Annotated in this window: 197 protein-coding genes, 5 tRNA genes and 26 pseudogenes (2 of these 228 only partly in view); 128 read left to right on the top strand and 100 right to left on the bottom strand. The window is 35.5% G+C overall.

Translation table 11 applies throughout. The annotated features are described in order from the left end of the window. The 3 genes from glmS to ONI09_RS05095 all read right to left on the bottom strand — a co-directional run. Positions 1-136: the start of a glutamine--fructose-6-phosphate transaminase (isomerizing) gene (gene glmS, locus ONI09_RS05105; protein WP_265014436.1), read on the bottom strand. Its footprint begins 1,685 nt before the window's first position; the window shows 136 of its 1,821 coding nt (coding positions 1-136); the start codon lies at positions 134-136; the stop codon falls past the left edge of the window. 80 nt (positions 137-216) lie between these two features. Continuing rightward, on the bottom strand, positions 217-588 hold the full coding sequence (gene yajC, locus ONI09_RS05100; protein WP_015589055.1) for a preprotein translocase subunit YajC: 372 nt from the start codon (positions 586-588) through the stop codon (positions 217-219). Between the two features lie 137 nt (positions 589-725). Beyond that, positions 726-802: transfer RNA gene (locus ONI09_RS05095), tRNA-Asp, on the bottom strand. A 192-nt stretch (positions 803-994) separates the two neighbouring features. Here ONI09_RS05095 and rpsB point away from each other — a divergent pair. The 7 genes from rpsB to ONI09_RS05060 are packed head-to-tail and all read left to right on the top strand — an operon-like array spanning position 995 to position 5,590. Beyond that, entirely contained in the window at positions 995-1,834 is an 840-nt protein-coding gene (rpsB, locus tag ONI09_RS05090; RefSeq protein ID WP_265013870.1) for a 30S ribosomal protein S2, read from the top strand. Next, complete coding sequence (gene tsf, locus ONI09_RS05085; protein ID WP_265013869.1) at positions 1,824-2,684, top strand: translation elongation factor Ts; 861 nt, start codon at positions 1,824-1,826, stop codon at positions 2,682-2,684. Before rpsB ends, tsf begins: the two co-directional genes overlap by 11 nt. Positions 2,685-2,694: 10 nt before the next feature. Further along, positions 2,695-3,438, top strand: a complete 744-nt coding sequence (gene pyrH, locus ONI09_RS05080) for a UMP kinase (RefSeq protein WP_007549204.1) — start codon at positions 2,695-2,697, stop codon at positions 3,436-3,438. A 7-nt stretch (positions 3,439-3,445) separates the two neighbouring features. Further along, positions 3,446-4,003 carry a ribosome recycling factor gene (gene frr, locus ONI09_RS05075; protein WP_007549203.1) on the top strand — a complete coding sequence of 186 codons (558 nt, stop codon included), beginning with the start codon at positions 3,446-3,448 and terminating at the stop codon, positions 4,001-4,003. A gap of 5 nt (positions 4,004-4,008) precedes the next feature. Next, a complete protein-coding gene (locus ONI09_RS07010; protein WP_039964055.1) occupies positions 4,009-4,272 on the top strand; it encodes a hypothetical protein in 264 nt (87 codons plus the stop codon). A gap of 6 nt (positions 4,273-4,278) precedes the next feature. Beyond that, positions 4,279-4,974: a polyprenyl diphosphate synthase gene (uppS, locus tag ONI09_RS05065; RefSeq protein ID WP_265013868.1), complete on the top strand. Its 696-nt coding sequence runs from the start codon at positions 4,279-4,281 to the stop codon at positions 4,972-4,974. Then, a complete protein-coding gene (locus tag ONI09_RS05060; protein WP_265013867.1) occupies positions 4,964-5,590 on the top strand; it encodes a phosphatidate cytidylyltransferase in 627 nt (208 codons plus the stop codon). The genes uppS and ONI09_RS05060 overlap by 11 nt, the downstream gene beginning before the upstream one ends. Positions 5,591-5,606: 16 nt before the next feature. Here ONI09_RS05060 and ONI09_RS05055 read toward each other — a convergent pair whose 3' ends face one another. Beyond that, entirely contained in the window at positions 5,607-5,798 is a 192-nt protein-coding gene (locus ONI09_RS05055; protein ID WP_006279326.1) for a zinc-finger domain-containing protein, read from the bottom strand. A 68-nt stretch (positions 5,799-5,866) separates the two neighbouring features. Beyond that, on the bottom strand, positions 5,867-6,373 hold the full coding sequence (coaD, locus tag ONI09_RS05050; protein ID WP_015589048.1) for a pantetheine-phosphate adenylyltransferase: 507 nt from the start codon (positions 6,371-6,373) through the stop codon (positions 5,867-5,869). Positions 6,374-6,452: 79 nt separating this feature from the next. Between coaD and ONI09_RS05045 the strand changes: the two genes are divergently transcribed. The 3 genes and pseudogenes from ONI09_RS05045 to ONI09_RS05035 all read left to right on the top strand — a co-directional run. Next, positions 6,453-6,525, top strand: a tRNA-Phe gene (locus ONI09_RS05045). Positions 6,526-6,615: 90 nt separating this feature from the next. Further along, positions 6,616-7,620, top strand: a complete 1,005-nt coding sequence (locus ONI09_RS05040; protein WP_253303203.1) for a gamma-glutamyl-gamma-aminobutyrate hydrolase family protein — start codon at positions 6,616-6,618, stop codon at positions 7,618-7,620. Positions 7,621-7,841: 221 nt separating this feature from the next. Beyond that, positions 7,842-8,220 (top strand): annotated as a pseudogene (locus tag ONI09_RS05035) (IS4-like element ISWosp8 family transposase); the annotation flags it as partial. Between the two features lie 46 nt (positions 8,221-8,266). Here the strand turns inward: ONI09_RS05035 and ONI09_RS07110 are convergent. After that, positions 8,267-9,359, bottom strand: a pseudogene (locus ONI09_RS07110) (IS3 family transposase). Between the two features lie 85 nt (positions 9,360-9,444). On the opposite strand from ONI09_RS07110, the gene ONI09_RS05015 reads away from it, so the two are divergent. Then, positions 9,445-10,038, top strand: a complete 594-nt coding sequence (locus ONI09_RS05015; RefSeq protein WP_244226866.1) for a hypothetical protein — start codon at positions 9,445-9,447, stop codon at positions 10,036-10,038. A 180-nt stretch (positions 10,039-10,218) separates the two neighbouring features. Here the strand turns inward: ONI09_RS05015 and gatA are convergent, their stop codons facing one another. Beyond that, positions 10,219-11,688 (bottom strand): Asp-tRNA(Asn)/Glu-tRNA(Gln) amidotransferase subunit GatA, encoded by a 1,470-nt coding sequence (gene gatA, locus ONI09_RS05010; RefSeq protein WP_265014435.1) that lies wholly within the window; start codon positions 11,686-11,688, stop codon positions 10,219-10,221. Between the two features lie 389 nt (positions 11,689-12,077). Here gatA and mtaB point away from each other — a divergent pair, with 389 nt between their 5' ends. Both mtaB and ONI09_RS05000 read left to right on the top strand, forming a co-directional pair. After that, entirely contained in the window at positions 12,078-13,304 is a 1,227-nt protein-coding gene (mtaB, locus tag ONI09_RS05005; RefSeq protein WP_265013866.1) for a tRNA (N(6)-L-threonylcarbamoyladenosine(37)-C(2))-methylthiotransferase MtaB, read from the top strand. Between the two features lie 66 nt (positions 13,305-13,370). After that, complete coding sequence (locus tag ONI09_RS05000) at positions 13,371-14,309, top strand: P44/Msp2 family outer membrane protein (protein WP_265013865.1); 939 nt, start codon at positions 13,371-13,373, stop codon at positions 14,307-14,309. Between the two features lie 7 nt (positions 14,310-14,316). Here the strand turns inward: ONI09_RS05000 and ONI09_RS04995 are convergent, their stop codons facing one another. The 3 genes from ONI09_RS04995 to ONI09_RS04985 form a co-directional block, all read right to left on the bottom strand. Continuing rightward, complete coding sequence (locus ONI09_RS04995; protein ID WP_265013864.1) at positions 14,317-15,804, bottom strand: type II secretion system protein GspD; 1,488 nt, start codon at positions 15,802-15,804, stop codon at positions 14,317-14,319. Positions 15,805-15,938: 134 nt separating this feature from the next. After that, positions 15,939-17,303 (bottom strand): ankyrin repeat domain-containing protein, encoded by a 1,365-nt coding sequence (locus ONI09_RS04990; RefSeq protein ID WP_265013863.1) that lies wholly within the window; start codon positions 17,301-17,303, stop codon positions 15,939-15,941. A 929-nt stretch (positions 17,304-18,232) separates the two neighbouring features. Then, the gene (locus ONI09_RS04985; protein ID WP_319803722.1) at positions 18,233-18,907 is read right to left on the bottom strand and encodes a septal ring lytic transglycosylase RlpA family protein; all 675 of its coding nucleotides are present in this window, start codon (positions 18,905-18,907) and stop codon (positions 18,233-18,235) included. A 26-nt stretch (positions 18,908-18,933) separates the two neighbouring features. Between ONI09_RS04985 and murC the strand changes: the two genes are divergently transcribed. From murC to ONI09_RS07005, 4 genes are read left to right on the top strand one after another with little or no spacing between them, the layout of a single operon-like run. Further along, positions 18,934-20,430 (top strand): UDP-N-acetylmuramate--L-alanine ligase, encoded by a 1,497-nt coding sequence (gene murC / locus ONI09_RS04980; protein ID WP_265013862.1) that lies wholly within the window; start codon positions 18,934-18,936, stop codon positions 20,428-20,430. Between the two features lie 4 nt (positions 20,431-20,434). Then, a complete protein-coding gene (eno, locus tag ONI09_RS04975) occupies positions 20,435-21,709 on the top strand; it encodes a phosphopyruvate hydratase (protein WP_265013861.1) in 1,275 nt (424 codons plus the stop codon). Beyond that, positions 21,697-22,719: an Obg family GTPase CgtA gene (gene cgtA, locus ONI09_RS04970; RefSeq protein ID WP_174515741.1), complete on the top strand. Its 1,023-nt coding sequence runs from the start codon at positions 21,697-21,699 to the stop codon at positions 22,717-22,719. Before eno ends, cgtA begins: the two co-directional genes overlap by 13 nt. 52 nt (positions 22,720-22,771) lie before the next feature. Beyond that, complete coding sequence (locus tag ONI09_RS07005) at positions 22,772-22,930, top strand: hypothetical protein (RefSeq protein WP_237357337.1); 159 nt, start codon at positions 22,772-22,774, stop codon at positions 22,928-22,930. A 30-nt stretch (positions 22,931-22,960) separates the two neighbouring features. Here the strand turns inward: ONI09_RS07005 and ONI09_RS04960 are convergent, their stop codons facing one another. The 23 genes and pseudogenes from ONI09_RS04960 to ONI09_RS04850 form a co-directional block, all read right to left on the bottom strand. Then, the gene (locus ONI09_RS04960) at positions 22,961-23,128 is read right to left on the bottom strand and encodes a hypothetical protein (RefSeq protein WP_265013860.1); all 168 of its coding nucleotides are present in this window, start codon (positions 23,126-23,128) and stop codon (positions 22,961-22,963) included. A 26-nt stretch (positions 23,129-23,154) separates the two neighbouring features. Then, on the bottom strand, positions 23,155-24,429 hold the full coding sequence (locus ONI09_RS04955) for a reverse transcriptase domain-containing protein (protein WP_265013706.1): 1,275 nt from the start codon (positions 24,427-24,429) through the stop codon (positions 23,155-23,157). 21 nt (positions 24,430-24,450) lie between these two features. Next, positions 24,451-24,849, bottom strand: coding sequence for a reverse transcriptase N-terminal domain-containing protein (locus tag ONI09_RS04950; protein ID WP_265013707.1), 399 nt, complete (start codon positions 24,847-24,849; stop codon positions 24,451-24,453). Positions 24,850-25,068: 219 nt separating this feature from the next. Beyond that, positions 25,069-25,287 (bottom strand): hypothetical protein, encoded by a 219-nt coding sequence (locus ONI09_RS04945; protein WP_265013708.1) that lies wholly within the window; start codon positions 25,285-25,287, stop codon positions 25,069-25,071. Positions 25,288-25,290: 3 nt separating this feature from the next. After that, positions 25,291-25,686, bottom strand: a complete 396-nt coding sequence (locus tag ONI09_RS04940) for an ankyrin repeat domain-containing protein (protein WP_265013859.1) — start codon at positions 25,684-25,686, stop codon at positions 25,291-25,293. A gap of 184 nt (positions 25,687-25,870) precedes the next feature. Further along, positions 25,871-27,037, bottom strand: a pseudogene (locus ONI09_RS04935) (phage tail protein). Between the two features lie 280 nt (positions 27,038-27,317). Beyond that, a complete protein-coding gene (locus ONI09_RS04930; protein WP_265013858.1) occupies positions 27,318-28,118 on the bottom strand; it encodes a baseplate assembly protein in 801 nt (266 codons plus the stop codon). Between the two features lie 2 nt (positions 28,119-28,120). Beyond that, positions 28,121-28,456, bottom strand: a complete 336-nt coding sequence (locus ONI09_RS04925) for a GPW/gp25 family protein (protein WP_265013857.1) — start codon at positions 28,454-28,456, stop codon at positions 28,121-28,123. Positions 28,457-28,458: 2 nt separating this feature from the next. Continuing rightward, positions 28,459-28,713 carry a PAAR domain-containing protein gene (locus ONI09_RS04920; protein WP_265013856.1) on the bottom strand — a complete coding sequence of 85 codons (255 nt, stop codon included), beginning with the start codon at positions 28,711-28,713 and terminating at the stop codon, positions 28,459-28,461. Between the two features lie 8 nt (positions 28,714-28,721). After that, entirely contained in the window at positions 28,722-29,177 is a 456-nt protein-coding gene (locus ONI09_RS04915; RefSeq protein WP_265013855.1) for a phage baseplate assembly protein V, read from the bottom strand. Then, entirely contained in the window at positions 29,164-29,637 is a 474-nt protein-coding gene (locus tag ONI09_RS04910) for a hypothetical protein (protein WP_265013854.1), read from the bottom strand. Before ONI09_RS04910 ends, ONI09_RS04915 begins: the two co-directional genes overlap by 14 nt. Before the next feature lie 3 nt (positions 29,638-29,640). Beyond that, positions 29,641-30,159 carry a phage tail protein gene (locus ONI09_RS04905; RefSeq protein ID WP_265013853.1) on the bottom strand — a complete coding sequence of 173 codons (519 nt, stop codon included), beginning with the start codon at positions 30,157-30,159 and terminating at the stop codon, positions 29,641-29,643. Further along, positions 30,160-30,465 carry a head-tail joining protein gene (locus tag ONI09_RS04900; RefSeq protein ID WP_265013852.1) on the bottom strand — a complete coding sequence of 102 codons (306 nt, stop codon included), beginning with the start codon at positions 30,463-30,465 and terminating at the stop codon, positions 30,160-30,162. Positions 30,466-30,567: 102 nt separating this feature from the next. After that, positions 30,568-31,445 (bottom strand): annotated as a pseudogene (locus ONI09_RS04895) (major capsid protein). A gap of 49 nt (positions 31,446-31,494) precedes the next feature. Next, positions 31,495-31,862, bottom strand: a pseudogene (locus tag ONI09_RS04890) (head decoration protein). 108 nt (positions 31,863-31,970) lie between these two features. After that, positions 31,971-33,041: a S49 family peptidase gene (locus ONI09_RS04885; RefSeq protein ID WP_265013851.1), complete on the bottom strand. Its 1,071-nt coding sequence runs from the start codon at positions 33,039-33,041 to the stop codon at positions 31,971-31,973. Positions 33,042-33,044: 3 nt separating this feature from the next. Next, positions 33,045-34,466, bottom strand: a pseudogene (locus ONI09_RS04880) (phage portal protein). A 181-nt stretch (positions 34,467-34,647) separates the two neighbouring features. Next, positions 34,648-35,139 (bottom strand): glycoside hydrolase family 25 protein, encoded by a 492-nt coding sequence (locus ONI09_RS04875; protein ID WP_265013850.1) that lies wholly within the window; start codon positions 35,137-35,139, stop codon positions 34,648-34,650. Then, positions 35,136-35,360, bottom strand: coding sequence for a gpW family protein (locus ONI09_RS04870; RefSeq protein WP_265013849.1), 225 nt, complete (start codon positions 35,358-35,360; stop codon positions 35,136-35,138). Before ONI09_RS04870 ends, ONI09_RS04875 begins: the two co-directional genes overlap by 4 nt. Further along, a complete protein-coding gene (locus tag ONI09_RS04865) occupies positions 35,360-37,189 on the bottom strand; it encodes a phage terminase large subunit family protein (protein WP_265013848.1) in 1,830 nt (609 codons plus the stop codon). The genes ONI09_RS04870 and ONI09_RS04865 overlap by 1 nt, the downstream gene beginning before the upstream one ends. Positions 37,190-37,309: 120 nt before the next feature. Then, positions 37,310-37,810, bottom strand: a complete 501-nt coding sequence (locus tag ONI09_RS04860) for a hypothetical protein (protein ID WP_265013847.1) — start codon at positions 37,808-37,810, stop codon at positions 37,310-37,312. An 18-nt stretch (positions 37,811-37,828) separates the two neighbouring features. Beyond that, a pseudogene (locus tag ONI09_RS04855) lies at positions 37,829-39,058 on the bottom strand (DNA modification methylase). Positions 39,059-39,200: 142 nt separating this feature from the next. Next, positions 39,201-39,509 (bottom strand): annotated as a pseudogene (locus tag ONI09_RS04850) (Holliday junction resolvase); the annotation flags it as partial. Between the two features lie 75 nt (positions 39,510-39,584). On the opposite strand from ONI09_RS04850, the pseudogene ONI09_RS04845 reads away from it, so the two are divergent. The 25 genes and pseudogenes from ONI09_RS04845 to ONI09_RS04725 all read left to right on the top strand — a co-directional run. After that, positions 39,585-39,860, top strand: a pseudogene (locus tag ONI09_RS04845) (hypothetical protein); the annotation flags it as partial. Continuing rightward, positions 39,860-40,105 (top strand): hypothetical protein, encoded by a 246-nt coding sequence (locus ONI09_RS04840; RefSeq protein ID WP_264707150.1) that lies wholly within the window; start codon positions 39,860-39,862, stop codon positions 40,103-40,105. The pseudogene ONI09_RS04845 and the gene ONI09_RS04840, both read left to right, overlap by 1 nt. Further along, the gene (locus ONI09_RS04835; protein ID WP_265014434.1) at positions 40,102-41,922 is read left to right on the top strand and encodes a phage terminase large subunit family protein; all 1,821 of its coding nucleotides are present in this window, start codon (positions 40,102-40,104) and stop codon (positions 41,920-41,922) included. The genes ONI09_RS04840 and ONI09_RS04835 overlap by 4 nt, the downstream gene beginning before the upstream one ends. Further along, positions 41,922-42,140, top strand: coding sequence for a gpW family protein (locus ONI09_RS04830; protein WP_264707678.1), 219 nt, complete (start codon positions 41,922-41,924; stop codon positions 42,138-42,140). Before ONI09_RS04835 ends, ONI09_RS04830 begins: the two co-directional genes overlap by 1 nt. Before the next feature lie 45 nt (positions 42,141-42,185). Next, the gene (locus tag ONI09_RS04825) at positions 42,186-42,593 is read left to right on the top strand and encodes a hypothetical protein (protein WP_265013846.1); all 408 of its coding nucleotides are present in this window, start codon (positions 42,186-42,188) and stop codon (positions 42,591-42,593) included. Between the two features lie 83 nt (positions 42,594-42,676). Next, entirely contained in the window at positions 42,677-42,916 is a 240-nt protein-coding gene (locus ONI09_RS04820) for a hypothetical protein (protein ID WP_265013845.1), read from the top strand. Positions 42,917-43,032: 116 nt separating this feature from the next. Beyond that, the gene (locus ONI09_RS04815) at positions 43,033-43,338 is read left to right on the top strand and encodes a hypothetical protein (RefSeq protein ID WP_265013844.1); all 306 of its coding nucleotides are present in this window, start codon (positions 43,033-43,035) and stop codon (positions 43,336-43,338) included. Then, positions 43,335-43,610, top strand: coding sequence for a type II toxin-antitoxin system RelE family toxin (locus ONI09_RS06840; protein ID WP_319803728.1), 276 nt, complete (start codon positions 43,335-43,337; stop codon positions 43,608-43,610). The genes ONI09_RS04815 and ONI09_RS06840 overlap by 4 nt, the downstream gene beginning before the upstream one ends. Before the next feature lie 137 nt (positions 43,611-43,747). After that, positions 43,748-45,174 (top strand): annotated as a pseudogene (locus tag ONI09_RS04805) (phage portal protein). Further along, positions 45,171-46,253, top strand: a complete 1,083-nt coding sequence (locus ONI09_RS04800; protein WP_265013843.1) for a S49 family peptidase — start codon at positions 45,171-45,173, stop codon at positions 46,251-46,253. Before ONI09_RS04805 ends, ONI09_RS04800 begins: the two are co-directional and overlap by 4 nt. 215 nt (positions 46,254-46,468) lie before the next feature. Further along, on the top strand, positions 46,469-46,840 hold the full coding sequence (locus ONI09_RS04795) for a head decoration protein (RefSeq protein ID WP_264707640.1): 372 nt from the start codon (positions 46,469-46,471) through the stop codon (positions 46,838-46,840). Positions 46,841-46,884: 44 nt separating this feature from the next. Further along, entirely contained in the window at positions 46,885-47,886 is a 1,002-nt protein-coding gene (locus ONI09_RS04790; protein WP_265013842.1) for a major capsid protein, read from the top strand. 169 nt (positions 47,887-48,055) lie between these two features. Then, entirely contained in the window at positions 48,056-48,274 is a 219-nt protein-coding gene (locus ONI09_RS04785) for a head-tail joining protein (protein ID WP_265014433.1), read from the top strand. Beyond that, positions 48,275-48,772, top strand: coding sequence for a phage tail protein (locus ONI09_RS04780; protein ID WP_265013841.1), 498 nt, complete (start codon positions 48,275-48,277; stop codon positions 48,770-48,772). A gap of 6 nt (positions 48,773-48,778) precedes the next feature. Then, on the top strand, positions 48,779-49,252 hold the full coding sequence (locus ONI09_RS04775; protein WP_265013840.1) for a hypothetical protein: 474 nt from the start codon (positions 48,779-48,781) through the stop codon (positions 49,250-49,252). Continuing rightward, positions 49,239-49,703 (top strand): phage baseplate assembly protein V, encoded by a 465-nt coding sequence (locus tag ONI09_RS04770; RefSeq protein WP_265013839.1) that lies wholly within the window; start codon positions 49,239-49,241, stop codon positions 49,701-49,703. Before ONI09_RS04775 ends, ONI09_RS04770 begins: the two co-directional genes overlap by 14 nt. A 3-nt stretch (positions 49,704-49,706) precedes the next feature. Further along, positions 49,707-49,961: a PAAR domain-containing protein gene (locus ONI09_RS04765; protein WP_265013838.1), complete on the top strand. Its 255-nt coding sequence runs from the start codon at positions 49,707-49,709 to the stop codon at positions 49,959-49,961. Further along, a complete protein-coding gene (locus ONI09_RS04760; protein ID WP_320109945.1) occupies positions 49,945-51,048 on the top strand; it encodes a PDDEXK nuclease domain-containing protein in 1,104 nt (367 codons plus the stop codon). The genes ONI09_RS04765 and ONI09_RS04760 overlap by 17 nt, the downstream gene beginning before the upstream one ends. Positions 51,049-51,067: 19 nt before the next feature. Continuing rightward, positions 51,068-51,403: a GPW/gp25 family protein gene (locus tag ONI09_RS04755; protein ID WP_265013837.1), complete on the top strand. Its 336-nt coding sequence runs from the start codon at positions 51,068-51,070 to the stop codon at positions 51,401-51,403. Between the two features lie 2 nt (positions 51,404-51,405). Further along, positions 51,406-52,206: a baseplate assembly protein gene (locus tag ONI09_RS04750; RefSeq protein WP_265013836.1), complete on the top strand. Its 801-nt coding sequence runs from the start codon at positions 51,406-51,408 to the stop codon at positions 52,204-52,206. Continuing rightward, the gene (locus tag ONI09_RS04745) at positions 52,206-53,366 is read left to right on the top strand and encodes a phage tail protein (RefSeq protein WP_265013835.1); all 1,161 of its coding nucleotides are present in this window, start codon (positions 52,206-52,208) and stop codon (positions 53,364-53,366) included. Before ONI09_RS04750 ends, ONI09_RS04745 begins: the two co-directional genes overlap by 1 nt. 167 nt (positions 53,367-53,533) lie before the next feature. After that, positions 53,534-54,301 (top strand): ankyrin repeat domain-containing protein, encoded by a 768-nt coding sequence (locus tag ONI09_RS04740; RefSeq protein ID WP_265013834.1) that lies wholly within the window; start codon positions 53,534-53,536, stop codon positions 54,299-54,301. Between the two features lie 42 nt (positions 54,302-54,343). Next, on the top strand, positions 54,344-54,775 hold the full coding sequence (locus ONI09_RS04735; RefSeq protein WP_265013833.1) for a DUF2924 domain-containing protein: 432 nt from the start codon (positions 54,344-54,346) through the stop codon (positions 54,773-54,775). 10 nt (positions 54,776-54,785) lie between these two features. Then, positions 54,786-56,288, top strand: a pseudogene (locus tag ONI09_RS04730) (recombinase family protein). A gap of 28 nt (positions 56,289-56,316) precedes the next feature. Then, entirely contained in the window at positions 56,317-56,877 is a 561-nt protein-coding gene (locus tag ONI09_RS04725; RefSeq protein WP_265013832.1) for a hypothetical protein, read from the top strand. A gap of 592 nt (positions 56,878-57,469) precedes the next feature. On the opposite strand, the gene ONI09_RS04720 is transcribed toward ONI09_RS04725, so the two are convergent. From ONI09_RS04720 to ONI09_RS04705, 4 genes are all read right to left on the bottom strand, one after another. After that, on the bottom strand, positions 57,470-58,117 hold the full coding sequence (locus ONI09_RS04720; RefSeq protein WP_265014431.1) for an ankyrin repeat domain-containing protein: 648 nt from the start codon (positions 58,115-58,117) through the stop codon (positions 57,470-57,472). A gap of 34 nt (positions 58,118-58,151) precedes the next feature. Beyond that, a complete protein-coding gene (locus tag ONI09_RS04715) occupies positions 58,152-58,730 on the bottom strand; it encodes a DUF7691 family protein (RefSeq protein WP_265013831.1) in 579 nt (192 codons plus the stop codon). Between the two features lie 112 nt (positions 58,731-58,842). Then, complete coding sequence (locus tag ONI09_RS04710; RefSeq protein WP_265013830.1) at positions 58,843-60,627, bottom strand: ankyrin repeat domain-containing protein; 1,785 nt, start codon at positions 60,625-60,627, stop codon at positions 58,843-58,845. Positions 60,628-60,979: 352 nt separating this feature from the next. Next, on the bottom strand, positions 60,980-63,160 hold the full coding sequence (locus tag ONI09_RS04705; RefSeq protein ID WP_265013829.1) for a TomO hydrophobic C-terminal domain-containing protein: 2,181 nt from the start codon (positions 63,158-63,160) through the stop codon (positions 60,980-60,982). A 692-nt stretch (positions 63,161-63,852) separates the two neighbouring features. Between ONI09_RS04705 and ONI09_RS04700 the strand changes: the two genes are divergently transcribed. Genes ONI09_RS04700 through ONI09_RS04690 form a run of 3 tightly spaced genes read left to right on the top strand, consistent with a single transcriptional unit; the run spans position 63,853 to position 68,116 of the window. After that, positions 63,853-64,734: a UvrD-helicase domain-containing protein gene (locus tag ONI09_RS04700; RefSeq protein WP_265013828.1), complete on the top strand. Its 882-nt coding sequence runs from the start codon at positions 63,853-63,855 to the stop codon at positions 64,732-64,734. After that, positions 64,704-65,285, top strand: coding sequence for an AAA family ATPase (locus tag ONI09_RS04695; protein ID WP_265013827.1), 582 nt, complete (start codon positions 64,704-64,706; stop codon positions 65,283-65,285). The genes ONI09_RS04700 and ONI09_RS04695 overlap by 31 nt, the downstream gene beginning before the upstream one ends. Continuing rightward, complete coding sequence (locus tag ONI09_RS04690) at positions 65,219-68,116, top strand: ankyrin repeat domain-containing protein (RefSeq protein ID WP_265013826.1); 2,898 nt, start codon at positions 65,219-65,221, stop codon at positions 68,114-68,116. The genes ONI09_RS04695 and ONI09_RS04690 overlap by 67 nt, the downstream gene beginning before the upstream one ends. 3 nt (positions 68,117-68,119) lie before the next feature. On the opposite strand, the gene ONI09_RS04685 is transcribed toward ONI09_RS04690, so the two are convergent. Both ONI09_RS04685 and ltrA read right to left on the bottom strand, forming a co-directional pair. After that, entirely contained in the window at positions 68,120-69,061 is a 942-nt protein-coding gene (locus ONI09_RS04685) for an Rpn family recombination-promoting nuclease/putative transposase (RefSeq protein ID WP_265013825.1), read from the bottom strand. Positions 69,062-69,206: 145 nt separating this feature from the next. Then, complete coding sequence (ltrA, locus tag ONI09_RS04680) at positions 69,207-70,682, bottom strand: group II intron reverse transcriptase/maturase (protein WP_265013824.1); 1,476 nt, start codon at positions 70,680-70,682, stop codon at positions 69,207-69,209. 1,223 nt (positions 70,683-71,905) lie between these two features. Between ltrA and ONI09_RS07105 the strand changes: the two are divergent. From ONI09_RS07105 to ONI09_RS04635, 6 genes and pseudogenes are all read left to right on the top strand, one after another. Further along, a pseudogene (locus tag ONI09_RS07105) lies at positions 71,906-72,998 on the top strand (IS3 family transposase). 1,193 nt (positions 72,999-74,191) lie between these two features. Next, positions 74,192-74,956: a cytochrome c oxidase subunit II gene (coxB, locus tag ONI09_RS04655; RefSeq protein WP_182320018.1), complete on the top strand. Its 765-nt coding sequence runs from the start codon at positions 74,192-74,194 to the stop codon at positions 74,954-74,956. A gap of 15 nt (positions 74,957-74,971) precedes the next feature. Next, entirely contained in the window at positions 74,972-76,522 is a 1,551-nt protein-coding gene (gene ctaD / locus ONI09_RS04650) for a cytochrome c oxidase subunit I (protein ID WP_265013822.1), read from the top strand. A gap of 1 nt (position 76,523) precedes the next feature. Next, positions 76,524-77,411 carry a heme o synthase gene (locus ONI09_RS04645; protein WP_265013821.1) on the top strand — a complete coding sequence of 296 codons (888 nt, stop codon included), beginning with the start codon at positions 76,524-76,526 and terminating at the stop codon, positions 77,409-77,411. Positions 77,412-77,586: 175 nt separating this feature from the next. Beyond that, on the top strand, positions 77,587-78,024 hold the full coding sequence (gene rnhA / locus ONI09_RS04640; protein ID WP_077188167.1) for a ribonuclease HI: 438 nt from the start codon (positions 77,587-77,589) through the stop codon (positions 78,022-78,024). Continuing rightward, positions 78,017-81,106 (top strand): DUF3971 domain-containing protein, encoded by a 3,090-nt coding sequence (locus tag ONI09_RS04635; RefSeq protein WP_265013820.1) that lies wholly within the window; start codon positions 78,017-78,019, stop codon positions 81,104-81,106. Before rnhA ends, ONI09_RS04635 begins: the two co-directional genes overlap by 8 nt. A gap of 595 nt (positions 81,107-81,701) precedes the next feature. Here ONI09_RS04635 and groL read toward each other — a convergent pair. After that, the gene (gene groL / locus ONI09_RS04630; RefSeq protein WP_010962503.1) at positions 81,702-83,351 is read right to left on the bottom strand and encodes a chaperonin GroEL; all 1,650 of its coding nucleotides are present in this window, start codon (positions 83,349-83,351) and stop codon (positions 81,702-81,704) included. Between the two features lie 100 nt (positions 83,352-83,451). Continuing rightward, positions 83,452-83,733: a co-chaperone GroES gene (locus ONI09_RS04625; RefSeq protein ID WP_173862895.1), complete on the bottom strand. Its 282-nt coding sequence runs from the start codon at positions 83,731-83,733 to the stop codon at positions 83,452-83,454. Between the two features lie 186 nt (positions 83,734-83,919). Between ONI09_RS04625 and ygfZ the strand changes: the two genes are divergently transcribed. From ygfZ to ONI09_RS04610, 3 genes and pseudogenes are all read left to right on the top strand, one after another. Next, positions 83,920-84,726 (top strand): CAF17-like 4Fe-4S cluster assembly/insertion protein YgfZ, encoded by an 807-nt coding sequence (gene ygfZ / locus ONI09_RS04620; RefSeq protein WP_265013819.1) that lies wholly within the window; start codon positions 83,920-83,922, stop codon positions 84,724-84,726. A gap of 260 nt (positions 84,727-84,986) precedes the next feature. Continuing rightward, positions 84,987-86,281: pseudogene (locus ONI09_RS04615) on the top strand (IS4 family transposase). 79 nt (positions 86,282-86,360) lie between these two features. After that, positions 86,361-86,618 (top strand): annotated as a pseudogene (locus ONI09_RS04610) (IS256 family transposase); the annotation flags it as partial. Between the two features lie 54 nt (positions 86,619-86,672). Here ONI09_RS04610 and recJ read toward each other — a convergent pair. The 10 genes from recJ to ONI09_RS04560 all read right to left on the bottom strand — a co-directional run bounded on the left by recJ (position 86,673) and on the right by ONI09_RS04560 (position 99,602). Further along, positions 86,673-88,412 carry a single-stranded-DNA-specific exonuclease RecJ gene (gene recJ / locus ONI09_RS04605; RefSeq protein ID WP_010962506.1) on the bottom strand — a complete coding sequence of 580 codons (1,740 nt, stop codon included), beginning with the start codon at positions 88,410-88,412 and terminating at the stop codon, positions 86,673-86,675. 60 nt (positions 88,413-88,472) lie between these two features. Then, positions 88,473-88,706 carry a hypothetical protein gene (locus tag ONI09_RS04600; RefSeq protein WP_010962507.1) on the bottom strand — a complete coding sequence of 78 codons (234 nt, stop codon included), beginning with the start codon at positions 88,704-88,706 and terminating at the stop codon, positions 88,473-88,475. Positions 88,707-89,812: 1,106 nt separating this feature from the next. Next, positions 89,813-91,072 (bottom strand): cbb3-type cytochrome c oxidase subunit I, encoded by a 1,260-nt coding sequence (locus ONI09_RS04595; protein WP_010962509.1) that lies wholly within the window; start codon positions 91,070-91,072, stop codon positions 89,813-89,815. A 34-nt stretch (positions 91,073-91,106) separates the two neighbouring features. After that, positions 91,107-92,402: a Na+/H+ antiporter NhaC family protein gene (locus ONI09_RS04590; protein ID WP_265013818.1), complete on the bottom strand. Its 1,296-nt coding sequence runs from the start codon at positions 92,400-92,402 to the stop codon at positions 91,107-91,109. 84 nt (positions 92,403-92,486) lie between these two features. Further along, positions 92,487-93,346 (bottom strand): IS630 family transposase gene (locus tag ONI09_RS04585; protein WP_264705388.1). Its coding sequence is split into 2 segments (ribosomal slippage): positions 92,487-93,022 and positions 93,022-93,346, totalling 861 coding nucleotides; the frame shifts between segments, so codons are not numbered across the junction. Between the two features lie 297 nt (positions 93,347-93,643). Further along, complete coding sequence (gene lon / locus ONI09_RS04580) at positions 93,644-96,097, bottom strand: endopeptidase La (RefSeq protein WP_265013817.1); 2,454 nt, start codon at positions 96,095-96,097, stop codon at positions 93,644-93,646. A gap of 15 nt (positions 96,098-96,112) precedes the next feature. Continuing rightward, complete coding sequence (clpX, locus tag ONI09_RS04575) at positions 96,113-97,390, bottom strand: ATP-dependent Clp protease ATP-binding subunit ClpX (RefSeq protein WP_265013816.1); 1,278 nt, start codon at positions 97,388-97,390, stop codon at positions 96,113-96,115. Further along, positions 97,390-98,016 (bottom strand): ATP-dependent Clp endopeptidase proteolytic subunit ClpP, encoded by a 627-nt coding sequence (clpP, locus tag ONI09_RS04570; protein ID WP_006280254.1) that lies wholly within the window; start codon positions 98,014-98,016, stop codon positions 97,390-97,392. The genes clpX and clpP overlap by 1 nt, the downstream gene beginning before the upstream one ends. Before the next feature lie 11 nt (positions 98,017-98,027). Further along, complete coding sequence (gene tig, locus ONI09_RS04565; RefSeq protein WP_265014429.1) at positions 98,028-99,362, bottom strand: trigger factor; 1,335 nt, start codon at positions 99,360-99,362, stop codon at positions 98,028-98,030. 158 nt (positions 99,363-99,520) lie between these two features. After that, positions 99,521-99,602 (bottom strand) — tRNA-Leu (locus ONI09_RS04560). 140 nt (positions 99,603-99,742) lie between these two features. Between ONI09_RS04560 and ONI09_RS04555 the strand changes: the two genes are divergently transcribed. Together ONI09_RS04555 and gshB are read left to right on the top strand one after the other, a co-directional pair. Then, positions 99,743-100,345, top strand: a complete 603-nt coding sequence (locus ONI09_RS04555) for a BON domain-containing protein (protein ID WP_265013815.1) — start codon at positions 99,743-99,745, stop codon at positions 100,343-100,345. A gap of 60 nt (positions 100,346-100,405) precedes the next feature. Further along, positions 100,406-101,335 carry a glutathione synthase gene (gene gshB, locus ONI09_RS04550; protein ID WP_265013814.1) on the top strand — a complete coding sequence of 310 codons (930 nt, stop codon included), beginning with the start codon at positions 100,406-100,408 and terminating at the stop codon, positions 101,333-101,335. Here the strand turns inward: gshB and murG are convergent. Next, complete coding sequence (gene murG / locus ONI09_RS04545) at positions 101,320-102,351, bottom strand: undecaprenyldiphospho-muramoylpentapeptide beta-N-acetylglucosaminyltransferase (RefSeq protein WP_265013813.1); 1,032 nt, start codon at positions 102,349-102,351, stop codon at positions 101,320-101,322. The genes gshB and murG overlap by 16 nt on opposite strands. Positions 102,352-102,420: 69 nt before the next feature. Between murG and ONI09_RS04540 the strand changes: the two genes are divergently transcribed. Beyond that, positions 102,421-102,813 (top strand): hypothetical protein, encoded by a 393-nt coding sequence (locus ONI09_RS04540; RefSeq protein ID WP_006279962.1) that lies wholly within the window; start codon positions 102,421-102,423, stop codon positions 102,811-102,813. Between the two features lie 5 nt (positions 102,814-102,818). Here ONI09_RS04540 and lpdA read toward each other — a convergent pair whose 3' ends face one another. Next, the gene (lpdA, locus tag ONI09_RS04535; protein ID WP_264705625.1) at positions 102,819-104,192 is read right to left on the bottom strand and encodes a dihydrolipoyl dehydrogenase; all 1,374 of its coding nucleotides are present in this window, start codon (positions 104,190-104,192) and stop codon (positions 102,819-102,821) included. A gap of 75 nt (positions 104,193-104,267) precedes the next feature. After that, a pseudogene (locus ONI09_RS07100) lies at positions 104,268-105,190 on the bottom strand (IS110 family RNA-guided transposase). A 700-nt stretch (positions 105,191-105,890) separates the two neighbouring features. Between ONI09_RS07100 and ONI09_RS04520 the strand changes: the two are divergent. Further along, on the top strand, positions 105,891-107,489 hold the full coding sequence (locus ONI09_RS04520; RefSeq protein WP_265013812.1) for a hypothetical protein: 1,599 nt from the start codon (positions 105,891-105,893) through the stop codon (positions 107,487-107,489). Here the strand turns inward: ONI09_RS04520 and ONI09_RS04515 are convergent. Further along, positions 107,481-107,705: a WPE palindromic element domain-containing protein gene (locus ONI09_RS04515; protein ID WP_265013811.1), complete on the bottom strand. Its 225-nt coding sequence runs from the start codon at positions 107,703-107,705 to the stop codon at positions 107,481-107,483. The two genes, ONI09_RS04520 and ONI09_RS04515, sit on opposite strands and share 9 nt — an antisense overlap. A gap of 33 nt (positions 107,706-107,738) precedes the next feature. Between ONI09_RS04515 and ONI09_RS04510 the strand changes: the two genes are divergently transcribed. From ONI09_RS04510 to ONI09_RS04490, 5 genes are all read left to right on the top strand, one after another. Next, on the top strand, positions 107,739-108,695 hold the full coding sequence (locus tag ONI09_RS04510) for an IS5 family transposase (RefSeq protein WP_265013810.1): 957 nt from the start codon (positions 107,739-107,741) through the stop codon (positions 108,693-108,695). A 296-nt stretch (positions 108,696-108,991) separates the two neighbouring features. Beyond that, a complete protein-coding gene (locus ONI09_RS04505; protein ID WP_265013809.1) occupies positions 108,992-109,495 on the top strand; it encodes a protein-disulfide reductase DsbD domain-containing protein in 504 nt (167 codons plus the stop codon). 464 nt (positions 109,496-109,959) lie between these two features. Continuing rightward, positions 109,960-111,303: an alanine:cation symporter family protein gene (locus tag ONI09_RS04500; protein ID WP_265013808.1), complete on the top strand. Its 1,344-nt coding sequence runs from the start codon at positions 109,960-109,962 to the stop codon at positions 111,301-111,303. Between the two features lie 35 nt (positions 111,304-111,338). After that, positions 111,339-111,497, top strand: a complete 159-nt coding sequence (locus ONI09_RS04495) for a hypothetical protein (protein WP_153296804.1) — start codon at positions 111,339-111,341, stop codon at positions 111,495-111,497. Between the two features lie 152 nt (positions 111,498-111,649). Further along, positions 111,650-114,304 (top strand): hypothetical protein, encoded by a 2,655-nt coding sequence (locus ONI09_RS04490; RefSeq protein ID WP_265013807.1) that lies wholly within the window; start codon positions 111,650-111,652, stop codon positions 114,302-114,304. Here the strand turns inward: ONI09_RS04490 and ONI09_RS04485 are convergent. The 6 genes and pseudogenes from ONI09_RS04485 to ONI09_RS04460 form a co-directional block, all read right to left on the bottom strand. Then, complete coding sequence (locus ONI09_RS04485) at positions 114,296-114,892, bottom strand: Maf family nucleotide pyrophosphatase (RefSeq protein WP_007550161.1); 597 nt, start codon at positions 114,890-114,892, stop codon at positions 114,296-114,298. The two genes, ONI09_RS04490 and ONI09_RS04485, sit on opposite strands and share 9 nt — an antisense overlap. Further along, complete coding sequence (gene infA, locus ONI09_RS04480; RefSeq protein ID WP_265013806.1) at positions 114,870-115,133, bottom strand: translation initiation factor IF-1; 264 nt, start codon at positions 115,131-115,133, stop codon at positions 114,870-114,872. The genes ONI09_RS04485 and infA overlap by 23 nt, the downstream gene beginning before the upstream one ends. Positions 115,134-115,245: 112 nt before the next feature. Further along, positions 115,246-117,258: pseudogene (locus ONI09_RS04475) on the bottom strand (hypothetical protein); the annotation flags it as partial. A 119-nt stretch (positions 117,259-117,377) separates the two neighbouring features. After that, entirely contained in the window at positions 117,378-117,683 is a 306-nt protein-coding gene (locus ONI09_RS04470; protein ID WP_265013804.1) for a hypothetical protein, read from the bottom strand. 251 nt (positions 117,684-117,934) lie between these two features. After that, positions 117,935-118,663, bottom strand: a pseudogene (locus tag ONI09_RS04465) (IS5 family transposase). A gap of 103 nt (positions 118,664-118,766) precedes the next feature. After that, positions 118,767-120,044: an adenylosuccinate synthase gene (locus ONI09_RS04460; protein WP_006280265.1), complete on the bottom strand. Its 1,278-nt coding sequence runs from the start codon at positions 120,042-120,044 to the stop codon at positions 118,767-118,769. Between the two features lie 180 nt (positions 120,045-120,224). On the opposite strand from ONI09_RS04460, the gene ONI09_RS04455 reads away from it, so the two are divergent. Beyond that, complete coding sequence (locus tag ONI09_RS04455; protein WP_265013803.1) at positions 120,225-121,829, top strand: hypothetical protein; 1,605 nt, start codon at positions 120,225-120,227, stop codon at positions 121,827-121,829. A gap of 51 nt (positions 121,830-121,880) precedes the next feature. Here the strand turns inward: ONI09_RS04455 and ONI09_RS04450 are convergent, their stop codons facing one another. Together ONI09_RS04450 and ccmC are read right to left on the bottom strand one after the other, a co-directional pair. Continuing rightward, the gene (locus ONI09_RS04450; protein ID WP_006279634.1) at positions 121,881-122,297 is read right to left on the bottom strand and encodes a GNAT family N-acetyltransferase; all 417 of its coding nucleotides are present in this window, start codon (positions 122,295-122,297) and stop codon (positions 121,881-121,883) included. An 8-nt stretch (positions 122,298-122,305) separates the two neighbouring features. Continuing rightward, positions 122,306-123,016 (bottom strand): heme ABC transporter permease CcmC, encoded by a 711-nt coding sequence (gene ccmC / locus ONI09_RS04445; RefSeq protein WP_065095173.1) that lies wholly within the window; start codon positions 123,014-123,016, stop codon positions 122,306-122,308. Between the two features lie 150 nt (positions 123,017-123,166). On the opposite strand from ccmC, the gene ONI09_RS04440 reads away from it, so the two are divergent. From ONI09_RS04440 to ONI09_RS07095, 4 genes and pseudogenes are all read left to right on the top strand, one after another. Further along, positions 123,167-123,997: a pyruvate, water dikinase regulatory protein gene (locus ONI09_RS04440; RefSeq protein ID WP_065095172.1), complete on the top strand. Its 831-nt coding sequence runs from the start codon at positions 123,167-123,169 to the stop codon at positions 123,995-123,997. Between the two features lie 49 nt (positions 123,998-124,046). After that, positions 124,047-124,175, top strand: a complete 129-nt coding sequence (gene ykgO / locus ONI09_RS04435) for a type B 50S ribosomal protein L36 (protein ID WP_006279631.1) — start codon at positions 124,047-124,049, stop codon at positions 124,173-124,175. Positions 124,176-124,224: 49 nt separating this feature from the next. After that, positions 124,225-124,539 carry an FtsB family cell division protein gene (locus ONI09_RS04430; protein WP_265013802.1) on the top strand — a complete coding sequence of 105 codons (315 nt, stop codon included), beginning with the start codon at positions 124,225-124,227 and terminating at the stop codon, positions 124,537-124,539. Between the two features lie 287 nt (positions 124,540-124,826). After that, positions 124,827-125,913 (top strand): annotated as a pseudogene (locus tag ONI09_RS07095) (IS3 family transposase). Between the two features lie 25 nt (positions 125,914-125,938). On the opposite strand, the pseudogene ONI09_RS04405 reads toward ONI09_RS07095, so the two are convergent. The 4 genes and pseudogenes from ONI09_RS04405 to ONI09_RS06950 all read right to left on the bottom strand — a co-directional run. Next, positions 125,939-126,520: pseudogene (locus tag ONI09_RS04405) on the bottom strand (efflux RND transporter periplasmic adaptor subunit); the annotation flags it as partial. Positions 126,521-126,728: 208 nt separating this feature from the next. Continuing rightward, complete coding sequence (locus tag ONI09_RS04400) at positions 126,729-127,811, bottom strand: Fic family protein (protein ID WP_265013798.1); 1,083 nt, start codon at positions 127,809-127,811, stop codon at positions 126,729-126,731. 227 nt (positions 127,812-128,038) lie between these two features. After that, positions 128,039-129,787 carry a DNA primase gene (gene dnaG, locus ONI09_RS04395; RefSeq protein ID WP_265013797.1) on the bottom strand — a complete coding sequence of 583 codons (1,749 nt, stop codon included), beginning with the start codon at positions 129,785-129,787 and terminating at the stop codon, positions 128,039-128,041. Positions 129,788-130,402: 615 nt separating this feature from the next. Further along, a pseudogene (locus tag ONI09_RS06950) lies at positions 130,403-130,492 on the bottom strand (WPE palindromic element domain-containing protein); the annotation flags it as partial. Positions 130,493-130,687: 195 nt separating this feature from the next. Between ONI09_RS06950 and ubiG the strand changes: the two are divergent. After that, the gene (gene ubiG / locus ONI09_RS04385; protein ID WP_265013796.1) at positions 130,688-131,863 is read left to right on the top strand and encodes a bifunctional 2-polyprenyl-6-hydroxyphenol methylase/3-demethylubiquinol 3-O-methyltransferase UbiG; all 1,176 of its coding nucleotides are present in this window, start codon (positions 130,688-130,690) and stop codon (positions 131,861-131,863) included. Between the two features lie 11 nt (positions 131,864-131,874). On the opposite strand, the gene ONI09_RS04380 is transcribed toward ubiG, so the two are convergent. After that, a complete protein-coding gene (locus ONI09_RS04380) occupies positions 131,875-132,315 on the bottom strand; it encodes a TrbC/VirB2 family protein (RefSeq protein WP_265013795.1) in 441 nt (146 codons plus the stop codon). A gap of 139 nt (positions 132,316-132,454) precedes the next feature. On the opposite strand from ONI09_RS04380, the gene metG reads away from it, so the two are divergent. Then, positions 132,455-134,092 carry a methionine--tRNA ligase gene (gene metG / locus ONI09_RS04375; protein ID WP_265013794.1) on the top strand — a complete coding sequence of 546 codons (1,638 nt, stop codon included), beginning with the start codon at positions 132,455-132,457 and terminating at the stop codon, positions 134,090-134,092. A 33-nt stretch (positions 134,093-134,125) separates the two neighbouring features. On the opposite strand, the gene ONI09_RS04370 is transcribed toward metG, so the two are convergent. The 3 genes from ONI09_RS04370 to ONI09_RS04360 all read right to left on the bottom strand — a co-directional run bounded on the left by ONI09_RS04370 (position 134,126) and on the right by ONI09_RS04360 (position 136,869). Next, entirely contained in the window at positions 134,126-134,416 is a 291-nt protein-coding gene (locus tag ONI09_RS04370; protein ID WP_265013793.1) for a hypothetical protein, read from the bottom strand. A gap of 39 nt (positions 134,417-134,455) precedes the next feature. Beyond that, positions 134,456-135,304: a hypothetical protein gene (locus tag ONI09_RS04365; protein WP_265013792.1), complete on the bottom strand. Its 849-nt coding sequence runs from the start codon at positions 135,302-135,304 to the stop codon at positions 134,456-134,458. 113 nt (positions 135,305-135,417) lie between these two features. Then, positions 135,418-136,869 carry a replicative DNA helicase gene (locus ONI09_RS04360; protein WP_265013791.1) on the bottom strand — a complete coding sequence of 484 codons (1,452 nt, stop codon included), beginning with the start codon at positions 136,867-136,869 and terminating at the stop codon, positions 135,418-135,420. A 114-nt stretch (positions 136,870-136,983) separates the two neighbouring features. On the opposite strand from ONI09_RS04360, the gene ONI09_RS04355 reads away from it, so the two are divergent. The 5 genes and pseudogenes from ONI09_RS04355 to ONI09_RS04335 all read left to right on the top strand — a co-directional run bounded on the left by ONI09_RS04355 (position 136,984) and on the right by ONI09_RS04335 (position 139,159). After that, positions 136,984-137,066: transfer RNA gene (locus ONI09_RS04355), tRNA-Leu, on the top strand. Positions 137,067-137,090: 24 nt separating this feature from the next. Then, positions 137,091-137,687, top strand: coding sequence for an RDD family protein (locus tag ONI09_RS04350; RefSeq protein ID WP_064124935.1), 597 nt, complete (start codon positions 137,091-137,093; stop codon positions 137,685-137,687). 142 nt (positions 137,688-137,829) lie between these two features. After that, positions 137,830-138,060: a hypothetical protein gene (locus ONI09_RS04345; protein WP_041573522.1), complete on the top strand. Its 231-nt coding sequence runs from the start codon at positions 137,830-137,832 to the stop codon at positions 138,058-138,060. Next, positions 138,035-138,709, top strand: coding sequence for a RadC family protein (radC, locus tag ONI09_RS04340; RefSeq protein WP_265014428.1), 675 nt, complete (start codon positions 138,035-138,037; stop codon positions 138,707-138,709). Before ONI09_RS04345 ends, radC begins: the two co-directional genes overlap by 26 nt. 160 nt (positions 138,710-138,869) lie before the next feature. After that, positions 138,870-139,159 (top strand): annotated as a pseudogene (locus ONI09_RS04335) (GIY-YIG nuclease family protein). A gap of 260 nt (positions 139,160-139,419) precedes the next feature. On the opposite strand, the gene ONI09_RS04330 reads toward ONI09_RS04335, so the two are convergent. Next, the gene (locus tag ONI09_RS04330; protein WP_265013790.1) at positions 139,420-142,866 is read right to left on the bottom strand and encodes a UvrD-helicase domain-containing protein; all 3,447 of its coding nucleotides are present in this window, start codon (positions 142,864-142,866) and stop codon (positions 139,420-139,422) included. An 81-nt stretch (positions 142,867-142,947) separates the two neighbouring features. On the opposite strand from ONI09_RS04330, the gene ONI09_RS04325 reads away from it, so the two are divergent. From ONI09_RS04325 to ONI09_RS07090, 9 genes and pseudogenes are all read left to right on the top strand, one after another. Next, the gene (locus ONI09_RS04325) at positions 142,948-143,814 is read left to right on the top strand and encodes a 4-(cytidine 5'-diphospho)-2-C-methyl-D-erythritol kinase (protein WP_265013789.1); all 867 of its coding nucleotides are present in this window, start codon (positions 142,948-142,950) and stop codon (positions 143,812-143,814) included. Between the two features lie 3 nt (positions 143,815-143,817). Next, a pseudogene (locus ONI09_RS04320) lies at positions 143,818-144,184 on the top strand (Mth938-like domain-containing protein). A gap of 1 nt (position 144,185) precedes the next feature. Further along, positions 144,186-144,995 carry a metal ABC transporter permease gene (locus tag ONI09_RS04315; RefSeq protein WP_265013788.1) on the top strand — a complete coding sequence of 270 codons (810 nt, stop codon included), beginning with the start codon at positions 144,186-144,188 and terminating at the stop codon, positions 144,993-144,995. Between the two features lie 131 nt (positions 144,996-145,126). Continuing rightward, positions 145,127-145,306, top strand: a complete 180-nt coding sequence (locus ONI09_RS04310) for a hypothetical protein (protein WP_010082539.1) — start codon at positions 145,127-145,129, stop codon at positions 145,304-145,306. Between the two features lie 5 nt (positions 145,307-145,311). Continuing rightward, a complete protein-coding gene (gene holA / locus ONI09_RS04305) occupies positions 145,312-146,304 on the top strand; it encodes a DNA polymerase III subunit delta (protein ID WP_264707628.1) in 993 nt (330 codons plus the stop codon). A 285-nt stretch (positions 146,305-146,589) separates the two neighbouring features. Next, positions 146,590-147,507 carry a Fic family protein gene (locus ONI09_RS04300; protein WP_265013787.1) on the top strand — a complete coding sequence of 306 codons (918 nt, stop codon included), beginning with the start codon at positions 146,590-146,592 and terminating at the stop codon, positions 147,505-147,507. Between the two features lie 741 nt (positions 147,508-148,248). Continuing rightward, the gene (gene dapB / locus ONI09_RS04295) at positions 148,249-149,034 is read left to right on the top strand and encodes a 4-hydroxy-tetrahydrodipicolinate reductase (RefSeq protein ID WP_265013786.1); all 786 of its coding nucleotides are present in this window, start codon (positions 148,249-148,251) and stop codon (positions 149,032-149,034) included. Beyond that, the gene (gene pstB / locus ONI09_RS04290) at positions 149,031-149,789 is read left to right on the top strand and encodes a phosphate ABC transporter ATP-binding protein PstB (protein ID WP_265013785.1); all 759 of its coding nucleotides are present in this window, start codon (positions 149,031-149,033) and stop codon (positions 149,787-149,789) included. Before dapB ends, pstB begins: the two co-directional genes overlap by 4 nt. 78 nt (positions 149,790-149,867) lie before the next feature. Continuing rightward, positions 149,868-150,962: pseudogene (locus ONI09_RS07090) on the top strand (IS3 family transposase). Here ONI09_RS07090 and ONI09_RS04265 read toward each other — a convergent pair. Both ONI09_RS04265 and prfB read right to left on the bottom strand, forming a co-directional pair. Then, the gene (locus ONI09_RS04265; protein WP_264707624.1) at positions 150,920-151,060 is read right to left on the bottom strand and encodes a hypothetical protein; all 141 of its coding nucleotides are present in this window, start codon (positions 151,058-151,060) and stop codon (positions 150,920-150,922) included. The pseudogene ONI09_RS07090 and the gene ONI09_RS04265 overlap by 43 nt on opposite strands. Before the next feature lie 76 nt (positions 151,061-151,136). Then, a protein-coding gene (gene prfB, locus ONI09_RS04260) for a peptide chain release factor 2 (RefSeq protein ID WP_265013783.1) occupies positions 151,137-152,241 on the bottom strand; the annotation gives its coding sequence in 2 pieces (ribosomal slippage) (positions 151,137-152,165 and positions 152,167-152,241; 1,104 coding nt in all). Between the two features lie 153 nt (positions 152,242-152,394). On the opposite strand from prfB, the gene mgtE reads away from it, so the two are divergent. After that, the gene (gene mgtE, locus ONI09_RS04255) at positions 152,395-153,765 is read left to right on the top strand and encodes a magnesium transporter (protein ID WP_265013782.1); all 1,371 of its coding nucleotides are present in this window, start codon (positions 152,395-152,397) and stop codon (positions 153,763-153,765) included. A gap of 255 nt (positions 153,766-154,020) precedes the next feature. Here the strand turns inward: mgtE and ONI09_RS04250 are convergent, their stop codons facing one another. Beyond that, positions 154,021-155,481: a TrkH family potassium uptake protein gene (locus tag ONI09_RS04250; RefSeq protein WP_265013781.1), complete on the bottom strand. Its 1,461-nt coding sequence runs from the start codon at positions 155,479-155,481 to the stop codon at positions 154,021-154,023. 141 nt (positions 155,482-155,622) lie between these two features. On the opposite strand from ONI09_RS04250, the gene ONI09_RS04245 reads away from it, so the two are divergent. Continuing rightward, positions 155,623-155,793: a hypothetical protein gene (locus ONI09_RS04245; protein WP_265013780.1), complete on the top strand. Its 171-nt coding sequence runs from the start codon at positions 155,623-155,625 to the stop codon at positions 155,791-155,793. 95 nt (positions 155,794-155,888) lie between these two features. Beyond that, positions 155,889-156,875 carry a hypothetical protein gene (locus tag ONI09_RS04240; RefSeq protein WP_265013779.1) on the top strand — a complete coding sequence of 329 codons (987 nt, stop codon included), beginning with the start codon at positions 155,889-155,891 and terminating at the stop codon, positions 156,873-156,875. A gap of 79 nt (positions 156,876-156,954) precedes the next feature. Here the strand turns inward: ONI09_RS04240 and ONI09_RS04235 are convergent, their stop codons facing one another. Beyond that, entirely contained in the window at positions 156,955-157,971 is a 1,017-nt protein-coding gene (locus ONI09_RS04235) for a substrate-binding domain-containing protein (RefSeq protein ID WP_265013778.1), read from the bottom strand. 141 nt (positions 157,972-158,112) lie between these two features. Between ONI09_RS04235 and dcd the strand changes: the two genes are divergently transcribed. After that, positions 158,113-158,670, top strand: a complete 558-nt coding sequence (gene dcd, locus ONI09_RS04230) for a dCTP deaminase (protein ID WP_006280485.1) — start codon at positions 158,113-158,115, stop codon at positions 158,668-158,670. Between the two features lie 5 nt (positions 158,671-158,675). Here dcd and ONI09_RS04225 read toward each other — a convergent pair whose 3' ends face one another. Beyond that, positions 158,676-159,698, bottom strand: coding sequence for a hypothetical protein (locus ONI09_RS04225; RefSeq protein WP_265013777.1), 1,023 nt, complete (start codon positions 159,696-159,698; stop codon positions 158,676-158,678). 407 nt (positions 159,699-160,105) lie between these two features. On the opposite strand from ONI09_RS04225, the gene ONI09_RS04220 reads away from it, so the two are divergent. The 6 genes from ONI09_RS04220 (at position 160,106) to ONI09_RS04195 (ending at position 168,015) form a co-directional block, all read left to right on the top strand. After that, positions 160,106-161,740: a baseplate megatron protein TIM-barrel domain-containing protein gene (locus ONI09_RS04220; RefSeq protein WP_265013776.1), complete on the top strand. Its 1,635-nt coding sequence runs from the start codon at positions 160,106-160,108 to the stop codon at positions 161,738-161,740. Continuing rightward, positions 161,728-162,840, top strand: coding sequence for a baseplate megatron protein TIM-barrel domain-containing protein (locus ONI09_RS04215; RefSeq protein WP_265013775.1), 1,113 nt, complete (start codon positions 161,728-161,730; stop codon positions 162,838-162,840). The genes ONI09_RS04220 and ONI09_RS04215 overlap by 13 nt, the downstream gene beginning before the upstream one ends. A 144-nt stretch (positions 162,841-162,984) precedes the next feature. Further along, positions 162,985-163,320, top strand: a complete 336-nt coding sequence (locus ONI09_RS04210) for a GTA baseplate fiber-binding domain-containing protein (protein ID WP_265013774.1) — start codon at positions 162,985-162,987, stop codon at positions 163,318-163,320. Between the two features lie 57 nt (positions 163,321-163,377). Beyond that, a complete protein-coding gene (locus ONI09_RS04205; protein WP_265013773.1) occupies positions 163,378-164,187 on the top strand; it encodes a hypothetical protein in 810 nt (269 codons plus the stop codon). Between the two features lie 152 nt (positions 164,188-164,339). Further along, on the top strand, positions 164,340-165,542 hold the full coding sequence (locus tag ONI09_RS04200; protein WP_458695092.1) for a multidrug effflux MFS transporter: 1,203 nt from the start codon (positions 164,340-164,342) through the stop codon (positions 165,540-165,542). Positions 165,543-165,675: 133 nt separating this feature from the next. Continuing rightward, positions 165,676-168,015, top strand: a complete 2,340-nt coding sequence (locus ONI09_RS04195; RefSeq protein WP_265013772.1) for an ankyrin repeat domain-containing protein — start codon at positions 165,676-165,678, stop codon at positions 168,013-168,015. Positions 168,016-168,496: 481 nt separating this feature from the next. On the opposite strand, the gene ONI09_RS04190 is transcribed toward ONI09_RS04195, so the two are convergent. Then, positions 168,497-168,643 carry a hypothetical protein gene (locus ONI09_RS04190; RefSeq protein ID WP_265013771.1) on the bottom strand — a complete coding sequence of 49 codons (147 nt, stop codon included), beginning with the start codon at positions 168,641-168,643 and terminating at the stop codon, positions 168,497-168,499. A gap of 33 nt (positions 168,644-168,676) precedes the next feature. On the opposite strand from ONI09_RS04190, the gene ONI09_RS04185 reads away from it, so the two are divergent. Continuing rightward, on the top strand, positions 168,677-169,633 hold the full coding sequence (locus ONI09_RS04185) for an IS5 family transposase (protein WP_253303014.1): 957 nt from the start codon (positions 168,677-168,679) through the stop codon (positions 169,631-169,633). 51 nt (positions 169,634-169,684) lie between these two features. Beyond that, entirely contained in the window at positions 169,685-169,822 is a 138-nt protein-coding gene (locus tag ONI09_RS04180) for a hypothetical protein (RefSeq protein WP_265013770.1), read from the top strand. Between the two features lie 192 nt (positions 169,823-170,014). On the opposite strand, the gene tkt is transcribed toward ONI09_RS04180, so the two are convergent. Continuing rightward, positions 170,015-172,060 carry a transketolase gene (gene tkt, locus ONI09_RS04175; RefSeq protein WP_265013769.1) on the bottom strand — a complete coding sequence of 682 codons (2,046 nt, stop codon included), beginning with the start codon at positions 172,058-172,060 and terminating at the stop codon, positions 170,015-170,017. A 113-nt stretch (positions 172,061-172,173) separates the two neighbouring features. On the opposite strand from tkt, the gene rpsD reads away from it, so the two are divergent. The 8 genes from rpsD to ONI09_RS04135 all read left to right on the top strand — a co-directional run bounded on the left by rpsD (position 172,174) and on the right by ONI09_RS04135 (position 177,009). Further along, positions 172,174-172,788 (top strand): 30S ribosomal protein S4, encoded by a 615-nt coding sequence (gene rpsD, locus ONI09_RS04170; protein WP_265013768.1) that lies wholly within the window; start codon positions 172,174-172,176, stop codon positions 172,786-172,788. 9 nt (positions 172,789-172,797) lie between these two features. Further along, positions 172,798-172,884 (top strand) — tRNA-Leu (locus ONI09_RS04165). Positions 172,885-172,914: 30 nt separating this feature from the next. Continuing rightward, on the top strand, positions 172,915-173,115 hold the full coding sequence (gene iscX, locus ONI09_RS04160) for a Fe-S cluster assembly protein IscX (RefSeq protein WP_007552114.1): 201 nt from the start codon (positions 172,915-172,917) through the stop codon (positions 173,113-173,115). A 455-nt stretch (positions 173,116-173,570) separates the two neighbouring features. After that, a complete protein-coding gene (locus ONI09_RS04155; RefSeq protein WP_010082513.1) occupies positions 173,571-173,912 on the top strand; it encodes a DUF721 domain-containing protein in 342 nt (113 codons plus the stop codon). A gap of 37 nt (positions 173,913-173,949) precedes the next feature. Further along, positions 173,950-174,264 (top strand): 50S ribosomal protein L28, encoded by a 315-nt coding sequence (gene rpmB / locus ONI09_RS04150; RefSeq protein WP_006279619.1) that lies wholly within the window; start codon positions 173,950-173,952, stop codon positions 174,262-174,264. Next, on the top strand, positions 174,257-175,120 hold the full coding sequence (gene lipA / locus ONI09_RS04145; protein WP_077188099.1) for a lipoyl synthase: 864 nt from the start codon (positions 174,257-174,259) through the stop codon (positions 175,118-175,120). The genes rpmB and lipA overlap by 8 nt, the downstream gene beginning before the upstream one ends. Positions 175,121-175,180: 60 nt before the next feature. Beyond that, on the top strand, positions 175,181-175,897 hold the full coding sequence (ubiE, locus tag ONI09_RS04140; protein ID WP_265013767.1) for a bifunctional demethylmenaquinone methyltransferase/2-methoxy-6-polyprenyl-1,4-benzoquinol methylase UbiE: 717 nt from the start codon (positions 175,181-175,183) through the stop codon (positions 175,895-175,897). Next, the gene (locus ONI09_RS04135) at positions 175,894-177,009 is read left to right on the top strand and encodes an FtsW/RodA/SpoVE family cell cycle protein (RefSeq protein WP_264373796.1); all 1,116 of its coding nucleotides are present in this window, start codon (positions 175,894-175,896) and stop codon (positions 177,007-177,009) included. Before ubiE ends, ONI09_RS04135 begins: the two co-directional genes overlap by 4 nt. 370 nt (positions 177,010-177,379) lie before the next feature. Here ONI09_RS04135 and ONI09_RS04130 read toward each other — a convergent pair whose 3' ends face one another. Then, positions 177,380-178,243 (bottom strand): Rpn family recombination-promoting nuclease/putative transposase, encoded by an 864-nt coding sequence (locus ONI09_RS04130; protein ID WP_182320143.1) that lies wholly within the window; start codon positions 178,241-178,243, stop codon positions 177,380-177,382. A gap of 815 nt (positions 178,244-179,058) precedes the next feature. Here ONI09_RS04130 and ONI09_RS04125 point away from each other — a divergent pair. The 5 genes from ONI09_RS04125 to ONI09_RS04105 all read left to right on the top strand — a co-directional run bounded on the left by ONI09_RS04125 (position 179,059) and on the right by ONI09_RS04105 (position 183,587). Next, entirely contained in the window at positions 179,059-180,774 is a 1,716-nt protein-coding gene (locus ONI09_RS04125; protein ID WP_265013766.1) for an ABC transporter ATP-binding protein, read from the top strand. Between the two features lie 195 nt (positions 180,775-180,969). Further along, positions 180,970-181,188, top strand: coding sequence for a hypothetical protein (locus ONI09_RS04120; protein ID WP_010962563.1), 219 nt, complete (start codon positions 180,970-180,972; stop codon positions 181,186-181,188). A 93-nt stretch (positions 181,189-181,281) separates the two neighbouring features. Next, complete coding sequence (gene argS / locus ONI09_RS04115; protein ID WP_265013765.1) at positions 181,282-182,988, top strand: arginine--tRNA ligase; 1,707 nt, start codon at positions 181,282-181,284, stop codon at positions 182,986-182,988. 94 nt (positions 182,989-183,082) lie between these two features. Further along, positions 183,083-183,307 carry a hypothetical protein gene (locus tag ONI09_RS04110; protein WP_265013764.1) on the top strand — a complete coding sequence of 75 codons (225 nt, stop codon included), beginning with the start codon at positions 183,083-183,085 and terminating at the stop codon, positions 183,305-183,307. Further along, positions 183,285-183,587, top strand: a complete 303-nt coding sequence (locus ONI09_RS04105; protein WP_265013763.1) for a type II toxin-antitoxin system RelE family toxin — start codon at positions 183,285-183,287, stop codon at positions 183,585-183,587. The genes ONI09_RS04110 and ONI09_RS04105 overlap by 23 nt, the downstream gene beginning before the upstream one ends. Before the next feature lie 996 nt (positions 183,588-184,583). Here the strand turns inward: ONI09_RS04105 and ONI09_RS04100 are convergent. Then, a complete protein-coding gene (locus tag ONI09_RS04100; RefSeq protein WP_264707068.1) occupies positions 184,584-185,879 on the bottom strand; it encodes a Na+/H+ antiporter NhaC family protein in 1,296 nt (431 codons plus the stop codon). A 203-nt stretch (positions 185,880-186,082) separates the two neighbouring features. On the opposite strand from ONI09_RS04100, the gene ONI09_RS04095 reads away from it, so the two are divergent. Beyond that, positions 186,083-186,250, top strand: a complete 168-nt coding sequence (locus tag ONI09_RS04095; RefSeq protein WP_155975180.1) for a hypothetical protein — start codon at positions 186,083-186,085, stop codon at positions 186,248-186,250. A 487-nt stretch (positions 186,251-186,737) separates the two neighbouring features. Here the strand turns inward: ONI09_RS04095 and ccmA are convergent, their stop codons facing one another. Next, on the bottom strand, positions 186,738-187,361 hold the full coding sequence (gene ccmA, locus ONI09_RS04090; protein ID WP_213862934.1) for a heme ABC exporter ATP-binding protein CcmA: 624 nt from the start codon (positions 187,359-187,361) through the stop codon (positions 186,738-186,740). 3 nt (positions 187,362-187,364) lie between these two features. Further along, positions 187,365-187,796: a hypothetical protein gene (locus tag ONI09_RS04085; RefSeq protein ID WP_265013762.1), complete on the bottom strand. Its 432-nt coding sequence runs from the start codon at positions 187,794-187,796 to the stop codon at positions 187,365-187,367. Between the two features lie 195 nt (positions 187,797-187,991). On the opposite strand from ONI09_RS04085, the gene aspS reads away from it, so the two are divergent. Together aspS and ONI09_RS04075 are read left to right on the top strand one after the other, a co-directional pair. After that, on the top strand, positions 187,992-189,794 hold the full coding sequence (gene aspS / locus ONI09_RS04080) for an aspartate--tRNA ligase (RefSeq protein ID WP_265013761.1): 1,803 nt from the start codon (positions 187,992-187,994) through the stop codon (positions 189,792-189,794). A gap of 61 nt (positions 189,795-189,855) precedes the next feature. Then, positions 189,856-191,118, top strand: coding sequence for an MFS transporter (locus ONI09_RS04075; RefSeq protein ID WP_265013760.1), 1,263 nt, complete (start codon positions 189,856-189,858; stop codon positions 191,116-191,118). A 7-nt stretch (positions 191,119-191,125) separates the two neighbouring features. On the opposite strand, the gene ONI09_RS04070 is transcribed toward ONI09_RS04075, so the two are convergent. Both ONI09_RS04070 and pdhA read right to left on the bottom strand, forming a co-directional pair. Continuing rightward, complete coding sequence (locus ONI09_RS04070) at positions 191,126-192,049, bottom strand: RluA family pseudouridine synthase (protein WP_265013759.1); 924 nt, start codon at positions 192,047-192,049, stop codon at positions 191,126-191,128. 408 nt (positions 192,050-192,457) lie between these two features. Next, positions 192,458-193,438, bottom strand: coding sequence for a pyruvate dehydrogenase (acetyl-transferring) E1 component subunit alpha (gene pdhA, locus ONI09_RS04065; protein ID WP_006279887.1), 981 nt, complete (start codon positions 193,436-193,438; stop codon positions 192,458-192,460). A gap of 55 nt (positions 193,439-193,493) precedes the next feature. Between pdhA and hemJ the strand changes: the two genes are divergently transcribed. Genes hemJ through miaB form a run of 3 tightly spaced genes read left to right on the top strand, consistent with a single transcriptional unit; the run spans position 193,494 to position 195,481 of the window. Further along, positions 193,494-193,922: a protoporphyrinogen oxidase HemJ gene (gene hemJ / locus ONI09_RS04060; protein ID WP_265013758.1), complete on the top strand. Its 429-nt coding sequence runs from the start codon at positions 193,494-193,496 to the stop codon at positions 193,920-193,922. 53 nt (positions 193,923-193,975) lie between these two features. Continuing rightward, entirely contained in the window at positions 193,976-194,134 is a 159-nt protein-coding gene (locus ONI09_RS04055; RefSeq protein ID WP_265013757.1) for a hypothetical protein, read from the top strand. A 27-nt stretch (positions 194,135-194,161) separates the two neighbouring features. Continuing rightward, entirely contained in the window at positions 194,162-195,481 is a 1,320-nt protein-coding gene (miaB, locus tag ONI09_RS04050; RefSeq protein ID WP_264705014.1) for a tRNA (N6-isopentenyl adenosine(37)-C2)-methylthiotransferase MiaB, read from the top strand. Between the two features lie 139 nt (positions 195,482-195,620). Here miaB and ONI09_RS04045 read toward each other — a convergent pair whose 3' ends face one another. After that, positions 195,621-197,087: a peptide MFS transporter gene (locus ONI09_RS04045; RefSeq protein ID WP_265013756.1), complete on the bottom strand. Its 1,467-nt coding sequence runs from the start codon at positions 197,085-197,087 to the stop codon at positions 195,621-195,623. Positions 197,088-197,263: 176 nt separating this feature from the next. On the opposite strand from ONI09_RS04045, the gene ileS reads away from it, so the two are divergent. Further along, a complete protein-coding gene (gene ileS / locus ONI09_RS04040) occupies positions 197,264-200,605 on the top strand; it encodes an isoleucine--tRNA ligase (protein ID WP_265013755.1) in 3,342 nt (1,113 codons plus the stop codon). Between the two features lie 58 nt (positions 200,606-200,663). Next, complete coding sequence (locus ONI09_RS04035; protein ID WP_265013754.1) at positions 200,664-203,411, top strand: coiled-coil domain-containing protein; 2,748 nt, start codon at positions 200,664-200,666, stop codon at positions 203,409-203,411. On the opposite strand, the gene pheT is transcribed toward ONI09_RS04035, so the two are convergent. Next, positions 203,402-205,741 (bottom strand): phenylalanine--tRNA ligase subunit beta, encoded by a 2,340-nt coding sequence (pheT, locus tag ONI09_RS04030; RefSeq protein WP_265013753.1) that lies wholly within the window; start codon positions 205,739-205,741, stop codon positions 203,402-203,404. The two genes, ONI09_RS04035 and pheT, sit on opposite strands and share 10 nt — an antisense overlap. A 120-nt stretch (positions 205,742-205,861) precedes the next feature. Then, the gene (locus ONI09_RS04025; RefSeq protein WP_077188073.1) at positions 205,862-206,149 is read right to left on the bottom strand and encodes a hypothetical protein; all 288 of its coding nucleotides are present in this window, start codon (positions 206,147-206,149) and stop codon (positions 205,862-205,864) included. 229 nt (positions 206,150-206,378) lie between these two features. Here ONI09_RS04025 and ONI09_RS04020 point away from each other — a divergent pair, with 229 nt between their 5' ends. The 6 genes and pseudogenes from ONI09_RS04020 (at position 206,379) to ONI09_RS03990 (ending at position 210,989) form a co-directional block, all read left to right on the top strand. Beyond that, a complete protein-coding gene (locus ONI09_RS04020) occupies positions 206,379-207,104 on the top strand; it encodes a F0F1 ATP synthase subunit A (RefSeq protein WP_265013752.1) in 726 nt (241 codons plus the stop codon). 58 nt (positions 207,105-207,162) lie between these two features. Further along, on the top strand, positions 207,163-207,390 hold the full coding sequence (locus ONI09_RS04015; protein WP_006014985.1) for a F0F1 ATP synthase subunit C: 228 nt from the start codon (positions 207,163-207,165) through the stop codon (positions 207,388-207,390). Positions 207,391-207,393: 3 nt separating this feature from the next. Beyond that, positions 207,394-207,873 (top strand): F0F1 ATP synthase subunit B family protein, encoded by a 480-nt coding sequence (locus ONI09_RS04010; RefSeq protein WP_265013751.1) that lies wholly within the window; start codon positions 207,394-207,396, stop codon positions 207,871-207,873. A gap of 8 nt (positions 207,874-207,881) precedes the next feature. Next, a complete protein-coding gene (locus tag ONI09_RS04005; protein WP_265013750.1) occupies positions 207,882-208,358 on the top strand; it encodes a F0F1 ATP synthase subunit B family protein in 477 nt (158 codons plus the stop codon). 14 nt (positions 208,359-208,372) lie between these two features. Beyond that, positions 208,373-209,979 (top strand): annotated as a pseudogene (locus tag ONI09_RS04000) (glycosyltransferase family 2 protein). After that, positions 209,928-210,989 carry a COX15/CtaA family protein gene (locus ONI09_RS03990; protein WP_265013747.1) on the top strand — a complete coding sequence of 354 codons (1,062 nt, stop codon included), beginning with the start codon at positions 209,928-209,930 and terminating at the stop codon, positions 210,987-210,989. The pseudogene ONI09_RS04000 and the gene ONI09_RS03990 overlap by 52 nt, the downstream one beginning before the upstream one ends. On the opposite strand, the gene ONI09_RS03985 is transcribed toward ONI09_RS03990, so the two are convergent. Further along, on the bottom strand, positions 210,938-213,013 hold the full coding sequence (locus tag ONI09_RS03985) for an acetyl-CoA carboxylase biotin carboxylase subunit (RefSeq protein ID WP_265013746.1): 2,076 nt from the start codon (positions 213,011-213,013) through the stop codon (positions 210,938-210,940). The genes ONI09_RS03990 and ONI09_RS03985 overlap by 52 nt on opposite strands. A 72-nt stretch (positions 213,014-213,085) precedes the next feature. Next, positions 213,086-213,841, bottom strand: a complete 756-nt coding sequence (locus ONI09_RS03980; protein ID WP_265013745.1) for an ankyrin repeat domain-containing protein — start codon at positions 213,839-213,841, stop codon at positions 213,086-213,088. A 150-nt stretch (positions 213,842-213,991) separates the two neighbouring features. Here ONI09_RS03980 and gltX point away from each other — a divergent pair, with 150 nt between their 5' ends. After that, a complete protein-coding gene (gene gltX / locus ONI09_RS03975; protein WP_265013744.1) occupies positions 213,992-215,422 on the top strand; it encodes a glutamate--tRNA ligase in 1,431 nt (476 codons plus the stop codon). Between the two features lie 867 nt (positions 215,423-216,289). After that, positions 216,290-218,095: a succinate dehydrogenase flavoprotein subunit gene (sdhA, locus tag ONI09_RS03970; RefSeq protein WP_265014426.1), complete on the top strand. Its 1,806-nt coding sequence runs from the start codon at positions 216,290-216,292 to the stop codon at positions 218,093-218,095. On the opposite strand, the pseudogene ONI09_RS03965 reads toward sdhA, so the two are convergent. From ONI09_RS03965 to ONI09_RS03935, 7 genes and pseudogenes are all read right to left on the bottom strand, one after another. After that, positions 218,096-220,803 (bottom strand): annotated as a pseudogene (locus ONI09_RS03965) (ankyrin repeat domain-containing protein); the annotation flags it as partial. A 6-nt stretch (positions 220,804-220,809) separates the two neighbouring features. Then, entirely contained in the window at positions 220,810-221,196 is a 387-nt protein-coding gene (locus ONI09_RS03960; RefSeq protein WP_406848661.1) for a transposase, read from the bottom strand. 20 nt (positions 221,197-221,216) lie between these two features. Next, entirely contained in the window at positions 221,217-221,582 is a 366-nt protein-coding gene (locus ONI09_RS03955; protein WP_265013742.1) for a transposase, read from the bottom strand. Between the two features lie 58 nt (positions 221,583-221,640). Continuing rightward, positions 221,641-221,889: pseudogene (locus ONI09_RS03950) on the bottom strand (ankyrin repeat domain-containing protein); the annotation flags it as partial. A 295-nt stretch (positions 221,890-222,184) separates the two neighbouring features. After that, complete coding sequence (gene gmk, locus ONI09_RS03945) at positions 222,185-222,790, bottom strand: guanylate kinase (RefSeq protein WP_265013740.1); 606 nt, start codon at positions 222,788-222,790, stop codon at positions 222,185-222,187. Continuing rightward, on the bottom strand, positions 222,774-224,579 hold the full coding sequence (locus ONI09_RS03940; RefSeq protein ID WP_264707542.1) for a pentapeptide repeat-containing protein: 1,806 nt from the start codon (positions 224,577-224,579) through the stop codon (positions 222,774-222,776). The genes gmk and ONI09_RS03940 overlap by 17 nt, the downstream gene beginning before the upstream one ends. After that, positions 224,572-225,765 carry an ankyrin repeat domain-containing protein gene (locus ONI09_RS03935; protein ID WP_265013739.1) on the bottom strand — a complete coding sequence of 398 codons (1,194 nt, stop codon included), beginning with the start codon at positions 225,763-225,765 and terminating at the stop codon, positions 224,572-224,574. The genes ONI09_RS03940 and ONI09_RS03935 overlap by 8 nt, the downstream gene beginning before the upstream one ends. 132 nt (positions 225,766-225,897) lie before the next feature. Here ONI09_RS03935 and ONI09_RS03930 point away from each other — a divergent pair, with 132 nt between their 5' ends. Beyond that, positions 225,898-226,212 carry a hypothetical protein gene (locus ONI09_RS03930; RefSeq protein ID WP_236514785.1) on the top strand — a complete coding sequence of 105 codons (315 nt, stop codon included), beginning with the start codon at positions 225,898-225,900 and terminating at the stop codon, positions 226,210-226,212. Between the two features lie 66 nt (positions 226,213-226,278). Here the strand turns inward: ONI09_RS03930 and ONI09_RS07000 are convergent, their stop codons facing one another. Together ONI09_RS07000 and ychF are read right to left on the bottom strand one after the other, a co-directional pair. Next, positions 226,279-226,449, bottom strand: coding sequence for a hypothetical protein (locus tag ONI09_RS07000; protein ID WP_349496636.1), 171 nt, complete (start codon positions 226,447-226,449; stop codon positions 226,279-226,281). After that, positions 226,442-227,536, bottom strand: coding sequence for a redox-regulated ATPase YchF (gene ychF, locus ONI09_RS03925; protein WP_010962597.1), 1,095 nt, complete (start codon positions 227,534-227,536; stop codon positions 226,442-226,444). The genes ONI09_RS07000 and ychF overlap by 8 nt, the downstream gene beginning before the upstream one ends. A 117-nt stretch (positions 227,537-227,653) precedes the next feature. Here ychF and ONI09_RS03920 point away from each other — a divergent pair, with 117 nt between their 5' ends. Beyond that, positions 227,654-228,580 (top strand): OTU domain-containing protein, encoded by a 927-nt coding sequence (locus ONI09_RS03920; RefSeq protein WP_265013738.1) that lies wholly within the window; start codon positions 227,654-227,656, stop codon positions 228,578-228,580. 75 nt (positions 228,581-228,655) lie between these two features. Next, positions 228,656-229,834, top strand: a complete 1,179-nt coding sequence (locus ONI09_RS03915; protein WP_265013737.1) for a CCA tRNA nucleotidyltransferase — start codon at positions 228,656-228,658, stop codon at positions 229,832-229,834. Here the strand turns inward: ONI09_RS03915 and ONI09_RS03910 are convergent. After that, a protein-coding gene (locus ONI09_RS03910) for a hypothetical protein (protein ID WP_265013736.1) crosses the window boundary here: on the bottom strand, positions 229,818-230,686 show its 3' portion. Its footprint extends 865 nt past the window's final position; 869 of the gene's 1,734 nt are visible here — the last part of the coding sequence; its start codon lies off the right edge, out of view; its stop codon occupies positions 229,818-229,820. The two genes, ONI09_RS03915 and ONI09_RS03910, sit on opposite strands and share 17 nt — an antisense overlap.

Genomic DNA, 230,686 nt, shown 5'->3' with positions numbered 1-230,686 from the left:
CTTCTATCTTACCTTCGTTATTTATGATTGCTATACCTGAGGAATCATATCCCCTATATTCCAATTTTTGTAACCCAGTTAGTAAGGTTGGTATTACTGAATCACCGCTACTTACTACACCAAATATTCCGCACACAAATGGATCACCAAACAAACTTTTTTCTAAACATGTTAAGCATTTTTGCCTTTATTACTGGTTGATTTATATTCTTTTTATCATTCTTTCGATTTTACCTTTTTAATTGGTTTAGCTGCTACTTTTTGAGTTTCTTTGCTTAAAACCTCAGATATAGCGGACTTTAGAACTTTTATCTCAACTTTTGGTGCTATTTCTATTATAAATTGTGCATTTGCCTCATCAACTTTATTAACTTCACCTATTATTCCACCAGAAGTAATGACTGTATCACCACGTTTTATTTGATCTATCATCTTTCTATGTTCTTTTAGTTTTTTTTGTTGCGGGCGAATAATGAGAAAATAAAATACCACAAATATTAAAATCAATGGAGTAAAACTAGCAAAAGATGCGCCGATACTTGATGTATTGCTAGTTGCATCTGCTGCAAAAACTTCAGAAATGAGCATATTTAATCCTAATTGTTAATGATAAAAACAAACCTATTTAAGTATTAATTACAATACCATGCCATGTCAAGTTTGGTGAAGGCGTTTCTCAATACCGTCAATAATACTGCGAATTCTAAGTTATGCTAAAACTAATATGGCGGGAGTGATGAGACTTGAACTCACGACCTCATGCGTGACAGGCATGCGCTCTAACCAACTGAGCTACACCCCCCTATATTTCTTTTTAGCGTTTTCGGGCTTCAACTTTAAAGCTAATAAACATGTTGCCCTTTGTCAATATTTTTTGTTTGCGCTTTGCTGTCTTTTCTATTACTATGTAAATAATTTAATTTCACACATGGCTTGTACAAGTAGTCCCATTAGGGTTATGCCATGGAAGGTAAACTATTTGGAGGAATGATATATGACAAATTTGCCTAAAGTCACTGTGCGTGATTTAGCTGAATCTGGTGTACATTTTGGTCACAAAATTAGTCGCTGGAACGCAAAAATGGCTCCATACATATATGGAGTGCATCAAGAAAATCGTATACATATAATTGATTTGCGAAAAACACTACCATTGCTACAGGTGGCCATGAAGGCTTTATATGACGTTGCATTTCAAGGTGGTCGCATTCTATTTGTTGGTACAAAGTTTCAAGCTTTTGATATTATTGCAAGTGAAGCGATTCGTTGTGGTCAATATTATGTGAATCATCGTTGGCTTGGTGGTATGCTTACTAATTGGGGCACTGTTTCTTCTTCGATAAAAACCTTGATGCAATATGAGAAAATATTAAATGACGAGGATAGCATTTTAACAAAGAAAGAATTGGGAAACATTGAAAAGAAAAAGCAAAAGCTTGATAAGGCGCTTGGCGGTATTAGAGAAATGGGAGCAATTCCTGATATCTTATTCATCATTGATACTAATAAAGAGCATATAGCGGTTAAGGAGGCTAAGAAGTTAGGAATTCCAATAGTTGCAATACTTGATACTAATTCTGATCCAGATGGTATTACTTATCTAATACCTGGAAATGATGACTCAAGAAAATCAATAGAGCTCTATTGTAAATTAGTTACCGACTCTATATTAGCTGGAATAGAGTCTAGTCTAGCAAAATCTGGAGTTAAGATTGATGATATAAGGGGTGATGAGTTTATTCAAGAAAAAGAAGATGGTATTGTGCAAACTAAAAGGAGACGTAGTAAAGTTTACAAAGAAGAAGAAAGGGAGGTAGTAACAAATGAAGATTAATCCAGATGATATAAGAGAATTACGTGATAGAACAGGGCTTGGCTTAAGTGACTGTAAAAAAGCATTGGAAGAATGTGATGGTGAAATCAAGAAAGCCGTTGATAAGTTACGTACAATAGGTCTTGCTAAAGCTGACAAAAAATCTGATAGAGTAGCTTCAGATGGGCTCGTTGCTATGTGTTTGACTGAAAATTGTGGTGTATTGATTGAACTCAATTGCGAAACCGATTTTGTTGCAAGGAATGAGAAATTTATAGAGTTAGTTTCAAATTTAGCATCAATTGCTCATCAAGAACGCTGTACTAGCGTTGATGAGTTAAAAAATGCCAAGTATGAAAGCATTGGCACAGTGCAGGAAGCTATTATGAATGGTACATCAGTTCTTGGTGAGAAGCTAGAGTTAAGCAAGCTTTGTTACTTAGAAGCTAAGGATGGAGTTATTGCTGGCTACGTACATGGTGATGTGTGTGGCTTAGGTAAGATTGGTGCTTTAATTGAATTGCAATCATCTGGTGATAAGGCGAAGCTACAAGAGATTGGGAAACAAATAGCTATGCATGTAGTTGCTATGAAGCCTGAAGCTTTGTCTATAGATGATTTAGATCAAATGAAGTTGAAAAATGAACGTTCTATAATTGAAGAGCAAGTGAGGGGCTTAAATAAACCTGAAGAAGTAGCAAAAAAAATAGTAGATGGACGAATGGCTAAGTACTATGAAGAAGTTGTTTTACTAGAACAAAAGTTCATAAAGGATGATAAAATGAAGGTTTCTGATTTTATAAAATCAAGCGAGATGAGTGCTATTAAATTATCTAATTACAAGTTACTTGTTTTGGGTGGTGCAAACTAAATGGTAAAAAATGTTTCCCTCAATAAATGAAAAAAGCGAAATAAAATATTCCAGAGTGTTATTTAAAATTTCTGGTGAAGCTTTAATGGGGTCACAGTCTTTTGGCTATGATATGGGAATAATAAGCCAATTGTGCAAAGATATAGCTGATATTAACAGGCTTGGAGTTCAGGTATGTATTGTTGTTGGTGGTGGTAATATCTTTCGTGGCACATCTGCGTCTTTAAGTGGCTGTGAAAGAGCAAGTAGTGATTATATTGGAATGCTTGCAACTATAATCAATGCTTTAATTTTACAAAACTTTTTAGAAAAAAATTTAATAGCTTCTAGGGTATTATCTGCAATACCCATGGCCACTGTATGTGAACCTTACATAAGAAGGAAAGCTATTCGTCATTTAGAAAAAGGTAGAGTGGTAATTTTTGCAGCAGGCACAGGCAACCCATTTTTTACTACAGATACAGCTGCAGCCTTACGTGCTGTTGAAATGAATTGTGATGTTATTCTAAAGGGTACGCAAGTAAATGGTGTATACTCCGCTGATCCGAAAAAAAATGAGGATGCTGTAATGTATGATAGGCTTTCTTACACGGATTTATTGACTCGTGATTTAAAAGTTATGGATGCATCAGCAATTTCACTTGCTCGTGAGAATTCTATTCCAATTATAGTTTTTTCTTTGAAGGGAGAAAAAATAGTCAATATTATTAAGGGTCAAGGTACTTATACTATAGTTTCAGATTGTAAACATTAGGTAATTTATGTTAAATGAAATAAAAGCTAAAACAAAAGAAAGAATGCTAAAAACTATTCAGTCCTTTCATGATGATATTAAAGGCGTACGCACTGGTAGAGCTAGCGCATCGTTGCTTGATGGTATAGTTGTAAATATCTATGGTGGACATCAAAAGTTAAATCAGGTTGCAGGTGTTTCGGTTATAGATAACAAAACTCTATCAATTAAAATTTGGGATATTAATGTTGTCGGTGAAGTGAAAAATGCTATATTAAATGCCAACTTGAATTTAAATCCTGTTGTTGAGGGCAATACCATACGTATAGCTCTTCCGGACTTAACACAAGAAACCCGTGAAAAATTAGTGAAATTATTGCATCAGTTTGCTGAAAATGCACGGATTGCCATTAGAAATATACGTAGAGATATTATGGAAGAAACAGAAAAAATGAAGGAAAATAAAGAAATCTCAGAAGATGATTTTCATGGTGCTAAAAAGGAAATACAAAATATTACTGATAATAATATAAAAAAAATTGATGGTGAATTGTCCATCAAAGAAAAGGATATACTGAATCACTAAATGATATGGAGAAAGCTTACATAGCAAATGATGTCATTCCAGTGCTTGACACTGGAATCCAGTCTTTACTATACAACTATCTGATGCACTTGTTTGAAATCAAATTTCCTGGATCCCAGTGTCGGAGCACTGGGATGACACCAATTTTGCATTCAAGTATCAACTATTGGTGTCACTACAGTAACTCTCTTCCTGTCATGCAAGTAGCTGACACCTTCCAGGTGTCCATTGAAATCCAAAAAATTTCACTCAAGTCAAAATTAGGTTAAATTTAAATGTTGAATCAAGAATCTTTACCGAAACATTTAGCAATTATTATGGATGGTAATGGTAGATGGGCAAACAATCAAGGAAGAGTAAAAATTGATGGTTATAAAAAGGGCAGTGAAGTTGCATACGATATTGCCAAGTATTGTACGGACCTAACCATACCCTACTTAACTTTGTATGCATTCTCTATGGAGAATTGGCTTAGACCCAAAAACGAAACTGACTGTCTATTTGATTTATTTTACTCCGTTTTAACTAATGAAGATAAAGTCAATTTCATTTGCAACTGTAACATTAAGTTGAATTTTATTGGCAATTTAAGTCTGTTATCCAGTAAAATATTGGATCAAATTAAAAAAGCAGAAGAAATGACACATAAGAACGATGGTTTATTACTCACTGTGGCAGTCAGTTACGGAGCAAAGCAAGAAATTACACAAGCTATAAGCAGTATTATAAAAGAAAATATTGCTTATGTATCAGAAGAGGAATTTGAAAAATTTCTGTATACTAAAGATTTGCCAAAATTGGATTTATTAATTCGCACTGGCGGCGAAAAAAGGTTAAGCAACTTTTTATTATGGCAAGCAGCTTATGCTGAATTGTATTTTTGTGATACTTTATGGCCTGATTTTTCTTGTCAAGATTTGAGTAAAGCATTAGAAGATTATACAAAAAGAGAGAAAAAATATGGTAGATAATAATTTTATAATGAGAATGTTGTCCTCAATAGTAATATTATTCATATTTTCCTTTGCTACATATTTTAGTGATTTATCGTTTTACCTATTGATTTTTTCAATAGCAGTTTTATCTTCTTTTGAATGGTATAATCTAACCCAAGGAAATAAAATTTTATACGTTTTTGCATTATTATTGATTGCACTACCAAGCGCCTCATTAATATATTTATATAATCTACCACAGGGAAAATACGCATTAGTATGGTTCGTCTTAACCATTTGGGGAATTGACGTTACTGCCTACCTATTTGGCAAGAATTTTGGTGGAGCTAAAATTTGCCCAATTCTTAGCCCTGGAAAAACTTGGACAGGACTTCTTGGTGCGATTTTAGCTGGAGTAGTATGCACAATTTTTGGATCAATATTTTTTGGTCTATTTTCAATTTTTTATTCTCCAATCATTGGCCTTGGAATTGCTATTCTAGCGCAACTTGGCGATTTCACTGAGTCGCTTGTTAAAAGAGCTTACGGTGTTAAAGATAGTGGAAATATGATACCTGGCCATGGGGGAGTGCTCGACCGTATGGACAGTTTCATTTTTACTGCCCCTCTTATTGCTATTTACATAAGCTAAGTCTGCAGAAGTGCCATTAGAGCTCATCCCTAGTCAGCTCCCCAACCGCTTCTACAGTGCAGTCATGGACAAACGTCTTTTCACAATAAGGGCAGGCTATTTCCTCTTCTTCTCCCATATCTAAATATATTAATGGATGGCCGGAACCCTCATCATTCTCATCACCATGACAACAAACTTTTCTATTATTAACCCTCACTTTTGACATGCTGCTCCTTTAGCTTATAACATTTTATATATTGAATATACCCATTCAGAAATAAAAAACAACAAGCACTATTCTCCATTTTTTATCCTATTCAGGTTAATCAATTCGTTTTGAACACCTTTTGATACAAATTTGCTAACATCTTCTCCTAATCTTGCTATTTCCTTTACAAAGCTTGATGAGATAAATTGAGTATCTTCAGAAGCGGGAAGAAATATGGTTTCGATTTCAGGAAGAAGTTTATAATTTACCCAACTCATTTGAAACTCGTAATCAAAATCCGACACTGCTCTTAATCCTCTAATAATAACAGAAGCATTCTGCTCTTTGGCAAACTTCACTAGCAACCCATTAAAAGATATAACATCTGCATCAATTCCTAGTCCTTTGATTTCATTTTCAGCCATGCTTGTGCGTAGCTTTGTGTCAAAGGCAGTATGCTTATTAACGTTTTCTGCAACTCCTATTATTAATTTATCGACTAGTTTACACGCTCTTTTGATTATGTCAATATGCCCAAAAGTTATAGGATCAAATGTGCCAGGGTAGATTCCTATTTTGTCATTAATGTTCATCCTTTATTTTTATAAACTACTTTAAAAACTTTTGATAGACATAATAACATTTTTTATCTAAAAATAAAAGTATACAGTTGGCCTGATAGCTCAGTTGGTAGAGCAAAGGACTGAAAATCCTTGTGTCGCTGGTTCGATTCCTGCTCAGGCCACCTTCTCTTTCTTACCAAATTTACCTTTTTGTTGTAAAACGTTCTATAATATGTTATGATATTGATATAAGTGTTGAGAGGGTAAACTATATGTATAGATATTATAGCAGAATATTTAATATCTTATTAATTATAGTTCTATTATTAAGCAATATTACTTATGCTGGCGTTAGTGAAAAACCGGCATCTCAACATGTAACCAGAAAAGAAGAACCAGCGTCAACTGTCTTGACAGCAGAAAATACAGTAAATAATGACATAGTTGTTGGTTTGTTGAAAAAGGAAGGAGCATTTGGGCGTGAGGTATCTCAAATTTATGAGATATTCAATAATTTTGGAGTTAAAACCGTACTCATTGATTACAATAAAATAATTAACCTAACAGGAATCCAAGAAAAGTCGCTTATCTTTGCAAAACAAGATGAAGTGTTGGCGCTAGCACTAGACCGAATAAAAATTGAAGTTGCACGATTCATTAAAGAGCAAAAGATAAATAGAATATTTATTCTAAATGATCTTCATCAGCCAAAAACTCGCATTGCTGATTTTTACAACGATCTTGCTACTAAAGCAATTGTAAAAATAGTAGATGACAATCCTGCAATTCATTTACTTGGCATATGTGGTGGGTTACAAGACATTATGCGTGCAAAAGGAATTGAAGTAGCGGGTTATGAAAGACAGCAAAAGACCCATTTAATGTCAGCGCTTAATCCAAAGCAGGAAGATGTGCCTTTACAACAGATAAAGATTGTTCCAAATAGTCGTTTAGCAGAAGTAGTAGCTAAATTCCTAATACCTGATGAAAATGGTTGGTTTTCAACATATTTTCCAGATGCTCATTCAGGAGCAGTAAGTAATACACCAGAAAATAGAAGAAAATTGGAGTCACTTGGATATAAAGTTGCAGCATTTTCCAGTGAGGGGGTAATAGAGGCTATTGAAGATAAGCATGGTAATGTTCACTTTCAAAGTCATCCAGAAGCCCTTGTTGTGAAGTCAGATAAAAACCTCTATTTATCAAATCACAAGGAACGTCAAGTGTCTACACTAGTTGCTATAGCGATTATGAATGATTTTCTTTATCGTGCTTAATGGCTATAGCTTTAGGCTTACCGACGGTTTGATAAACGATAGATTTGTCATGTATCCGTTCAGGCAATGGCGTCAACTTAAGGAAAAATATCAGCGATAGTGTATAAAATTTCTCTCCAAATTTTTTATCATTAAATTATCCAAAGAGTCCAAGGGACAGCACTTTTGTTTCTATTTTATTGCAACAAAAAAGTTTAAAATGTGTCTTTTTTAGGTGAGGCATGCAAAAAGGAAAAGATCTTATCTTACAAATTAAAAATGCAATATACTCGAAAACTTTTCAGAAAATCCATTGTGTTGAGTTTTACACGAACAAGAAAACTTCCTTTTTCGACAGTATTTTCTATGATTTTAAAGTTAGTTAAAAAAAGTTTGGGAATAGAATGTGAACTTATGGAGCCATTGACATGTACCCTCAAAGCAAGCTTTTTCTAAAGCAAGGTATAAGATTTGCCATACAGGCTTTCAAGAATTTAAGCATCCAAACAGCCTATCAGGATGAACCTGAGTTGGAGAGGCTATAGACTTATTGCAGCAGATGGTTCTGGTATGAGATTACCCAGCTCTGGGGAAATTGTATCCGAGTTTGAACCAAATGGAAACTGACCTTACCCAGAAAAAGTGGAGAGAAAGTTTGGAATGTTTTTCACAAAGAGAATGATGAATCAAAATGCTCAGGAATGCAATAGTTAATAGTGACGTTGTTTGTTATAAAAAATTTCTATGTATTCAAATATTGCAGTTCTAGTTTGTTGAGCAGAGTGTTGTGAAGTATCAATAAGTATTTCTCTTTTCAATGAGCTAAAGAAGCTTTCCACAACAGAATTGTCGTAACAACAACCTTTATGACTCATCTATGTTTTTTATGGATAAGAGATATTGATAACCTTGCGAAGTATATTGTGAACCTTGATCACTATGTAATAGTAGATTTTTGGCAGGTTTACGCTTGTTAACGGCCATTAATAAAGAGTCCATAACCAATTGTTTATTTATTGAACTGCTCATTAACTACCATGCGTGAATATAGATCGATTATTGTTGCCAAATATAGCCATCCTTCTTTGGTTTTTATATAAGTAATCCCATACTTTATTTGGTTGATCGACAATAAAGTTTTGGTCTAATATATTGGGAGCTACTGTCCGTTTGTTGTTTCTTAATTTTAAATTTTCTTCTCAATATAGCCTGAATACCATTTTTCTGCATAATACTTTGCACTGTTTTTAAGTTGCAACTTTTACCCAAAGCCTTTAATTCAGCATGAATTTTAGGAGCTCCATATCTACATTTAGAAGCTTGATATATTTTTTGAATATCTGCTAATAACTCTTTATTTGCTGATTCTCTACTGCTTATTTTCCTTGTAGTCCACTTATAGTAGCCACTAGCAGAAAACCCTACATAATTCCTGCACTTTATAGTGTTTACTATGCTCTTTTATGAAAAAATATTTTACTCTTTTTGACTGGCCAGGGCTTTTTTTAAAATGTCTCTTTCTCTTGTTACTTTTGCTAACTCTTTCTGTAAATCAAATCTCTCTTTGTCATAAGGTGCTACATCTGGAAATGCATTTGCCGCTGACTTTTTTCGTTATATTTCTTCATCCATTTTCCTAATACACTATCCCTTATTCCTAGATCTCTTGCTACTTTTGCAACTGGTTGACCTACCTTTCTTTGTTCATTTGCCAGCTTAACAGATTCCAATTTAAATTCTGCCGTATATTCTCTTGCCATTTCTAATCCTCCAAAATTTTATTTTACCCGAAAAAACTCCTTTCTTTCTCTCCACTTTTTCTGGGTAAGGTCAGTATGGGAAAAGGTGAAAGATGTACTAAAAAACCCAGAGATGATAAAAAAGGAATACCAACGTAGAGTATTAGAAAATAAAAATGATGAATCATCAGAGAAAAAGTTTGCAAGAAGAGAAAATCAAATAAAAGAAGGTATCGAAAAATTAATGGAAGATTATTATAGTCAAGAAAATGCAGGAGAGAAAGGATATATAAGCGAAGAAGAATTTAAACAGACAATGAGAAAAATGAAAGAACGCTTACAAGGGATAGAAGAAGAGAAAAAAAAGGTAGTTGATCAGAAGGCAGTAGAAAAAGGAATAAGTCTTATTATAAATAGCATAAAGAATTTTTATTCTAGTGTAAAATCGAACCTGGAACAGCTAGATTGGCAAACTAAGCGCGGCATTATTAAAGCATTAATAGGACAAATTAACATTGGTTGTGATCAGGTAGAAGTAGGATTTCAGATCGAAGAACCAGCACAGGATGGGGGAATTCTTAATTTGTATCATTGTACTACACATCATAATAAGGGGGTTGGCAAAATGTGTCAAGCAAGTTTTTTCGTTTCTATAAATCTGGATTTCAGCGTTATGCGCTGGAATGACAACGTGAGGTAAATTTTTCAACATCCCAAAATTACAGAATTCAGTCTGTTTAATTAAGTGTGAACTGTTACACGAAAATTTTGTAAACAGATTAATATACCCTGTTTTTGCTATTCATCTAAAAATGGAACCATAGAGTACGTTGAGGAGCGTAAGCAAATTTTAATGCAAAAATTACTATCAAAAAATAGATTATGCAAGAGGTCTAATTATTCTGCCGCAATTTTGCTCTATCACACTTGCCACATTTAATATTCCAGCTTCATCATAATAATTTCCAATCACTTGCAAGGCAAGTGGTAAACCCTCATTGGAGAGCCCAACAGGAACAGAAATAGCAGGCAATCCTGCCAGACTTGCCGGCACAGTAAACACATCATTGATGCACATAATTAACGGATCTGGCTTTTCATTTAAGCCAAAAGCTTCTGTTGGAGCAGATGGCACAAGTATGTAATCTATTTTTTCAAACGCTTTTATAAAATCATTTCTGATTAATGCCCTAATGCACTGCGCTTTTTCGTAATATTCATTATAATGACCTGAAGAAAGCGCATAAGCGCCAATTAAAATTCTTCTTTTCACCTCTTTACCAAAACCTTCTGCTCTTGTTAGTGAATACATTTCTTCAAGGGTATCAGCATCAACCCTTAATCCATAACGCACACCATCGTAACAAGCAAGATTGGATGAAGTTTCAGCAGAACAGATTAAATAATAGACTGGTATTGCATATTTAGTATGTGGCAGAGTAATGTCAACAACTTCAGCGCCATTTTCTTTTAAATAGGAAGCAACTCTTTTCCAATTATGAACTATTTCCTCTGAAATTCCATCCATCCTATATTCTTTTGGTATACCAATACACTTACCCTTGACATCACCATTTATAAAGCTAGAAAATTTAGGCACTGGCTTTTCGCTCGATATTGAATCTTTTGTATCATAGCCACAAATTGCTTCCAGCATTAATGCTGAATCAGAGACAGAACGAGTAATGACTCCTGCTTGATCCAGAGAACTCGCAAATGCAATCATACCAAAACGCGAGCATCTTCCATAAGTTGGCTTTATTCCAACTACTCCACAATAAGCTGCTGGTTGGCGTACAGATCCACCGGTGTCGCTCCCTAACGCTCCAGCGCATAAAAATCCAGCAACCGATGCTGCAGATCCACCAGATGATCCACCAGGAACAACTTTTTCCCCATCACTTTTTCTAATCCACACATTTTCAACAGGGCCAAAATAGCTATTTGTGTTCGCAGAGCCCATAGCAAATTCATCCATATTAAGCTTACCGAGCATGGCTGCTCCACTTTTTAAAAGCAAGTCAGACACCGTAGATTCGTAAGTCGGAACGAAATTTTCCAGCATTTTTGAGCATGCTGTTGTTTTTATTCCTTTTGTACAGAATAGATCTTTGATGCCAACTGGTACACCCATGAGCGGCGAGATTAAATCATCCTTTTGCCTAGAGAAATGTTCATCTGCAGCTTTAGCAGCTTTCATTGCTATCTCTGGGGTTTTTGTTATAAATGCATTTAATTTCTCATTTTCAACCGCGCTGATGTGCGCCTCTACGAGTTCAACGGCAGAAAAACTCTTTTTTTTGAGCCCGTCATGCATTTGTGTAATACTTAACTTTCTTAGTCCATTCATCAATATTTAATTTTTAGCAAGACGTTGATTATAACATGGCACGATAAAAAATCCATACATTTATAGTTACAGCTAGAAATGTAGCTAAGGTAACTTAGATTCACCGATAATCGTCATCCCGCTACTTGTTAGCGGCTAAGAGATACCGCAGCGGTATGACGTAGAAGCTATACTTTTATACTCACCAACTCAGTATCCAATCCGGATTGTATCTTAAAAAGGTCAAAAGACTATAATAAGCAAAGGAGTGATACTGTATCTGAGTGAAAATCGTTGAGATCCCAGTGTCTGCTGCTTGCATAGCATTTATTTACAAAAAAATAGTCATGCAAGAGACTTTGCTTGGATATTTGATATAATTTAGGTCTATTAAAGCAAAAAATACTAACATGAATGAAGTGATAACATTTGGTTGTCGTCTAAATTTTTACGAGAGCGAGTTAATCAAAGAAGCATTAAAAAAAGCAAAGAGAGAAAATGTTGTTGTGGTGCATAGCTGTGCAGTGACAAACGAAGCAGAACGTCAGGTAAAGCAAAAGATACGTAAGATTTACAAAAATGATCCAAATAAAGAAATTATCGTAGTTGGTTGTGCTGTTCAGTTGGATCCAGAAGTTTACAGTAGCATTCCTGGTGTAAGTAAAGTGCTCGGTAATCAAGATAAGCTAAAAGCTGAAAATTACTTACTAAATGACGATAAAATCTTGGTCAGTGATAACCAAGTAGAACCTGTTCTAATTAATGAATTTGAAGATAAGTCAAGGGCATTTATTGAAATTCAAAATGGTTGTAATCATAGCTGCACATTTTGTTCAATTACTGAGGCAAGAGGGAATAATCGATCTGTGCCAATAAACAGTATTATAGAGCAAATCAGGATCTTTGTAGAAAATAGATATCAAGAAGTAGTGTTTACAGGGGTTGATATTACTGACTTTGGTACAGATTTGTTGGGTAAGCCATCACTTGGTTCAATGATTAGGAGAGTTTTAAAGGATATACCAGAGTTGAAGAGGCTAAGACTTTCCTCTATCGATGTTGCTGAAGTTGACGACGAATTAATGGATTTAATAGCTAATGAGTTAAGACTTATGCCTCATTTACATTTGAGTCTACAATCTGGTAATAATTTAATACTAAAGAGAATGAAGCGTCGTCACAACAGAGAACAAGTGATAGAATTTTGTCATAAAATGAAGAGCTTGAGGCCTAATATAGCATTTGGCGCTGATATTATTGCTGGATTTCCAACAGAAACTGATGAAATGTTTCAGGATACAGTTGATTTACTGAAAAAAACAAATATAGTTTACCTACATGCTTTTCCATATTCAGAGCGGAAAAATACACCTGCTGCACGAATGCCACAAGTACCAGAGAATGTGCGTAAAGAACGAGTAAAAAATTTAAGAGAAGTAAATAAAGAAATTATGAGCAGTTTTTGTCAATCCTTGATCAACACTAAGCAAAGTGTTCTGGTTGAGCAAAATAATGTCGGTAGAGCAGAAAATTTTGCATTAATAAAGCTTGAATCAAGAGCGCAAGCTAAAAGTATTGTGAAAGTTAATGTTACAGGCGTAGAGAATAATTATTTAATTGGAAATACTCTTTCTTAATTTTTGTACATTAAAGAAATATATGATATGATGGTTATACTATAAATGATAATTATGGGTTCATTTGTGATAACTAAAAGATCTATTACTTTATTTTTGATTTTAATTTCATGTGTCTATTTTTTTATTACTTATATCGGTAATTATGTACACGTTGAACAAGTTATTGGAACACAACTCTTAAAACTAGAAACGGACAATAATGAAGATGTAATGCATTCTAAAGAGGTTACTGAAAAAGAAGTACTAACAGAGGATTTAAAATATCAAGAACCTGAAAATAGTCCTATTGAACAACCTTCTATTCTCCAATTAGCTGATCAGAAAAATATGTGGTCACGTATTGCAGATCAAGCTGAGCCTACAAAAGAAAAATCAAAAAAACTTGATTTTTATGTTAGCGCTAACGGTGGTAAGGTATACCATGATAATTCAGAAATATTTGTAAAGGGTATAAAGGCAATAGGGGAGAGAGTCCTAACTTTAGTTGAAAGTCATTATGGTTTTATAATAAAAAATATAGTGGCAGATGAAATTAAAAGTATACAGCAATTTGATGGTAAAATTGATTTCCAGTGGTTTAGCAGCATGTCTTTAGGTTACTATGCTGGAGAAAATGGTAAAATTGATTTTGAAGCCGCGTATTCTATAGCCAATATTGAAGATAGTAATTCTCCTCCGGTATTTGATAAATCAGCAAGTATATTTGCGTTTTTGTTAAACTTCTATTATAATCCCAGCGTTCAGGATACACAATTTGCTCCGTACATCGGTCTTGGTATAGGACCAACAGTTTTTAGATTAAAAAGGATTAATGGGTCACCCCAAAATTCAATGCCACTGAATGTTCCTTGGTTTGCTTATCAAATAAAACTTGGTGTTGATTATTCAATAATCCCAGAAATCAAAACCTTTCTCGGCTATCGTTACTTTAGCGTTCCGATACCTGTTGCAGATGACATATCTACTCACAATATTGAAGTTGGTTTGATATTTAATTTTTAGTGATAATTTAATATATATATAAATTCTTATCTTTTCTATCTAACAAACCAAATGTTGGTACGATTGTTGCTTTTAAAAAAATGACAGTTTCTACTGTTCTAATATTATTCGCTAGCCTTTTTGATTTCTGATGCAATAAGCTTTGCTTATCTTCTCTATGTTCTATAAGCCCGCCGATTACCATAATTTCACCGCTCTTAATTTTTAACATAGAGTTCATTTCTCTGATTTCAACAATTGGAATGTCGCTATTTAATTTCATTTTACTCTGCTGTGCGACGTACTCTATATCTGGATCTTTAGTGTAGCCGTTAATTCTTGATAAAGTTGGATGTATATCCATGAATATTTCACTAGTATCAATGTTAATGCTTGGGTGGATTATTAGCACAACACCTATTGGGACGCTATTCATCTTGGTAATTAAGGTCTGATTAGAGTTTCTAGTATCTTTTTGTACATCGGAGGTAAAATAAATATGGTTTTTAGTAAATGAAATCATCGCTTGCTGATTATTTATAGCATGTACTCTGGGGCTTGAAATTACAGTTGAAGTGCCAAATTTGTCTAAATTTTTTACTAAATCTCCTAGATCATTTGCACCAAAGTTCATTGCTAGGTTAATAATGGAGTTATCTTGATTTATTATAGACTTAGTTCCATCTTGTAAGTCATTTAAGTTCATAACAGAAAGGTATTTGTCATCTAGCACAACTTCAACTATTTTTGCCTCTATCATTACTTGAGAAGACGCTAACTTCTTAACCTTATTAATATATTCTTCAACAGCTTTGTGGATATCTTTTCTAGCATTCAAAATAATAACACCAGCTTCTCTGTTGGATGAAAGGAATTCGCCATCATCCACCCCGTTAACATCCATTATTGCATTCAAGCCTTTTTCTAATGAATTCCATAAGTCACTACTGTATTGAGACTTCATAACATTGTTATAGTCCCTATCAACGTTACTTCCATCACTGTTAGTAATATTGTTATTAATGACGAAACTGCTTTGAGCAGAATGTTGAATATTGATGAAGTCTACGTAATAATTTTGTGCGTATGGCAAGTCCTGCTCAATTCTAATTACACCATTACTTGTTGAGTAACGCAGTTTGGCGCTATTTGCTATACTCTGAATTACTTCGTTTATATCCTTATCTTTTAGCTTTAAAATAATATTACCTGATATTTTTGGGTCCATATCCAAGTTAACGTCAGAAAGTTTTCCTATCTCAATCAGCAAATCCTTTACTGATACTTCTTCACTAACATTAATAGAAATAAGCTGATTACTGATTGTGAGATCGGGAAACTCTATTGGTAAAGGCATAATTTCTGGTATTGCCGGTTCATTAATCTCCAAAGAGGTGTTATATTGTTGCAACGGATAATCGTGCTTATAATTGTCTATGTTAATAGGATATTGCTTGGTAGGTAGATGTGTGCAAGAAATAATGAAGAGGAGTATTAAGCATTTAAAAATAGCCATTAGAACAGCATACAAAATCTATACTAATAGATTTCTATAAAAATATTAAAAATGTATTTAATCTCATTTTCATCGAGCAGATAATTGTCGTGTATTAGCTTTGGCTATGTATTTTTTGTATACTCTTCTTGTACTTAAATGTAGACCAGCATAGCCCTAATTTTTTTATATATTTTACTTCTTTCTCTGTATTTAATAATAGGCTTGAAAATAAATGGTAAGCCTATAATTGTGAAGCTTAGAGCTAGGGTTGAAAGTATACAACAGGCTTTGTGTTTACTATGTAGCTCTTTCAGATAAAGCATCAAAAATCTACAAAATTTTTTGTAATTTTCTTCGATGTTTTTTTTGCTATGAGCCTTGCTAATGAACATATCTATTGCGGTATGACCGTTATTGCACTTAATGTTAAGGTCTGCACCTTTTTCTGTTAACAACTGAGCTATATCAAAATAATCCTTTTGAACAGCAAGATGTAGAGGTGCAAAACCTTGTTGCTCACAAATGTTCATATTGGCTCTAACTTCCAATAACATTTTCACAATTTGTGTATGGCCTTTTTTAACTGCGAGTAGCAAGGGACTTCTGTTACATTTAGTAACAGCATTAACGTTTACCTTAAGCTTCAATAAGAGCTTAACTGTTTTAGTGTTACCATTATGGCTAGCTTTATGCAGCCTAGCGTTACCATTAAAATCTTGATCGTTTGCTTCTATTCCCTTTGAAACAAGAAATGTTACCATTTTTCTATTATTATGCTCAATAGCGCAATCTAACGCATCAAAACCATGGTTGTTTTTTGTGCAAAAAAACTCTTTAAGTTTAATTTTATCGTTACTTGCTTGCTGTTTTTTTGCAATAAATTTTACTATTTGCATTTTGTTGTTATACACTGCTAGGAAAAGCGTAGTGTTATTTTCTGCATCTTTGGCTTCTATATTTGCACCTTTCTTTATCAGATATTCTATAATTTCTGCTCTGCTGTCATAATGTGCGGTGCATTGATAAATGGTTAAAAACAAAGGAGTACGAAAATTGTTATCTTCACATTCGAGATTTGCTCCGCTATCAATTAAAATTTGGACGCTTTTTTTAGAACCGTATAGTGAAGCTATATGAAGAGGAGTATAGCCCTCTTTGGCATCTTTTTCATTAATTTTTGCGCCTTTTGTTATCAAAAAATCTATTAATTCCGTGTCATCTTGTAGTGCAGCAAGGTGCAGTGGAGTGAATCCATTTTTATCCTTGGAATTAATTGTCAGTTGGTTAACAAAAAGTTTAGCAACTTTCTTGTGTCCATGCATAATGGAGTAATGCAGAGGGTTTCTATTTTCGTTGTCTACGACATTGAAATCAGCTTCGTGCTCTAGTAATGACTTTACTCCAACTAAATCGCCTTCTTTTGTGAACTTATGCAAGAGAGTGATTCCACTTGCATCTTTTGAGTTAATATCAAATCCATTTTCTACTAATTGGTTTATATCTTCCTCACGCGCCATATCACTTAAATCTCTAATTAAACTCTTTTCGCGTTAATAATACTCCTACTTGATTAAGTTTAAATGAATCTGTGAGAAATGGCTAGTGCATTCTTGCATAACAAACTTTTGGCAGCGCATTGGATGAAACGAAAAACTTACTTGACAAACTCCGCCAGCCCTCTTATCATGAAACTGAAGCTATTTGTTTATCTTCGCAATCTCTGCGGTGGATTAATGACAAAAAACTTAATGTATTTGGCGTAAATCATGCTTAATTTTTTGCACTATGTGCACCTCATGTCTTTATAAAACTTTTAGGTTTCTACCTATACAAGCCGAAACGCGCTTATAAAGTGTTTAAGACAGTAAAAGACGTCAAATAGACAAGGGAGAATTTGAATACTAGCTGCCCTAGGTTTTCTTTACCTTTTTTTTATTTGGTAAATTTCTTAACATTTATAGCTAAACGACAACTGTCATCCCTGTAAAGGTCAAGTATCCCGCTACTTGTTAGCGGGATCTAGAGATACCGTGACGGTATGACGTAGGATTGCTGTCATTCTGCTACTTGTTAGCGGCTGAGATACCGCGAATGAATCGCGGCATGACGGTTCGCGGTGGCATGACGATAAGCTCGTCATCCCGTTACTTGTTAGCGGCTGAGATACCGCGAATGAATCGCGGTATGACGGTTAGCGGCGGCATGACGTAGAATTGCTGTCATTTCGCTACTTGTTAGCGGCTGAGATACCGCGAATAAATCGCGGTATGACGGTTAGCGGTGGCGTGACGATAAGCTCGTCATTCCGCTACGTGTTAGCGGCTAAGAGATATCGCGGTGGTATAGCTATAAATTGTTGATATCTTTTTTATATCACATTTTTAACTTACAATAGTTAGCCAGCGTTCCTTACATTAACCAAATCTTTCAAATTCTGCACTCACCACTACCTATAACTCACTTTCACGCAATATTGATCGTTCTTAAAAAGCAATCTAACATTTTTTATTCCTTGATTGCGAAGCTTTGATGCAGCTGACTTAGCAGCCTGAGCACTTTTAAAAAATGCAACATATCCCTTACTTTCTGCATTGTCTTGTTTTGGGTGACGTTTCTGTATTTCTTTTTCATACTGCTTTCTGTAATAGGGAGTATTTTGTATCAATTGTTCTGACATCTTTCTTAGGTATTGGACTTTTACTTTTGCAAGCCCAGATTTATGAAATCCTAAGACTTGAGCTGCTTTTTCTGATAAGTCTATTATTCTACCTTCAATAAATGGTCCTCTATCGTTAACCCTTGTAACAAGCTTTCTTCCATTTTCTAAATTAGTGACAAGAACAAAGCAGGGTAGGGGCAAAGTCTTATGCGCTGCAGAGATCAAGTGACGGTTAAACGCTTCACCATTTGCTGTAAGTGTGCCATGATCTTCTATTCCATACCACGATGCTATCCCTATCTCTTCATAGTGTTTACAGTTTTTTGGATAATAAGTTATACCATTTATTGTGTAGCTGCTGCCAATTTTATAATGACCTGCAGTGCAGTTAAACCTGTTGCTAAAACTGCAGCTACTTATCAAAACAAATATTAGACATAGAAAGGTTAGGTTTTTTATCATTGTATTCGGTAAGAGGGTTCGATACTATGAGGATTTTAAATTATACTATAATAAATTTAGTAATGAGTAAACATCTACTGCTAAATATTAACAAAACTCAAAAAGGAATAATACATATTATTGGTATAGGTGGAATCGGAATGAGTGCCATTGCTGAAATTCTTCACAATTCCAATTGCAAAGTTCAAGGCAGTGATGCACAATCAAACGACAATATAAATAAGTTACAAAAGCTAGGTATAGAGGTTTTTATTGGTCACAATCCTAATAATATAAGCCAAGCTCAAATAGTTGTACATTCTTCTGCAATAGAATCTGATAATGTGGAGTTAATTGCGGCAAAAAATAACAATAAAACCGTTTTGCATAGATCAGACATACTTGCTGAAATTATGAAAGGTAAATATGTGATAGCGGTTTCAGGTTCAAGCGGAAAGACAACAACAACCGCTATGATTGCTTCCATTTTTGATCATTCTGGCATTGATGCGACTGTAACTGTAGGAGGGATATTAAATTCCTATAAGAGCAACTTCAAACTTGGAGGGAGTGACACTTTTCTGATCGAGGCTGATGAGTCTGATGGAACTATGCTAAAAATCCCTGCAAAGATTGCTGTCATAACAAGTATCAACAATGACCACATAGATTATTACGGCACATTTGATAATATCAAAAATGCATTTTCCCAATTCGTGAATAATGCAGGTTCTGCAGTTTTACCTGATTCTGTAGACATCGATTATGATGCGGGTAATTCTATAACGTTTGGGTTTGAGAATGGTAGCATAAGAGCCAGCAACATTAAACAGCATGCTAACAGCATAGAATTTGATGTGTTGAACAACTGGATTCCAGCATTACGTGCTGTAATGACAAAAGGAAAGTGTACAGAGATGTCATCCCAGTGCGTGACAGTGGGATCCAGCCCTTTAAAAAACATAGTACTATCAAATGCAATTGGAATTCACAAAGTAAGCAACGCCCTAGCTGCAATATCAGTTGCGATAAAGCTCGGAATTAGCGATGCAGATATTAAAAAAGGCCTTTTGGAATTTCAAGGAGTAGCAAGAAGATTCTCTTTGATTGCCGATATTAAAGGTGTTAAGTTAATTGAGGATTATGCCCATCATCCAAATGAAATATATGCAACTTTAACGGCTGCACGTTCGATTACTAAAGGAAAAGTAATAGGAATTATCGAACCACTTCGTTTTGCCCGCATTCGTAATTTTTTTGATGAATTCATACGAATTTTCATGATGTTTGATTATGTCATCCTCACTCCTGTTCATCCCCCAGAAGACAAGCCTATTCCTGGTTGTGGGATTGATGATATACAAAAAGCTTTAATCAGTAATGGATTTAATAACACAAAAATTATGAATGATGCTTTGCTCATTTCACATTTTATTAGTGATTCGACAAGTCCAAGTGATATAGTATTATTTATTGGTGCTGGTAGTAATATAGCTAAATTGGCAAAGGAAACTGCAGCACTTATTGCGGAAGTTAAGGTTTAATGTAATGAATAAGATAATCAATAACGTATTTGCAAGAGAAATTTTAGATAGCAGGGGTTACCCAACCGTTGAGGTAGAGATTGGGCTCTGTGATGGAGCAGTAGGCAGAGCATCTGTACCTTCTGGAGCTTCAACCGGTAAATTAGAAGCCTTGGAACTCAGGGACCAAGATGAGAAAAGGTATTGTGGTAAGGGAGTGCTGAAAGCTGTTCAAGCTGTAAATGGGATAATAGCAGATGAAATCATTGGAATGAATGCAGCGGACCAAAATGCAATTGATAAAGCATTAATTGAACTGGATGGAACAAAAAACAAATCAAAACTTGGAGCAAATGCAACTTTGGGTGTGTCTCTTGCAGTTGCAAAAGCAGCAGCAAACAGTTTCAAAATGCCGCTATATAGATATTTGGGAGGAAAGCAGACGAGTGTTATGCCGGTTCCACTCATTAACATAATTAATGGTGGAGTACATGCAGACAATAAGCTCGATTTCCAAGAATTCATGATTCTTCCGGTCGGTGCTGAGACTTTCAGCGAAGCGATTAGAATATCTGCGGAGGTATTCCACAACTTACGTAGCATTCTTAAGAAAAAAGGTTATAGCACAAATGTAGGGGATGAAGGTGGTTTTGCACCAAATATTGAAAGTACTGAAGAAGCACTTGATTTGATCATATACGCTATAGAATCAGCAGGTTATTCAGCGCAAAGTGATTTTGCACTAGGCCTTGATGTTGCTTCATCTACTTTTTATGAAGATGGAATTTACAAATTTGAACACAGAGATCTTACTTCAGAAGAGTTGACTGAATATTATTGTAATCTTGTGGAAAGATATCCAATAATTTCTATAGAAGATGCAATGAGTGAAGACGACTATGAAGGTTGGAAATTACTTACTGCAAAATTGGGGAGTAAAATGCAATTGGTTGGGGATGATTTGTTTGTTACAAATTGTGAACTGATATGCAAAGGAATAGAGGAAAAAATGGCAAATGCTGTACTGATCAAGCCAAATCAAATAGGGACGTTAACAGAAACTTTTGCTGCTATTGAAATGGCAAAATCAAATGGCTATAAAGCTGTTGTTTCTCATCGCTCAGGTGAAACAGAAGACACAACAATATCTCATATAGCAGTTGCGTCAAATTGCGGGCAAATAAAAACCGGGTCGCTATCGCGTTCTGATAGACTCGCGAAGTATAATGAGCTAATGAGAATAGAAAGCACGTTAGGAAAGGATGCTAAATATTATCGTGGGTTAGCATGGGTTTTATAGACGAAGTAAAATTGTGTTTAAAAGCCGGTGACGGTGGTGATGGCTGTGCAAGTTTTCGTCGAGAAAAGTTCGTTGAATTTGGTGGTCCAAATGGTGGTAATGGAGGAAAGGGTGGAAACATAGTTTTCATCAGCGACGCTAATCTCAACACTTTGCTTCATTTTCGTTATAGAAGACACATTAAAGCAGATAGTGGAAAAAATGGTGCAGGCAGGGATAGATCTGGCACAGCAGGGAAAGACGTTATACTTAAAGTTCCAGTCGGTGCACAAATAATTGATGAAGAAAGTGAAGAGATAATAGTAGACCTTGACAAGCCTGGTATGGAATTTCAAGTAGCACAGGGTGGAAAAGGTGGACTTGGAAATACTAATTTTAAATCTTCTACTAATAAGGCACCAAGACATTTTACTTACGGTCAGCCTGGCGAAGAAAAACATGTATTATTAAAACTAAAAGTTTTATCAGATGTTGGAATTATTGGCATGCCAAACGCAGGTAAATCAAAATTTTTGACTCGCTGCTCAAATTCCGATACAAAAGTAGGCGATTATCCATTTACCACCGTAAGACCTCATTTAGGCATGGTAAAAGTGGATGATAGCGAAGTTGTAATAGCAGATATTCCTGGAATAATTACTGATGCTCACCTTGGAGTTGGGCTCGGGCATAAATTTTTAAAGCACATAGAAAGGTGTCAAATTTTACTTCATTTAATCGATGTAACTCACGATGACGTTGTTTCGGCTTATAGTTGTATCCATAATGAATTGGAACTTTACAATAGTGATCTTGTTGAAAAAGAAGAGATTGTAGTATTAAACAAATGCGACTTATTGAGGGAAGCAGAAATTCTGGAAAAGAAGAATCACCTAGCTAATTATCTCAATAAAGAAGTGCTGTGCTTATCAATTAATGGCGATTTACAGCCTATTTTAAGATTATTAAGTGAAAAATTGAAAAAGAGTAATTCTAAGGAAATCGATGTATATGATCCTTTTAAGATGTGAATTTCATTTATTTTATCATATAACTAGAATATATTTGTACGAACATTTGTTTTTGTTAAACACAACAAATCCCAGTGTCAGCTACTTGCATCTACCACACAACTGTACGAACATTGCAATTTGCAGGCAATTTGCGTGGCAGATGGTGTCATCCCAGTGCCCAGACACTGGGATCCAGCCTTTTCATAATCATCAAAACGTTGTATTTTAACATAAAACGGCTACTTTTATGCTTACCAACTTAATAAAATTTCTGGATCCAAGTGTCAAGCACTGTGATGACATCATAGGGGCGCTGGGATGACACCCTCCTGCTAGACAATGTTCGTACAGTTGTACAGGTATCTAAGTGGAGAAAGTCACCTCTCCCCACTCGACTGCAGAACCGTACGTGACAGGTTACCGTCATACGGCTCCTCTGCAATTTGGTGCTTGTCATGCACACTTCCTGTGTAAAATATCGTGACAATGTCCATGTAATAATAATAAATTTTTGATCATATTATTTTTCCTATTTTGGTCTTTATGGTGTATTTCTAGAATATCATCACTCTTGAACCAAAGTTGACATTGATCACATTTGCCTTGTTGTAACTTCAACAGCTTTATTACTCTCGGTGATTTATCTAGTATTCTATTAAGACGATTCCCCCAGTAAACCCAATCACCATCGTATGGAGATTTGGTTCCTTTCACTTTGATATGTCGCTTAATAACATGATCTCCGTGTCTTATAAGATTCACTTCGTTACTTGTCATAAATCGCCAATTATCATTACCATACTTCTTGAAGTACTTTCTTTTGATCCAGCATTTTCCTTTGTTTGGGTGTTTATATAACGCCCACTTCCAAAGTTTTCTGAACATTACACTGTCGATAAGATTAAATGTTTCACTTGAAACTACACAAGAGTAATATTGACTCCATCCTCTAATAATTGGATTAAGTACTTTAATTACTATTTCTTGTGTTGCTCCCCTCAATTTTCTAATCTTATGTTTGATAATGAAATTATGCTGTTTTATAGATTCACGACTTGGTTTGATTAATAACTTGTAACCTTTCTTATTATTTCTTGTTAGGTAGTGTCTTATTGAAAATCCAAGAAAATCAAATCCTGGTTTATCCCCTTCTAAAGTATGGGAAATCCTTGTTTTTGAAGGTTTTAGTTCTAATCCAATGATTTTTAACCATTCTTCGATTAGTACCTTTGCCTTAATAAGGATCTCCTCACTCTCATGTATAACAACAAAATCATCAGCATAAAAAATTATACTAAGAGCTTGTTGTGCCCGTTGCTGCGATGCTGTACCATACTTTCTTCTTCTATATAGAAAAAGTTCACTTTTTAATGCTTCTTTAATATATTGTTCCATACCGTGTAATGCTATACAAGCCAATAATGGAGAGATAGTTCCTCCTTGAATTGTACCACTCTTAGTTGGCTGGAAAATTCTATTTTCTATTACTCCTGCTCTCAACCATCCTTTTATTGTTTTTCTTAATGTTGGTGTGGTATTGAGTTTTTCAAGCAATGCATAGTGTTTAATATTATCGAAACACCCTGAAATATCAGCATCTAAACAATATGCTGTTTTCTGACTTAGTGCATTGAATATGGCCTTCATAGCATCGTGACAAGATCTACCAGGTCTAAAACCATAAGTGTTCGGCTCAAATTTTGCTTCCCATTCAGGTTCCAACGCCATTTTTACAAGTGTTTGTTTTGCTCAACACGATATAGTGGGAATACCAAGGGGACGACGCTCCAATGGCTTGCCAGGTTTTGGTATCCAGACTCGTCTTGATGGTTTTGCTCTTCCTCTTAAATCCATAGAATTTGCTAATTGCATTCTTTCTTTTTGGTCGAGATTGGCTTTCCCATCAATACCTGCAGTCTTTTTCCCTCTATTGTCCTGTGTTACTCTTCTAACTGCGAGCATTCTTGCACTTGTTGATTTGAGTAATAATCTCTGAAGATTATGCATCTTTTTGATATCATTACATTTAGAAGCTTGGTAAATTCGTTTTTGTAGCTTAAATGAAGATTTCTCCAGCTTACGCCAAGAAATTTCATTCCATTCATACCTAACATTTTGTTGGCTCATAACATATTCACTACTACTCATAACTTTACCTTCCAAATTACAGTGTTTACGTCTGCATATCCCAAATATTACTTTGGGCGTTAGCTTCTTAAACAATCCTTCCACATAGAAGCTTACGGTTGGCTACCTGCTTATATCTAAATAAATATAAGAGCATCTATGCGGTTACTCCGTTCCATGATTTTGTTTCATGTTGGACTTAGGTTCTTACTTTTTGCCGGAAGCTGAGAACATCCATAATCAAGTGGTAGGATCTTGATTCCTCTTTGCGCTTCTACCATTTTGGTCTATGCGTATCAACCTTATTTCGCATATTCCTGCTGACGACAATTCAAACATAAGTTCCTTTCGTAACCTTATCCAACTCTGTTTGCAGGGATTTACCATAAGGTTAGGTATTACCTGCTTTTGTCTCATGCTTGCATCCCAGAAGTTGCCACTTTCTAAAATGTGAGACATACTTTATCCCTGATGTTTAGGGAAGATGGAATTTAACCACCACAAAATCACGACTTTCGGGTCGCACCCTACCATGCACGCAAGGTGTAGAGGTATGCATTTATTTCCATATTCCTCAGCATTTACGTCTGCTCCTGATTTTATCAATTCCCTCACGATTTCTAGACGTTTCGCTAATGCTCCCCAGTGTAACGGTGTAAAACCCTTGTTATCTCTCGCATTGACTTCCGCTCCTTTCTTGACTAGAAAACTTACTTTTTTTCTTGTCGACATTCTTGCTGCCTTATGTAGTATCGTTTCCCCTTTTTCATCTTTTTCATTAATATTCTTAAACGAGTTGTCTAATAATTCATAAAATGACTTATTAAAAGCTTCTCTCTTTTCCTTGCTAAACCTCATTACATACCTCACTATAAAAACATAAGCCAATTTGGCTCACTTCAGTGCAAGATCAATTTTTTTTGTTTACTTGCTACTATTTAAGTTATGCGTGTTTTAGTATAAAAAGGCAAGTCTTTTTTCGCGTAGTACACCTTTTTTAACTAAATACTAATATAGTATATGAAGATATAAATATATATGCTTAATGCATTAAACATATTACTTGTTTCTCTTCCCAACTTCTGTTCAAATGACGGTGTTCGTGCCACGTTAGTACACCTGGGTAAAACACTAAAATGTAATTTTCCGGTTCATGTATTGAATCCTTTTGCTCTGAATTTAAATCGCTTTCAAAATGAACATTGTGTTCTGCTAAACCAAATCTTATAACTTTTTGGTTGGTAAAATCTTCTACCTTGTAGTGGTGAGTAACGCTAAACCTTTCTAAAATTGGCTTGTATTTTAAATTCCACAGTTCTTCAGATAGTTTGCTACTTCCCAATACAAATTTATTTCCTCTTTCTTCTACTCTACTAACTGGAAAGCACGCATTTATGTCTCCTAAATCCCAACTATCCGATAATATAACTTGCGCTTTCGCAAACTTAATTGCCGGTAATAAGCTCTGTGGTAGCGGATATAGCGCTTTGAAGTTATACCACACATGATTTCTTTCATAAATACCGTTATAATTCTTTGTGTGAGGTTCGGTTTCTCCAAGTATTGCTACATCCAACCGATATATATCATTGCTTAAAGCTCGTTCATAATGATCGCGTAGATAGTTTTCTACAATCCTAATAACTGGACCATGAGACATGAAAAAATTTACTCTTCCAAATGATAACACTGGTCCATCTTTTTCGATCTTTGTACCAGAGTAGTCTGATAATAAGCTGCCAAAAAAGCTTTCATCTAAAATAAATCTTCCAATATTATAGTGGTCATTGAAAAGCCTCATTAACCTCGATCTTGCAGGTAGTGATAGTTTTGCTAGTTCTACTACTGCATCTACAAAGAAATCATTTGGTACATCTCTTATCCCTATCTATAATTCAAAAAAGTGTTCTCCAGGTGGCTCTTCAATAATTGTAATATCTTCTATATTTGCCCATTTTAATGCTATTTTCAGCGATGCTGGTGTTCCTCTTAAACGCTGAAATTCTACCCCTTCTTTTATCGCTCTTCTTTTCTCTTTTGCCCAACGCAGAATCTCTTCTAGACCATATCCCTCTACTATCCATGGCAATATTTCATCTTTAGGATTAAACTTAAATCCCCTTATCCTGCTTGGTTCTACTTTGTAATCTATTACATCAACCAGCGCTTTTTCTTGCTTTGTTGCGTTTGGCGGTAATAAACTTTTCATTTGCTTTTTTTTCTGTAATGCTTTAACTTTCTTTTTTATTTAGGTAACCCATGAGTAAGCAAGAGATCATTGCAGAACTGATAAAAAACAAAGATATTCTCGGAATTAAAAATACTTTCTTTGATATTTGACTATATTGTGAATACCTTAAAAAATAAGTTGCAACACTTAGAAGATGGAGAGTCTTTTCGTCTGCATAACATTGGCCGTTTTTATCTTTAACTCCCGTATTGCACGTAATCCTCTCACTGGTACAATTCCCCCAAATACGTTTCAAATCTCACATTTCCTCTAACTTGACGTAGCCGAGGGCAGCACACTCATTCCCCAGTACCACAACATCCTCCTTTGGCTCTATTAATTCCACGTTTTCTACTCCTTCTACGAACAAATTCGCTATAATCCACGACCTTGTGACACTCCATCCGAGTCTTTTGCTTGCTTCAAACTTTTCGATAAATTTCTTTTTCACTGTTTCAATAATATCTGGTCTTTTAATGCTAATTTTACTGTGAATAACTATTTCTATAATATTGCAACCAATTACTGTTATCGTATCTGTCAATACCCTTATATCATCCCTGGTGACTCGCTTTCTTACAATATCAAGTAGTTCTTCAGATACTATGCCATTTGTGGATAACTCCGTGGATAAAATCGAGATCTCTACACTCCCTGGCACTTTTGATTCAACCAGCGCATCCTTTACTCTTCTATCTGCTGAGAGTGCATGATATCGATAATATTCTTTACTCCCTCCAGTTAACCAGCCTTTTATTTTTGCCTTGATTCTTTTTCTAAATCGTTCGTCATCCTCTTCTTTTTCTCTTTCAACTCCGTAAAATTCAGCTAAATTATCAAGATCATTTCCCGTCGCAAACTTAAGTAAATTACTTTTTACCGCTTCATTTATTCTTTCTCTCAGAAAAAGTTCTCGCCATGCTGCTACCTCTAAAATCTTTATTGCTGGGTCACTTTCTACTAATGCCGTAAAACCTTCATCACGACTTACTAATTCCTCTTTCATCCGAGAAAAAATCTCTTCAAAGTTCAGTGGTTCGATAATATTTGGCTGCTCCATCTCTATACCACAATCCCATCAAAATGAATATTTTTTCCATTTGGCAAGTACAATCCTTCTAGATCAATCGTTACTTTCCCTTCTTTTACTTCTGTGATTTTTACCTTTTCGAGTTTGAACCTTGTTTCCCACTTTTGTAGTGCTTTCGCTGTTGCCGCATAAATTTCTAACGTAAAATCTCTATTTATTGGCCGATCAATTAACTCAAATAGCCTTGAGCCATACTCCCTCCTCATTATTCTGCTGCCTATCGGCGTGGTTAAAATATTAACTATTGATTGCTTTAAATGTTCTATTCCTTCAAGCTCTTTTCCAGTTTTATTGCTCATCCCTTTCATTTTTAGCCTGCAAACACGTTTTCACTTCCACTTATTACCTTGAAACCACAAGATACTGAATCCCCAACTCTTCCTATACCATGACCATTTGCAAACACTGCTTTCGACCCTTGTGCCATTACCTTATTTTCACTAAAACTATCTCCTTGCCTACAAATTGGTCTACTATTCGCAAATACATCACTGCTTCCACTTATACAAAAATGCGGCAACGCTTCCCCGCAGTGATCTCCTAGGCATATAACTGATTTATTCATTCCTTTTCCTAATTTAGATTTATTCTTTGTGCCTTAAGTTTTATTCCTTCCTTTGTTATTTCTATACTTGATTTCCCAACTTGCAATGTTATTTTATCTACTACGTCAACTTCAAAATGATGCTTTTCCTTGTCGTACAATAACTTTGTCCCATCTTTAAATACCACACTACTTATTTCCTTTTTATTCTCTGGAGGCGGATATTTCTCCTGATATATTGCTGGTAATACTACTCCCAAAGATAATTCCCCGAACGGCGATAACACTACTACCTGTTCATCAATATTCGGTGGTGACCAGCTTTCAGCTCGATAAGTTATCCATGGTAACCAATCTGTTAAAAATTCTCCTACTTTGACCCTTACTCTTGCTTTTTCATAGTCTACTTCTTTAACTAGACCTATACGAATAATATTCGCTAACTTCCTATTCAGCTCTGAAATTGCAAAATTATGCTCTAACATTTTCGCCAACACTTATTGTATGTGGTATGATACCAGTTTCTGACCACACTGACTTCCATACATGGATTTCATGCACCCATTCAACCATCCACACTAGATATGTATCCAACTCTGGCCTAAAATCATCTCCTCCTGCTGATAAAAACTCTCCAGGTGCAATATTTTTCACGTTCCAAGTATTTTTGTTTACTACTCTTGCTACTTCTGCTGCTAATGATCTCACAATTATCGAGGCATTCTCTACTGTACTATCAACTACAATTCTTGCTTCAAATCTTGCTCTCAGCGCGAACTCCTCTGTTCCTGGATCTTTTCCTTGCTCTAAACTTGACAATTCTACAAATACCGCTGGCGCTACTATTTCCCTTCTTATCATTGGATATACTTCACATGTCTGTATCGCTGGTATTTCTTCCTGTAGCATTGTACAAATCTTCTGATGTAGATCTCTCCAAAACATACATTATGATCCTCTTAAAATAAAATTAAGTTCATGGTCGAAATACTTCTCAAATACTCTTTCTGCTTCATTTTCAGCTAACTCTTTCATTATTTCCCGAGCTTGCGTGTTTACTTTAATTTCATCTATTGGCAACGGTGTCATGTACCTTCTTTTGAATATTCCTATATGACCATTTTTCATTGTTGCTATAAATGCTCCTTCATACGTACGGCTTCCTACCTTTGCTCCTATCTTTGTCTGTTTTATACTCCCAAGTTTTGCTACTCCTATCCACTGCGAACTGAGCTTTACTACTGACCATAAGCGCTTTCTATTTGCTTTATCCACACTTAACTTTTTTCTCATTGCTTTTTTTGGTATTTGTTTTTCTTCGCCAACTTGTTTAACAGTTTGCGATCTTACCCACAGCGCTGTTTTGTTTAATGCCCTCACCGTCGCTTTTTCCACTTTCGCTTTCTCTGCATCTATGCTTTGCATAACTTTTTCTATGCTACCGGTCACTTCGATGTTAATACGCATTTATACCCTCAACGCTTGAATTTTCCAGATCATTCCAGAGTTATCTCTGAGTGGCGGTGAGTGTACTTTGTATCTACGGTCACCAATAATAAAGATATCTCCTACTACTGGCTGCAATACATCAAAGACACTCACCTCCAAAATCAATATCTCCCCTACAAATTGTCCTTCACCAATCTCGTATAATTTATCTGGCTGTTGTTTTAATATTTGCACCATATATGACTTATCCTTTGATTCATACAACGCTTGCTGCCCTAGATGTGCAAAACAATCTGCAAATAATCTTTCTATTTTTCCTTGCATATTTTACCTTTATGCACTAATCTCTACATGCACGCTAAGAAGGGGCATACTGGTAGCGCAGTCTCATACCTCACCACTTTTATAGTTGCTCTACCAGTATTGTTATGCTGCAATGACTTTGATTAATGTTTCTGGACGATGGCACATTGGTAAAGAATTTGACTGCGTATGTAAATCGGTCCCTCTATCAAACCTTCTTAGCTCTTGTTTTGCATAGAGCGGTTGTCCTAGTGTGTTTACTGTTTCATTAAAGTCCGCTGGCGCAAAGTAAGTAGTAAATGTATTAGCTGTACCAAGTGGAAAACAGTGTCCCGTGTCTTTTTCTATAAACCTTCTCACGTTTCCTTCAGGGTCAGTTGCTTGTCCTCTATACTCCTCAAATGTTATTCCACAGAATGTAAATCCTGATCTCATATCGTTCCTTAGCGCTGCTCCTTCTTGCCATCTCTCATATGCTTCTTTTACTTTGGTATGAGAAGTTAAAGCATCAAAAAACTCAGGACTTACCAGCGCATGAATCCCAGTCATATATTCACCACTTAAGTTGTCCTCAACATGGCGCAATACTTCCAGACATTTTCTTTTTACATCTGTCGTTGCTGTTCCCAATGCGAAATTTACCACTTTTGGCGTAATTTCAAATTCGTTGTAAACGCTTTCAGTTCATTCTCTGACCCAAATGCTCTTATCCCTTGCACTTCCTCAGGTAACACTACATCATCATGTGGAATATGCGGAATTATGAATGTTCTTATTTTTCGTTTTCCACGTTTTCCCACTGTTGCTGGTGCTCCCGGAACTTGCGTTGGTAATAAACTCAATACTCCGTTTTGCTCTTCTATTGTAATATGTCGAAATCTTACCGATCTACTTGGAAATAAATTTAAGCTTTCTGTTCGACCATAATTTATCGGCAATATGTTTATTGCTTTAGTTAATTCCGTCATACTAAATGCTGGATTTGTAAATGGATTTTGCATTTTTTCTCCTTATTTTCCCTTAATAGTGTTTTTAGTTCCGTGCTGGTTTTTAGACACCTTTACGGATGATGATACCTTGTGCTTCAAGTTGTTTATTGCTGCAGCTTTTTGCTCCTCAGTGATATTTGCTGGCCACACAACTGCATGATCCGCTAGCATTGCTATACGTGTAATGATTACCGCTTTGGTAGTTTCCGTTGCGTTTACATCACTTGTTATTACACCTATCGCTGTTTGCGTTCCATCTGTCGCTGCTAAGTTTATAATTTTAATTAGATCATCTTTATCACGACCAACAACCGTACCAAGCTTTAGGTTTTGCCCCTTTGCTACTGTTATTTGGTCTCTTGAATATAAATTTGATGCCTCATACTTTAATAGGTCACCAAGGTTATTTTGTTCGGTTATACAACTCATAAATTTTTCTCCTTTATTTTCTACTTTCGCTGCTTTTGTTAACGGGCGATATAGCCTGTTTACCGCGGCGTTTATTATTGCTATATTCCGCGGTAAAAGATAGATTGCTTATAATTGGCTATTCTGGCGTGCTTTAGCCACTTGCATCATTAAATCTTCTGATGAACTTTGTGGTATTGTACTTAGTATCTCTGTCTTCTTCGTTCTCTCCGCCAGTATCGACATTAATATCTCTTGCGCTTGTTTGGCATTTACATCCTGCTCAATAAATTCTCCTATTTTCTCTGGCATCTTTGATAAATTACATAATCTTATTACCTCTAATACTTCCTTGCGGCAACTCTCGTACCCTAAACATCTTCCTTGTTCAATTAGATCATCAATATCTATTGCTTGTTCTTTTATCTCAACTTTGTTCATACTATTACTCCTATAATTATCAATAAATTCTGAAAACGTTGTAATTCCATCAGCAAGACCTATCTCTATTGCTCTCTCACCAAAATATAGCCCTGCTTCCGTTGATTTGATTCTTTCCGTGAACAAATTTCTGTTTCGTGCTATGAGCTGGACAAACATCTCATACAGGCGATCTACTTCCTTTTGTAAGCTTTCCAAACTCTCAGATGTTATCGGCTCATGCGGATTTAAATCGTTTTTTCTCTTTCCTGCAAATACTGTGGTATATTTTATTCCCTGTTTTTCATCAAACCCACTTTGATCTATATGACTTGCTATTACTCCTATGCTTCCAACTCCTGAAGTCCTCGTTACCAATACTTTTTCAGCACTTGACGCTATTGCATACGCCGCAGAATACGCATCATCATTGGTCATTGCGATGATCTTTTTTAACTTTCTCGCTTTGTAAATAAAGTCGGAAAGGTCGAATAAACCGTTTACTTCTCCTCCAGGGCTGTCTATATCCAAAATTATTGTTTCTACTTCTTCATCTATTAAAGCTTCTTCTATCTCTTCACGTATCTTCTCGTATGGTGTCATCCCTAAAATATCATCAAAAGCTTCTGAATTCTTTGTCAAGATTCCATGTACTTTTATTCCCTTTTTACTATTTCTTATTACATGTTTTATGTTTTTAAACGTTGGATGCTTCTCTGCATGTAATGACAATAAATCAAAGCTTCTTTGCTCTATCATCATTGGTCTATTTAGCCACATCGCTTATATTATCTCTTGATTAGTAGTAACGTCAGAATCAAAACTTAATCCCAATTCACTCGCACGTCTTTGATCTTCAGCAATTTCTTGATCTATTTCTTCTACATCATAACCAAGTTCCGAAACCACCTCCGACCTGCTCTTAAACCCATTCCTTACTGCCATTTGCTGTGCTTGCTGGTCTTTTAGTGGATCTACGTAAGCACACCCTTGCGGTATCCATTTTACCTCTTTTGCTGTTTCTTTTGCCCAATTTTCACCTATGTCCAGTTCTCCAGAGAGTAGTGCTAATTCTAGCCACCTATCCCATACTGGCCGGCAAAGCTGAAATACTACCACGTTATGCTGTAACATTGCGCACCTCCGGCGAAACTCTATTAACCCTGCTCATATCGATGAATAATTGACCCCGGTAAGATCTCCTGTTAGCTGCTCATACGTTATTCCCATGCCTACTGCTATTGCCCTGAGCTGCTGTTTCATGAATGCTTCATAACTTCCCCCAACGTCTGATGGTTCCGAGAACTTAATATCTTCTCCGGGATCAAGTAATTGCATAGTCCCAGGTTCTAAGCCAGACAGCGCTACTCCATGTTCATTACTCTCTCCTTCTCCCATGATGTTCGCTTCAGGATCAAGTCTCGTAATAAACCCTGCAAACATCGCTGCTGTCTTTTTTCTCACCAGCTCTGCATCATCGTATTGATCAAGTTCATAGAGCTTTAACAGTACACTGGACAACCACGGTACTCCTCGAATCTGCGCAGGTCTTAGTGGTCTGTAAATATGTAAAACATCATTTGCTGGTACTCTAACTGATTCTCCAAATGATCCTTCACCAGGGTGCTCTCGAAAAAGGTAATACGCCTCTCTTTGCCCCAATCGGTTAAATTCAATCCCGTTTCTTATTACATTACCGTTGGCAAGGGTTTGATTGCTCTTATTGTCTAAATGCTCTGATTCAAGTACTTGCAGTTGCAACGGCACACAAAGACCATCTTCTCGTTTTCTCGTTCTCAGCCGTACAAAACATTCTCCTCCTTCTATCATGCTCCTACAAACCAAAGCTTGTAATCCATAAAAATCACTCACTCCGCTACTGTCTGCTTCATCTGTCCATCTCAGCCATAATTCTTGGATTTTTTTCCGAAACTCTCCATCTTTCGCCTTTGACTGCGGCTTTATTCCTGTCCCAACGCAATTACTCACTATCGTATCGATTATGTTTGCCGCATAGGAGTTCTTTCTTACCATGTCACGTGACCGACTACGCAGGTGTTCAAGGCTCTGGGAAAGTAAGCTATTTATGCTTCCTGACTCTGGTTGAAAGTGCAATAATCTTCTGCCAGATCCAGCTCCATCCCATGCTGAACCTTTTGGTTTTGGCCGCTTGTGGAATAATTGCTTGAATGATTTCAATAACATCATGATATCCAAAAATCTTGTAACTCTTCCAATGTCCCGTTGAATTTGTTCCTATCGCATGGTCCTATGCCTTCTATTGAATTTGGTTTAGGACCTGTTTTACCATCGGCATAAAGTCCATTTTTTCCATCCTATTGGTAGTGTTGGCTCTCCTCCCCATTTTGATAACCATAGTGGGCATTCAGTTAGAGTTGGAGTGGTTGAGAAAATACGCATTTCCATAAATTAACGGCAAACGTCCCGTTACTACATAAACTCGATTAACAAAGTCTTCCGCTTGTTTTGCTGTTATACTTTTTCCATCTTTATTTTCTTCAATGTCGAGGGCTAGCAATATACTTGAACTATCGCCAATTGTTTCGAGAAAATGATCAGCTTGGTCTCTGCCGTTCTCCCCGATGCCAAAATGACACGCACCCCACATCAAACTCTCTTCTTCAGCGGATTTTCTTCTTTTTGCATACTCAGGATCTACGTACTTTACTCCTTGCGTTGCTTTGTGCATGATGCCCACTATACCATCTTCTTTCACCAGCTTAAAATCCACACTTTTATTCCAATGGGAAATGTCTATTATTGCATTTACAAGCATCCCTGGTGTACCAGTGGCTATAATATACTTTAAATGCTCTAAAAAGTCTGGGTATTCATTTTCCATCATATAACTTCTCATATAACTCCTTTACCAGTTGCAATAACAATCTTTCTCTTCGGCTTCACACCTGCGACTTTCAGCTCAGATTTAATGCGTTGTCTTAAGCTCAAGAGGTCATTTATCTGCACTTCTCCGTACCTAACCACATGATCGCCATATGCAATCGATACTACCCGTTTCCCGCTTTGCAGCTTCTTGATTGCTTTTTCTACTTGATCTAAATATTCTTGGCTATACATCAACTTTTCTCACTCAACCATTGACTCCTTCTCACTCTCTTTGACTTTTTAGCTTTTTCACCTGCTAAACTTTCCCATTTACTCTCTGGCCACCTATCTATTCCCAGTGCTATCGACGCTGCTCTTGCGTAAATTCGGCAATCTAATACTTCATTTCGGTCTCTTATCTTTTGCCACTCTTGTTTGGTATACCCTTTTACTACCTTGCTGACTAATTGCTCTGCCGTTAGCTGCTTAAAATATTCAGGTGCATACTCGGGAAAATGACAATACCCTGCTGGCACTTTCTCTTCTTCTTTTAAAACATTAAGTAATTGAAAAAGTTCTGACTTTAATATCGATACTCCTACTGGCCACGGCTTCATTCCTCTCTTTAGCTTTTGTCCGCTAACTGTTACATCTACTCTACTTGGGCTGCTAAGTGGCACTAGCGCTTTGTTTGCCCCTTTTACTGCCATTACTCTTCCAGAGCCTTGATGACTTCTTACCCAATTGTATACTTCTTGTGTTGCATACCCAGCATCTACCGCCATCATACTTATCATGTATTCAAGCCCGTTTTCACCGATAAAATGATGATTCAAAAGCTCTGACAGTTTTCCCCATACTTCTCCACTTCCAGTATCACCTTCAAATACCTGGTAGTCTATTGACCAACTTTCTCGGTTTCTTCCCCATGCTACAATTTCCGCCTCTAAACGATCTTTTTGTACATCAACCCCTGCCGTTAACACTATTTTTCCACCTTTTGACACCGTACCTATCGGAAAATTTTCTCGACGCTCAAATAGTTGCTTCCAGTCTGGTACTTCTCCTTTATCTACCCAGGTTTCTCCCAGTGTTGTATTTATCCAAACTTTCAGTAATTGTTCATTTTCCTTCGCATGCAGATAATCTTCCACTGCTTGTTTCCAACTATACCAGCCTACTGGGCTATACAAACTCGATAGATGAAACCCTTTTTTTTCACCTTTTATTGGATTAGTAGGCCTCCATTCACCTCTAGCTAGCATCTCTGTTTTTTGATGATTTTCTATTTTGCCGTTACACTCTATACACACATAGTGCGCTGTATTTGGATTTTTATCTTGCCACTTTATTTGCGGCCATTTCAGCACCTGATAGTGATCACAATGTGGACAAGGTACAAAAAAGTATCGTTTATCTGAACTCTCAAATTCCCTCTCTATTCTGCTTATTCCGTGAAACGTTGGCGTTGAAACCAAGAATATTTTTCTCCGCATAAATGTATTAGTTCGAGCAATGCTGAGCAAAACTGGATCTCCTTCTCCTCCTGAACCTCCTGGATATGCATCTATTTCATCAAGAAAGAGGTATTTTACTGGCATAGATCTCAGTCCTACACTGCTATTTGCTCCGGTTATTACTACAATTCCTCCCGGAAACTCTTTGCTTTGTACTGTGTTACCTGAATCTCTTGATCTTGGGTCTTTTACTTTATCTTTTAAACATGGTGTGCTTTCAATAAGTGGTGCAAATCTTCCCTTGGACCAGCGCTTTCCCATCTCTACTGTCGGCTGTACTACCAGCATTGGCCCTGGTGTTTGGTCGATAATATAGCCTATCCAGTTGTTCCCAGCTTCTGTTCCTCCAATCTGCGCTCCTTTCATGAATACCACTTTTTCAGCCGGCGAAGATGAAGATAGTGAATCCATTATTTCCTTAAGGTACGGCGTTCTCTCTGTTCTCCATTTCCCTGGCTCTGATGATGCTATCGTTGAAAGTTGACGATTTCTATCTGCCCACTCTGATACTTTTAGCGGTAGATCTGGCCTTAATCCTGCATAGAAACTACTACTATAGATCATTTGCTGCAATTGTTGTACTTTTAAGGGAAAATGGTATTTTTTGTCTGCACGCTGATGCCTTACTTAAAATCAGTATTGCAACTAATATGTTTATTAAACCTATCAAGCGCTTCCTTAGTATCATTGAAATGTATTTTCCACTAACTCTTCTAAAGCTGTTCTGATTTCCTCAGTTAATGTTTCATGGATCTTCTCTGTGTCATTTATCGATGCTAGTAACGCTGAAACCCTATCTGGAATGTTAAGCAAATTATTACGGACAACTCTCGCAACATTAAATGCTTCAGTCTTTACTTCTTCTACTGAGATAAGTTCACCAATTTCAGCTTTCGCTTTTGCCTCGAGCAGTTTTCCCCGCTCCATTTCATTTTTTATCCTGGTTTTTAGCAGCATGGTAGAGAGCTCACTGATGCTTCCCCTTTTTTCCTCAATTTCTCTGCCTTTTCTCCTCAGTGGTTGACTTGGATCTCGTATTGCTTCTATTGCTCTATTTGCTTGTTCTCGGTCAATCAAACCATCCTCCAGCTCAACTATTCCTTTTTTTACTAAATAACACACGTATTGCTTCGAAAACCCTTTTTCCCTCGCCCATTCTGTCTGCGTTACTTTCGCCCCTCCCACTTTTTTTTCTCCCTTCTTTTACCGTTTTTCTTCTTGAATTTGGGCAAAGGTTTTGCCAGTATTGGAAAGTATCGCTTCTCTTCCCGTGTATACTCTCCAGCGCTTTATGGATATATCAACAAATTTGGGATCAAGTTCTATAGTTCTGCATATTCTTCCTGTCCTCTCACATGCAATCAACGTACTCCCAGACCTGCTAAATGGATCAAGAACTATGTCCCCTGGTCTACTGCTGTTTACTATCGCTCTCTCCATTAACTCCACTGGTTTCATCGTTGGATGTAGTGAGTTGTATGTTGGCTTGTCGTGAAACCAGAGATCACTTTGATTGCGTCCTCCATGCCACTCACGTTTATTGCCGTTTTTCCAACCGTAGAGTATTGTTTCGTATTGTCTTTGATAATCAGATCTTCCGAGCGTAAAATGATTCTTTGCCCAAATGATGAATGTCGACCAACGACCACCTGCTTCTTCAAATACCTTTTGCAAGGTCGAAAGCTCTGATGATGATGCACAGATGTAAATTGCCCCTTTGGTTTATGCTAAAACGTGAGAACAAATGTCATAAAGGAACAATTCGTAATTTTCACCTTGATCATCGTTTAGTATTTTTTTGTCTTCTCTTTCCTGACTGTCACCATATGCTACGTTATACGGAGGGTCACACACGGTAATATCTGCCATTTTATCGTCCAGTACCGCTTTAAATGATTCAACCAGACAACTATCACCACAGTAGATTCGATGACCACCTAAAATCCACAGATCTCCTGGTTTTGTTATTTTTACCTTTTTGCTATCACCAGCTAAGTCGGAAAAATCTTCTTTTTCACTGTTTTCTCCATCTAAATCATCAAGAAAACGTTGAACCTTTTCCAGCTCAAATCCGGTCATTTTGAGGTCAAACTGCAAATCTTCTAACTCTTGAATTTCCACCTTTAAAAGATCATCGTCCCACTTTGCCCAGTTAGCTGATTGATTTGCTAGTAAACGAAAAGCTTTGGTTTGGGCTTCACTTAAATTATCACTGAGCACCACTGGAATACTCTCCATACCCAATTTTCTTGCTGCTTTGAGGCGTAAATGACCATCAACCACAGTGCCATCGCTTTTTGCAACTATCGGAATACGAAAACCAAATTCCCGAATAGAGGCGCACATCCTGTTTACTACATCGTCATTCTTGCGAGGGTTACGATCGTATTCGACAAGATTTTCAATAGGATAGTAGTGTGTTGCTAAGTTCATATTAGTGGAAATTCTTATTAAATTGCTATGTTTAAATTCTTAATAATTGATTAAAAAGTTAATAATCAAAATACGTCTGACGCTAGAGAGGATCCGTAGTTTCGCTCCCAAGTCAGCCTGGTTGGCGGGAAGGACCCACTTTCTATGGGATGCTTAGCATATTAAAATCTTTGCTAAAATTATTAACGTAGAACATCAATGCCAAAGCATCCCCCTCATTATCATCTTGAGGAATAAACCCTTTTCCCTTTACAGCTTCAATAACTTCACCCTTACTTGCATTGCCTTTGCCTGCTATGAAACGTTTTATCGTCTTCACCGGAACACCTTTGTATGGTATATGATGCTCTTCACACCAAGCAGTTAAAATGGCAAAAAAACCACCATAACAATGTGCAGCGTCAGTACCTAAATGTCTTCTCACTTCTTCAAAATACACTGCTTCAATACTTTCCAATACTGGCAAAACCTTTGCCCAAATTCAAGAAGAAAAACGGTAAAAGAAGGGGAAAAAAGAGGAAATAATGATCTTTCAACGATGTTGCTTAAAACCCGAATTAAAAACGAGATGGAGCGGGGAAAACTGCTCGAGGCAAAAGCTGAAATTGGTGAACTTATCTCAGTAGAAGAAGTAAAGACTGAAGCATTTAATGTGGCAAGAGTGGTAAGAAATAATCTCCTCAATATTCCAGACAGAGTATCAGCATTACTGGCATCGATGAACGACACAGAAAAGATCCATGGAACGTTAACAGAAGAGATTACCAATGCACTCGAAGAATTATCGAAAAATACATTTTAATGACTACTGTTAATTTATATTCAAATAATTTAAAATTATTAAAGAAAATTAGTAGACGCCTTATAATAATAGGCTCAATAGCTATAAGCATCTCTATTTCTACGGCATATGCTGGAATAATTGCAGTCATTATTCTAAGTTGTTTTGCTAAAGAATCAACAGATGTCCACTGTAAACAACCAAGTTCTACTTTTACCGATATGGAAGTAGAAAATGTAGCAAAACTTTGGCAGGTAATGGTGTGATCTATAGCAGTAGCTTTTATACAGGGTTAAAGCCAGATCCACCACTTAAAGTATCAGAGTGGGCAGATAAGAACCGTCAGCTTTCAACGATAGCATCATCAGAACCAGGAAAATGGAGGACAGAGAGAACACCATACCTCAGAGAAATAATGGATTCACTATCTTCGTCTTCACCGACTGAAAAAGTGGTATTCATGAAAGGAGCACAAATTGGCGGAACAGAAGCTGGGAATAACTGGATAGGATATATAATCGACCAAACACCAGGGCCAATGCTAGTAGTACAGCCAACAGTAGAAATGGGCAAGCGTTGGTCAAAGGGAAGATTTGCGCCGCTCATTGAAGATACGCCATGTTTAAGGAGTAAAATAAAAGATCCAAGGTCGAGAGATTCAGGCAACACTGTACAAAGTAAGGAATTTCTGGGAGGAGCGGTAGTAGTAACAGGTGCCAATAGTCCAGTGGGTTTACGTTCAATGCCAGTAAAATATCTTTTTTTAGATGAAGTAGATGCATATCCAGGAGATTCAGGAGGAGAAGGAGATCCAGTTCTTCTCAGTATCGCGCGAACTAATACATTTACGCGGCGAAAAATCTTTTTAGTTTCAACACCAACGGTTCACGGAATAAGCAGAATAGAAAAAGAATTTGAGAGTTCAGACAAACGATACTTTTTTGTACCTTGTCCACATTGTGATCACTATCAGGTGCTGAAATGGCCACAGATAAAGTGGAAAGATAAAAACCCAAATACAGCGCACTACGTTTGCATAGAGTGTAGGGGAGAAATAAAAAATCATCAGAAAACAGAGATGTTAGCTAGAGGTGAATGGAGGCCTACTAATCCAATAAAAGGTGAAAAAAAAGGATTCCACCTTTCAAGCTTGTATAGCCCAGTTGGTTGGTATAGCTGGAAACAAGCAGTAGAAGATTATCTGCATGCAAAGGAAAATGAACAATTACTGAAAGTTTGGATAAATACCACGCTGGGAGAGACCTGGGTAGACAAAGGAGAAGTACCAGACTGGAAGCAACTATTTGAGCGTCGAGAAAATTTTCCGATAGGTACGGTGCCAAAAGGTGGAAAAATAGTGTTAACGGCAGGGGTTGATGTACAAAAAGATCGGTTAGAAGTAGAAGTAGTAGCATGGGGTATGGGTCGTGAGAGTTGGTCAATAGACTACCAGGTATTAGAAGGTGATACTGGAAGTGGAGAAGTATGGGAAAAACTTTCAGAGCTTTTGAATCATCATTTTATCGGTGAAAATGGGCTTGAATATATGATAAGTATGATGGCGGTAGATGCAGGGTATGCAACGCAAGAGGTTTATAACTGGGTAAGAGGTCACCAAGGCTCTGGAAGAGTAATGGCAGTAAAAGGGGCAAACAAAGCGCTAGTGCCACTGAGCAGCCCAAGTAGAGTAGATGTAACAGTTAGCGGACAAAAGCTAAAGAGAGGAATGAAGCTGTGGCCAGTTGGGGTATCGATATTGAAGTCCGAGCTTTTCCAATTACTTAATGTTTTAACAGAAGGGGCGCCGGGGTATTGTCATTTTCCAGAGTATCCACCTGAATATTTTAAGCAGCTAACCGCAGAGCAACTAATTACCAAGGTAGTAAAAGGGTATACCAAACAAGAGTGGCAAAAGATAAGGGATCGAAATGAAGTACTAGATTGCAGAGTTTATGCAAGAGCAGCATCGATAGCACTGGGAATAGATAGATGGCCAGAGAGTAAGTGGGAAAGTTTAGTAGGTGAAAAAACTAAAAAGTCAAAAAGAGTGAGAAGAAGTCAATGGTTGAATGAGAAAAGTTGATGTACAACCAAGAATATTTAACTCAAGTAGAAGAAGCGATAAAGAAGCTACAGAGCGGGGAAAGAGTAGTATCAATTGCGTACGGTGATCACGTGGTTAGGTACGCAGAAATTCAGATAAGTGACCTCTTGAGCTTAAGACAACGCATTAAATCTGAATTGAAAATCGCAGCGAAGAGAAAGATTGTTATTTCAACGAATAAAGGAATTGACAAGTGAAAATGTAATACTGTATGTTAGAAAATTTATAAATATAGGGGTAACATGATAGGAAATGTAGAAAGATTGCAAAGAGAACTACTTGAAGAAATGGGGTCTATTCCTTTGGGGAGTAGTAATACAAGGGCATTAGAGATTGTCAATCAATTAGGAGAAGATTGCATTAATGATACTATTATGACTCTTGATGGCAGGCAGTTTACAGCTTTAGATTGTGCAATTATGTTTGACAGTCAAGGTAATAATCCAAGAATAAATGAAAGGCCGAGAATAAATAACAATGCATTTAGAGAATTAGAAAGTGCTATTAGGAGTGCTGGAGGAAGAACATCAGAAGAATTGGGTAGAAGACAAGATATTCCTTATGATCGAGAAAGCTTTAATGAGCAAGTGAGTACGTTTTTAACAGACGTTACTGTACAGCCTCTTATGGGACGATCAAGCTTACTTTAAATGTTGCTATTGCAATGGATAAGGGAGTTGTCAAAATTAAGTGAAAATGTTATAGTTAAAAGTTGGTATTTTCTGGTTAATGTATGACTCAAAGTCAAAAAAAGCTAAATGTTAATGTAAGTTTCGAGGGTGAATTGGCTCAGTATCTTACAGAAGTGGCGGAAGCGTGGAGTAAGACTATACCAGAAGTTTTGGTGTATCTTGTAAAGGAAGAATTTGAGGCAGAGAAAGAGATGGCTGAAATTATTAAGGAACGTGATGTTCCAGGTGCAAAAACAGTTGCTCATGAGGATGTAGACTGGGGGGATGACGTTGAGAGTTAAAAAAGCTGTAAGTGAGTATCGTATCCGAGCTAAGTATTATTTTTTAGATGAATAGGGTAATTGACAAAATTGAGTAAAAATGTTATAGTTTAAGGTTGATGTTTTGTGGTTAATGTATGATTCACGGTCAAGAAAGGCTCAATGTTAATGTAAGTTTCGAGGGTGAGTTTGCTCAGTATCTTACAAAAATGGCGAAAATTCAAAATAAAACTATCGAAGAAGTTGTGAAGGATCTAGTAGAAGAAGAGGTTGAAGCAAGCAAACTATCTGAAGATGATGATGAAATAGATGAAGTAGATACAGAGTTAGCTAAGCTTTCTCTTGAGCGTGATGCTAGAGGCGACGAAGAAATTAGAAGTGAGGATGTGGACTGGGACAGAATATTATCCGCAAAAACGATCAAAGGTGAGGATATAAGCTGAGATACGATATTATCTACTCAAAAAAAGTTCTTGAGAGGGATTTTCTTGCGTTACCACCGACAGTAAGGTCTAGAGTTAGGAGAGCTGTAGATAGCCGTCTTGCAACCAACCCTAAAGCTATAGGCAAAGCATTATCTCATGAATTCAAGGGGTATTTTAGGATACGAGTAAGTGATTACCGCGTGATTTACAGGATAAATTACTCAAAACGCACAGTAACTATTACTGCAATGGGACATCGAAAGGACATTTATGAACGCAGTCCAGAATAATCAGCGGCATTTGTGCAAGAGCCTCCTGCACAATTTATAACAGCCTGTTTACCAAATTCTCTAGCAAGTTACTGAAAGCTTAAAACAAAAACTGTTGAATTTGTGCAGCAACTTGTTGCCCAATTTGAAGGGTCTAAATGTTACTAAAATCATTCAAACAATTATTCCGCAAACCACCAAAGCCTAAAGGTTCAGCATGGGATGGAGCTGGATCTGGCAGAAGATTATTGCACTTTCAACCAGAAGTAGGAAGTATAAATAGCTTACTTTCCCAAAGCCTTGAACACCTGCGTAGTCGTTCACGTAACATGGTAAGAAAGAATTCCTATGCAGCAAACATCATCGATACGATAGTGAGTAATTGCGTTGGGACAGGAATAAAACCGCAGTCAAAAGCCAAAGATGCAGAGTTTCGCAAAAGAGTTCAAGAATTATGGCTGAGATGGACAGATGAAGCAGACAGTAGTGGAGTGAGTGATTTTTATGGGTTACAAGCTCTAATATGCAGAAGTATGATAGAAGGCGGCGAGTGTTTTGTAAGGCTAAGAACAAGAAAACCCGGAGATGGTTTCTCCGTTCCTTTGCAATTACAAGTACTTGAATCAGAGCATTTAGACAATAAGAGCAATCAAACCCTTGCCAATGGTAATGTAATAAGAAACGGCATTGAATTTAACCGACTTGGGCAAAGAGAAGCATATTACCTATTTAGAGAACATCCAGGTGAAGGCTCTCGTTTGGCGAATCAGTAAGAGTGCCAGCAAACGATGTTTTACATATCTATAGACCACTAAGACCTGGGCAGATTCGAGGAGTACCATGGTTGTCCAGTGTGCTGTTAAAGCTCTATGAACTTGATCAATACGATGATGCGGAATTAGTCAGAAAAAAGACTGCTGCAATGTTTGCTGGGTTTATTACCAGACTCGATCCAGAAGCAAATATTTTAGGAGAAGATGAAGCAAATGAGCATGGAGTAGCATTATCTGGTTTAGAACCTGGGACTATGCAATTACTTGATCCCGGAGAAGATATCAAGTTCTCGGAACCATCAGATGTTGGAGGAAGTTACGAAGCATTCATGAAACAGCAGCTTAGAGCAATAGCAGTAGGCATGGGAATAACTTACGAGCAGCTAACAGGAGATCTAAGTGGTGTCAATTATTCATCAATCCGAGCAGGATTAATAGAGTTTCGTAGGAGGTGCGGAATGTTACAGCATAACATAATGGTATTTCAATTTTGCCGTCCAGTATGGGATAGGTGGTTAGAATTAGCAATACTATCTGGAGAACTGGACATAGGTGAAAATTGGGCAAAAGAAACAGCAAAAGAGGTAAAATGGATACCGCAAGGGTGTGCTTACGTAGATCCACTGAAAGACCAGCAAGCACAGCAAATGGCGGTAAGAAATGGGTTTAAAAGTAGGTCAGAGGTGGTTTCAGAGCTAGGTTACGATATAGAAGAAATAGACCAGGAAATTGCTGAGGATCAAAGACGTGCAAGTGAACTGGGCTTAAGTTTTGACTCTGATGTACAAAGTAGTTTTGCGGAAATGACATGAAACAACAAGCAATGTGGCTGAACAGACCGGTAATGATGGAGCAAAGAAGTTTTGATCTATTGTCGTTACATGCAGCAAAACACCCTACGTTTAAAAACATAAAACACACTGCAGAAAACAACGTAGAAAAAATAGCAATAATACCGATACATGGAATTTTGACCAAGAAACCAGGAAGTTTTGATGATATGTTGGGAATGACATCATATGAGAAGATACGTGAAGAGATAGAAAAAGCTTTAATAGATGAAGAAGTAGAAACAATAATTTTGGACATAGACAGCCCCGGAGGAGAAGTAAACGGTTTATTCGACCTTGCTGACTTTATTTACGAAGCAAGGACAAAAAAGAGGATTGTGGCAATAGCAAATGATGATGCGTATTCTGCGGCATATGCGATAGCGTCAAGTGCTGAAAAAGTATTGGTAACGAGGACTTCAGGAGTTGGAAGCATAGGAGTAATAGCAAGTCATATAGACCAAAGTGGGTTTGATGAAAAACAGGGGATAAAATATACCACAGTATTTGCTGGGAATCGAAAAAACGATTTAAATCCGCATGAGCCAATAACATCAGAAAGTGTGGAAAGCTTGCAAGAGGAAGTAGACCGCCTATATGAGATGTTTGTCCAGCTTATAGCACGAAACAGAAATTTGTCCACGGAAAGAATCAAATCAACGGAAGCAGGGCTATATTTTGGTGAGAAAGCAATAGAGATTGGACTTGCTGATGAAGTAATAACATATTCTGAATTTATTAATAATCATAGGAGTTTTAGTATGACAAAAGAACAAACCATAAATACTAATGAGTTAATTGAGGAAGCAAAACATGTAGGCTACGAGAACTGTCGTAGAGAAATTTTAGAGGTGATAAGATTATGTAATTTATCAAAGATGCCAGAGAAAATAGGAGAATTTATCGAGCAGAATGTAAATGCCAAACAAGCCCAAGAGATATTGATGTCGATACTAGCAGAGAGAACAAAGAAGACAGAGATACTGAGTACAATACCGCAAAATACACCAGAAGACTTGATGATGCAGGTAGCAAGAACTCGAGCGCAATCTGGCATTTGAGAAATTTAGGTATCAGCAATTACAAACGCCGCGGTAAATAAGTGACCAAAGTCCGCCAGAATAGCCAATTACAGGATGGCATATCTTTTACCGCGGCGTATAACAGCTACAAACACAGCGGTAAACAAGTAGCCAAAAATTATAAGCAATCTATCTTTTACCGCCGCGTATCAAACATGGCGGTAAAACTAAAGGGAAAAAAAGGAGAAAAATTTATGAGTTGTATAACCGAACAAAATAACCTTGGTGACCTATTAAAGTATGAGGCATCAAATCTATATTCAAGAGACCAAATAACAGTAGCAAAGGGGCAGAACCTTAAACTTGGTACAGTTGTTGGGTGTGATACTAAAGACGGTCTAATTAAGTCCTTAAATCCAACAGCTACAGACGGCACGCAAACAGCAATAGGTGTAATAACAAGTGATGTAAATGCAACGGAAACCACCAAAGCAGTAATCATTACACGTATTGCGATGCTAGCGGATCATGCAGTGGTGTGGCCAGCAAATATAACAGAAGAGCAGAAAGCTGCAGCAATAAAGCAACTTGACGCACGGGGTATCATCATCCGCAAAGGTGTCTAAACTTCAACTCAACTTAAATTAATAGGGAAAACAAGGGGAAAAATATGCAAAATCCATTTACAAATCCGGCATTTAGTATGACAGCATTAACAAATGCAATGAACATATTGCCGATAAATTATGGTCGAACAGAAAATTTAAATTTATTTCCAAGTAGGTCAGTAAGATTTCGTCATATTACGATAGAAGAACACCAAGGAGTTTTAACTTTATTACCAACGCAAGTGCCAGGAGCACCAGCAACAGTAGGAAAACGAGGAAAAAGGAAAATAAGAACTTTTACCATTCCGCATATTCCCCATGATGATGTAGTGTTGCCTGGGGAAGTGAAAGGAATAAGGGCATTTGGGTCAGAGAATGAACTTAAGGCGCTGGCAGATGTAATAACGGATCATTTGCAGATGATGAGAAACAAACACGCGATAACGTTAGAGCATTTGCGGATGGGAGCATTGAAAGGGATTATTCTGGACGCAGATGGCAGTGAATTGTTAAATCTGTATAACGAATTTGAAATTACACCGAAAGTAGTAAATTTTGCACTGGGAACAGCAACCACTGATGTAAAGCGTAAGTGTCTGGAAGTATTGCGTCATGTTGAGGACAACTTAAGTGGTGAATACATGACTGGGATTCATGCGCTGGTAAGTCCAGAGTTTTTTGATGCACTAACTTCGCATGCCAAAGTAAAAGAGGCATATGAGAGATGGCAAGAAGGAGCAGCACTCCGGAACGATATGAGATCAGGATTTACGTTCTGTGGAATAACATTTAAGGAGTACAGAGGACAAGCAACTGACCCTGAAGGAATTGTGAGAAGATTTATAGAAAAAGATACGGGACACTGTTTTCCACTTGGTACAGCTAATACATTTACGACTTACTTTGCCCCAGCAGACTTTAATGAGACGGTAAATACACTAGGACAACCGCTCTATGCAAAACAAGAGCCAAGAAGATTTGATAGATGGACTGAACTTAATACCCAATCAAACCCTCTACCAATGTGCCATCGCCCAGGTATACTTGTAAAACTCGCTGCATAACAGGTGAGGTAAACAGATTGTTTTTAATACCCCGAACAGGAAACATTATATCAACTAAAGAATAAAAAGCAACTAAAAAATTATGTTTAGAGATATTAAAAGATTATTTGCAGATTGTTTTACACATTTAGGACAGTAAGCTTTGTATGAATCAAAGGATAAGTCATACATGGTGCAGATATTAAAGCAACAGCCAGATAAATTATACGGGATTGGTGAAGGACAATTTGTAGGGGAGATGTTGATTTTGGAGGTGAGTATATTCGATGTATTGCAGCCAGTAGTAGGAGATACCTTTATTATTGATAAGCGTAAGTACAAAGTACATTCACCACCACTTAGGGACAATTCGGGAATGCTATGGAAAATTCAAGCGTCAGGGATGTAGATGCGTATTAACATCGAAGTCACCGGTAGTATTATACAAAGTATAGATGCTGAAAGGAAAAAAGTGGAAAAAGCAACGGTGAGGGCATTAAACAAAACAGCACTATGGGTAAGATCGCAAACTGTCAAACAAGTTAGCGAAGAAAAACAAATACCAAAAAAAGCAATGAGAAAAAAGTTAAGTGTGGATAAAGCAAATAGAAAGCGTTTGTGGTCTATAATAAAGCTTAGTTCGCAGTGGATAGGAGTAGCAAAACTTGGGAGTATAAAACAGACAAAGATAGGAGCAAAGGTAGGAAGCCGTACGTATGAAGGAGCATTTATAGCAACAATGAAAAATGGTCATATAGGAATATTCAAAAGAAGGTACATGACACCGTTACCAATAGATGAAATTAAAGTAAACACGCAAGCTCGGGAAATAATGAAAGAGTTAGCTGAAAATGAAGCAGAAAGAGTATTTGAGAAGTATTTCGACCATGAACTTAATTTTTTTTAAGAGCGTATGTTTTGGAGAGATCTACATCAGAAGATTTGTACAATGCTAAAGGAAGAAATACCAGCGATACAGACGTGCGAAGTTTACCCAGCAATAAGAAAAGAATTATTAGCGCCAGCGTTATTTGTAGAGCTTGTGAGTTTAGAACCGGGAAAAGATCCAGGAACAGAGGAGTTCGCGCTGAGAGCAAGATTTGAAGCAAGAATTGTAGTTGATAGTACAGTAGAAAATGCCTCGATAATTGTGAGATCATTAGCAGCAGAAGTAGCAAGAGTAGTAAACAAAAATACTTGGAACGTGAAAAATATTGCACCTGGAGAGTTTTTATCAGCAGGAGGAGATGATTTTAAACCAGAGTTGGATGCATATTTAGTGTGGTTGGTAGAATGGGTTCACGAGCTACATACAGGGGAATCAATATGGTCAGAAATTGGGGTTATACCACATACGATAAGTGTTGGCGAAAATGTTAGACCATAATTTTGCGATTGCAGAGCTAAATAGAAGGCTAGCGAACATTATTCGTATAGGTCTAGTTAAAGAAATAGACCATGAAAAGGCAAGAGTGCGGGTAAAAGTAGGAGAATTTATAACCGATTGGCTTCCATGGGTAACGGCAAGAGCAGGAGAAGATAGAAGTTGGTTTGTGCCGAATATTGATGAGCAAGTAATAGTATTATCGCCATTTGGGGAATTATCTTTGGGAGTAGTATTACCAGCAATATATCAGGAGAAATATCCGCCTCCAGAGAATAAAAAGGAAATAAGTAGTGTAGTATTTAAAGATGGGACAAAGTTATTGTACGACAAGGAAAAGCATCATTTTGAAGTTGACGTAGTAGATAAAATAACATTGCAAGTTGGGAAATCAAGTATAGAAATAACAAAGGAAGGAATAAAACTTAAGGCACAAAGAATAAATCTAAACTAGCATATGGGTAAAGCAATCGTTTGTGTAGGGGATTATTGCAGTGGAATACCGGCACATGTTTGTATGAGTGGAAGCAGCGATGTTTTTGTAAACGGAAGACCAGTTTGTCGGCAAGAAGATAGTTTTACAGAAGGTAAGGTAATGGCACAAGGGTCAAAAACAGTGTTTGCAAATGGTCATGGTATAGGAAGAGTTGGGGATTCAGTATCTTGTGGGTTTAAAGTAATAAGTGGAAGTAGTAATGTTTTTTCAGAATAAAAATAAACCATGTGCTATACTTACCAAAAGTAAAATTATGAACATGGATATCACTACTAGCTTATTAGGGGATATTAGTAATTTAATAGATAGAGCAAAGAATCATCTTGCTACACATTTCAATTCTACTCTAGTATTGTTAAATTGGGAAATTGGCTTCAGAATTGATCAAGATATCTTAAAGCACAGACGTGCAGACTATGGCAAACGAATCATCTCCCAACTTGCAAAAGAACTTCAGATGAAATATGGACGTGGATTTGATAGAGCTTCATTGTTTCGGATGGTGCAATTTTCCAAATTCTTTCCCGATCAAGGAATTGTCGCGACACTGTCACAACAATTGAGTTGGTCACATTTTGTAGAAATTATTGCAATTTCTGATGAGCTGAAGCGTAATTATTATATAGAAATGTGTCGTATTGAAAGATGGAGTGTTAGAGCACTACGTAGTAGAATCGATACCATGTTGTATGAACGTACAGCACTAGCAAAAAAACCTGAGGACTTCATAAGACAAAGCATCAAACAATTACGTGAAGAAAATACGTTAGCACCAGAATTCATTTTTCATGATCCATACTTTCTTAACTTTGTGGAATTGCCATCAAGCCATAGCGAGACTGATCTAGAAAATACGATTTTGGATGAATTGATAAAATTTTTACAAGAGTTTGGTAATGATTTTTGCTTTGTAACACGTCAAAAAAGGATGAGCACTGATGCAACTGATAGGTATTTAGACCTGCTATTTTTTCATAGAGGATTAAGACGTCTTGTTGCAATAGAACTAAAAATTGGTCGATTTGAACCAGCTTATAAAGGACAGATGGAATGGTACTTAAATTGGTTAGATAAAAATGAACGAAAACCAGATGAAGAAAAACCTCTAGGGGTTATTTTATGTGCTGATAAGGATCAAGAAGATATAGAATACCTGGAGCTTGAAGGATCTAATATTCATGTTGCGCAGTATTTAACACAGTTGCCTCCTAAGGAAATCCTTGAGGAGAAGTTGAGAAAAGCTATCTCTATAGCTCGTGAAAAATACGCAAGTACTAAGAAGAAAATGATTAAACAGATATAACATAAAAGGCAACGTGTTTATGCGAGGAATGGACGTTAATACTGGAAAAGAGCTTGAAGGAATAGAACATCTAAAGCAATCGATAGTTGACATACTGACCACTCCGATAGGCAGCAGAATAATGAGGAGGGAGTATGGCTCAAGGTTATCTGAGTTAATTGATCGGCCAATAAATAGAGATTTTACGTTAGAAATTTATGCGGCAACAGCGGAAGCACTACAAAAGTGGGAAACAAGGTTCAAACTCGAAAAGGTAAAAATCACAGAAGTAAAAGAAGGGAAAGTCACAATTTCTTTGGATGGGATTTATCTACCAAATGGGAAAAATATTCATTTTGAAGGAATTGTAGTATAAAGATGGAGCAGCCAAATATTATCGAACCACTGAACTTTGAAGAGATTTTTTCTCGGATGAAAGAAGAGTTAGTGAAGCGTGATGCAAGTTTTACAGCATTAGTAGAAAGTGACCCAGCGATGAAGATTTTAGAGGTAGCAGCATGGCGAGAACTTTTGCTGAGAGAAAGAATAAACGAAGCAGCAAGGAGCAACTTACTGAAGTTTGCAAGGGGAGAAGAACTTGATAATTTAGCTGAGTTTTATGGAGCAGAGAGGCAAGATGGAGAAGAAGATGAACGCTTTAGAAAAAGAATCAAGGCAAGAATAGTTGGCTCAAGCACAGGAGGAAGTAAAGAGCATTATAGGTTTCAAGCACTCTCAGCAGATAGTAGAGTAAAGGATGCGCTAGTTGAATCAAAAGTGCCAGGGAGTGTAGAGATCTCGATTTTATCCACGGAGTTATCCACAAATGGCATAGTATCTGAAGAACTACTTGATATTGTAAGAAAGCGAGTCACCAGGGATGATATAAGGGTATTGACAGATACGATAACAGTAATTGGTTGCAATATTATAGAAATAGTTATTCACAGTAAAATTAGCATTAAAAGACCAGATATTATTGAAACAGCGAAAAAGAAATTTATCGAAAAGTTTGAAGCAAGCAAAAGACTCGGATGGAGTGTCACAAGGTCGTGGATTATAGCGAATTTGTTCGTAGAAGGAGTAGAAAACGTGGAATTAATAGAGCCAAAGGAGGATGTTGTGGTACTGGGAAATGAGTGTGCTGCCTTAAGAAGTTTAAATGTTGAGTTGAATTAATGTTATTGCCGCCAAACGCAACAAAGCAAGAAAAAGCGCTGGCTGATGCAATCGATTACAAAGTTGATCCAAGCAGCATAAGAGGGTTTAAATTCAGCCTAGAAGAAAAAATATTACCATGGATAGTAGAGGAATATGGTCTAGAAGAGATTCTGCGTTGGGCAAAAGAGAAAAGAAGAGCGATAAAAGAAGGGGTAGAATTTCAGCGTTTAAGAGGAACACCAGCATCGCTGAAAATAGCATTAAAATGGGCAAATATAGAAGATATTACGATCATTGAAGAGCCACCCGGTAAACACTTTTTTGAATTACAGATAGGGATAAGAGACGTACCAAATGATTTCTTTGTAGATGCAGTAGTAGAACTAGCAAAACTATCATTGCCAGCAAGATCGAGGCTAATGAGGATTTTTAACGATTATTATAATGCGCAGAGATTTATATTGGATGAGAGTTTATTTGGAGATCTTCTTTCTGACTATTCGGGGGTAAAAATAGAAAAAGATGGACCAGTGTTATCATTTGGAAGAGTAAATTTTTTCAGGTCAGAAGGTCCATTAGTAGAGATTATAGATAGTTACTTGCGAGATCATTATGAACAAGCTTTGAGCAATGATATATATCGCCTAGATGTAGCAATACTTGGAGAAACCGAGCCTCATACTAAGAACTATAACGGTATTTATGAAAGAAATCATGTGTGGTATAACTTCAAAGCGCTATATCCGCTACCACAGAGCTTACTACCGGCAATTAAGTTTGCTAAAGCGCAGATAGTATTATCGGACAGTTGGAGTTTAGGAGAAATAAACGCATGTTTTCCGGTTACTAGTATAGAAGAGGAAGGGGATAAATTTTTATTGGGAAGTAGCAAACTATCTGAAGAACTGTGGAATTTAAAATACAAGCCAATTTTAGAAAGGTTTAGCGTTACTCACCACTACAAGGTAGAAGATTTTACCAACCAAAAAGTTATAAGATTTGGCGTGGCAGAGCACTATGTTCATTTTGAAAACAATTTAGATTTAAAGCAAAAGGATTCAATACATGAACCGGAAAATTACATTTTAGTGTTTTACCCAGGTGTACTAACATGGCACGAACATCGTCATTTAAACAGAAGTTGGGAAGAGACGCAAGTTATATGTTTAATATGCTAAATACTTATATTTATATCTTCATATACTATATTAGTATTTAGTTAAAAAAGGTGTACTACGCGAAAAAAGACTTGCCTTTTTATACTAAAACACGCATAACTTAAATAGTAGCAAGTAAACATAAGAAATTTATCTTGCGCTAAAAAAGCTAATTTTGTGAGGTACATATGTTATTTACGTTAAACAAAAAACTGGAAAAATTAAAGAAGAATTCATTTTGTGGAATAAATGAAAAAGATGCAGGTGGTAATACAGTATTGCATTTAGTAGCACAATTGTCTGATGAAAAAGTAGTAAAATTATTGATAGAAAAGGGAGTCGAAATAAATATAAAAAATAACTACGGAGAGACACCATTACACCTAGCTGCATTTTATGGGAAGGTAGAGAATGTAAAAGTACTGTTGGAAGAAGGAGCAGATGTAAATGCTATAGATGATGGAGGATATACGGCATTACATAGTGCGAGCTTAATGAGTTGTGAAAAGACAGTAAGGGAGCTGATAAAAGGAGGGTCAAATGTGAATATAGGAAATGAAATAGGAAGGACCCCCCTACATGAAGCAGTATTTATGAGGGAAATAGGGAATGTGAGAGCAATATTAGAGGGAGGAGGAGAAGTAAATGCGAGAGATCATAAAGGATACACACCACTGCATATAGCATGCAAAACAGGAGAAGGAAGGATAACAAAAGAGATAATAAAAGAGCTAGTAAAAGCGGGAGCAAATGTAGAGCAAAAGGATAAATATGGCAAAACCCCAATGGATTATGCGAGAAATAATAAAGAGATAAAAGAAGTGTTAGAGAACGTAAAAATGGCAAATAAACAGAGAGAGTTCATAGAAAGAATAAGGGTTGTATCGGAAAGTACGGCAGCAGGTGTGATAGTAGCAAAGGAAGAGCTAGAAACTGTGGATGAGAAAGTGCTATAGCGTTTAAAAATTCAGAAGGGCTGTGTTTGAAAAGGTGATTATATGGAAAAAAAAGTAGAAAAAGAGGTAAAATATTTAGAGAAAAAACCACTAGCAGAACTGAAAAAAATATGGAAGAAGGTATTTGAGGAAGAAGCACCTAGACACTCAAAGAAATACCTGATACCAAGATTGGCGTATAGGTTGCAGGAGAAAGCGTATGGAGAAATATCAAGAAAAGGAGCAAAAAGACTAGAATACCTGGCAGATCGGCTAGAACAGGGAAAAAGAATAAGTAGCGATAAACTGCCAGTGGAGGGAACGGAGTTGATACTAGAAAGAGGTGAGGAAACGCGTGCGGTAATGGTAACAAATACAGGTTTGATCTACCGAGAAGAGTTTTATACGTCATTATCAGTAGTAGCCGGAAAAATAATGGGAATGAGTTATAACGGACCGTTGTTGTTCAGAATGCGTGATAAAAAGGGAAGTTGAGGAGGAGAAGATGCTAAAAGAGGTAAGATGTGCGATATATACGAGAAAGTCAAACGAAGATGGATTAGAACAAAAGTTTAATAGCTTGGACGCGCAACGAGTAGCATGTGAAAAGTATATAAAAAGCAAAGAAGGGTGGGCAATATTACCAAAAAGATATGACGATGGAGGATATTCGGGAAGCAATTTAAATAGGCCAGCGATAAAGGAATTATTAAAGGATATAGCAGCATGAGAAATAGATTGCGTAGTGGTATATACGCTAGATAGGTTATCAAGAGAGACAAAAGACAGCATAGAAGTAACGTCATTTTTTAGAAGACACCGGATAAGTTTTGTAGTGGTGACGCAAATATTTGATAACAACACACCAATGGGAAAATTTGTACAAACAGTGTTATCAGGAGCGGCACAACTAGAAAGAGAAATGATAGTAGAGAGAGTAAAAAATAAAATAGCAACATCGAAGGAAGAGGGTCTATGGATGGGAAGAAATCCACCACTCGGCTATGATGTAAAAGATAAGGAATTAATAATAAATGAAAAAGAAGCGAAAGTAATAAAGCATATATTTGAGAGGTATATGGAGCTGAAGTCAATGGCAGGATTAGCAAGAGAGTTAAATAGCCAAGGGTACCGAACGAAAGCAAAATCAGATATCTTTAAAAAGGCAACGGTGAGAAGAATAATAACAAATCCAATATATATGGGAAAAATACGGCATTATGAAAAACAGTATAAGGGAAAGCACGAAGCGATAATAGAAGAGGAAAAATGGCAAAAAGCGCAAGAATTGATAAAGAATCAACCATATCGAAAAGTAAAATATGAGGAAGCGCTGCTAAAGGGGATAATAAAGTGCAAGAGTTGTGGTGTAAATATGACGCTGACATACTCAAAAAAAGAAAATAAAAGGTATCGATATTATATATGCAATAACCATTTAAGAGGAAAAGATTGTGGATCAGTGAACCGAACAATAGTCGCCGGAGAAGTGGAAAAAGAAGTAATGAAGAGAGCGGAATGCTTATATGAGAATTGGGAAAAAGGGGCAAAAAAAGAAAAATGGGAAAATTTAAGTTTCAGAGAACAGAAAGAAGCAGTGAAAAAATTAATAAAGGTAGTGTGGGTAAGAGAGGAAGGAGTAGAAGTATGTTCTGAATCAGAGGAGACATTTATAGCGATGAATTTGAAGAAGAAAGGAAACAAATGCACAGTAGTAGAACCAGAAGGAAAAACAAACAATGCGCTACTGAAAGCAGTGGTGAGAGCCCATCTGTGGAAACGGCAACTAGAGGAAGGAAAATATAGAAGTGTGAAAGAGCTGAGCGTTAAAATTAATATAGGTACAAGACGTATACAACAAATTTTAAGATTAAATTATTTAGCTCCAAAGATAAAAGAAGACATAGTAAATGGGAAACAACCGAGAGGTTTAAGGTTGGCTGATTTAAGGGAAATGCCGATGCTGTGGAGTGAACAGTTGGAGAAATTTTATGGCTTAGCATCTTAATTTATAAAAGAAATAGGAGAAAAACATTATGAGAACACCGAAAAAAATATGGAAAGATATTGCTGAAAAGCTTAGAAATAAAAAAGGTACCACTACCCCAAAAGGAGCTGATATGGAGATGCCGGCAGATGTTGAGGAAGTTAAAGTTGAAATAAAAAAGCAAACCAATACAGTTGATAAAGCTACAGAAACTGACACTAAATTATGTAATATAAATAGTGAAGATCTTCAACCTATATGTGAAAGTAGCGAAAAAGCGCAAATAGAAACTACTGTAGAGCCAACTTCCGTTGATAGAGCTGACAGCCCATCTTCCGCTGAACCATGTTTTGATGCTACAGACGAAAAAGATAAACCGTTAACGCAACAAAGGCAAGCAATCCTGGCTGGTGTTGTTGGTGCAGTGTTATTGGTAAATTGTGCTGCATTGTATATCATGAAAATGCCTGTAGTAGCAGCGGTTGTGGGAATAGCTGGATTGGCGTGTCTGAGCTTTGCGTTGTATAATGTGCTGAAACCAAGTACAAAAATCGAAAAAGTAGAGGACATAGAGCAACCGATTCTTGAGTCTCCTTTGAATCCAACGTAAAAGGATATATTCAAAAAATCATAATCGTCAAAACGGAACAATTTATTTAGAAAAGATCTTAAATCATTAATTAAGGATTATCTTTCTCCACACTTTCGCCATTTCTCCTTAACTTGAGCTTATGGAGCTTTTCATCCTATTTATTAAGAGTTTAATGAACTATCGAGAATAACAATAAAGAGCACACCTAACATTATATAAACGAATACCATAATAAAAGCCCCTTAGCTAACCACATTAAAACCATTGCCCTTCTCTGGCTTTTTTGATTGTTTCGTTTACTTCTGCCTTGTTACAATACATAGTACGAATAAAAACTAATGCAAGAATAATTTTTCTAACCTTTGTATTCTTTAGCTTGACACTCCCATAAACTTCACTGACATTGACCTCTGAGCCTGCTATGCTTCTGCTTGTTAACTAGCTATGCAACAAAGCCTGCCTAATGCTGTACTTCCAGTCCATTCCCAGTTATGCCTTGCTCTTCTCTCGTTTCATCAATTTTAGTACTAGGCTTTGAGGTCATATATGTAATACCATCAACCGCTAAGCGCCACTGTTGTGATTGCAACCACTGCTATTACTATAGGTATTAATCCACATTTGATAAATAAGAAGCTACTAAATTTTTTAAATCTGCATTTGATAAATAAGAAGCTACTTTCTCACTTACTTCTAGAGGTAATACTTTATCATTGTAAAGTTTAGAGTGTTTAGTAATCACTATGCCACCGTTATCTATTAGCTCTCGTCTTTCTACTCCCTTATTGAATTTATTCCTTATTTGGCTTTCAATGATAGAAAATTCTCCTTCGTAATTGAGTTCATTTATTGCTTTTTTAATTTCATCATTTATCATGTAGGTAGCGATTTCATCTTCATCAGCTTTAAGTAAGTCAAGGTATGAAGTATTGCTATTGCCAATTTTTCCTTCAATTTCATTTTTACACTCATCCCAATAAGTAGAAAATGCACCTGTCAAGTAATTTGGTTTTTGTACGCTAAAATCTTGTATTAATATTTTCTGAATTAGAACTTCAGTTGCATCTTTATAACCAAATTCAACAGCCCAATGTAAAGGAGCATATTTATAAATATCTCTCGCATTAACCTTAGCCCCTTTTGCTAATAGGGCAACTATTGCATATATATCGCGACTTCGAGCAGCCCAATGTAAAGGAGTATTTCCCATATCACCCACCGCATTAACCTTAGCCCCTTCTGCTAATAGGGCATCTATTGCATATATATTGCGACTTTGAACGGATACGTAATTAGCAGCAAAAAGAAACTAAATCGAAACCACCTTCGACACAATATGAAATATGTTCTTTAATCTCTTTTATAAGAGGATATGCTATTGCTTTTCTTGCTTTGTCACTAGGCTCACCATCCTTTTCTTTTTCATTTTCGAAATCCTCAAGAGTTTCAAGCAAATCATCAGTAATCTGGATCTTTTTAAATTGTGATTGTAATGAAAGGAGGTCATTTCTATCTAAAAGGCCGCTAACTACATCACCTTCGATAGGTAACCCAAAGAATTCATCACGTGAGATATTTATAATGGTTTCCACAATATTTATACTTAATCCAAAATCTGATTCAAGTATATCGTCTACAATATCAGTTACATAGCCAAATTTAAAGTCGGAGTAGTAAGGTAATTCTTGACCAAAGTAAGAACATAGCGCCTGAAATACATAGTGATAAAGATCAGCCGAATGACTATAGGGAGGTTGGTTAAGTATTAAATCTTTCAAAGCACTTTTTATATCAAGTTCTGTACTATCAAATAAATCATCAACTACTTTTAAAACATCCTCCCTTTTTCCACTACATCTACATTTATTCATACTATAGTAAGCTCATTTATAAAATTTCCTTAATGTAGAGAGTTAAGATACTGATACATCTGTCACTTTTGTACCACTTAACATATTTACAACCTCCGTGCGTTCTGTTTCTTTAGCAAGATCTCTGATTGGCCGATTTGCAAAAATTTTCTAAATCCACATTTGCTAAGAAACTAGCTATTTTATCTCCGACTGGTAATGGTAGTTCAGGAATTGTTTCTAAATCAGGATGTTGTATCCCCATAGCTTCTGCAGTTTTATCTAATAGTATTCTTCTTTCCATTCCTTTTTCATATTGACTTTCTATTATATTAGCCCATAGAGGAAATTCCTTTTTATAATTACCTGTTTTTAACACACGTGCTATACTCTCATTCTGCATATAAGATGCCAATTTGTTACCCTCGCTTGCTAAAATATCATAGAATGTGACACCTCTATCAATCTGTTTATTCCTTACCTCAATTACATAACGTTCTGCTGAATCTAAAAAAGTGTTACCATCTTTATTTTTTATATGAACATTAATCCCTTTTACTTTTAATAGAGTGTTTATTCCATCCATATGTGGACGTTTAACAGCCAAATGTAAAGGAGTGTCATCATCTCCATTTACTGCATTAACTTGAGCCCCTTTGTCCAATAGAGCTTTTATTACATCTATATAACTATATTTAACAGCCAAATGTAAAGGAGTGTCATCATCTCCATTTACTGCATTAACTTGAGCCCCTTTGTCCAATAGAGCTTTTACTATATCTATATCACCATATTCAGCAGCCAAATGTAAAGGAGTGTTACCATCTCTATTTACTGCATTAACACCTGCTCCATTATCTAATAGAAAGTTTACTATATCTTCGCGCACGTAGATAACAGCCAAATGTAAAGGAGTGTTACCATCTATATTTACATTAACATCTGCTCCTTCTTTTATTAGAGCTTTTACTTCATCTGTACGACCAAATTGAACATACGAATGTAAATAGCCACATTCTGTTTTAAAATTTGCTCTTTTTTCTGTTAGAGCATTCACTATATCTGTGAGATTTTTTTCCTTGGCCCAACTTAATAGAAATTCTCCTATATTTGGGCAGTTTTTGTAACTCTCGATAACCAAATCTACAAGAGTTTTACCATCTTTATTCTCTAATAAAGGATCTGCACCTTTATCTATTAGATCCTTCATTATATCTATACTACCATATCTAACAACTCCATTTAAGGGAATTGTTGCATCGACCTCTGCACTGTTTTGTAATAGGGCTTTAACTACGTCTTCATTGTAATATCTAGTACTACAAGCAAGATATAAAGGAGTTTTTCCATCTTTATTTTTTACATTAACATTTGCTCCTTCTTTTATTAGAGCTTCAAGTACATCTCCATGGTATCCTCCAACAGCGTAATGTAAAGGAGTATCTCCATTTTCACTTTGTTCATTAACATTGATTCCCTCCGCTTTTAATAGGACTTCAACTAAGTCTTTGTTGCTTTGTGCAATGGCACAAGCCCAATGTAAAAGAGGACCTCCATCTCTACTTTGTGCATTAAGATCAAATCCCTCTGCTTTCAATAGGACTTCAACTAAGCCTTTGTCGTTTCGTTCAACAGCACAATGTAGAGGAGTATTGTTATTCTGTAAATTTGGATTAGCCCCCTTTTTTATTAGAAGCTCTGCTACCTCCTTATTTCTCATTTTAGTAGCCCAATGTAATAATGTAGATCCATCTTTAAACTGGTGACTTACATCAAAATCAGCTTTTTCCCACTCTTCATACTCACCTTCGTCTTCTCCCTTTAATTTTTCTTTTATTTTTTCAATTACGTTACTCTCATTTAAATTGTTGTCAGCATTTACTGTACCGAATACATCTGACCACTTCTCATATTCCATGATTTATACCTCAAACTATTTATTTTATATAACTAGAAAAACAGGCAATACACAATCAACGACTGATTTCTATATACATTATGTAAATATACTAGCTGACATTTTAGTAACTGTCAATTACTTTATATGATGTTAACAAGCCACATAATAATTTATAGAAAATACTGGATTCTGTAGCGTAACAAAAAATTTGATTATTTACTTTCTTCAAAAACATAAAAATAGTTCATATCTAAATGTAGTGAAAGTAGGTTAATATAGCTGGTTTTGCGGTATAGTCAAACTATTATACAAGAAAGTTCAAACGTGTCACGTGGAGAACGGGTATAATTTAAAACCTTAAAAATAGTTTTTAAGTAGCTGCAAGATCGATATCGTTTATTTGACCAATTTCAACATTACTAAGTGCTGTATTTGCCTTATATGAACAGTAAAATCCTGTTGCAAGAAAAATCGATGCAGCTACAGCAAATGTAATACATATCGCTAAATAAGGTATTGTTAAACTTGCACCAACAGCAAATGCCCCAGATAATACAAAAGAAACAGAGGCATAGGTTACTTGCTTTCTACTCTGAGCACTTACTGCTGAGAGTTTTTTGTTTTCATTACCCAGGTCTTTTTCTTTGGCAAGCCGACTATTTTCTGATAGTTGTTTTTGTAGATTTTCAATTCGACTCTCTAGTCCTTTACTTTTGCTTTCAGATTCCTGCAGCTTTGTCTTCAGGTCGTTATTTTCATTTTTAGGCTTTTCCAGCTTTAGTTCGGTGTTTTCTTCAGTGAGTTGAATTACTGTACTATCTTTTTCACCCAAGGTTTTCCGTGTACTCTCTAGCTCGTTCTGTAGTTGAGTGTTTGTTTCAGTTATAGTCTTTAGGTTATCCTTTAATTGAGTATTTTCTTCAGTAAGTTGAGTTGTTTTATTGGTTAGATCACCAGCTAAGTTTTTGCTTTCTGTAAGTTGAGTGTTTATTTTTTTCAATTCCTCTTCTTGCTGCAACTTTTGAGTAAGAACTTTACTTTCCAGATTATCAATCTCCTGTTGTGCTTGCCTTAAGTCTTCTTCCTTTTTTCTAATTTCATCTAGGAACCTTTTATTTTCACCCTTGGAAATTTGAAAGGCATTTTCTAATGGGTTTTTATTGAGTCCCGCTTGTTCTAATTGTGAAGCGCTTTGTTCTGTACTATCATTACGAGTAGTTTTATCAATAACAGATTGTATTACTTGCCCTGACACTATATCAGCTTGATCTATACCAGCTTCCTGTTTTGCCTGCTTTAATACAGAACTGCTATTTGCTACCTCAGAAAATTGAGATACCAAATAATAATTTTGTTGTGGGGCACCTTCCTCTGGCAATGCCTCTAAGGTGATACTATCACTAGGATTATTGCCAATCATTGAATTTTCATCACTCCAATTAGTACCCCAGGAAACATAACTAGAACAACTGCCATTATACTCAGTATCCAGAGAAGCATCACTACCTGTCATACCATTCTGATTAGATTGTTGACTTTTTCGCTCATCTAATGCAACTCCCAGCCTCAAAGCCAATTTTGTATTATGTAAATTCAGAAATTCCTCAGGTAGACGTTGTGGAAGTGATGTAAATCCTTGCACTAAACGATCATTTGCATCATGTAAAGTTAGAGATTGTTTAGATGAACATGATAAAAGCGACATATATTTTTGCATTGTATAGTCATTTTGGACACAATTACCATCATTTTCAAAACTGTCATTCGTACCCATACTCATCGGCTGATTTTCGTAAAGGGGACGATACTCCCTAACTTCATTGCTATAATCCACCAACTGTGAAGAGCTACTTAAGCCATTATCTACAAGTTGTACGTTTATTCGTTGTTTACTATTTTCCTCTTGTGTTTGACTGCTTGTACTAACTGAAGGAGTAGTATAGTTATTGCTACTATTTACTTTAACAGCACCACTTCTGCCAGTAGCGAGCTTTCTATCATTTTTACTGATAACTTTAGCTCTGTAATAGTGACCAAGATAATAGAAGATTGTGTGTTCTTTCGCATTTGAATTTCCCCATACTTCCTTTTTTTTGGTGACTTCACTATGCACCGACTTAGAGAGCTCATACTCTTCTTTTGACACATCCACAATATTATCGAATGTGCTATGAGCATGATTAGCGTACATTGTTACTTTCTCAATACCACCTAAGCACATAATGATGGGTATCAAGTTAGAAGGCAGCGGATTTCCCTCGTTTACCAAATCTCCTATTTGTCCATTTTCTGTTACATCCAACTTAAGGTATTCTATTGCACTTTTTATTAATTCATCTTTCTTTAAAAGCTTGGGGTAACCGATTTCCAGAAACTCTCTTATTTCTTCCCTCATTCTTTTTGTTCTTTCTTTATCCTTAATAGTGATTGCACTTTTCTCGAATGGATCACCAAATAAAGCATGTAGAAGGCAGTTTTCACCTTCCCCAGATGTATCATATGTTTCTATTTGAATACATTCATCTGCTACTTTAATCGTGGTCGTTGTCATATTTTCTAGCAATTTAATCCTATCATATAAATATATTATCTGGTATTTCTGTTGTTGTCAACTACGTTAATAAATTATGTACAAACTTGTAGGAAATATTAGACTCCTTAGTATTACAAAAGTTTTAATTATTTACTTTTTCAAAAAGCACAAAAAAGTACCTACCTTTGTGAGAACAAATTAAATAAAAGCGGCGTTGTGAAAATAAAAGCGTAAAATTGTTGCAACAAAGCCAAGCAAATTGGTTCGTATGTAAATGTGACCAAAGTAGGCTAAAATAGCTGATTTTGCGGTATAGTAAAATTATTATAAAGAAAAGTTCGAACGGTTTAAGCGGTAGACCGGCCGATTCCAAAACGAACACTTCTCACGTTTGTTATTTTAAGTTGCTGAAAGTGGTTGCATTACTTAAGTTTTTAGTGGTATATTTTGTTAAATTAATAGTAATTTATTTAGAAATAACAGAAAAATTTATGATCATTATATATTTTAAATAGAATAAAGTTCTTTTGTTAGTATTGTCCTTTTTGTAGAAAATATTCTAACTTCTCCATCACTTTTGCTGAGTAAGGTCTGCTAAAGTATTGACAAAATAGGGGGATTATTGTATACTAAAAGCTACTTGGCAGTTTAATCAACGTTTTGTAATATCTTAGGTTAACTTTTATAGATATAAATTGAGGTGATGAGGTATGTATCCTGTATTCTATTGTGATGAGTTTGATGAACTTGATTTAGATAATGGTGGAAGTCCTTTAAGGAAAAAATTCGATGCAATAATTAAAGATTTAAAGGAGAATGAGCATACAAGTCTGGGAGATATAAAGTTAATAAGTGGTGATGGAGGTGTTAAATATTTTCGGGCTAAATTAAGTGATAGTGACAGATTATTATTTACGAGCATAAAGTATAATAATGAAGATGCTTTTGTTATTTTAGAAGTAATTCTGAACCATAAATACGACAAGTCAAAATTCTTAACAAATAAAGAAAAAATAAAAAACATAAAAATAATAGATCAAAACAATAAAGAAGTTTCTGATAGTACGGGTGAAGTGAAGATTAGAGATGCTCCACAAGTTCGTTGGTTAGATAAATTTATCACTTTTAGTGCAAAGCAAGAAGACATAGTTGAAAATGCTGAAGGTTTACCTTTAATCGTTAGTGGATCTGCTGGTAGTGGAAAGACATCGGTGGCTTTGGAAAAGCTTAGGAAGATAGAAGAGGAATTCAAGGAAGGAAAAATTCTGTATATTACCCAGTCTGAAAGTCTTATAAAAAAATCAAAAGAATTATATGAATATGAATACTATGATGGAGCTGCCAATAAACTAAGGACTGGTGTTTCACAGCGAATTGAGTTCTTATCTGTTCATGAGTTTATAGAAAGGGTAACAAAGGAAGATGTAGAAGGAAAGAAGCCGATCAATAGAAATGCATTTTTTTCATGGTTCAACGAAAAATGTAAGAAAAAAGAATTTAAGGAGTATGCAAAAGACGGAGAGAAAATATTTGAAGAATTTATAGCTGTGATAGCTGGAAAATGCTTGAGAAAGAAAAATATGAACAGCTAGGAGATAGACAATCTATATTTCCTAGGGACAAAAGGAGCCGTATTTATGGTTTTTTTGAAAAATATAGGAAGTTTATAGAAGAAGATCGAGAATATTATGATCCTAACCTTATCGCTCATAGGTGTACTGAAGAAGAAATACAGTCTAATAAAGTTTATGATGTGGTTGTTGTAGATGAAGTGCAGGATTTGACTGAAAGCACATTAAAGCTGATATTGAAGAGCTTAAAAGATGAAAGTAAGAGTAATTTTTTATTATGTGGTGATGTTAATCAAGTGATACATCCAAGTTTTTTCTCTCTGTCTAAGTTAAAGTCTTTTCTCTATCAGAATGAATATAACAAGGAACCAAAGGTTTGTATTCTTGAAAAGAACTATCGTAGTAGTAAGCAAGTTATTGAATTAGCCAACCGTATACTACACTTTAAGAATCATTATTTTGCTTCAGAAGATCAAATGACAGAAGATGAAAAAAAGCTTTTTTTATGGAGAGTGATACTGAAAACCCAGGTAATGTCGGCTTTATTGCTAAGGGTGATGAACAAGAAATAGCAGAAAAAATATCTGAGTCTACAAATTGGGCTGTTTTAGTCCTGGATGATGAGAGTAAAGAAGATGCTTGTAAGTGTTTTGATCCTTCATTTGTGTTTAATATACATGAAGCCAAGGGCTTGGAGTTTGACAATGTAATTCTTTACAAGTTTACATCTCATAAAGCCTACAGTGATATGTGGGATGTAGCACGTCAAAACGAAGATAAGGAGGAGAAGGTTGAAGATACTATTAAAAAAATTCGTGATTCATATGATAAAAAGGATGTTAACACTTCAAGACCTAAGGATAAGGAAGATAGATCTTTTGAGAAGTATAAATTTTATATACATGCTCTATATGTTGCAGTTACTCGTACTGTTAGTAATGCCTATATTATAGAGGGTGAAAAACAGTGTAATTTATTAAAAGTAGTAGCACTAGGAAAAGAAGTTAATAAAGTAGATACTAAGGATATCAAGAAGGAAAAATTTGACCCTAAAAAATGGAAAGCTAGGGCACTAATGTTAATAGATAACGGAAACATGGAGCAAGCTAAAGGTAAGGTAATAAAACTGCTAGAAAAAGGAGAAAAAGAATATGCTCAAGAGATCATGGATGCATTAGAAGCTAAAGGACACCGTGTAGGAGCCGTGGCAAATACTGTAGTACAGTCTCCTTCAGACAAGGCTCGTAGTGTTGAGGGTGTAAGAAGAAAAGTGAAGAAACAGTTAGAAGTGGAAAAAGAGTTGATAGCTGCTATTAAAGATGGTCATACGGAGACAGCAAAGAAATTAATAGATGAAGATGTTAATGCAAAGGATCTAAAAGAGCAGACTCCTCTTCGGTTAGAAGGGAAAGAGCGCGTTACGAAATTGAAAAAAGAGGGAAAAGCATTTGACAAAACAATCAGAGGATTAAAGGACGAAGCGGTTGATAATTTGATGAAATCCATGAAGCCAGGAGAATTTATGAGTTTTAAAGATGATGTGATTAAGGGTATTTATGTTGAATATTGTGTTCTGGAACTATTCGCTATGGCGATTATGAGTGTATTTGAGCCCAAAGTTAAAGAGAGACATACAGCGTTTAATAATAAAAATGGTAGAAGTTTACCTGAGGAAGAAATCACAAACGAATTAACAGCTATTGTTGCAGGGAAGCGGCGTTTAATGCAATGTAAAAAGATTAGGGACGGTGCAAAAAATCTTGTAGAAGGGGTATTTGTAAATATTCTAGAGTTGCCCGATAAAAAACAAGTGAGCAGAGACAAAAAATATCGATTGCAACTATTACAGGAAAAATTCAAAAATCCTATACGAAGTATAGAGGAAAACATAATGAAACAATTAAAAGAACTTGTAGATGATTATTCAGAGGAGGAATTAGATTCAAGACTTGATGAAATTTGCCAAGCGTTGGAAAATAATGTAGCGAAGTTGAAGAAGTACATAAATCAAGAAGAGCAAAAAATTAAACAAGAGGAAGTGAAAGCGAGTCTTTTATCCCTTTTTCCAAGTAAAGAGAGGGTTGATTTAGTTGCACGATCGCAAGAATGTTTATCAGAGAGAGCACCTTTAAAGATCCATTTTAATAAATTGGTCCATAAGCTAGAAGATTGTAGAAAGAAAGTCGAAAATCTTTCTCAGGAGCAGTTGAGCTATTCTGAATTTGAAAAGCTTAGGGATGAAGCTATAGATATTACAGGTAGATTTGAAAAATTACTGCAGACCTATGGTCATATATTTAAACAGTCTGCTAAAAATCGAAGAAAGATTGGGCAAAAATTTGATGTAGTTGACCTTCTTCTGCTGCCTGGAATTGGGGTTGATGCTAGGGATGAAGAAGGCTTTACTTTTTTACATGTGGCAGCAGAAAATGGTCTTAAGAATATAGTTGACTCTTTTCTGCAGTGTGGAGCTGATGTTAATGATATGAGTAAGAAAGGTATTACTCCTTTACATCTAGCAGCAAAAAATGGTCATAAGGATGTAGTTGACCTTCTTCTGAAGAGAGAAGCTAATGTTAATGTTACTGCGAGTGGTAGTATTACTCCTTTACATGTGGCAGCATACCATGGTCACGAGGAGGTTGTTAAGGCTTTATTGAATAAAGGTGCTGATATTAATTCCAAGGATAACGATGGTAAGATACCACTAGAATTAGCGAAAAACCACCCTATTGTTGAAAATATTTTAAACTTAACAAAACAATTATTTGATCATATAAAGGAAAATCAAGTAGAAAAAATTCGATCTTGCATAAATAAAGGGGCAATTGTTAATGCTACTAGTAAAGGTAAAACACCATTACATTTTGCAGCAGAAGGTGGTAATAAGGATATAGCTGGACTTCTTCTTGATAAGGATGCTAATGTTAATGCTAAGACTGAGGAGGGTTTTACCTCTTTGGCGTTAGTGCTAGAATTTGGCTATTCTAAGATAGTTGACCTTCTGCTTGCTGGTCCAAATATTAATGTTGGTTATATACAAATTGGATCTCTTGAAAATGGAAAAAATAAAGAAAAAATTCGTCAAAAATTTGCTCAAGATGCTAATCTGTTTCAGAAGGTAAAAAAATCGGCAGAAGAAAAAGATGAAAATAAGGTAGATGCATTACTCAAAGAGATAGAAGAATTACTGGAATCAAAAACTGAGTATGGTTTTAAACCAAGTTTGAATTACTCTCCAGATGGTAAAGATGAAAATACGACTATTGAGATTGCTATTAAAGCTGGTGGGAAGATATTGCGGCTCTTAAAAGAACAACAAGAAAACCCTCAGCCTAAGAGTAGTTTTAATGATGTTTCTACTCCTCACAATTTGGCTCAAGCTCAGGCTTCAATTACATGAAATTTAATTCCTTAACTTTTGAATTTCATCTATCGAAAGGCCGGTAATTTCAGCGATAACATCAATAGAGACACCGGCCTTAAGTGAATTTTTAGCCACTGCTATTTTAGCCTGTTTTTCGCCCTTTTCTTCGCCAATTTGAATACCTTCCTCTCTGCCTTTTTCATGTCCAATTAGGATGCCTTCCTCTCTACCTTCTTCTTTACCTTCCTCTCTAGCATCATCAAGTTTTTGAGCGAGGACAGCCTGTTCATCAAGAATACGTTTTATTTCCTGTTCATAGGCAATAAATTCTTTTTCTGACCAGTTAAATCTATTTAGCTCTTCATAGGCCTTTTTAATTATTACATCACTACCTATTATTTTTTCCAGCTCTTCTTCACTAGTTTCGTCTGCATATCGAAAAAAATAAACCCATTTTTCAACTATATTTTCCAACTGATCTTCCTTATTATTTGGAAATTTTGGCAACTCAATAAATATAAAATAGAAATCTTTTAGATCATGCTCATTAGTGTCTTCATCTCGAATAGTATGCTTTGATTTGTACTCAGATTTATTAGGAAACAGTACACAATCTGCTATAGCAATGAAGATAATTTCCTTAAGGTTATGATACTGGTCACCTTTATCAGCTTGCCTTGAGTAAGCTTTAGCAGCATAGTATTGGGCACGTTTTTCAAATCCTTTTGTTTTAGCGACCTGCATCTCGCAAATGTATTGAGCACCTGTAGAATCCCTACAGAGAACATCAACAATACTTTGCTTTTTAGCGGCGATATCAGGGTCTTGAATAGTACTTAAAAACTCTATATCCTTTATTTCATTTTTACCAGTAAAGCCAAGAATATCATTGAGGAAGTGAATAAGGATATCTTTATTTTTTTCAGTACCGAAGATACGCTTGAAAGAGTAAGAGTTCAATGGACTAAGATATTTACCCATCGAACCCTCCTCTAGGAACCGTACGTGAAAGTTTCCCTTCATACGGCTCGAGCCACCTTAAGTCCTTTTCTTTAGAAACGGCAACAGTTTTTATCGAATATTTGGACATATCAAATTCCTTCTTAGAACTAACATTAATCATACCTTACCATTTTTGCAAAGAGAAGAGTTTTTTTGATTGACGTTCTTTAAAGTAAGCATACCACTCTTTATCATAGGGGTTAGCTACTGCTCTAATTTTCTTATGGCGGCGAATTGGTACACTTGTCGCTTGGAAGAGTTCTTTCCATTCAATTATGTTTTTATTCTTAGCCAGTACTGCAAAACACCATTTTCGAGACTCCTTGACTTTAAAGTATTTACCTTTAATCCAACGTAATCCTTTATTAGGATGTCTGCGTTTTGACCAGTGCCATAAGGCTTTGAAGATCTCATGGTCCACTTTTTCGTAAGCTTTTCTCGCACATATTCCTTGATGGTAATTGGCCCATCCTCGAATTTGAGGTGTAAGCATATCAATTACTTTTTCTTGGGTTTCTGCGTTCTTCTTGCGAATTAGGTACCGGATGCGCTTCAGAAGTCTGTTTACACTTTTTTCTGAAGGTTTGATGATTAGTTTTGTTTTGTACTTGCGTACTGTCTGACCGAGAAAATCGAATCCCTGTTCTATGTGTGTGATCTTTGTCTTTCCTGCCGATAAAGATAGCCCTCTTTGGCTCAGGAAGTCCTCTACAAGCCGTTTGACTTTAGTCTCTAGAGTTTCTTTCGATTTTCCAGTTACTATAAAATCATCCGCATAGCGGATCATGTGTACACCATATTTCTTGCGTTTTTTGGTTCCCTTTTTTCCGAAATGTTTATTGAAAACATCATCAAGACCGTCGAGAGTTAAATTAGCAAGTACAGGAGATATAATTCCACCTTGTGGAGTTCCTGCTATTGTGGGATGTAGCATTCGTCTTTCTACGAATCCAGACCTTAACCATTTATTTAGGATACTCTTTTCCATTGGAATTGAGTTTTTCAACCAGTGGTGGTCTATTTCATCGAAACACTTCTTAATATCCTCCTCTAAAATCCATTGCGGAGCATCACGTCTTGCCAATGTTATGAAAATTTGACTTACCGCATCTGCTGCTGAACGATGCACCCTGAATCCATATGAGTGAGTGTCTCCTATTGTTTCTGCAACAGGGTCCAAGCCCATAAGGTATAAGGCTTGTATCGCACGATCTTTTATAGTTGGAATACTAATCGGCCGCTTGCCGCCCTCAGGCTTGATTAGATAAATGCGTCTCATAGGTTGAGAGCGATATCCACGTCGCTTTAGGCTAGCAATTCCTTGAGATTTAGCTGAAGGACTTTGCCACAACTGATTATCAACACCAGCCGTGTATTTTCCTTTGTTCGAAGTTACGCGTTTCACTGCTAATGCTTTAGCACTAAAACTACGTGTGAGAAGATGTTGTAAAGTTTTCACTTTATTCCATCTCCCATCTTTTGTTGCCTGAACAATACGAGCTTGTAGCTTCCTGGTTTTTTTCTTACATTGAGACCAATTAATTTGGTTCCAGTGCTCGGCAGTACCGAAAGGTGCACTTACAATTTTACCTGTAACCATCTGCTTTCCTCTCTTTAAAAGTTTTACAAACAATCTTGTCCAAGATGACCATTGTGGACGTCAGTTCTCTTTCGAGCCAGGTAACGTTAAACCTGTATCACATCCATTACAGATGAGCGTTCACTTTTTCCACACTCCCAATCCCACATACCCATAAGCCTTTCTCACGATCGACCTTACTGAATATCCAATATTGGTACTCAGAGATATATGGGGTTTCCTTGTTCCACCTATTAAACAACAACGGGTTAGGATTGATCTCTACACCGGTGACCTTGATGTTTGCGTATCAAATGCGTTCAGTTTGATAACCAGTCTACTTACCTTTTGGTTCAAGCCTATCAGTGTCTTTGGCTTGTTCGACGTAACGATGCTTAGGATCATTTGCTTGCGCTATCCATACCATTAACCCTAGCCCCCGTGCCAACTCGACACTTATAGCATTGTTCTTTCTTCGCAGACCGAACTTCTCCTTTTCAGGCGGGTTCATTGTCCTAAACGCTTTGCACAAAGCATTACTGCTTTTGTACAGTCTAGTAGGGTACGAGCGGCAAAACACTCGGTTTAGTCAGGGTGACCTGCGAAACAATTTAATAAGCGACTTTTCACGTCGCACAAACGATACATCATTTTTGGGATCAAGAAACTTAGAAAAAGTCATAAGAAATCAACCTAAAAAGCATTAATAATTATACACAATTCTGAAGAAATGTTCAAGTTTTTTATTTTTTTAAGTTTTGAATGCGTTGATGAAAAAAATGTCTCCCATAGATGGCTTTAGAATGCTACTACGCACCTTAGACGTCCTTTTTATTATCAACCCTTCTATAAAGCGCTTTAAAAGGCTGGCAAATGGATGCTATGAGTTTGGAGCTGTAGGAGACATCAAAGATACCCTTTTTGGTGTATAAAAATACGAATCTACGACAACATCGTTTAAAGAAATTAGCAGCTATTAATATCTTCTACCTTTTCATAAAAAAATAAATAAAAAAAATTGAAAATTTGATTTGACTTCACCCAAAAGCTATGGCTTTATGCCAATACTGCTAAGAAAATAACAGTAAACATTTAAAAATAATTTATTATTAGTGAAGGGTATATTATATGAACAATAAGAATAAAAGTAAAGATCGTAAAAAAGAAATAGTGACCTTACCCAGAAAAAGTGGAGAGAAAGAAAGGAGTTTTTTCGGGTAAAATAAAATTTTGGAGGATTAGAAATGGCAAGAGAATATACGGCAGAATTTAAATTGGAATCTGTTAAGCTGGCAAATGAACAAAGAAAGGTAGGTCAACCAGTTGCAAAAGTAGCAAGAGATCTAGGAATAAGGGATAGTGTATTAGGAAAATGGATGAAGAAATATAACGAAAAAAGTCAGCGGCAAATGCATTTCCAGATGTAGCACCTTATGACAAAGAGAGATTTGATTTACAGAAAGAGTTAGCAAAAGTAACAAGAGAAAGAGACATTTTAAAAAAAGCCCTGGCCAGTCAAAAAGAGTAAAATATTTTTTCATAAAAGAGCATAGTAAACACTATAAAGTGCAGGAATTATGTAGGGTTTTCTGCTAGTGGCTACTATAAGTGGACTACAAGGAAAATAAGCAGTAGAGAATCAGCAAATAAAGAGTTATTAGCAGATATTCAAAAAATATATCAAGCTTCTAAATGTAGATATGGAGCTCCTAAAATTCATGCTGAATTAAAGGCTTTGGGTAAAAGTTGCAACTTAAAAACAGTGCAAAGTATTATGCAGAAAAATGACATCAGGGCTATACTGAAAAGAAAGTTTAAAATTAAAAAACAACAAACAGATAATAGAACTGTAGCTCCCAATATACTAGATCAAAACTTTATTGTTGATCAACCAAATAAAGTATGGGATTACTTACATCAAAACCAAGGAGGGATGGCTATATTTGGCAGCAATAATTCTCACGTATGGTAGTTAATGAGTAGTGCAATAAATAAACAATTGGTTATGAACTCTTTATTAATGGCCGTTAACAAGCGTAAACCTGCCAAAAATCTACTATTACATAGTGATCAAGGTTCACAATATACTTCGCAAGGTTATCAATATCTCTTATCCATAAAAAACATAGATGAGTCATAAAGGTTGTTGTTACGACAATTCTGTTGTGGAAAGCTTCTTCAGTTCTCTAAAAAGGGAGTTACCAATAGACACCTCTCGGCACTCTAAACAGCATATCAAAACTGCTATATTTGAATATATAGAAATTTTTTATAACAAACAACGTCACTATTAACTATTGCATTCCAGAACAATTTGATGCATCATTCTTTTTGTAAAAAACATTCCACACTTTCTCTCCACTTTTTCTGGGTAAGGTCATCATAGCATTAGTTAGATGCATTAGAATTGATCATGATGATGTACATATAATGCTTAGGTTTCAAGAACTTGCTCTGGAAATGCAAAAAAAAATGTTCAACATTATGTCGCGAGTCAAACTTAGGGTATTTGGCGTCTCATGTTTAATTTTTCGCACTACGTGCATCGCATGTCTTTAAAAATTTCTGGGTTTTTACCTATATAAGCCGAAACGCGCTTATAAAGCGTTACAAGACATCAAAAAATGCCAATACTCGACAGAGATAGTAAAAGACTAGCTAACTCGGGGATTCTTTGTCTTTTTTTCTGCTTAGTAAATTTCTTAAACATTTGCAGCGTAGGTTAGTTGCAATTAAAAGCAGCTGAATTTCGCTTGTCAAGCGTTTAAAACATAAAAAACGCCAATATTTTAAAGCGGATAATAACCCCAGGGCTTCTTTTGCCTTTTTTTTATTTGGTAAATTTCTTAATGTTTATGGCTAAACGACAATCGTCATCCCGCTACGTGTTAGCGGGATCTATGCTTTGAGATACTGCGAATGAATCGCGGTATGATGGTTAAGTAAGGGATCTATGCTAAGAGATGCCAAAGACCTTCATGAAACTTTGCCCATTTGGCTTCTCTAAAGATTTCGTTTACAGAATCTAGTAACTCAGCTATGCAGAATAAAAAAAGTTTGTATGGTATACAAATAGTGTGTTTTTTTTATAATTATTTTCTATAATACATAAACCTTTGGTCCAAGCTGTAAATGCCACCATAGGCATTAAAAGTTAATTAACAAACTGCAATGTATAATGAAATAAAGACACTTGCAAGATTTTGATCTTGCAAATCATAAACTTATCATAAAATTTAATAGTGTCTGTTACTGCTTTTAGGTGTGAGGCTAGAGGGTTATTAGCAGTAACAGACACTATTAAACTTATTATAGAATTTACTTAAAGTAAATACTTAATTTAAAATATTATAATATTTTTACTTACAATAGATTTATGTAAATGCTTTTTTCCTCAAATTAGTATTGTACTATTATACTTGTTGAATGCTAAAAAATTATTAACCATCACTAATCTCTATTTGCATAGTAAGTTTATATATACTATTATACAGTATATCACTTAGTTTTATAGCAAACAAACAAAAGATATGGTGAAGTTATTTGCACTATTGATAATATTTTACTCAAATATATCTGTTGCCTCTGCTCCTACTTCCTGGCAATTTGGATTTCCTGCTCCTGCAACTGAAGTAATGGAGGCTGTAGTTAGGTCACATTCGTTTGTGATGCTTGTGATGGTTACAATAATGCTTTTTGTGTGGGCGCTGCTTGCTTATATAGCGTTTCGCTTTCGTAAAAGCAAAGTAACAAACATAAGTAAAACTACCCATAGTGTTCCTTTAGAAATTATTTGGTTTGTTATACCAACTATCATTGTTGGAATATTAGCCTTTGAAAACGCTAAATTACTGAAGCTACAGGAAGAAATACCGAAAGCTGACATAACACTAAAAGTTATTGGCCATCAATGGTATTGGAGCTACCAATATCCAGAATATCAAGGTGTGTCATTTGATAGTTATATTAAGGGAAAAGAAGACTTTATCGAAGGAGATTTAAAGCTATTCTCTGTTGATAACAACATCATTTTACCCGTTAATGCTAACGTTCGTTTACAAGTTACAGCAGGAGATGTGATACACAGCTGGGGAGTACCGGCTTTTGGTGTAAAAATTGATGCGATACCAGGTAGGCTGAATGAGGCGTGGTTTAATATCAAAAAGCCTGGTGTTTATTACGGGCAGTGCTACGAATTGTGTGGTCAAGGCCATGGATTTATGCCAATTGTTGTTGAAGCAGTAAGCAAAGAAGATTTTAATAAGTGGATTGAAAATAGAAAATTAGTGAGTTAAATTTGGAGTATAGATATGAGTGACGTACCAAAGGGCATAAAGCGTTGGTTGTTTTCCACTAATCATAAAGACATAGGGACACTGTACATTATTTTTTCCATATTAGCTGGAATTATTGGTGGATTATTATCGGTGATTATTCGCACTCAGCTAATGCACATTAATATACTTAACAATAATTATCAATTATATAACGTAATGGTTACAGGGCATGCGTTGATAATGGTGTTTTTTATGATAATGCCAGCCTTAATGGGAGGATTTGGTAATTGGTTTGTACCTCTCATGATTGGCGCACCAGATATGGCATTTCCTCGTATGAATAATTTAAGTTTTTGGTTATTAGTGTCATCTTTTATTTTGCTCATTCTCTCAGTGTTTATTGGTGAAGGTCCAGGTACAGGTTGGACTTTATATCCACCTTTATCACAGGTAATGTCCCATCCAAGTGCAGGAGTTGACCTTGCTATACTTGCACTTCATGTTGCTGGTATGTCGTCAATTGTTGGGGCGATCAACTTTATAGTTACTATATTTAACATGCGCGCAAAAGGCATGTCATTAACTAAGATGCCACTGTTTGTTTGGTCTGTCTTGCTAACAGCATTTATGTTGATTGTTGCTTTACCAGTGCTTGCCGGTGCTATAACTATGCTTCTTACTGATCGCAATATTGGCACTTCCTTTTTTGATCCTGCCGGTGGTGGCGATCCTGTGTTATTTCAACATCTATTTTGGTTTTTTGGTCATCCAGAAGTTTACGTAATTATTTTTCCTGCATTTGGCATCATAAGTCAGGTTGTATCAACTTTTTCTCACAGACCTGTATTTGGTTACATAGGGATGGTTTATGCAATGATAGGTATAGCAGTATTTGGCTTTATGGTTTGGGCTCATCATATGTTCACTGTTGGGCTTAGTGCTGATGCTGCTGCATTTTTTAGCACTACCACAATTTTTATCGGTGTTATAACTGGTGTAAAAGTCTTTAGCTGGATTGCAACTATGTGGGGTGGAGCAATTGAGTTTAAGACCCCTATGCTATTTGCACTAGGTTTTATTTTTATGTTTGTTGGCGGTGGCATAACGGGAATAATTCTTTCTCATGGTGGAATAGATAAGCTCCTCCACGACACCTATTATGTTGTTGCTCACTTCCATTATGTCATGTCACTTGCTGCATTATTTGGAGCTTTTGCTGGCTTTTATTATTGGATTGGTAAAATGTCGGATAAACAATATAATGAGCGCTTAGGTCAAATCCACTTTTGGCTTACTTTTATTAGCACCAATATCACTTTTTTACCTCAACATTTCTTAGGATTAGCTGGTATGCCAAGGCGTATACCTGATTATCCTGATGCGTTTATCCCTTGGAATTATATATCCTCAATTGGTTCGTATATGTCCTTTGTTTCAGTTATGTTTTTTGTGTTTATAGTTATACATCTCTTTAAATGGGGCAAGAAAGCTGGAGATAATCCTTGGGGAGGTGACACCTTGGAATGGACGGTATCTTCACCACCGCCTTTTCATACTTTCGAAAAACCACCAGTGGTAAAATAGAATGTACACAAGTGTTTTGCTAAATGTTGAATCAACAATACTGGATTTTTGGCGTTTGCTGAAGCCAAGGATAATGTATCTTGTGGTATTTACTGCAGTTGCTGGTATGATTACTGCACCAGGTAGTATGCACCCTTTTCTAGCACTAATATCTCTTATATGTGTTGCTCTTGGCTCAGGATCTGCAGGTGCTATAAATATGTGGTATGACAAAGACATAGATCTGCTCATGGAAAGGACAAAAAACCGCCCTATACCTTCAGGTAGAGTTTCTGCAGAAAGCGCGCTTGAATTTGGTATAACTCTTGGAATATTGTCAGTATTTATCATGGCAATAGCAGTAAATTATATTTCTGCTGCTTTGCTTGCAGTTAGCATATTATTTTACGTTTTCGTATATACAATTTGGCTAAAAAGGCGTACTCCGCAGAATATCGTTATCGGTGGTGCAGCAGGTGCTTTTCCTCCAATGATTGGCTGGGCAGCTGTAACTAATTCTGTCAGTTTGGAAAGTTTCATTTTATTTTTAGTAATTTTTATGTGGACTCCGCCACACTTTTGGGCCCTATCTTTAAATAAGTCTGAAGACTATGCAAAGGCATCGATTCCAATGTTCAATATTGTTTATGGTCCGGAAAAAACAAGAAAATATATATTAATTTATAGTGTCTTGCTGGTGCTAACTAGCTTGCTTCCAGCTCTATTCTTGAAAAAGGCTTTACTTTATCTAAGCATGGCAATTTTTGCAGGTTGCATCTTTATTTGGTACGCTATATCAATTCTCAGATTCAAGAACCACAACTCACAGAAACAAATGTTTTCTTACTCAATTTCTTATCTATTTTCCCTATTTGCCAGTATTATTTTTTGTTCTATTGATTTATTTTAGTTATGAAAGAACGGCAGAAACATAAAAACTATTTTTTCCTTTTCCTTTTGGTAATGCTCGTTGTCACACTTTTTTTTGTTTCTATAATAAAATTTAAAGGTGCAGCTTAAACTACCTTTAGAAATTGTGCTTTCATAAAAGCAACTATATACTTTGTTAACCGATATAAACAAAGATGAGTAAAAAAGAAGTGACAATATATACGGATGGGGCGTGTTCTGGTAATCCTGGAGCGGGAGGATGGGCAGCTATCATATTATTTCAAGATTACAGAAAAGACATTTATGGTAGAGAAGAAAATACCACAAACAATAAAATGGAGTTAACAGCGGTGATCAATGGGCTGAAAGTATTGAAATTTTCTTGTAATATTAATTTATATATGGATAGTCTTTATGTTAAACATGGCATAACAGAGTGGATAAACAAGTGGAAAATGAATGGCTGGAAAACAAGTAATAAAAAATCAGTAAAAAATATGGAATTGTGGAAAGAGCTAGACAACGTTGCTTCACAACACGAAATTGATTGGAAGTGGGTTAAAGCACACAGTGGCGATAAGTATAATGAGGAGGCTGATAGTTTAGCAAGAAAAGCAATAATCGATGCTTAAAAAAATCACTATATCACTTTCCATAGTTCTATTGTTTGTATTCTGCTTATTTGTCTTTTTTAAGGGTGAGAGTCCTTTAGAAATCAATATTAATTATATTAATTTTTATGTTAAACATAAAATATCAAAGATATTTGTTGGCTCAAGCGTTAATATGGAGAATACCTCAGTTGTTTGGCAGAAAGGTAGTAAAGATCCGTATTTAGTCATTACAGATTTGGCAATAGCAAATCCTAATTTTACTATAAAAGTTCCTGAGCTTTTTGTACATTTTAAGTTAAGTTCCTTATTTAAAGTTAGCACAAATCTCTCTCAGGTTTCAGCTGATAATGTGCATGTATATATCAAGAGAGAAGAAACTAATGTTAATCCGCAAAACTCATTAGACCTTTTGGATAATCATTATTTAAGTAATAACCGTCTTCCTTCGGTGTCATTCCAGTGTGTGACGCTGGAATCTAGAAAAAAAGAAACCTGGATCCCAGTGTCAAGCACTGGGATGACAGGAAAAAAAGATACTGGGATGACAGGGAAGAATTTCAAGATGACAGAAAGCAGTGCAAAAAATCTATTAAAAACAATAAGGGAATTTTTTTTTGACTTAAATGCGGATTCAAAAATTGAATTTACTAACATCGCTATTGATAAAAGCACAGAAGATGAATTTTTTATTGATAAATTATATATAGGGAAGGGGGAAGATTTTAATGTTTTAGATATTCATGTGAATACAAAAGATGGAAAGGGATTTTTGGATGATTTATCAATTACGATAAAAAATCGCAACAATTTGCTAAATGTGTACGGGACATTTTATGATCTAAAATTGGGACTATTGAGCAAGTTTTCTACATTAGTTAAAAGCTACAATTTGGACAAAAATATAGGATTCAAAGGAAGCTTCTCAGTGAAAATTAATAAAAAGGATGAAATTGTAGATGGAAATATATACGTATTAAATACAGAAAATTATTTGAACAAAAATTTGGCCTTAATTAATGTAAATATAAATTTAACATATAGTAATGGAATTATTAGTGTAAAAAACTTCCATTTTAAGTTAAATGACACGTATCTCTCTTTAATAGGCAAAATGAACTTTAGTACAAGTCATGCTTTGCTTAGAATTAATATTAGTAAGTTTGCTGCAAAGGATTTATGTACTTATATACCAGATAGTGTAGTAAATAGTAAATTTAAAAGCTGGTATTGTGATAATATCGAAGGGGATGTTTTAAATACCATTGTAAGTTTCAATGGCAAAATTAACAATTTGGTTGATGACGATCTGTCAGACATTGTAATTGTTGCTGATATAGAAAACGGTAGCGTAAAATTTGATGAAGATTTTGAGCAAGTAAAGGAATTAAAGGGTGATTTGATCATCAAGAATAACGATCTTGAAATTACTGTAAATAGCGCTAAGTTTCAGAATTTCACTGTTAATGGTGGTGATATTGCAATGAAATCTCTCAATAAGGAAAATTCAGTTCTAACCATTAATGGCCAAGCTGTAAGTGATGCTTATGGTTTATATGAGCCTATAAAATTTAAGCTGGATGATGTGGTGAAGGTTGAAAGGGATAAAGTAAGTGGAATGGCAAAATCCGTATTTAATTTTCGCATTTTTAATCTAAATGCTGATGACAAAAAAGTAGATTTTTCGGCCAATTTTCATTCCGAAATTGACAATTTGGCCGTCTATAATGCAAGTCTTGGTAAATATGATGTTAAGCTTAGTTTTGGCAGTGACTTTATAGATTTAAATGGTAGTGGTATGGTGAATAACACACAGCTATTATTTGACCTGAAAAGTAGCAATAGGAATGAAAGTTTCGCCTGGAATTTGACCGGAGATTTACCTGCTCAAATATTTAATTTTGATAGTGGCTATGTCAGTGCAAATTTAGAGTCAGTGATAAATCAAGATAAGACGGGGTATGTTAATGGTGATATAGATTTATCAGAATTTGAATCACATTCAAGCTACTTAGGGTGGAAAAATCGCTTTGAAGATCACAATAAAATTTTGTTTTCTACAAGGTTAAAAGGAGCAGGTGAATTGTTAGTAGATAAATTAGACATTGTAGGAAATGACCTAGATATAAAATTCAGCGGAAGAGTAGAAAATGGAAATTTATATTTAAATTCTAGTAGCTTTAAATTGCCTGATAATGATTTTAGTATAGAAATTGAATCAGGTAAGGAGAAAAATGCCATAACTATTTATGGTGAGGAAATTAACTTAAGTGATATTTTAGGCTTGCTTGGCAAAAACAGTAATGGATTAAATAAAGATATAGAGATTAGTATGAATGTTGACAATGTAATTATGAAAGAAGGCATCGTTATCAAAAATGCTAAGCTGAATGTAACCTGTACTAAAGGTAATTGCAATGGAAGTCAATTTACAGGGCAGTTTCTGGAAGATAGCAGCAACATACTAGCAGAATACAGTGGAATAGGGATCGAAATATATGCGGATAATTCAGGTATGCTTTTGCGTTCCTTAGGCATTAGTAAATCAATTAAAAACGGCAAATTGTCTTTTTATCTCTCTCCTCAGAGAGAAAGTGGAGAACATTATGGTACGTTATCCATTAGCAATTTCTACATCAAAGATGCTCCACTACTTACTACTTTATTGTCGATGTCTTCATTGCCTGGCATTGTAAATGCCATAAAAAATGAAGGTGTATACTTTTACAAATGTAATGCACCTTTTTCATACAAAGATGGCACTATTGAAATTGAAGAATCTTGGCTTGAAGGGGCGGAGTTAGGTATTAGCACTGGTGGTAAGCTCGATATTAGAAATTATAAATTCCAGGTTGCAGGACAAGTAATACCAGCATATTCAATTAATAAATCTTTGTTAAAAATTCCTATAATTGGAAAACTTCTTACTGGTGGGAAAAGTAGGGGAATCGTTTCAATAGACTATAAAGCAAGTGGTGATGACAAAAACAATAACGTATCTGTTGATCTTATCTCTTCGCTAACTCCAAACCTATTAAAGAGGTTATTGGGAGTGTTTGATCACATTATGACAAAAACTAATAAGGCTATTGTCAGCAATTAAAGTGGTATGAAAAAAAAATTTGGTTCGATATGACCAAAAGGGAAATTATTTAACAAAATTATAGACAAAAATGCAAGAATTTCAGAATGATCCACCTAATTTTTCATCTAATTATTTAAGTAATGCCACTCCCTTTAGCCTCTCTATATTTGCTGAACAACTAAAAAGGGTAGGGGGGTGGTTGTAAATTGTATCTGTTCAGCAGAGTGGCAAAATAAGGTAGACGAGAAAAGACAACTATAGGAACAAATGGGTGTCATGCCAGTGCGTGACACTGGTTTCCATCCAAAAGGGTGTCATTCCAGTGTCAGATACTTTCATGACATCGTTTACTATGTGCCATATTGTAATGTTCGTACAGTTGTGGAATGAATCGCGGTATGACGTGTTGCTTGGGTCAGCTATAGTATAAATATACTAGGGGTTATAGTTTTCTTATGCTGCCTTTTTGTTATTAGACAACCACAATATAAAGGAGTGAAACGGATGCAAACAGTAGTGCATTTCTGCACCAAACGTATTACCTTTAACGAATAGTAAAATGTGAGATTTTTTGGAACTACCGTGGAGCAATTGCTCCACGGTTTCATTCTACTTAGAATCCACCCATGCCACTCATTTCTCCTGCACCCATAGGAGATGAAGCATTTTCTTTGCTTGGTACATCAACTATCATAGATTCAGTAGTTATCAGCACACTCGCAACAGATACCGCTGTTTCAAAAGCAATACGCACCACTTTTGCTGGATCAATCACACCAGCTGTAAACGCATTAGCATAATTCATAGCCTCAACGTTGTATATAAGCTCTTTATCATTCTGCTTAATCAAATAGTCAATTATAACAGCAGATTCAAGACCAGCATTTTTGACTAACCTTCTAATTGGAGCACTGAGAACTTTCTTGATAATGTTTATGCCTATTTGTTCCTCGTCACTTGCACCTTTTAATTTGTCGAGAACAGATGAAGCATAAAGAAGCGCAACCCCACCACCTGGAACTATACCTTCTTCAATTGCAGCTCTTGTTGCATGCAGCGCATCTTCGACTCTATCTCTACGTTCTTTAACTTCCACTTCAGTTGCTCCACCAACTTTGAGCACAGCAACGCCACCTGATAATTTCGCTAAACGTTCTCTTAGCTTTTCTTTATCATAATCAGAAGTTGAAGTTTCAATTTGAGATTTAATCTGCTCGATTCTAGCTTTCACACTGTCAGAATCGCTATTTTCGCTGACAACTGTGGTATTATCTTTAGTAATTTTAACATTTTTAGCCGTACCAAGATCATCAAGCGTGAGATCTTCCATCTTGATTCCAAGTTCATCTTTTATGACGTACTTAGCACCAGTTAAAGTTGCTATGTCTTCGAGCATCTCCTTTCTTCTGTCACCAAAACCTGGAGCTTTTACTGCAGCAACTTTTAAACCACCACGCAATTTATTGATAACTAAAGTGCTTAATGCTTCACCTTCGATATCCTCTGCAATAATAACCAAAGGTTTACCAGATTTAACAATAGCTTCAAGAATAGGAAGTAAAGGTTGAATAATATTTAATTTTTTCTCTGTAATTAATAGATAAGGATTATCAAGCTCCACGATCATTTTTTCATTATTTGTAATAAAATACGGAGAGAGATAACCGCGATCAAATTGCATGCCAGTAGTCAGCTCAACTTCTAACTCTTTTGAACCTTTACTCTCTTCAACAGTTATTACACCCTCTTTTCCAACTTTTTTCACGGAATCAGCGATACTGTTACCTATATCCTTATCACCATTTGCAGAGATTATTGCAACTTGTGCCACTTCGTCTATTTTCTCTAGAGAAATTGTACGAGACATTGACGCAATTTCCTTTAATATTACATCTTTTGCCTTCTGTATTCCGTTTTTAATACCAACACGATCGTTTCCAGCAGCAATTGATTTTGAAGCTTCCATTATCATGTTGCTAGTTAGTATTGAGCACGTTGTTGTACCATCACCAACTTTGTCGTTACATTGAGAACAACTTTGTGCAAAGATGCTTGCTATCGCAGCGTTTAATGGTTTTTCAGGCTTGATACCCTTCATCACCTTATAACCATCTTTTGTGATTTCTGGTGCTCCATAGGGCTTATTAATCCCTACTGTTTTTCCTCTAGGTCCTGCAGTTATTGCTACCGTTGAATCTACTATTGCTGCAACTTCACGAAAGGCTTCTTGCAACTGCTCACCTGATACTACTACATTAGTCATTTTTATCACCTCTTGTTAATAAAAAATTTAGAAAACTATAATAAAATCATTTACAATGCGCTATGTTGCGCTTTGTTTCAGTTTAGTAAAATAAAGACTGCTACTTAATGACAGCAAGTATATCGGACTCTTTCATCACGATAAGCTTCTCATTATTATGTTCTATTTCTGTACCAGCCCATTGGCGATAGAACACTTTATCACCAGCTTTCACAGTTAAAGTTACGCGTTCGCCACTTGAATTGCGTGAACCTTCACCAATTGCTATAACTTCACCTTTAGTAGGTTTCTTTTCAGCACTTGATGGAAGCACAATTCCACCTTGCTTTTCTTCGCTAATAGGCTTGATCAGCACGCTATCATCTAATACATTTAAACTTATACTTGACATTTGTTTTTCCTCATCAACAAATTAACTTATAAGTTTATATATATATACTCGTAAGTTAGATTTCAAGGGCTGGAGCTTGTAAAATATGCACGCCATTATAAAATATGCACGCCAAAAGCAGTTTCTAAAAGAGCCTAATGTTATATAATGAAATTTAGATTTATTTATAGAGATTTCATGAGTTATATACCATTTTTAAGTCGTGGTGTGATAGTGCTATATGGGCCTGACACTAGAGATTTTCTGCAGGATATTATAACCAATGATATTAATAAGTTGGATAGCCAAAAAGCCATTTACTCTTTATTGCTTAGCCCTCAGGGAAAATATCTATATGATTTTTTTCTTATTGAATATGGTAAATACACCCTCTTGGAGTGCGAAAACATGCACTTGCAGCAAATAATCGAGAAACTAGATTTACTTAAAACTTATTTGAGGGTAAAGATTAAAGACGTTAGTGCACTATATAAGGTTGGGGTTTTGTTTAATACTAAGTTGGCGGAGTGTAGTAGTAAGTCACAAGTTATTTTTCAAGATCCAAGGCACAAGCTGCTAGGAATGAGGATCATACATAAAGATGAAATGAAAGAGCCGGTTGGGGATTTTACTCAGTATGAAAAAGTCAGAATTCAAAATCTCGTTCCAGATGGAGCGAAAGATATGGTGCAGAATTCATCGTTTCCGCTGCAATTTTTAATCGATAAAGTAAACGGTATAAGCTTTAATAAGGGGTGTTATATAGGTCAGGAAGTTGTAAATCGAATGAGCAGACAAGAAATATTCAGAAGAAAACTTTACCTTGTTGAGGGGGATAACGCACTTCCAGATATTTGCACTAAAGTGACAAATGAAAACAATGAGGAAATAGGGGAACTGCGCTCTAGTGTAGACAACATTGGATTTGCATTGCTTAATACTGGAAAGAGCCATGCAAATTTATATGCTGGTGGGGTCAAGTGCGTTAAGACGTTGAAGTCTTAAGGTAGCCCATATAGAAACGAAAAACTTGCTTGACACCCTTCGCCAGCGCCCTTATCATAACAGTGAAGCTATTTCATTTAACTTCGCAATCTGTGCAGATTAAAACGACAAGGACTCCTGATATAATGTTGAACATTTTTTTTCTGCATTTCCGGGAATGTTGAAAAAAGCATACGCGTCAAGTTAAGGAAATAAAGGTATGAAAGAGATAGAATAATAAGGTATAAGTTCTCCCAGATATACTTTTAGTGAGAGAACCAATGAATAAAATAACTTGCTTATCAAAAAAGCTCAAAGAATTTTTTAATGAAAAAGCAGAGAAAATCTCAATTACAACAAGGTTTATAAAAAGAAAGAGAAAGCTAAAAGGTTCATCATTCGTAAAAGCCATGGTCTTGGGTAATATAGGAGTTGATAATTGTAGCGTAGAAACAATGTGTCAATTACTAAACGAGGACTCGATAGATATAACAAAACAAGGTTTGGATTTTAGATTTACTGAAGAAGCAGTGGAATTTATGAAAAGGATGTATAATGAATCTGTGATTCTCTTTAAAAATATCTTGCAAGTTGATTGCAAAATCTTACAGCAATTTAATAGTGTTAAATTATTGGACAGTAGCTATATTACTCTACCTAACAGTATGGAAGAGATGTATAAAGGTTATGGTACTAGCTACAGTGGCTATGAAAGCAATACTAAATCTGGAATAAAGTTACAATTAGTTTTCGATTACATGAATCAGATAATAGACCAACTTAATTTAACGGAGGGAATAAGATCAGACCAGGGATATAGGAAACATTTAAGTAATATATCAAGCAATGATTTGCTAATATCTGATCTCGGTTATTTTGTGCCAAGTTCTTTTAAACAAATCAATGAAATAGGAGCTTATTTCATAAGTCGTCGATACCAACGTATATGATGTAGAAACAAATCAAAAAATGGAGTTATTAGAATGTTTAGAGATTTTTAGAAAACGAGGTATTGTTAGGAAAAGAAGCAAAAATTAGAGTAAGAATTATATGTCAGAAACTAACTGAAGAACAGTCTATGGCCAGAAGAAGGAAAGCTAATAGATTAGCAAGATCGCAGGATCCTTTAAAAGAAATCAAAAATTATTGAAATGGTATAACTAATGTTCCAGAAAATAAAATTAGTGCTGAGCAAGTATTAACGATTTACAGAGTAAGGTGGCAAATTGAGTCATTATTTAAATTGTATAAAAGCCATATCAGGCTTGATAAGCTAAAAGGAAAGCCATGCAGAGTATTATGTGAACTATATGCTAAATTGTGCGCAATTCTTATATTTCACGGCATAGTTGGTTGCACAGAAGTGAAAAAGAATACAGAACTTAGCTTAACAAAGGCATTTATTGAGCTAAAAAGGCGGGTTAGAGAGTTATTTTTAGTATTAACCAAAATTAATAGTTTAAAAGCATTTCTTAAAAAACTCACTATAACTTGGTCGCGATTTTCATTAAAAGACAAACGTAGAAGGGCTAGAGCATCCACTTTAACCTCTCTAAATTTGCTCACAATCTCTTAACTTGACGCGTATGGTTCAAAAAAGTGTGTCAAACCGAAAAAAAAGTAATAAATTGATATAAAAAAATGGAGGTTTGACAATGAGTCAGAAAGTAGTAAACAGAACTACCGGTTTGGTAGATTATAAAGAACTGGAAGCAAATATACTGTCATCAATAAGGGAAGGCAGACCATTAACAGGAAGGGATGGAGCATTTACACCACTTATAAAAAAGCTGCTGGAGGCAAGTTTGGAAGGTGAAATAGAAAATCACTTATTAGCTGAAAGTGAAGAGAATAATCGAAGAAATGGGAGAAATGGAAAGACTTTACGGACAAGTGCACACTCACTTCTTCTTGATTTTTTGGTTTATCTTGTCTACCTATTTTGCCACTCTGCTGAACAGATACACTCAACTTATGGTCAATACATCTTCTATTAAAAATTGTACAAATTCATTGCCATTCCAGTAATTCATAGAGATTTTACCCAAAATAGCTTTAACATTACCCTGCATGATAGCAGAGCCAAGATGAGTATTTGCAGAACGAAATGCAATAGCTCTTACCATAACATTATCATCAGCAATAAAACATTTTATATGGTCAACTCCTATAACTTCAGGCTTTCTTATCTTTGCTCCTTGGATAATAAACCTTGGTTCAGGATTTCCAACTCCAAATGGTCCCAAGCGTTGCAATTGATTCCATAAAGACAAATTTATTGCTTTAGCAGTTACTATACTATCAGCTTTTAAAGTTTTCTCATTTATAGAGTTTGAAAATCTTTCAGTAAAAAAATCATGCAAATCATTTATTTTGTCTTCTTTAATTGAAAATCCTGCCGCCATACTATGGCCACCACCTTCAATAATCAAATTTATAAACTTTGCGGAAAGGACTGCAGCACCGATATCAACTCCCAAAATTGATCTACAGCTTGCTTTTCCTATTCCATTATTTAAAGATATCACTACTGTTGGCAAGTGAAACTGCTCCTTTAGCCTTGATGCAATTATACCAATTATTCCCTGGTGCCAATTGCCACTTATCATTATAAAATTCGCACCTGATTGGGCAGACTTTTCCGCTTGTGCTGTAGCTTCCAAGAGAGCCTCATTTTCTAACACTTTTCTTGCATTATTCAAATCTATTAATTTTAGCGCGATTGAATGTGCCTCTTCATCATCATCGGTGGAAAGCAACCTTGCACCAAGCGATGCTTCTCCAATTCTTCCTCCAGCATTTATGCATGGCCCAATACTAAACCCTAATCGAGAAACACTTGGTTTTTCAAGGATTCCCAAAGCATCAAATAAAACACGCAAGCCAACGTTTTTTCTTGTTGACATAACTTTTAATCCTTGTGAGACAAGTGCTCTATTGAGGCCTGTGATCTGCATAACATCACAGACAGTTCCCAGGGCAACCAAATCCAACAGATCAAATAAATCTGGTTCTTTTTTGTTGGTAAAAAATCCTTGCTCACGTAGGCTTTTATTAAGAGCAACAATTAGCAGAAATGACACTCCAACTGCTGCTAGGTTATTATAAGGAGAGCTCTCATCAAGGCGGTTTGGATTCACAACTGCTACGGCGCTTGGTAATTTTTCCGTACCAAGGTGATGGTCAACAACTATAATATCAAGACCAAAAGCCTTTGCATCTTCTATTGGTTGATATGCAAGCGTACCACAATCAACGGAAATACATAAATCAATTCCATTCTTTTTAAGTTGTAATAAAGCATCTGTGTTTAATCCATAACCCTCATCAACACGATCTGGAATGTAGATTATAGAGTGTATATCGATTGCTCTCAGGTACCTGTTAATCAATGCTGACGACGTTGCACCATCAACATCATAGTCACCAAATATTGCAAGGTTTTCATCATTTTTTATTGCCCGTATTATACGAGAAACAGCTTTATCCATATCAAGAAGGTGAAAGGGATCTGGTAATAGCGATCTGATTAGTGGATATAAGAAGTCGCTTGCATTTTCTATGTTAACACCACGAGTAACCAATATTCTTGCTAATATTTCTGGTAACTCAAATCTCTGTGTAAGAGTTAAGATTTGCCTTTGATCTGCTTCTTGCAGCTTCCACAATGCATTTGTTATGCTGCGCTTTTCAATTTCAAGTAGCATATTCTTTCTTTGTAAATAAAACTACTTTACCAGAATTTTTAAGCTTGTTCTATAATTGTATTAGACTTCTGCATAACCTAAACTAAGTAGAAAAAAGGTATCATCTAAGTAGCTGACACTGGTCTCCATCCAAGAGGGCAGTAGCCCCTTCGGTGTCATTCCAGCGCGTGACCAGGTCTTTTTAGCTATCATAGGATGACAGAAGCAGACACTCCACTTTGTCGTTCCAGTGCCTCCTTTTTTTGTCATTCCAGTACCTTGACTATTTGGATCCAGGAAAAAGAATGGTGTCATCCCAGTGCCCCTATGATGTCATCCAAGTAGCCTCCCTCTCCTGTCATCCCAGTGCTCCTTTTTTTGTCATCCGAGTAGCTGACACTGGGATGGCTTTGTTGCATCGCTAGCTATGATGGATTAAAGATAAAAAAGATGGAGAATATCAGTAGCTTATTATTCTGGTATTTATAATAAGAACGGTCAGTGAATACCTAAATTTGAGTAAAAGAAATTTCACTACCACTCACTAATCTGGCTAAAATTCAAGAATTTCAATGCTTTAGCTATTTTCAATAGAATTAAATTTATTAATATAAATAATAAATTACTATTCTTAAATTTGATCAGATTGATTGCAAAAAAACAAGATTTTCAATAAGTTGCTTATAATTCTAACTATAGTTAGCCTTTCATAAGTAGCGATGCAACAAAGCCCACTGGGATCCAGGAATTTTATTAAGTTGGTAAGCATAAAAGTGTTATGTAAAATACAACGTTCTTGATGGGATTGCGTGAAATGCTGGATCCCAGTGTCTGGGCACTGGGATGACAAAGGAGGACAGTGTCAGCTACTCGGATGACAAAAAAAGGAGCACTGGGATGACATCATCCTTTTTTTGGGGTTCCAGTGTCACGCGCTACCTTCCGTATAAATATTAAAAAATTTACCAAATGAAAAAAAAGGCAAAAGAAGCCCCGTGGTTGGCTAATTACTTACATTATACTTTCAAGTATGGCGTTTTTTTATTCTAAACGCTTAATAACCGCGATTTAGTTGCTTTTAAGCCGCAACTAATCTAAATTATAAACATTAAGAAATTTACTAAACAGAAAAAAAGGCAAAAGAAACCCTAGGGTAGCTAGTTATTCACTATCCATTTTTTTAATCGGCGTTTTTTGATGTTTTAAATGCTTTATAAGCGCATTTCAGCTTATATTAGGTAAAAACCTAGAAATTTTATAAAGACATAAGGCGCACATAGTGCAAAAAATTAAACATGGGACGCCAGATACGTGAGTTTTTTTGTCATTTAATCTGTACAGAGAAGATAAATAAATAGCTTCAGTTTCATGATAAGGGGGCTGGCGGAGTTTGTCAAGGAAGTTTTTTTTGTTTCTATGGGTCAGTTGGTACGCGCTTTGCCTTTTAACAGATGTAAAAGCACAATTATTACGAACAACATTCCACCAACAACTGATATAGCGCCACCTATAATGAAGCACGTGCGTGCTAACATTGACGAAATACTTGGCAGATCTGCAACCTTCCTTAAAGCACCATATCCACCAAGCCACACAAGGCCAGTGATATGGAGAAAATGCCCTATACTGTAGGCATAAATCTGTAATCTTACCATGGAACTTTTTATCTCTTTAAAGTTTAATTTAGGTAACATCCAGTAGACAAAATTCATAAAAGCTATAGTGATACCAACTACAGAACCGTGATAATGAGCAGGAATCGTGACATTACCTTCAATAGTCAACACTCCGAGCACATCTCCATAAGTGAACAACAAAAATGAATGTAATAAATAGTTGCTTTTATCATTAATAAAAGTTCTGATGTTGTAGCACACTAGTATTATCAAAAAGCACGGCAAAACTGCTCCAGCAATCCTCATATGCCAAGTAAAAAACTGTATTAACTTGGCACTATCAACTGGATAAACAAAATATACAAACGGTGCGCCTACAGCTAAAATCGTGTTTATAAATAGTGGTAAAATAGTAATTTTATTGTTTGAAGCTAAACTAATATCATTGGAACTTAGCATTATTAAATAGACTAAAAACATTCCTTGAGTAAAAGCAAACTGCAATAAATGTCCGCCTCCCCAAAAGAGATATTCGTAAAATAAATTATTATCTGAGTGATATAGACCTGGAGGCATATTATTATATGCTAAAACAAAGCAAAGAAATGACGATACAAGTATAATAACTAGCCCAATTTGCCCAACAGAGAGAAATGAAACCTCTTTTTTTGATGTGTATGCTAGCATTGTATTTACTAATATACTGGCAATAAATAAACTGAGTCCAAGTAAAAATAATTTGTTTTGTAATACGGGAATATAGTTACTTTTGATAACTTCAGTGTTTGGAACGAATGCGGATATAAACATGAGCAGCATCGAAAGGGTTGATAGAACCCATGAAAAGTTAAACCAACTATTGGTATTTTGTAGGTTTATGATAAAGAGCAGAGATATTATAGAGCACATCCACACTAAAATTGACAAGTTCACGTGTATTACCAGCGCATTATCAAAAATATATTGTGCAGAAGGAACAAGAGAGGAGATAAAAGGCAATCGTAGAAAAATAACAATTATTGACAGTAACCCAGAGCAAGCAAGAGCACATACTGCCAAGAACATCCATTTTCTACAGAGCGGAGCGTTGTCTTGTATATTAAGCACAATCTTTTTTCTCAATTTTGTTCAATACAATATATAACACTGCAATAATACCTAAAACATAGCAATAGTATACGTGTGGCACGACTGCCAAAGGTGAAACTCCAGCAATAGTGCTAGCCAAAAGCAATTGAGCGCCATACGGTATTAATCCTTGAAATACACAAGAAAATATGCCTAGCCATGCTGCACTATAGTGAGGCGGTATTTCATATTTCTTAGCAATATCTCTAGCAATTTCACCGCTAAAAATTATAGCGATGGTATTATTTGCAAGTAAAATATCAAATATACTGACTATTTTTGCAATAAATAACTGCGCTGTTTTTTGTCCACCACGTTGTATCATAACCCAAGATGAAAGTTTATCTGCAAACTCCTTAGAATTTTTACCTACCAGTCCTGAAAGCCCGCCAACCATCAATGACAGTAGCATAATTTCATGCATACTCATAAACCCCTTGGTGATGTTTTGGCTTAAAAACAATAAACCATGATTGTTGTTATTTATAAATCCAATGATTCCAGTAAAAGTTATGCTTAAAACCAATGCCGTAAATACATTTATTCCAAAGTTTGCAAGCAATATAAGTATTATGTAAGGAGTCACAAGCAATAAAGAATACTCCTTAACTGAAATAGCAGCACTATTGCTTGAGCTATAAAATAATATAATTATTGTGAATATAGAAGCAATTAGTGCCACTTTTGCATTCAGTTTTAATTTTTTCTTTATATCAGCCTTTTGAGACATCACAGATGCAATTGTAGTATCAGAGATAATAGATAAATTGTCGCCAAAAATTGCTCCTCCTACAACGGTTGCAACTTCTAAGGAAGGAGAAATCCCAGCTTGTGTCAGTTCAACTGCAATAGGAGCAATTGTTGCAATGGTGCCCATTGATGTACCAATAGCAGTGGAGATGAAAGCTGCTACAAAAAATAATCCTATGAGTAAAAATTGTGTTGGTATAAATGAAAGAGCCAAATTAACTGTGGCATCAGCACTACCGATTGCTTTAGTTACTTCACTGAATGCACCTGCAAGTAAGAAAATGATACACATAGTGATAATATTACGATCTCTTACCCCATCTAGAAAGGCATACATTTTTTCTTCAGTATTGCCCTTGTATAAAACCCAACCCAGAGCTATGGCAGGAACAATGGCTACCAGTGGAGATAACTGATAAAAAGCATTTGACACGCCAAGAATAGTAAAATATATACCACTTCCTACAAAAAGAAATAGGAACAGTAAAATAGGCAAAAAATTTGTAAGATAAAACATACCTCTACTCCAGCTCTGATAAACGCAAATCAACTATGATATGATTTATATTATTATAGCATTTCTCATAATAGTCCAAACAGGTCATAGGAAGGCAGAATCAACAGCACGACGAAAGGATTCGAATAGAGGAATGTTTTTCCTGGCTCTGTTTTTTATAGCAAACCAATGATGCTCAATTTTGTTGAAATCTGGAGAATAAGGCGGCAGATACAAAATTTCTGCACCAACCCCTTTAGCAAGCTCGATAATCTTATCAGACTTATGAAAAGTAGCATTGTCAAGAATGACAGTCTGTCCAGGTTCCAAGATCGGTGTCAAAAATTGCTCAAACCATCCATTAAAAACATCCATATTACAGTGGCCTTCAAAGGTTAACGGAACAACTATCTTTCTTCCACTTAAGGCTGCAACCATACTGATTCGTTGAGTTTTCTTTCCAGATTTTAAGGCATAAAACCGCTGTCCTTTCTGGCAATATCCGTAGGGGTAGTCTTCGGTGTTATCAATGCCAGACTCATCTATATACACTAAGTTTTTAGGTTCTTTTGTCGCTATAATTTTCAAAAATTCAGCACGTTTTTCTTCGTTTCTTTCCTTGTATCCATATGTCTTTTTTTGCGCGTAAATCCAATTTTTTTAAGGGCTCGATAGATCGTTTGGATACTAACGTTGTTCCAAAGTTTAGCCATTTCCGATAGAGTCTTTCCTCCGTGTTCTCTGGCAAATTTGGCAAAGGTATCCCAGTCGGTAATTTTGTGATTGTAACCCCCATTTCCAAGTTTTTTTGATTGAAAGTCTCCTGTTTCTTTTCTTCTTTGCTGCCACTCCCATAAAGTAGTTCGTCCAATCTTAAATCTTGCTGCCACTGTTTCTCTGCTTTCTCCTTCGTCTAGCGCTTCCATTGCTTTTTTTCTTAAATCATAACTATATGCTGCTGGCATTCAACCTCCTCATCATCATCTATCCTTATCCTATCACATCCGGACTTTTATGGAAAGAGCTATATAAACCACAGTTAGCACCTTGACCAAGGTTTTTCTAGAAAGCAATCTACCAGAAAAGGTTTCCATGAAAAGGACTATTATAATATATCATCTACTTGAATTAAACTGGGAGATAGAATAAGTAAAAAATATGAATGACATAACAACAAAGCAAGCCATATCCTTATGGGATGCACAAGTTGGTGGATTTTTGCCGAATAAAAGAGAAATGGAGATTGATAATATTTTTTTAATCTAATGCTTCAATGTTTCCGACATAGGAAAAGTATCATCTTTACTTTCTATAGAGGAAGGCACACTATTTTGATTATCATCACCATCAATTGGAGTAGTAGGGTGCATTAAAGCAACTTTCATAACTTCATCAATATTCTTAGCAAAAACTACGTTGATCCCCTCTTTGATGCTTGCCGGAATCTCTTGCATATCTTTCTCATTTTCACTTGGTATAATCACAGTTTTGATTGATCCTCTGAGCGCTGCAAGCAATTTTTCTCTTAAGCCCCCAATAGCTAAAACTCTACCACGCAATGTCACTTCGCCTGTCATAGCAACATTTTTGTTAACTGGTATATTCGTCATAAGAGAAACAATAGACGTACATACCGCACCGCCAGCAGAAGGGCCATCTTTTGGTACTGCACCCTCAGGTACATGTAAATGTATATCATTATTTTGGAATTTTTCGGGCTTTATACCAAAAAACAAACAATTTGATCGAATATAACTATACGCAGCTTTTATAGATTCTTGCATAACCTCTCCAAGCTTTCCTGTGTATTTTATTTCTCCCTTGCCCGGAATTAGGACTGATTCTATCATCAAAATATCACCACCTGTTTCAGTATAGGCGAGCCCAGTTACTATTCCTACTAAACTCTCATTTTCCGCAATGCCAAAGGTATATTTACGTACCCCTAAATAATCTTGTAAATTGTCAACCCCTACGGATATTTTCTTATTTTTATCAGTCAATATTTCTTTAACTGCCTTTCTCATGAGCTTTGCAAGCTCCCTTTCCATACTCCGCACACCACTTTCACGTGTATATAAACGTATCAACTCGTATAACGCCTCATTAGTTATGTCCCATTCCTCCTGATACAAACCATGCTCCTTCTTTAACTTCGGAATAAGGTGGTGTGTAGCAATACTGATTTTTTCATCTTCAGTATACCCGGACAATTGTATAATTTCCATCCTATCACGCAAAGGATGTGGTAAATTTAAGCTGTTTGCCGTAGCTACAAACATTACACTTGAAAGATCAAACTCAACTTCCAAGTAATGATCCGTAAAGTGTTTATTGTGCTCAGTATCTAAAACCTCAAGTAATGCAGATGCAGGATCGCCACGCGAATCAGAACCCATCTTATCTATTTCATCAAGCAGAAAAAGCGGGTTGCATGAATTAGCTTTTTTCATGTGTTGAATGATTTTACCAGGCATTGAGCCAATATAAGTTTTCCTATGCCCTCGTATCTCAGACTCATCACGCACACCACCAAGAGCTATGCGAACAAAATCTCTTCCTACTGCTCTTGCCATAGACTTAGCTAAAGAAGTTTTACCAACACCTGGCGGTCCAACTAAGCAAAGTATAGGACCTTTTATCTCTTTTACTCTTTTTAATACCGCTAAAAATTCTATTATTCTATCTTTTACTTTCTCTATGCCATAATGATTTTCATCTAAGATTTTCTTAGCTGCATTTAAGTTAATTTTTGCATCTTTGTACTTTCCCCATGGCAACTCAAGCAACCAATGCAAGTAACTAGATATAACTGTAGCTTCAGGAGAAATGGGATTCATTTTCTTGTATCTCTTCAAATCAGTTATAGCTTTCTCTCTTGCTTCCTGAGAAAGCTTTGTTTCATTTATCTTTTTTTCAAATTCATTGAGTATATTCCCTTCATCACCATTCTCAAATTCGCCTAATTCTTTCTGTATAGCTTTCAATTGCTCGTTAAGGTAGTAAACTTTCTGAGTGCTTTCAACTTGCGATTTAATTGTCTTATATAAACGGTTTTGTGCGTTCAAAATACTCATTTCTCTCTCAATAAAAGCAAAAGCTTTTTTTAAACGCTCTTCTGGGTCATAAGCCTCAAGTATACTTTGTTTATCTGATACTTTTATATTTAAATGTGAAGCTACCGTCTCTACAAGTTGATCAACTTCTTTGATTTGATCAATGGAGTTAATGGCAACCTCGGGTTGATTTTTCTTGTTTAGCTTACACCAGCTATCGAACGCGTCTACAACAGACCGCCTTAAAGCTTCTAAATCAATATTGTCTTCATCTTCTTTATAATAATTGTCTAACTCTACCCTGGCTTGTAATAAAGTATGAGAGCTAATATATTCTACAACTCTTCCCCTTCTTATCCCCCGGATTATAACTTTTACTGCATTGTCAGGTAATTTTATTAACGGTTGTACAATGCTTGCTAACACACCTACTTCATAAAGATCTTCAGGCTCTGGATTATCAACAGAGCCATCTTTCTGTGCTACAAGAAAAATCTCATTTTGGTGATTACTACTACTTATTGCATACTCTAGTGCATTAACAGATTTTTCTCTGCCTATGAATAAAGGCACCATTATATTTGGAAAAATTACTACATCTCTTAAAGGTAATACTGGCAATGCAGTAAAACTAGAGCTTACAGCACGTTCAATGCTCATAATATATGCCTCAAATTAATCATTAACCGTTATAACATTGCCATTGTTATTATGATTAACCGTTGCTTTTCCTAATTCTACCATTTTCTTAGTGATTACTATAGTGCTACCTTCAAAGCCTCCGTTTCCAGATGTATACATAATGTCAAGCAAAAGTGACTCCAAGATAGCACGTAACATTCTTGCACCTGTTTTGTAGCTTATAGCCTTTTTAGCAATAGCTGATATTGCTTCATCTGAAAACTCAAGGTTTACTTTGCTAAACGCAAGCAATGCTTTGTACTGTTTTATTAGTGCATTCCTTGGCTCTGTCAACACATGTATTAAATCTTCATGATCCAGCTCATCTAAAACAGCAGTTATTGGAACCCGCCCTACAAATTCGGGTATTAAACCGAATTTGATTAAATCTTCAGGTTGAACATCATGTAAAGCATTCTTTTTCTTTTGCTCTTTAGACTGACTTATATCTGCTCCAAAGCCAACTGACGTTCCCTTTTTTCTCGCTTCAATAATTTTATCGAGGCCTTCAAAAGCTCCTCCACAAATAAACAGTATGTTACTAGTATCCACTTGTATAAACTCTTGTTGTGGGTGTTTTCGCCCTCCTTGTGGCGGAACATAAGCAACTGTACCCTCCATAATCTTAAGCAGAGCTTGCTGGACCCCTTCACCTGAAACGTCACGGGTTATTGAAGTGCTTTCAGATTTTCTTGTAATCTTGTCTATTTCATCTATAAACACTATACCACGCTGTGCTTTTACAACGTCATAATTTGCAGCTTGTAATAAACGCGACAACACGCTTTCTACATCATCACCCACATAACCTGCCTCAGTTAAAGTTGTCGCATCAGCCATAGCAAATGGCACATCTGAAACTTTAGCAAGTGTTTTGGCTAGCAAAGTCTTACCAGAACCAGTGGGACCAATAAGCATTATATTTGACTTCTCGATTTCAATATCACTTATAGCATGAAATTGTACCATGGATTGACAATGGTTATACATAGCTACAGATAAAACGTGTTGCGCGTGTTCTTGACCTACAACATGCTTGCTGAGAAAGTTTTTTATATCCTCAGGTTTCTTTAGTAATAGCTTCATATCAGATATACGATCTGAATTAAAAGATCTATCTTTCTTTTGACTTATTGCTTTATGGGATAATTCTATGCACTCATTACAAATAAGCACCTTTAAACCATCCGAAGAGTTAGTAATCAATTTATCTACTTCATCTTGCGCCTTGTTGCAAAAAGAACAGTAGTGTAAATCATTATTGTTATCCATTAACCCACCTTTTGTTTAACTTTAATATTTTCAATTTCAATATCTGTACGCTCAGCTATCACCCTGTCAATTAAGCCAATTTTCCTTGCTTCTTCAGGATCCATGAATTTATCTCTTTCCATCATTCCTTCAATTTTCTTCAGTGAATTTCCAGTATGTTTTTCATAAATTTGATTTAGTTTTTTCTTAACCCGCAAAATTTCATTAGCATGTATTTCTATATCAGTTGCTTGACCATGATAACCACCAGATGGCTGATGTATCATAATTCTTGAATGAGGTAGAGAGTAGCGCTTACCTTTTGTACCAGCTGCAAGCAATAAAGAACCCATAGACGCAGCTTGACCTATACATAAAGTTGAAACGTCTGGGTTTATATACTGCATTGTATCGTAGATCGACAAACCAGCAGTTACAACACCACCTGGTGAGTTGATGTACATACAAATGTCTTTATCGGGATTTTCCGATTCTAAAAATAAAAGCTGTGCTACTATTACACTGGCCATATTGTCTTCAATAGGACCTGTTACAAAAATTATTCTTTCTTTCACTAGTCTTGAATATATGTCATAAGCGCGCTCACCGCGACTAGTTTGTTCAACTACAATTGGTATAAGAGTCATACCTTTTCCTATTAAATATTATCAAATAATTCCTTTAATTCTTTCACAGAAACAATCTGCTCTTCTTTACTAACTTTTTCTATTATATAATCTGTCACTTTATACTCAAGCGCTTGCCCTCTAACTAATTCTTGAAATTGTTTATTTGATTCAAAATGCTTAAGTACTCTGTCAAACGGTACATCCTTACTGACATATTGATTTACAATAACATTCAAAACATCATTTTGAGTTAATGATATTTTATGTTCTGCACTAAATTTCATAAATAACATAGCAAGCTTTACACGTTTTTCAGCTTCTTTACGAGAATCATTTTGAGCACCCAATTCTCCTTCCATTCTTTGTTGCTCCTGTTTTACTATGTCTGTGGGTAAATCAAAACTATAATTAGCATCCAAATAATCAAATAGCTCTTTTTTAATTAAGAGATTTCTCATTTCGGTGCACTGATCACCAATCATTTTTTTTGCATGACTTATTAGCAAAGAATAATCTTTAAAACCAATTCTCCTAGCTATTTCATCATCATTTTCAAAATCTTTGGCAATTTGAATCTCATTAACTCGCACAGAAAAATCAGCTTCCTGTCCTGCAAGGGAAATGGCTTGGTAATTTTCAGGAAATTTCAACTTAAAGTTCTTTGTTTCTCCCTTTTTCATACCAGTTAATTGATCTTCAAAACCATTAATAAATGTGCCAGACCCTAAATTAACGGCAAAATTTTTGCTACTTCCACCTTGAAAGAGCTTATTCCTAATCCGCCCTTCAAAATCAATTATCAATTTATCCCCATCTTTCGCTTGATAAGAAGCATCATCAACAGAGGCGAAATTGGGGAACTTTGTTTTAATAGAATCAATAAATTCTTTTATATCTTCCTCTTCAATCTTTGCTTCAATTTTCTTTAAGTTTATTTTGTCAAGATCTATCACTGGTACTTCAGGCATCGACTCAAAAGATAGCTTGTATACAAAATTGCCCTCCTCATTTTCTTTGCCCAGATCTGGTAATGATATAACATCAACCTTAGGATAAATGTGAGACTTGACTTCAATTTTTTTCATCAAATCACTTGAGCAATAATCAATTGTATTATTGATCACATATTCCAAAGCCTCGTTTTTATAATTTGCAACAACAAGGTCATAGGGCATCTTTCCAGCCCTAAATCCAGGTGATTTTGCATTTTCTGCTATCTCTTGCAACCTGGAATTTACCTTTTGTTTTATATAATCACTACCAACTGTGATTTCATACTCATACTTTAGTTTATCTACACTAAGCTCTTTGTAGGTATATACGCTACTTACTTCGACTGTATTTTGAGGTATATTATTAGACATCATAATTCATTTATTAACATTTTAATTCATATCTTAATAGAGTCATTTTACCAGAATTTAAGTTAAACACAATCCTTAAGAACAGGTTTTTATACAAACAAAAGTGTATTTAGTGATTATAAATTTTCCCTTAAAACCTAAGTTACATGACTTTAAAGTGCGGATAGAGGGACTTGAACCCCCACGAGCAAGCTCACCAGGACCTAAACCTGGCACGTCTACCAATTCCGCCATATCCGCAAGAAATTTTCAGTACCCTATTATAGGTATTCCATTAAAAATATTCAAGGTTTAAAGTCTTACTTAATTTATGGTATTTACACAATCAAAAAAGCTTATTAACATTTCTTAATGAAAGCTCTAAACCATGAAAATCAATAATGAGATTAATAACAAGCTTCTTACTCGCAATTTTTTTGATTACACAAAGTGGTTGCACAACCCTTATAATAGGTGGTGTGGTGGCTACAGCGACAGCAACAGCAACAGCAATAACAATGCAGGACAAATCCTTGGGAAATATCATTGATGATACGACTATGGTCATCAGAATTAATAAGGGTCTCTTAAAACATGGGCTATTTTCATCCATAAAGGTTAAAGTAAGTGAAGGAAGAGTATTGCTCATTGGAAGTGTTGACACTCCTGAAAAACAACTTACAGCAGAAAAAATAGCTTGGCAGCAAAAAGAAATTAAAGAAGTGATAAATGAAATAAGAGTAATACCAATTCAAATGGCTTCCATGCTAGACACCACTGTAGATGGCATGATAACAGCGGAAATAAGAACAAGACTTCTGGGAAAAAGAAATATTAAGTCAATTAATTATAGCGTTAATACGGTTGATAGAGTTGTTTATTTGATGGGTATAGCCCAAAATAAAGCGGAATTAAAAGCTGTAATAGCAATTGCAAGAAAAGTAAAGGGAGTAAAACAAGTTGTAAGTTATGTACGATACAGGTACAGTAAGTTACGCCATTAGGCAAAAATCGCTTTCAAATTATAACATTTGTACAGTTGTGACAATAGGTAGAGAACATAAATGAAAATTGCCTTTCAGATGGATGAAAATATAAATTTTGAAACTGACACTACATTCGTGCTAATAAAGGAAGCACAAAGGAGGAAGCACGAAGTTTTTGTCTATGCTCCTAACAATTTAGCACTAAAGCTAAACCATCCAATTGCTCTGGCTCAGAAAGTCAGCGTTGATGATTTTAGTTTTATCTCTAAAGAGGATGTAGCAATCAACTTGAATGAAATGGACATCATATTTATCAGACAGGATCCACCCTTTGATATGCGTTATATTACAACAACATATATCTTAGAAAAAACCAGCACATTGGTAATTAACAATCCAACAGAAATAAGAAATTGTCCTGAAAAATTGATAACTTCATTATTTCCAGAGCTAATTCCGCCAACTTTGATTACTGAAAATATATCAATGATTAGAGATTTCTACTACAACTATCAAGATATTATTCTGAAGCCATTGTATAGTTATGGAGGAAACGATGTGATAAGAATACAAGATGAGAATAGTATTCAAGTAGTAGTGGATCTCATGATAGCAAAATACGAATGCCCTGTGATTGCACAATCATTTTGTAAAAACATAGATAAAGATAAAAGAATATTGCTGCTTTATGGCCAACCAATTGGTGTAATGAAACGAATTCCAAAAATCAGTGGAGAGATCAGGACAAATGTGCGGCTTGGAGCAAGTTTTGAACCCGCTCAAATGAACGATAGGGACAATGAAATATGTAACAAAATTGGTCCTGAATTAAAGAAAAGGGGGCTAATATTTGTTGGTATTGATATTATAGATGACTTCCTGCTCGAAATTAACACAACTTCACCCACGGGAGTAGTTTATATCAATAAATTGTATAATATATCGCTAGAAAAGGATCTTTGGGACGTGTTTGAAGAAAAAGCAAGCAGCCATCAACTAAACCTGTGAACAATCACCTTAACAAACTCAGTAGTCCCATTCTTTATCCCTGTTTTTTCTGTACTATTGGTCATATCACGCAATTTTTGAGAATTATTTAATAGATCAAATAGTACCTCTGTTAGATTTTTTTTTGCTTCACTATTCTGCTCAACTATTATAGCTGCTCTCGAGTCTTCAATATATTTTGCGTTATGAAATTGGTGATTATCTTTTGAGTAAGGGTAAGGAATATATATAGCAGAACGCCTAGCAAGAGTGATCTCTGCTATTGAAGTTGCTCCTGCTCTGCTAATTACCAAGTGAGCATTGGCCAGTCTATTCTTCATATCATCAAAAAATTCACTCAATTCACAATCGATCTTTTCACTTTTGTATAGACTTTTGACCTTGTTTACATTTTTCTTCGTACATTGCTGCGTCACTCTAATTTTCTTTTTCATTTTAATAGGTAAATCACAAATTACGCTGCTTACTACATCATCAAAAAAATTTGCACCTTGGCTGCCTGCTATGACCAATATATTTAGGATTTTCTCAGTGCTAGAATGGTTCTGTGCTTTTATATCAACAAAATTTCCTGTAAAAATACATTTATTGCCCTCTGCATATTTAGTCTCCGGAAAGCTGGTTGCAATTAATTTTGCACTCTTGAAAAAGAATCTATTTACTCTCCCTAAAACTGTGTTTTGTTCATGTAAAATTATAGGTATAGAAAGAACTCTTGCTGCAAGAAGAGTTGGAAAAGAAGCATAGCTACCAAAACCAATGACCGATTTTGGTTTTAATTTTCTTACTTGATACAGTGCTAACATAGAGCTGTATATCAAGAAAAGGAAAAACTTAAATTTGTTGCTGCTTGGTCTACGTAATGGTAAGGTGTAGCTTTCTATGTCGGTATTTTTATTTGTTTTTTTATCAGTGAATAATATGCAATTGTATCCTTGTGTCTTTAGTGCTTTTGCTAAAGCTATGGCCGGAAAGATATGCCCACCTGTGCCACCTGTTGCTAAAATAATATCCATCTGTAAATAATAAATCCTAGATTGTTAACTGTTATTTAACAATTTGCACGTAGAATTTTATTAAGCGTTATGATAGTTGAGTTAAAAATGCCTAAAAGTAATAGTAAAAAAGAACCTAATGAGAAAAATAAACCTCAAGAACAAAGAGAAGGCAGAAGCGGAGGTTTTTTAGAACTGCTAAAAAATATAATAAAAATTCTTTTCAATTCGGTCGTTGACCTACCTGAGCACGAGCAGCATAATAAAATGAAAAGCACTAATCTACAACAAGGTTTGGATACTAAAGGAAAAGGCCCAGAAGATCTTCATCCAAAGGCAAAGCTTGAAGTCAAAGAAGCAGCTAAGGGATTGAAAGAAGAGTTACAGAATTCTGATGCTGGTGGTAATCAATCTATTGAAACTAAAGTGCCTAATCAAACTACTACTCAAGACATTGACAACTCTAAAACAATGGAACGTTAGTTCAACTATTTAACATCTGCAGCAAGCACTGATTCGTGTATCATCTCTGAAATGGTTGGATGAGGAAAAATCGTAGATTTTATGTCGAAGTCTGTTCCTTCTAGTTGCTTTGCAAGAGCAAAATTGCTAATTAACTCCGTTACTTCTGCACCTATCATGTGGCTACCCAGAATTTCTCCGGTTTTTTTATCTATAATCGTTTTCACTAACCCTTCAGTTTCACTGAGTGCAACAGACTTACCATTAAAGTTAGAGTGAAATTTTCCTATTTTTATATCATACCCACCTTTTATTGCCTGTTCCTCAGTAAGGCCGATGCTCGCTATTTGTGGATGAGAATAAGTGCAATTTGGTATGCATTCTTTTTTTAACGCATGAGTACCTTTACCAGCAATCTTTTCAATGCAGATCACGGCTTCATGGCTCGCTTTATGTGCTAAACATGGTGGGCCAGCTACATCACCTATTGCATACACATTTGATTCACTAGTTTCATACCATTCATTTATTTCAATAAAACCAGAAGGGCTTAATTTAATTTTTGTATTTTCTAAACCTATATTTTCAGTATTTGCCTGAATGCCAACCGCAACAATCACCCTATCAAATTCTTTGCTCTCACCACTACTTAGTAGCACTTGAGCAGAGTCTTTATTTTTAGTCAAAGCTTTTACGCTACTATTTGTATATATTTTTATCCCCTGTTTTGTGAATATTTCTTGTGCTAAATCTGAAATGTCTTTATCCTCCAGCGGCAAAATAGTGCTCTTTATCTCTATGATTGTTACATCAACCCCCAAAGTACTATAAAAACTTGCAAATTCTATTCCAATTGCACCAGACCCTATAATTAGTAGCGATTTTGGTAATCTCTCTGGAGTCATAGCGTGCTGCGCATTCCATATTAAATCTCCATCTGCCTCTATTCCAGGCAGATTCCGTGCCCTCACGCCTGTTGCTAAAATGATATGCTTGGAAACAATTTCTTGTTCTTCCTTATCGCTAACGACTTTTATAGTACTATTGCCTGCAAGTTTACCAAAACCTTGATGAACTTTGATATTATTTTTTTTCATCAAATATGCAACACCACTTGACAATTTATCAACAACGTTTCTTGAATATTTCACTATTGATTGTATATCAAAACTCGCTTCCTTTACTTCTATACCAAACTCTTTTGATCTTTTTATTAGCCTATAAACCTCAGATGCTCTAAGCAGTGATTTTGTTGGTATACATCCCCAATTTAAGCATATACCGCCTAAATTTTTTTCTTTTTCCACAATTGCAGTTTTAAACCCAAGCTGTGCCGCCCTAATTGCCGCTATATAACCACCAGGACCGCTACCTATAACCGTAATATCATATTCATTCATCAGTTTTCTTCGTATTCAAAAAGATTATATATAACAGATGGAACCCATACAATCAATGGTCTGTCATCTACCGTCTTAAGAGTCAAGATAAAAGTTGTTATTTTTTATCATGGCATTTAAACAAACGATAATTTTTCTCATGACAGCAACTAATGCAACCTTAGCAGCTTTGCCAGAATCAACCAAACGCTGATAAAACGCTTTCATTTTTCTGTTGTGGCGCATAGCAACAAGAGCTGACATGTATAGTGCTTTCCTTGCATAAAACCTGCCTCCTTTGATTTGAGCTTTGCCAACTTTTCTTCCACTTTCACTAGTTTTAGGTGCAACTCCAACCAAGCATGCAATTTCTCTATTCTCTAATCTACCAAGCTCAGGCACCTCTGTCAGTAGAACGCTCGCCGTCTTTGATCCAATACCTTTATAGCTGATTAAAAGCTCATTTTTTCCTTTCAATTCAGGGTCAGAGTCTATTGTGTCTTCTATGTCTTGCCTAATTTCTTTCAATTGTTTTTCAGCAAACCCTATCTGTCTTTCTATGTATTCTCTAGCTTTTCCCGTCGCACTTTGCAGGCGACACTTGTTTGCATGAATTGCATCATTTAAATTACGCTCAACTGCCCCCAGCTCCTTTAATTCCTCTTGCTTTTTTGAAATTACACATCCTTTTACTTCACCGCCTTTACTGACAAATTCAGCGTATTTTTCCAGTAATTTAGCATCTAACTTGTCAGTTTTTGCAAAATGATTGCAAGCTTTGGCAAATGCATATACCCGATTCGGGTGAGCTTTATGGACAGTTATCTTGCAACAATTTTATAATGAGCTTTTCATAGCCACCAGTTTACACATAACTTGATGGGTAAATCGACTATATTTGTTTCTATAAACTTAGATATAGCATCACTCACGTTTGCTATGCGCTTATGCTTGCCATTAATTGAGATGTCCAATGCTTCCTTGGAAACATCTACTCCCATGAAAATTATTCTAGCCATTTTTGTACCTATAAATATCATCAAACAATAATGCAAAATGCTGTATACAGGATTGTAATTCGATCTTTTAGATCCACCTACCGTTCGTACTACATTTTGCTTTAAGCCTTACTATTACCCACAAATAAAAACATAGTATTGTATTTATTCAAATAATTTAATTTTATTAACCTGAAAGCTTATTAGATTAAAATTATTAAACTAAGAGTTATAATTTTAGCAACTAAAAGCTGTAAATTGCACCATATAAACAGTTATTTCAAGCACAAGTTATGCCATTAAGAGCTACGCAACAAACATTTATATTTGTGGGTAATAGTAAGATCTAAATCCGATAGAGCATTGTTGGCACACCATCAAAAGTCGCCTCAGACCTCTAATGCATCAATGTACAAACTTACACCTTTTAGTTGGTAATACCATTTTAGACGTTTATCATTCGTTTTAGAAAATACTATAGTAGCGGAATGACGAATTTTTGTTTTTCAAATTGTCAGTAAATCTAAGTCAGTTTAGCTATATAAAACATAGTATAAAAAGAGCTATTTTAGCAAAATTTTAAACAAATAAAGTTAATTACTTCACAATTGATACCTTACGAGAAAAGCACATTTGATACAGATTTAAAATACAAGTTAACGAATTATTATGATTTTTACCAAGATAATAATATAGTAAGGTTTGGTAGTGAGGTATCAAAATGGAAAAATACACCAACGCATGGTTTAATAAGAAAGATAATCATGATTGTGCAAATGATGGCACTTGCGGGCAATCTATAAAGGATTTTAGGATTGGTAATTCTGATATTTCTTTTTTTGATAGTAACAAAAACTTAATTGCCAAAGTACCTAAACTACCAAAGTATTCTAGGGATAAATATGGGCATCAATTGTATAAGGAAGCTGAGTCAAAGCAGTTCAATTATTTTTCCACAAATATACATGATGTTTTGTCTAACAGCTTTACCGTTAAATACGGGTATATAAATTGTACTATAAAATACGACAACTTATCTGAGCAGGAACAAAACCAAATAGAAACAGACATTAAAACTGCCTATGAAGCATTTAAAGAAAAGTTTTGCTTGAAAAATAGTAATGCAAGTTACAATATAACGGTTCACATTTTTAATAATAGAAGCGATTATACAAAGTATAACAATCTTCTCGGCTTAGATGAAGATGGTGGTCCAGGATATATTACACGAGGAGTAACAGATTGTCAGAATATTCTGACATATAAGCAAAGTGCCATGGATTTTGTTCTAGGTCATGAGCTAGGCCACATATTTCAATTGTGTTTTTCACCATCGGCAACAGTCCAAACTTTGAGTATTCTGGATACTGAACTCATAGCAAATGTTGTTGGACGAGAAGTAGAAGAAAAAAATTATAAAGCTATTTGCAAGCAGATGGGTGTAGATGAATATAAATACGATGGATGGAGTTTTATTTTTAAATACATAGGTACAACTGGTAGTATATACCGCCTAAACCTTTCAGAAGAAGAGAAATTTCAAATTATACAACGTGTCAAGAGTTCTGGACTAGATGAATATGAAGACCATGGATGGATGTTTAAATTTAAATATAAAGATACAACTGGTAGTATATACCTCAAGGACCTTTCAGAAGAAGAGAAATTTCAAATTATACAACGTGTCAAGAATTCTGGACTAGATGAATATGAAGATCGTGAATCAATGTTTAGTTTTAAATACAAAGGCACCACTTATAGAGCAGAACACAGAGATTATCTTTCAGCAGAAGAAGAAAAACTTCAATTTATCAAAGACATTAAGAACTCTCATGAATCGCTCGTTAGTGAATGTGATGGATTGGGGAATGAGAATACAACTTTAGTGATTTACGTTGATGAAAATAAGGAGATAAGTCAAATGTATTTTCATAATCTAGACAAGAATATATTCAAATGGTTAGATAAGACACTTATAAGCAGAAGTAAACCTGAAGAAGATGTGGATGACACAGCAGGAAAAGAGCCTGAACCAGAATCAGCCGAAGAGGATACTCAGCAACCCAGTAATTTCTTATCCAATATTTTTTCAACAATTAAATCCATTATTGATTCTATCTCATCACTCTTTTCATGGTTATTTGGGTCGAAAGAGAAAGAGTCTAATCAACAATCTGATGATAATCCTTCTTTGTTTAAGCTCGATGCTAATGAGTTAGATCACGAAGTTAAGCCTGATGCCAATGAGTTAGGTCACGATGTTAGAGATCACTTATCAGACAATTATAACCATTACAACTCATCTGATGGGCTAATGTAATATAGCTAATTTACAATATCTGTTCAGATGCATGGCTAATGCACAAATATTGAAACAAAAATTCCAGTGCCCCTGTGATGTCATTCCAGTGCTTGACACTGGAATCCAGCTTTTAATCGAAAATGTTGTATAGTGCACAATCAATTTTTCTGGATCCCAGTGGGTTTTGTTGCATCGCTCAAGTGAAAAGAACTGGCAGTTACTGACAAAATTCATTATAAATAGCCATTTAACTGTTGAAGAAAAAATATGCCACAAAAAATGAGAGTCAGTAACTGCCATGAATATAACAAATTTCTCCAAGAAAGAGGAAGCATTTTTTGTTATATCAATGACGCCATAGAAAATTGGTACGAGAATTGTCCAAAAATGCAGGGCGGCAACTATATTTATAGTGATAAAGTTGTGATTTTGGTGCATATAATCGTCAGTTTCTTTAGAATTGGTTTAAGACAAACAGTCGGGTTTATAAAAGGGTACTTGCAACAAATAGGAAGAGATTTGGCAGTTATCAGCTATTCACAAGCATCAAGAAGGTTTAAGAAACTTAATATTAAGATAAATGATTGCAGAATTGATAAAAATAATATGGAAGATATCGAAATTGCTATAGACAGTACAGGAATTAGTGTATACAACAACACTCCTGGTCACAGCAAGGAAAATAGCACTGACAGAAAATATCGTGGCTATGAGCAAACGAGAAAATTGCACGTAATGTTGAATATAAACAACAAAAAAGCCATAGCTGTAAAATACAGTAATGGTGTCTACTCTGATCACTATGGAGCTTGTGATTTGCTAAAAGAAGTTGATTTTCAGCATGCCATAAAAGCACTATATGCAGATAGAGCATGTGATAGGCACAAGTTTTATAAGTTGTGTAACAAATATGATATAAAGACAAAAATTCCACCAATAAACAATGCGGCAGAACATCCAGAAATAGATTATATGTCTGACAGGAATGCTGCTATTAGGTTAATAAAATTATACGGTGAAGATGGCATGAAAGAATGGAAAAAAGAAGTAAATTATGGGAAAAGATCTTATATTGAAGGGTTTTTCTCAAGATTAAAGCAAATATTCGGATTTAGTTTTAGGAATAAATCTGAGATAAATCGAGAAAAAGAACTGCTAATCAAATGCTATTTGCTTAATAAATTCACTGATATTGGTATGGCTAAATTTGAGATAGTTACATGAATTTACCATAAATCACCATCTCATAAAGTGTGATGCAACAAAGCCATCCCAGTGTCACGCACTGGCATGACACCCTCCTTATGGGCCAAAATCACAATGTTCGTACAGTTGTGGATTCATTCGCGGCATAGATTCCGCTAACAAGTAGCGGAATGACGAATTTGTCGTTTTTTAGATTGTTGTAAGTCAGTTTAGCTATAGCATAATGCTATATTAATAAATAATCTGTATAATGCTATTAAATATAATAATTAAAATCTAAATCACTTTCTCTATAAAAGGAGAAATTTACCTTAATGAAAATACATATATATTTAATATTGTTTTTATTTTTTTCTTGCACCCAACTATATGCTGACGAGGAAATTGCAAAATTTGATTTACTTATTGGCGAGATAAATGAAGCAAGCTTCACTCTTAAAGGTGCAATAAAGGTTACAGTAGAACCAGGCTGGCACATATATTATAAAGATCCTGGAGATTTTGGCCTTCCCACGTCTATTAGTTACAAAGGTAATGCATCAGATATAAATATTCACTGGCCTATTCCAAAGGAACATAAAGATAAAGTAGGGAGAGAGACGTTTGTAAGGAACGTATATGAGGATATGGTATTATTTCCCTTTAAGATGAATATATTTTTAAATCAAGGGTATATTGACCTTAACTTCCATATAAATTATGCGATATGTAAAGATAGGTGCATCCCTAAAAATGTTGAGATAAAAATCAGGCAACCATTAAAGGATTTTATAGATTCTGATATCAATAAACTTATAAATGAGTGGTATGAAAAATAGAGTTCTCATGGGGTAGGTGTCATTCCAGTGCGTGACGCTGGAATCTAGCTATGGTCAAACCCACATCTGTACAAACTTGTGGTATAAGGGAATTCCTCTAAAATGGCGTCATCCAAGTAGCTGACACTGGGATCTATAATAAAAAAATTTAGATCCCAGTGTCACGCACTAACTGTACGAACATTGAGATATAAGAGTAATTTGTACCAAGAAAAAAGATGTCATCCCAGTGCCCAGACACTGGGATGACATCATCATAAGGTGAAGCTGGATTCCAGTGTCAAGCACTGGAATGACATCGTCTTAACATTGTACCATATTACAATGTTCGTACAGTTATGTGTCACGCTACTTGGATGACAAGAAAAGGTTCCTAGAATGACGGAAACGAAGTCATACATAGAAAATAGGTTAGGTATTTTCAATTTTTGTTGTATACTCAAATAAAAATCTCACTTTTACAGATGGATACAGTAAAGTTTGTTTTATTACTGCCAACAATATTACTCATGCTAGTTGCTGGTGTTTACCTATCGATTAAACTAAAGTGGCTACAGGTATTTAGATTACCATACACCCTTTCACTACTTGGAGCTAAAAAAGGAGAAAATAAATTTTCTTCTATAGCCGCTCTGTTTACAATTTTAGGGGGAAATTTAGGAGTAGGAAATATTTCAGGAACTGCTGTTGCTCTAAAAACCGGAGGACCGGGCTCTATTTTGTGGATGGCGATAATTATTGTTATCACTTCTGTGATAAAATATGTCACTTGTTATCTAAGTATAAAAACCAGAAAGGAAAAGAACGGACGGTTTATAGGTGGCCCTGTAGCCTACATGGCTGATGCATTTAATTCTAGAAAAGCTACAATTGTGTTTCTGGTTGTTATGATGATGGTTTCAATAACAGTTGGTAACCTTGTTCAGGTAAATTCTCTGTCAATACCACTTAACATGATAGATGTGCCTGTAGTCATTGGTGGCATTGTAATGGCCATAATATTTTTTGTTGTTGCAGTTCTCAGCTTAAAAAAGATTAAAATTTTTATATCGGCTATGATACCGATAATGACGGTAAGTTACCTCATACTTTGCGGTATCATATTATTTAAATTTAGTGAAAATATTCTTCCTTCTCTAAAACTAATAACAAGCAGTTTTTTTACAACCAGTAGCTTTAACTCTGGTTTATCTCTAGGTTTGATTCTAGAAATGTTGACTATTATTCAAGTCGGAACTTTGCGAGGTATTTTTGCAACAGATATAGGGCTTGGCCTTGAAGGAATCGTACATTCTTCAATTGTTCCTAAGAAAAATAATAATAAATTTATTATTGAGCAGAGTCTAATTACGATAATATCGCCTTTTATAGTTGCGTTTATAGTGTTTATTACAACAATGGTACTGCTTGTCACAGATTCTTGGGTCACTGATTTAGAGAGCACTAACATGTGCATGTTTGCTTTTAGAAAGGCAATGAATTGGCCTTATATTGACTATTTAATTATGGCCATAATGTTTTGTTTTGCTTTTACTACTATTTTTACTTGGTTTTTTTGCTCAAAACAGACAATACGCTATGTGTCTATGGATAATAAATACACTAAAATCTGGATTGTAATTTTTACCATGATCATTCCGCTTGGTGCGATAGGTAAAGTCCGGTTGCTATGGGATGTTGCTGATATCTCGATTGCTGCTTTGTTGTTTATCAACATACTCGCTATACTCAAGCTAACCTCTCAAGATCCAGGAGTGTTTACTATGAGTAGCAGATATTTGAAGTTGCAAAAACAGAGCTATAGCTAAAACAATTTAGGCTATGCAGCTGTTGTGATATAAGAGTGATTTCCGCCAAGAAGGATGTCATCCCAGTGCCCAGACACTGGGATCCAGGAATCTTGATTGGCACTAAATTAGTGAGCATAAAAGTAGCTAATCTTATGTTAAAACACAACATTTTTGATGGGGTTCGTGAAAGGCTGGATTCCAGACTGGAATGACAACTTAAATCGTTTGATGTTACCATAAAATAGCTTGTGTCATCACATTAGTAACACAACCTTCCTTAATAAAAATTCAACCAATGCTTGTGATAATTATATTAGCTAGTATTAGCTAGAACTAAAGGCAGAGGGTTATTAGTGAGGGATATATGGGCACTAACGATACACAACAAGAACACATTTATAATGAGCGCATTCAAGAAATTTTTCCTTTATTTGATAAAATAAAAAAGGAAGACGACCCAATTTATAATGCTAGAGTTGATTTTAACACAGTAAAGTTTTTAACAAAACACGCCAACTGGAATTGGGACGAAGAAGAAAACAAAGATAAAGCATATGGAGTTATTCTTCAGAAATGCGACAAGACAAAGAAAGCTGGACAAGAGCTTGAAAGTGAAGTTAAAGAAAGGTTGAAAGAGTATGTTGATGATGTTGCAGGAGTTTCAATATACGGTAATCACGCAAGTATTACGCTGGGAGATAACAAAAAAGAGTTTAAAATTAGCGAATTTTTAAATAGTGATTTTTGTGAGAAGAATGAAATCTCAGGATTTTCAACATTGCATAGTGATGGAAAGAGCGGAATGCATGGTTTTGTTGCCGAGGAAGAAGGGAAAAAAATAAGACATTATGTCGTAACTGATGGTTCATATGAAATGACTTTAAAGTGGTATGCGGAGGGGAAGGAATGTAAGATCAAAATTAAGATTGATGCTAACGGTGTAGACCTTGTTAAAGGTGATGATTTTTCTCTAGAACGGTTAGAAGTAAACAGAGATGTAAAAATAGGTGGTTTATTCTTGCATGAAATACAATTCAGGGAGAAAGGACAAGGAAAAGCGAATGAGATGCAACATAATAAAGACAGTAACGAGCTATCATCTGAAACTACAACAAGAATTGATGTTAATAGAGGTGTTAGCGTTCAAGCTACTGATATAACTCAAAAAAAAGAAGACCACCTTTCACATTTTGGACTACAATCTAACAGCAGAAGGCAGTCTTACGATAGCGGAATTGGAAAAGATTTTGACGATAAAATTAATTCTCAGGAGGCTAAAGAAAAGCGTGAGCTTAGACAAGCAGCACGAGAAGCAAATTCGGGAGGTCAAGTTTATAACCTACAATCGCTTTTTGAGGAGAATCCTCAGAACAAAAAAACTCCTCCGCCACTTCCACCTAGAACTAGTTCACTACCACCTAAAAAAGGTGTTTTCGATGAGCAAGGGGGAGCCAAATCTGGAAGCCAAAAACCAGATGACTTGCGCGAAAATGAGCAAACACCTAATAATCAGCAAAAAGGTGCAACTTCTGATTCTTCAGATAGTTCTACTTTCACCAAGTCTGTAAGCCACAATCAAGATAATAGGCAAGAAGATGAACGGTATGACAATCCTACATTTGGACATGCTGTACCTGGAAGCCAAAAACCAGATAGAAGTGAGCAAACACCTAATGATCAGCAACAACCTAAAACCCAGCAACAAGAAGGAAATAGCAAAGGCGATCTGTTACAAGACATCAGAAATTTCAAGAAAAACAACTTACGGCACATTGATGTTGATGATAGAAAAGCATCAATTGCAGGAAGTAGAAAAAATAACCCATCACCGTTAGAGACATTAAAGGACAGAATTCCTTATTCATCTTCTCCAGATAACAGTGATAACCAAGATGCTAGTGATGCTAAGTGGAAAGAAAGTGAACAGCCGCTCTCTGCTACAGCACTCAATAATAAAAGTGACTCGGGCTATTCATCTCCAACTCATGACAATAATGAACAATCTCAAGTAAATCCTGAACAGTTAAAGAAGAGCTTAGAGAACATTGAACAAAGTGATCAAACTCCACCTGAAAATCTTCTTAAAGAAATCAGAGATAGATCACAGCAGGATAATAGAGGATTAAGGCAAGTTGATCCTACTGATAAACTGTCACAAGATAAAGAAGATGGGTTGCAAAAAGACAATTTAGCAGATGTAAAAACAGTGGAAGGTCCAACCGTTAATGTCTCTGCTTCAACACCAAATAGTATAAGTGATTCAGGCTATATATCTCCAACTAATAGTGATAGTAAATCTCAAACAGATTTAAAACAGGTAGGAAGGAAATTAGAAGAACACATTAGACAAAGTAATCTAACTCTATTTGAAGAACTTAAAAATACATTAGGTCAAGAAAATCTCAGGTTAAAACCAGCTGATCAGAGTCAGATTAGCGAAGAAACTAAAAAACGCTTGAGAGAAGTTGGGTTGCTAAAAGACAGCTCAACAGACATAAAAGCAAACGATTCGGGCTATTCATCTCCAACTCATGACAATAATGAACAATCTCAAGTAAATCCTGGACAGTTAAAAGCGAGCCTAATGAATGTTGAACAAAGAGATGATACTCTACTTACGGAATTTACCAGTAAGTTGGATAAAGAAACTCAGAAGTTTCCACTAAAACCAGTGGATCAAAGAGGAATTAGTGAACAAACTAAAGAACATTTATTAGCAGCCGGGTTGCTAAAAGACAGCTCAACAGATGTAAAAACAGTGGCAGAACGAGAAAATGCTGACACTAATCCAACCGTAGATAAAAATAGCGAACTATATAAATTACTAGAGAAAGATGAAGCACAACTGAAAGCTGGAGTAATAGAAGAAGAAAGAGGAGATACTTTAACAGAACACACTGATGGTTATGATCGCAATAGAATTGCATTAGCTAACAGAAATAAAAGACCACTAGATTGGGCTAAACAGGTTGCTGAGTCACAACAAAAAAAAGATACTAATAAAGGTATTTCAATATAAATTGAAGTTAAAATAATTGCTTAGCAAACAATAGGTTTCATGTAATGGTAACCCTATAACGGAAGAGTAGGAGCCGCGTAAGAACAATACGAACACTCCAGCTAGGCCTTGTATATTGCATCCCCCCGCCCTATTTTTCCACTCTTCTGATGCTAAATAATACTTAATTTCTTGTTCACTGAGACGTTTAAATTTCACTATTGTAACCACAGTCCTGATATGTTGTTTAGATTGATCGGGAGTTAATAGACATACACTGGTGTATACTCTATGCCTTCTTCCTGATAACAAGCGGATACATTTTTCTGCTTGCTCAACGTTTTCAGCTTTGAGCAATATCCTTCTACCACAAGCAACAACTGTATCAACACCAAGCACAAAGTAATTTGGATTTGAGCTTTGTATTTTCTCCGCTTTACTTTTTGCCATACGGATTGAGTAATCCTTCGGAAGTTCCTTTTTTAAAGGGGCTTCATCTATATCTGCTGGCAAAATTAAACCTGGCTCAATGTTTATTTGTTTTAGTAAAGCTATACGCCTTTTCGATGATGAAGCAAGAATAAGATTATTTAGAGATCGTTCTGTCACTTGTACCTTTAAGCCTTCTAATGATCCTACCCTTTCTCGCATTCCTATCGTAAATGCTCATCTCAACTAACACCCTATCCCCTATAATGATGCGTATTTTACTTCTTCTCACTTTCCCTGATACATGACAGATAATCTCATGTTCATTGTCCAGTTTCACTCTAAATTCTGCTGCAGGTAGTAAAGCATTTACTGCCCCTTCCACTTCAAAAATTGTTTTCGATTTCTCGTCTTTTATCATATGTTATATTATAATTTAATAATCTTTTTTAGTCTACTATAGATTTTAAATTATTATCAACACAAAAGACCTTTTGCGCCCCACTTAAGTTGCAACTTAACCCCAACCATCTTCACAATGATACCCTACCTACGTTTCTACTCTCTGCCACCTTCTCAATAGAACTTATAGGACTTATGTTGAAAGATAAATCATTATCACAATTTTCTTCATCGCTATCAAGTCCACTATCAACGCTTAAAGATCTGAGTAATGTTGTCTTCTCTCTCAGTGGAACATAAGACTCATTATCAATGCTTGAAGATTTGGATAACCTTTTCTTCTGTCGTGGAGCATTACCAGACTCATTAGAAATTTCTCCCGTTAATTGATTGTTGAAGCTCCTTTGTTCATCAGCACGAATTTTTTCTTCCAGTCCATCAAGCATTCCTACCAATTCATCACCCCATTCATTTTCTTCTTCTAATAATTGTTTACACTTTTCTTTCTCACGCTCTAGCTCGTTTCTTAACTCTTCGACTTTATCTTCATCTTTAGTGAGTTCAAGTGTAAGCACCTTATCTCCTGGAAATTCCTCGTACTCGTTTTCTAGCTCTTCAATGTTGAGTTTTAGTCTCTCTTCTCCAAGTGTATCTTGTAAATTGCTATCCTGCCTATCTGATTCTTTAATCTTTTGCTCAATTTCTACTTGTACCTTATATTCCTGATCTAATTCTCTTAGCTGATCTTTCAAGCGCTCTTTCTGCTGGCGTCGTTCAACCATTATCTGTTCCGCATCTTCTCGTGCTTGATTTAGCTCTTTTTCCAAATTCTTCTTTCCTGCATTAACAATTTTCAGCTCTTCCTTTAGCTTTCTTTTTTCTTCATATACACCTTTAAGTTCTTGTGCTTTCTCTTGTAGCTCTTTTAACACACCTGCTAATTCTTCATTTTTTTGTGCCAGTTCAGTTTGCAATTCCGTGTTTTTTTGCTCCTCTTTTTCAAACCTGTCTTGTAAATCGCTATTCTGCTTCTCTAACTTTACAATTGTTTGATTAGCTTCTGCTTGGGTTGTTTCTAGTTTCTCCTGTAGTCGCTGATTTTCTTGTATTAATTCATGGTGCTTTTTATTTATCACTTGCAACCCTGCTTCTATTTTTTGCTTCAATTCAACAGCTTCTTTTTTCAAATTTGACATTTCTTGCTTCAATTCAACGTTTTCTTCGGACAGCATCTGATTATTTAAAATCAATTCATCCATTTGTTGTGAAGCAAATTCTGTCTGAGTTCCAGTGTGCTGTAAATTGACTTCCGTTTTAGTTTCGATTTGTTGTGAAGCAACTTCTGTTTGAGTTTCAGTGTGTTGTAAATTGACTTCCGTTTGAGTTGATGCATTGCTATTAATAGAAGGAGAAAGGCTATTGTCAGCATCAACTTTAGGGTCTAATTCCCCCTCTGGTTCCTCGCGATAGGCCGCTATAGGCTCATTTTGAAAATTATTATTAGCAGTAGGTACAACATCAGCAGCCTTACCTTTTTCTAGTACAGCATCATATAAGGAGAGACCTTGAATATATAATTCATCGTTTTGCTTTATTAATTCTAAGATCTCATCCGATAGCACAAAATCTTCATCATTAAATTTTAGTACTTCAGTTATGCCATCGCTACTCACATTCATAATCATGGTACACATTTCGGATCCATCCTTTACAAGCCAAGTGCTTTTCATTTCATAATATGCGCCCTCTTTAAATTCATAATATCTTTCCTTACCTTTCCGATGAGCGTGTATTTCATGTTTTTTATTGCAATAGATATTCAGCTCTTTAATATCTTTCTCTTGCTGTAAAATGTCACTAATCCTGGTTGGCTCACTTCTATTGTAATTAATAGAGTTGATATTCAAAACTCTATAAGCGTTATCAGTTTCTGTGTAATAAGCTTGAAGCTCTACGCCTTTTCTTCCAAGATATTTACTTGCAGCTTTTTTTCCCTGCTCTGCCAACTTTATGCATTTATCTATATCTTTCTTAAAGCTCTTATTAGCAGACTCTGTTACTGCTTTATCTATGTACGTTTTTTTAAAATCTCTATCATTTATTAGGTCATAAAAACTCCACTCATCTCTATAAGCCTTCTGTATAGCAGTGAAGTCACTTTCTTCTTTCAAAAGCATTAAGAAGCTTACCTTGTCTTCTAGGTCTTTTAGTTTAAAGCCTGTTATTATCTTCTCTAATTGAGAAAATTTTTCAGCAAGATTATTTAAATTTTTAACTCTTTGTATAATTTATTATTTTCTGCAATTGAGCGGCAGAACTTTATTATAGCAGAGTCCTTAGTGAAAGAATTGTCTTTTTCCATTTTATTGATACAGTCCTTGAGGGATGTAAAATGCGATTCAAGCCATGACGAATATAGATCGTATTCATAAGATGCCAACAAGCAATGTATTGCATTCCAAGCACATGATGCTACCCTTATAACTGATTCAACATCATAATTCTCTGACTGATTACTTGTTTTTCCTGCCTCTGCTGTTTTTTCTTCCTTAGCCAAACTTCCAGTCATAATACGCCTCCTTAACTATATTTATATTATACCAATTAACATATATTAAAAGAAATCAAACTGTATAACCTCGTCCTACACTAACTTTTATGATTACTTAATTGTGTAAAAATAACTGCAAGTGTTAAACTTGAGCTTTTATTTTTCATTATACATTTCTTACTACATGTTTATACTGCTGTCTTGCATAATAGACTATTCGAAGTTACACAAGTATTTTTTTTATTAGATAAGAGTTAGTAAGAGCCTGTTCATAATTTTTTCAGAAGTAAGGCAGTGAAAGCCAGAACGACCATTTGTAGGCTAGTATTGAGTTTTCGCTCACAATTTTTCCACAATCTTCTACATTTTTCTAACCAAGCAAAAGATCGCTCCACAACCCATCTTTTGGGCAATACAGCAAAGGAACGTAATTCATTTCTTTTGATCACTTCAACGGTTGCACCAATAATCGTTTTTATTTGAGTTACAAAATTCTCTCCAGTATAGCCTGCATCAACCAGTACATTTTTAACTCCCGAGAGGTTTTCTTTTGCATTTTCGACCATTCTCACAGCACTGCTACGATCAGTTATCTCTGCTGTTGTTGTATAAATTGCATGCTTGCGTATCTACTGCAATACGGCCCTGAAATCTTCTTGCCTGCATCATAGCTTCAGCAGTATCTGCATTTTTTATACTCTGTGCATCAATTATGCAGAAGCTTTTCCGACCATTGTTTTGTCGCAATTATTTTTTTTTAATACCAGCTCCAGAACACTTTCTTTATTTACATCTGGTTTTTCACTCCACTTCTTAAAATAGTCGTAACAATTGCGCCATTTTGGGAACTCTTTTGATACCATTCTCCACTGGCAACCACTTTTTAACACGTATAACACTCCACAAAATATATCATGTAAATCAAGTGTTCTTGGTTTTGTCTTCTTTCTGCAAGATTCCAGATCTGCTACAATAATCTCAAACTTTTCTCGACTTATGTCACTTGGTTATAAACTTCGCATATCCTACTTTATATACTTTATCCTCTCACTTTATCTCTTTTTTGAGATTACGTACAGGCTCTAAGATACAAAGACGTTTTCAGAAATCTTTAAGCTTAATAACATCCTCTCTCTTTGGACTAGTTGAGATTAGATGAATTGGTACACCTATTAATTTTTCTAACCCTTCTATATATTTTATTAAATTGATAGGCAATGTTTCAATCGACCTTTTACCTTGAGTGTTTTCTTTCCAGCCAGGAAACTCTTCATATATTGGCTCTAATTCCCCTTGTATTGAATGCGATGCGGGTAAATAATCATACATTTTTCCGCTATACTTGTAACCAGTGCATATTTTAATTGTATCAAAAGAATTAAGCACATCTAATTTGGTTAATACAATGCTTGAAACTCCAGAGAGTTGTACGGCCTGGCGCACTAAAACTGCATCGAACCATCCGCAACGCCTTCTTCTATTGCTCACTGTTCCAAGTTCCTTACCTATAGTAAACAAGCTATCTCCTACTTCATTTTTCTGCTCAGTAGGAAATGGGCCATTGCCCACTCTTGTTGTATAAGCTTTTACCACACCAATAATGTAAGCATTGGAGGATAACCCTGAGCCTGTTATTGCTTGCGATGCTACAGTATTACTTGAAGTAACAAAAGGGTAAGTTCCGTGGTCGATATCTAAAAATGCGCCTTGGGCACCTTCAAATATTATTTTCTTACCTTCTTTCATCAAGTCATTTAATATCTTCCACACAGGTTTTTTATATGAAAGAATTTTTTCTGAAATCTCTTGAATTTCCTTTAATATTTCTTCTTTTTTAACTACCTGGTAGTTAAGGCCTTTCCTGATAGCATTGTGGTAATTCAAAAGAGTATCCAATCTTTTATTGAGCTCATCTGCGTTTTCTAAGTCACAAAGGCGTATAGCTCTCCTCCCAACTTTATCTTCATAACATGGTCCTATCCCTTTATTTGTTGTACCAATTTTGTGATTTCCATTTAAATCTTCAAATAGCTTTTCCTTGTCCTTATGTACGCTAAGTATTAATGGACAGCTCTCAGATACCATCAAGTTGTTATAGTTTACGTCTACTCCTTTAACTTTCAATGACTCTATTTCTGAGATTAGAGCGTGTGAATCAAGAGCAACGCCATTTCCTATGATAGATATTTTGCCTGGCCTCAAAACAGCAGAGGGCAGTAAATTTAATTTATAAACCTCATCATCTACTACTATAGTGTGCCCTGCATTATTTCCTCCCTGAAATCTCACAACTACATCTGCATTCTCAGAAAGATAATCTACTATTTTACCCTTGCCTTCGTCACCCCATTGCAGACCAACAATTACAATATTATTCATCATTATTTTCTAGATTAATACATAAATATTAATGCAGTACGCTACAAATGGAAAGAGAAATCTACGCCTTTCCTACACCCCTTAAATAAAGAAATATACTGTCGATTTTCTTAATATATTACCAAATTATTCATCATTATATGATATAACTTACAGCATATTTACAGTAAGGTGTTATTTATGAAAGAGACAAAAGGAAAAAATAATAAGAGTCCAGTAGTTAGATTAAAGGCCACAGCTAAAGAGTTCAATTTTAGTAAATTAAGAGCAGATCAAGATAATAAATTAGCGAATTCCGGTGAAACAATGTTCTTAGATTTTCAAAGGATGAATTTTATTATTAACGGAAAAGAAATAGATAAAAATCTTATTATTGCATTTAAGGAAGGAGCTAAGCACCGCAAAAGCGAACTTTTTAATAGTGATGATATATATAATGACGAAATATTTAACAAAAAAGGAACAAGAGAAATAGATACGGATCATGGCAAAGCTTTTGTTGCTTCAGTACTCGAAGATATTGAGAAAGAGCTTGTAAGTAATGCATTGGGTGAGCTATGGAAAAATCACTGTGAAAATTCCAAAACTGCCAATCATCAAAAAACCGATTCATATAAGAAAGAATTTGAAGAATTTTACAATGCTGGCCAAAGGTATATCCATCTATTACCAACAGAGAAAGATGAAAACAAGGATTACCGTTCCTTTGCAAAAGAAGTTTTCAAAAAAATGTTCAGATACGCTGGGGCAGAAGTTCCAAGTGATGCTATTTTAGAAGAGCTAGTTACCAATTGTAATCAAGCAGGGTATGAGGCTGCTCCATTTATACAAACCCAACTTGCACTTGGACAGTCGTTCATAGTAGAAAATCCTAAAAAAGTAATAAACATTGATTGTGCTAACCAAAATAATGTGAGAATTAGATCTGATATGAGGCTACCAATACTCTCTGTTAAAAATCAAGTTATGCATGGCGATAAGATATGTAATCTGTCTAGTTCATTGGAATTTACAATTGAATCTCACAATGGTGAAGACTTTGTAACATACAGAGATGGTAAATTGTCACTTACTATTCCTAAAGAGTTAAAAAATTATAAAGATAATGGCAAGAGCTTGTTTGACATTATTAAAGAATATTTTCAGGAATTCTGTGCAAAATTAGGATTTAAACCTGAGACAAAAATACAAATAGAGCATGGCTTCGGTGCTCAAAGTAACTATTTAGATGGTACAATATCAACCACAGGATCAGATGCAAATGAAGAATTTATCAATCTTTTAAGCGAAAATCTCAGAGAGAGGTTATTGGGGTCAGGAGTTGCTCTAGAAGATGAAGATGTTGATGATATTGTTGAAGTCAGAGTATCTACCGTTATAGATCTATTGAGTGATTATGCTAAATTGGAAGATAATAAAGAACAAAGAGAGTTATTAATAAGTAAAGTAGCAGATAATTTAGGACTTTCCACTCAAGATAAAACAGCACCAGAAGTATTGATGGAATTAGGCTCTTTACCTTCTTTGATAAAAGGTCAGGTTAATCATAATCAAGTGCAGTCTGTTGTAAATACTTTTATTAAGTTAATTATTGAAGGGAAAAGCGAAGTATACAAAAAAGGAGGTGCGATTAATGCAATTGATGCAATTCATAAGGAGATAGATAAGGCAATTGTTGAGCAAGAAAAAAAAGCAACCAACAAACAAGATATAGAAAATGATAAATGGACAGATAGAATCAAAAAACAGAATTATTCTGCGGAATCACATGAACATTTACCTTAAAGATATTAGTAGGCTCTTTAAATATTTTAGAGTTCATGGTTACAACGGTTGCTATTTTACAGTGCATCTCACAACACTTTCTTCAAAAATATACATGTTAACATACCCTGGACGTACAAGATCACACTTATACCCAAGCTTTTCATAAAATACTTTCGCTTTTTGAAAATTCATGGTTGCAACGGTTGCTATTTTACAGTGCATCTCACGACCATAATCATGAACTTCTTCCATTAGCTGCTTTCCCATACCTTTTCTTCTATAATCAGAATGTACCCAAAGCAAGTCAGTGTAAATTGAACCATAGATAACAAAACCGCTACAACCTGCAATAATTTGTTCAGTATCATCGCGAATAAAAAAAGCAAATGGGTTACACGTACCTTTATCAACGGTTTCTTCATTAATCTTTTTGAGTAGGAATTCAATGTCTTTGCTACTTGGTGATGTGGTGTGTTCTATTTTCATCTCTCGGCCTAATACCGCATACTGATTTCTCTCTTTATCTTATATAAATTAATTAAGTAAAGTGAATACAGTATCCACACTACTAAAAAAAATGTGGCACAAAACATAAACATTGCAACCAGTGGCAACAGCAGGGAACTTTCTATTGCTATTCCACCTTTTCTCAAAATGCTTGCTGGCTGATGGAGAGTGGACCATAAATTCACGGAAAATTTTACTATAGGAATATTTATAGCACTAAAGATGGCAAATACTGCTGCTGATTTTTCTGCCCTCGCTTCATTATCAAAAGCGCTCCACAATGAAAGGTAGCCAACATATAGGAAAAGTAAAATCAGCATTGAAGTAAGTCTTGCATCCCATACCCACCAAGTGCCCCAGGTTCCTTTTCCCCAGATGCTGCCTGTGATTAAACATATTGCCGAAAAGACTGTCCCTGCAGGAGCAGCAGCATGTGCCAAGACACTAGCAATGCTATTGTTCCATACCAATGAAATGAAACTGAGTGATGCAATTAATCCATATATTCCAAGAGCAAGCCATGCAGAAGGCACATGAATGTACATAATTCGTACAATTTCTCCTTGTTTATAATCTTCTGGAGAGAAGAATAACGCCAAAGACATTCCAATTAAAAAACATGCGAAACAAATAACCCCAAGCCAAGGTAGAGCTTTCTTAGAAAAATAAGAGAAATTTGTAGGCTTTAATAAAAACATTCGTTTTGAGAATAATTGTGTTAAGAATTTACCAATTAGTTTGAGTTTTATCAACAGGATAGTTTTTCTATATTTACGTAGGTCAATAAATTAGCATAATTTCAGTAGCAGATTGCTAGCCATTATTTTTAGTATAACACTATATAAAACATGACCATTAAAAAGCTTAATCTACACTTAGTATCAGATTCAAGTGGTGAAACTGTTATATCAGTTGCAAAATCAGCTCTGAAACACTTTCGTTCTATAGAAACGATCGAATATGTTTGGTCTTTTGTGAAAAAAGAGGAGCAGATTGACAAAATTCTGGAGGAAATTAATAGGAAAAGTGATGAGCATAATTTTGTTATATGCACTATTACTGATGATGAGCTAAGAAAATATTTAAAAGATAACTGTATAAAGTTGAAAATTCCCTATAGAGCAATATTATCACATATTATTAGAGAAATTTCGTCCTATCTTGAAATTGAAAAAGACGAAAAGCTTGACTTGCATACTGAGATAAATAACGAATATTTTCAGCGCATTGAGGCAATAAACTACACTATTAATCATGATGATGGACAAAATATTCAAGATATTGATAAAGCAGATATAATTTTGGTTGGAGTTTCACGTACATCAAAATCTCCCACCAGTACGTATTTAGCTTACCGAGGCTATAAAGTTGCAAATATTCCTTTTGTTAGTGGAGTACCCTTTTATGTTGACTTGGCAAAATTAAAAAATAAACTAACGATAGGGGTAACAATAGACGTAAGTAGGCTAATAGAAATACGCAAAAATAGACTTACTTCAATTAACAACGAAGATAATAATATATATGCTAACCCTGAGAAAGTAGAAAAGGAAATTAAAGAAGCAGAGGAGCTCTTTAAACAGAATAACTGGCCAATTATCGATGTCACGCAAAAGTCGATCGAAGAAGTATCAGCAACAATTATACAATATTTTAATAAAATGTTATCAATTGACTAACTCTTGATAAGTGATTATAATGTAAAGTAATTTAATTCTTACTATAGATATGAAAGTCAAAGGGTCGCTAAAATCTCATCGTAACAGAGATAAAAATTGTAAAGTTGTGAAAAGGGGTGGTAAGATCTACATTATAAATAAGGTAAAGCCAAGGTGTAAAGCGCGTCAAGGTTCTTAGCTTTTTGTTCACCTTTTCATGTTATATATTTTTTATATGTGAAAGTACGGTGCTTATATCTAAAAAGAAGCAAAAGTTACTGTGTTTAAGCGCAGCCTTACTCATTTCTTCCCTTACATTATATTTCAGAATTAGCACAATTACAGGTAAACGTGGCTTATTGACGTTAATCGATTTAAAAAAAGAAATCGAGTACAATAAACTTTTGCTAAAGGATGTCTCTTCTGAAAAGGAAAAGTTGGACAACAAAGTATTTGGCTTATATGAAAAAAGCTTAGATTTAGATCTGCTTGATGAGCAAGCAAAAAATGCTTTAGGTTATGTGAACCCTAATGAACTTATGGTTGTTCTTGACGTGGAATAGCAGTAGAGATCTCCCTACGTCATACCGCCGCGGCGCTAACACGTAGCGGGATGACGGTTTTTCAAATTGTCGGTAAATCTAAGTCAGTTTAGCTATATTGTCTCTCACACCGCTTAGCTGAACAGACAATGGCGTCAACTTAAGGAAAAATGTCAGAGATTGTGTATAAAATTTCTCTCTAAAATTTTTACCATTAAATTACCCAAGAGCTGCATGACCTTACCCAGAAAAAGTGGAGAGAAAGAAAAGAGTTTTTTTGGGTAAAATAAAATTTTGGAGGATTAGAAATGGTAAGAGAATATACGGCAGAATTCAAATTGGAAGCTGTTAAACTGGCAAATGAACAAAGAAAGGCAGGTCAAACAATTACAAAAACAGCAAAGGATTTAGGAATAAAGGGTGGTTTATTAGGAAAATGGATAAAGAAACACAACGAAAAAAAGTCGGCAGCAGATGCATTTCCAGGTAGAGGTAACATGGCTCCTTACGACAAAGAGAGGTTTGATTTACAAAGCAAGAGTAACAAGGGAAAGAGACATTTAAAAAAAAACCCTGGCCAGTCAAAAAGAGTAAAATATTTTTTTATATAGTAACTGCTATAAAGTACAGGAATTATGTAGGATTTTCTGCTAGTGGCTACTATAAGTGGACCACAAGAAAAATAAGCAGTAGAGAATCAGCAAATAAAGAGCTACTCGAAGCTATTCAAAAAATATATCAAGTTTCTAAATGTAGATATGGAGCTCCTAAAATTCATGCTGAATTGAAGGCTTTGGGTAAAAGTTGCAATTTGAAAACGGTGCAAAGTATTATGCAGAAAAATGACATCAGGGCTATACTGAGAAGAAAGTTTAAAATTAAAAAACAACAAACAGATAATAGAGCTGTAGCTCCCAATATACTAGATCAAAACTTTATTGTTGATCAACCAAATAAAGTATGGGATTACTTACATCAAAACCAAGGAGGGATGGCTATATTTGGCAGCAATAATTCTCACGTATGGTAGTTAATGAGTAGTGCAATAAATAAACAATTGGTTATGAACTCTTTATTAATGGCCATTAATAGGCGTAAACCTGTTAAAAATCTACTGCTGCACAGTGACCAAGGTTCACAATATACTGCGCAAGGGTATCAATATCTCTTAGCTGTAAAGAATATAGATGAGTAATAAAGGCTGTTGTTGCGACAATTCTGTTGCAGAAAGCTTCTTCAGTTCTCTAAAAAGGGAGTTACCAATAGACACCTCTCGGCACTCTAAACAGCATATCAAAACTGCTATATTTGAATATATAGAAATTTTTTATAACAAACAACGTCACTATTAACTATTGCATTCCAGAACAATTTGATGCATCATTCTTTTTGTAAAAAACATTCCAAACTTTCTCTCCACTTTTTTTGCATTGATTCTATCAATATAACCATCTATAGGAGATGTGACTGCAGTATTTTCTAAATCCAATTCTAGCCTTTTTAGGTCAGCTTTTGCACTTTGTAACGCAGTAAAAGCTGCTTCTACTTGTATTTGTGCCCCATAGCCTTTTTTATTCAGTTTGTGAGAGGAATCATACTCAATTTCACGCTGCTTTAATAAAGCTTTGGCTTTCTGAGCTTGCTCAATCCTGTCATAATCTTCTATCTTTAACACTACATCATCTCTTTTTACCTTTTCACCATCAGGTAAATAAACAGCAATAATCTTACCACTTATTTTTGAGACAAGGCTAGCTCTATGTAAGGGATTTACTGTACCAGAAAAATTTAAATATATAGTGCGGTTTTGCGGCGCACATTCTTGAGTTTTTACTGAAAAGTTACTAGTTGCATTATCACTATAAACCGCCTGATCTTTTTTTAAAAATGCACTGCTGATAAAAAACAGTAGAATAAAAGCAATACTGGAAATGATGATTACTTTATTTCTCATCTTTAAACAATAGAATTTGTTAACTAATTTTGTTAGAAACAACTGCATAAATTTTCGAATCAGAAATGTAAGTATAATACATGCACCATCGTCACTCCATAAATAATTTTATATGAGAACAAACACAAGATTTTCCTACAATAAGTAAGTTTTCTATTGCAAAAATGCAATTTTGAATCGAATAAAAATGTAAAATTGCAAATAAAGTTGTGCATAAAACTGGATTTAAAAAATCTCGAAAAACATACTAAAACTTTTAAATAATAACTTTATATCTAGTGGCTTTGCCTTCTCCAAGACGCTGTAAGTATTTCATCCCTAGCAGTTTCTTTGTAATTGCCTCTACTGTTCTTGGAGGAAATCCTAGAGCTTCTATAGCATCTTTTCTACTAAATTCTTTATCTGCAAGGCTAAGTGCCCATTCCCAGAAGAACAATTGTTTTCTTGATAATAAATATTCAGTATTCTCCCTCTCAAGAATATAATGCGCCTCATTTGCTTGCGTTTTGAGCACATTAAGAAAAAATATTAACCATGGGGAAATATCTTCTTTGCCACTTTTCCAGCTACTTTGTGTTTTATTAAGCGCTAAATAGTAATCAAGTTTGTTAGTTTCAATTATCTTTTCATGTGATACAATAGATACAAAATCATAACCCTGCTGCAACAGCATTAAATTAGTCATCAATCTACTAGTTCTGCCATTCCCATCTTGAAAAGGGTGTATTGCCAGATACTCAAAAACAAAGTTAGCAACAATAATAAGAGGATGCTTAAATTTATTATTTAAGGACCAGTGATACCAATCAATAAGCTCTTGTACTTCCTTTCTAACAAGGTAAGGTGGTGTGGGATCAAAAATTATACTAACAACTTTTCCATTCTGATCTTTTGCCTCAACTCTATTAGAACTTGCTTTGTATTTTCCTCTATGATACAAATCTTTTTCACTATAAAGTAGCATCTGGTTGTTAATGTGCAATATTGATAACTCACTAATTGGAATATCCGTATAATCATGAAATATTAGTGTAAGCATTTCTAAGTAGCCAGCAATTTCTTGCTCATCTCTATTTTTAAATTTTTTGACACGTAGGTTTTTATATAGATCCTCAACTTCTTTATCGGTTAGACGATTTCCTTCAATACGGTTAGAAGCGCCAGAAGATGTAACAATAACTGAATGAGTTAATCTTTCAATTGTTTGTGGTAGTAGTTTTTTCGTTATCTGCCAGCTATTTTTAACACTATCAACTGCAGTAATTAACTCGTACACTTGCTCAATTACAGGCCCTTCTAGGTTGAGACGTGTACTAAGACGAAAATTCTTCCAGTTCATATTCTTCTCACATGCATATTATGTGAGATAATGTGATAAAAGTCAATAGTAAGCTTTATATGCACAGCAGAGCTAACTACAAAAATTATACATTTTCAAGTGATCCTAACCATATCAAAAACTACAGGGCAAAGCTGTTAGAGGAAGGCTTAATTAGTTAAAAATTTCAATCTTATGTAAAATATTGTCTTATTTTGTAATTTTCTTGTTGACTAACGAGACGATATCTACTTTTCAATAAACTCCATTTGCATTTCTTGTATATTACTTTCTATTTGCTCTATTTGTTCTATCAACCTTTCTTCTAAGTCAAGATTACCGCTCAGCCTCGCTTCGGTTCTTTCTTTTCGTAATGCATTTAATTCTTTTAGTAACACTATATTATTCCACACAATTTCTGCAGATTTTCTCTCGTTCAGTTGGCTATTTAGTACACTAGTTTTTTCAAATACATACTTTATAACGTTAAACTGTTTCAATTCTTGTAACAAAGCCTCTTTATCGAGTTTGTTTTTGTTACTTATTACATCAATTATACGCTGTTGTAATCTTTTCATCTCATTAGTAAATTCAAAATGAGAAAATTGCTCAAAAAATATAGGACGGTTCAAGATTTCAGGAAATTCTACGGCTATACGCAAAATTACGGCCTGATTTTGCTCTGCTTCAATTAGCTCTGGAGATTTGTTATGAAGATACTCACCTTTTGTTGCTCTAGTTTTACTATTAAAAATCTGTTTTTTCAAGCTACTTCTTAGTTCACTAGCCTTATTGTAAAAATAATCTCTGTAATACCTTCTAATACTGCTGTTGCTAATAGTATTTACATATTCCATGAACTTGTGCTCAAGAATTGAATATTTTTCCGGAGCAAGTTTTTCATAATTTTGCAAATTGCTATCGATTATGTGATGCCATAAATATTCAGAATGAAGTTTTGTTGAGTGATCAAGCGCAATCAATACGTCTTCTTTCTTGTATTCCAGTTCGTTACATATATCGTATGGATCTTTATTACTCGGCAAAGTCACAAATTTTAACGTGTATCCAGGCTCTAATATTGGCAGAGCAAGTTCTGCAACTCGAGTAGCAGCATGACGTCCAGCACTATCGCCATCCATACAGATGGAGATTTCTTTAGCAAATCTCCATAGATTTTTTATCTGCTCTGCAGAAATTGCGGTACCAAGCGGAGCAACTGCATTACTAATTCCTGCTTGATGTAGCGCTATAGCGTCCATATATCCTTCAACAACGAGTATTTGCTGTTTTTTACGTATTTCGCTTAAAGCAAAGTTTAATCCGTATAAATTCTCCCTCTTCTTGAAGAGCTGACTCTCTGGACTGTTTAAATATTTCGGCTGTTGCTCAGAACTTAGCGCACGTCCGCCAAAACCAATAACTCTCCCTGCAATGCTCTGTATAGGAAATATCAGCCGGTCATAAAAATAATCATGAAAATTTTTGTTTACTAATCCAATATCAATTAAAATTTTGTCTTCAATACCTGAAGAGTTTAAATACTCTTTCAAACCAGAGCTTGGTGCATAACCTATCTTAAATTTATCTATGATTTTAGGTGAAATCTTACGCTGCTTTAAATAATCTACAACACTTTGATTTTTTTGTGCAAACCAATTTGCAGCTAAATCAAGCGCTAAAAATAGTTTATTGTTCTCTTTTGTAATACTAAGATTTTTGGGCAGTTCAACACCTGTAACCGATGCTAATTTTTCCAATGCTTCTTTAAAGCTTAATCCTTCAGTTTGTGAAATAAATTCAAATGCATCACCACTAGCTAAGCAACCAAAACAGTAATATAACCCCTTAGTATTGCTCACCGAAAAAGATGGGGTTTTTTCGTTATGAAATGGACAGAGCCCAACAAAACTATCTCCTCTTTTTATTAGCCTGACTTTTTTACCTACTATGTCAGATAATAATAATTTTGATTTTATAATATCTATATGATCCATCTTGTTAAATTAGTAGTAGGATAAAAATTATATAGAATTTATACACATCTGACTCGAAATTTATTTCTATAACTAAAGCAATTTAGATTTACCGACAATGTAGCTATACAAATTCAAGAGCAATCCTGTCATCCAGGTAGCCCACAGAAACAAAAAACTTCCTTGACAAACCTCGCCAGCGCCCTTATCATGAAACTGAAGCTATTTATTTATCTTCTCTGTACAGATTAAATGACAAAAAAACTCAACGTATCTGGCGTCTCATGTTTAATTTTTTGCACTATGTGCACCTTATGTCTTTATCAAATTTCCGGGTTTTGACCTACACAAGCTGAAATACGCTTATAAAGCATTTAAAGCATTAAAAAACGCCAACTTAAAAAATGGATAGTGAATAACTAGCTACCCTAGGGTTTCTTTTGCCTTTTTTTCTGTTTAGTAAATTTCTTAACGTTTATAATTTAGATTAGTTGCAGCTTAAAAGCAGCTAAATCGCGGTTATTAAGTGTTTAGAATAAAAAAACGCCATACTTGAAAGTATAATGTAAGTAATTAGCCAACCACGGGGCTTCTTTTGCCTTTTTTTTCGTTTGGTAAATTTCTTAATATTTATACAGAAGGTGTCATTCCAGTGCTTGACACTGGAATCCAGTTCTTATTATACAGCTATCTGGTGTACTTATTTAAAATTAAGTTTTCTGGATCTCAGTGCCAAAGTACTGGGATGACACCCTTCCTGGCGGAGATTATTCTCAAATCACAATGTTCGTACAGTTGTGGAATGAATTGCGGTATGACGTAGGAAAACCTTAGCTATAGCTTTAGAACTCCCAAAAGGTCAGAAGCATTGAATGACTTGACAGAAAGTTCAAACCCATATAAAATGTCCTTATTTCTTATATGTTAGGTATAGTATCAATTGCCTCAGATCATGCTGGTTATGAATTAAAATCAGAAATAAAACCTTACCTGGAAGCCCTAGGTTACAGAGTAGTAGATCAAGGCTGCACTGCTAAGCAAAAGTGTGTAGATTACCCAAACTATGCTGTTAAAGTTGTAGAAGATATAACAAGCAAAAAAGCAAATTATGGGATATTAATTTGTGGTACAGGTTTGGGCATGAGTACTGTGGCAAATCGTTTTGAAGGAATCTACGCTGCTTTATGTAACAGTGTTGAGATCGCAAAATTAGCTCGCGAGCATGGCAACGCAAATATACTGTGTCTTGGTGCAGGGTTTACTGCGAGTGGATTAGCAAAAGACATAGTCAAACAATTCCTCGAAACAGAATTTTCAAAAGAAAGCAGGCATAAAAAACGCCTTGATAAACTCAGCAATATAACCTCTAAGAAAAAAAAAACAAAAACTTATAACGAAGATGAAATATCAAAATTCGCTAAAATGGCAGGCCAGTGGTGGGATGAGAACGGCAAATTCAAACCATTGCACATGATGAATCCTGTTAGAGTATCTTACATTATTGAGAAAATAAAAGAGTTAAAAAAATGCAATTTGAAAGAATTATCATTGCTTGATGTTGGATGCGGTGGTGGCATTTTGTCAGAGTCAATGGCACGCGTTGGCATTAACGTTGTGGGAATAGATGTATGTGAAGAAAACATAGAAGTAGCGCATTCACATGCAAAAAAAGTAGGGTTAAATATAGAATATATACACACCAGCATTGAAGAGCTAAGCAATGACAAGAAGTACGACGTGGTTCTGCTGATGGAAGTAGTTGAACATGTGGATAATTTAGAGCTTTTCATGAAAAAAGCGATAGAACTGCTAAAACCGGAGGGGTTAATCTTTATATCCACAATAAATAGAACTATTAAATCCTTTTGTCTTGCAATAATTGGTGCAGAGTACATATTAAATTGGCTGCCAAAAGGTACACATAACTGGAATAAATTTCTCAAGCCGTCAGAAATTGCAAATCACTTAAGAGAAAATAATGTAACGCTGCAAAACATGGCTGGCATGGAGTACAACGTAATAAAGCGTGAGTGGAATCTAACTAAAGGCGTGGATGTTAATTATATACTCTGCGGTTTGTTAGATTTAACTCTATAAAAGCACCATTTTCACTTCCAATACTTTGAAGGATCTTGGCCAGTTTTTATACAGTAGCCTTTATTAGTTAGCGCCCAACCGGAACGACAAGCATAACCTGTACCTACACGTTCATATCCAGGAGCAGCAACACACTTTCCATTCTCCAAGGTTTGACCTTTAAAAAGACAACAAACTTCTTTTTCTGTTACCTTTGTTACAATTTGAGGAGCACCAAAAAACACAGCAACAAACATACCCAGTGCGAAAAGTGCAGGCCAAGGCATTCTGCCAAATATTGCAAGTAAGCTTGAACCAATTATTACCACTGTAATCATTGGTCCACCTATTCCATGAACGTAACCTATTACATTACACATTACATCTGTTGCTCCATCAGCGTGTGCATCAAATGCATAGAAAACTATAAATAGAATTACAAGAAAATTTCCCATTGTTCTTTCAATAATCATGCCTGATTGTTTCTTATTTTAATAAAATTTCAGTAAATAGCTTTTTTCAAAAATTATGCTTAACCCAATCAATATTTATTTATTACTGCCTTTTTAATACTATAATTAACTCAGTTGATTTTTATCAAAATGCTAAACCATGGAACAATTCGAGAACTTTTACATCACCACGCCAGTATATTACGTAAACGATAAGCCGCATATTGGTCATGCATACACTTCTCTCTTGTGTGACGTGGTGGCAAGGTTCATGAAACTAGCTGGGAAAAATGTCAAATTTACCACCGGTACAGATGAACATGGACAAAAAATAGAAAAAGCAGCTAAAGCAAAGGAAATGCAGCCAAAAGAATTTACAGATGAAGTGAGCGTTTCATTTAAAGAATTGGCTAAGTTCATGAATTTTGAGTATGACGATTTTATTCGCACTACGGAGGAACGTCACAAAAAAGCAGTTATAGCTTTATGGAATAGACTTGAAGAGAGAGGGCAAATATATTTGGATTCCTATTCGGGTTGGTATTCAGTTCGTGATGAAGCATTTTATCAGGAGTCAGAGCTGATAGATGGCAAAGCACCAACAGGTGCTGAGGTCCAGTGGATAAAAGAAGAGAGTTACTTTTTTCGCTTATCAAACTGGCAAGAAAAATTACTGGAACTCTATAAAAATCAGCCAAGTTTTATCTTTCCTGAGAGCAGAAGAAATGAAGTGATATCGTTTGTAAGATCAGGGCTCATTGACCTCTCAATCTCTCGCACTAGTTTTAACTGGGGAATAAAAGTACCAGGTAATGACAAACACGTAATCTATGTCTGGATAGATGCATTAACCAATTATCTTACATCAATAGGTTTCCCTAGTACTGAAGGTGAGGAATATAAGAGGTTTTGGGCAGAACCAGAAACACAGATTCCAGTGTCAAGCACTGGAATGACACCAAACCAAGGGAAAACGCAGATTCCAGTGTCAAGCGCTGCAAACCTAGCTGACAACTCTTTCAACGTTCATGTAATCGGTAAAGACATATTGCGCTTTCATGCTGTATATTGGCCAGCGATTCTCCTTGCAGCAGACCTGCCACTGCCAAAACAAATTGCAGTTCATGGTTGGTGGTTGAACGAGGGAGAGAAAATATCCAAGTCCCTTGGTAATGTCATAGATCCAATTGGCCTCGCTCAAGAGTTTGGTGTTGATCAGCTACGCTATTTTCTCCTCAGGGAAGCAAGCTTCGGCCAAGATGGCAACTTTAGTAAGAAAAATATGATCAGCCGGATAAATTCAGAACTGGCAAACAACATAGGCAATTTAGTACAAAGAACAATTTCATTTTTACACAAGCAATGTTCTGGAATTGTACCAACAATCGATAAAAGCCTACTTAAAGGTGAAGAAAGTCTTCCAGGTTGCAAAGCTATACTCGATCAAGTGATGAATCACCTATCAAAGTATGAATTTAACCATATCATACTTCTAATTATCAACATCTCTTCTGAAGCCAACGCTTATATAGACAAAAGTGCACCCTGGACATTGAGCAAAACTGACAGAGAGCGCATGAATTTAGTAATTTACAAGTTACTGGAATATATCAGGATAATAGGCATTTTATTGCAGCCAATCGTTCCCAAGTCAGCAGAGATGATACTAAATCAACTGCAAATTCCGAAAGAACAACGAGATTTAAAATCTTTGTGCGACGCGTGCGTAAGTTCAGGCATAACATTGCCTAAACCTACGCCGGTTTTTTTGAGGGTTGATGCTAAAGAGGAAAAATAGTGTAAAAACTATTTCTCCTGGATGGGATTACATTTATTGACTAGGGAATGTACCATTGTTTACAGACGCACTGTTGCCCATAGATGATGCTACAACTCCATTAAGTACTGTAGGAATATATGGTGCAGCATAATATAAAACAGCAGTACCACAGAGTCCTATTCCAGTGGTCACTATTTTAGCTACCTTAGCCTTAGCCCATGCATCCCAGCCTTGACCATTTTCTTCTTTAGTTGGCTGACTTTCTGGGCTAGAAATCTCAGTACCTTTTTCATCACCAGATTCTGCATCATAAAATACATCCTGATCCTCAGAAAGACTCATTAAATAACTTTTAGCAGCATCAACATTTAAATGATCAGGTTACTTAGGAACGTTATCAATACTTAAATAATCCAAACTATTAGCTCGTTGCTTTTGCTCACTGGAAAGAACCTCAAGATTTAAATAATCCAAACGAGTTAGTTCTTGCATGCTAGGTTTAGATCCATCTTCACGCTTAAACTGCTCTTCCGGACTAGAAACCTTAGTACCATAAATCCTACTGTACAAGCTGCTTCCAACGCTGTTAAGTGCTTCTCTTACAGATGCAATTGACGCATCATAAGTATTTTTCAAGCCACCTCCAATACCACTAAGTGTTCCTTTTGTAGACTCAGTTGATGGCACATAATTATCGTAAGCATATTTGCCAGAATACAAGACACCATTAACTGCTTCTTTTGCAAACCAAACAGCGCTATTAACTGTTCCTTTTGCAAGCTGAACAGTGCCATCAGCAATTGCCACTTTTAATTTGTCTTCTTCTATCTTTTTATTTTTTTCAGCCAGTTGAGTTTTTTGCTCAGAACTTTTCTGCTTTTGAGTGCGTACTTGATCTTTTAACTTAGAATTTTCTTCCTCTTTAGCTTTTACTTCCGCTTCTTTTTTAGCTAGTTGAGTTTTTTGCCCAGAAATTGTTTGCTCTTGAGCTTTCATTTTATTTTTTAACTCAGAATTTGTTTTGTTCTCACTAATTGCTTTATACGAAAGTGCAATAGTTACAACAGAAAACACAGCATAACCAATAATAAATGGCAGGCCAACACTTAATGCTGCAACTGGAGCTAAGAAACCAATATAAGGAGCTGCAGCAAACACTCCAGATGCTAATAAAGTGAAAGTAGCCAGAGTTCCAGCTATATAATAGGGTACATTTTTTTTATTCATCATCTCACGTATTATAAAATATAATACCATTATAAAAGGATTTTTAAGAAGTTGTTAGGCTATCTTTACATAAAAAAATAATTGATAAACTTGGGAACAAGAAGATTGCTGCCAAGCTATGAACTATGCCTTTCCGTGTAATCTTTAAATGCACCTCTGTTAGAGTCAAAATATAGCTTCACACTGCCAATTGGTCCATTTCTCTGCTTTGCAATAATGAGCTCTGCAATGTTTCTAATTTTTTCCATTTTCTCTTGCCATTCCCGATGTTTATTGTTTCCTTCATTTGGCTGTTTTCTTAGTTCATAATACTCTTCTCTATAGAGAAACATTACTATATCTGCGTCTTGCTCTATGCTCCCTGAATCACGTAAATCAGAAAGTTGTGGTTTTTTATCATCCCTCTGCTCAACAGAACGAGAGAGCTGAGATAGTGCAACAATGGGAATATTTAGCTCCTTTGCAATTGCTTTCAAACCCTGCGTCACTTCCGAGATTTCTTGCACTCTATTTTCATTACTCCTTTTTGTTGTTCCTCTGATTAGCTGCAAATAATCAATGAATACCACTTCTACATTATATAATTGATACAGCAAGCGTATTCTGGTGCGAAGGGCACTAATTGATAGCGCAGGGGTGTCATCTATGATGAAAGGCAGTTCAGATAATTCTGTACTAGTATTGATAAATTCATGCAATTCAAAATCACTAATTCTCCCGGTTAATGCCTTATAATAACTAATCCCTGAATCTATAGTGATCAGCCTTGCAGTTAATTGCTCTGCTGACATTTCAAGCGAGAAAAACGCTACATAGTGTTGCTTATCTGCTCTTTTTTGCAACATCTTACAAGCATTAAGTGCGATGTTTAGCGCCAATGCTGTTTTACCCATAGAAGGCCTTGCAGCTAAAATTAATAAATCAGATTTTTGTAGACCACCAAGAAGCTGATTTAGATCTTGAAGTCCGGTTGTAACGCCTAGCGCTTCTGGATTATTTTTCAGTGTGCTGATCTTCTCAACTACATCTTTAATTGAACTTGCAAGTTTTATATATGTTTTCTCACCTTGTTTTTTTACTGCCAAATTGAACAATTTTGTCATTGCTTGTTCAATTTGCGCCTGTGCAGGATTTTCAATATCGTAGTTGTAGCTATCACCAACTATTTCTTGCCCGAGCTTAATTAAACATCTCCTTAAGTAAGTATCACGGATTATTCTAGTCAAACTATAGATATCAAGCGCAATACTTGCCTTCGCTGCAAGCTTTGCTAAGTACTCTACCCCACCACATTCGGTAAACGCTTGGTTGTTCTCAAAAAACATTTTGAGGCTCAGTTCATTGGCAACTGTACCGTGTTTCCTGGTTTTAGATATTTGCGTAAAAATACTTTGATGCAGTGGATCATAGAAATTTTCTGCTGTAATTGTGTCTTCAACTGCATCACAGATTCTATTATCACGAATCATTGCACCAATAAGCATCTGTTCAGCTTCTAGATTATGCGGTAATTTACATATTTCCTTGTCTACACTTCTTGAACCCAAGAGACTAGCTAATTCATTCATTTTAAGTTTTGAGAGTAACTGTTGATTATTGTAGAATATTTAGTCCTCATTTGAAAGATGTAAAGGCAAAAAAATTTGACTAATTCCGTGTTGCCTATAGCATTAAAACTTAATGCCCCTGTGGTGGAATGGTAGACACGGCAGACTCAAAATCTGTTGCTTGCAAAAGCATGCTGGTTCAAGTCCGGCCAGGGGCACGTTAAATATTGGAAAGTGTATATATGTTACATAAATTTTTTGATCGTTTATTTTCTATTTTTTCTTCTATAAATGTTATTCAAAAGGTAAAGAAAGATGAAAATGGGATATGTTATGTAACGGGCCTCAGGCGCTATATATCAGTATTGCTTGATTTAATTATTATCGTTTTGTTCTTGCAGTTTTGCAGCCAAGCCTTAAATCAGCTCTTTATGAACTCAGAGGATAGCAAAATATTAAGTCAAATTGCTGCAAAATCCCCAATGCAAGCACCACTGTCTGCGGAAGAAAAGACAACCCAGAGTAGACTTATAAAATTACTAATCCTAAATCAAATAGTCCAGTTTATTATGCTCTTTTGCTATGTAATATATATGTGGGTAAGGTTTGCTGCTACACCTGGAAAACTATTACTTGGGCTTAGAGTTGTGGATGCACAAACTTTCGAAAAGATAACTTTAAGACAAGCAACAAAGAGATTTTTTTCCTTTATATTGTCAGTTGCACCATTATTCTTGGGCTTTTTATGGTCAAATTTCAACAAACGCTGTCAAACTTGGCACGATAAGATCGCAGGCACAGTGGTTGTCACGAGTAAAAGCCTTAGAAGGCAGAGCTAAAAACTACTTGACACCCTTCGCCAGCCCCTTTATCATGATACTGAAGGTATTCATTTATCTTCAATCTGTGCAGATTAAACGACAACAGTATTACGTGTTGGCGTCTTATTTTTAATTTTTTGCACTATGTGCACGCACTGGGATGACACCTCTGGGCACTGCCGTCGTAAAGGAACCAGTGTCAGCTACTCGGATGACAAAGGAGGACAGTGTCTCAGCTACTTTCATGACACCATTTGCTGTCTTTAAAAATGAATGTTCTTACAATTGTGCGTCATGCGCTTTATTAAATATTTTACTTAAAAATCTAATTTCTTATTATACAAGAGATAAGCAATTCATTGATGATGAAAAATTACAAAAAGGGGCATAGAAAGCGCCTAAGGGAGAAAATTATTTTAGATAATGGACAATCATTACTTGATTATGGGGTTTTAGAGCACATTTTATATTCAGCATACAGTAGAATTGATGTAAAGCCGATAGCAAAGAGTTTGATAGAAAATTTTGGCAGTTTGAATAAAGTTTTTAATGCTGACCTGGAAGCGCTGCAAAACGTTGATGGTGTCAGCAATGCAGCGATATCTGCCATCTTTTGTGTAAAACAAGCCTTTGTTCGTTCTGCAAGAGAAGAAATAAAAGACCTGCCTATAATCGATAACTGGGAAAAATTGCTTGATTATTTAAGAATAAGTATAGGAAGCCTCAATAAGGAAAATTTTCGCGTCATCTATATGAATAAAAAGTATCGTCTAATAGCGGAAGACCTGCAAAATATTGGTACAGTAGATCAAACTCCTCTTTATGTCAGAGAGATCATCAAGCGCGCACTTTTGATTGGTTCAACATCCATTGTAATATCTCACAATCATCCAAGCAGAGATACACAACCTTCAAATAGCGATATATCTCTCACTAGACAACTAGCAGAAGCTTGCCAAAGTATAGGAATAGAATTAATAGATCACATTATTATTACATTCAGTAGCTATTTTAGTTTCAAGGAAAATAGGTTGTTGTGAAAGCCTTTATAGCTACAGTAACTTAGATTTACCGACAATCGTCATTCCGCTACGTGTTAGCGGGATCTATCTGCGGCGGCATGACGGTAAGTTTTATTGTGGTATGATGGTGTAGTATAATGTTGGTAAACCTCAGTTACTTTAGCTATAAACGATTAAGATGAAGTTATCATATATCTATATACTTACAAATAAAGCTAATAGCACATTATATATTGGTGTAACTGCAAATTTGATCAAGAGGATTTGGGAACACAAAAACAAAATTGTTTCAGGTTTTACACAAGATATAATGTAAATAAACTTGTATATTTTGAAGAGTTTGAAGATATAAGTTTAGCTATTGCAAGAGAAAGGCGCCTGAAAGAATGGCCAAGGCAGTGGAAAATTAATTTGATCAATCAAAAGAATCCTAGCTGGATTGACTTATATTACTTAGCTTTAAGATAGCTATGCTGAGATCCCGCTACTTGTTAGTGGCTGAGATACCGCGGCGGTATGACGGTTTGCGGTGGTATGACAGTTAAGTAATTCGTCATCCCGCTACTTGTTAGCGGGATCTATCCGCAGCGGTATGACGTAGGACTGCTGTCATTCCGCTACGTGTTAGCGGCTGAGATACCGCGAATGAATCGCGGTATGACGTTCTGCGGCGGTATGACGGTTCGCGGTGGTATGACGTAGTAGCTATTTCTTGCAATCAAGTTTCGTTAAAAGTCAGATTGAATGGTTAAATCTTCCACCCAAATAACCACGCACTCTACTTGCTTGTTTGGATATATTTCTTGTACTAAGGTTTTATAGATTAACATCTGTTTTTTTATTTCATTTAATAAGGAAACAGAAACGTTACGGTGTGATTTGTAGTCAATTATGATTGCTTTATCTTGCGTTATGCATAGCCTATCTAGTCGTACTAATACTGACTTGCCATCAATTGTTCCACTCAGTGTAATCTCTGATTTGCCTTCCAAGTCAAACAAATAGCCATATTTTTCATTAAAGGCTAATATTTTACTGTAAATTTCATCCTTATCTTCACTGATGTTATCAAGGTATTTTCTGACCCAATTTTTTCTCCTTTCTTTTTCTATCTTGGGCATATACTGCAATATGCTGTGAATAATCAGGCCTCTTGCATAACCATCTGTCATCCCAATGCTCCTTGTTGTCATTCCAGCACTCTCATCTGTCATTCCAATACCCCTGTCTGTCATTCTAATACCCCTATTTGTCATCCCAGTGCTTGACACTGGCTTTTTTTCTCCAGGTTCCAGCTTCACGTGCTGAAATGACATCGAAGAGTGAGTAGCTGATGCTGGCTTTTCTTCTGTTTTTACTGATCCCAGTGTCAAGCACTGGGATGACAGGGGAGGACGCTGGGATGACACCGAAGAGTGGGCTAAAGCTGGTGGAAGGGAAATGACCGGAACGTCAAAGTAATCACGTTTTTTATAAATGTAAGGGTAGTTTGCATTCACGCATAATACTTCAACTTTTTCTTTAAATATTAGCCGTAAACCCCTTTGTTTCTTTTTATATGGTTCTCCATACTTAGTGATTAGATCATACCAAGAGCCCTTTTGCACTGGCTCTTTACTTAAGATGTATAACTCATCTTCAGCACGCGTGAGTGCTACGTATAATAAACGCAAATATTCATTATAATCCTCTAGTTTTTTCTCTCTTTTTACTTGATCGCAATAAGCGTTGTTGTTTTTTCCACACCAAAATGGTGCTTCCGTTCCATCAAAGATAATGCTTTCACTGTTTCTTGGCACTGTGTTTGTATCAGCCAAAAATACTATGGGAGCTTGCAGACCTTTTGATTTGTGAATTGTCATTATTCGCACAGCATTGCGTTCTGATTGCATATCATTCTTAATCTCCGGATTATTCTCCTTGATCCATTGAACAAACGCTTGAAGAGATGGGTTCTCAAATTGCAACACAAGGTTCATAAATTCGTCTAGAACCTCGAAGCACTCAAGACCTAGCCTTGCAGCAAATTTCTTCTTACCTGTGCGCAGTATATGCGTGAATAATGCGAGAGGGGATTCTGTGCGAGATAAGTTAATGAGATAGTTTAATTCACTATAGATAACCACAGAATAATCCTGAATTCTTTCCCATAGTGAATGCTCTTTACGGTCGTATGCAATGTTAAATAAATCATCCTCGGTGAAATTAAATAGCGGTGATTTTAAAGCATTTGCAAGAGCTAGATCATTTGCCTGGAGGAGTAAAAATTCGGCCAAAGCTATTAAGTCCTGCACGGCTATATAGTCCATAATTCTAAAATAATCTCGGCCTACAACTGGCACATTTGCTTTTTTAAGTTCGCTTATTATGTAATCAACTAACACGTTTCGTTGTCGCACCAAAATCATAATGTCTCTTGGCTCTATATGGCGATCTTTAGCGACTAAAATTCGCCCTTCATTTAACCAATTGTGAATTCTGTTGGCTATTGTTTGAGCAAGTAATCGGTCTGCTATTATATAATTTTCCCTGCATGTCAGAGGAATTTGTAAAGCTTGCTGTTCTTTCTCTTTGCGCCTTGGTAACGCTGGCCAAATTTCAATATATCCTTGGTCATTTTCTCTATGTGGAACATGTTTTATTTCATTATCATTAAAAGATATTTCTGCGCGGAAGTTATTAAATATTCTATCTACAAGCATCAAAACTTCTGGAGTTGAACGAAATGACTTTTCAAGTTGGCATGATATCCAATCTCTACCACCAGTTTTCGTATGAAAGTATTGTTGCATATAGTTGAATAGATGGGGATTTGCTCCTTGAAATCTATATATGGATTGTTTTACGTCACCAACAACAAATAAGGTTCGCTTTTCATCATTACCGGCAAAAAATTCATCGCAGAGATTTGTTATAATTTTCCACTGACTGATGCTATTGTCTTGTGCCTCGTCAACAAGGATGTGATCTATTTTTTGATCTAAGTTAAACAATACCCAATCTTTATGATCTGGGTCGCTGAGAAGATTTGTTGCTAAGTCAATTATATCATTGTAGTCAAGCAGTGCATTTTTTGATTTTTCACTATTATATAAATCAACATATACTTTAAATACACCAAGTAAGCTACTGGTTCTCTTGAATATTTGATAAGAGTTCATGTCTCTTATATGGGTAAATACTACATTCTGAACGCTCTCTATTATTTGCTCTGCATCTTTGAATTTCTCCAAAATACTTTTTGTTGCAATGGATGATATGCTCTTTTTTTCGTGCGATTCTGATTTGAGAAATACCTTGGCTAGGTTTTCTATTTTGGTGTCATTCCACTTTATTCCGGTGTCATCCGAGTAGCTGACACTGGTTCTTTTTTTCTGGATCCCAGCTGGGATGACAGTAGAATAAAGTATTTCACTATAACTCTGATCTCTTTTACTGCCTTCACTTAATATCTCGGCTAGTCTTCCCACGTGCTCAATTGTTTCACTCTGTAAGTCATGAATTTCATCTGGGGCGCTCAATTTATCTTTGATATATTTCGAATCATTTGCTGACATCGATCTTTTTACACATAAAGTATAAAGCAAATCGCGTAGTTTATTTTCATCAATTTCAGTTGCAATAAGGTTGATATCATCCTGCACAGTTTCGTTATGAAGCACTTTATTGAATATGATGGAATGTAATTCTTTACATTCACTCAGCGTGCAATTTGGAGCAATGCCAGCTTCTATAGGAAAGCTGGAGATTAATTTGTAACAGAAAGCGTGTATGGTTTGTATAGTTAGACCAAGATTTTCCAGTTCAGAGAAAAGCCTTCTTGCTCTTGTTAAATAATCTTTATTTTTTCTGGATCCCAGTGTCACGCACTGGGATGACAAGTAGGGGTGCTGAGATCCCAGTGTCACGCACTGGGATGACATTGGAAAGAAATCTAGTTGTTCTAGATCTGCTGCCAACACACTATCTGAACATATTGCCCACTTACTGAGTATGCTGTGAATGCGATTCTCCATTTCGTTTGCTGCAGCATTGGTGAATGTTAAGCAAAGAATATTTCTTTTGTTTTCTAATAAAAGTCTCAATACTCTGTCTATTAAGATTTTTGTTTTGCCTGTACCAGCGGACGCATTTACCCACACAGAGAAATTAGGATTTATGGCATTTGATCTCATCAGAAGTGCGAGAACCTTATAAAAGTTGACTAAAATAGCATTATACATATAATGTAAAAATAGTGTTAATGAAGATATATAATGAAAAGTTTTTGTGTAAAGGCGCCTGCAAAAATCAATCTTTTTTTGCATGTTGTAGACAAAAAAGAAACAGGGTATCACTTGATTGAAGGTTTATTTGTCTTTGCTAATCTCTCTAATTTTTTGGAAATAAAAGTAGGTGAGAAGGATTCTAGATACGATAACTCTACAGTTGAATTTATAAACTCCGAGTCTAAAATAAATAACCAATATAACACTGTAATGAAAGCGGTTAATCTGCTGCTTAGGCATGCTCCTGTACGCACTAAAGTCACTGTAAAGGTTGTAAAAAACATACCAATTGCTGCAGGACTTGGTAGCGGATCCTCAGATGCTGGAGCTGTGGTACGTACGCTAGGGAAGCTGTGGGAGATTGATAGGACGATTTTAAATGAAATAGCCTTAAACGTTGGTGCTGATGTTCCCGCAAGCGTAGATAGCAAGCCAGTTTTTGTTAGAGGTATTGGCGAAGAATTATGCCACATTAAAAAATTCTCTTTACCTACAAATGTGGTGCTTGTGAAACCGAAAAAAAGGTTTTTGAGTACACCAGAGGTATTTTCCAAACATGAAGGAAAATTCTCTGAGCCAATTAAATGGAGCGATGACGCTGAAAAGGATTTGTTGAAGCTTCTTAAAGAGACGAGAAACGATCTTCAAGAAATAGCAATAAGCTTTGTACCTGAAATTAAGGATGTGATATCAACACTTGAGTCACAAGAAGGCTCTATACTTTCTCGCATGTCAGGCAGTGGTGTATCATGTTTTGGAATATTCGATAGTGAGGAAAATGCAAAAGCTGCTGCAGTTAATATCGGAAAAAAGCAACCAGAATGGTGGGTATTTGACACTCAATTAATAGTTTGACTTATGGATATAACTCCCTTAATTTCCGAGAATAAAAATCTTATAAATGGTTACAGGGAAGGAAAATTTTTGGTGAATAATAGAGAATATTGCGGCTCAATTATAATTTTTCCTGAACAAGGTGATTAAATTGAAAGAAAGTGATATAAATAGCAAGGAACATTTTAAATCTTTTTTAACAGAGGAAATAGAAATTTTGATAATAGGTACTGGTAAAACACGCAATATACCAAGTTCTTCAGTGAAGTCCTATCTTATGGAACAAAAAGGTTTAAATTTTGAATTTATGACAACAGGTTCTGCATGCAGAACCCATAATGTTCTGATATCCGAAGATAGGTTTGTTGTCAGTTATCTAATAGCCATATAGCATGCTTGAAATATTTACTCAGGATTTTTTCATCAATAGTCTAATTGCAGTAGTTATGATTAGCCTAGTAACAGGCGCTTTAGGATCGTTTATGATATGGCAAAGGTTATCGTATTTGGGTGATAGTTTGTCCCATTCTTCATTGCTTGGTATTGCACTTGCTTTGATCTTTAAGATTAGCCCATCGCTTAGCATAATGCTCATTGCAATTGCGTTTGCAATACTGCTTTCTCTTAATTTTAACAGATTATATTCTGCCGATACGATATTGAACATCGTTACCAATGTAGTTTTATCATCGAGTTTAATACTTATGTCTTTTCTTCCATCTGGCAATAATAGTATTATTAGCTCACTGTTTGGTGATATATTAACGCTCGATCAAAGTGATATAGTATTGATTTTTTTAACCTCTGCAGTAGTTACTTTGATATTAATATTTAGATGGCGTTATTGGTTAATGATTTCAATTAATCAAGATTTAGCAGTAGTTGAGAAGATTAATGTTAATTTTGTTAGACTAGAATTTTTAATTACACTTGCTATATTTATAGCAGTTGCTGCCCAATTAATAGGAATATTACTCATTGCTGCATTTTTGCTAATACCAGCAGCATCCGCAAGACTCATCTCAAAAACTCCAATGGAGATGATTATTGTTGCAACAGTTTTTTCTGTAATCTCTGGGATATCGGGTCTCATGTTATCTGCAAGTTTTGATTTGTTAACTGGACCTGCAATTATACTTGTTGCAGCGGTATATTTAATTATCGCTTATTTTATAAGGCTAGTATTAAGCAGGTTGGCTTAATTTTGATCTCGAATGTTAATAATTTTGTAATATACTCATTATAAAACATCACTATCTTAGCACAAAATAGTTTTTGCTATACTATTATTTATATGCTAATGATAAGTTGTTAATTTTATGGAGTAAGGAATATGAGCGAAGAAGGATTTTTTTCCAAATATATATCTCAACCTGTGAAAAAATTTTATAATTATATTACAGGAAAAACAGAAGAGTCAGATGATGTAGCAGGTGATGTGCATAATATTGCACAAGGAGACTCAGAGTCTTTGGATACTCATGTACAGTCAAATGAGAATGATATCATATAGATAGCATGAGGGTTACACCATCCAAAGTTAAAAGATTCCTAGAGAAACCTGATGCTTTAAGTGGTGTGTTAATTCATGGAAGTGATAACAGTAGGGTTGGTTTTTATGTACAAGAAATAATTGCTAATTTGGATGAGTATTCAGTTCAGGTGATGGATTTTGCAATAGTGAATAAGTCACCCGGTTTACTGTTTTCTGAATTGGCAAACATTTCGATGTTTACCAGCAAAAAATTAATTAAGCTGATAAATGTGAGTGGAGGTATATCCAAAGAGTTAAAAAACGTATTGGATTATAATGCAAGTGGTCATTATGTAATGATGACAGCAACTGATCTTCCACACAATTCTGCAACCAAAAGTTATATGGAGAGTTCAAAAATTTTTGGTGTAATTGCTTGCTATAAGGACAGCAACAGTAATCTTTATGATATTATATCAAGTTACTTAAAACAAAATGATATAAAATGCACAAATGAGATAATCTACCATTTGCAATCTTACTTTAATCATAGCAAGCTGCCTATATGTTCAGAACTTGAGAAGTTAGTTTTATACTTAGGGGAGAGAAAAGACCTAAAACTTACTGATATAGAATTATGCTTTTCAACTTCCGGCAACGACTATGCTACACTTGATGATCTATGCTCTGCCATAGCAAGTAAAGATATGTCGCGTTTCATTAGAATTTCTGATGCATTGATATCGCAAGAAAATTTTTCACCGATAGCGCTAATTCGCATTATATCAAATTATTTCCTACGCCTTGAAAACGTTTTGCTGTCAGTGCAAGGTGGAATGAGTGAGCAGGCTGCGATTGATCAGCTAAGCCCTCCATTGTTTTTTAAACAATTGCAGAGTTTTAAATCTCATTTGAAAAGTTTGCAACTTTCAGAACTTAAGAAGATCTTGGAAAAATTGATAAGCTTAGAAGTTACCTGTAAAAAAACTGATTTAGATCATAAAATGATTTTTCAACATGCACTGACGGGTAGCTGACTACTCGGATCCAGCCTTTCTTATAATTTCATCAAAATGTTGTATTTTAACATAAAATAGCTGCTTTTATGCCTACCAAAATTCATTCTTTAGTGTGTGTCTCACAAGTATTCTTTGCTAATAGGATATTTTCGAATATAATTGAATATAACTAGATAAAAATACAGATATGTTTGACATTTCAAAAATTGTAATAACACCTGAAATGTTAAAATTAGTTGCTGAAATTGATGAATTTAAAGGAGCATGGCAATTGTTTGGTAATTAGCTCCAGAACGTTTACAAATGCTCAAGAAAATTGCAACAATTGAAAGTATTGGTTCTTCTACTCGTATTGAAGGGGCAAGATTATCAGACCGTGAAGTTGAGCAATTACTATCCAAACTTGATACACGCTCATTTCGTTTTCTAGATGAACGAGAAATAGCCGGATATGCGTATGTGTGTGAAGAAGTATTTCAAAACTTTAACAAGATGCCATTTACAGAAAACACTATAAAACAGTTTCACATCTGGCTTTTACAATTTTCATATAAAGATCAAAGGCACATGGGAGAATATAAAAAATTCCCCAATCATGTTGAAGCGTTTGATGAATCTGGAAAAAGCTTGGGCATAGTTTTTGAAACAGCCTCTCCATTTGAGACAGCAACACAAATGCAAGAACTTATTTATTGGACTAGCCAGCAATTAGAGGTGAAATCGTTACACCCTATATTAATTATTGGCATTTTTATAGTTACTTTTTTAGCTATTCATCCCTTCCAGGATGGAAATGGCAGATTATCACGCATTCTCACAACTTTCTTGTTACTAAAGTTAGGGTATATCTATGTACCTTACAGTTCCCTTGAAAGTAATAAGGAGAGTTACTACTTAGCTTTGCGTCGTACTCAACAATCCTTGAAGACGAGCAGCTATGATTTTAATCCATGGCTTATGTTCTTTTTAAGGTCACTACAAAAGCAAAAATTTCATCTTGAACAAAAGGTGTCACATGAAAAAGTGTTAAATCTCTATTTACCACCACTTTCTGCTAAAGTATTAGCACTACTCAGCAAACATGGACGTCTTACAATTAAGGATTTGGAAAATATTACTAAAGCAAACTGCAATACCTTAAAGAAGCACGTATCTAATCTCGTAAAGAGTAATCACATCACTCAGCATGGAAAAGGCAAAGCAACCTGGTATGTAATATAGAGCTCAACAGGATATGTATTCATTTTGAATTGTTAAATTATTCAGCTATAGAATATAGGTCACAGCTGTACAAACATTGTAGTTTGAGCCCACTAGATCCCAGTGCCCTATTCTTGTCATCCCAGTGCCTTCTCCTGTCATCCCAGTGCCCAGACACTGGGATGGCTTTGTTGCATCGCTAGCTATGATGGATTAAAGATAAAAAAGATGGAGAATATCAGTAGCTTATTATTCTGGTATTTATAATAAGAACGGTCAGTGAATACCTAAATTTGAGTAAAAGAAATTTCACTACCACTCACTAATCTGGCTAAAATTCAAGAATTTCAATGCTTTAGCTATTTTCAATAGAATTAAATTTATTAATATAAATAACAAATTACTATTCTTAAATTTGATCAGATTGATTGCAAAAAAACAAGATTTTCAATAGGTTGCTTATAATCCTAACTATAGTTAGCCTTTCATAAGTAGCGATGCAACAAAGCCCACTGGGATCCAGAAAAGTTTGCTTGTAAGCAAGCAAATTAGCATAGAAAGTGGTTACAACGTTTTCGATGAGATTGCAGAAAGGCTAGATTCCAGACTGGAATGACATCGTTCACTATGTACCATATTGCAATAGTTGTGGTCAAGGCACTGGGATCTGAAATTGCAGTGTTCGTACAGCTATAGAATATAGATCAGAAGTGACAGAGCTTAAAAAAAGGCCTAACATTCTTAATAAACGTAAAAAGCTTTATGAAAATCAGAGTTGGAGTAATAGGCTGCTTAGGCAGAATGGGCAAAAAAATACTCAATGAATTAATTACAAATACCAAAGTGGAAATAGCAGGTGCTGTTGCCCGTTCAGGCAGTAAGTACATAGATTCAGATATTGGACCAATTATAGCCAATCTAGGAATCAAGGTTACAAGTTCTATTAGTGGCATATTTGAGTTATCCGACGTTGTAATAGATTTTACAACTAAAGAATGTATGTTAGACTGCCTTAAAGCAGCTGTAAAATTTAAAACACCGCTGGTTAGTGGCACAACTGGAATAGAAGGTGTCGATTTGAAAGAATATGCTGCTGAAGTTCCAATATTATGGTCAGCAAATATGAGTGTTGGGGTTAATGTGTTGCTGAAATTGGTAAAAAAAGCTGCTGAGCTTTTAGGTAATGAATATGACGTTGAGATTTTGGAAATGCATCATAACTTAAAAAAGGATTCACCATCTGGAACAGCTATAGAACTTGGCAAAACAATTGCTAACGCTTCAAAAATGGATTTTCAGTCCAATCAATATTTACATAGTGGTTCAAACATAAGAAAAAAGGGGGGAATAGGTTTTGCAGTATCTCGTGGAGGTGGAGTAATAGGAGATCACAGCGTGATGTTTGTTAATTCTGATGAACGGATAGAACTAAACCACAAAGCAATTGATCGCACAACATTTGCTAGAGGAGCTGTTCAAGCAGCAGTATGGCTATACGAAAATAAAAGAGAAATTCCGGGGCTCTATTCAATGCAGGATGTGATATGAGCAATACACGTGCCTCTGTTAAAGATTTAAATCTCTGGTACGGCTCTAAGCAAGTTTTATTCGATATAAATTTGAATATTTATAAAAGAAAAGTTACTACTTTTATCGGACCATCCGGGTGCGGTAAATCAACATTTTTGCGTTGTTTTAATCGTATGAATGACTATGTACCAGGTTGCAAAACTGTTGGTGAATTAGATATCGATGGGCTGGGTGATATATATTCACGCGATATGGATGTTGTACTACTTAGAGCAAAAGTTGGTATGGTATTTCAAAAGCCAAATCCTTTTCCAAAATCAATATATGATAATGTTGCTTGTGGGCCAAAATTGCATGGTATGGCGAAGGATAAGCAAAAATTGAATGAGATGGTGGAAAATAGTTTAACCAAGGTTGGTTTATGGGAAGAATTGAAGGACAGATTGCAAGATAGCGCACTCAATTTATCCGGTGGCCAACAACAGAGGCTATGCATCGCTCGCGCAATTGCAGTGAAGCCAACTATTTTATTAATGGATGAACCGTGCTCTGCTCTTGATCCAATGGCAACCAATGCAATCGAAAATCTTATACAAGAGCTGAAATTAAGATTTACTATAATTATGGTGACTCATTCAATGAAGCAAGCTAAAAAGTTATCTGATAGTGTAATTTTCTTTCATAATGGCAGAATTGTTGAGTCTGGAAGCACTCAAGAAATATTCGAAGATGCTCAATCTCCCTTAACAAAGGAGTATATCCTGGATCATTAAGTTTCTGACCTTACCCAGAAAAAGTGGAGAGAAAGAAAAGAGTTTTTTTGGGTAAAATAAAATTTTGGAGGATTAGAAATGGTAAGAGAATATACGGCAGAATTCAAATTGGAAGCTGTTAAGCTGGCAAATGAACAAAGAAAGGTAGGTCAACCAGTTGCAAAAGTAGCAAGAGATCTAGGAATAAGGGATAGTGTATTAGGAAAATGGATGAAGAAATATAACGAAAAAAAGTCAGCGGCAAATGCATTTCCAGGTAGAGGTAACATGGCTCCTTACGACAAAGAGAGATTTGATTTACAGAAAGAGTTAGCAAAAGTAACAAGAGAAAGAGACATTTTAAAAAAAGCCCTGGCCAGTCAAAAAGAGTAAAATATTTTTTTATATAGTAACTGCTATAAAGTACAGGAATTATGTAGGATTTTCTGCTAGTGGCTACTATAAGTGGACCACAAGAAAAATAAGCAGTAGAGAATCAGCAAATAAAGAGTTATTAGCAGATATTCAAAAAATATATCAAGCTTCTAAATGTAGATATGGAGCTCCTAAAATTCATGCTGAATTGAAGGCTTTGGGTAAAAGTTGCAATTTGAAAACGGTGCAAAGTATTATGCAGAAAAATGACATCAGGGCTATACTGAAAAGAAAGTTTAAAATTAAAAAACAACAAACAGATAATAGAGCTGTAGCTCCCAATATACTAGATCAAAACTTTATTGTTGATCAACCAAATAAAGTATGGGATTACTTACATCAAAACCAAGGAGGGATGGCTATATTTGGCAGCAATAATTCTCACGTATGGTAGTTAATGAGTAGTGCAATAAATAAACAATTGGTTATGAACTCTTTATTAATGGCCATTAATAGGTGTAAACCTGTTAAAAATCTACTGCTGCACAGTGACCAAGGTTCACAATATACTGCGCAAGGGTATCAATATCTCTTAGCTGTAAAGAATATAGATGAGTAATAAAGGCTGTTGTTACGACAATTCTGTTGCAGAAAGCTTCTTTAGCTCATTGAAAAGAGAAATACTTATTGATACTTCACAACACTCTGCTCAACAAACTAGAACTGCAATATTTGAATACATAGAAATTTTTTATAACAAACAACGTCACTATTAACTATTGCATTCCAGAACAATTTGATGCATCATTCTTTTTGTAAAAAACATTCCACACTTTCTCTCCACTTTTTCTGGGTAAGGTCACTTCTTTATTAACTGTACTTAATATTTCTTCCCATTGCTTATAGTTCATTGCCATAACTTTACCTCTAATTTTAAATAGTATTTTTAATTATCACCTATCACAGCAAGTAAAGTCAACTCCAAATGAATTCTTAATTTTGCTTAGTAAGCACACTAACTATGAAACAATCTATATTACCATCAAAAACAGAATTTATATTGCCCACTTCATGTCCGGTTCTTAAATCCTTCACCATTTGATATGGATGCATAACGTACGATCTGATCTGATTGCCCCAGCCTATATCGCATTTTTTACCATATTCTTCAGCCATTTTCTGTTCTTTTTTTTCCAGTTCAATTTGGTATAAACGTCCTTTAAGTAATTTCAATGCCTCATCTTTATTTCTGTGTTGAGAACGACCATTTTGGCATTGAACTACAACACCAGTTGGAATATGCGTAATGCGTACTGCACTTTCAGTTTTGTTCACATGCTGACCGCCTGCTCCGGAAGCACGGTAGGTGTCGATCTTTAGATCCTTTTCATCCACAGCAATATCAATTGAATCTTCTATCACTGGAGTTACTCCTACACTTGCAAAACTGGTATGACGTTTACCATTTGCATCAAATGGCGATATTCTAACCAGCCTGTGAATTCCACTTTCACTTTTTGCCCACCCATAAGCTTTTTCTCCAACGATTTTTATCATTGCAGACTTTATACCAACTGACTCTCCTTCTAATTTTTCTACAACTTCAACTTTAAAGTTGTGATAAATTTCTGCCCACCTTATATACATGCGCATCAGCATTTCAGCCCAATCATTGCTCTCGGTTCCGCCAGCTCCTGAGTGGATTTCTAAAAAGCAGTTATTATTATCTGCTTCACCAGTAAATAAGGACTCTGTTTCTTTATACTTGATTAATTTCTCTAGCTTAGCTAATTCATTTTCAACTTCAGAGAAAAATTCTTCATCATTTTCATCAATAGCAGACTCCATTAAGCTGATGGCATCGTTGTAATCGCTTTCCAGCTTTAAAAACGACTCTACGTCATTCTTAATTTTAGAACGTTCTTTTAAAACTTCTTGTGCTTTTTGGTTATCTTGCCATAGGTCATCATTCGACGCTTGGGAGTCAAGCTCTTCAAGGCGCAACTTTAATTTTTCTATGTCAAAGACACCTCCTGATAAGAGAAATACTTTTATTTAAGCTTTGAAAGTGTTCAAGAATTTCTGGATAAGTTTTCATTATACTTTAGATTTTAATATATTTACTATCAATAACAATAACAGTAAACAAAATAGAAATTTAACCATATGATAGTTAATTTAAATAATTTCATTATACTTTAATGTTTAAGGAAATCAAGCGCGTATATTTATTAAAAAACAAGGTAAAGTAATGAATATTGAAATAAGTTCCCATTATGGTTTAGACAAAAAGGCTATTGATGACTTAATAGAGTCACTTGATAACGAGGAGCTAGAGAATGTTCGTAATATTGTAAAAACGATAGACAGTGTTCAGTTAGCTTATTTTTTATCTACTTCGATCAGTGATCACAGGGAGAAATTAGTTAATATCCTCGATCAACATTTGTTAAGTGATGCCCTAGTGTATGTAGTGCCAGATTTACAAATAGAGATCATAGAAACATTGGGAATAGAAAATACAGCAAAGTTACTAATGCTCCTTGATGTAGAAGATATAGTAACCATAGTGAAAGATTTAGATAGAAAGTCTGTAGAAAATATACTTTACTATTTGCCCAGCAAAACTCAGAAATCGGTAGAGGAGTTGCTATCATATCCAGAAGAAAGTGCAGGAAGGTTAATACATAAAGATATGGTTATAGCTCCATATTATTGGACAATAAATCAACTGACAGAATTTGTGTGCAACTATAAAAAAATACCAGAAAAATTTCACCAGATATTCATTATCAACTCAAAATTAGAGCCTATAGGCAGTGTTAATTTAAATAAGGTAATATCTCACTCAGGAGACACAATAATAAAAGAGATAATGGATCATGATATAAAAATCATTAAAACTGGAATAGACCAAGAGGAAGTAGCAAGAATATTTAAAGATTACTCTCTATTATCGGCTCCGGTAGTAAATAAGAATGGTAAAATTATTGGTGTGATCTTAATTGAAGATGTGATAAAAGTTGTTCAACAAGAAACAGAAGAGGATGTACTCAAAATAAGCGGTGTATCTTCTAAAGCCGATATAAATGCCCCTATACATAAAACTATAATTAAAAGGCTACCTTGGTTACTGTTTAACCTCTTAGCTGCAACAATGTGTTCCATAGTAGTTGGCTTTTTCGATGATGTAATAAAAAGTTTTATAGTACTACCAATAATCATGCCGATAATTGCATCAATGAGCGGAAATGCAGGATCCCAAACAGTAACGCTAACCATCCGGGCAATCGCAACAAAATATCTAACTGAGCAAAATGCAAAAAGAATACTGATGAAAGAATTTTTAATAGGTCTTATAAACGGGGTGATCTTATCTACTATTTCATTAGTAGTGTTAGCAATAAGGTTTCACAACTTCAAAGTGGAGATGATTTTTGTGGTCTCCATGATTATGATGTCAATTATTGCAACGTTCATCGGAACTTTCATTCCTATAATGCTTCACCGTTTAAAGTCTGACCCTGCCGTTTCTTCTTCAATCCTAACATCGGCAACAACTGATATTCTCTCAGCTTTTATATTTCTTGGTTTAGCTACGATCTTTTTATTAAATAGCTAATACTATCTATAGCTATACCGCCGCGAACCGTCATGCCGCGATTCATTCGCGGTATCTCTTAGCATAGATCCCGCTAACAAGTAGCGGGATGAAGAGAAAGGGGCTACTTGGATGACATTCTTCCTGGTGTGCCCAAATCACAATGTTCGTACATCTGTGGATTTATTCGCGGTATAGATATCGCTAACGAGTAGCGGAATGACGGTTTTTCAAATTGTCGTAAGTCAGTTTAGCTATAATATCAAGTTTCACCAACTATTTCTCTCTATTAAATAAGAATAAATTACCTATACAAAAATAGATTGGCAATATTTCAAGTCTGCCAAGCAGCATTACAAACGATAGAAATAATTTTACTTCATTACTGAAAGAGGAATAATTACCCGAAGGACCTATTAAATTACTAAATCCCGGGCCAGAGTTTGTAAGCGTTGCAGAGACTGAACTGATGCTAGTTATAAAGTCTGCATTGCTTAAGTAAGACATCACTATTGATGAAATGGTAAACGTTAACATGAAAATTGCAAAAAATATAAAGACAGAGTGAACTTCATCATTCTCCAGGGTTTTTCCATTGAATTTTACCCTATCGCCTGCGCCTGGGTTCAATAAAAGGCGAAAGTGATTTTCTATAGATCTTAGAAAAATGATCAAACGAAAGATTTTGACACCACCACTTGAAGAACCGCTACATCCACCAACAAAGGTTAGAAAAAAAGCTAAGACTGAAATGAAACTCCAATCTATATGATTACAGATTGCATAACCAGTTGACGTAATCAAGGAAGTGATGGTAAATGTGCTGCATCTAAATGATAATGACACTCCTAAATCAACATTTTTATACAACCAAAAACAAGCAAATAAAGATGAGATAGTAGCTATCTTAACAAAGTAAGAGACCTGTTCATCATAGCAAATGTCTAACCGTCTTATAATTTTTAAATAGCTAAGAAAAGGCAGAGAACCCAAAATCATAAAAACGATCGTTATGGCTTCTAGTATGGGATTATTATAGTGCCCTATAGAATCATTATAGTTAGCAAATCCACCAGTTGATACAGCAGACATTCCGTGACATATTGCATCAAATAGTGGCATACCAGCTAGATAATAGGAAAATATGCATAACAAAATTAAGCCATAATATATTGCCGTAACATGAATCACTACGCTTCGCGTGTTCGGCAACTTCCTTTTGGTAGCATCTGAATATTCAGAATAAAGTAAATTATTTAGGCTGAGAACCTTAAACATAGGAAAAACTGCAATTCCTAAAGTGATTACACCAAAACCCCCCATGCCGTGTAGCATTGCTCTCCACAGCAGTATTCCTGGAGATTGTTTTTCAATATCATTAAATATAGTTGCCCCTGTGGTTGTGATGCCAGATATCGTTTCAAACAATGCATCAACGTAGCTCAGATTATCAAAATAGAAAGGAATAGCTGCAAACAGAGACAAGGCAATCCAGGTGCAACTAGTAATCGCAAAAATTGCTGGCATTCCATGCAATCTACTTAATTTACCGAGTAAAATAAAAATTGCGCCAGATGTGCAGGTAATTATGAATCCAGCGAAAAAATTTTTCCATTCGTAGCTGAGATACTTATTGGTAATAGCAGGAATAAGCATTGCTAAGCTAAATAGCAATAGGAATATTCCCACAATAAATGCAATTGAACGTAAAGTTTGTAAACGTTGATGATTTTTCATAGAGTTACTTCCTCGCTATACAAAGCCATAAAAGCTACTCTAACGTCAAGCATTTTGTTGGCCTTTATTAACAGTTATTAACAATATACTTGATTTACTTGTAAATATGTATGATAATTAAATTTTTATTAGAGGTAAGATATGGTTGAATTAACTGATGCACAAGAAGAAATTCTAGGTTCATTAAGACAGGCAGTCAGGAATGACAATTTTCAAGAAGTCCAGAACGTACTCAACAATAAGGAACATAATGATATACAAGTAGTTTTGAGCCACGAGGGGACTCTGACTAGTGACAAAGGTACCATTTAAATGATGTTATTGGCTGTACTAAAACTAGCGTTAACACTAAAGTAGGGATCATTGAACTAATTTGGAAGGAAGCTGATCAAAAAACTCGTGATTTTTTGTGTGATTACAAGGTAACAAAATCTTTTGAAGATCAACCATATTTTACGGATACAATAGATGATCTTAAACGCTTTCAAGGAAAATTTGACCCTCATAGCACAGAATATTTTGCTCTTGTACAAGTTGTTCAAAAAATAGAAGATCACAAGTGGGTAATGGATCTTGATTCCAACTTACAAAAAGCAATAGAAAACCTTGATATTGATCAAGTTAAAGCAGCATTAGAGAATTGTGGTGAAGATGTAGAAAGGGTTTTAGAGCGAGAGGTATATTGGAGTAGTGGAAGAGTAGATGCCCTTTTAGTTTATCCTCTGAAAGTTGAATATAGTGAAGAATTGAACCAAGAAGATGTGGAAAAGATAAAAGAAAGCTTTAAATTAATGTTTGATGCTGCTTCTCCAGGGCTCCTTGGGTTCGAGCCCAATGGAAATAACTATGTAATGGATAAACTTACATGTGCACAAAAACGTTTTGCTAAAATACCTGGAGTAGGTGAGCAATGCTTTCAAGATTTGATTCAAGAATTTGAGGAAAAACTTAGTAAAAATGAACTAGATAATGCCAAGATTAATGATCAGATAGCATGGGATAAAGAGTATGCGACTCGATTTTCACAAGAAATCAATCAGGATCCGTCTGAGAATGATGATCTTAACTTTATAGATGACACTGATCTAGATCAAAACACCGTAAACTCTGCACCAACTGCAGACAACGAAACCCCAGAAAAAAACGATACAAACTTCTGGAGTGAACACAAAGGGAAGATCGCTCTGGGCGTTGTTGGACTATGCGTAGTTGGTGCTATTGCAGCCTATGTGCTGGCATATCCTGTAGTTGCATTAGTTTTAGAAGTTTTAGCAGTTTCAGCATTGGCTGTACTAGCTTATATTGGAGGAGTTTGTGAGAAATCAGAAAGCCCAAATACGAAAAGCTCGGACCCGGTTGTTTCTGGGGTGTTGCAACAACGCAGAACTATCTAATTAGTAATCCATTGTCATCCCAGCGCGCCGCGCTGGGTCTGACTACGCTAGAACAAAGAATATAAAAGAAACGTTGCCGTCACGTTATATCATAAACCTTTGCTGAAGCTTTCTTTATATCTTCACTTGAAAGTGGAATTAGACCAAGCCTAGATAGGTACCCATCTTCAATGCTGATCGAATCTATAATTTCTTTTATGAATTCTCTTAATCCATCAACAGTATCCAGGTGTTCTTTCTTTATATAAAGGTATAGAGGTCTTGCTAATATATATTTTCCCGATGATATATTTTCGTAAGTTGGCTCAATTCCTGCAATTGTGCTCCCTTGTATTTTATCTTGATTCCTCATTAAAAAGCTAAAACTAAATATCCCTAAAGCGTTCTTGTTACTTTTCAATTTTTGTATTATTATGTTTTCATTAATTCCAACTTCTATATACCTTCCGTCATCCCTTATATTACCACATGCTTTCTTTCTTTCTTCCTGATCTTTATAATTCTCTTTGAAAATTCTCGAGTTCATGCATGAATATTGATCAAGCATAATAGAATTAACCAAAGTTTCGTATGTGCCTGTATTTTGATGTGGACCATAAATTTCAATTTCTGTTTTTGGTAAGGCTTGATTTACATCAGACCAAAACTTCTTATTATTTTTTACTAATTTATCATTTTCTTGAGAATATGCAGATAAAGTTTCAAATAAGTCCTTCTTTGTGAAATCAAATCTATGGCTTTGATTTGAATTTGCAATGACAATTCCATCATAGCCAATGATGATCTCTATCACTTCATTAATTTTATTTCTTTTACATAGCTCTCTTTCTACTTCCTTCATAGGGCGAGATGAAGTGGTGATGTCTGGCGTGTCTTCCCCTATTCCTGAGCAAAACATTTTGAACCCTGATCCACTTCCTATTGATTCCACAACTGGAGTCTTAAAAGGGAATACACGATTGAACTCCTCGGCTATAAACGAGATAAAAGGAAAAACAGTTGAAGATCCAACAATTCTGATGTATTTCCTGGCATCAGCATTTGACGGCGGCGTGAATAATACGAATACAAAAATCAGGAGAAAGTTTCTAAGCATTATTTTTAGTTAAGAACATAAATCTAATTATTATAACAAAACATCAAACTGAAAAGCTTTAATTGCATGACAAAAGCTACAGTTTACATTTAAATTTTATTTTATATTATTGTAAGTATTACACAACTTTAAGGAACAGTTATGGCAGTTATGCCAGATAAATGGATAAGAGAAAAAGCTGAAAACTTTGGAATGATAGAGCCTTTTGTGAATCACAAAAGCAGCAAAGGTGTTATATCTTTCGGACTATCATCTTACGGTTACGATGCAAGAGTGGATAATAAATTTAAAATTTTTACTAACGTTAATTCAGCCATCGTGGACCCTAAAAATTTTTCTGAGAATAGTTTTATAGATAAAGAAACAGACGTATGCATAATTCCACCAAATAGCTTTGTGCTTGCAAGTACAGTGGAATATTTTCGTATACCAAGGAATGTACTGGTCATTTGTGTTGGTAAATCAACTTACGCAAGATGTGGAATTATAGTAAACGTTACTCCCTTAGAGCCTGGATGGGAAGGTCATGTCACACTCGAATTCTCAAACACCACTCCGCTTCCCGCGAAAATTTACGCTAATGAAGGCGCATGCCAATTCGTATTTTTAAGCGGCGAAAGTGAGTGTGAGAAATCATATGATGATATGAAAGGAAAATATATGAATCAGCATGGTATCACTTTGCCGTTAGTTAAGTGATTACTTTAGGTAAAGCGTGATATTGTTTTATTGTACTGAAGATTACTAAAATGAGTTTTAACTAATTTGTCGCATTCTTTATCACCTAAAACTGCACGTGCAGAGTGGTTTTTAAATGACTCTACATAGCTTGAAAAGAAATTTGTAGAAGGATTACTTAAAGCTTCTGCAACTTCTTTTTTTTCTTTATCATTGGAAAGCTGATTAAATAGTTCTTCTCCCTTTTTTTGCAGCTCATTTTCAAATTCCTGCTTTATAGTATTCTTATCTGCTTTTTGCAAGAAGGAAAACTCTTTAAAAGTGTACAAGAAAGAGACAATACTGTTGAAGGTGCCAGTAAAACATGCACTTGAACCACGACCAACACGCACTCCGTACTCTGTTTGCGATTCTACTAAATGTTTAACCAGTTGATATTTTCTCTGTGATATGCGGGTATTAATAGCTATATTATTTGCTCTAGTTTGATCGTTGCAAGCCTTCCAAACTAAATTTAAAACTTGCTTCAATGTTAACCCGCTTCCACTATGTGTACCAGGGTTATTTTTTATACGCTTCAAGCACTCAAGTGCATGTTTTTTCTCATCTTCTGTAAGTTGATCTTTATCTGCAGCTTTTTGTGTGCCATTTGCTATGCACTCTAACTGATCAATAAATCCTTCTATTTCCTCTATAAACTTATCATCAATATCAGGCTCACCGTAGTTTTCTTTTAGCTTTTGAACGTTAATATTAATTGCATCATTTACATCAGTATCATGCGTTGTTTGTGGAATACGTGCTGCCTCCATAAATGCTTCAGCTCCTTGCTCTAACCATTCTGGTGCTTTGCCTCCTGCAAAAAGATATAGCTTACTCAATACATTGGCGATTGAGAGAAACACCAGGAAAGAAATAACAAATATTATCAAAAGTACTACAGATAAACCTATGATTAGCCACCTTACAGGAGCTAGCAGAATTTCTTTTGCTTTTTTTAATTTTGACGGTCTTTGTATGTTGTCTGGTGTATTTACTACTGCTGGCATAATTAGTTTAAGTTAATATCAATATTATTAATATACTATATTTTTTCTTATTTTGTCAACTCAAATTTCTACTTCCGCACTTTCTTATTGTTGCTTACAATGATTATAGCTACATGATTTACTCATGTATTTTTCCTGATTAAAAACTTCAATTATTCATTGTAAGCTGCTGAATTTCGTACTATTTAGTGGCAAATTGTTATCCAAGTGGCTGTAAAACGACAAATTCGTCATTCCGCTACTAGTTAGCGGAATCTATGCTAAGAGATACCGCGAATGAATCGCGGTATGACGGTTCGCGGCGGCATAACGATAAGCTCGTCATCCCGCTGCTTGTTAGCGGGATCTATCCGCGGCGGCATGACGTAGAGCCTACATTAACTATAGAAACAAAAAGGAGGATTATCATGTCTACAATAATTTTATCATCAATTTTCGGTCAAGCAGGCAGCATTTTTGGGCCAATTGGCCGGATTATCGGCTCAGAACTTGGTACTCTTCTTGGTGCACAGCTAGATGGGGCAATGTTCGGCCTTGAAGCCGAGCAAAAAGTAACGCATGGGGCAAGGCTAAAAAATCTGCAAGTTCAAACCTCAACCTACGGCAGAACGATCCCAATTATCTATGGCACTGCTCGTGTTGCAGGGAATATTATTTGGGCACAGCCAATAAAAGAAGAGGCGATAACCACCAAAAGTAAAATTGGAAGAGGTATGAACGTTACATATAATTACTATGCAACGCTTGCAATTGCGATCTGCAAGGGGAAAGTAGAAAAATTAAACAGAATCTGGGCAGATACAACATCACTTAGCTTTGATGAAATAGATTATACTTTTTACAGCGGCAGAGAAGACCAAAATCCTGATCCATTTATGTCATCAATTGAAGGAGAGGGGAATGTGCCGGCTTATAGGGGAATATCTTACATAGTCATCAAGAATTTTCCTTTAGCAGACTATAATAATCATGTTCCGGTATTTACGTTTGAAGTGCAAACTGCAGTAAAGTCAAATGAATTTTCAGTAGCAAAAAATATTCGGAATATCAATATAATACCAGGCTCAGGAGAGTTTGTATATGATACAAAAATACAGAAGAAAATCGCGCAAGAGAAAATAAGCAGCAACCAATATATCCCATATGGGCTGGCGCAAAGGGTAAATCACAACAACCACACTAAAAAGAGCGATGCAATGCTTTCTTTGGATCAATTAAAGGGAGATTTACCAAATGTTGAGTGGGTATCGGTAGTAGTCAATTGGTTTGTGAATGATCTGAACATTAAAGATTGTAAAATATATCCTGCAGTTGAATTTCAAGATGATTCCGCAATATTACCTGATGATTGGCAAGTAGGGGGTGTAACCAGAGATAATGCTCAGCTAATTTCAAAAGATGCGAGTGGAAACCCAAGGTATGGTGGCACAGTTAGTGATGCAGCGTTGATAAGATATATAGAAGAGCTACACAGCAGAGGCTACAAGGTGATGCTCTATCCAATGCCCTTACTTGGTACAAAGAACAAAGAGTGGCGAGGAAGGTTGAGCGGGACTCCTGAAGATATAAGTGATTTTTTTAAGAATCAGTACAACAAATTTATAGAGCATTATGCAAGCATTGCCAAACAAACTAAAGTGGAAGGGTTTATCATTGGTTCTGAATTTGCGCAACTTACCAAAATCAGGGATGAACAAGGGAATTACCCTGCCGTTATAGAGCTGGTCAAGCTTGCAAAGCGAATAAAACTTCAGCTTGGAAAAGAAGTAACGGTAACTTACGCTGCTGATTGGAGTGAATACCATTCATATGATGGTTGGTATAATATGGATGAACTGTGGTCTTCAGAGTACATCGACGTTGTTGGCATAGATGCTTATTTTCCACTGACTGATGGTCCAGAGCCTCCTTTTGGCTATTCTGCGGAAGATGTAATGGGTGGTTGGAGCAGTGGAGTGGGGTATGATTATTTCTATGATTACTCAAAGGGTGAGCCTGAAAGAGTAAAGTATAACGACAGCAGGTATGCGTGGAAAATATAGAGAAATGGTGGAGTGAAACTCACACAAATCCTGACGGTAGCAAAACGAAATGGCAACCAAAGATGAAAAAAATATGGTTTACTGAGTATGGATTTCCCAGTATGAACGGCTGCACTAATGAGCCAAATGTGTTTGTTGACAAAGGCAGCATAGAGAGCAAATATCCACGATATTCAAACGGAGAGGTGAGCTTTCTTTCGCAAAAAATTGCAATTGAAGGAACGCTAAAAAAGTGGCAAAGCTCAGAAATGGTAGAAAAAATGTTTCTCTGGGCATGGGATGCAAGGCCATTTCCTTACTTTCCCAATTTATGTGATGTGTGGGCTGACTGCCATAACTGGCAAACAGGACATTGGATTCAGGGAAAGCTTTCACAACTTAATATTTCCGATGTTTTATCGGATCTGTTACAAAAAACAGGTTTAAAAAGCGATCAGTTCGATACAAGCAACGTCAAAGGGTTATTGTCTGGGTATGTGATAAACGACCAGCAACCCGTACGTTCAATTATTAAAATGCTGCAAAGTTGCTATTTTTTTGATGTGGTTGAACAGGACTCTAAACTGAAATTTGTCCAAAAGGGCAGGGGAGTTACGACTGGAATACCAATTGGTGAAATGGTTTTCAGTAACAATTCAAAACTTGCTAATATCAGTCAATTAGATTTAAACAATAAAGTTAACGTCGTTTATTTTAATCGCAATTTTGGCTATCCAATTGATGTTAAATATGCTGAGTTGCCAAAGCAAGGCGCTGCTATAACAGTTGAAATACCGCTCATTATGGAGGAGGGAGAGGCGCAAAATATAGCTGAGATTTTACTTTATTCTTCGTGGCAAGAGAGAAATATATACAATTTCAAGCTGCCGATAAAATATGCGTGGCTTGTGCCAAGTGATGTAATAACGATTTTAGACGGTGAGAAAAAGCATACGGTGAGAATTATAAAAACAAAATTCGAAAGCATGTCCATTCAAGTAATTGGCGTTGGTTATGATCACTCTACATATAAGCTTTCTTTTCCTTCAACAAGGTCACTTATGCTGAAGGAATACCCTTCCTCTCACATTAGCAAAACCATCGTAGAAATGATAGATTGACCAGATATTAAAGGTAATAGTGCAAGCTTTACTTTAATTAGTGAGGAAAAGAATTGGAAGGGAGCAACACTCTTTATTTCGTACAACGATAAGGATTATAAGCCTATTGCAAGCACAAACAAGCAGTCTACTTACGGATATGTAATGGAATCTACCGACGAGGGGATTATAGTAGTGTTACGTTTTGGAAACATAACTTCAATTGCGGACTCAAATTTAGCACTGGTTGGAAAAGAGATAGTAAAATTTCAGAGTGCCGAACTTATAGATAAAAATAAATATAAGCTTAGCAATCTAATTAGAGGGCAAGAAGGCACTAAAGAGTATCAGCACACAGCAGGTGAAAAATTTGTTCTACTTGATGATTCAATAATATCTTTCGAAGTGCAAAGAGGAAAAAAGTTTTACCTAAAAGCAGTGACTTACGGTGACTCGCTGGAAAATACGGAAGTGAAAGTGATAAATTCATTTAGTAATTGAAATTTAATAAAGTAAGTGCTAGAATTAATATACAGGTATTAATGGTAGAGATATAACATGTCAAAGGAAATGGTCAATGCGTTGAAAGCTGAAGTGAAGAAGCTCAAATATGCTGATTTCAAAGCTAACACTTGGGACGAAGTAATTTCTGGTAAGGGAACATATAAGGATCTTAATAGAACACACGGCCTTGCTATTAACGGACAAAAAATAACTAACGAATTTATTAACGATCTGTATTCAAACCATAAAAATCTAATTCTACGGGATGAAAACGGAAAAGGGAATTATCGTCCATTTCTCAGACAAATTTTCACAGAAATGTTTAAACACGTTGGTGCAACAATTCCCAATAACTCTATTATTGAGGAGTTAATAAATAACTATTATCAGGGCGGATATACTCATTTTCTTCCTAATGATATGAGTCAAGCTCTTGGATCTTTTCATTTGTCAACGCAAAGCAACTGTATGACAAGAGAGTATATTATGGATTGTCGTGAACCCAATTGTATAAAGCTTAGTTTTAGCATGAAATATACAAAAATGCTTAACTATGATGATTATACATATATCGAAACACCAGGTTTTTGCAGTTCAGCGGAGTTTAAACTGAAATGTGAAGATAAAAATGTAACATATGAAGATGGTAAAGTACTTCTTACCATTCCTAAAGAGCTAAAAAACTACAAAGTAAGTGTTAAGAATTTGTTTGATGTTATTGTTGAATATTTTCAGAAGCTTTGCGAAAAATTGGGCTTTAAATTTGAGACAAAAGTGGAACATAGCCTTGGTGAACCACTAAAGGTAGTAAGTGAGGCAAATGCATCTTCTGTTGAAGACTTAAAGCTTAAAGTGAATAATTGAAGATAAGGTATTGAAATTCGTGCTTTTCATGATTTTAGCTTAAGATTTCAGTGTCCGCTACTCGAATGACATCATTTACTATGTAACATTGTACTTATACTAATGAAAAAGATACATTATAATTAAGTATATTTAATCCAGTAAATCATTAAGTGAAAACAGCTCTTTCGCAAAATATCATCTCTCTTATTATGATATTGTCTGTAGCAATTGTCGATATGGCAACTGACCTATACTCAGTTGCACTACCAAGCATTGCCAATTATTTTAAAGTAGAAGGCAGTGTAGTGCAGCTTACAATTAGCTTGAATCTAGTTGGATTTGCGGTGTCTGGATTAATTTATGGTCCATTATCGGATCATTATGGTAGGCGTCCAATGATGCTGATTGGTATGACAATTTTTACTTTGGCAAGTGTCATGTGTTATATAGCCGACAGTATTGCGCTCTTGATACTAATTCGCTTCATACAAGGAACAGGGGCTGGTGTTGCAGGTGTTGTTGGGTATGCAGCAATAAGGGATATGTACTCGGGTAGTGAGTACTCGAGAGTAATTTCAAAATTAAATATGGTTGTGGCACTCTCACCTGGAATAGCTCCAGTGGTGGGCAGTTATATAATTTCACATGGTTATCATTGGAAATTTTTGTTTTTTATTATGTCACTCGCAGCAATTGCTATACTTATTTTTATCTACTTTAAGTTACAAGAAACACTCACTGTAAATAAAAATGAAACCAGTATAACTAACATAATTACTAATATCTTCAAGCAATATATATCAATATTTAGAAATTATCGTTTCCTTGGGTTTTCAGCCATTCATGGATTAACTTTCATGTGGCTTTGGGCATACATTGCTAACTACCCGTTCATATTTGAATCGATGGGCATTGAAGTACAGTATTTTGGCTACCTCATATCGATCATAGTCATATTTTACATAATTGGAACTTTAATTAATAGAAGGTATGTACCAAAAGTAGGGGTTAGCAAAATGCTAATAATAGGTTTGGTGTTACCGATAATATCCGATAGTTTATTGGTATATTTTTATTTCGCGGACAAGTTGAATATATTAATTCTTCAAACTGTTTGGATTCCAGCCAATATCGGACTTGCATTAATAATAAGCAATAACGTAACCTCTGCTTTAGAAACGATCAAAGGTATAGGGCTTGGTAGTGCAGTCCTCTCATTCTGCAATATGATATTTGGGGCTATTGGAATATATATAGTAGGAAAATTTTTTCGCTATGGTATTTTACCAAATTTACTATTAATAATAGCATGCTCTACAATTGCAATTCTTATGTACAGCCAGCTCAAATGTACTGAAAAACACAGGGAATAACCATTATTTGCGTGATCCAGAGCTCATGGGTTATTAATGACTTTATCATGATAATATAATTTTACAGGGGGTGAGAGCTCATAGATTATTAACGACTTTATCATAACAATATAGTTTTACAGAGAGGTGTAGGATGAGTAGTTCACAAAGTATAGATGATTTGTTTCAGGCTGTTGAAAGAGGTGATATTGATGAAGTAAACCGTCTAATAAGTGAAGGAGCAGATGTTAATGCAGTAAAAGATAACAACACTCTTTTACATTGTGCTGCTATGTATGACCACGCAGAGATAGTAAAAGATCTATTGGATAAAGGGGCAGATGTTAATGCAGTAGGTCAAGGTAACAGGACTCCTTTAAATTGGGTTGCTCAAAGTGGTAATAAGCAGATAGTGCAAGATCTATTGGGCAAAGGGGCAAATGTTAATGCAACAGATCACGAAGGAAAGACTCCTTTATATTGGGCTGTTGAAAATGGCCATAAAGAGGAAGTAGAAATTTTACTAAGTAATGGGGCAAATGTTAATGCAGTAGATAAAGGTGGAAAGACTCCTTTATATTGGGCTGTTGAAAATGGCCATGCAGAGATAGTAAAGGATCTATTGAACAAAGGGGCAAATGTTAATGCAAAAGATGATGATGGAAACACTCCTTTAGATTTTGCCGTTAATCATCAAGACATAGAAACTCTATTACGAAACACAGCTGAATTACTTGAGGCTGCTAGAAGAGGTGATATTGATGAAGTAAAACGTCTAATAGATGAAGGAGCAAATGTTAATGCAACAGATCAAGATGGAAAGACTCCTTTACATTCGGCTGCTAACAAAGAAACACGAACTCTATTAATAGATACTGCTTTACTTGAGGCTGCTAAAAGTGGTAATATTAATGAAGTAAAGCGTCTAATAAGTGAAGGAGCAAACGTTAACGCAGTTGAAGATTTGTATACTCCTTTATATTGGGCTGCTAAAAATAATCATTTTAATATAGTAGAAGTTCTATTAGATAATGGAGCATATGTTGATGGTGTCAATTATTCTATGGAACGTGATGTGTTGACTCTATTACAAGAAAAAGAAGCTGAATATTGCAAGAGCTCTTTACATCTGGCTGCTAGGCTTGGCAACTTGGAAGCAGTAAAAGATCTATTAGGGAAAGGGGCAAATGTTAATGCACAAAATGACACAAGAGAGACTCCTTTACACGTCGCTGCTAAAAAGGGCCATAAAGATGTAGTAGAAGCCCTACTGAACGTAAATGGGATCAATGTTAATGCACAAGATAAATATGACAGCACTCCTTTACATCGGGCTGCTAAAGAGGTCCATAAAGATGTAGTAGAAGCTCTATTGGACAAAGGGGCAAATGTTGATGCAGAAGATGAAAATGGAGACACTCCTTTAGATTTAGCCACTACTCAAGACATACGAACTCTATTACAAAACACAGATGAATTACTTAAGGCTGCTGGAAGAGGTGATATCGATACAGTAAACGATCTAATAAATCAAGGAGCAAGTGTTAATGCAACAGATCAAGATGGAAAGACTCCTCTACATTGTGCTGCTAAAAATAGCCATGAAGAGGTAGTAGAATCCCTATTGGGAAAAGATGGAATCGATGTTAATTTAGCAGATAAGAATAAAGATACTCCTTTACATTCTGTTCTTAAAAAGGACAACATAGATATAAATGTATTGAACGCTCTACTGGGAGCAAAAGAAATCAATGTTAATGCACAAGATAAAGATGACAGGACTCCTTTGCATTTGGCTGCTAAAAAGGACAACATAGATATAAATGTATTGAACGCTCTACTGGGAGCAGAAGGAATCGATGTTAATATAAAAGATAAACTTGCAGAACAGACTCCTTTACATTGGGCCGTTGTAAAGGGCCATAAAGAGGCAGTAGAAGCCCTATTGGGAAAAGATGGAATCGATGTTAATATAAAAGATAAACATGGAGACACTCCTTTCAAATTAGCCACTGATGGAGGAATAAAAACTCTATTGCAACCCGCAGAAAAATCTGATGATGGTTCAGCGGGTGGATCATCGACAGATAGTGAAGGGGGTCAAGAGGAAGAAAAACGAGTAGGTGATGATACTGAACTACAATCAGATAATAGCAAAGAAGGGGAAAAAACCAGCACCACCAGTGCAGAACAAGGAACTGGTGTAAGCAACGGTAGTCAACCTACAGGATCTACACAAAATAATGGAGGACAAACCAGCACCACCAGTGCAGGACAAGGAACTGATATAAAAGCTGAAGGTGTAGAGCCTGTTGCTCCCACAGAACCTACACAAACAGAAGAACAGCCGAGCTCTTTTTTTGGTAGTTTGTTTAGTATACTTATGAAGCCTTTTTCATTAATAGGATCATTTTTTAGTGATTTTTTTTCATGGTTATTTGGGTCTGATGAGCCACACAATCATCATCTGAATCTGATCAACCAGTTGTGTTAGAACCACCGAGTAATTCAGGAGACAATGACATAATATAGCTAAAGGTTTACTAGATTCCAGCGTCACGCGCTGGAATGACATCCTCTCTAAGTAGCCTCCTTCTCCTGTCATCCAAGTAGCGTGACACTGGGATGGCTTTGTTGCATCGCTACTTATGAAAGGCTAACTATAGTTAGGATTATAAGCAACCTATTGAAAATCTTGTTTTTTTGCAATCAATCTGATCAAATTTAAGAATAGTAATTTGTTATTTATATTAATAAATTTAATTCTATTGAAAATAGCTAAAGCATTGAAATTCTTGAATTTTAGCCAGATTAGTGAGTGGTAGTGAAATTTCTTTTACTCAAATTTAGGTATTCACTGACCGTTCTTGTTATAAATACCAGAATAATAAGCTACTGATATTCCCTGTTTTTTTTATCTTTAATCCATCATAGCTAGCGATGCAACAAAGCCCACTTGGATCCAGGAATTTTAATTATAGGTAATGCATTGGGTTTGGTGAGTATGGGTTTTGCGTTATAGAATGAAACACTTTTGGTGAATTTGTAAAGAAAACTGGATCCCAGTGGGCTTTGTTGCATCGCTCAAGTGAAAAGAACTGGCAGTTACTGACAAAATTCATTATAAATAGCCATTTAACTGTTGAAGAAAAAATATGCCACAAAAAATGAGAGTCAGTAACTGCCATGAATATAACAAATTTCTCCAAGAAAGAGGAAGCATTTTTTGTTATATCAATGACGCCATAGAAAATTGGTACGAGAATTGTCCAAAAATGCAGGGCGGCAACTATATTTATAGTGATAAAGTTGTGATTTTGGTGCATATAATCGTCAGTTTCTTTAGAATTGGTTTAAGACAAACAGTCGGGTTTATAAAAGGGTACTTGCAACAAATAGGAAGAGATTTGGCAGTTATCAGCTATTCACAAGCATCAAGAAGGTTTAAGAAACTTAATATTAAGATAAATGATTGCAGAATTGATAAAAATAATATGGAAGATATCGAAATTGCTATAGACAGTACAGGAATTAGTATATACAACAACACTCCTGGTCACAGCAAGGAAAATAGCACTGACAGAAAATATCGTGGCTATGAGCAAACGAGAAAATTGCACGTAATGTTGAATATAAACAACAAAAAAGCCATAGCTGTAAAATACAGTAATGGTGTCTACTCTGATCACTATGGAGCTTGTGATTTGCTAAAAGAAGTTGATTTTCAGCATGCCATAAAAGCACTATATGCAGATAGAGCATGTGATAGGCACAAGTTTTATAAGTTGTGTAACAAATATGATATAAAGACAAAAATTCCACCAATAAACAATGCGGCAGAACATCCAGAAATAGATTATATGTCTGACAGGAATGCTGCTATTAGGTTAATAAAATTATACGGTGAAGATGGCATGAAAGAATGGAAAAAAGAAGTAAATTATGGGAAAAGATCTTATATTGAAGGGTTTTTCTCAAGATTAAAGCAAATATTCGGATTTAGTTTTAGGAATAAATCTGAGATAAATCGAGAAAAAGAACTGCTAATCAAATGCTATTTGCTTAATAAATTCACTGATATTGGTATGGCTAAATTTGAGATAGTTACATGAATTTACCATAAATCACCATCTCATAAAGTGTGATGCAACAAAGCCATCCCAGTGTCACGCACTGGCATGACACCGTCTTGGATGGAAAACTGGATTCCAGTGTCAAGTGCTGGAATGACATCCTCTCTAAGTAGCCTCCTTCTCCTGTTATCCCAGTGCGTGATACTGGGATCTCATTTTACTTTATGATGATGTCATGAAAGTAGCTGACATTGGGATCCAGAAGACTTAATTTCAACCAAATAATAAAGGCTAGATCCCAGTGTCACGCACTGGGATGACAAAAAAAGGAGCACTGGAATGACACCATCTTGGATGGAAATAACGTCACGTACTGGAATGACAAAGAAGAGTGGGCTTTCATATGGTTATGCAAGAAGTCTACTGAATGTAAACCAGTTTCTCACACACACATTTTACCACATGATCGGCGCTGATATTAAAATGCTCATAAAGTGTTTTATAAGGTGCTGATTCTCCGAAGCTTTTCATGCCAATAAATATACCGTTTGAACCTATATACTTATGCCAACCCATTTCACTTCCGGCTTCAATTGCAACTTTAATGCTGTCATTATTTAATATTGCCACTTTATATTCATCGCTTTGCTCGTCAAAAAGCCTCCAGCATGGCATAGAAACAATCCTTGTACCTATACCCTTTTCCTGCAATTTCTCCCTTGCTTCAACTGCAATTTCAACCTCGGACCCCGTAGCAAATATCGTCACTTTTAATTCTTTTGAACATTCACACAAAATATATGCACCAAACTTCGATAAATTAGCAGATTGATCGATATCAGAGTAGAACTTGCGCATGTAACTTACGTTTTGCCTTGAGAGCGCAAACAGTGCTGGAGATTCTTTCTTTTCGAGTGCAATGCTAACACACTCCAGAGTTTCAACTGCATCGGCTGGCCTAAAAACATATAGATTTGGTATAGCACGCAAAGAGGCTAAATGCTCTATTGGCTGATGAGTTGGGCCATCTTCTCCCACTCCAATTGAGTCGTGAGTCATGACATACATAACCTGCTGCTTCATCAGAGCTGAAAGACGTATAGCAGGACGACAATAGTCGGAAAATACCAAAAAAGTGCCGCCATAAGGAAGAATCGCGCCGTGAAGTGCCATACCATTCATACATGCTGCCATAGCGTGCTCTCTCACTCCATAGTGGACATAAGAGCCACTATAATTATTGCTATTTATTACCTGCATGTGCTTATATTTAGTGCAATTTGACCCAGTAAGATCAGCAGAACCGCCGATTAATTCCGGCATAGACTCAGTTAAAAGTTCCATTACCCTACCAAAAGAAGATCGAGTAGCTTCGTTTGGCATTAGCTCACATATTTGTTTCTTCAGGTCAGCTAAAATACCAGCGATATTATCTGGTAGATGTTTATCTAACCGTCTTTGAAGTTCTACATGATATCCTGTTACCCCAGCTCCACTTTTTGTCATCCCAGTGCTTGACACTGGGATCCATTCTTTTTCTTCTTTCCTGGTCACGCGCTGGAATGACACCAAATTGTAGTTTTGTTTTGCTCTCTCAACAGTTTTCTTCCAGGCATTTTTCACATCTTCTGGTACATGGAATGGTTCATAATTCCAGTTTAATTTCTCTCTCATCTGTTTTATGTCTTCTTCCGAAAAAGCACCACTGTGAGCAGAGGATGTGCCAGCACGGCTTGAAAATTTTCCGATAATAGTTTTGCAGCAGATCATTGTAGGTTTATCAGACTTTTTTGCTTGCTCTATTGCAAGGGATATGGCATCAAAATCATGGCCATCAATTTTGTCAACATTCCATCCATACGCTAAGAAGCGTTTCTCTACATCATCAGAGCAGGAAAGGCAAGTAGCGCCATCTATAGAGATATCATTATCATCAAAAAGAGCTATGAGCTTATTCAATTTAAGATGCCCAGCAAGTGATGCTACCTCATGGCTTATTCCTTCCATAAGACAGCCATCCCCTAGCATCACGTAAGTGTAGTGATTGATTCTGAATTGCTTTTTAAGGATTGATTCAGCAAGTGCCATGCCAACAGCAGCGGCAAACCCCTGACCGAGCGGGCCTGTTGTTGCCTCTACCCCGGAAGTCAAGCCGAACTCTGGATGACCTGGGGTCTTGGATCCCATTTGTCTGAAGTTTTTTAGCTCATCTATGCTAATATAACCTGTCAAATATAATATTGAGTATAGTAACATTGACCCATGACCGTTTGATAAAACAAAGCGATCTCTATTGAACCATTTAGAATCATCAGGATTATGATTCAGATATTTAGCAAACAAAACAGTTGCAACATCTGCCATGCCAAGTGGCATACCTGGGTGTCCAGAGTTTGCTTTTTGTACTGCATCAATTGATAAAAAACGGATGGCGTTTGCCATAGATTTTAAATGTGAATGATTCATGTGTTAATAGAAAAACTTAAAAATGAAGTATAAAAGATTATATCAGCAAAAACAAGTTGACACTGAGTGCTAAAATCCTTAATAATCTAAAGTTAAATCGTGAGAGTTTTTATATGACAACTGTTATCACTAGAAAGTATAGGGTTAGCCGTAGACTTGGTGTAAATTTATGGGGTAGAGCTAAAGACCCAGTAAACAAAAGGAAATACCCTCCAGGTCAACATGGTATTCTTGGATTCAAGAAGTTATCTGACTTTGGTAAGCAGTTTGCTGCACATAAGAAATTTAAGTTTTACTACGCGATTTCAAGTAAGCAGCTTAGACGTACATTTTTAGATGCTTATAACAGAAAGGGTTATACGGCTGATAATTTTATCGGTATCTTAGAATCGAGATTAAGTTCTGTTTTATACCACTCTGGTCTTGTTCCAACAATTTACTCAGCAAAGCAGCTCATATCTCATAAGCACGTTACAGTTAATGATAAGGTGGTTAACATATCGAGTTATCGAGTGAAGCCAGGTGATATAATAAAAATAAGAGAAAGGGCAGCAAAAATCCCTGTAGTAATAGAAGCTGAACAAAAACAAGAGCGCAAGGCTCCGGATTATTTAGAAGCAGATAGTAAAGAGCATTCAGTGAAATATTTGAGGTCGCCTCAATATTCTGAGGTTCCTTATTCAGCAGACATGGAAGTCAATTTAGTAGTAGAGTTTTACTCTAGATAGATAAAAAAAGCCCGTGTGGCGGAATCGGTAGACGCAGCGGACTTAAAATCCGTGGGTTTTGCGACCTTGGGAGTTCAAGTCTCCCCATGGGCACCAATTTAACTTAGCAGATAAATACAAAAAAGTATGAAATGGCTTGATATAGAAGATATTGTGGAAGCTCTGGAGGAAAAATTTCCAAATGAGAATATAATTAGTATCAGATTCACTGAGCTTAAAAAAAAGGTCTTGAGTTTAGAGGAATTTGATGATGATGAAAAACGCTGTAACGAAAAAATACTCGAAGCTATTCAAGCAGCTTGGATTGAGGAAAGATTAACCGCATAGCAATAAACCATACGCAAACGTGATTTCTATTACAATTTGCATATTGATTATGCTATTTTTTGGATCTAGCCTGGCAAGTTAATAATAATTTAACTAATTACAATTAAAACAGCTATAAGGTTAATTATGAGGCAAAGATGACAGCACAAAATTTGGTAAATGGAACGATCTTGGCAAGTGCTACGTTGAGATAAGTTTTGCATAAAAATACTGCTTTTACGGTGTGAGGCCAGAGGGTAGAGCCTTTGTAAAGCAGTTAGAAGGTTGTCATCTAAGTAGCGTGACCAGAGCTAGATTCCGCGAACACGCCGCGGAATGACGACTATGCAATATGTGTTGCGGAGTGACGATTATGGTCATACCGTCACGGTATCTCACAAACATGTAGCAGTAATGACAAAATCTCAAGTTATATGTATACTTTTATATTATCTACCTACTAAAAAAACAGAAAAATGCTCAAACGTAGCGGTCCAAAAAAATTAAAGTCTATAATTGAAAACTATGCATTAAAATGCATGAAAAATAAGATTAGTAAAAATGAAATACGTCTTATTTTAAACTGGCGAAATATAGTAGGGAAAGAAATAGCAGAGTGTACAAAACCGAAAAAGATCTCATATGCACAGAATATAAATTCGGGTGTGTTGCATCTGGTAGTAACAAATGGCAGCAAAGCATTGGAAATTCAGCATATGATTTCTCTTATAATAGAAAAAATTACGATATTTTTTGGTTATAAAGCAGTATATGGTATAAAAATTAAGCAAGAGAGTATTGACTATTTGACTATATAAGGTAATCTAAGTACATAGAATAATTTGGTATATTGAAGTGAGTAGAGTTTGTGAATTAACAAATAGAAAAAAATCTTTTGGTAATAAGGTATCACATTCGAATCGTAAAACAAAGCGTACCTTTCTTTTAAATTTACATAAGGTTACGTTAACAAGTGATATATTGAATAAAAAGTTTAGATTTCGTGTGGCAACAAGAACTTTGAGAACTATAGATTACAAAGGTGATTTAGATGCTTTTTTGCTCAACACAAGAACGATTAAACTAAGTGAGAAAGCGCAGAAGATAAAAAGAAGGTTGAAAAAAGTTTTAGTAAAGCAAGAGGTAGAGTTAGCCGTTTCAGATGCATAACAAACCTCAATGGCTCAGAGCAAAAGCTCCGACCGGTGAAGTATTCAATGAAACCTTAAACATCGTTAAACTGCATAACTTACATACGGTATGTGAAGAAGCTGCATGTCCAAATATTGGTGAATGTTGGAATAAACGTCACGCTACTGTGATGATTCTCGGTTCTGTTTGCACTCGTGCTTGTGCATTTTGCAACGTTGCAACTGGCATTCCTGATAAGTTAGACCCTCATGAACCAGAAAATTTAGCAAAAGCAATAAAAAAGTTAAACTTAAAACATGTTGTCATTACTTCTGTTGATCGTGATGATTTACCAGATGGTGGCGCAAATCAGTTTATACAGTGCATAGAAGAAATTAGAAAGATAACTTCAGAAACAACAATAGAGATTTTAACTCCTGATTTTTTAAATAAGAAAGGAGCATTTGAAGCAATTGCTGTTGCATCACCTGATGTCTATAACCACAATATTGAAACAGTGCCGAGATTGTATGCAAAAATAAGACCACGAGCTCGCTATTTTCATTCACTATATTTGCTGAAGATGGTAAAGCAGATTAATCCTAAAGTTTTCACAAAGTCAGGGCTTATGGTTGGTCTTGGAGAAACAAAAGAGGAAATACTTCAGGTTATGGACGATTTGCGCAGTGCTGAGGTTGATTTTATTACAATTGGTCAATATCTACAACCAACTCCAAAACATGCAAAACTTGATAGGTATGTTACCCCAGAAGAGTTTGAGCATTATAAATATATTGCTTACTCCAAAGGTTTCTTAGTGGTTGCATCAAGCCCACTGACTAGGTCATCATACCACGCTGAAGAAGATTTTAACAGGCTCAAGGCCTGTCGTTGACATTTGTGTTAATTCAAATTAATTTTTACTAATTATAAAGGAGTTGAGCGACTTTACGTAATGTCTACTATAAAAATCAAGAAGAAATCACAATTAGTTAAAGAGGTATTCGATTCCGTGGCAAGTCGCTACGACACCATGAATGATATAATGAGCCTCGGAATGCACAGATTATGGAAAGATAAGATGGTAAATAGTGTGCATTTTACAAAAAACTCTAAGGTTTTAGATGTTGCTGGAGGAACTGGAGATATAGCAATAAGAATAGTAAGAAAAGAGCCAAGTGCTAAGGTTACAGTATGCGATATAAATCAAAACATGCTAAACAGAGGACGTGATAAAGCTATAAATTCAAACCAAATTAATTTTGATTGGGTATGTGCAAGTGCAGAAAGTTTACCATTTGAAGACTACGAATTTGATTATTGCACAATAGCTTTTGGCATTCGAAATGTTTCTGACCGCAAGAAGGCTTTGAATGAGGCGCACAGGGTATTAAAACCACATGGGAAATTTATCTGCTTAGAATTTGCCCCTATGCACTATCAAAATGAGATATTTACCAAACTTTATGACTTATATTCATTTAAAGTAATTCCTAAAATTGGCAGCATAGTTGCTAAAGACAAGAGTTCTTATGAATATTTAGTGAAGAGCATCAGAGAATTTCCAACTCAGGCTGATTTTAAAATGGAAATTGAAGAGGTAGGCTTTAAGAATGTTGAGTTTCATAATATGAGCTATGGAATAGTGGCATTACACATTGGAACAAAATGAATATTAAACTCTGGTATAGAACGCTGGATTATTATCTCATCCTTCCAGTGTTTTTTTTGCTCACTATAAGCTTCATTCTTGTTTATTCAGCAAGCCCTGTAATTGCGCAGCGTCTTTCTTTACCACAAGATTATTTTATACGGCGTCACACAATTTATATAGTCCTGTCACTAATTACCTTGGTGACATTTTCTTTTCTCAACACAAGAACTATACTTAACCTCTCATTCGCAGGTTTCGCTTTATTTACTATTCTAGTAGCAACTGCGATAATACTTGGTATAGAGGTAAAAGGTGCGAAACGATGGTTACATATTGTCAAAATTTCAGTTCAACCATCTGAGTTCGTAAGGCCATTTTTTTCTGTTGTTATAGCTAGTATCTTGGCCAGCGAAATGAAATTTAAAATACACATATCAATCATAATATTTCTGTTAGTTTTTGTGTTGTTACTTTTGCAACCTGATTTCAGTATGTCTATGCTTTTAACATATTCTTTTATTGGTCAAATGTTTATTGCATGTATACCACTTTTATACTTTCTATGCATAATAGGAATGGCCACAACTGGAACTACAATAGCTTACTTATGCCTCCCACATATAAAGCAAAGGATTTACAATTTTGTCTTTTTTACGCAACGCGATAACTTTCAAGTCACAAAATCATTAGAAGCATTCAAAAGAGGCCAATTAACTGGAGTTGGACCTGGTGAAGGTAGCGTAAAAGCCTCTCTTCCTGATTGTCATACAGATTTTGTGTTTTCTGTTTTAGCAGAAGAATTTGGTTTGATTACGTGCTTAGCCACATTGATGTTATTTGGTATCATTTCCGCCCGCTTGCTTTACGTTGCATATAGGGAAAATGAATTATTTAATCTGTTAGTGATTCTCGGTATCTCAATGCAATTCATCACACAATTCATAATAAACATAGGGGTAACATTGAGTGTTTTTCCTACCACCGGCATAACCCTGCCGTTACTTAGCTATGGTGGTTCTTCTCTTTTATCTTCGAGCATCGCACTTGGCATAATGCTGTCTTTCAGTAGAAACCAAGCTATCGCATTAAAGTTTCGTGAGCGTGTTATGCTTGGAAGGTATATGGACTAAACTTATACCGCTTACAACTATTATTGGTATCCCTCCAAAATGGGTATCTGTTCAGATGAGTGGCAAAATAAGGTAGACGAGAAAAGCAACTATAGGAACAAATGGGTGTCATGCAAGTAGCTGACACTGGTATCCAGTCCTTTTGCACAGTTCCATCAAAAACGTTGTAAAGCGCTTTCGTGTTTACCAACTTAGTGCCCAATCTGGATCCCAGAATGGGATGACAAAAAAAGGAGCACTGGAATTTTTGTTTCAGCATTAGCCATGCATCTGAACAGATACCAGAAAATATTCCACTGACATGCTGAACAACAAATACATCACTATGTCATTTATCGCAAAAACTTATATTTTTCGTAACCATTCACACTTAATTCTGCAATTCTTTGATCTCACTCATAGAAAGACCAGTAGTTTGAGCTATAATATTAAAAGAAACACCTGCTTTAAGTAGATTCTTTGCGACTTCAATTTCCCTCTCTTTTCTACCTTCCTCTTTAGCAAGATCAAGTCTGTATTCAAGAATTGCTTCTTCTTTGCGCAGATCCATTATTCTTTCTTCATAAGCTACTAGATCTTTTTCATTCCAGTGAAACTTATCTAATTCATCATATGCTAGCTTTATTATTGGTGATTTTTCCGCAATTTTTCTGAGATCTTCGTCCGTTGTTTCATCTGCATATTTGAAAAAAAATAGCCAACGGTCTACTACACTTTCTAGTTGTTCTTCTCTACTCTTAGGAAATTTTGGCAGCTCTATGAAGATAAATTGAAAATCTTTTAAGTCATGCTCATTGGTTTTTTCATCTCTTATGGTATGGCTAGATATATAGTCAAGCTTATCAGGGAATAGGGTACAATTTGAAATCGCGATAAAGAAAATCTTCTTTAAATCAACGTATTTACCAGATTTATCAGCTTGTCTTGAGTAAGCCTTAGCAGCATAAAGTTGTGCGCGTTTTTCAAAGCCTTTATCACGAGTGAGCTGCATCTCAATTATATACCTGTTCCCACTAGAATCCCTGCAAAGAACATCAACAATGCTTTGTTTATCAGAAGCAATTTCAGGGTCCATAATGGTGCTTAAGAATTCTACTTCTTGTATAGTGTTGACTTCAGTACATCCTAAAATATCGTTTAAAAAATGGATAAGAATATTCTTATTTTTTTCAGTGCCAAAGATTTTCTTAAATGTTAAATCTAACTTTGGATCGAGAAATTTAGAAAGAGCCATAGTAAAAATACTGAGAAAAGATTAATAATTATACACTATTATTAACAACTATTCAACCATATTTTTAAGTTAGCTATACCGCCGCGGCGCTAACATGTAGCGGGATGACGAGCTTATCGTCACGCCGCCACGAACCGTCATACCGCCGCGGTATCTCTTAACATAGATCCCTTACTTAACCGTCATACCTTAACATAGATCCCGCTAACACGTAGCGGGATGACGATTGTCGTTTAGCCATAAATACTTAAGAAATTTACCAAACGAAAAAAAGGCAAAAGAAGCCCTAGTCATTGTCTATTTTCAGTATTGGCGTTTTTTAAGTCTTAAACACTGCAATTTAGCTGCTTTTAAATGCAACACACCTTAGTTTAAATGTTTAAGAAATTTACTAAGCAGAAAAAAAGGCAAAAGAAACCCCGTGTTAGCTAGTTGTCACTCTCTAATCCTGCAAATTGGCGTACTATACTGTCTTAAACGACTTATAAGCGCGTTTCAGCTTATATAGGTAAAAACCTAGAAATGTTGTGAAGACATAAGGTGCACATAGTGCAAAAAATTAAAAATAAGACGCCAACTACGTTGTTTTCTTGCTGTTTAATCTGCACAGATGAAGATAACTGAATACCTTCAATACCATGATAAGAGGACTGGCGGAGTTTGTCAAGCAAGTTTTTCGTTTCTGCGGGCTACTACCCTTTCTTGGTGGACTAAAATCACAACAGCTGCAGAACCTAAATTGCTTCATACTACACCTTTCCCCTTTCCCCTGAAACTAAAATCTATATACTTCACTTTAGAAACTTTAAAATAAGATGCGATCTAATATTAGGCAGTTATTTTACTATATAAAGCCTAATCTATCCTATTTTGTCATAGCTTTTATTGCAGTTTTATTTTCAGCCTTAATGATCCTCCTCTTTGGCAGAGGCTTAAGCAATGTAATTGATTCTGGCACAGAGCACGATTTTACTACCAAACTATTAGTTGCAATACTTATAGTTTTAGCCATTTCTCTCACTGCATTTACTCGGTTATATTTCATTGGCATTGGCAGCGAGAAAGTTATCGCAAGAATCAGATATGACTTATATAGCAGTATCACTAACTTGCAACCAAGTTTCTTTGAGAACACAGGCGTACAAGATGTTATCTCAGCGTTAATTACTGATACCTCTGTGCTGCAATCAATAATAAACAGCAGCTTACTAACCATATTACGAAATTTTGTGATTCTGATTGGCAGTGTTGCTATGTTATTATATACAAATATACAACTAACTGCGTATGCAGCCGCAATAATACCTATACTACTCATTATCATGACCTCACTTGGAAAAAAAGTGCGTAGCTATGCACGCTTTGCCCAGGATAAATTAAGTGAGCTTGCGTCATTTAGTGAGGAAAATTTTAGATCTATAGTGACTATCAAATCGTTTGTACTCGAAGAAAATGAAAAAACCCGTTTTAAGGAGTATTTAAACTCAGTATCAAAATCATACGTAAAATTAGTACTCTTGCGTGCTATTTTAGTAACTCTAGTTATCACGTGTGTGATAGGTTCACTAGTTGTTTTGCTCTTTTTTGGTATTAAAGAAGTCTTAAGCAATAATATAACTATTGGAGAACTCTCCTCATTTGTGTTTTATTCAGCGCTCGCAGCAGGAGCTATAAATAATTTGAGCGATAATATCAGTGATTTACAACGAGGTTTTGGAATAGTAGAGCGTTTATTTGAATTTAAAAATATGAAAAGCTCTATAGCAGATCCCGATGATCCTATAAAAATTTGTAGTGTTCAAAAGGGAATTTCGTTTAATGGCGTAACATTTTTTTATGAATCTCAGTCTGATAAGCCAGCGTTAAATAACGTATCATTTTCTATAGAGGCAGGTCAAGCAGTATCAATTGTTGGACCATCTGGCAGTGGTAAAAGCACCATTTTAAAGCTTCTGCTCCGTTTTCATGATCCAAACAAAGGTAGCATTACTATCGATGGGCACAATATTAAGTCAATTGCGCTAAATGACCTCAGATCGTTGTTTGGCTTAGTGCCACAAGATCACATGATATTTTCTTGCTCAATAATGGAAAATATACTATATGGCAAACCAGGTGCCGAATATGAGGAAGTGAAGCAAGCAGCCATCAGCGCTTATGCGATGGAATTTATTGATAAGCTGCCTGATAAATTTGATACATTTGTAGGAAAAAGAGGATTAAAACTTTCTGAAGGACAAAAACAACGTATTGTAATAGCAAGGGCCATACTCAACAATCCTCAGGTTTTAATACTGGATGAAGCAACCTCTGCCCTTGATTACAAAAGTGAGAACCTCGTGCAAAAAGCATTGAGCAAGTTAATGCAAAACAGAACAACAATCGTAATTACACACAGGCTATCAACCGCACTCAAGACTGACAAGATTATAGTAATTAATCATGGAAAAGTAGAAGAAGTAGGAACTCATGACTCTCTAATGAGTAAAGACGGGCTGTATGCAAAACTGGCGAAGATACAGTGGAATTGAAAGAAAATTTAAATCATACCGTTAGTTGATATGCTAGATTTATAATTAAAATTATTAAATTTTTAATTTTATTATTTTATAATGGTTCCATAGTTATCCGGAAATTTCGTGATCTGTAGTTTCTTTCATTCAAGTTATATTCATAGCTTGTTCTATCTTAATGTAATTCCAATTTTGACTGTATAGGAGGTCTCTATGTTAAAACATAACTATAGTGATAAAATCAATAATCGCTATTCATATACTAACAAATTTTCTTATAGTGATGAGGGTGTAGACGAGACGATCAAGGATAAAATCACAACTGAAGATCAGGTGGTAACTGATGATGTTGAAGAGCCTGATGCTGGTAATGATGGTTACAGCGAAGGTATGGCTTTCTCTTACCATGGTTACGGCAACGACTTAATATAAACTCTGATCCAGGAAGATAAAATAGTTAAGATAAACCTTCAACTAGTCCCACTTATTCACTATACTGCTATAGATTTTATAGCAATATAGTGAATGAACATTTTTAAGCAGATTTCCTCTCTAATCTTTAGTAAATTGAATGAGTTGAAACAAAGGGGTGTTATAAGCACAAGTGCAGCAAACTTTATCATAGAGCCTCCAAGCAATAGAGTCCATGGAGACATTTACACAAATGTTGCTATGGTGCTTGCAAAGCATGAAAAGAAGAATCCCATTGAAATTGCAGAGGTTTTAGCCAAAGAATTTGAACTTTTTGATGAAGTTGCAAAAGTGGAAATAGCAGGCTCTGGTTTCATCAACATGCACTTAAAAATAGAAGTGTGGCATGGAATTTTAAAACAAATAAATGAGCTAAAAACAGAGTTTGGCACCCTAGATATAGGGAACAATCAGGCCATCAATGTTGAATTTGTATCTGCAAATCCAACTGGTCCACTGCATATTGGTCATGCAAGGGGGGCAGTATTTGGTGACGTTCTGGCAAATTTATTGAAAAAAGTTGGTTATAAAGTTACTAAGGAATACTATATTAATGATGCTGGAGCACAGATAGATACGCTAATTCGGTCAGTGTATTTGCGATATAAAGAAGCTCTGGGAGAAAAAATTAGTGTTGAAAAAGGTTTATACCCAGGTGAATATTTAAAACCGATAGGGGAGGGGCTGGCCAAAAAATATGGCGCAGAGCTTCTAGAAAAGGAAGATAATCAAGTGATTAGAGACTATACTTTAAGTTCTATCTTAGAAATTATAAAGGAAGACATGAACTTACTTGGAGTAAATCATGATGTTTTTACTTCAGAGTATGAGCTACAAAAAAGTGGCAAAATTGAAGAGAGTATAAAGATATTGTCTGACAAGGGTCTAGTGTATGAAGGGTACCTGGAGAAACCAAAAGGCAAAGAAAGCGAAAATTGGACTTCCAGAAAAGAGATGCTATTTCGCTCTACAAAATTTGGTGATGACGTTGACCGTGCATTGAAGAAAGAGGACGGCAGTTGGACTTATTTTGCCTCGGATATCGCTTACCATTTTGATAAGATATCGCGTGGTTTTAACAATATGATCGTAGAGCTTGGTAGTGACCACGGCGGTTATGTCAAAAGACTCAAAGCAGTCGTCTCTGCGCTCAGTGATGATCAAGCAAAAATAGAGGTAAAACTGCATAATATTGTGAATTTTTTCGAGAACGGCAAACCTGTTAAGATGTCCAAAAGATCAGGAAACTTCCTAACAGCAAGAGATGTAGTGGAAGAAGTTGGCAGGGACATAACTCGTTTTATAATGCTAACACGCAAGAATGATATGGTCTTGGACTTTGATTTTGCTAAAGTTAAAGAACAGTCAAAAGACAACCCTATTTTTTACGTGCAATATGCGCATGCTCGTGCTCATTCGTTAATGCGTAATGCTCCAAAAGAGCTCCCAACAGCAGATCCTTCACTTTTAAGGACAGGTGGAGAGCTCTTCCTCATAAAAACCTTAGCAAAGTGGCCAGATGTGGTAGAAATTGCAGCAAGGCTTTGTGAGCCACACAGAATTACTTTCTACTTACTTGAAGTTGCAGAAGCGTTTCACGTTTTATGGGGGTATGGCAAGAGTGATTTAAACATGCGTTTCATACTGGAAGACAACTTAAACCTCACCGCTGCAAGAATGTTTCTCGTGCAGGCCTTAGCACACGTCATCGCTTCTGGACTTTCTATCTTCAATATAGAGCCTTTGGAAGAGATGAGTTGATTTTTTTATGCAAGATTGTTTTTTCAACGAATAGAAAAGTTGACAAAATTAAGTAAAAATGTTATAGTTTATAGTAGTGTTTTCTGGTTAATATATGGCTCACAGTCAAAAAAAGCTCAATGTTAATGTAAGTTTTGACAGTAAATTGGCTCAGTATCTTACAGAAATGGCAGAGACTCAAAATAAAACTATTCCTGAAGTTTTAGTAGATTTAGTGGAAGGAGAGTTCGAAGAAGATGTAGAGCTATCCAAAATAGCTGACGATCGCCTCTCTGAAGGTGAAGAAGAAGTAGAGGATGATGAAAACATCTGGAAATAAAACTTACACTATAAAATTCTTAAAAAATGTTATTGAAAAAGAAATTCCAGCTCTTCCGGCAAAGATTAAATTAATGGTTCAGGAGGCCATAAAGAAACGCCTTACAGTTGATCCTTTTAATCTAGGAAAGCCTTTATGTCATAGCTTTAGAGGGCAATATAGGATAAGGGTTAGCAACTACCGTATAATTTACATCATAAATCATTCAGAACGTAAAGTACTTATTACTACAGTGGGGTATAGAAAAAACATTTACAAACACAGAAGATTACACAATTAAAAATATAAGAAAGATCTCACCGCTGCAACTTGTCCAAGCCTTAGCACACGTCATTGCTTCTGGACTTTCTATCTTTAATATAGAGCCGTTAGAAGAAATGAGTTGATTTTTTTTTGTTACAATATGTAATGATCAAAATATTATTCAAAGTAGGGTAAAGTTATGACGATCAGTTTTAGGGAGTATTCAACTGTATTCACTGAAGTTGCGGAATAGACAGATTTAAATGGAAATAACATAATTGAAAGAATAAAAGGGCATTAGCATAGATCCCGCTAACAAGCAGCGGGATGACGGTTGTCAGGGTGTCAGGCTAGTACCTTCTCTTGTCATCCCAGTGCCTAGACACTGGGATCCAGAAAAGTTTGCTTGTGAACAAGCAAACTAGCATGGAAAGTGGTTACAACATTTTCGATGAGATTATATGGAAAACTGTATTCCAGTGTCAAGCACTGGAATACATCACAGGGGCACTGGAATGACACCCTTTACGGGCTCTTAAATTGCAACTATAAATGTTTAAGAAATTTACCAAATAAAAAAAAGGCAAAAGAAGCCCCATGGTGGTTGGCTATTTACTATGTACTAAAATATCGGCTTTTTTTTTATTCTAAAACGCTTGATTAAGAGCGATTTAGCTGCTTTTAACTTGCAACTAACCTACACCGCAAGTGTTTAAGAAATTTACTAAGTAGGAAAAAAGGCAAAGAAACCCCGTAGTAGCTAGCATTCAAATTCTCCCTTGTCAATTTGACGTTTTTTGCTGTCTTAAACGCTTTGTAAGCGCGTTTCGGCTTATATAGGTAAAAACCCAGAAATTTTTAAAGACATGCGATGCACGTAGTGCGAAAAATTAAACATGAGACGCCAAATACCCTAAGTTTTTTGTCATTAACCTGCACAGGTTGCGAAGATAAATAGCTTCAGTTTCATGATAAGGGGGTTGGCGAAGGGTGTCAAGTAATTCCGTTCCTTATGGGTAAAAAAAGAGAAACTCTAAGTTGCAGCCGCACAATGTTTCTCTTTTCTGCTGTTGATGATTATTTCGCCTATTGTAACTGCCGCTAGAATAAAGCAATAATATACCTGTGTTAATAAAGAAATAGGTGATACAGAGGCGATGCTACCTGCTAGCAATAGTTGGGAACCATAAGGTAAGATACCTTTTGTAGCACAAGCAAAAACATCTAATAAGTATGCGCTGCGATGTGGCGCAATACTGTGTTTTTGTGCAAGCCTTTTTGCAATGCCACCACTTAGTAAAATAGCAATGGTATTATTGGCAACTAAGGTAGTAAACATAGACGCAATTCCTGCTATCACAAATTCAGCTTTAGTTTTTGTGATATTGCTTTCATCGATGAGTTTATGCAACGCTTTTTGACCTTGCTTGTACATTATATGGCTCAATCCACCGATAAATAGAGCAAATATCACTATTTCGTTTACTTTTTTGAAACCGTCATACACGTCATGAGGAAATTGAATGATAGCATAGTCAAAAAAAGTTATTCCTAGCACACCAGCAATAATTATGTTTATAGTTATTGTTACTAAAGTGGCGACTTCAAACAGCCCCATGATTATTAAAGAAATGTAAGGAATAATTTTTATTATAGAATAATAATCTAAATTTGATATAGAAATAATTTTTGTACTATTTGAGGCAACTGCTAGGTAGATGAGTGTTATAATGCTGGCAATAAGTGCAACTTTAGAGTTCATTTTAAGTTTATCTTTTGCTGAAGCTTCCTGTGAAGAAACAGATGCAATGGTGGTATCAGATATCATCGAAAGGTTATCGCCAAACACGGCACCACCTACTACAGTTGCAGTTCCTATTTCGAGACCAAAAGCTCCACTTTTTGCCAGATTAACAGCTATAGGTACCATCAGCGCAACAACTCCCATAGATGTGCCAATTGCAGTTGAAATAAAAGCAGAAGCCAAAAATACTCCAGGCAGCAGTAATCTTGCTGGAAGGAAATTAAGAATTAAATTAGCAACAGTGTCTGCGCTACCGATTGATTGAGTCACCGCAGAAAATGCTCCAGAAAATAAAAAAATTAAACACATAGTAAGGGTGTTTTTGTCACCCATGCCCTTGATAACAGTATCGATGTTATGCTGAATTTTATTTGTACCACGTGAGACAGCAAAAAATAGTGCTGGTAATAAGCAGATTACTGGTGAAACCTGATGAAGTGGATTATCAGTTCCGATAAAAGAAAAATAAGCACCACTTCCAAGATACAAGATTAAAAAAATAATCAAGGGGACAAAAGCTGTCATTTTACTGTACCTAAACTTATAACTATAACTAATTAAGTGGTTTTAAGCAAGTTTGGTTTTCACTAGTTCTACAGGAAGTCAATAGCAGAGTTTTAAACTTCATATTTAATCTACTAAATAAATAGCACATGTAGCTTATTGCTTCACAATAGGATCTAATTGTTGTCTAGATTCCAGCATCACGCGCACAACTGTACGAACATTTGTTTGCGAAGAAATGTTATAGCTGGTTTTGCCTCAAACACAAAGATGTCATCCGAGTAGCTGACTACTTGGATCCAGAAAATTTTGCTGCGAGTAAGCAAATTTGTTTGGTGAGCATAGAAAGTGGAATGTGTAAGCGCAGCCTCAACAGGTTGTCATCCAAGTAGCTGACTACTTGGATCCAGATTGGATACTGAGTTGGTGAGTATAAAAGTATAGCTAACGCGAGCTCTACGTCATACCGCCGCAGAATAATTAACCGTCATACCGCGATTCATTCGCGGTATCTCTAGATCCCGCTAACAAGCAGCGGGATGACGGTTGTCGTTTAGCCATAAATATTTAAGAAATTTACCAAATGAAAAAAGGCAAAGAAAACCCGTGCTAGTTATTCACTCTCTATTTTAAAATTTGACGTTGGGTGATGTCTTGAACAGCGCGTTTCAGCTTGTATAGCTAGAAGTTTTATAAAGACATAAGGTGCACATAGTGCAAAAAATTAAACATGACACACCAGATATACTAAGTTTTTTTGTCGTTCTATCTGCACAGACTGAAGATAAATAAATAGCTTCAGTTTCATGATAAGGGGACTGGCGAAGGGTGTCAAGGAAGTCCTTTCGTTTCTAATGGTTGTTAACGTGCTGCCAAAAACTATGCAAGAAGTCTATTGAAATCGCGTATATCAATCGTTGTAAAATCACACAATTGCTCTGTAGAGCTATGCCCTGTAATAATTACTATACCATTTTGCTCAGAGCGTATTGAGATTAAGTTCAGCACTAATTCACACGTTGCACTATCAAGATTACAAAATGGTTCATCTATCAGCCAAACGTTTGCATTAGAAATCAAGAGGCGAGCAAGCGCAACTCTCCTTTTCCAGCCTGCAGAAAGTTCGCCATATCTAATATTAAGTACAGGTTGCAACTGCAAGCAACAAATAGCTGCCACAATCAATTCTCTAGTATTTCGTATTCCTGCCCAGAATTCTACGTTTTGAGCAACAGTTAAGCTATCTTTACAGGCATTCTTATGGCCTATATAGACCATAGAAGGTATATAGGATTTTGGATCATCATATATATCTTTTCCGCAGTGCCTTATATTGCCTGATACCGGCGGTAAAAGTCCAGATAAACTTCTAATTAAGCTGGTTTTACCACTACCATTTGGACCAGTGATTAGAATCTTTGATTTTAGCTCAGCTTTAAAACTGAGATTCTTAAATAGTACCTTATTATTACGAGCGCAGGATAAATTTTCACATTCAAGCATGGATTATCTGCCCTTCCCCTTATGTTTACCTTGAGTTGAAGCCTGAGCTTTTACAAACAGCTCCCAAAATCCTTTCTGTCCGCCTTCTCTATATATCAATTGTGCAAAACGCTGCATTAAACCATTACCCATCATAACCATCTTTGTCCATTTACCTACCGGTTTTGCTATGTCAACTATTTCTGGATCTTCTTTATAAACTTGCACATCTTTTTGTTTCTCGCGTAGCATTTCTTGTTGTTTCATCAACTCTTTTTGCTTATTTTTTTGATATAATTCATTGAATTTTCTGTCTTCTTCCCACTCTTCTTTAAAAACTTTTCTAGGAAATATGATTTTTCTAATGCGATTTTTGTATATTTTTCTCAAAAAGAGAAATACTGCAGCTACAGCAAGTAATGTTACGCTATATAATATGATCTGTGTAAGTGGCATTTCCTGTATCTAATTCATTAAAAATACCCTTACTATTGTACCATAATTATAGAAATTGTGCAATTTTTTTGCGGGTAAAGACAATATAAAAGCAGTACTGCTCTATTTCGAAAATTGTGCAAATATCTGAGAATGGGCTTGTATGTAGTAAGGTTTATTTCTATACTTTTTAAAGAATTTAGAAGTGAAACAAATATGAACTGCTACAAGACTCACGCGTGCAATGAATTAAGGAAGAATGATGTAGGAAAGGAAGTTACCCTATCTGGATGGTTATACCGTAAGCGCGATCACGGTAACCTAATCTTTGTTGATTTAAGAGACTTCTATGGAATCACTCAACTAGTATTGAATAATGACAAAGACTTTTTTGATGAGATATCAAATTTAAAATTGGAGAGTGTAATTACTGTTACAGGAATAGTTGAAGCTAGGACTGAAGATACGGTAAACAGCTCTATTTCTACCGGAGAAATCGAGGTGATAGTCAACAATTTGCGCGTTGAGTCGGAAGTTGAGTTCCACTTTGATGAAGAAATAGCAAAAGAAGAAAGAAGTATATTGGCAAGCATTACTGGCGAGCAAGAATACCCAGAAAACATGAGATTTAAATATCGATTTCTTGACTTAAGACGTGAAAAAGTCCGCAACAATATTATTTTGCGCTCACAAATTATTGCAGAGCTCCGCAAGCTCATGATAGAGCGAGGATTTTTAGAGATTCAAACTCCAATACTCACTGCTTCCTCTCCTGAAGGAGCACGCGACTACCTAGTGCCAAGCAGGCTAAATCCTGGCAAGTTCTATGCATTGCCACAAGCTCCGCAGATTTTCAAACAGTTGCTCATGGTCTCAGGGTTTGATAAATATTTCCAAATCGCACCGTGTTTTCGTGATGAAGATGCAAGGGCTGACCGCTCTCCTGGGGAATTTTACCAGCTAGACCTTGAAATGTCTTTTGTGACTCAAGAGGACATATTTGACGTTATTGAATCTGCTTTATATAAAGTGTTCGCCAAATTTTCTCGCAAGTCTGTCGATAAAGATTTTCCACGCATTACATACAAAGAGGCAATGCTTAAGTATGGTTCTGACAAGCCAGATTTGCGTAATCCACTATTAATCAGCGATGTTACAGAAATTTTTCGTGATTCAGGGTTCAATATTTTCAAAAGCAATATTGAGCGTGGTATGGTAGTGAGAGCCATCCCTGCACCTAAAACAGCAGAGGAACCACGCAGCTTCTTTGATAAAAAGATAGAACATGCGCAAAAAGAATTCGGTGCTAAGGGTCTCGGATATATAACGTTTGATAAAGATGGAACTGCGAAAGGCCCAATTGCTAAATTTCTTGATGAAAATAGGCTAAACCACATAAGAGAAGCAACAAACATAGAGCCAGGAGATAGTGTATTTTTTGCTTCTGACAAAGAGAATGAGGCGGCAAACATTGCAGGAAAAGTACGCACTCTTTTAGGGTCAGAACTCAGTCTTATAGATGATAATATCTTCAAGTTTTGTTGGATCATTGATTTTCCATATTTTGTATATGACGATAAAAGTAAAAAAATAGATTTCTTTCATAACCCATTCTCCATGCCACACGGTGGTCTGAAAGATTTAGAGGACAAAAATCCACTGGATATCCTTGCTTACCAATATGATCTTGTTTGCAATGGAATAGAACTGTCAAGCGGGGCGATTCGTAATAACAAACTGGATATCATGTATAAAGCTTTTGCCATTGCAGGTTATAGCCGGGGAGAAGTTGATACAAGATTCGGTGCACTTGTACGTGCATTCAGATTTGGTGTTCCTCCTCATGGTGGAATAGCACCAGGAGTTGATAGAATAGTTATGCTGCTTGCTGATGAGCCAAATATTCGTGAAGTAATCTGTTTTCCTATGAACCAGCAAGGTGAAGATGTTCTAATGGGTGCTCCTTCCAAGGTGGAGGATAAGCATTTACGTGAATTATCCTTGAAGGTTATTGAATGAAAAATTTTATAGCAAGGAGCACCGGTTAATGATATATTAGGTTATGTTAAATTGAAAGACCATGAATAATATCCAAAAAGCAATACTATCGAGCATGATCTGTAACATGATTGTGTGGTATGAACTCACTCTTTTTGGAGTATTAACAGATACAATCATCAACGTTTTTTTCCCATCAGAAGATCATTATTTGAGTACACTCAAATTCCTTGGTGTTTTTGCAATTGGTTTTGCGTTTAGACCAATTGGTGCAGTAATTTTTGGTTATATGGGAGATAAGTATGGCAGAAGAAAGACTTTACTTACTTCAGTAATATTAATTTCAATATCATCCACAATTATGGGAATTATACCTGGGTATAAAGAAATAGGGTTGCTTTCACCTGTATTGCTTGTGTTTTGTAGAATAGTGCAAGGAATAACTGCAGGAGGTGAAACAAGCATTAATACAGCATTTACGATAGAGCATTCAAAAGATAAAAAAAATCTAGGTTTCTTAGGAAGTATGAAGCCCTTTAGCGGAGCCCTTGGAACGCTCTTATGCATAACAATGATATTTATCTGCAAAAGAGTTACAGGTGAGAACTATGAAATATGGGGATGGAAGTTGCTTTTTTATTTTTGCTTTTTTTTGGGGACAATAGGTTTTTTAACTAGGTACATATTAAAAGAAAGCTTAGCATATAAAACTAATAAGTACGCTAATAATTTAGCACATTCACCATTGTTAGAACTAGTAAGAAACTATAAAAGACCGCTTATTATTTCAATCAATCTGGGAATTGCTCAGAATGCAATTGTCTACGCAGCAATAATGTTTTATAATATATCAATAAAAGAGCTAGTTATTTTATCTATTAGTGTTAAAGATTTAATGAGGATAGTAATACAGGTTGTATTTGCAGCATCTGCGGTACTTTTTGCAATTTTATCTGATAAAGTTGGAAGAAAACGCGTAATGATTCCTGTACTGATTATGCTATCTCTGATTGGTACATGTGTATTACCATTATTATCTTCCGTTAACCACTATGTCGTAATAATAACTTACTTATTGATTACTATACCAGTAGGTGCATCTTTTGGAATATATGGCTCTGTTATTTGTGAACTGTTTCCAACAAAAGTAAGATGCACTGGCGTAAGCTTAGCAAATAATATATCTGCAGGAATTTTTGGTGGCCTTTCTCCATACATATGCATGTGGCTTATAGAAAAAACCGAAACAAAACTTGCAGCAGGCATTTATCTTACTGCCTGCGCATTAATTAGCCTAATATCTGTGCTTCAAATTAAAGCCAAAGACAGAAAAGTTGATTGGTGAAATCGTTTCAGTCGAAAAATAGCGCTTCAATGGATTTTTCGATGTGTTTAGTGGTAGGAGCGGTGATAGTGATTTCTTTATTGTTTGGCAGTTTTAAAGATAAAGAATGCGAATGAAGGTGAATTTTATTTGCTATCCCATCAATAAAAGCTTTTTTACCACCATATTTACCGTCACCAAGAATAGGGCAATTTATATGAGCTAAATGTGCACGTAACTGATGGGTTCTGCCGGTAATTGGTTGTAATTTTAAATAAGCAACATTGTGTTTGGATTTTGCTATAATTGAAAAATGCGTAGTGGCATTCTGAGGTGAATTTTCATCAACGACCACTTTTTCTTGACCTGAAACATATTTTTTCACCAATGGATAGTCTATTGTTCCACTATCCTTGCTCGGTATGCCAGAAGTTAATGCTAAATAAGTTTTTTTTACTCTTCGTCCTTTAAATTCTTCCATAAGGTATCTGGCAACATTAGCGTTGCGTGCGAATATTATCACTCCACTCGTATCTCTATCTAGCCTATGGACAATTTTAAATGTTTCTCCCTCTCTTATTTGGTCAAGCAAATCACTCATGCTAATCTTTACTTTTACGCCACCTTGAACGATGACCCCTGCGGGTTTGTTTATAGCTAGTATATATTCGTCTTCATATAATATGTTCTCTCTTAGTAGATTCACTAACTTTTCATTATATTTGCGATCAGAATTAGCGTTTTCAATATAATTCAAGTGCTTCAGCGTTATAGTTTGCCCAGAATTTACTCTATCACTGGACTTTGCTTTGCAATCATCAACTTTGATTAATCCTTTCCTTAAAGATTTTTCAATTACAGATTGCTTTAGATCAGGAAAGATTCTTCTGATGTACCTATCCAGCCTAACGTTATCGTCTTCTATTAATATGGTTTTTATACTTTGTAGCATTCCATTATTTATAATGAATATCTAGTGAAATGTCAATTATTGGTGTCATTCCAGTGTCAAGCACTGGAATGACACCGAAGGGGCTACTGCCGTCATAAAGGAACCAGTGTCAGCTACTCGGATGACAGGAGAAGGAGACTACTGAGATGACAGCTAGCCTGACAACCGTCATCCCGTTGCTTGTTAGCGGGATCTAGAGATACCGCGAATGAATCGCGGTATGACGGTTCGCGGCGGCATGACGTAGAGCTTGCGTTAGCTATACTTTTATACTCACCAACTCAGCTGGATCCAAGTAGTCAGAGCACTGGGATGACAAAAAAAGGAGGGCACTTGGATGACGGGAGAAGGAGCTATTTGGATGACATCGTTTACTATACAATGTTTGTACAGTTCTGGATAAAAAAATTAGCTAACAAATTTATAAACATCAGTATACAGCTCATCAACGCTTGGTTCTTTACTATTTTTGGCAAAATCTTCCGACTTTTTTACTAAATCACGTATTTCCTTATCAATTACTTTGCACTCTTCTTCTGAAGCCATTTTATTATCTGTCATGTATTTCTTTAAAGTGCTTATGGGGTCATGATTTTGCTTCATATCTTCAACTTCTTCTTTTAAGCGATAAGTAGCAGGATCTGACATTGAGTGACCGCGATATCGATATGTCTTCATTTCAAGCAGGATAGGCCCTTTTCCGCTGCGTGTGTGTTCCGCTGCTTCGCTTGTAGCCTCATAAACAGAGAAAAAATCCATTCCATCAACTTGTTTTCCAGGAATACCAAAACTTTCTCCTCTTTTATATAACTCTGTTACTAAAGTTGATCTTTGCACGGAGGTTCCCATTGCGTATTCATTATTTTCTATGATGTAAACCACAGGCAACTCCCACAAAGATGCCATATTAAACGATTCATATACTTGTCCTTGATTTGCAGCACCGTCGCCAAAATATGTAAATACCACATTATCTTTTTTCTTATATTTATTAGCAAATGCTATTCCTGTGCCAATTGGAACTTGTGCTCCCACTATTCCATGCCCGCCGAAGAATTTTTTTTCAACGTCAAATACGTGCATCGAACCACCTTTACCTTTCGAGCATCCTGTTTCTTTGCCGGTAAGCTCTGCCATTACAACATTTGGATCAGAATCACATGCGAGCATTAAGCCATGGTCTCTATAACTTGTGATAAAAGCGTCACCTAATTTTGATGCAGCTTGAGTTCCAACTGCAACTGCTTCTTGTCCTATTGATAGGTGACAGAACCCGCCTATTAATCCCATCCCATATAATTGTCCTGCTTTTTCCTCAAATCTGCGTATGAGTAGCATTTTTCTGTAGAATCCAATTATCTGTTCTTTAGTGAAATTTTCTGCTTTCATATCGATTTCTTTTTCATTAAACTAACACAATACCAGGAATTTTAAATTTTTGCTAATGAACTATTACCACTGGCTTGAGGCTTTTCATGTTATCTCTGTTATCATGTGGATGGCAGGTATGCTTTATTTACCCAGGCTTTATGTCTACCATGCAACTGTAAAACCGGGATCGCAAAATGATAGCTTGCTTCAAACAATGGAAAAGAGGCTACTTAGATATATCATAAACCCTGCAATGCTTTTCTCACTTGGTCTTGGAATTACACTAATGGTTATTAGGGAAGCATATCGTGAAGGATGGTTTCATGTAAAAGCATTTGCAATACTTTTGATGTTAATTATTCATATGCTACTTGCAAAATATAGGAAAAATTTTGCAATGGGTTCGAATAAGAAGTCACATATTTATTTTCGCGTTTTAAATGAAGCAGTTACAGTATTGATAATAGTTATAGTTATTATGGTTGTTGTAAAACCTTTTTGACTGACCTTACCCAAAAAAAGCAGAAAGCTCGTATCTGTTCAGATGCATGGCTAATGTACAATACTGAAATAAAAATTCCAGTGCTCCCTTTCTTGTCATCCCAGTGCTTGACACTGGGATCCAGTTTTTCGTATAATTTTGTCAAAATCTATTGTGCTAGCAAGTTCATTAGCGTCACGCGCTGGTCTGTTAGACATTTACGTGTAGGGTGAAGAAATTTTGAAAAAGACATACCAAATATGAAAGGCCTATATATTAAAACTTACGGCTGTCAGATGAACGTTTATGACTCCGTTTTAATGGAAAATGTAATTAAACCTTTGGGGTTCAACGTTGTTAGTGATGCAGGGAAAGCCGATTTAGTGATACTGAATACTTGTCACATTAGAGAGAAGGCAGCAGAAAAACTTTACTCAGAGCTTGGGAAGATTCATTCGTTACGAAAAGAAATGACTATAGTGGTGGCTGGGTGTGTAGCGCAAGCAGAGGGAGAAGAAGTGTTCAGAAGGGCTCCTTTTGTTGATATTGTTGTTGGTTCGCAGAGTATCGCTACCTTACCGGAGCTGATAGTCAAAGCAAGCAGAAGTAAAGGTCATGTAATAAACACTGATTTTCCTGAAGTTGCAAAGTTTGATAAATTGCCAGATGAATGCTATGGCAATAGCCAGGGGTCTTCTGCGTTTCTTGCCATACAAGAGGGTTGTGATAAATTTTGTACGTTTTGTGTAGTGCCCTATACTCGTGGAGCTGAGTATTCACGGCCAATGAATGAAATATTTCGTGAAGCATTGAAATTAGTTGCAAATGGGGCAAATGAGATCAATTTGCTTGGTCAGAACGTCAATGCTTACCATGGGGAGTGCGAAGGGGAAGTGTGGGATTTAGGAAAATTAATTAGTCATATTGCTAAAATTGAAAAGCTAGAGAGGATTCGTTATACAACTTCTCATCCAAGAGATATGCATGAATCTCTCTACTTGGCACATGCGGAAGAGCCAAAGCTCATGCCGTTTGTTCACCTGCCTGTGCAGTCTGGTTCGAATAAAATATTGCACGCGATGAACAGGAAACACACTGCAGAGGAGTATTTGGAAATAATAGACAGATTTCGCAAATTGAAACCTGAAATCGAATTTTCTTCTGATTTTATTGTTGGTTTTCCTGGAGAAACCGAAAAAGATTTTGAAGAAACTATGAAATTAGTAGAAAAAGTTAGATATGCTCAGGCTTATAGTTTTAAATACAGCCCAAGACCAGGCACACCGGGAGCGGAAAGAAAAGATCAAGTACCAGAAGAGGTTAAAACAGAGCGCCTTCTTCGTTTACAGAAATTAATTAGTAAGCAACAACTTGAGTTTAACCAGAGTATGGTAGGTAAAACTATACCTGTTCTATTTAGCGATAAAAAAGGTAAACACCAAAACCAAATTATTGGTAAAAGCCCATATATGCAATCAGTGTGCATTGATGATTCTGAAGATAAATACAGGGACAAAATAGTAAATGTGAAAGTGTTGGAAGCTCGGCAGAGTAGTTTGCTGGGGTGTGCATTTCACTGATTTTAAGCAGCGTTAAATATAAATCTTAAGCAAAGAGTATTGAAAAAATGCAATCATAATCTTTTTCAAAAGTTACAAAGTTTAATTGCTACCTCTGATGAACGGGTACCTTAAACCTACAAATTTGAGCTTACCTATATCAATTTTTTGTACAAGATGAGTTAGTAACAACTTTATGTATAAAATTGAAGAAGAATAAAAATACAATAACGAGCATTAAATTAAATATTCCCACCTTTAAAAAACCCTCTTTATATATTTCTAAAGATTCTAAATAATTTATTTTACCATTCACTGAAGGAACTGACATAAATTTTGATATTGCAACTCCGGCTAGGTTAGAAAACGCTAATGATAGCATTACTATACCCATCACTACTCCTCTAAGGTTTTTGGGGGCTAGTGTAGTTGCTTGTTCTTGGACTAATGGAGCAATACATAATTCTCCCAGTCCCATAAAGGAGATAGCAACTATTAAATATAAGTATTCTACTTTACCTTCAATGTTAGAGTTTAAACATCCTATGTACAGTGTGAAAAAACACATAGCCATTGTCAGAAGGCCAAGGGTAAACATGGAAGTTGCATATTTTTGCTTAAACTTCATGTATGTTCCAAAAAGAAAGCCAAATATTATAATTGACAAAGGATTTATGGCTTGAGAAACTGAAGCTGGAATTGTTATACCTAATACATTGTTAATAACGTTTCTTTCGGTGAATAAGTTAACCAAAGAGCCAAGCTGCATTTCTAAAGCAAAAAAACACAAGAAAAATACCACAAGAATAGATAATGCCACTAATTTTCGTCTTTGTTCTGCTGATAATTTAGATATTATATAAATAAATATGCCCAGAGCTGTTATTCCAACAAATATGAGCATATTAGTAAAAAATTCACTATGTATAAGCATTTTAGCAATTATTGATGATGACAGAAAGCTTCCTATCAATACTATACCAAAAATTTTAATCCCTAATATGCGCTTATTCATAAGCTCTGGATAAGGAGAAAGGCCGCTATCTCCTAAAAGATTCTGAAATTTGAGAAAAAAGATTAGCCCTATAGACATCCCAATACCAGCTAAACCAAAGCCGTAGTGCCAGCCAAACAAGTGGGCTACATAACCACATGAAATAGAAGCCAATATTGCTCCAATATTCACGCTTACGTAAAATAAAGTAAAGCCTCTGCTACGTTCAGGATCGTCTTTGCCATAGCATGAACCAAGTAAGTTAGTTGCGTTTCCTTTAAACATACCAGTACCTATGGCTATTATAGATAAACCTAAATATAAAAAACCTGGTTCAAACTTAACCAATGACATGCAAGCATGACCTGCTATCATCACTATCCCTCCAAGCAATACCATGTTGCGGAATCCCATCAACTTATCAGCTAAAAAACCTCCAAGTATTGGTATAGCATAACCTGTTGCAGCAAATAATGCGTAAATAGTAAAGGCCCTCTCATCAGTGAAACCTAAGTGAGAAGTTAAAAACAGGACCAAAAGTACTCGCGTTCCATAATAAGAGAAACGTTCCCACATTTCAACAAAGCACAACATTTTTAAAAATTGTGGAAACTTATCTGTCTTCTGATCCATAAAATACCCCTAAAGCTTGGGTTAATGTTAAGTAAAACAATAAAAACTGCAAGTAAAACTTAAAAAAAGGTATTAGAAGCTCGGCAGAATAGTTTGCTGGGATGTGAGCTACGGAAATATTTTTGAATTTGTAATTTTTCAGAAAGCCCTATATTCTTTAGTTTTACATAGCGAACATGAAGTCAAAGCATTATCCTGATACAGTAAGTAGTCCTGATTTTTCGTCGTTAGAAAAAGAAATCATAAAATTTTGGCAGGAAAATAAAGTTTTTGAGCGGTCAGTTGGAGAACGTTCTAAGGATAATTGTTTTGTGTTTTATGATGGGCCTCCATTTGCAAATGGACTTCCGCATTATGGACATTTACTCACTGGTTTCATCAAAGACGCATTTGCAAGATATCAAACTATGCTTCAAAAAAGGGTTGAACGTAGATTTGGCTGGGATTGCCATGGATTGCCGGCTGAGATGGGTGCAGAAAAAGAACTTGGAATATCTGGTAGAACTGAGATAGAGAAGTTTGGTATAGATAAATTTAACGATCATTGCCGTACTTCTGTGATGAAATTTTCATCAGAGTGGGAAAAATATGTCAATAGACAAGCAAGATGGGTAGATTTTCACAATGACTATAAGACTATGGATAAATCATTCATGGAGTCGGTCATGTGGGCATTCAAGCAGCTTTATGATAAGGGTCTGGTGTATGAATCAGTGCGCGTTGTACCATATAGCTGGGCATGCGAAACTCCATTATCTAATTTCGAAACAAGGCTTGATAACGCGTATAGAGAAAAAGTTAGCAAAGCTGTAACTGTTGCATTTGAGCTTTTAGAAAACCCACAGCAATTTAAAAGTGTTAAACGAAAGTGTAAATTACTTGCTTGGACTACAACTCCCTGGACGTTGCCGAGCAACTTGGCTTTAGCAATAGGAAAAGATATTAAGTATTGTGCAGTGTCAGTCCACCCTTTGATGTCATTCCAGCGCGTGACGCTGGAATCTATTTCTGGATCCCAGTGTCGAAGCACTGGGATGACAGGGGATAATGCAAAAGATCTAGTTAACGATGAAGTTTACATCTTCGCTGAAAGTTATTTAGGGAAATTTGTCAGCCACTGTGAACAAAGCAATATTCCATATGAAAACTGCAATATAAAACTTAAAGCGAATGATCTTGCAGGTCTTTCTTACAAACCACTGTTTGACTATTTTAAAGACACAAAAAATGCATTTCGCGTTTTTATTGCTGATTATGTGACGGAAGAAGATGGTACTGGCGTTGTGCACACTGCTCCTGGATTTGGTGAGGAAGATTTTTACCTTTGCCAAAGCCATGATATTCCAGTTATTTGTCCAATTGATAACAGTGGAAAATTTACTGCTGAAATTTCAGATTTGGCAGGGGTTCATGTTTTTGATACCAATGATACAGTAATAAAAAAATTAAAAGAGCAAGGGAATTGGTTTAAAACTGAACAATATATTCACAATTATCCACACTGCTGGAGAACTGACACTCCTTTGATCTATCGCACTATGCCTTCTTGGTATGTTGCTGTTACAAAATTTAAAAGCAGAATGGTAGAGCTAAATAAGAGAGTTAATTGGATACCAAACCACATTAGAGATGGTCAATTTGGAAAATGGCTTGAAGGGGCACACGACTGGTCAATTTCACGTAATCGATTCTGGGGTACGCCAATCCCTGTATGGAAATCAGACGATGCGAGATATCCAAGAGTAGATGTATATGGTTCAATAGAAGAACTGGAGAGAGGTTTTAATGTTAAAATAGACGACTTGCACAGACCATTTATCGATACTTTAACAAGACCAAATCCTGATGATCCAACAGGAAAATCAGTTATGCGTCGTGTACCTGACGTGTTTGACTGCTGGTTTGAATCTGGCTCGATGCCATTTGCGCAAATCCACTATCCGTTTGAAAATAAGGAGTGGTTTGAATCTGCGGATTTTATCACTGAATACATAGCGCAAACCAGGGGGTGGTTTTATACGCTCTTTGTATTGTCCACTGCTTTGTTTGATAGGGAACCATTTAAGAACTGCATATGCCACGGTGTTGTTTTGGATGTAAAAGGGCAAAAATTGTCCAAACGTTTGAATAACTATGCAGATCCAATGGAGGTTTTTGATAGATACGGTTCTGATGCACTGCGTTTTCTTATGCTTTCTGGATCTATTGTTTGTGGTGGTAATTTGCTACTCGATAAAGAAGGAAATTCAATACGAGATGTTCTGAAAAACGTAATAAAACCTATTTGGAACAGTTATCACTTTTTTACTATGTATGCAAATGCAGATGGAATTAAAGCTGAAGTTTGTAAGGATTATCAAAGTACTATTGATCGCTACATGATTTCCAAATGTTTTGAAGCTATAGAAAGTATCCAAGCTTCTATGAACAGCTATAACTCCCAAGAGGCTTGCAAAATTTTAATGAACTTTTTTGAAGTGCTAAATAATTGGTATATTCGTCGCAGTCGCGAGCGTTTTTGGAAAAGTGATTTGGATCAGGATAAAACCGATGCTTATAATGTTCTATATACGGTTTTTTATTACATACTAAGAGCTGCAGCTCCTTTGTTGCCACTTATAACAGAGAATATATGGCAAGGGCTTAAGTATGAAGAAACATCTGTTCATTTGGCTAATTTTCCACAATTAGAGAAGTTTGATAGTCAGCTCATTGCCAAGATGGATCTAGTGAGAGAGGTGTGCAACTCTGCACTTTCGATCAGAAACACTTTTAATATACGTATCAGACAGCCGCTTGGCAGTATGATCATTTATCATCAGTCTTCCTGTAGTTTTCTTGAAGGTGAACCGCTTTCTGTCATCCCAGAGTTCTCTCCTGTTATCCAAGTAGCTGACACTGGGATCCAGTGTGCTGCAGATTCAAATGAGTACCAGGAGATGATAAAAGATGAGGTGAATGTAAAAAGCTTGGAATTAGTAAACAAACTTGAAGGTATTGCATCACTAGAGTTAAAGCTAAATTTCCCACTGCTTGGGAAAAGAATTCCAGACAAAATCAAGAAGCTAGTTCAATATGTCAAGGAGGGAAAATGGAAGCAAGTTGAGAATGAGCAGATATTTCTAGGAGACGAATCAGAGAACTATATTATAGAAAAAGGCGAATATGAACTATTGTTAAAAGCAAACAGTGAATATTCCTCTGTATTTGATAACAATAAAGGGATTGTCATTCTAAATACTGAACTAAATGATGAATTAATTCTAGAAGGGCTTGCAAGAGATGTCGTGAGGCTCATTCAGGAAACCAGGAAACAAGCTGATTTTCATATGTCCGATAGAATCAGAGTAATAATCAAAACAGAAGATGAGCAAATTAAGGAAGCAATAAATACGTGGATTGAATATATAAAAGAGCAGACCCTTACCTTATCTTTGGACATTAATACAGAAATTGGAACTAACTTTTATTTTAAGGAGTACCAAAATTTGATAGTTGGTATTAGGTTAAATTATTAGTAGTTGAAAGTTGTCATTGTTTATGCTATACTTAGGTTACTTGAGGTAAGGTTATGGTATGCATGCTGTTGTAGGTTGTAAGAAAGTTGTTGACTTAAATAACAATAGTGATGATTTAGGTAAAGTAGAATCTATTTCCAATGTTACTTTGGAAGAGGAAGAGTCTTTTGATGCTATGGAAGCTGTTTCTAATGTAGAAGAAGGGAATGATTTAGGTCTTGCTACTTCAGAAGAGGAAGAAGAATTTTTTGATGCTGTGGAAGAACAAGAGCCGTTAGCTAATTTTAACGTTCCACTCAGTATATTTCATTATAAAGATTATAACTCTGATTTTTTTACTTCTTGGTATAATATATCAAGTAGAATATTTAAAGAGGTAAATCGAGCTTGCCCGGAGAAGAAAGTATTAAATTTAGCTCTATCAGTTTTAATGTTTCCTTATATAGTTTTCACTGCGTTAGGATTAGCCGTATATAATAAATTAAAAACAAATGATAAGACACAAATCAGTTCAGAGGAGAATAAAACAAAAAAAAGTGAAGTAAGTGAAAGTACAGCAAAAAGACTGGCATATGGTGTTCTTGCTGCAATAGTGATTCTTGTTAATATAGCTATGCTTGCAGCATTACTTATTCCTGCAACAATTGCTTTGGCTACTTTTTATCTTTTAAATAGAGATTTATCTCACTCTTTAGTTACTGCTCTTAAAATAAGTATGGGGCGGTATTCTAATAAGCATCAAAATATTGAGGTGTCTTTTCATGAAAAGGAAGTTACTGGACCAAATATTGCGTGGGATATGGAAATAGAATTTCCACCGCAATTTAAACGATTGCTTAGAGATTTGTATGAAAATGAAAATAACAAGTGGTTTGATGTGACGCGGGATTCAGAGCATAGCATCGTACTGAAATTGTCAACTAACATCAATTTAAAAAATGGTCTTAAGCCCTTACGCAATGAAATCAAGGATGGGCTTGCAACTTCTATTCAAGAATTTGCGAAGACTATGGAAGAACTGATAAAGCTAGAAAAGAAAGAGATTACATATGATAAATTGAAGGAATTGTTGGACGAATTCAGGTTAAAAGTGGTAAGTAGCATAGATTTTAAGTTGACAACTCACTTAATATACAACGCCTATCAAGTTGCCTTTATACAAGCAGTTAGGTTTCAGCTGGATAGACGGAAAGAAGGTTTTTCACTGGAAGATGAGATAAAAAATTCTTTAGTGAGACAGGAATTAGAGAATCAAGGTAAGGAATTACCAGGTGAGAAAGAAGTGATAATAAGAGATCTGAAAAAAGCAGGAGCAAAAGTACCGGATGTTTTAGATGATAGTGAGCTTCCTATATTTAAAGCAGAATGGAAGCGGCTTAAAGAAGAAGGGAAGATAGCTAAGAGAACAATTATTGATGTTTATAAATATATACATAGTAGAGAAACAGAGACAGCTCTAGGTAATGCTAAAGAAGAGATTAATCTTTTAAAAAAAGAAGGACAAAAAAGATATATTAGGATACATGAAAAATTGAAAGAAATATATGGAGATGTAAAAAAGAATAATTTAGCAGGTGATGTTTTAAGAAGAAGGTTAGAAGGTCTTTTTAAGTTCGAGTATGATGATCAAGAAGTTGAGCAAAGGCTAGTAAAATCAGTAATGAAAAAAGCCAAGGGTGAGTTAGGCCTATTAGGCATGCTCAGCTTAATAGACCAGTTTCGGGATTTAGAAAAGGAGATAAAAGGTTCTTTGAGTGAGAATTTAAAAGAAGCTTCAGATAAAGTAAATGCTTTTGTAGCAAAGATATATTTAGAAATAACGAAATGCAAAAAACAAAATGTACTCAAAGGCCAAGCAAAGGGTATAGAGGATTCATGTAAGCTGTTAGAGGAAAAGGAGCCGGATTTAGTACAGAGGATTAATGCGCACCGAGCGGAAATTGCAGAATGCTTAGAGCAACCTATATCGTTAAGGAAAGTAATAGAAGAAAATGAGGATTTAAACAAATATTTAGAAGGTGAGCGAAATAGGAAAGGAGAACAGCATCCAAGTACAAAATTAATAGAGAAGCATTTGAAAAATAACCAAGAAATTCTCAAAGCATTAAAACAGTTAGAATTAGAAGAAAAAGGATTGTTGATAAATGAAGAAACAAAAAATGATTATATAGAAGAACTAGAATCTCGCGAAAAAATAAAGTTTGCAATAATAGAGGATGATTTACTGAAGGAGTTCGAGCGTGAAACTTTTAACGAAGAAGCAGTTAAGAAGTTGTTAGAGGAAGCGGAACTTGAATACTATTTGGCAGAAAAATGCATAAAAAGTCCTGTGATAAAAACAAAAAATAATATCAAGCACTTTTATCAAGGTTTATTGTCTCCTTTGATAGATAATTTGACAAAAGATATAATAAATAATATACCAGGAAATAGTGAAGGTTGTATACAGAAAGTTAAGAACTGGAGTAAAGTTATGTTTGGTGCAATAAAGATTGGAGCATCAAATGCTTATAAAGAGACTACAGAGAGAAAAGCGTTAAATGTGGCACATAATACTTATAAAGAAGGAGAGACATTTCTTCAATGTTTTCAGTCAAATTATGAAGGTATTGGAGCCTTTTTAGGTAATTTATTTTCTGATGATGGGGTAACATTTAAAAATGATGTGTGGCCTAAAATAGAAGAGCATTTGCATGGAATGTGGGATAGATTTTTCAAGGATATTGAATTCAATATTGGAAATAAATTGGATGAAGTAAGTGTGACACAGCAACGGCAGGAAACTATGATTGTGACTCAACGATAAGTTCTCAAAGTTCCTCCGGTATTTTCACATACTAAATTAACTATAGCACTTGATTCTTTTTGGATCTCTTTTTCAGTTAAAGTGTGAGTTGGAGAGCAGAAAGTAACTGACAATGCTATAGACATCTTATTCGATTCTATATTATTTCCATGGTATACGTCAAATACTAAAACTTCTGTGATGAGCTCTGAGCTTTTTTTTACCACATTGATTATGTTACCTACTTTCACATCCTTATTTACAATAAATGCAAAATCACGTTTTACACTTTGGTATTTATAATCGATAAATTTCTTTCTACTTACAGGTAAATTTTCAATATTTTCTAATATCACCTCAAAACCTACAACTTTTTGCTTGATATCAAAAAGATCTAATATATTAGGATGCAACTCTCCAAAATAACCTGCTACTTTATTCTTAAAAGAGAGAGTGCCTGACTTTCCTGGGTGATAATGTTCTTTTTCTGCTCTCTCTATCGTTAAATTATCACAATTGACGTTAAAAAACTCCAAAGCTGCTATGCAATCAGCCTTTGCGTCAAAAACATCTACTTTTCTATCAGTATTATAATGGTTTCGCGGTAAATTATTTCCTGTTCTTATCCCACTTAAAACATGTTTAGACCGAGCTTCACCATCGTAAATCGGCCCAATTTCGAAGATTGCAAGATCAGATATTCCATGGGCAATATTATCAGCAGTAACTTGCAATAAATTTGGCATAATACTTGGTCTCATTATATTAAAGCTATTGTTAAACGGATTATCGATGATAAATAACTTATTCGAGTAACCAAATTTTTCAGCTGTTGATTCACTCATAAATGACCAGGTTAGCACTTCATGAAACCCTCTGTTTGTCATCAAAATACGCAAATTGTCGTATGTACTATCTACTTCTTCAACATTATTTGGTAGTGGTTCTTCTTTTATTTTGTCATAGCCGTATATCCTTGTTACTTCTTCGATTAGGTCAGCCGGTATTGTCACGTCCGGTCTCCAGCTTGGTACTTGTACATTCCAATTGCCTTCGGTTTTTTTATCAATACTAAACCCTAGTTTCGTTAAGATATCAAGCACCTCATCAGGCGATACAGACACACTTCCAAACTTGTTCACATCCTGATAATCAAAGCTCACCTTGGTGTCAGCACTATCTAAACTGCCAGCAGACACTACGCTTGAGGTTTCTCCACCACATAAGTCCAGAATCATTTTAGCTGCAAGGTTGAGTCCATCAAAAGTAAATCCAGGATCAACTGAACGTGCAAATCTGTAACTAGCTTCTGTGGAGATGCCGAGCTGCCTTGAAGATTTAGTAATAGAGATGGGATCGAACCAAGCAGACTCTAAAAAGATATCAGTAGTTTCAAGAGTACATTCACTGCACTTACCACCTATAATTCCAGCAATTCCATGAATATTTTTATCACCTGCAATAACGCTTATGTCTTTGTTTAATAAGTATTCTTTACCGTTCAAACCAGCAAATTTTTCTCCGTCGTTTGCTTTGCGTACTGTGAGCTCTCCTTCTATTTTTTTTGCATCATACGCGTGCATTGTGCGGCTGAAAGATATCATAATATAGTTCGTGATATCAACTATTGCAGAAATGGAGCGCATTCCTATCGATTCCAGCCTATCTTTTAACCATTTTGGGCTTTCTTGATTTTTTACATTGGCGATGTATATTCCACTAATAAAACTTTCCCCGTCAGTAACTTCAACATCGATTGGTGAATTTATGGAGCTGGTAAGTTGTGGAATGCTTAAAGTCTTTAATGTCCCAATTCCAGTTGCAGCAAGGTCGCGAGCTATTCCATAAATGCCTAAGCAATCTCCACGGTTTGGAGTAACATTTATATCAATTACAGGGTCACAATTGAAAAATTTATCCCCTACTTTATAATCATCGGAAAGCTCGATTATTCCTTCACTTTCCTCTTGAACCAGCGCAAGTTCAGAAGCAGAGCAGAGCATCCCTTCACTTAGCATTCCTCGTATTTTTGTGGACTTAATTGTGAGATCACTTTCTGGCAACGTGCTACCAAGAGATGCAAGTACAGTTTTCATACCTTCTCTAACATTGTTTGCTCCACAGACTATTTGTAGAATTTTACTTCCATCATTTACTTTACATAATTTTAATTTATCAGCATTTGGATGAGGTACGACTTCTAATACCTCTGCAACAATAAACCCAGTCAATCTGGAATTATCGATCACATCTTCTACTTCTAACCCTATGTGAGTTAATTTATCGGTAATTTCTTCTAAACTAGCATTGGTTTCTAAGTGTTCTAATAACCAAGATAATGTGAATTTCATGGACCTAAAAAGAAGTGAAAAAGTTATTGTAATGTAAAATGTAGTGATTTTAAAGCTTATTGTAGTGGAATGAAAAGTGACTTCTGTATCACAAGCAATGATGCAGAAGTTTTTGTAACTTTATATCTTCTTGTAAAGAGAATTTATCTTCTTTATATCACCTTTTAAATCTATCTCCGTAAAGGATTTAAGATTCATATTGTGGGTATCTGCATGGAAGCTATGAATGTAGCCATCTATAGTTAAGTCTCCTATCATATTATGGCTTTCATCTAGTATTTCGCTTCCTATTTGATAATGGCCAGTATATTCGTTAAAGGAACCATCTGTCAATTTGATGTATCCGTTACCAAATTCCTGCTCTAAATTTAAAGGATGATTAGCGTTAATAAAATCTATTTCGTTCATTATATACCTCACTAAAAATTAAATTATAATTAAAATAAGATGTTAAGTTAAATAATTTAATAAGATTAGTAAATTTTAAAATACAGAGCTGACTGTAATTAACACTCTAATTACATATTTTGTTAATGTATCAATGTTATAATAACACAGAGCCTTATCTTAACCCTTGACTTTGTCCTATAAAATTCATACTTTATTTACTGTTATAGTTCAAGTACATAGGGTCAAAATGGCGTTAAATCCGCTAGAGCAATTTAAAGTATATACAATAATAGAGTTACCTAGGTTATTTGGGTATGACGTAAGCTTTACCAATTCATCTTTTTTCACGATGATTTCGGTGATATTGATGATACTCTTTTTGCTTTTTGGAATAAAGAAGGGGTCAGTAATACCAGGATATTTGCAAGCTGCAGTTGAGTATGTATATGATTTTGTTATTTCAATAATAGAAAATAACACTGGAAGCAAAGGCTTGCAGCACATTCCATTGATATTCACAGTATTTATTTTCATTTTATCGTGTAATTTAGTTGGTGTTCTTCCTTATAGTTTCACGGTCACAAGTCATGTGATAGTCACCTTCGCTTTATCGATGGTGGTTTTTATTTATATAACGATTGTTGGATTTAAAGAAAGGGGAGTAGAATTTTTACGCATATTGCTACCAAAAGGAACTCCTTCGTGGCTTGTACCTGTAATAATTATTATTAAGTTGTTTGCTTATTTAGTAAGGCCGGTTAGCCTATCAATAAGGCTTGCAGCAAATATGATTGCTGGTCATACAATCATCAAAGTGATAGCAGGGTTTATTGTAAATATGAACATATTTTTCACTCCTGCGCCGTTTTTGTTCATAATTGCATTGATAGGATTTGAAGTATTTGTTGCAATTTTACAAGCTTATATATTTACTATATTAACATGTGTATATTTGTCAGATGCAGTAAAGTAATTGACTTCCTTGTAGAATATTTTACAATTATATTATAAAGAAAAATTAAAGGTAATATATGGATTTAGTAGCTTTAAAGTTTATAGCAATTGGTTTAGCTGTGTTTGGAATGCTCGGTGCTGGTTTAGGTATAGCTAATATCTTTTCTGCTATGTTAAATGGGATTGCGAGAAACCCTGAATCAGAAGGTAAAATGAAAAGTTATGTTTATATTGGTGCTGCCATGGTTGAAATCATGGGATTGCTTGCGTTTGTACTTGCAATGTTATTAATATTTGCTGCTTAACAGATGCCACAGCTTGATGTTTCAACCTTCTTTTCTCAAGTTTTTTGGTTTTTAATTTTTTTCTCTTCACTTTTTTTCGTGGTAAGTTGTTTATTTTTACCAAAGTTAGATAAAATAATAAGCACTAGAAGTAAAGAAGTATTGGGTTCTTTTAATAGTTCTGTTCATCTTTTAAGACTCACGGAAGAGCAGATTGCCAAGTATAATGCCGCTTTAAACCAAGCTAGAATACAGGCAAAAAAAATCATAGATGATGCACTTGCTCAGGTAGAAGAAATGAGAGCTAATGTTAAGAATATATTAGAAGAGGAAGACAAAAAAAAGAGCAAGCTTATTGAAAAAAAAGTGGCAGAATTTAAATCTGGATATACTGATCAGTTAAAACAAATGGCTACTAGTATTGCTTTAATTTATTATACTAAATTGACTAATTCTGAAATTGAAGAGGAATTTATTGCTGACTTGGTGTCCAAAGAATTTTAGGGGTTTTTATGTCTACATCACTGATTATCGGTCTTGCCTTCTTGGTAAGTTTTGTCCTTTCGTACAAATTGCTAAAGAAAGTGGTAAAAAATGCGCTTAACAATAAGCGTAACAAAAGCAAATTTTCAAGTGAAGAAACTGAAAAATTCAGGAAAGATATGTTGGAGTATTACAAAAAATCTTCTAAAAAATACAAAGAATTAGATGCAGAAGTTAATAAAATGATGAATGAAGCACTTGATAAAGCTAATAGTATCATTAAGCACAATAGACAGCAGCTAGATCAGACATTAGATGACAATGCCCATTCTAACTTGAAGAAAGTCACTGACCAAGTTGAAAAAGCTCTTGGGGATTTACAGACTAACACAGTGAATATAGCTGCTGATGCTGTAAAAAAAATAATGCATGAACGTAAAGATGATAAGCGTAGTAGCGAGGTCATATCTTCATTTTCACGTGACTTAAATAAAAAATTGCATTAGGTTCAATGCAACAATTGCCTATACTTCAAGCTGATAATGTAGAAAAAATTAAGTTTGATTCTAGTTTGTGCAAAGAGCCAGAGAAACTTTTTTACTGTAAATTTAATATAATTCCTTGGCAAAAATTAAATAATACTACTTTTTTTATGGTTGAAGACACAAGCCGAGATATCAACCGTTGGGTCGAAGCTCATTACGGTATTGACTATGTATTAATAAAAGTGGATAGCGAACAGATTTTAAATCTTCTTAACTCGCACTTTGGTATTTCAGAATTTGCAAGCAACTACTTATATTACAAGAATCCTAATTTTTCAGCTAAAAGCATTAAACTAAGCTCAATATTTTTTGCTTCTTTCTTTATTGTAACTTCAATTTTAACACTAACAGAGAAATATACATATTTTGCTTTGATGTTGATATTTATAATCGGATGTTCTAGTTATTTATTCAAGTTTATAGCTACAGTTTTTAGCTTATGTGAAACCTCCAACCAAAAAGTGGATTATAGTAAGCTGAATGAAGAAGATTTTCCTATATATACTATTTTATTGCCTGCTTTTAAAGAAAGTGCAGTGATAGAGCAATTGATCGAAAGCATTGAAAGTTTGGATTATCCAAAATCAAAATTAGATGTGAAGCTTCAGGTAGAAAGTGATGACCAAGAAACGCTAGCAGCTATAGAAAAGTACACTTTACCGCAGTATTTTGAAGTAATAAAAGTGCCTCATTCTTTGCCTAGAACAAAAGCCAAGTCATGCAATTATGCTATGAGCTTTGCTAGAGGAAAGTATGCAGTAATATATGATGCGGACGATAAACCAGACCCATTGCAGTTAAAAAAAGCACTGATTGAATTTAATAAGGACGACGATAAGCTTGCCTGTGTACAGGCGAAATTAAATTACTATAATTGTGATTATAATTTTCTCACAAAATCCTTTTCTCTGCAGTATATGAACTGGTTTCAATACTTATTGCCTGGATTCCAAAAAATGAACATGCCAATGCCTTTGGGTGGTAGCAGTAATCATTTTTCAGTAAAAATTCTAAAAAAAGTGTTTTTCTGGGATGCTTACAGTGTTACCGAAGATGCTGACCCGGTTTGAGACTTGCGCAAATGGGATATAAAACCAGGATGATTGACTCAGAAACATTGGAAGAGTCACCAGTTGCTGTATTTGCTTGGATTAAGCAAAGAGCGCGCTGGATCAAAGGCTATATGCAAACTTATATTGTTCATTTAAAAAATATAAAGTCACTTTATAAACACACTGGATTTAAGGGAATTTTGCTATTGAATCTTTTTGTTGGCTCTGCAGCTTTTATATTTTTTACTACTCCATTTTTACTGCTTTCATTGATATTAACTAAAGTTTTAAATGAATTATTTTTGTACTACTTTGTAGTGGTATACGTTACTAACCTGATTCTTTTGGTAATAGCTGTCAAACAGCAAAAGATGCCTTTTTATTTTTATATAGTATCGATATTTTTTCCGGTCTATAGTCTGCTACATAGTGCAGCAGCTTTTCTTGCCTTGTGGGAATTTATTCTTTACCCTGAGCGATGGAACAAAACTCAGCATGGTTTATGGAACAAAAGCAATCAAAACCTGTAGCTATTTGGCTTTTTCTCTGCTGTATCATGGTAATTCTCATGGTGGGGATTGGTGGATTTACCAGACTTTCAAAAGCAGGATTGTCAATCACAGAGTGGAAACCCATCACTGGAACATTGCCACCACTGAGTGGACAAGACTGGCTACAAGAAAAATTAAAATACGAAGCTACACCTGAATATAAAGCACTTAACTATGGTATGAGTATGGAGGAGTTTCGCGCTATATACTTAATAGAATATGTACACAGATTGGTTGCAAGACTAACAGGTTTAGTTTTTGTCCTGCCATTTATATATTTCACATTAAGAAGAAAAATATCTAAAAAAGTAGTAATAAAGCTATTTATGGCATTATTATTTGGAGCTTTACAAGCTTTTGCTGGTTGGTATATGGTTAAAAGTGGTTTAGTAACTGAACCTCATGTTAGCCACTATAGGCTTGCACTTCACTTATTATTAGCATTAATTATCTTTGCATTATTGTCATATCAATTTTTTGATTACCAAATCAGGCCAAAGCAAACTAAACTTAAGATTAGTAGTGACACTATACACTATACAGGGATGATTTTGGCCCTAATTGTAATACAAATAATTTTCGGTGCGTTTGTTGCGGGATTAAATGCTGGTTTGATTTACAATACCTTTCCACTAATGGGCGGACAAATCGTTCCAGAAGATTTATTTTTCTTACAGCCTATATGGCTGAATATCTTTGAGAACAGAGCGACAGTGCAATTTATACATCGAGCACTGGCATTGCTAATACTAACTTTGGTAGTAATACTCACAGTAAAAAATGCTAGCATAAAACCGGTATATATTATGCTGCTCTCCGTCGTCATTCAGATCATTTTAGGTGTAATTACTCTATTATTGCACATACCGATAGCCATTGCCATAGCTCATCAAGTGTTTTCATTTATCTTGTTTGGGTCAAGTTTATACTTCTTGTGTTATTTAAGGAAGCAGACTACATCACCAATCTGCACATTTTTTCCTTCTTGAATGGGAATATTTTTTATCACCATTGCTGCTTCAGCACATATAATATTTTCCATTTTCATCGCTTCCACAACAAATAAAGGTTGTCCTATTTCTACCTGATCTCCTACATTTACGTGTAATTTAACTAATAAGCCAGATATTGGGGATTTTACAGCATCTACTGAAATCCCTTCTGTTTCATTATTTAGCATTAACTTACTTAATTCAGCTACATGAGGTTTTAATATACAACACTCAGCTTTCATACCTGCATGTCTTATGAAGTACTTGCTGCCTTGTCTTTCTATTTTAAGTGCTATATTGGTATCGTCATTAATTGTGATATATAGCAATCTATAACTTGATTTCCACTTGCCTATAACGGAGTATTTATTGTGATTATATACCGTTATTAATATATTATCTTGGTATTTTGCATTTACGGAGTACTCATTGTCATTTATATTCACTATGAATAAATCTCTTGCACGGTTACCTGCCATCCGAGTAGCTGATACTGGTGCCCCTTCTTTTTTACTAGATTCCAGTGTCACGCACTGGAATGACACCTGAGATGTTTCATTCACTGCTTTATGATGGTACCTTTCTTCATTTTCCAAATGAACATATAACGCAGTGAAAATAAATATTTTAATATACTCCTCTGTAACAAAATCGCCGTGAAACCCACTAGGGTAATGATCTGGAATGAATCTCGTATGGAGCTTTGCTGCGATAAAATTTGGGTGATGGAAGATGGATTCTAGAAATTCTATATTATTTGTTACTCCTTCTATATAGCATTCAGACAATGCTTTTTGCATTCTGCTGATCGCTTCTACTCTATCTTTTCCATATGTTATCACTTTGGCAATCATCGAATCATAGAACATGCTAATTTCTGAACCTGCAGCAACTCCATCATCTATTCTTACATAATCATTTTCACCCGGTTTATCGTAATATTTTATTCTTCCGCTGGAAGGGAAAAATTTCTTCGATGGGTCTTCAGCGCAAATTCTACTTTCTATTGCAGAACCAGTAAGTTTAATATCATCCTGACTGAACCTTAATTTTTCTCCACAGGAAGTTCTAATCATTTCTTCTACTATGTCTATTCCAGTTATAAATTCTGTTACTGGATGCTCAACTTGTAATCTCGTATTTACCTCAAGAAAATAGAAGTTTTGGTCTTTATCTACAACAAACTCAACAGTACCTGCTGAAAAATAGCCAACTTGCTTTGCTAAAGAAACACATTGGGCATACATTTTTTGTCTTACTTCTTCACTAATAAATGGACTTGGCGTTTCTTCCATTATTTTCTGATTATTCCTTTGTATTGAGCACCCCCTCTCTCCAAGACATACTATATTGCCATATTTATCCGCTATGATTTGTATTTCGATATGTCTTGGTAATTCTATATATTTCTCTATAAAGATACTGCCATCCTTAAAACTTTTCTCTGCTTCATTTGTTGCTGATGTGAACGCTAGTTCAATTTCTTTTTTGGAATTTACAATTCGCATTCCCTTGCCACCACCGCCTGATGCAGCTTTAAGCATAACGGGAAAACCGATCTCTTCAGCAACTTGAGCTGCGTGGGCAGCATCGCTGATCTTACCCATATATCCTGGCACTACATTCACTCCAGCTTTTCTTGCAGCTTCTTTTGCTGTTATTTTGTTGGCTGTAACTTCTATTGTTTCTGCACTGGGACCGATGAAGTCTATATTATGTTTTTGAAGAGCACGTGGAAAATCTGGATTCTCTGCTAAAAAACCATAGCCAGGATGAACTGCCTCAGCACCTGTTTCAACTGCTACTTCACATATTTTTTCAATGTTTAAATAACTGAGGCAAGATGGCGAAGGGCCGATATATCTTGACTCATCTGCTTGTCTTACATGCACAGAATTTACATCTGCATCCGAGTATATGCACACACAAGATATACCCATCCTACGAGCAGTTCTGATAATCCTGCAGGCAATCTCTCCTCTGTTTGCTATTAAAATCTTACTGTACTTCTTTTCCGTCATCGTATGAGTATACTTTCTGAAGTTAAGAAAGTAAATTTCTATATCATTGCCTGCAAGTAATTTCTAGCTTCATCAAACACCTAAACTTTCTCCTGCAAGTTGTACATTAGCATTTTCCACTAAAGTGCTTTCGTTATGCAAGGCATGTATCTCGCTACATGCTTTAACTGACAGGTATGTGACTCCGCCAGAAGCTATTGCAACCATCGAGCTTAGTGCAAAAGATTGAGAAACTAAAAATAAAAAGTATAAAGACAAACATAAAGCAGCGATACATGCTATCGCTCCTATTATACATAAGCACAGGTGAAACTTCTGGTTACATATAAAGCTGTCTTTTATGCCTGCGATTTGCTTAATTTCTTTCTGTTGTGCAGCATTTAAGTAATAAAGAGGAGTTTCCCTCTTCTTATTAAAAGCATAGCCTTTACTGCAGAGCGCATCTTTAATATATTTTTTATTACATTTGAGTTCCTCTTTCAATCTGCTTACTTCTTTCCGATCTCCAGCTTCTGCTGCTTTCGTAATTTTGTTATTAGCTTCCTTCTCTAAGTCATTCACAATCTCTTGTACTGCAGGCAGCAAAATTCCACTTCTTGCTGCTTCATGAAATGGATTATCTCCATACCTATTATGCGCAGTTACAGAAGCAATGTTCTTCTTACAAATGTCTACAAATTTACCTTTGTTTTGTATTCTTGCAGCTAAATGCAGGAGATTATCTGCCTGTATTCTTTGTTTTGTTTTATCAAAAGGGCCGGTGTAACGCCAATTGATATTAGCTTCATTATCTGAAAGCAATTTTGCTATATCTACAAGTCCATCCATAATTCACCTCGCTATATTCAACCAATACTAAACTATACAACACAATTTATGAAAAATAAATAAAATTTTATCTCTCAGAATAAATAAATTCTAAATTGTTACAAACATAAATTTTAGCTATCATCATTTATATTACTGTAACGGACAAATATGCCAGGTATAGTCACGAGATTCGCTCCATCACCAACAGGGTTTTTGCACATTGGTGGGGCCCGCACTGCGTTATTTAATTGGCTCTATGCAAAGCATCATGGTGGCAGGTTTTTGCTAAGAATTGAGGACACCGACAGAAAACGTTCAACGAAAGAAGCAATTGATGCAATTATAGAAGGGCTAAGATGGCTCGGTGTGAGCTATGATGGGGAAATAGTATATCAGTCAAAAAGAATAGAGCGGCATAAAGAAGTAGCAAACCTTTTAGTTGAGAAGGGTAGGGCGTATCACTGTTATTGCCCTGAGGATGAAGTTGCAGAAAAGAAAATAAAAGCAAGAGAAGAGGGCAAGATATACAAGCATAAATGTACTACAAAACCTCCTTCTTGTCATCCAAGTAGCCGACACTGGGATCCAGAAGAAAATATGTGGTCACGCGCTGGAATGACATCGGGTGTGAGGTCAGTTGTCCGCTTTAAAGTGCCAGATTCGCAAGAGATCGTTATTGATGATAAAATATACGGCCAAATCAAAGTAAATAGCAACCAGCTTGATGATATAGTGATCTTACGCTCTGACAACACTCCAACATATATTTTTGCCGTAGTAGTTGACGATCATGATGCTGGAATAACTGATATAATACGTGGCTCTGACCATCTCACTAATACCTTTAAACATCTGCTAATATACCAGGCTCTTGATTTTGACATTCCACGCTTTGCACATGTGCCGCTTATCCATGGGGAAGATGGGAATAAGCTATCCAAAAGGCATGGTGCCACAAGCGTTTGCGATTATGAAAAGATGGGAATATTGCCAAAAGCGATGCGTAATTACTTGCTGAGACTTGGCTGGAGTCACGGTAACGATGAGATTATTAGCGATGAGCAAGCAATAGAGTGGTTTAATTTAGAAAGTATTGGTCGTTCACCTGCACGGCTCGATTTCAAAAAACTGGAGCATTTGAATAACCACTATATTAGTAATATGAGCAATGAAGATATTCTGACTCTAATGCTTAGAGAAAATACTCTAACTGACAAAAAAAAGGGCTATTTACTGCAGGGACTGACAGAGCTAAAAAAAAGAGCAAACTACCTGACCGAACTGCTGGATTTAGCAAAGTTTTATATTCAAGATCCGCCACTTGATTTAAGTGAAGAGGCTGAGCAAATTGTCAAATCTAACCTCGATATAATCAAGTTACTCGCGTCATTTCTGTCAAAGATAGGTGATGAAAATTGGAATAAGGGTTTTTTATCTTCTCAGATCAAGGAATGTGCAAAATTGCACGATATGAAAATAAGCGATGTATACCACTCATTACGCGCCCCTATAACTGGAGTAATGGATGCACCTGGAATCATTGATATCATGGTGATTCTTGGTAAAGATGAGTGTATAAGAAGGTTACAAGCAATTTAAATGAAATAAGAAAATTACTTGACATCCTTCGCCAGCCCCCTTATCATGAAACTGGAGCTATTGTATTTGCTTTCGCCAATCTGCAGATTAAAAGGTAAGGATTACTTAATGTATCGGCGTCTTATGTTCAATTTTTTGCAGTATATAGATACTGTATGTCTTTACAAAACTTCATCTACATCTAGATTTTTATCTAAATAAGCTGAACGCGCTTATAAAGCGTTACAAGACATCAAAAAATGCCAATACTCGACAGAGATAGTAAAAGACTAGCTAACTCGGGGATTCTTTGTCTTTTTTTCTGCTTAGTAAATTTCTTAAACATTTGTAGCGTAAGTTAGTTGCAATTAAAAGCAGCTGAATTTCGCTTGTCAAGCGTTTAAAACATAAAAAACGCCAATATTTTAAAGCGGATAATAACCACGGGGCTTCTTTTGCCTTTTTTTTCGTTTGGTAAATTTCTTAATGTTTATAGCTAAAAGAGCCCAAGAGAGGTGTCATTCCAGTGCCTCTGTGATGTCATTCCAGTGCTTGACACTGGAATCCAGTTTTCCATATAATCTCATCGAAACCGTCGTATTTTAACATAAAACAGCTACTTTTATACTCACCAACTCAATAAAATTCCTGGATGCCAGTGTCAAGCGCTGGCATGACACCCTACTAGTAGCACAATGTTCGTACAGCTGTACGTGTGACCAGAAAAAACATAGACCCCAAGTGTCAGCTACTTTCATGATACCCCGACAACCGTCATCCCGCTACTTGTTAGCGCCGCGGCGGCATGACGTCTTAACTATAGAAAACTTGTATAGATTTTTTCTACTTCTGTGATATCATAAGCCTGTAATGATAAAATCAGTAAATATGGATAAGTCAGCGTATGAGATCATAGAACATGAGTATGATGTGGTAGTAGTAGGTGCAGGTGGAGCAGGTCTCAGAGCAACGCTTGGGATGGCTGCAACTAATTTTTCAGTTGCCTGCATTTCTAAAATTTTCCCTACACGAAGTCATACAGTTGCAGCACAAGGCGGAATTAGTGCAGCTTTAGGTAATATCGGTGAAGACGATTGGCGCTGGCATGCATATGACACAATAAAAGGTTCAGACTGGCTTGGTGATCAAGATGCAATAGAATATATGTGTAAAAACGCTGCTAAAGCTGTTATTGAACTTGAAAATTTTGGCGTACCTTTTTCTCGTACAGAAGATGGCAAAATATACCAGCGTTCCTTTGGTGGAATGACAACTCACTTTGGTAAAGGAAAATCAGCGCAGCGCACTTGTGCGGCAGCAGATAAGACTGGGCACGCAATCCTTCACACTCTATATCAGCAGTGTCTTAAATTCAACGCTGAATTTTTTGTTGAATACTTTGTGATTGATTTAATTATGGATAGCGAAGCCGGAGCATGCTGCGGAGTTCTTGCTTGGTCGCTATGCGACGGCACATTACATAGATTTCGTGCGCATAGAGTGGTGTTAGCAACAGGTGGATATGGACGTGTTTATTTCTCTGCAACAAGTGCGCATACCTGCACAGGTGATGGTAATGGCATGGTAGTAAGGGCTGGATTACCACTTGAAGATATGGAATTTATACAATTTCATCCAACAGGAATATATGGCTCAGGGTGCCTGATGACAGAAGGATGCCGTGGTGAAGGGGGGTACCTCGTTAATTCTCAGGGCGAGAAGTTTATGGAACGTTACGCACCAAAAGCAAGAGATTTAGCTTCCCGTGATGTGGTAAGTCGCGCAATAACAATTGAAATTAGAGAGGGAAGGGGGGTTGGACCAAAAAAAGATCATATGTATTTAACTATAGCGCATCTTGATCCGGAAGTAATAAAACTCAGATTGCCGGGCATCAGCGAAACCGCAAGAACTTTTGCTGGAGTTGATGTCACTAAAGATCCAATACCGGTCATTCCGACTGTTCACTATAACATGGGTGGCATTCCAACCAATTATTATGGAGAAGTGATCACGCTGAAGCAAGATAAGGAAGAAGTGGTAGATGGACTATTTGCAATTGGAGAAGCTGCATGTGTTTCTGTGCACGGTGCAAATCGACTTGGTTCTAACTCGCTTCTTGATCTTGTGGTTTTTGGTAGAGCTGCAGCGCTCAGAGCAAGAGAGAAACTAAAATCCGGTACACCACATAAAAAATTGCATTCAGACTGCACAGACTGGATAGTAGATAGATTTAATAAAATGCGATTTGCCTCCGGTGGGCTAAAAGTAGCAAAAATACGCAGCGAAATGCAGAACACTATGCAAAAGTACGCATCAGTGTTCCGTGTTGCTGAAGTTTTAGAAGAAGGCAAAAAAGCTATAAAAAAGGTAGCAAAAATGATGCCTGATATTTCACTTGAGGATCGCAGTATGATGTGGAATAGTGATTTAGTTGAAGCACTGGAGCTTGCTAACATGATCCCACAAGCGGTTATTACCATGGAATGCGCAGCTAATCGCGAGGAAAGCAGAGGTGCCCATGCTCGTGAAGACTTTCCTGAACGTGATGACAAAAACTGGATGAAGCACACTATAGCGTGGCTTGAAGAAAAGAAAGGGCAAATTAACGTAAAAATTGATTATAAAAAAGTGGCTGAAAAAACTCTGAGCGGTGAGATTGATTTCATAGCGCCAGAGAAGAGGGTTTACTAGTTACACTATCCCTACACAATTTTTCAACGAGTTCATTATTGATATGGCACTCATTTTAGTGTCTGGAGGACTCTCAGTATGCTCTGATTGATTTGGTGATTCTTGTACTGCTTGATTTTTAGTCTCATTCCTTAAATTCTGTTGATCATTATTAACAAGGTTCTTCGAAGCTTGATTCTGCTCTGTTGTTGAATTAGAGCGGTTTTTGTCGTTAAATGTGTCCTGTGCTTTGTTGGTTGATTTTTCAAAAAGTTTCTTAATACCACTAAATCCTAAAGTTAAAGTAAGGCATATAACTCCAGCAGTAGCTATGATAGGAATGGCTGCTCCAATTGCCATTTGACCCTGAAAGAAAGCAAATGTTACCATTGCAATAACAGTAATCGTTATCGTGATTGCTAACAATTCGCGGGTCCTTTTTGCTGGATCTATGAATCCTGCTACAGCAGATCCTGTTTTCTTTATAGCAGAACCTAGCTTTTTAATGCCAGACTTGCATTTTTTCGAAGCAGTTCCACAGTGGTATTTTTCTTCAAGCTTCTCTTTTAGTTCTTTAGCTTTCTCCTGTGCTTTCTGTGGAGTCCCTGAATAATCTTTTAGATCTCGTAAAGTTAAATAGTACTTTTTAGTATGGAATTTTGGATCTTTCAGCTCCAGAGAACAGGGATCAGCGCCTATTTCTAGCAGCATTGTACAAAATTTTGTTGTATTGTCATAAGCAGTTGCTGTATCAAAAATTGTTCCTTGCAATAGGTGTTCGATACTTCTTTTTTCTGCTTTTTTCTTTAATGCCAATTCTAGGGGTGTGTTCCCTTCTCCATTCTTAGCATTTATAGCTTTACCTAATTTATCTTTAGATATTGTTCCATTTTTTACTAAACCTAAAATCAATTCCAAACATGTAACTTTTTGTTCTCCTTTGAATGAAGCAATATAGTGCAGAGCATTTTTTCCATCTTTATCTTGCACAGTAATATCTGCACCATTTTGTAGAAATAACTCTAAGGTTTTATACCTGCCAGTATCCTTAAATTCTTTTTTTATTACATTCTTTATTTTATTTTTCAATGAAGGTTCTTTACTCTTTTCTTGTATGCGCTGGAGTACCTGATGGAGCGGTGTTTGCCCTTCCTTGTTAGTAGTATTTACAGCATCATCTTTATTTGAAATCAACTCTAAACATGTAACTTTTTGTTCTCCTTTTAGTAAAGCAATATAGTGCAGAGCATTTTTTTCATCTTTATCTTGCACAGTAATATCTGCACCGCTTTGTAAAAATAACTCTAAGGCTTTATATCTATTTGTTTTTTCAAATTTTCTATCTGTACATGATCGATCCTCATTCTTTTCTTTTATATGCTGAAGCAACTGATGAAGAGGTATTTGCTCTTTCCCGTTAACAGCATTTATAGCCTTACTAAATTCATCCTTACCTAAAGTCAACTTCAAACATGCAACTTTTTGTTCTCCTTTGAATGAAGCAATATAGTGCAGAGCATTTTTTTCATCTTTATCTTGCACAGTAATATCTGCACCATTTTGTAGAAATAACTCTAAGGTTTTATACCTGCCAGTATCCTTAAATTCTTTTTTTACTACATTTTTTATTTTATTTTATTTTTCAATGAAGGCTCTTTACTCTTTTCTTGTATGCGCTGGAGTAGTTGATAGAGCGGTGTTTGCCCTTCTTTGTTTTTATCATTTACAGCTTTTATAAATTGCTCTTTTTGACCTGCTTCTAGCAATATATTGAGAAGTTCAAGTTTTTGTTTTGTTTCAGGTTTAACAATCAAGTGTAGAGCATTATTACCATCTGTGTCTTTAAGGCTAATATCCGCCCCTTTTTCCAATAGTTCTTTAAAAAGTTTTTTATCACTATTTTTAATTACTGGATGTAATAGATAATTATCATTACTATCTGGAGTATTTATGGTATGTGGTATAATTTCTTTAATTTTTGCTTCTGTATTGATTCTTATTTCTGGCTTTAATTTAGATTTCTTTCCTTGCTCTGCTAATTTTTCTAAGAAATTACGGTAGTATGTCTTTTGCTCCTCTTTTAAGTTTTGTAATTCTTCTGTAGATAATTCTAAATTATCAGAGCTGGCTCCATGCTCTAACAATTTTGTAAGAAACTTAAGTGTGTTATCGTTACTTCGAATTGTATTAGACTCATGTTTTTCTTTTGTTACCTTGTTAATTAGTGCCACCTGAAGAGGAGTTTTTTCGTCCTGATTTTCACTATCAACAAGTTGTGCTAAATCTTCCTTGGTGACCGTTTTTATTAGGGTACCCAGAAACTTGCATTTCTGTTTCTTTTCCAACGACGCAATGAGGTGTAAAATATTTTTCCCTTCTTCAGCTTTTATGCTGCTAATATCCGTACAATCTTTTAGATATTTTCTAAATTTCCTGTTATTTCCATTTTTGATCGCTTTTAGTAGTAGAGCATTGTTATTTGTTATTTCGTTGCTTATTTCTACTTCATGATCATCTTCAACATCACTGCCGTAGCCACTCTCTGTTTCGCTGTCCCTACGGTTGTGGGTAAAACAATATCTGCTATTATAAGTAATTTCTGAAATTGCTTGCTTTACTCGCTCTTTTGTTTCATTTGATATTTTTTTCGATCGTTCTATTGCTTTATCTAGCACTGGAAGGAAGCATTGGACATAATACCTATAATATTTTTCTTGTTCACTAAGAGCATGTCTTCAAACTGAAGAATGAGCTAATTTGTGAAGCATAATAGTGATCATATTAAAGAAGATATTGTTTTTTGAGATAAGAGGAGAATGCTCGTAATCTTTACTCATGCGCCTGAAATTGGAAAGCCAGGCAAAAGTTCTCTCAACAATCCAACGTTTGGGAATAACTTGAAATCCTGTATCAACTATTTTCTTGGCAATCGTTAATAAACATCCCGTTTCCAATAAGCATCTGTTTTGTAATTTACCTATGTACCCTTGATCAGCAAAAAACTTACGTAAAGTTGGAACTTTGCATTTAGCTTGGGCAAAAAGATTTAGAGCACTATCACGATCTTGAATACTTGCACTGTGTACTTCAGCAGCAATTACAAGACCCACAGTATCCACAATAATATGGCGTTTTCTGCCCTTTATTTTCTTTCCAGCATCGTATCCTCTAGATCCCCTTTTTGAGTCGTTTTTACTGACTGGCTGTCTATTATTCCAACTGATGGAGTTTCATTCTTACCAATTATCTCTCTTACTTTTTTAACTAGAAAATCATGAATTTCTTGCCATATTCCACTTTTTTTCAAGCGCGAATTACAGCTATACACAGTTTTCCATGGTGGAAAATCTTTAGGTAGTTGTCTCCATTGACAGCCTGTTTTCATCACATAGCGGATTGCATTAATAATTGTTCTAATATTATATTTTCTTGGTCTGCCGGTCTTTTTGGCTTCAAAATATGGCTCTATTATTTTCCATTCTTTGTCACTTATGTCGCTTAGGTACATTTAAAATTTATCTTATACCACACTTCTTACCTCTTTTCTACTTATTTTGAAGACATGCTCTAAGTGATTCTTCTAATTTAGTTAATACTTCAGGACTAGCATCTTTTTCAAATAACCTTTTACACTTCTTGAGGGTTCCATCTTGACCTCTTGGTTTTTCACGCTTGTGTTCTTCTTTTTTTACCTTTCTCTCTATAATGCCATACAATTGCTCGTCTTTTCTATCCTGCTCTTGCTTTTTATTTTTATCTATGCATTCACCTAATTTATCTGCATTAGTAGTTAGTGCAGTTATATCTATACCCATACTAAAACCTCAATATTAAAAGCTATTTAAGTTGTCAGCACTAAACTAACAACCAAGAAGTTTGACTTTTAAATTGAGCTAAACGTTGTATATGTGATCAAAATATAGGTGGAAAGGCAGAAAATTAATTTCTGTGAGAAAATTTGCCGTCATAGTTAAACCTCACTTGAACAGTTGTCTACTATTTTAACCATTTTGTCTTAAAAAATAATAAATATAGCTAAACTGCGAAACGTGCTATTGGCTAAAATAGGATAAGAAACTATAGCTGCAAATATCCAAATTGATGTTTTTATCAGTCTTCCGGACTTGGTTTTTCTTTTAGTTTTTTAAGTCTTTCTTTATTTAGTATGGAGCTTATCTCTTCTACACTTTTATCAATATCATCATTGATTATTACATAATCATATTTATCACGTTTGCTTATCTCTTTTTGAGCTGCGGCTAATCTGCGCTCTATTTCGCTTGCATCATCACTATTACGCTTTTGCAAACGCAACCTAAGCTCTTCCATTGAAGGGGGAAGTATAAAAACACTCACAACTTTTTTTCTCATGAGCTTGAATAAGTGAAATGCTCCTTGCCAGTCTATGCTTAGTAAAACGCTTATTCCATTGCTTAAGTTTTGCTCTATAAAATTTCTTGGTATACCATAAAAATTCTCAAAAACTTTGGCGTATTCAAGCATTTGGCCAGCTTTGCATAACTCGTGAAATTTTTCTTCGGTAACGAAAAAATAGTCTTTTCCATTTATTTCGCCGGGGCGAGGCTTGCGTGTAGTCATAGAAACAGACCTAACTAAATTAGTTGATTGCTCAAGTAATTTTGCTGATATAGTAGTTTTTCCAGCTCCAGAAGGGGAGGATAGAACCAATAATACGCCCTCACTTTTTACGGTCATTTTTCTTTGCATTTTTTAACATGGTGCTTTTTGGATCAGAGTTTAAAAAGCTAGAACCTTCTAAATTAGAATTTGATAAGTTGGTGCCAATAAGAGAAGAGTTATCAAAGACAGTATAGCGCAAATCGGTTTTTTCAAAATTTGCCTTATTCAAATTAACGTTTACAAACTTTGCTCTACTCAATGTTGAATTAGAAAAATCAGCATTTTCTAAATTCATATCCTTAAATTCAAAGTAAGAATAATTTACATTAAATTTTTCACCCTGTGATATTTTCTCTTGCAAATCTTCAATTGAAGTTATAGCATTTTCTGAACCTGTGAGTTTCTCCTGCCCTTGATTGTCAATCAAAATTGAATTATCAAATTTGCAACCTGTTAAGTGAACATCAGCAACTGAACTTTTATATATGCTTGAAGAGTGAAAAGACATATCACTAATTGTTGAATTACTCAAATTGCTAAGAAAAAAACTAGTTTTCCTAAAGGCATTAGCGTGAAGCAAAGAAGATCTGAAATCGCTTTCAATAAAATTTGAATTAGTTACTTTTAAATTGGACCAACTCGAATTATCAGCTAATAAATTAAAGAATGTTGAATTTTCTATTTCACTGGAATCAATATTATGGCGAGAAAGTGTACTGTTATAAACTTGAGAGTCTTGGATTTTTATCTTATACATTGAAGTTGTAGAAAGATCTGAATCTTCTATCTTCGCAGAGGTGAATAGTGAATGGTCAAAAAATGAGCCATTCATGTTAGAATTCGCAACTTTAGTATTATGAAACTTTCCGTGACGAATGTCAGCATTAGAGACATTAACTTGATGCAGTTCACTAAAACTAAAATCAATATTGGATAAATCAGCATCCTGAAGATTTGCTTCAGAAACATATGTATGCTTTATCTTGGAACCATTTAGTATAGATTGAACAAAACTTGAATTATCGTCATTCACATAGGAAATTTGTGTGTTGCTTAAATTAGTTTCGTCGAAGTTACTGTTAATTATGATAGAAGAATTAAGGTAGGCAGCGGAAAGATTGCTACCTGTAAAGTCTGATTCTTTTAACTCTGCACCATATATGTTAGCATTTTTTAATGAAGAAAATTGTATCTTTAATTTATATGCATCCACTCCAAAGAAACTTGCATTATCAAGGTTGTTTTTCTGCATAACAGTATCGTTTATTTCACTATCACTAAAATTTACGTGGCTAACATTCGAGTTTGATAAGTTGGAGAAATTCATTTTCACATTCGAGAAATTAGTATGCAAACCAATTACGTTGTGCATACTTACTTTTTTGAGATCGGAACTGATAAAATCAGCATAACTAACATTAGACTGATCAAATACGATATCTGTTAAGTTTGCAGAAACAAATTTTGTAAAACTCAAATTTGTACCTTTTATTTTAATGCCATGTAAATTAGCATTGGAAAAATTAGCACCACGTAAATCAACATCAATGAAAGACACATCGGATAAATCGGTGTTAGAAAAATCGGCACCAATCAGACTTACTCCATCAAAAACAGATTTACTTAGGTACAGTTGGTTAAAATTAGCTCCATTTAAGTTAGAACCAAAACCTTTCTTAAAATCTTCTGGCACGCCCTCTTTGTGGCACTGCACCAAAAATTCAGCAAAGTCTTTTTTACTGTAAGATACGTATTTTGCATCACGCAAAGCGTTTAAAAAATCACTAATCTGATTTTTTTCATCATTTGTTTCGTTTCCATAACATAAATGACCAACTAAAATTAATATCAAAAATCTAATCATCTTGCTTATCGCACTGTATTTCTTTCGTTTTCACAGCCCAATCGTACATTGCTGAGCTTTCTTTATTGTCTATTTTTCTATCCTCCAAAAGATGTGGCATCATTTCGGCAATCGCATTTATTATATTGATCTGCTTTTTTTCGATTGCTATATCAATTGGGGATTGAAAATTATTGTTAACTACTCTAAGATCAGCACCTTGTAATAAGAGAAAGCGCACTATGTCTACCTCACCTTGTTTAACTGAATAAATGAGAGGAGTATCACCCAATTTATTTCTAAACCTTAGTATCTCTTGAATTGTTAATCCAATTTTTTCTAGCTTACTTATTACTCCTCTTAAGCAAGTTAAGTTGTTCTTCTTAATGCAGTAAAAAAATTGCTTACTGTAATCATCAATAAACACAGTTGTAGGAAGATGCTCATTAAGGCTATCATATTGTCGTTTATATATTGACTTGCTTTGTATGTCTTTATGACCCCATTCTTTTATTGGTTCTCTGTTTAGCTTTGTCCATTTTTGTAAACTTTTCTTTTCACTTTGCTCTTCTTCATCTTTTTTAGTTATAGGTTTTACTCTATTGCGGTCCTTGGAATTACTGTTTGTTTCTTTCACTTTTTTTTCTTCAGACTGATTCTCTACTTTTTCTTTTTTTCCCTCTAATAATTGACTCGCATCACTTTTTGAAAGTTCATTATCTTTTATATCAATCTTCTGATCAGCTTGTAGATTTTTTTGCGGGTTAGCTGTATTCTCATTTAAATCAGCACTTAAAGGCAAAGGCTCTGGTTTCAAATCTTTATTCACTTCTTTATTGGCCACATTTAGTAAATTTTGAGCAAATTTGTCTGTGCTTCCTTCTAGCTGGTCATTTGGCAAATCTTTATCAATCCTTTCACCTTCACTTATAGTTTTTTCAACCACGAAAGCTTTGTTCTCGTTGTGTTGCAGTTTCTCTTTATCGGTAGTGCCGTCTAATCTTTTGCTCTCAGCCTCTTGTGTTTGTTTAGCATCGACGTTGCTTTTTAACTCATCTTTTTGATTTGTGCTATCTTGCTTCCTTACACCTACATTTTCGTTTTTATGAACTGATTCAATTTTCTTTTCTTCAAATTGCTCTACAGCAAATAGGCTCAGTGATCCGAATACAACAGCTAATAATATAAAATATAAAATATTTTTCATAAATATCCCAAGCATAAGCTTAATTAAAATGATACTATAATCAAATGATTAATCTACAGTAAAAAATGCCTTAGGATTTAATTTATAAAAAAACAATAGATTTTTTGTATCTGTTCAGGGGCATCGCAAATATTGAAGCAAAGTGGTCAGTGCTTACTGTACGAACATTGTGATTTGAGAGCAATCTCCGCTAGGGAGGATGTCATCCCAGTGCTCCTTTCTCGTCATCCCAGTGCCCAGACTACTTGGATCCAGAAAAGTTTGCTTGTAAGCAAGCAAACTAGCATAGAAAGTGGTTACAACATTTTCGATGAGATTATATGGAAAACTGGATCCCAGTGTCTGGGCACTGGGATGACAAAGGAGGACGTTATTCCAGTGCCAAGCACTGACCATTTGCTGTGCAATTTACCTTCAAAAATGAATGTTCGTACAGCTATGGAATGAATCGCGGTATGACGTAGGACTGCTGTCATTCCAGTTTGGAATCTAGTCTTTACTGGGGAGAAGAAACTATCCTTCTACAGTGTATCCGTTTAGGGGAGGTATCTGTTCAGATGCATGGCTAATGTACAAATATTGAAACAAAAATTCCAGTGCTCCCTTTCTTGTCATCCCAGTGCCCAGACACTGGGATCCAGAAAACTTAACTTTAAATAAGTGGCTGCATAATAAACTACACATTAAACCTAAAGTGCATTATATCACCATCTTGCACGATGTAATCTCTGCCTTCAAAGCGAATTTTTCCTGCGTCTTTGCAAGCTGATTCACTTCCATACTTTATGTAGTCTGCAAAGCTTATTGTCTCTGCTTTTATAAAGCCTTTCTCAAAATCAGTGTGGATTACACCTGCTGCTTTATCGGCTGTTGACCCTATTTTTACTGGCCATGCCCGTGCTTCTTTGGGGCCCACAGTAAAGAAAGTTATCATACTCAGCACTTCATACATAATACGCGCTACTCCATCAAGGCCTGATTCTTGTAAGCCAAATTCTGATAAAAAACTCTGTTTTTCCTCTTCACTATCAAGATTTGCAATATCTGCTTCGAGTTTTGCTGAAATGCAATAAAATTTGCTTTTATTTTCCTCTGCCATTCTCTCTACCTTTTTAGATAATTCATTGCCAGTTATAACATTTGTATCTTCAACATTGCAAACGTACATAACGGGCTTTGTTGTCAGCAATTGAAGCAACTTCATCTCATCTTCATTGATATTCTCCAAACTTCTTGCAGGTTTACCTAATTTTAAAGTAGCTAATACCTCTTGCATTAATTCAAGTTGTCTCTTTAGCTCTTTATCACCTTGCTTTGCTTTCTTTTCCAATTGAGGAAGCCTTTTTTCTATGCTATCAATATCAGCTAGGATTAATTCCATTTCTACCACTTCAGCATCTGATATTGGATCTATTTTACTGTGTATATGGCTGATATCGTCATCCGTAAAGCACCTGAGCAGATGAACGATGGCATCAACTTCTCTGATATGGCTTAAAAATTTATTGCCGAGCCCTTCGCCTTTGCTCGCACCCTTTACCAGACCTGCAATATCTACAACTTCTAATTGGTTGTAGATTACCTTCTCTGAGCCTGCAATTGCTGCGATTTGTTTCAAACGTTGATCTTTTATCGAAATCTTGCCTATATTTGGCTCGATTGTGCAAAAAGGATAATTTGCAGCTTCGGCTGCACTTGACTCTGTAAGCGCATTAAATAAGGTTGATTTTCCTATGTTTGGTAACCCAACTATACCGCAGTTAAAACTCATATTTGCTATGTAAAATTATAACTATTGCATAATTTAAAAATTTCTGCTATACTTAATTAGTCGCTTATTGACAATTTTGTTGGTATAGTAATATATAGCTTAAATTAAGGTAAAACTATGACTACAGCTAAGAAACGGAAACTACCAAGTGACTTTCATGATGTTGAGGTTGGAATAAAAAGGCCCAGGATCTCAGGGCAAGAAATAACTCTTTTAAATAGTAACCCTTACCCTGACAATTTCTATGTAGGACAAGCAATTGGTAATGGAAGCTGTTTTTTTGACTCGTTCAGGCAAAGTCTAGAACAACAGACAGGAGAGCAAGTTACTGCCGAAAAATTAAGAAATGATTGTAGGGAATTTGCGCAAAAGAATCCACCAAAGTGGTTTACAAATGCAATTGTCAATAGTCATGATAACAATGGCCAGCACCGTAGTGAAACTGTAGATGATTATACAGCAGACATTATGCGTAACAGTAGGTGGGGTGATCCTGACGTTGAAGGCAGAATGCTTTGTGAAAAGTATAAGGTAAAGCTACATGTTATAGAGAACCAGACTGTTGATAACCAAGATCTGTCTTTGCATGAATTAATAGACAATTCAGGTTCAAAAAGTGCAGGTGAATACAATAAAGTTGATTATGGTGATAGTAGTATTGTGCATATAATAAACAAAGGCGGATTGCATTTCGAACCATTGCTTGATAGAAATAAAAGTTTAGCAAAACAACTGCAAGAGGAAACCAAACTTAAACAAGAGCAAGAAGATTTCCTATTAGCAAAAAAACTGCAGCTAGACGAGATCTTAGAGTATTGTAACTTTTCAAAGGATATCTCTGAGAGAGCAGAGGTTGAAAAGGGATTTGATAAGTTATTGGCAGAAAATGCTGATGGAAAAATTGGTGATGTTGTAGGGCAGTGCGTTAGTGATATAAAGCAGCGCATAGAGCAGCAAAACCCTTCAAGTTTACTAAGATGTGGTACGGAATCGATGGCAGAACCATTTCATCAACAACGAGCACCACAACTTGTAAAATCTTAATAGCCCTGTATATTTTTATATAGGGCTTTTGCAAGCATTTCATATAATATGAACTTGCAGTACGTACTAACCTAAATGCAAGTTGACCATGAGACTAGTTTAATTATTGATGCCATAGAGGAATTTGGTGGTGAGGCTAGGCTTGTCGGCGGGTGTGTGAGAGACTCAATTTTGCAGCGTCGTGATGTCCACGACATCGATTTAGCTACTAATTTGCTTCCCAATCAAACGATTAAAGCGCTAAAACTCCGTAATATAAAAACTATTCCAACTGGCTTAAAACATGGAACTATCACTGCGGTTCTAAATCAGAGGTCTTTTGAAATTACGACACTAAGGCATGATGTGAAATGTGATGGTAGGCATGCAAAAGTAGAATTTACTAATAATTGGCAAGCTGATGCTTCAAGGCGTGACTTTACATTTAACGCTCTGTATGCAGATAAGCATGGCCATATATATGACTACTTTGATGGCATTGAGGATTTAAAGGCGCGAAGGTTAAACTTTATAGGCAACGCTGAAGATAGAATTAAAGAAGACTATCTACGTATTTTAAGAGCATTTCGTTTTCATGCAAAAATATGTGCCGGAGATTTGAGTGATGAAATACTAAGCGTATGCAAAAAGCATTCGCATATGATCCAAAACCTCTCTGGAGAGAGAATAAGAGATGAAATACTTAAATTGCTGAAGTGCAATGATCCTTTTCCAACACTTCAGAGCATGCAAGAATCTGATGTTTTGCAAAAGATTATCCCAAAAGAAGTAAAATGCGAAATTCTGTCTTCGTCACTTCTTTTCGGCACTGATGCGCTAGTAAAATTAGCGTTACTCCTTAGGACTACTAAAAAAAATGACAGGCTAAGTCTTGGAGAATATATAATCATGTTTCTACGTCTTTCAAACAAGCAAAAGAAAAAGCTGCTATTTTTACTATCCAACGATATCAAAACAGAACTCTCAGAAAAAGAGCAAAAAAAATACATATCTTTATTTGGTAGAGAATTATATTGTGATTTAGTGAAAATTTGTGGTGTTGAGTCTGGAGAAAATGTTGATGAATACATTTCATTTGCTAACACATTCAATATTCCAAAATTTCCTTTATCTGGCGATGATTTAATAAGTATAGGTCACCAGCCAGGAAAAAGTTTAGGTAGAAACTTGGAATTGCTAAAACAACATTGGGAAGATAGCTCCTACACTTTAACAAAAGAGGAGCTGGTGCTTTATGCTAAGAGCCTATTCTAACTGCTTTCTGACTGTTCAATGAATGTATGCTTGCAATATTAGGGGAACTCATAGAGGAATTAGGTATATGTTCTTTTTTAGCTTTTTCTGTTAATTGATATTCGTTTACTCCTCCTTGAGTTTGATTACACATTCCCTGATCTGGAGATAAAAATTTATCTCTTATGCTTAATGCCAGTTGTAACTCTTGAATCTTATTTGAAAAACATTTCATTTTAGCCTCTGTTAATTTTCCTGTAACAATTTCTTTAAGCAATTCTCCTGAGTCGTTATTATTCTTGCTATTAAAGCTGTGCAAGATAGAGCCTACAATCTTATTTACCCCTTCTTGTTTGTTAAATTCTAATTTTTTTACGCATTTTCTAACAGAAGGTGACAACTTGGCTTTTAACGTGTCATCTCGTAGTTCTTTACCCATATTTTTTCCAATGTTACAATGTTCGTTGACAACTTCTTTAACCTTAGCTTCTATGATCTCCCTTGCGGATTGTTTCAAATTACTTTCTAATAATTCAAGCAGCCTACTGCTTTCAAATTTGCCATCATCTTGATTTGATAGAGACTTTATAGTTTCATTAAGCACGTTATAGCAAAAGTGTTTCTCTTTAAATTCAGGAAAACCTTTTTTTAACTCCTCGTTTTTCCCAGATAAAAAGTTATTGAGACCCTTATCCCTAGAAAGCTTATTGGGCAAGTTTCGTAATTTTGAAAGAGTTGATTTTGCAGTAGATACTGTACTCACTGCACCTGCCTTTTTAGCCAATTGACCTTCTTTTGCTTCCTGTAGTTTCTTAGTGTCAGCTTTCAATTGACCTTCTAAATCAATCTCCAATTGTTGTTTAGATTCTAGAA

Source organism: Wolbachia endosymbiont of Drosophila pseudotakahashii, from assembly GCF_026015925.1.
Classification (GTDB): Bacteria; Pseudomonadota; Alphaproteobacteria; order Rickettsiales; family Anaplasmataceae; genus Wolbachia; species Wolbachia pipientis.
This window is presented reverse-complemented; position numbering and strand designations above follow the sequence as displayed.

Bases quoted from the DNA above. Each gene is read 5' to 3' on its own strand.
- yajC (WP_015589055.1), bottom strand. From the start codon at position 588: ATGCTCATTTCTGAAGTTTTTGCAGCAGATGCAACTAGCAATACATCA.
- rpsB (WP_265013870.1), top strand. From the start codon at position 995: ATGACAAATTTGCCTAAAGTCACTGTGCGTGATTTAGCTGAATCTGGT.
- tsf (WP_265013869.1), top strand. From the start codon at position 1,824: ATGAAGATTAATCCAGATGATATAAGAGAATTACGTGATAGAACAGGG.
- pyrH (WP_007549204.1), top strand. From the start codon at position 2,695: ATGTTTCCCTCAATAAATGAAAAAAGCGAAATAAAATATTCCAGAGTG.
- frr (WP_007549203.1), top strand. From the start codon at position 3,446: ATGTTAAATGAAATAAAAGCTAAAACAAAAGAAAGAATGCTAAAAACT.
- ONI09_RS07010 (WP_039964055.1), top strand. From the start codon at position 4,009: ATGGAGAAAGCTTACATAGCAAATGATGTCATTCCAGTGCTTGACACT.
- uppS (WP_265013868.1), top strand. From the start codon at position 4,279: ATGTTGAATCAAGAATCTTTACCGAAACATTTAGCAATTATTATGGAT.
- ONI09_RS05060 (WP_265013867.1), top strand. From the start codon at position 4,964: ATGGTAGATAATAATTTTATAATGAGAATGTTGTCCTCAATAGTAATA.
- ONI09_RS05055 (WP_006279326.1), bottom strand. From the start codon at position 5,798: ATGTCAAAAGTGAGGGTTAATAATAGAAAAGTTTGTTGTCATGGTGAT.
- coaD (WP_015589048.1), bottom strand. From the start codon at position 6,373: ATGAACATTAATGACAAAATAGGAATCTACCCTGGCACATTTGATCCT.
- ONI09_RS05040 (WP_253303203.1), top strand. From the start codon at position 6,616: ATGTATAGATATTATAGCAGAATATTTAATATCTTATTAATTATAGTT.
- gatA (WP_265014435.1), bottom strand. From the start codon at position 11,688: ATGAATGGACTAAGAAAGTTAAGTATTACACAAATGCATGACGGGCTC.
- mtaB (WP_265013866.1), top strand. From the start codon at position 12,078: ATGAATGAAGTGATAACATTTGGTTGTCGTCTAAATTTTTACGAGAGC.
- ONI09_RS04995 (WP_265013864.1), bottom strand. From the start codon at position 15,804: ATGGCTATTTTTAAATGCTTAATACTCCTCTTCATTATTTCTTGCACA.
- ONI09_RS04990 (WP_265013863.1), bottom strand. From the start codon at position 17,303: ATGGCGCGTGAGGAAGATATAAACCAATTAGTAGAAAATGGATTTGAT.
- ONI09_RS04985 (WP_319803722.1), bottom strand. From the start codon at position 18,907: ATGATAAAAAACCTAACCTTTCTATGTCTAATATTTGTTTTGATAAGT.
- murC (WP_265013862.1), top strand. From the start codon at position 18,934: ATGAGGATTTTAAATTATACTATAATAAATTTAGTAATGAGTAAACAT.
- eno (WP_265013861.1), top strand. From the start codon at position 20,435: ATGAATAAGATAATCAATAACGTATTTGCAAGAGAAATTTTAGATAGC.
- cgtA (WP_174515741.1), top strand. From the start codon at position 21,697: ATGGGTTTTATAGACGAAGTAAAATTGTGTTTAAAAGCCGGTGACGGT.
- ONI09_RS04960 (WP_265013860.1), bottom strand. From the start codon at position 23,128: ATGACGGTAACCTGTCACGTACGGTTCTGCAGTCGAGTGGGGAGAGGT.
- ONI09_RS04955 (WP_265013706.1), bottom strand. From the start codon at position 24,429: ATGGCGTTGGAACCTGAATGGGAAGCAAAATTTGAGCCGAACACTTAT.
- ONI09_RS04950 (WP_265013707.1), bottom strand. From the start codon at position 24,849: ATGAGTAGTAGTGAATATGTTATGAGCCAACAAAATGTTAGGTATGAA.
- ONI09_RS04945 (WP_265013708.1), bottom strand. From the start codon at position 25,287: ATGTCTCACATTTTAGAAAGTGGCAACTTCTGGGATGCAAGCATGAGA.
- ONI09_RS04940 (WP_265013859.1), bottom strand. From the start codon at position 25,686: ATGAGGTTTAGCAAGGAAAAGAGAGAAGCTTTTAATAAGTCATTTTAT.
- ONI09_RS04930 (WP_265013858.1), bottom strand. From the start codon at position 28,118: ATGGAGCAGCCAAATATTATCGAACCACTGAACTTTGAAGAGATTTTT.
- ONI09_RS04925 (WP_265013857.1), bottom strand. From the start codon at position 28,456: ATGAAAGGGATGAGCAATAAAACTGGAAAAGAGCTTGAAGGAATAGAA.
- ONI09_RS04920 (WP_265013856.1), bottom strand. From the start codon at position 28,713: ATGAATAAATCAGTTATATGCCTAGGAGATCACTGCGGGGAAGCGTTG.
- ONI09_RS04915 (WP_265013855.1), bottom strand. From the start codon at position 29,177: ATGTTAGAGCATAATTTTGCAATTTCAGAGCTGAATAGGAAGTTAGCG.
- ONI09_RS04910 (WP_265013854.1), bottom strand. From the start codon at position 29,637: ATGTTTTGGAGAGATCTACATCAGAAGATTTGTACAATGCTACAGGAA.
- ONI09_RS04905 (WP_265013853.1), bottom strand. From the start codon at position 30,159: ATGCGTATTAACATCGAAGTGACCGGTAGCATAGAAAAAGTTATGCAA.
- ONI09_RS04900 (WP_265013852.1), bottom strand. From the start codon at position 30,465: ATGCAAGGAAAAATAGAAAGATTATTTGCAGATTGTTTTGCACATCTA.
- ONI09_RS04885 (WP_265013851.1), bottom strand. From the start codon at position 33,041: ATGTGGCTAAATAGACCAATGATGATAGAGCAAAGAAGCTTTGATTTA.
- ONI09_RS04875 (WP_265013850.1), bottom strand. From the start codon at position 35,139: ATGAGAAGTTATATGATGGAAAATGAATACCCAGACTTTTTAGAGCAT.
- ONI09_RS04870 (WP_265013849.1), bottom strand. From the start codon at position 35,360: ATGTATAGCCAAGAATATTTAGATCAAGTAGAAAAAGCAATCAAGAAG.
- ONI09_RS04865 (WP_265013848.1), bottom strand. From the start codon at position 37,189: ATGATCTATAGTAGTAGTTTCTATGCAGGATTAAGGCCAGATCTACCG.
- ONI09_RS04840 (WP_264707150.1), top strand. From the start codon at position 39,860: ATGACTACTGTTAATTTATATTCAAATAATTTAAAATTATTAAAGAAA.
- ONI09_RS04830 (WP_264707678.1), top strand. From the start codon at position 41,922: ATGTACAACCAAGAATATTTAACTCAAGTAGAAGAAGCGATAAAGAAG.
- ONI09_RS04825 (WP_265013846.1), top strand. From the start codon at position 42,186: ATGATAGGAAATGTAGAAAGATTGCAAAGAGAACTACTTGAAGAAATG.
- ONI09_RS04820 (WP_265013845.1), top strand. From the start codon at position 42,677: ATGACTCAAAGTCAAAAAAAGCTAAATGTTAATGTAAGTTTCGAGGGT.
- ONI09_RS04815 (WP_265013844.1), top strand. From the start codon at position 43,033: ATGATTCACGGTCAAGAAAGGCTCAATGTTAATGTAAGTTTCGAGGGT.
- ONI09_RS04800 (WP_265013843.1), top strand. From the start codon at position 45,171: ATGAAACAACAAGCAATGTGGCTGAACAGACCGGTAATGATGGAGCAA.
- ONI09_RS04795 (WP_264707640.1), top strand. From the start codon at position 46,469: ATGAGTTGTATAACCGAACAAAATAACCTTGGTGACCTATTAAAGTAT.
- ONI09_RS04790 (WP_265013842.1), top strand. From the start codon at position 46,885: ATGCAAAATCCATTTACAAATCCGGCATTTAGTATGACAGCATTAACA.
- ONI09_RS04785 (WP_265014433.1), top strand. From the start codon at position 48,056: ATGGTGCAGATATTAAAGCAACAGCCAGATAAATTATACGGGATTGGT.
- ONI09_RS04780 (WP_265013841.1), top strand. From the start codon at position 48,275: ATGCGTATTAACATCGAAGTCACCGGTAGTATTATACAAAGTATAGAT.
- ONI09_RS04775 (WP_265013840.1), top strand. From the start codon at position 48,779: ATGTTTTGGAGAGATCTACATCAGAAGATTTGTACAATGCTAAAGGAA.
- ONI09_RS04770 (WP_265013839.1), top strand. From the start codon at position 49,239: ATGTTAGACCATAATTTTGCGATTGCAGAGCTAAATAGAAGGCTAGCG.
- ONI09_RS04765 (WP_265013838.1), top strand. From the start codon at position 49,707: ATGGGTAAAGCAATCGTTTGTGTAGGGGATTATTGCAGTGGAATACCG.
- ONI09_RS04760 (WP_320109945.1), top strand. From the start codon at position 49,945: ATGTTTTTTCAGAATAAAAATAAACCATGTGCTATACTTACCAAAAGT.
- ONI09_RS04755 (WP_265013837.1), top strand. From the start codon at position 51,068: ATGCGAGGAATGGACGTTAATACTGGAAAAGAGCTTGAAGGAATAGAA.
- ONI09_RS04750 (WP_265013836.1), top strand. From the start codon at position 51,406: ATGGAGCAGCCAAATATTATCGAACCACTGAACTTTGAAGAGATTTTT.
- ONI09_RS04745 (WP_265013835.1), top strand. From the start codon at position 52,206: ATGTTATTGCCGCCAAACGCAACAAAGCAAGAAAAAGCGCTGGCTGAT.
- ONI09_RS04740 (WP_265013834.1), top strand. From the start codon at position 53,534: ATGTTATTTACGTTAAACAAAAAACTGGAAAAATTAAAGAAGAATTCA.
- ONI09_RS04735 (WP_265013833.1), top strand. From the start codon at position 54,344: ATGGAAAAAAAAGTAGAAAAAGAGGTAAAATATTTAGAGAAAAAACCA.
- ONI09_RS04725 (WP_265013832.1), top strand. From the start codon at position 56,317: ATGAGAACACCGAAAAAAATATGGAAAGATATTGCTGAAAAGCTTAGA.
- ONI09_RS04715 (WP_265013831.1), bottom strand. From the start codon at position 58,730: ATGAATAAATGTAGATGTAGTGGAAAAAGGGAGGATGTTTTAAAAGTA.
- ONI09_RS04710 (WP_265013830.1), bottom strand. From the start codon at position 60,627: ATGGAATATGAGAAGTGGTCAGATGTATTCGGTACAGTAAATGCTGAC.
- ONI09_RS04705 (WP_265013829.1), bottom strand. From the start codon at position 63,160: ATGACAACGACCACGATTAAAGTAGCAGATGAATGTATTCAAATAGAA.
- ONI09_RS04700 (WP_265013828.1), top strand. From the start codon at position 63,853: ATGTATCCTGTATTCTATTGTGATGAGTTTGATGAACTTGATTTAGAT.
- ONI09_RS04695 (WP_265013827.1), top strand. From the start codon at position 64,704: ATGCTTGAGAAAGAAAAATATGAACAGCTAGGAGATAGACAATCTATA.
- ONI09_RS04690 (WP_265013826.1), top strand. From the start codon at position 65,219: ATGGAGAGTGATACTGAAAACCCAGGTAATGTCGGCTTTATTGCTAAG.
- ONI09_RS04685 (WP_265013825.1), bottom strand. From the start codon at position 69,061: ATGGGTAAATATCTTAGTCCATTGAACTCTTACTCTTTCAAGCGTATC.
- ltrA (WP_265013824.1), bottom strand. From the start codon at position 70,682: ATGGTTACAGGTAAAATTGTAAGTGCACCTTTCGGTACTGCCGAGCAC.
- coxB (WP_182320018.1), top strand. From the start codon at position 74,192: ATGGTGAAGTTATTTGCACTATTGATAATATTTTACTCAAATATATCT.
- ctaD (WP_265013822.1), top strand. From the start codon at position 74,972: ATGAGTGACGTACCAAAGGGCATAAAGCGTTGGTTGTTTTCCACTAAT.
- ONI09_RS04645 (WP_265013821.1), top strand. From the start codon at position 76,524: ATGTACACAAGTGTTTTGCTAAATGTTGAATCAACAATACTGGATTTT.
- rnhA (WP_077188167.1), top strand. From the start codon at position 77,587: ATGAGTAAAAAAGAAGTGACAATATATACGGATGGGGCGTGTTCTGGT.
- ONI09_RS04635 (WP_265013820.1), top strand. From the start codon at position 78,017: ATGCTTAAAAAAATCACTATATCACTTTCCATAGTTCTATTGTTTGTA.
- groL (WP_010962503.1), bottom strand. From the start codon at position 83,351: ATGACTAATGTAGTAGTATCAGGTGAGCAGTTGCAAGAAGCCTTTCGT.
- ygfZ (WP_265013819.1), top strand. From the start codon at position 83,920: ATGAGTTATATACCATTTTTAAGTCGTGGTGTGATAGTGCTATATGGG.
- recJ (WP_010962506.1), bottom strand. From the start codon at position 88,412: ATGCTACTTGAAATTGAAAAGCGCAGCATAACAAATGCATTGTGGAAG.
- ONI09_RS04600 (WP_010962507.1), bottom strand. From the start codon at position 88,706: ATGACACCATTCTTTTTCCTGGATCCAAATAGTCAAGGTACTGGAATG.
- ONI09_RS04595 (WP_010962509.1), bottom strand. From the start codon at position 91,072: ATGTTCTTGGCAGTATGTGCTCTTGCTTGCTCTGGGTTACTGTCAATA.
- ONI09_RS04590 (WP_265013818.1), bottom strand. From the start codon at position 92,402: ATGTTTTATCTTACAAATTTTTTGCCTATTTTACTGTTCCTATTTCTT.
- lon (WP_265013817.1), bottom strand. From the start codon at position 96,097: ATGAGCATTGAACGTGCTGTAAGCTCTAGTTTTACTGCATTGCCAGTA.
- clpX (WP_265013816.1), bottom strand. From the start codon at position 97,390: ATGGATAACAATAATGATTTACACTACTGTTCTTTTTGCAACAAGGCG.
- clpP (WP_006280254.1), bottom strand. From the start codon at position 98,016: ATGACTCTTATACCAATTGTAGTTGAACAAACTAGTCGCGGTGAGCGC.
- tig (WP_265014429.1), bottom strand. From the start codon at position 99,362: ATGTCTAATAATATACCTCAAAATACAGTCGAAGTAAGTAGCGTATAT.
- ONI09_RS04555 (WP_265013815.1), top strand. From the start codon at position 99,743: ATGAGATTAATAACAAGCTTCTTACTCGCAATTTTTTTGATTACACAA.
- gshB (WP_265013814.1), top strand. From the start codon at position 100,406: ATGAAAATTGCCTTTCAGATGGATGAAAATATAAATTTTGAAACTGAC.
- murG (WP_265013813.1), bottom strand. From the start codon at position 102,351: ATGGATATTATTTTAGCAACAGGTGGCACAGGTGGGCATATCTTTCCG.
- ONI09_RS04540 (WP_006279962.1), top strand. From the start codon at position 102,421: ATGATAGTTGAGTTAAAAATGCCTAAAAGTAATAGTAAAAAAGAACCT.
- lpdA (WP_264705625.1), bottom strand. From the start codon at position 104,192: ATGAATGAATATGATATTACGGTTATAGGTAGCGGTCCTGGTGGTTAT.
- ONI09_RS04520 (WP_265013812.1), top strand. From the start codon at position 105,891: ATGGAAAAATACACCAACGCATGGTTTAATAAGAAAGATAATCATGAT.
- ONI09_RS04515 (WP_265013811.1), bottom strand. From the start codon at position 107,705: ATGAATTTTGTCAGTAACTGCCAGTTCTTTTCACTTGAGCGATGCAAC.
- ONI09_RS04510 (WP_265013810.1), top strand. From the start codon at position 107,739: ATGCCACAAAAAATGAGAGTCAGTAACTGCCATGAATATAACAAATTT.
- ONI09_RS04505 (WP_265013809.1), top strand. From the start codon at position 108,992: ATGAAAATACATATATATTTAATATTGTTTTTATTTTTTTCTTGCACC.
- ONI09_RS04500 (WP_265013808.1), top strand. From the start codon at position 109,960: ATGGATACAGTAAAGTTTGTTTTATTACTGCCAACAATATTACTCATG.
- ONI09_RS04490 (WP_265013807.1), top strand. From the start codon at position 111,650: ATGGGCACTAACGATACACAACAAGAACACATTTATAATGAGCGCATT.
- infA (WP_265013806.1), bottom strand. From the start codon at position 115,133: ATGATAAAAGACGAGAAATCGAAAACAATTTTTGAAGTGGAAGGGGCA.
- ONI09_RS04470 (WP_265013804.1), bottom strand. From the start codon at position 117,683: ATGACTGGAAGTTTGGCTAAGGAAGAAAAAACAGCAGAGGCAGGAAAA.
- ONI09_RS04460 (WP_006280265.1), bottom strand. From the start codon at position 120,044: ATGAATAATATTGTAATTGTTGGTCTGCAATGGGGTGACGAAGGCAAG.
- ONI09_RS04455 (WP_265013803.1), top strand. From the start codon at position 120,225: ATGAAAGAGACAAAAGGAAAAAATAATAAGAGTCCAGTAGTTAGATTA.
- ONI09_RS04450 (WP_006279634.1), bottom strand. From the start codon at position 122,297: ATGAAAATAGAACACACCACATCACCAAGTAGCAAAGACATTGAATTC.
- ccmC (WP_065095173.1), bottom strand. From the start codon at position 123,016: ATGTTTTTATTAAAGCCTACAAATTTCTCTTATTTTTCTAAGAAAGCT.
- ONI09_RS04440 (WP_065095172.1), top strand. From the start codon at position 123,167: ATGACCATTAAAAAGCTTAATCTACACTTAGTATCAGATTCAAGTGGT.
- ykgO (WP_006279631.1), top strand. From the start codon at position 124,047: ATGAAAGTCAAAGGGTCGCTAAAATCTCATCGTAACAGAGATAAAAAT.
- ONI09_RS04400 (WP_265013798.1), bottom strand. From the start codon at position 127,811: ATGAACTGGAAGAATTTTCGTCTTAGTACACGTCTCAACCTAGAAGGG.
- dnaG (WP_265013797.1), bottom strand. From the start codon at position 129,787: ATGGATCATATAGATATTATAAAATCAAAATTATTATTATCTGACATA.
- ubiG (WP_265013796.1), top strand. From the start codon at position 130,688: ATGTTAGGTATAGTATCAATTGCCTCAGATCATGCTGGTTATGAATTA.
- ONI09_RS04380 (WP_265013795.1), bottom strand. From the start codon at position 132,315: ATGATTATTGAAAGAACAATGGGAAATTTTCTTGTAATTCTATTTATA.
- metG (WP_265013794.1), top strand. From the start codon at position 132,455: ATGGAACAATTCGAGAACTTTTACATCACCACGCCAGTATATTACGTA.
- ONI09_RS04370 (WP_265013793.1), bottom strand. From the start codon at position 134,416: ATGAGTCTTTCTGAGGATCAGGATGTATTTTATGATGCAGAATCTGGT.
- ONI09_RS04365 (WP_265013792.1), bottom strand. From the start codon at position 135,304: ATGATGAATAAAAAAAATGTACCCTATTATATAGCTGGAACTCTGGCT.
- ONI09_RS04360 (WP_265013791.1), bottom strand. From the start codon at position 136,869: ATGAATGAATTAGCTAGTCTCTTGGGTTCAAGAAGTGTAGACAAGGAA.
- ONI09_RS04350 (WP_064124935.1), top strand. From the start codon at position 137,091: ATGTTACATAAATTTTTTGATCGTTTATTTTCTATTTTTTCTTCTATA.
- ONI09_RS04345 (WP_041573522.1), top strand. From the start codon at position 137,830: ATGACACCTCTGGGCACTGCCGTCGTAAAGGAACCAGTGTCAGCTACT.
- radC (WP_265014428.1), top strand. From the start codon at position 138,035: ATGAAAAATTACAAAAAGGGGCATAGAAAGCGCCTAAGGGAGAAAATT.
- ONI09_RS04330 (WP_265013790.1), bottom strand. From the start codon at position 142,866: ATGAGATCAAATGCCATAAATCCTAATTTCTCTGTGTGGGTAAATGCG.
- ONI09_RS04325 (WP_265013789.1), top strand. From the start codon at position 142,948: ATGAAAAGTTTTTGTGTAAAGGCGCCTGCAAAAATCAATCTTTTTTTG.
- ONI09_RS04315 (WP_265013788.1), top strand. From the start codon at position 144,186: ATGCTTGAAATATTTACTCAGGATTTTTTCATCAATAGTCTAATTGCA.
- ONI09_RS04310 (WP_010082539.1), top strand. From the start codon at position 145,127: ATGAGCGAAGAAGGATTTTTTTCCAAATATATATCTCAACCTGTGAAA.
- holA (WP_264707628.1), top strand. From the start codon at position 145,312: ATGAGGGTTACACCATCCAAAGTTAAAAGATTCCTAGAGAAACCTGAT.
- ONI09_RS04300 (WP_265013787.1), top strand. From the start codon at position 146,590: ATGCTCAAGAAAATTGCAACAATTGAAAGTATTGGTTCTTCTACTCGT.
- dapB (WP_265013786.1), top strand. From the start codon at position 148,249: ATGAAAATCAGAGTTGGAGTAATAGGCTGCTTAGGCAGAATGGGCAAA.
- pstB (WP_265013785.1), top strand. From the start codon at position 149,031: ATGAGCAATACACGTGCCTCTGTTAAAGATTTAAATCTCTGGTACGGC.
- ONI09_RS04265 (WP_264707624.1), bottom strand. From the start codon at position 151,060: ATGGCAATGAACTATAAGCAATGGGAAGAAATATTAAGTACAGTTAAT.
- mgtE (WP_265013782.1), top strand. From the start codon at position 152,395: ATGAATATTGAAATAAGTTCCCATTATGGTTTAGACAAAAAGGCTATT.
- ONI09_RS04250 (WP_265013781.1), bottom strand. From the start codon at position 155,481: ATGAAAAATCATCAACGTTTACAAACTTTACGTTCAATTGCATTTATT.
- ONI09_RS04245 (WP_265013780.1), top strand. From the start codon at position 155,623: ATGGTTGAATTAACTGATGCACAAGAAGAAATTCTAGGTTCATTAAGA.
- ONI09_RS04235 (WP_265013778.1), bottom strand. From the start codon at position 157,971: ATGCTTAGAAACTTTCTCCTGATTTTTGTATTCGTATTATTCACGCCG.
- dcd (WP_006280485.1), top strand. From the start codon at position 158,113: ATGGCAGTTATGCCAGATAAATGGATAAGAGAAAAAGCTGAAAACTTT.
- ONI09_RS04225 (WP_265013777.1), bottom strand. From the start codon at position 159,698: ATGCCAGCAGTAGTAAATACACCAGACAACATACAAAGACCGTCAAAA.
- ONI09_RS04220 (WP_265013776.1), top strand. From the start codon at position 160,106: ATGTCTACAATAATTTTATCATCAATTTTCGGTCAAGCAGGCAGCATT.
- ONI09_RS04210 (WP_265013774.1), top strand. From the start codon at position 162,985: ATGGAATCTACCGACGAGGGGATTATAGTAGTGTTACGTTTTGGAAAC.
- ONI09_RS04205 (WP_265013773.1), top strand. From the start codon at position 163,378: ATGTCAAAGGAAATGGTCAATGCGTTGAAAGCTGAAGTGAAGAAGCTC.
- ONI09_RS04195 (WP_265013772.1), top strand. From the start codon at position 165,676: ATGAGTAGTTCACAAAGTATAGATGATTTGTTTCAGGCTGTTGAAAGA.
- ONI09_RS04190 (WP_265013771.1), bottom strand. From the start codon at position 168,643: ATGAATTTTGTCAGTAACTGCCAGTTCTTTTCACTTGAGCGATGCAAC.
- ONI09_RS04185 (WP_253303014.1), top strand. From the start codon at position 168,677: ATGCCACAAAAAATGAGAGTCAGTAACTGCCATGAATATAACAAATTT.
- tkt (WP_265013769.1), bottom strand. From the start codon at position 172,060: ATGAATCATTCACATTTAAAATCTATGGCAAACGCCATCCGTTTTTTA.
- rpsD (WP_265013768.1), top strand. From the start codon at position 172,174: ATGACAACTGTTATCACTAGAAAGTATAGGGTTAGCCGTAGACTTGGT.
- iscX (WP_007552114.1), top strand. From the start codon at position 172,915: ATGAAATGGCTTGATATAGAAGATATTGTGGAAGCTCTGGAGGAAAAA.
- ONI09_RS04155 (WP_010082513.1), top strand. From the start codon at position 173,571: ATGCTCAAACGTAGCGGTCCAAAAAAATTAAAGTCTATAATTGAAAAC.
- lipA (WP_077188099.1), top strand. From the start codon at position 174,257: ATGCATAACAAACCTCAATGGCTCAGAGCAAAAGCTCCGACCGGTGAA.
- ubiE (WP_265013767.1), top strand. From the start codon at position 175,181: ATGTCTACTATAAAAATCAAGAAGAAATCACAATTAGTTAAAGAGGTA.
- ONI09_RS04135 (WP_264373796.1), top strand. From the start codon at position 175,894: ATGAATATTAAACTCTGGTATAGAACGCTGGATTATTATCTCATCCTT.
- ONI09_RS04130 (WP_182320143.1), bottom strand. From the start codon at position 178,243: ATGGCTCTTTCTAAATTTCTCGATCCAAAGTTAGATTTAACATTTAAG.
- ONI09_RS04125 (WP_265013766.1), top strand. From the start codon at position 179,059: ATGCGATCTAATATTAGGCAGTTATTTTACTATATAAAGCCTAATCTA.
- ONI09_RS04120 (WP_010962563.1), top strand. From the start codon at position 180,970: ATGTTAAAACATAACTATAGTGATAAAATCAATAATCGCTATTCATAT.
- argS (WP_265013765.1), top strand. From the start codon at position 181,282: ATGAACATTTTTAAGCAGATTTCCTCTCTAATCTTTAGTAAATTGAAT.
- ONI09_RS04110 (WP_265013764.1), top strand. From the start codon at position 183,083: ATGGCTCACAGTCAAAAAAAGCTCAATGTTAATGTAAGTTTTGACAGT.
- ONI09_RS04105 (WP_265013763.1), top strand. From the start codon at position 183,285: ATGATGAAAACATCTGGAAATAAAACTTACACTATAAAATTCTTAAAA.
- ONI09_RS04100 (WP_264707068.1), bottom strand. From the start codon at position 185,879: ATGACAGCTTTTGTCCCCTTGATTATTTTTTTAATCTTGTATCTTGGA.
- ccmA (WP_213862934.1), bottom strand. From the start codon at position 187,361: ATGCTTGAATGTGAAAATTTATCCTGCGCTCGTAATAATAAGGTACTA.
- ONI09_RS04085 (WP_265013762.1), bottom strand. From the start codon at position 187,796: ATGCCACTTACACAGATCATATTATATAGCGTAACATTACTTGCTGTA.
- aspS (WP_265013761.1), top strand. From the start codon at position 187,992: ATGAACTGCTACAAGACTCACGCGTGCAATGAATTAAGGAAGAATGAT.
- ONI09_RS04075 (WP_265013760.1), top strand. From the start codon at position 189,856: ATGAATAATATCCAAAAAGCAATACTATCGAGCATGATCTGTAACATG.
- ONI09_RS04070 (WP_265013759.1), bottom strand. From the start codon at position 192,049: ATGCTACAAAGTATAAAAACCATATTAATAGAAGACGATAACGTTAGG.
- pdhA (WP_006279887.1), bottom strand. From the start codon at position 193,438: ATGAAAGCAGAAAATTTCACTAAAGAACAGATAATTGGATTCTACAGA.
- hemJ (WP_265013758.1), top strand. From the start codon at position 193,494: ATGAACTATTACCACTGGCTTGAGGCTTTTCATGTTATCTCTGTTATC.
- ONI09_RS04055 (WP_265013757.1), top strand. From the start codon at position 193,976: ATGTACAATACTGAAATAAAAATTCCAGTGCTCCCTTTCTTGTCATCC.
- miaB (WP_264705014.1), top strand. From the start codon at position 194,162: ATGAAAGGCCTATATATTAAAACTTACGGCTGTCAGATGAACGTTTAT.
- ONI09_RS04045 (WP_265013756.1), bottom strand. From the start codon at position 197,087: ATGGATCAGAAGACAGATAAGTTTCCACAATTTTTAAAAATGTTGTGC.
- ileS (WP_265013755.1), top strand. From the start codon at position 197,264: ATGAAGTCAAAGCATTATCCTGATACAGTAAGTAGTCCTGATTTTTCG.
- ONI09_RS04035 (WP_265013754.1), top strand. From the start codon at position 200,664: ATGCATGCTGTTGTAGGTTGTAAGAAAGTTGTTGACTTAAATAACAAT.
- pheT (WP_265013753.1), bottom strand. From the start codon at position 205,741: ATGAAATTCACATTATCTTGGTTATTAGAACACTTAGAAACCAATGCT.
- ONI09_RS04025 (WP_077188073.1), bottom strand. From the start codon at position 206,149: ATGAACGAAATAGATTTTATTAACGCTAATCATCCTTTAAATTTAGAG.
- ONI09_RS04020 (WP_265013752.1), top strand. From the start codon at position 206,379: ATGGCGTTAAATCCGCTAGAGCAATTTAAAGTATATACAATAATAGAG.
- ONI09_RS04015 (WP_006014985.1), top strand. From the start codon at position 207,163: ATGGATTTAGTAGCTTTAAAGTTTATAGCAATTGGTTTAGCTGTGTTT.
- ONI09_RS04010 (WP_265013751.1), top strand. From the start codon at position 207,394: ATGCCACAGCTTGATGTTTCAACCTTCTTTTCTCAAGTTTTTTGGTTT.
- ONI09_RS04005 (WP_265013750.1), top strand. From the start codon at position 207,882: ATGTCTACATCACTGATTATCGGTCTTGCCTTCTTGGTAAGTTTTGTC.
- ONI09_RS03990 (WP_265013747.1), top strand. From the start codon at position 209,928: ATGGAACAAAACTCAGCATGGTTTATGGAACAAAAGCAATCAAAACCT.
- ONI09_RS03985 (WP_265013746.1), bottom strand. From the start codon at position 213,013: ATGACGGAAAAGAAGTACAGTAAGATTTTAATAGCAAACAGAGGAGAG.
- ONI09_RS03980 (WP_265013745.1), bottom strand. From the start codon at position 213,841: ATGGATGGACTTGTAGATATAGCAAAATTGCTTTCAGATAATGAAGCT.
- gltX (WP_265013744.1), top strand. From the start codon at position 213,992: ATGCCAGGTATAGTCACGAGATTCGCTCCATCACCAACAGGGTTTTTG.
- sdhA (WP_265014426.1), top strand. From the start codon at position 216,290: ATGGATAAGTCAGCGTATGAGATCATAGAACATGAGTATGATGTGGTA.
- ONI09_RS03955 (WP_265013742.1), bottom strand. From the start codon at position 221,582: ATGTACCTAAGCGACATAAGTGACAAAGAATGGAAAATAATAGAGCCA.
- gmk (WP_265013740.1), bottom strand. From the start codon at position 222,790: ATGACCGTAAAAAGTGAGGGCGTATTATTGGTTCTATCCTCCCCTTCT.
- ONI09_RS03940 (WP_264707542.1), bottom strand. From the start codon at position 224,579: ATGATTAGATTTTTGATATTAATTTTAGTTGGTCATTTATGTTATGGA.
- ONI09_RS03935 (WP_265013739.1), bottom strand. From the start codon at position 225,765: ATGAAAAATATTTTATATTTTATATTATTAGCTGTTGTATTCGGATCA.
- ONI09_RS07000 (WP_349496636.1), bottom strand. From the start codon at position 226,449: ATGTGTAGTTTATTATGCAGCCACTTATTTAAAGTTAAGTTTTCTGGA.
- ychF (WP_010962597.1), bottom strand. From the start codon at position 227,536: ATGAGTTTTAACTGCGGTATAGTTGGGTTACCAAACATAGGAAAATCA.
- ONI09_RS03920 (WP_265013738.1), top strand. From the start codon at position 227,654: ATGACTACAGCTAAGAAACGGAAACTACCAAGTGACTTTCATGATGTT.
- ONI09_RS03915 (WP_265013737.1), top strand. From the start codon at position 228,656: ATGCAAGTTGACCATGAGACTAGTTTAATTATTGATGCCATAGAGGAA.